This is a genomic window from Blastocatellia bacterium (assembly GCA_016713405.1).
Lineage (GTDB): Bacteria > Acidobacteriota > Blastocatellia > Chloracidobacteriales > JADJPF01 > JADJPF01.
Genome location: JADJPF010000004.1, coordinates 1 through 230,686, shown reverse-complemented (window position 1 = coordinate 230,686; position 230,686 = coordinate 1). Strand labels below are relative to the sequence as shown.

Genomic DNA, 230,686 nt, shown 5'->3' with positions numbered 1-230,686 from the left:
GATCATTAATCCAGGATATAGCACGACCTACAGCCATACCTGTTAGTTCTGCAATACAAGAAGCTACCATTGTTTTTGGAAAAGTAGTTTTACCCATCATTCTTTCTGACATCTTAATAGCGGTATTAAGATCCATTTGTAGAATAATTTTCCCTAGTACATCGCCCCCTAGGTCAACTAAGGTAATTACTTTACCCTGTACTTTAGGAGTATTAGCCAAACTAAGCGGGCCTGTGGCAACATTTGAGTCTAACACTTCGCTAAAAATTTCTTTAGTAATTTGTACAAAAGCTTTAACAAATTCTAATCTCATAAATTTCTAATTTCTAAAAAATTACTTTGTTAAAACATCAACAATGACACGCTTTAGTAATTCTGCTTTTATTGGCTTAACAACAAAATGTTTTGCTCCAGCCATAATAGCTTGTTTGACTTTTTCTTTATAACTTAAAGAACTAACCATAATAATGCAAGCTGTTGGATCTAAATCACAAATTTTCTGAACAGTTTCAACCCCATCAATCCCCAGCATTACAATATCCATCATAACTAGTTTTGGTTTTATTTTCTGATAAATTTCTATTGCTTCAATGCCTCCAGATGCCATTTCAAAAGAAATCTTTTCTTGCCCCAATAGATCTATCATTAATTCCATCAAATGTATACGAGCAAACTCAGAATCATCAACAATTAAACAAGTAAAAGCAGCTATTTGTATTTGCTCAATATTATTTTCTGTCACAGGCGTAAACCCCCACTTTTTCAACTAAATAGTCTGGTATTTTCTCTAGGGATACTACTTCATCAACATATCCCTTAGCCAAAGCTACTTTAGGCATACCAAAAACTACACAACTAGCTTCATCCTGTGCCAAAGTGAGTCCTCCAGCTTGCTTTATTTTACCTAATCCAATAACCCCATCTTCGCCCATGCCAGTCATAATTACCCCAATAGCATTATCACCATATTCTGTAGCGGCTGAGGCAAAAAGCACATCTACCGAAGGACAATGACCAGACACAGGAGGTGCTTCACTAACCACAACAGTAGCGGCTAAGGGACGTTTTTTAACATACATTTGACGACCACCAGGAGCAATTAAAACTCTACTTGCTAAAATTAAATCTCCATCAGCAGCTTCCTTTATTGGAATTGCACTAAGTTTATTTAAGCGTTGTGCTAGTTGTGCTGTAAAGCCTTCTGGCATATGTTGAACTATTAAAACTGCTGCTGCTAAATTTTTTGGTAATTTTGGTAGTAGCCAAGAAAGTGCTTCTGGCCCTCCTGTAGAAATACCAATACAAATTAATTTTGCTGCCTTTTCTTCTGATTTTACTATTTCTGTTAACTTCTTTTCAAATAAGGGTTTTTCTTCTTTGTTTGTCTCTTTATCTATTTGCTTATCACATAGATTAAGAACTTTTCTACTACGATAATTAGCTACAGCCTTTATCTTTGCTACTAGTTCTTGAGCAATAATATTTATCTGATCAGGTACAAGATTTTTAGGCTTTGCAACAAAGTCTACAGCACCTAACTCTAAAGCCCTTAATGTTATTTCTGCACCTGGTGAAACTAAAGAACTAACTATAATTACTGGTAAATGATATCTTGAAACAATATGTTCAAGTGTGGTTAACCCATCCATATTAGGCATTATAATATCTAAAGTAATTACATCTGGTTGATATTGCTCAATCTTTTTTAATGCTAAAATCCCATCCATAGCTGTTGCAACAACTTCAATTTCTGCATCCTGACTTAGCATTGCTGAGATCAGCTTACGCATTAAAGCTGAATCATCTGTTATTAATACTTTAATTTTATCTCTTACTAAAATCATAAAAATTATTTAGTTGCAACACTTAAACTACTTCGTCTAAATATTGCTCCAACATCAAGAATTAGTACAATACGCCCATCCCCTAAAATTGATGCCCCTGTAACTAAATCAGAAGTTATCCATTGTTGATCAACTGCTTTTACAACTATTTCTTTTTCACCTATTACTTTTTCTACTACAACTCCAATTCGCCTTTCTCCTAGTCCAATTACTAGGGTAATGGCATTAGTGGAATCTTGCTTATTACCTAAAAGTATTGCACTTAAATCTATTAATGAATACAGTGTATCTTGTTTACTTAATACTTTATGCTTACCTATTTGTTGAATATCTTCTTTATTTAATCTAATTATTTCTACTATACTATTAAGAGGTAGCGCAAAAACTCTCTCCCCTAAACTAAAGAGCATTGCTTTAATAATAGCTAAGGTTAAAGGTAGTATTAAAGTAAATACTGTTGACTTACCTAAAACACTACTAACTTCAATGCTCCCTTTTAGGTCAGAAACAACCATTTTTACTACATCCATCCCAACACCACGGCCAGACACGTTTGTTATTTGGCTCGCAGTAGATATGCCACTTAAAAACATTAAATCATATGCTTCTTGATCGGATAGTAAATCAATCTCTGCTTTTGTACGTAATTTTTTCTCTACAGCCTTTTCTTTTAATTTTGTTATATCAATACCACGACCATCATCTTGAATCTTTATAACTACTTGATCGCTTTGATGATATGCCTCTAGTATAATTTTTCCTTGAGGGGATTTATTATTTTTGATTCTTTCTTCAATAGGTTCAATCCCATGATCAACCGCGTTACGTACCAAATGCAAAAGAGGTTCATAAATAATATCTACTACACGTTTGTCTAATTCTGTTTCTTCACCAATAATTAATAGTTCTATTTGTTTTCCACCTTCTTTAGCTAAATCCCGAATTACACGAAAAAAGCGATTAAAAGTTTGATCTAAAGAAATCATTCTTACTTCTAAAACAGCCTTTTGCATTTGTCCTAAAAGTCTTCCTAACTGCGCATCTATGTCTACTAGACGATTTATCCTAGGGTTTTTAGAAAACTCAGTTTTTAATTGTTGGCTTATTTGATTTAACATTGACCGATTAATTATTAATTCTCCGACTAAATCCATTAATAAGTTAACTTTATCAACACTAACCCTTAATAACTCAACCGCTAAATTTTCTTTACTTTGTTGGACAATATTTTGTGTTTCTATTGTTTGTTCTTTAGCTAAATTATTTGGTTTTACAATTTTGTTGGATAAATCAATATCTTTTGATAAATCAATATCTATAGATATCTCTTTAGGCTTATCTTGCTCTGTTGACTGATACAATAACTTTGATTCTTGCTCAGAAAAAAGCCCTTCTACATCTGCAACTTTTATTTTTGTAATAGTAACTTCACTAGTTACACCTACTACATTAGCAACTTTTTCTATTCTTGGTAAATCTTCTGCCAAAAGTATTATTATAACTTTATCTAGTTCTTCTACTTGCTCATCTTCAATATCAGGAAAGCTTGCTACTATTTCCCCAACCCTACTTATTTCTCTAAGTAATATTAAAAGTCCTGCCCCATGCATTGAGCAATCTATATCAAATCTTGCTACTAGCTTACATAATTCTACTGGTTCATTTTGTAGTGCTGTTTTAATACGTAGCTTTTGGTACTCATTTAACTTAAGTTCTATATCAATTTGTTTATCTGATAGATTTCTACTTTTTACATGCTTACCAACAAAGCCTTCAATTCGGTCAACTATAGAGTCTATTTCTAAAGGAGCATGTACCCATTGACGTTTACGTTCTAACATATCAGTTAGAGAATCAATTCCAAAAAGTAGCAAATCCAGAATTTCTATAGTTGACTCAACATTTACCCCTCCCCATAAAGCTATTAAGTCTTCTAATTTATGTGCTACTGTGCCAATTTCACCAAATCCAACAGAATTAGCATCTCCTTTTAGTGTATGAAGTGTACGTTGCAATTGACTAAGAGATTCTACGTCATCAAATCTTGTTTCTAGCCTTAACAAAGATTGATTAGCATTGTCCAAAAGCGTTGCTGCTTGATCAAGAAAAAACAACATCAATGTTTCTAATTCTTCTGGACTAAAAAAACCACTATCTTCTTTCATAACTTTTAGTTATTTCTCCCGACGATAAACAATTCCATTATTAACATAAACCATCTTAAAATGATCACTTATACCTTTTAGCGTTTCAGCATGACCAATAAAAATATATCCCCCTAATATTAAACTATTAGCAAAACGTTCTACTAATTGTTTACAACCTTCTTGATCAAAATAAATCATTACATTGCGACAAAAAATAATGTCAAATTCCTGCAATCCACTGTTATGTTTAAGGTTATGGTAATCAAATGTCACCAGCTTTTTAACTCTATCCTTAATCGTATAGCCATCTTTATTTTTTAGTAAAATATCGGTCTAAATAATCTTGTGGAACTGCTTTTATTTGCATTAAGTTATAAAAACCTTCTGAAGCTATTTCTAACATTCTCAAAGAAATATCTGAAGCTAAAATCTTTATATCCCAACGGTCTACAAAAGGAATATTTTCAAGCAAAGTCATAGCAATAGAATAAGGTTCTTGCCCAGAAGAACAGCCCGCGCTCCAAATACGCAATTGTTTATTAACATCAGTTTTTTTCTTTGTTAATAACTCAGGTATTACTACAGAGCTTAAAATGTCAAATTGTGGCTGATTACGAAAAAAACTTGTTTCATTAATTGTTATGCTATCAACTAAAGTAGCTAACTCATCTCTACCAGCAGAATTTACAGTTAAATACTGGTAGTAATCTTTATAGCTACTAATTCCACATTGCTCCATTCTTCTGCGTAAACGATTAGCTAACAAAAAGTTTTTATCCGGTTGAAAATCAATACCGCAAATATCATATATTAATGCGCGAAAGAGTTTAAATTCCTCAGTGGTCATTGATTTACTTTTAGATAGATTTGCTAGTTATTTTTGTTATCTAAATAGCGATGATATGCTATTAACAACAAGTATCGCAAGAACATAATTTTTTGTTATTTTTTTGTTAGGAAAAGATACTCTTTCAAGTAAATATTATTAGTATATAACCTTAGTATCCTAATCTCTTTAAGCTTATCAATATACTAAGGAAAGATAATAAAAAATGATTTAACAAATTGACTTAAAAGTAAACATCAGCCTAACATTTGCTTATATAAATTGAAAAGAAGGTGACATCAAAGAAAAGTAATTTTTAGTAACTTAGTTTTATGCTTTAGTGTTGCTTAATTTTTGTTCTAGCAACATTTTTTCCATCATTAAACCTGATTGGCTAATTAAAATCTCTAGCTCATCTAAACTACCTAATCCACGATCTCCTGGATAATTATCTCCATAAAGTATGACTCTTACTTTGTTTTCTACTACTAGAGGAATACCAAAACCTGTTAAATTAAGGTTTTCTCCTCCTAATTGCTTAAGTATTTCCCGATCATAAGTATTTAAGTCTAAAGCAGCAATTTGAGTTTTACAATTCCTTACCACGCGATTTAATAAAGAAGGTAAACTTAGATCAAAAACAATGCTATTGTCGGCTGAAACGCTATCAATAGAAAGCCCAAATTGACCTAGGCTTTGAGCCTCATCATCTTTTACTAAAAACAAAACTCCTCTACTGCATACTTCACTAGCTAATCTCATCACTAGCAAAGTTACTTCCCCGTGAAAAGATTGTTGCTTTAATTCTTCAAGTAAATATTTTAAGTGTAATATTGCTTTTTCTACTGAATTAATACTATCAGCATCATCCCTAGCGCGGGACGGCTCCATATAATCATCTAGCTCTTTTAATAAATCTTCACTACTAGTTGGACTAGTAATTATTTTTTTAACTTCTATAAAAGTTCCATCTCGTCGTCTTTCATCTAGCAGTCTAGTAGCTTCTTGAACTAGTTCATCTATATTTAAACCTTCTGTATAAACATAATCTTGTGTAATATAAGGAAGTCCGCGACCTATTGGAATAGCATTTAATTTAATTTCAAATGTTCCTCGCTTCCAGGAGAGTAACTCTGCAACAGAATCTTGAATTTGTTGTTTTATAGCTTTTTGCAAATATTCTCGGCTAACTTTACCTTTTTCTACAAGAATTGAGCCTATAAGCCTAGGTTTATCCATAGAGCTTTGAATTTCTAAAGCTTCCTCTAGGTCTTCTTCTGTAATTATTCCATTTTGTACAAATATTTCACCTAATGAATAAAGAATTGCATCTGTACTTGCTTGTACTATTTTTCCACGAATAAAGACTAACATCCCACGTTGACCTTGATCACTCCTAAGAATCACTGTGCAAGTTTTACCACTAATGGACAATATATGTAGTATATCTGTTAAAGGAAAATCGCTTAACTGCCCTGTTAGCTCCATGTGCGCCCCGAAAAGATGTTATTTATTGCTATGTTAGTGAATTAATTTGTTATTAAAAAAATATTAAGATAAACAATAGTAACTATAGCTGAATTTATCAGCAAGATATTTTTATCTATCAAAAATAAGCTCAAAATTTTATTTAAATAAATTTATGCAGTAATTGCTTGTTCTATGACTTATTGTCAATTTAGTATTTTCTTATGCCAAAGAAAAAACAAAATTTTTTATTTAGTCCACAATATACTGATCAAAAAAATGTTACTGAACTAATTTTTAGGTTAAAAAAGCTTTATCCTGAAGCAAAATGCTCGCTCAACTATAACACAAATTTTGAGTTACTAGTTGCCACCATTCTATCAGCGCAATGCACAGATGAAAGAGTTAATAAAGTAACTGCTATGCTTTTTCGTAAGTATCGCACAGTTGCTGATTATGCTAATTCTGAACTTTCAGAACTAGAACAAGATGTTCATTCTACAGGCTTTTACCGTAATAAAGCTAAAAATATTCAAGCTACTGCAATAAGAATTTTAGAACATTATAATGGTCAAGTCCCTGAAATAATGGAAGATCTTTTAACTTTGCCTGGTGTAGCAATTAAAACAGCTAATGTAGTTTTAGGGACAGGTTTTGGAAAAGCAGAAGGAGTTGTTGTTGACACACATGTTAGGCGTATTTCTCAGCGTCTTGGCTTAACCAACAAAGAAGACCCAAGAAAAATTGAATTAGAGCTAAAAAATATTATACCTGCTCAAGATTGGATAGAATTTTCTCATTTACTTATCTATCACGGACGACAAACCTGCAAGGCTATTAATCCTCAATGTCAGGCTTGTGCGTTATCAGACCTTTGCCCTAGCAGCAAATTAATTAGCAAATAAATTTTTATGCGCAAAGAGATACTTTCTTGGGAGCAATTAAGCTTAACTGAACAAGACAAGCTAAAAGCTATTTTAGAGAGTTTTGATAGTAATTTGAGTGCTAGCAAGCTCTTTGAGCAACTTCCACAGGAAACAAAAGATTCAATAATTAATTTATATTACTTAATGACTAGTAATAGAGTAGCTGGTAATCTTTGGCAATATGTTAAGTTGTTAAAATGGGCTGGGCCTAATCAATTAGGTGTTTATGCGGATGAAATAGATAAGTTATACAATCAACTTATTGATTCTAAAAATTTTGTTGGGGATGATTGGTTAACTTGTAAAGTAAAAGGATGCCATTGGAGTCAAAGACAAATATTGGTTAATCAAGAGCTTATTTCAACACATGGACTACAAATTTATCAACCTAAAGATATTAAACAACCTAAGCTTTTAGTAATAGATATTGACACTGTAGTATTTTCTTCCTGGTTAACTTTTCCTAAACATGCTTTAGATATTCTTTTACCTAACAAAGAGTTAAACGACCCTATGAAAGTTCGTCGCTCACTTGTGGAGCGAGGGATCTTTCCCGAAACTATGAGCTTGTGATACTCTGTTAATTTTCCAAAACTATCAAGAAAAACTATCAAGAAAAGGATATTTTCAAGCCAGTATGAGTAAAATGATTTTTGGGCCAACATTTGCCGAAATGCTTGAACCAAGCAAAATCCCTAGTGATATTCGTAGCCAAGCATTAAAAGCTAAATTAACTAATCCTCTTGATCCTATAAATTTATATAATATTACATGGAAAAATGAACAAGGCCGAGTAAACTATATTGTTCTACCTAAAGAACTTACAGGTATTGAAGCTAATATTGTTGTACTCTACGGCAAGCAGTTTCCTACGGGTAGCCACAAGGTTGGCCCGACCTATTCTATTGCAATGGAAAAACAATTAGCAGGTGAAATTGAGCCGGGACGAGATACTTTAGTTTGGCCTTCTACGGGAAATTATGGTATTGGTGGGGCTTGGGTTGGGCCAAGACTTGGTTATGATTCTTTGGTACTTTTACCAGAAATGATGAGTCAGGAACGTTTTGATAAAATTACTAGTTATGGGGCAAAATATATTAAAACTGTTGGTTGTGAAAGTAATGTCAAAGAAATTTATGACAAAACTAAAGAATTAGCCGCAGCAGACCCCAAGAATAAAATACTTAATCAATTTGAAGAATTTGGTAATTATCGTTTTCATTATGAGATTACTGGAAATAGCATAGTTGAAGCAGTAAAAGACTTAGCTGCAAGAGGTTATGGAAATGGACGGGTAGCCGCTTTTGTTTCTGCTATGGGTTCATCTGGAACCATTGCCGCAGGCGACCGCCTTAAACAATGTTTTTCAGAAGCAAAAACCATTGGACTAGAGCCTATTCAATGTCCAACACTTTATAATAATGGCTATGGCGGTCATGATATTCAAGGTATTGGTGATAAACACGTTACCTGGATTCATAATGTCTTAAATATGGATGCTATTATTTGTGTTGATGATGTTGAATGCAAAAAAGGCTTACAACTACTAACTGAAGAAACAGGGCTAGAAGTTTTATCTAACAGCTTTGGTATTGCTCAAGAAGTACTAGAACCTCTATCACAAATCTTTGGTATTTCAGGCATTTGCAATGTACTTGGAGCTATTAAAACTGCTAAATATTTTGAACTGAGCAAACGAGATAATATTGTTACTGTAGCAACAGATTCTATTGATCGTTATCCTTCTGTTTTACAACAATTAACTAATACTTATGGAAAAATGGATGAAACCGAAGCAGCTATTAGAGCAGTTTCTATTTTCCATAATGCAAAGCTAGATTGGATTAAAGAAGGAACCATGGATGTTAAAAAATCTTGGTTTAACCTTAAGTATTATACTTGGGTAGAGCAACAAAATAAAACTGTTGAAGAATTAAATGCACAACGTGATCAAGAATTTTGGCTATCACATCAGGAAAAAATTGCTGATATTGATAAACAAATACTTGCACATAGATAGATTTTACTAAACACTACTATTTAACCGAAATCTTATTTTTATTTGGTAGAAGTTATGAACCGAAAAGTTTTAATTGCTTTAGTTGCTTTTGTAATGGGAGTTGCAGCACTCTTTTATCTATATCCTAGATATTTTGGCGATAAAAAGGTGCGCATATTAGTAACACATTATGATTATCGTCCAGGTTATTTAGAGTTAGCTGGAATTGCAGAAAATATTGGTAAAGAGCCTGTAAAATATAACCCTCAGCTTTATGTAAAAGTATTTGATGAAAAGAAAAATTTAATTACAGAAAGCAAAGTATCACTTATGCCAAAACAAGAGGATAATCCTGATTTAACAGCACAAACCTTTGGAGAGTTTGATTGTTTAATCAAAGTGCCTTCAGGATATGGTTATGTTGATTGGGAACTAAGCCTTGATGGACTACCTTATCAAGTTGAACAAAAAAACAAATCTTTAGCGGAGTAATTAGTGAAAACAAAGCTATTATTGTTAATTCTTTCTTTATGTCTAATCTTTTCTTTTGCTTGTAAACAACAATCAGAAGAAAACGAAGAATCCCCAGAATGGAAAAAAAGTCAAATTAAATTGATTAATGATTTTTTTGCCGAGCAAGTTGCTGGTAAAGAAGCAAGAGAATTATATTGTCCTGGAGATGGTATTTTTAATAATGAAATTTATGGTGTTCAAAGTTGGACAATTACCGATGACAAGGCAACTTCGCAACAAGTAGGTCGTTTTGAAGTAAAAATAAATTGTGATCATGACGGTCAAAAAGTAACAGAAGATTGGACTATCTCCCTTTTCCGTCTTAGTGAAGATAGCTTTGAATACTGTATTTATAAAATTACTCCTACTAATGAAAATACTACTAAATAATAGTTATTTTCATCAGCAAAAATTATTTTTAGGAATAGAGTATGTTAGACAAAGTTAAGTCTCTTGTGATGCTTTCTGCACCACAAAAAATAGATCGCACCCTGCGAACAATGACAGCAAATTGGAGGTTGATGCCAGACTTTTTGGTTATTGGTGGTCAAAAATGTGGAACAACTTCTCTGTATCAATACTTAATCTCACACCCTTTTATAATCAGTGCAATGAAAAAACAAATGCACTTTTTTGATAATCATTTTGAAAAAGGCATCACTTGGTACCAATCACATTTTCCTTCTTATTTATATAAACATTATTTTAAGCAAATACATAAACAAGACTTTATAACAGGTGAAGCAACCCCTTATTATATTTTTCATCCACTAGCAGCAAAGCGTGTTGCTCATTATTTACCTAATGCTAAGTTTGTTTTGCTAATTAGAAATCCTGTTGAACGCTCATATTCTCATTACCATCATGAAAAAAGAAAAGGTACAGAAACTTTATCTTTTGAAGATGCTATTGCTAAAGAAGAAGAACGTTTAGCAGGCGAAAAAGAAAAAATGCTTGCTAATGATAATTACTATAGTTTTAACTATCAACGTTACTCTTATCTTGCTCGTAGCAGATACTATGAACAATTAACAGAATGGTTTAGCTACTTCCCTCAAGAACGCTTTTTTATTGTTAAAAGCGAAGACATGTACAAAGACACTACTGGTATAGTAAAAAACATATTTAATTTTTTACAATTACCGGAATTTCCCGAATTTAAGATAGAAAAAGATCAGTATTATAATGTTGGCAAATACGATAAAATGGATAGTGCTACTAGGGAGAAATTAGTAGAATACTTCAAACCACACAATGAAAACTTATATAAATTATTGAATAGAGATTTTGACTGGCACTAACAACTTAGCTAAGTAAGCAATCCACTAAAAATCATTAAGAGGTTTATATATTGATGAATCAAAAACGAGTGATACTTTCTAATGTCCATATTGTTGAAAAGGTGGATGATGAAGTTGAAATTGAAGTAAGTCTTTCTTATGGAGAATATACACAATCTAACAAACTAGTTTCTTCCAATCAACAACATCACCGCTTACGCTCTGTGGCACATGCTACGGTACAAGCCCTTAATGAATTACTCAGTAAATTAGTGGAAAACAAAAGTATCATATTTGGACTTCTTGATTTTAGAACTGTAGTTTTGTCAAACATTAATCATGCTGTTTTTTTAGTAGTAATAGAAATTACTGAAACTGATGAAAAAAGTTTTGTTTCCGGCTCATCTATAGCTCGTATTGAAGCACTTGATATTGAGGAAGAAGCAAAATTTAATGTTGCTAGAGCTATATTAAATGCTACAAACCGTAAATTAACAAAATATATCTAAAAGTAACTTTACTTATTGTCATTAAAAGTTAAATTTGCTCCAAAAACCAACTTGTCTGCATCAGCACGATAATTAATACTTGTAAGTGTTATTGTTTTTGTTGCTTGTGGTAAGGTTAAATTAGTCCCTATTACCCTAGGAAGTACAATAGGTTTAATTACACTAGCTACATCTACAGCTACATTTTGAGAAGTGTTAATATCTCGTCCTATCATTTGAACAGGAACCTTAATATCTAAATGGACATTAACTTTTTTAGCTACAGGTTTTAACTGAAATTCCGAACCTACTGCCTCAATTGTAAAAGCGACTTGATCCCGAAGACTAACCCCAATCTGCGGGCTAGTTTGGTATTCAATACCAATTTGTTTACCTCGTGCTTGTGCTTGGACTTGCCCGCTAGCATCAACAAATAGCTGGATTTGCCCATTTTTAATGCTTTGCAGTTCTGCATCTTTCAAATCCATTGCCCCATCACCATTTTCAATGTCCAAGTAGTTTTCATACTTGGCAAAACCTAAATCAGACTTAGAGGACATTACCCTACTACGCATTAGTTTAATGATAACATCTCGTGTGCTAGCTTGAGCAAACTCATCAACTAGTAAATCTAAAAAATGCCGTTTAACCATAACAGAAAAGTCTGTTTGGCTAGTTAAATTGCTGCTAAGCTCGTCTATTTGTTTATCTAGTTCTTTTGTGTCTAATAAATTTGTTTGTGTTTGAAAACTTGCAGGTGTTGGTTTAGGTGTTTTATTTTTTCTTTTTCTTTCACCTTGACCTTGAGTTATAGATAGATTTTCTACTTTAGCAAGTAATACTAGTCGTCCATTTAATGGAAGTAGTTCAATAATTTGAAAATGTCCTCTAATTCTTCGGGCTTCTGTGCTTATTTCATAAGCAACAGGTTTAGTCTGGCTATATTTATCCGCTGGGAGACTACGGTCAAAATCAAGCTCTAAGGGTAATGTAACTGGTGGTAAAAGCTTTGCTATCTGCTCTGGTGATGGAGTAGGAGCAGCAGCAGTAGTATTTTCACTTGTTTCAGCAGGTCTAATATCTACAATTTCAAATCTTGCTACTAAAGAGCTAGTTTCCGTTTGTTCTACTAATAATTTAGCTGTAATATTTAATTTAGTAGTTATGCTAATAAATGAATTAGTAGAAGTAAGGTCTGCTTGAAGTTGGGCTAAGGCTAAACCATTAAGAAAAACCATCCTAGGATTTACTAATTTGACATCAAATAAATTCCCTAAATTAAATTTACTTTGGGTTAACTCATTTAACAAATTACTAAATAGTTTTTCATTAAAAATTAAAAATAAGTCTGACTTGTCTTGCTTTTGCAACCTTTCTAGCTTTGATTTTAGCTCTGGTAAAAGGCTAGTTCGTTGCTCTAATACGGTTTCGCTAATTGGAGGAAATTTATTTTCTTCTACTTTTACTTCTTGAGTATTATTTGGGGAAGGATTAGAAGTATTTTCAACTTTTTCTTGTGCTAATAAACTGGAAGAAAAAAAACAAATAAGGAAAAAAACAAAAACCATTCTTATTTTTAATTCTAAGAAACTAAATAATTTGTCTGTCATTACTACCCTACCCTAACAGTGAGTTTTATTCTAGAAAAGCTATCTATTTGATTTATAAGGTTTAATAGTAGCTTACTGAAATTAAAGACTCAAGCCAGCAGAAAGTTCAATTATTGTAGCGGCTAGTAGCGGAATTAATATTTCATGATGACCTGTTAGGCTATATCCACGTCCAACACCAGCAACAGGACGTTTTACAACGTTAGTTAAAGGGCGATAATGTTGGATAAAATCCAAATTAGCAGTAGTAAAATCTTTTAGCGGTAAGCCTAAGTTACGTACTACAGTAACGGCTTTTAAGAATACTTCTGGCATAAGTACGGCTGACCCAAGGTTAAGATAAACCCCTCCATCTGTTAACTCTATAACTTCTGAACAAAATAGCCGGAAGTCATAATGAGTAGCAGCACCTAAACTTGCACCATTAGCCGATTTATGAATATGGACAATATCTGTGCCAATTGCTAAGTGGACAGTAAGAGGAATATTTTGTTGATAAGTAGCAGAAATTAAAGAAAGTTTTGAATTTGGTGCATTTTGAAGTTTTGCTCCTAAAGCTTCCCCAAGACCTATTTGTTTTTGGGTGGCAAACTCTGCTGCTAAGTTAACAAAAGCCCCTGTTTCCTCAGCCATTCCAAAATCACCTTTTCCTAAACTAGAATCAACATCTTCTGAAGTAAAACCTACAGTTGCAATTTCAAAATCATGAATTGCCGCAGATCCATTTATTGCTACTCCTGTAATAAAACCACGCTCAATTAAATCAATTAATATTGGTGCTAGCCCACATTTGATGACATGCCCACCTAAGCCAACTATTACAGCCCGCCCCTTTTGTCGAGCATCAACAATAGCTTGTGCCAAAGCTTTTAATTCTTTAATAGCTAAAATATTAGGTAAACTTGCTAGCCAGTTGCCAAAGCTAGAATTTTCTTTGTAGGGGTGAGCAAAGTCTTTAACAGTCACTTTGCTTGGTCGCTCTGATAATGAGTAACTTTGAGTTTTGGTTAAATCTATAGGGGAAACTTTGTAACGGCTCATTGATTTTATCAGCGGTTTATCAGTGATTTTACTAACTAATTATTTGCAATACCATAAAGCTCTGCTTCCACTAATTCGCAAAGAATATGTCCTATCATTATATGAACTTCTTGAATACGAGGGGTAGATGTACTAGGAACTATTAGCGCGTTATCTACCATTTTTATTAATTTTCCACCGTCTTTTCCAAGTAGTCCAATAGTAGCCATATTTAGCTGTTTTGCTTGTTTAACAGCTTCAATAATATTAGGTGAATTGCCGCTAGTGCTAATAGCAATAGCAATGTCGCCTCGCTTACCTAAAGCTGCAATTTGACGGCTAAAAACATGAATAAAAGAAGAGTCATTACTAATAGAGGTAAGTATTGAGCTATCAGTATTTAGTGCAATAGCAGGAATAGCAGGCCGGTCAGTAACATAGCGGTTAACAAACTCAGCAGCAATATGTTGTGCATCTGAAGCACTCCCACCATTACCAAATAAAAATATCTTCCCGCCTACTTTAAGTGATTCTACTAGCATACGCCCAGCACGGCCAATTTCCGCTGTATAGTCAGCAAAAAACCGACATTTTATATCTAGGCTTTGATGCACTATTTCTGTTATTTTTTCTATCATAAGTTTTACCAGTTAAACGCAAAAGTATAATTTAGTTAGAAGAAAAAAGACAAGCCTGCAAAGCTTTTCTCTTTTACCTAACTATAATAATAATAGTTTCTACTATTATTATTATGCTAAGAATAGCTACTAGTATCCAAGGAAGATAATTATTTTTTGTGTTTTGTACTTGTGTTTTATTTGTATCACTAAGTAAAAGATCTACATTATATCCTTGAACAGATTGGCTATCAGTTAAACTAATTTTTTTTGCTTCTGGAGAAGCACTTCTCTCTTCTACTTGTTCTAATACCTTCTTAAATTCTGTTTCTTTGCTTAAACGTTGTAGTTCAATCAACATATCCTTAGCTGATTGGTAACGATCTATTGGTTCTTTAGCTAAAGCTTTTAAGATAATTTGTTGTAATTGCTCAGATATTTCTTGAGATGGTTCAAATGGTTTTGGATCAGATTTTAGGATTGCATATAAAGTATCAATATGATTTGTATGATGAAAAGGTGCTATGCCTGTTGCCATTTCATAAAACACCGCACCTAAAGAAAATATATCTGTTCTAGCATCTGTGTTAGGCTCACATTGAGCTTGCTCTGGTGACATATACCCAACAGTACCTAATAAAGTACCAGGTTTAGTGCTAGTAGCTGCTTGATTTTGTTTGTCTTTAATTTTAGCTAATCCAAAATCTAATAGCTTAACTAAACCGTCCTTACGAATCATTATATTATCAGGCTTAATATCTCGGTGAATTATATTAGCAGCATGAGCAGATTCAAGAGCTACACACATTTGAATTGCTATATTTAGTAGATTTGAAAATGATGGTTTACCTTTTTTAAGTATTCTCTAAGGGTTTGACCTTCTACATATTCCATTACCATATAGTCTAGCCCTTGATATTGGCCTGCTTCAAATACGGTAAGAATATTAGGATGATTTAGGGCTGAGGCAGCTTTTGCTTCTTGAACAAAACGCCGACGTAGTTCTGTATCTAATGAAGCAGTCTGTTCTGTAAGAAGTTTAATCGCTACAGTACGTCCAAGATTTTTATCCTGGGCGCGGTAAACCTCGCCAGCACTTCCAGTGCCAAGCATTTTTACTAATTCATAATGTCCAATAGAAGTGCCAGCACCAATATTCATCAAACACGAAAAAGTAGTGAGGATTAAAGCTATTAATTAACTAAATTAATAGCTACGTGCTTCTGCCATTAATTCAGCAATTTCTTGAGGAGAAAGTCCACCACTTGGGCTAACTGTGATCTTTTGCTCTCTACCTGTTAAACAATCTCTAGCAGAAACATGTACAATGCCATCAGCATTAATTTCAAAAGAAACCTCTATTTGTGGTATTCCACGCGGAGCAGAAGGAATGCCTACTAAATCAAAGCGCCCTAAAGAACGATTTTCTGATGCTCTTTCATTCTCACCTTGTAAAACATGTATTTCTACTGTTGATTGATTATCTACTAGAGTAGTAAAAATTAAGCTCTTTTTAATAGGTATAGTGGAATTACGGTCAATAAGTTTAGTAAAGCGTCCTCCGTGAGTTTCTACACCTAAAGAAAGAGGAATAACGTCTAATAGAACTAAGTCTTTAACTTCTCCAAGCAGTACACCACCTTGTATTGACGCGCCCATTGCTACAACTTCATCAGGGTTAATTTCGCTAGAAGGACGACGATTAAAGATTTGTTCTACACGTTTTTGAACAATAGGAGAACGAGTTTGTCCACCTACAAGCAAAACTTTATCAATATCACTAGCCTTAAGTCTTGCATCCCAAAGGGCTTTTTGACAAGGATCTACAGTTCTTTCAACTAGATCCATTACTAAAAGTTCAAATTGATCTCTAGTTAAATTTTTTGCTAAATGTTTTGGCCCAGAAGCATCAGCAGAAATAAAAGGTAAATTAATAGGTGTTTCTGAAGTAAAAGAAAGGTCACATTTTGCCCGCTCTGCTGCTTCTTTTAAGCGTTGAAGAGCTAGACGATCTCCGCGAAGGTCAATACCTGTTTCTGACTTAAATTCATCAATTAGCCAATCAATGATACGTTGGTCAAAATCCTCACCACCTAAAAATGAATCCCCACAAGTAGATAAAACTTCAAATACTCCATCATTCATTTCTAAAATGGAAATATCAAAGGTTCCTCCACCTAAATCATAAACAGCAATTTTTTCATTTGAAGCTTTATTTAGCCCATAGGCTAGTGCTGCTGCCGTAGGTTCATTAATAATACGTTGCACATTAAGACCAGCAATTTTACCAGCATCTTTAGTTGCTTGACGCTGAAAATCATCAAAATATGCAGGTACTGTAATAACTGCTTCAGAAACTTCTTCACCCAAAAAATCTTCAGCAGCAGACTTTAGCCTCTGTAAAATAATGGCAGAAACTTCTGGTGGAGAATAATCCCGACCCTGAACACGAACCCGTGCATCACCATTTGGAGCTTCTGTTATTTCATAAGGACAAGAGTCCTTTGCCCTTTGTACTTCTGGGGAGTTATACTTACGCCCAATTAAGCGTTTTACGGCAAAAACTGTATTCTGGGTATTAGTAATGGCTTGGCGTTTAGCAATATGTCCTACTAAACGATCCCCTTTTTCAGTAAACCCAACAATGGATGGTGTTGTACGTCCGCCTTCTTTGTTAGGAATAATTTGGGCTACTCCGCCCTCCATTACTGCTACACAGCAATTAGTTGTGCCAAGATCAATCCCTATTATTCTACCCATTTTAATGTCTTTAATATAAGGAGTTAAGGTTTATAAAAACTTATTAAACTAGCGCGTTACTGAAGTATAAATAATTATGTATCAGTAATAAATCAGTAAGTTAAACTAAAATTAATGCTAGTAAGCTACTAATCTGACAAAAGTTGTGGTAGTTTATCACGCAAAAATTTCATTTGCAATAATCTTGTCCATAAACCTATTATTACTAGTTATTTCTGGTATAGTAGCGATCGAGTTGACTAATTTTCTATTACTAGGAATTTCACCTAAAGAATTCTTATGTGAGTGGTATTTTACTAAATTTAGTAACCCTTTTAAGGAGATAGACTAATGGAATTAGTAGATAAAATTCGTCGCAAAACGGTTGGATTAACAAACCAAGAAATAGCGCAAGAATTTCTACTAATACTTAAATCTCGTTTTGCTCCTCATTATCGCTATACAAAAAGCTTAATAATTAATCAAGAAATTACTGATAAAAAGCTTGAACAATCTTTAAGCTTACTTAATGAAAAAGATTTATTAAAATACTTTCAAAATAGAAAAAATGTAAAAATTTATTCTGGAATTAACAATTTAATAGAAACCTGCCAAATTTTTCAGGATAATTTTCCTGAAACTACACAAAAGCTTATTGATGAAGCAAATTTAATTTGTGAGCATAAATTTAGCTTTTTAGGTAAACAACTAGTTTATAATCAAGAAATAGACTGGCATTATGACCCAACAATAGATTATCGTTGGTCATCTATTCACTACAGTAAAATGCACATTATTGCTAAAAAACCTGGTAGTGATATTAAAATTCCTTGGGAACTAGCCAGACTTCAACATTTTATTACACTTGGACAAGCTTATCATTTTACCCAAGATGAAAAATATGCTTTAGAATTTCGTAATCAGCTTTTTTCTTTTGCCCGCAGTAGCCCAAAAGAAATAGGTATTCATTGGCTTTGTGCTATGGAAGTTGCGTTTAGAGCGATTAGTTTATGTTTATCATTTTATTTCTTTCGTAACTCTAAACACTTTGATTTAGACCTACTTAAGTTACTATTAAAACTTCTGCTTTCACATGCTGAATTTATTAAGTCAAACCTTGAATTTTCCATTCGTATAACTAGTAATCATTATTTATCTGACCTATTAGGGTTATTTTTTATAGGTGTTTTATTTCCAGAATTTAAGAAATCTCACACTTGGACAGATTTTGCATTAAAAGAACTGCTAGTTGAAATGGACAAGCAAGTTTATACAGATGGAGCAAATTGGGAAGCTTCCATTCCCTATCATGCTTTAGTAACAGAAATTTACTTATATGCCTTTTTACTTGCTAAAGAAAATCAAATAAAAATAGAAGATAAATACTGGAATAAATTAGAAAAAATGTTTCTATTTACTCGTGCTTACTTAAAACCTGATGCTACTGCTCCATTAATTGGAGATTGTGATAATGGTCGGGTAATTCTTTGGCAAAAACGTCCAGCAACAGATCAGGCTTATTTATTGGCAATAGCAGCAACTCTTTTTCAAGATGAACGCTTTAAGATACTGTCACAAGCAAGCCAGGAAAGTCTTTGGATTTTTGGTAATTTTGGCTGGGAAACACTTACAAGTTTACCTATTACAGAACCTCCAAGCTCAAGTAATTTTCCTAATACAGGCATTTACTTACTACGAGATAAAGACCTCTATCTTATTGCTGATTGTGGAGATATAGGAATAAAAGGACGAGGTTCACATGCTCATAATGATTTATTAAGTTTTGAGCTTTTTTATAGAGATAGAACATTTTTTATTGATCCTGGAAGTTATGTTTACACATCTGACCCTACAGCAAGAAATATGTTTAGATCAACTAGCTACCATAATACTGTAATGATAGATGAACAGGAAATTAATGAAATTTATCCAGGGCAATTATTTTCTTTAGGCAGTCAAGCAAAACCTAAAGTTAATCAGTGGAAAACTACTGCTGATTTTGATTTTCTAGAAGCTCAACATGATGGGTATTTACGCTTAAGCCAAGGCATTATTCATAAAAGACAATTTCTATTTAACAAAATTACTGCCTGTTGGTTAATAACAGATTTATTTGAAGGTAGCGGAGAGCATTTATTTAATTTTTTCTTTAACTTTGATGAAAATCTACAAGTTGAGCTAATAGACAACACTAGTGTAATTATTACAGATGAAGAAAATAATTTGTCTTTAGCCCTGGTTGCAATAGAAACAAAAGGAATGTCGGCAAAAATAGTGGAAAGATATGTTTCTAAAGGCTATGGAGAAAAGACAAAATCTTGGGCTATAGTGTATAATTTAAGAGCGTCTGCTCCTGAAAAGAGGCGTTTTCTTATAGCTCCTTGTGGGCGTGAAGATTTATCTGGAATTGACATTTTAATTGAGCAAATACCAGATTGGAAAATTTAACTATAAAATTTAATTGGGCAAATAAATTATGTGTGGAATATGTGGGATTTTTAAGTTTGGTTCAGTCCAACCAGAAATAACTGAAAGTCTTTTAGAAGAGATGCGCGACCGTATGGTTCATCGTGGGCCTGACGATGAAGGAGTTTATATTTCATCTGATGGGCGTGTAGGTTTAGCACATCGTCGCCTTTCAATTGTTGATCTTTCTGCCGCAGGTCAACAGCCTATGCCTAATGAAGATAACACTATTTGGATTAGTTTTAATGGTGAAATTTATAACCATCGAAGACTACGTAAAGAATTAGTTGATAAAGGACATATTTATTTTTCTGAAACCGATACAGAAACCTTGGTTCATCTTTATGAGGAACGCGGGCTAGATTTTGTTGATGCCTTAGAAGGAATGTTTGCTATCTCTATTTGGGATAGCAATAAAGAACGTCTGGTTTTAGTTCGTGACCGTTTAGGCGTAAAACCTCTTTATTATATGCAGCTTCCAGGGCAATTACTTTTTGCCTCTGAAATCAAATCTTTACTTGCCCATCCAGCCGTAACTAGAGACATTAACGAAGAAGCCCTTTACCATTATTTGACATTTCTAACCACCCCAGCACCACAAACTTTGTTTAGAGGAATAGAAAAACTACCTCCAGGACATATGCTAGTTTGTGACCGAAATGGAACTATAAAAGTAAGCTCTTATTGGGATGCTATTGTCCCCTCTCCTACAGAAAAATATAGCGAAGAATTTTGTGTTGAAAGAATTCGCTTACTACTTACTCAGGCAGTAGAAAAACGGATGATGAGCGATGTGCCTTTTGGAGTGTTTTTATCTGGTGGAGTTGACTCTAGTGCTAATGTTGCATTAATGGCACGTATGACTGATAAAGTACGGACATTTACTGTAGGATTTAAGGATGCTGATGGATTTAATGAACTAGAATACGCTAGGCAAATTTCTCAAATTTTTGCTACCGACCATCATGAAGTAATGATTGGGCCAGAGGATGTAGTAAATTTCCTACCAGATTTAATTTTCCATCAAGATGAACCTATTGCCGACCCTGTTTGTGTGCCGCTTTATTATGTTTCTAAGCTTGCCCGTGAAAATGACACAATTGTAGTGCAAGTAGGCGAAGGCTCTGATGAAATTTTTAGCGGTTATAGTAGCTATATTGATTACTTAAATATTTATGAGAAAGTCTGGCAAAAATTAGAACGTCTTCCACGTGTTTTGCGTCGTGGAATGGGAATGATGCTTTCTCCTTTTGCTGGAACAATTGCTAATAATTTTCTCCCTCGTGGTCAAAAGCTTTTCCCTGAACTAGTCCGCCGACTTGAAGCAGGAGAAGATTTATTTTGGGGCAGCGTTATTATTCACGATGAAGTAAGCAAAAATAGCCTTCTATCTAAAAATTTCCGTTCTCGTACTCGTGGCTTATCTTCCTACACAATATCTAAAAATTACCTAGACGTTATTTCTAAAGAAAAATCTAGTGCTGACTTTTTAGAAAAAATGACTTATTTAGAACTAAAAATGCGTCTTCCAGAACTGCTTTTAATGCGTGTAGATAAAATTTCTATGGCAACCTCTATTGAAGCTCGTGTACCATTTTTAGATCATAAGTTAGTAGAGTTTGCAATGAATATTCCTAGAGAACTAAAATATAAAAATGGACAAGCTAAATATATCTTAAAGAAGGCTTTAGAAGGTTTAATCCCAGATAACATTATTTACCGTAAAAAACAAGGTTTTGGCCTGCCTATTAAACAATGGTTTATTGACCGAATGTCAAATTTTATAGAAGATTCTCTATTTCGTTCTCCACTACGTAAAAGAGATTTTTTTAATTATGACCATATACAAACAATGTTGGGTGCGCATAGTGCTGGACGTGTAGACTATAGCTTTAATTTATGGTGTTTACTAAATTTAAGTCTTTGGTATGAACATTGGATAGAAGGCCGTTTAGCAGGTTTAGAAGCTAGCACATCACCTATTAAAGCCGAAGGATAATTATAAACTGTTGATTTGCTAACTTATTACTAAATTTCTAGTTTAGTACAGCGTAAACTAAGTAAAGTTATATTTTTGAATCTTAAGCCCCAGCGGGGCGAAATAACTGTAGCCTAGGGTTTCAACCCTAGGAAATAATAGTTAAGTTTCTTTAAGCCCTGTAAGGGCGAAAGAGTCTTTTAATGTTAAGAAACAACTATGTCGCCCCGTTGGGGCTTTAGATTAAAATATCAGAAAATTTAGTTTACGCTGTATTTAGTTACAAATCAAAATTTATTTTTTTAAGTCAAAATGAGTAAAGTACAATCTGCAATTCCTAGTACAGAATCACTTAGTTTTACACCCCAAGCTTTTTGGAAGCTAATTACTAGTGAAACTTCTAAACAAACTAGTCTTCTCTTTATTGCACAATTATTTAGCACTGTGATTAATGCTGCTGCAACAGCCATTATTGCCCGTTCTTTAGATAAAGAAAATTTTGGGTTATTTGTTTTTTGCTGGTTTTCTATTGTTCAATTTTTTAACTATTTTTTGAATTTGGGGTTTTTGCTGCTGGCACACGCCTTTTAGCAATTGAGCGTAAAGCTACAGACATACGTAAGTTAATAGGAGCATTGCTAGTTTTAGCTGCAATAATAGGCACTTCTTTTAGCGTTGTAATTATTTTAATTGGAGAGCTTTTTAACCCAGTTATAGCATTAATAATTAAATATACAAACCTAGATTCTAATTTATTTCTTAATTCACAGATAGAAAGTTACTTACTAGCTATTGCTCCTCTATGTGCTATAGTGCCTATGCAACTATGTATTGAGCAAATTTGTCAAGGCTTAAACCACATTCGATCATTATCTTTATTAAGAATTTTACTTCCAATCACAACCTTAATAAATATAATAATTTTATTTTCTCTTAATCAATTAACAGTCCTAACAGCAATGTTTTCATCACTTATAGCAATTATTATTTCTTGTGGAATAGTAATTTTGTTGTTGAAACCCTCTTTTACAGGAATAAAAGAAAACATTAAACAAATAATTTCAGAAACTAAGCGATTTGGATTTGATATTTATTTTGGTCGTATTACCACAATGCTTTCTACTAAGCTAGATGGAATATTAATTCCATTATTTTTAGGAGCAACTACATTAGGTTTCTATAACTTAGCACAAAAATTTGCTGAACCTCTAACTAATCTTTCTCGCTCAATGGCAATTACTCGTTTTAAGAATTTTGCTAATGAGCCTAGTGTCAAACCTCTTATTATTCAATCTAATTTGTTACTCCTTAGTTTAGGAGCAATTAGCTTAGTTTTAATTGGCCCTTATTTATTAATCCTTATCTACACATCAAAATATGCTTATGCAACTAAACTTTTACCTGCATTTGCTGTAGCAGCATTTTTTGGCGGCTTATTTCAACCTTACAATACTTTTCTTTCCGCCCACAGCCGAGGCAGCGAATTACGCAATATTTCGGTTTTTATTGGTGTGCTTAATGTTATTAGTCTGTTTTTTGTCCTACCCCGTTTTGGAGCAATGGGAGCCGCTTGGATGCTAGCAATAGCTTCAGCTAGCAATTTTACTCTACATTATTATTACTATAAGATTGTTTGTCAGGAAACAAATAAAAAAATTCATATCACAATGATTGACCTGTCTAATGATACAAAAACTGGTATTGAGTGGGTTAAAGGTAAATTTGGAGATGTAGAATTAGATTTAGTTAATAAATCTGAGATTCGTTCTGGCTCTCAATTAGCTAGACTTTGGCAAATGAGAAACACAGCGCGAGATATTTTTATTATTTTCTGTGATCGTTTAGAGTGGCAAACCCGCCGCACTCCTATGCTAATTTTTGGGCTGCTAATTGGTTGTAAAGAATGCTGGTTAGTTGATGCTCATAATCGTTCAGAAACTCATTCTCGTGCAAAAATTATTTTTATTAAAATCCCACATTTATTTATTGAAGCCGTAGGATCTTTTCTAGTAATTGGGCTTTCCTGGTTTTTAACAACATTGCTAGCAATTTTAGTTAAATTAAAGCCAATAAGTTGGACAGCTAAATCAGGACTGCCTAAAATTACTTTTATTCGTACTACCCCAACTAGCGGAGCGCAAACAGGTGGAGCAAATAGCCATATCAATGGTTTTACTAAAGGAATTATTGAAAATGGCGCAAAAATGCAATTTATTTCTAATGATGGTATTTCTGGTATTAATAAAGAAGAAACTCCAATTACAGTAATAGAACCGTCTGCGTTTTTTAATGCTCACCGAATGATTTTTGAGTTATGGAATAACTTAGCTTTTTCTTTTCAAGCACTTAGAAAAATTAAAGCTGATCCTCCAGATTTTATTTACCAACGTTATAGCCGTTTCACTTGGGCAGGTGTTTTTATTTCCTGGCTAACAAAAATTCCCTTACTACTTGAGTTTAACGGTTCAGAAGTTTGGGTAGGTCGTCATTGGGATGATGCAAGTTTGTTATGGCTACTAGAAAAATTTGAAAACCTTAATCTTCAAGCAGCACAACTAATTTTTGTAGTTTCAGAAGTAGAAAAAAATAATTTAATTAAAGCTGGCGTGCCATCACAAAAAGTAGTAGTTAATTTTAATGGTGTTGACCCAGAAATGTTTCGCCCTAACCAAGGAGGCGAACAGGTACGCACCCAACTTGGTATTGCAGATAAAACTGTAGTTGGTTTTGTTGGTACATTTGGCCCTTGGCACGGTGTTTTAGTTTTAGCTGAAGCAATTTCTCGCTTACCTAAAGATTCTAATTGTCATTTTTTATTAATTGGCGAAGGTAGCTTAAAATCTAAGGTTGAAGAAATCTTAAAGAAAAATAATGCTTTAGACCGTGTAACTTTGACTGGTAGGTTAAGTCATCGCCTTGTACCTTCTTATTTAGACGCTTGTGATATTTTAGTTTCTCCTCATGTACCAATGGAAGATGGAAGTGATTTTTTTGGCTCTCCAACAAAACTTTTTGAATATATGGCAATGGCTAAACCTATTGTGGCTAGTCGCTTAGGCCAAATAGCTGATGTTATAGAAGATGGGAAAAACGGCTATTTGATTGAGCCAGGCAATATTGATATGCTAGTTGAAACGCTTGCTAAACTTTCAGCTAAACCTACCGAATGCAAGCGATTAGGTGAACAAGCACGACAAGATGTAATTGCAAACTATACTTGGAAACGTAACGCAGGCCGAGTTTTGGAAGCTTACTCATTACATAAGTAAAATATATGAATGATAAAACCAATATTAAAAAACCTCTTTGGGTTAAATTAGCTGTATCAGGTCTTTCCAGTAGAATTACGGCATGGATATGTTTTTGGCTTTCCATTCTACTAATGGCTAGTGTAGCTATTTACACTATTTGGTTAGGATGGACACAAGGCTCTTTACTAAGCATTTTATTTATAGTAGCTCCCATTTGGTATTATTTAGCAATTAAATGGATGGACAGAAATGATCAATGGAATTAAATACCAAATAAAGATTAGATAAAACCATTTTACTATTAATATTACTTATTGGCATTTATTTTGCGTAAATTTGTGATAAAGCCATTAGCAAATTATTATTTTGCAGGAGGTTATGTCATGAATAAACCAAAAGTAAACTTTATTATTGACTCTGTAGCTTTTTTGCTATTTTTGTTATTAGCAACAACTGGGATAATTATTCGCTATTTACTCCCTCCTGGAAGTGGTCAATTCAAAGGTATTTTAGGCTTTAGCAGGCATCAATGGGGCGATATTCATTTTTGGATTGCAATAGCAATTCTACTAGTAATTAGTACACATTTATTCACCCATTGGGAATGGATTGTATGTTTAATTAAAGGTCGCAAAAAGAAAAATATAAAAAATGCGTGTTGCTATGGCAATAAGTGCTGTAATTTTACTAGTAATTATGATTTCTAGTATTTTACTTAGTCCTGTAGAAAAATTTTAAGTTTTTATAAAAGCTATGGCCGCCCTTAATTCTTTTTTAGAGAATCTTGGACGGCCATAGCCACATCACTTGATCAACAACCTCAAACAAACTATCTAACTTACCGACTACGCAAAATTATTTGAAATCTATCTTTATACTTTAGCTGCTTTGGCTGCTTCACCAATAAGAACTTCTTTTGCTTTTGGCTCTACTTTTTTAACTTCAGGAACTGGCATAATAACTTCTAAGACTCCGTTGTTAAACTTGGCTTCTATTTCTTCAAATTTTACACCTTCAGGAAGTAAAACGCTTCGATAGAATTCACCATAGTTAACTTCTGAACGATAATAGCCTTCTTTTTCCTCCTTATGCTCTTTCTTACGTTCACCACGGATAATTAACTTATTGCCTTCTAGTTCAACTTTTACATCCTCTCTTGTCATCCCTGGTAGTTCAGTACGAATAAAGTATTTTCCTTCTTTGGTAAATACTTCCATTGCAGGCTTCCAATCAACAGTCTTTTCTAAACCAAAGCCTTCAAATGCTTTATCCATTTCTTTAGTAAACTCCTTCATAAGTTCAAAAGGGTTTGTATTAAAGAAATTTCTTGGAGCTAGGAAAAATCCAGGTGTAAAGAACCCTTTTGCAACTTCTTTAGGCTCAATATTTGTGGTTTTTTCCATTTCTTTCGTCATGGTTAACACCCCCTTTCATTCTGAAATGGCACCTTTACTTTGTGCAAACAATGTACCAAGACATAAGAAATAAGGAAGATTTAAGCTAGCTTTTTGAATAATCGATCTGATTTATTATCAAGAAGTTATATCTAATTCATTCCCTTCAGTTTTTCTAGTTGTCTATTTATATTTTGCAGATGGAAATTTTCCCAAAATAAATGTAATATTTCGCAAAAATCTCTTATTTTTACTCATACATATTATTTAATTAAATGAACTTAGCAAAAACTTTTATAGATATATTACAGAAGGAAAAAGATAAAGTTGCTTTTTTAGCCATTTCAGCAAATCAAGAAGTCATTTGGCAAAAAAATAATCAAGAAATTTTATTAGAAGTTTCCTATTGGATAAATGCACTAAACAATTATTCTATTGTTAAAGGTGATATGGTTGCTGTATCTCTAGGAAAATCAAGCAATTTAGTCCCTGTACATATTGCTTTATTAGCTATAGGTGCCATTATCATTCCTCTTAACCCTGCTTTAAGTGCCAGAGAAATAGAACAAATTTTTTTAATAGCTAATATTAAGTTAATTATTAGCAAGTCAGATTTGTTAATGAATTATTCTAACTTAGTTAATTCTACTAGTGCTTCATGGTGGCTTGAAGGTGCTGAAAAAGTCGATTTACCTAATACTTTTAATTTTACAAATTTATTAAAAGATCCTTCTCTAAAACTATTAGAAGAAATAGAAAGTATTAATAAAAATGACTTAGCATTACTGCTTTTTACTAGTGGGACAACTGGTAAACCTAAAGGTGTTGGAATAACACATAGTAGCCTTATAAGTAATTTATCTGCTTTACTTATTGATACTTGGCAATGCACTAGTAAAGATAGACTACTACATGTTTTACCACCTTATCATGTTCATGGCTTAGGTTTAGGAATTTATGGTAGTTTGCTTATAGGAAACACTTGTATTTTTCTAGAAAAATTTGACCCTCTTGTAACTTTAAGAGCAATAAAAGAGCAACAAATTAGCTTTTTTATGGGTGTTCCAACAATGTACCACCGAATGTTACAAACAGAAGGCGAGTTTGACCTTAGCTCAATGCAGCTTTTTACTTCTGGTTCTGCTCCGCTTAATCAAGAAACTTTTTATCACTTTAAGCAAAGGTTTGGGTTTACAATTGTTGAACGCTATGGACTAACAGAAACTCTTTTTAATGCCTCTAATCCTCTAGATAACCCTAAAGCAAACAGTGTTGGACAAGCTATAAAAGGTGTAGAACTAGGTATTTTTGACCCTCAAACATTTGAAAAATTAGTAGTTAATGAAACTGGGGAAATTTGGGTTAAAGGTGAGAATGTTTTCCAAGGCTATTGGCAAGAACCTGAAATTACACAAGATGCTTTTTATCAAGGCTGGTTTCGTACTGGCGATTTAGGAAAATTTGATAAAGATAATTATTTATTTATCTCTGGCAGAATCAAAGAATTAATAATTGTTGGAGGAAACAATGTTATTCCAGGGGAAATAGAAAAAGTTTTGTCTGCAAATCCTGATGTTTTGGAATGTGCTGTAACAGCTATTAATGACAAGGATTTAGGAGAAAAGATAATTGCTTGTATTGTTGCTAAAGAAACTTGCAATTTATTAGAGCTAGAAACTTGCTTACGAAAAACTTGTCAGCAAAATCTAGCTCCCTACAAACACCCTAAAGGATATAAATTTGTTAGCTCTCTTCCCCGTAATTTTATGGGAAAACTAGAACGTAAAAAATTAGTTGATTTGGCTAATAGTTAAACGTAAGCAATAAGGTCTATTTCAATACGAGCATCTCTTGGCAACCTAGCAACAGCTACAGTAGATCTAGCTGGTTGAGGCGATGGAAAATAACGTCCATAAACCTCATTTACTTTAGCAAAATCATCCATATCAGCTAAATAAATTGTTGTTTTTACTACCTTTTCAAAACTGCTACCTGCTGCAAGTAAAACAGCTTGCAGGTTTTCCATTACTCTTTGAGTTTGGTTAGTTATATCACCTTCTACTAATTGCCCTGTAGCAGGATCTAAATGAACTTGTCCAGACAAAAAAACCAAATCGCCCAGTTTTATTGCTTGGGAATATGGGCCTATTGCTTGCGGTGCATTATCCGTTTTAACAGCTTCTTTTTGCATTTATTCCTCTTATATATAGTAAATTTTACCTAATAATGACTTGTACGCTCAACTTCAAGCACTCCATCTACAGATTTAACAGCTTTAATTACTCGCTCTAAATGTTTTACATCATAAACTTCTGTAGTAATATCCATTATTCCATGTCCATCAGCAGAAAGAGCAGCATGAGCATCTCGAATATCAGTTTTAATATTTGAAATAGCTGAAGTTACAGCCGCAAGTAAGCCTTGGCGATTTTCTGTTATCACGGAAATAGTCACTGGATAAGAAGCTTGCTGGTCTTCAGCCAACCAATCAACATCTATTGTACGTTCTTTGTTGACCATTAAATTTTTTGCATTAGGGCAACCTGTAGTATGAACAGCAACCCCTTTGCCACGAGTAATATAACCTATTATTTTTTCTCCTCGTATTGGATTACAGCAACGCGCCCGGTAAAGCATTAAATCATCAATTCCTTGAACTTTAATGCGATCCCCACCAATACGAAAAACTTTCTTTATAACTTGACCAAGCTTGGTTTCTTTAGCTTGATCTAGGCGAGCAAATTCTTCGGCAGGCATTAATTTAGCAATAACACCTCGTGCCGATACTTTACCATATCCAATAGCAGCAATTAAATCTTCTGCCCTTTGTAGTCCATATTCTGGGGCTATACGCTGCATTTCTCCATCATTAAGCAATTTCTTTAAACTTAATTTAAAGCGTTCAGATTCTTTTTCAAATAACTTTTTACCTATTTCTAAAGCTCTTTCACGCTCATTATCAGTAATATATTTTCTAATTTTATTTCGCGCTCGGCCTGTAGTAACAAACTTTAACCAATCCCTAGAAGGATGTGCGTTATTTTGTGTTATGACTTCTACTACATCCCCGTTTCTTAGTTGATAGCGTAGAGATACAATGCGACCATTTACTTTTGCACCTGTGCAGTGATGACCTACATCAGTATGAATTGCATAAGCAAAATCTACAGGTGTTGCCCCTCTAGGTAGTTCAATAACTTTACCTTTTGGAGTAAAAGCATAAACATCTTGAGGATATAAATCTAACTTAAGCCCATCAATAAATTCTCTTGCATCAGGAACTTCTTGTTGCCATTCTACCAGACGTTTTAACCAAACAAAAGTTTCATCATCAGTATGTTTGCCTAATTTTTTTTCTTTGTATTTCCAATGAGCAGCAATACCTTCTTCTGCTACTCTGTGCATTTCTTCTGTACGTATTTGTACTTCAACAGATTGCCCTGACTCTGTTACTATAGAAGTATGTAGGGATTGGTACATATTATCACGTGGAATAGCAATCCAATCCTTAAAACGTCCTGGTATAGGTTTCCATAAATTATGAATTACACCTAATGCCCCATAACAATCCCTAATATTACTAGTAATTAAGCGTATTGCCATTAAATCATAAACTTGGTCAATAGTAATTTTTTGTCGCTTAAGCTTAAGAAATATACTGTATACCCGCTTAACTCTGGACTCGATTCTTACTAATGGGACTCCTGCTTCTATCATTTTTTTGCTAATGATAGTTTTAATTTCTTCAATATTTTTTTCTAATTCTGGTCTTCTACGTTCAACAACTGCTTGTAAATTACTATAATCATTGGGGTATAAGTATCTAAAAGCTAAGTCTTCTAGTTCGCTTCGTATTTTTCCCATACCCAGCCGATGAGCAATAGGAGCATAAATATCTAGGGTTTCTTCCGCTTTACGCCGTCGTTTTTCGGCTGGCAGATATTCAAGTGTACGCATATTATGCAAACGGTCAACTAACTTAACTAGCACAACTCTTATATCATCAATCATAGCTAGTAGCATTTTACGTACAGTTTCAGCTTGGCTTTCTTCTCGGGAAGCGTAACCTATTTGAGAAATTTTAGTTAAACCATCAACTAAGTGAGCAATTTCTTTACCAAAACGCTGCTCAATTTCCTCAAGTGTTGTTGCTGTATCTTCTACAACATCGTGTAAGAGACCTGTAGCAACACAAATTACATCCAAGTGTAATTCCGCTAGTATATTAGCCACTTCTAAAGGATGTGCTAAGTAAGGTTCACCAGATTTACGAACTTGGCCCTTATGAACCATAGCAGAAAAAAGATAAGCGGCACGAAGTAGATGTATATCTTCTGCCTTATAATAGCCTTCTACTTTATTTAATATATCTTCAAATCTAATCATAAAAATTAATTGTTAACTAGTAAACTTTTGTATTGTCAAGAGAACTTTTAGTGCATTAAGTATAATCAAAAAAGTTAAAACAACAAAAAAGAAAGAAGCCACAAAGGGCTTCTTACTTAAGAGAATTAATTTTACTTATATTAACTTGTAGCTTGTGTAGCTTGTTGAGCAGCAGCCTCTCTTTGAATCTTTTGAAATTCTTCTATATCTTTAGCAGCTTTTTCTTCCAATTCTTTTTTCAGTTTTGGATCTTGTTCTATCTTTATTTGTTCACGATAGAGTAATCCACGGTAACTATAACAGTTAGCATACTTTGGATTAACCTTAAGTGAATCTTCCATATAACCTAAGCCTTTAAGAATTAGCTGTTTAACTTGTTCTTCATCTCCTGCTTCCCATTCTGTAGTAGGTTTATATTGTGCTGGCTGAGTACGAGGAATTAAGTATTTTTGTGTGATTTTATAAGAATCTTCCCAATAACCAACAGCTAAAGTATAGTAAGATTGTGCGCGTATTTCATCAGATTGTCCAGGAAGATTAATTCTTTTTAAGACCCAATTACGATTTTCTTCTTTTTGATCTAATCCCTTATAAAGTTCTGCAATAAAAGCGTGTGCTGCATCTATATCTTGTGGCTTAGTACTAGCTTTAATAACTTCTTGATAAGCTTTTACTGCATTTTCACCTAAGGTTTTATTTTCAATAGAATCTCCCCCAGGAGAATATTGGGCGCGAAGTGAAGCAGCATAGTAAAGTCTAGCAATAGGAAGTTCAGAGTTATATTCTATTGCTTCTCCAAAAAGTTTTGCTGCTTCTCCATAATTACCTTTATTATACGCACGTGTTCCTTCATTAAGCCGATCCTTGGCCTTAAGTTTACTACAACCCAAACTACTAGTTAGAGCAACAGCAACTATTAAAACCAACATTAGATGACGCAAAACCATCTTCATCCTGATTAATAGCATTATTTGCTAAAGATCTAGCAAACAAATGCCTCCTCCTTCAATATAGAAATACGAAGACAGACAGTAATGCGGGCCTGACTGTCGGATTTCATATCCATTTACCGCCGCATTGGATTAAGTATTAGAAAAAAAGCTAATTAGATTAAAAAATTAGACCACTAGGGTAGAAAGTTAATCTACCCTTCTAAATTACATTACGATACTGGTTCATCGAGGTAATCTATTTGTAGTCCAATAGGTTCTGCTCCAGCACCTTTTACTATGTCAATAATTTGAACTATATAACCATAGTTAATAGTTTTAGGAGCTTTAATAAAAAGCGTCTTTTTATCTGTAGGACGCTTACTTAATTCATCTGATAATCTAGTTCCTAGTTGTTCTTCATCCATTGCTTGGCTATTAAGTTCAATCTTACGATCTTTACTAATAGTAACTACTAGCAAACTAGGGTCAGGTTGAATATTAGGATCAATTTCTTCTGGTGGTTTTTCTGGTACTTTAGTTTCAAATTTATGTGGTTTTAATGGGGTAATAACCATAAAAATAATTAGAAGTACCAGCAAAACATCAATTAATGGTGTTACATTTATATCAGGTTTTGCATTACCACCACCGCCACCAGCCGACATACTCATAATGTTACTCCTCTTAGTAATGTAGAGATTAGCTTAATTGCTTGCAGCACCTGGAGCTTTTTCTTTCTCTTTATCTGTTACTAAACCAATGCGATCAATTCCAGATTCACGAATAGAAGAAATAGTGTCAACAATTGAACCGTAACTAACTAATGCTCCACCTTTTATATAAACAACACGATCATCTATTTTACGGTTTTCCATCATTGCTTTTATTTTTTCCGTTAATCGTTCTTTAGCAATTAATTCTTTGCCAAGATAAAATTGTCCATCGGCAGGAATAGCAACAACCACTGCTGTTTCTTTATTGATATCAGGGTCTTCTTGGGAGTTTTTGCTTTTGGCATTACTACCGTAACACCGGATTGTAACATTGGTGTTACTACCATAAAGATAATTAACAAGACCAACATAACATCAACCATTGGGGTAACATTTATTTCTGACGTAAAACCGCCACTACCGCCTGCTGACATTCCCATAATTTATCTTGCTCCTCTTCTCTTTAGGAAGTAATCAATTAATTCGCTTGAAGAATTGTCCATTTCTACTTGGAAAGAATCTACTTTACCTTGGAAATAGTTATACATCCATACAGCAGGAATAGCCACAATCAAACCAAATGCTGTTTCAACCAAAGCTTCAGAAATACCACCAGCAACAGCAGAAATACCAGCAGATTCAGCAGCTTTCATTCCAGTAAAAGCATTAATGATACCTACTACAGTACCAAATAAACCTACGAATGGAGCAGTTGAACCAATTGTAGCTAGAGCAGAGAGACCACGTTTAAATTCGGCTGATTTTACAGCAGTTGCACGTTGTAATGCTCGCTTAGAAGCATCAATAATATCACCAGATATTTCATTGCTCATTTGATGAGCTTGGAATTCTTGTAAACCAGCATTAACAACAATAGCTAAGTGGCTTTTACGATGACGGTCAGAAATATTGATAGCTTCTTCAATACGATTGTCTTTTAAGGCTTGTGCTACTCTAGGCGCAAACTCACGAGATTGGTCACGAGCAGCTTTATAGGTAAGAAATCTTTCAATCATTACTGCGATTGAATACATTGACATAAAAGCAAGGATGATAGCAACTGCACGGGCTGTCCAACCCATCTTTTGAATCATGCCCCACATTGTAAAGTCTTCGGTTTGGCCTTCTTGGAAGAAAAAAGCCAATTGGTAACTCATTAAGGTAAGTTTAGTAAAAAGCATCATTTAAGCTATAACCTCCAAAATAATTTTTTAATATTTATGACAATTTGAAACGGAAAGTAAGTACTCCAGAAACTTTTACAGCCGTGTTGTTGAGCAATGTAGGCTTAAATCTCCATCTCTTAGCAGCAGAGAGTGCTGCTTGTTGAAGAAGTGGGTGACCGCTAACAACTCTAGCTGCGGCAACACCTCCGTCTTCACCAATAGTGATTTCTACTACAACATCACCTTCAACGTGAGCCGTTTTAGCTAATGCTGGATAATCTGGAGAAGGTCTATCCAAAGCATTGCCACGAATAACACCTTCACTTCGTCTTACAATAGATGGTGGTGGTGGATCTGCTTTTGGTGGTGGTGGTGGATCAGGTGGCGGTGGTGGTGGTGGCTCTGTAGCAGGGCCTGTGCCGCCAATGACACCGCCAATAACGCCGCCAGCTACGCCGCCAGCTACACCGCCTTCAACGCCACCTTCAACCCCTACATCTAAGCTACCAGTATTGGTTTCTACTTTTGCTAGACTAGTTGGTTTTGGAATTTCTTTTGGTGGTTCTTTTACTGCCATATTAATAGACAGCGTTGGTGTTGTTTTTGGTACCACTTTAGGAGCAGAAGACGCTGGTGGTGGTGGTGGTGGTGGTGGTGGTGGTGGTGGTGCTAACATTGTTAGTAATTGCATTTGCTCATCTAATTTAGCATCATAAAGCAAAATACCACCAACGATAGCTCCAACTAGAGATAGCGTCCAAATAGCAGAAGTAGCAATAAAAAATACTGTTGTTCTATTGTCGCGTTTCCCTTTAGTTGATTCTACTAAGGTTGATTCAAACATAATTGAGCTAAACCTCCCTTCGTTACCGATGGGCCGAAGGTTCTTTGTAGGATTTAAGATAAAGAATTTCGATTTTTTAAGACGTGCCTGAAAGAACTATACTGATAGGAAACACCTTAATATGCCGTAACCAGATTCAATATACCTAATAAGATTAAGTAAGAATTAAACCTATAATTACTTCTGCTAGAAACAGATTTTAGGAATTTACATATTTGGTAATCCATATCACTTGTGTTGAAATTTTTGTAGGCCAGCAACGTCAAAATTCTACTATCCTAATCTAGTACTCGTCAAGAGTTTTTCCTAATTTATTTTTTAAATTTAGCTTGTTGTGCCTTATTTACGACAAAAGAAAAAGCTTGAGAAACAATTTTCTCAAGCTTTTTTCTTTAAGATTTAGGATAATCAACAATTACCTAATTACTATTTTTCTTTTGCTTCTTTTGCAGAAGTTTTTGTTGGTGCTTTAGCAGGATTTTTTTCAAAGTTATTTTTCCACCAAAGCATAATTGGTGTAGCAATAGCGATTGAAGAATAAGTTCCAACAATAATGCCTATAAATAATGTTAAAGAAAACCCTCTTAAAACCGGGCCTCCAAATAACACAAGTGCTGTAACAGAAAAGAAGGTAAGACCTGATGCAATAACAGTTCTTGATAAAGTTTGGTTGATTGCTTCATTGGAAAGCTTGATCTAAGTCTGTACGGCGTTTAACACGTAGCATTTCACGTATTCGGTCAAATATAACAATTGTGTCATTCATTGAATAACCAATTAGGGTAAGTAGTGCAGCAATTACATTTAGACTTATTTCCCATTGAAAAATAGAAAACATTGCTAATGTAATAATTACGTCATGGACAGTAGCAATTACAGCACTAAGTCCATAAATAAATTCAAAACGAAATGCAATAAAAATAAGCATTCCTAGTAAAGAAGCTAAAGTAACATAAATAGCACGGTTACGTAGTTCATTACCTACCTGCGGGCCAACAACAGAAGCATCAATAATGTTAAAGTCAGCAGTATAGAAAATGTCTTTTAAGGCTGCTATTAGCTTAGGATCAAAGTCAGTCGCAGGAATTTCGCTAATATCTCCAATAATTCCGCCCTTATCAGTGCGATATTTACTAACAAATTTAGCAAAGCGATCATATTCTGCTTCTGATCCGGCTTGTCCACCTAAAGGAGCTTTAGAAATTAAGGTGTCTTTAATCGTTTCTGAACCTGTATTATTTATATCTACTTTATTTGTACGGCTTTCTGCTGGAACATCTGTATAATGGTTAGTCAATGCGTTAATTATTGCTCTTTTATCAGCATCAACAGCACCAGCACTTTCATCAGCAACTGCTTGTGGCAGCCGAATTAAGACATCATTTTTGCTTGTTTCACCTATTTGGCTGATTTCTTGAATAATAACTTTTGTAACATCAATTTTCTCATTGGATAGTGCTGTTCTTAGCCTAGTATCATCATGAGGTTTTTCAAACCTAACCGTAACTAAAGTTCCACCAGAAAAATCAACACCATAATTAAAGCCTTTAACTAAAAAGGCAGCAATACCTAGTAAGGAGAGAATAATAGTAATAGTAACAAAGATTTTCTGCTTACCAATAAAATCGTAGTTAGTATTTTTGAAAATTTCTATCATTGCCTGTACCCAATTTTTTATTTTTCAAAGAAAAGTAATTAGACTTTCACTTAGTTTCTAAATCGCAAAGGCTCTAAATACTAATTTTATCTACTTTAGGGCCACCACGAGCCAGCCAATAGGTAAACATAGTCCTAGATACATATACAGAAGTAAATAGATTAGCGGTTAATCCGATAATCAAAGACACCGCAAAACCTCTTATTGGCCCTGTACCAAAGATAAAGAGAAAGAATGCAGAAACAATTGTTGTAACATGAGTATCTATAATAGTAAGAAAAGCTTTATTAAAGCCGCTTTCTACGGCTGATACTACTAATTTACCTGCTCTTAGCTCTTCTCTAATTCGCTCAAATATTAAAACATTAGAATCTACAGCCATACCAATCAATAAAATAATACCTGCTATACCTGGTAAAGTTAAGGTTGCCTTAAACAAAGCTAATCCTGCAATTAAAAAGAGTAAATTTAGTATTAAGGCAATAATGGCGTTTAAGCCTGATAATCTATAGTAAAACAACATAAAAATCATTATTGTTACTAGTCCTACTATAGAAGCTACAACACCTTGTTGAATTGAATCTGCACCTAAGGATGGGCCTACTGTACGTTCTTCTAAGTAAATTATTTCAGCAGGTAAAGCACCCGAACGTAAAATAAGAGCTAAATCTCCACCTGTTTCTTTATTAAAATCTCCTGTAATTTGGCCTCTATCGCTAATTTTATCATTTATTCTAGGAAATGATTTAACCTCGTTATTTAAGACAATTGCCAAGTATTTACCAATATTTGCACCTGTCCATGCTTCAAATTTTTGCGCACCTGTGGGAGTTAAGGTAAAGTGTATTTCATAGTCATTAACTCCATAGCGTGAAGGCACAGCAGAAGCATCTCTTAGGTCAATACCTGTAATTACAGGTGTTTTTTCAACAGCTATAAACCCACCACTTTCTGGATTACCTTCTTGAGCAGCTACGGGTAAAGCATCAATATTTGCTCCACCACCAGCAGCTTGAATAGCTTGTTCTTTTGTTGGTGACACCATTGGATTACCAACAACAGGTGTTAAGGCTAGTTTAGATTCTGCTTTTATTAACTTTTTAACACGTTCTGGATCATCAACCCCAGGAAGTTGTAAAAGTATTTGATAAGCTTTATCAGGCCCGTGTTTTTGAATTGTAGGTTCAGCTACACCAAAAGCATTAACTCGGTTTTCTATAATTTCCATTGCTTGATCAAAAGCTTGTCTACGACGCTCATCAGCAGCAACATCACTAAGCCTATAACTTAATGTAGTTGCATTAGGCTTGCTAAACTCCCAGTCTGGCCCAAGTTCATTTTTTATTTTAGTTTGAGCCTCATCAAATCGGCCAGCATCATTTAACTCTACAGTAATTTGCCCTAGTGCAGGACTAAGAGAACTTTTAACAGGAATATTAGCTTTTTTTAATATTTCCTCTATTTGGCGAGCATTATTATCACCAATCTGTTTAATAACATCATCAGTTTTTACTTGCATCAACAGGTGAGATCCACCTTTTAGGTCTAAACCTAATTTGATGTGTGAAGACATGTTGGCTTTGATTGCTGTCCAAGAGGTAAAATCTTTCAACATTTCTTGTGCAGTACGTTTACGACCTTGCTCATCTGCTGTACGAGGGTAGAAAATCAAAAGTAAACTAGCCAAAGTAGTAATAGCAATAATAAATACTCTAGATCTTAAATTCTTACGCATTTTTATTTCTTTTCACCTTCTTTAACGGTTTTTGTTTCTTGTAAAGAAGCAATTGCATTGCGAGAAATATTAATTTTTACTGCGTCTGCAATACGCAATTGTACTACGGTTGGATCTTTTTCATAAAGTTCAGTAATAGTACCATAAATACCACTATTAGTAATAACTTTATCTCCAGCCTTTAAGTTTTTAAGCATTTCATCTAAAATGCGGCGTTGTTCGCGTTGTGGTTTAGCAATCATGAACTGATAAAGGAGAATAACAATAAATATTGGCATTAGTGTCACGATTATTGAACCTATGCCACCTTGCCCACCTTGAAAGAAAAGTATTACTAAAAATTCCATTTTTTAACTATTGTATGAGGTAAATTTTTTGTTGTTGGTATTTAGCTTAAATTCAAGTATTTCTTAGTTTTCTACACTTAAATTAGCTAGATACTCTTGGCGAAATTCTGTAAAAAAACCAAGACGGATAGCTTGCCTGATTTTTCTCATAGTGTCAAGGTAGAAGTGGATATTGTGCTGAGTGCAGAGAATTGCGGATAAGATCTCTCCTACATGATATAAATGACGTAAGTAAGCTCTACTATAACGCCGACAAGTAGGACAACTACAATTTTCATCTAAAGGACGTGTATCTTGTGCATAACGAGCATTTTTAATATTTATTTTTCCCTTGCTAGTAAATAATTGACCATTACGAGCATTTCTAGTAGGCATTACGCAATCAAACATATCTACTCCACGTGCAACACATTCAATTAAATCTTCAGGTGTTCCAACGCCCATTAAATAACGAGGTTTGTTTTTTGGCATAAGTGGAGCAATATATTCTGTCACTTCATAGGTATAGCCTTTTTCCTCACCTACGGAAAGCCCCCCTATTGCATAACCTGGCAAATTCAACTCTAGGAGTTGCTCTAGGCTTTGTTGCCTAAGAGCTAGATACATTCCACCTTGAATAATCCCAAATAAAGCGGAACCTTCTGCTTGCCCATTATCAGACATGGTTCTTTGGTTAAATTCTGCTAAAGATCTTTTGGCCCAGCGTGTAGTTAAATTTAATGAGTCAGTAACTTGTTTTTCGGTTGCTGGGTATGGAGTACATTCATCAAATGCCATAATGATATCTGAGCCAAGAGCTAGCTGTATTTCCATTGATTTTTCTGGTGTTAGCAGGTGTTTTGAGCCGTCTAGGTGTGACTTAAAAGTTACACCTTCTTCAGTAGTTTTTCTAATTTTTGAAAGGCTAAAAACTTGAAAGCCTCCACTGTCGGTTAATATTGGTCTTTTCCAGCTAATAAATTTATGTAAACCACCTAGATTAGCAATTAGCTGATGTCCAGGTCTTAAGTAAAGATGATAGGTATTACCTAAAATAATTTGAGCCTCTGCTTCTTCAAGCATTTCTTGAGTTAGGGCTTTTACAGAACCTATAGTTCCTACAGGCATAAAAATAGGTGTTTCAATTATTCCATGTGCTGTTTCAAGTTGACCTAAGCGCGCACCATTATTTTCTGCTAACAATTCAAACTTCATGTTCACCTCTAAAGAAAAAATAAAAGCTAGATTTTAGATAGATAAAAATTTTTTGGAAAACCAAACTAGAAGGATTTATTATAACTTAACAACACCTTTTGTTATCTCTCTCAAATAAGCTTAAGAAATACTAAGGATAAATCATGAAAAAATGGATTATTATCATTTTATTAGTAATAGGCAGCTTTGGATTATATAAATATGTGATTGCACCTCATTTGCCTACGGCAGAATGCCCTGCTTGTCAGGGAAGCGGACAAATGATTACTAAAGAACCTGTTCTTAGAGGTGTAAAAATAGCTGCTGGCCCTAGTGCAACAATTGATGAAAGTGGACAAATGCAGATTAATAAACAAGCTGAGACTGATCTAGGTGCGCCACGTGAAAGAAAAGTTCCTTGTAAATGGTGTACTAATGGAACAACTACTCCAGCAAAAGCTGAGGAAATAGAAAAAGCCTTGGAAAAAGAAAAAGATAATAAATAAAACTCCATAAGCATTGCTATTTTAATTTTTTAGTGGATTTTAGTTCTGATCAAAAATGTTAAAATTTTTCCTGCTAAAATTTGCTAGAATTGGGAACCAAATCTCTACTATTGCGATCTTAAGCTCAAACCCATCTAAAAATCCCTTGGAGGCCAAAATGTATTATAAAAAAGCAGCTTTAGTAATTATTTTAGGGGTAGCCGTATTTTATAGCCTAGCATTAACTAAAATATTTTTTTCTCAAAAGTCTACTCCCACACCAATTGTTACTAATAATCCAATACCTATTCCACCACCAATTGTTGAGCCTCCTCCAGTTAATAACAATGCCCCTAGAATTGATGTTGTTTTTACTATTGATAGCACTAGCAGTATGAGCGATGAAATTCAAATTGTTAAAGAAAATATTCGTAATATTATTAATGATATTTCCCAGGGACAACCTGCGCCAGATGTTCGCTATGCAATTGTAACTTATCGTGATCGCTATGATGAATATGTAACCAAACATTGGCCTTTTACCCGTGATGTTCAAGAAATTTCCCATATTCTTTCATCAATTGTTGCTGCTGGAGGTGGTGATAAGCCAGAAAGCGTTAATGAAGCACTAAATGTTACACTTCATAAATTAGATTGGGATCCACAAGCAAGAAGTAAGATAGTTTTCTTAATTGGTGATGCTGGCCCAAATAATTATGCAGATGGCCCTCGTTGGGAAGATGAACTACTTTATGCACAAAGAAATAACATTTCCATTAATACCATTGCTTGCAGTGGTATTTGGCCTGTAGAAGCCCAAGTATTTAATTCACTTGCTTCTAGCAGCAATGGACAATTTGCCAACCTAACCTATAAACAAGAGCTTACTAATTCTGATGGTTCTCGTGCTGTAGTAATTGAAGAAGGTGGACGTACTTATTCTTTATCTGGAGAAGTAGATGATAAAGATTGGATGCGAGGAGCAGATGAACTGCTAGCCCGCAATGAAGCAAAAGAAATTTCTTCCTACCCAGCAACTTATAGCAGTGCAAGTAGTTTAGATGGTGGAATGGTTGCTCCTGTCGCAAAAAGGCTAGATGATGAATTAGCAATGGCTGATAGTGTAGAAAGCAGTGTAGTTGGAGGTGTAGCTAGCACAAAAGGTATTACAGCAGCTAGGCCAGCTAATATTGCCCTACCAGCAGAAGCCCTAAGCGAACCTACTACTATACGCCGAAAAACTGATGAATTAGCAGAAACTAAAGCTAAGGCATATGCAGAAAGAGATTTAGCTAAAGATATGCCTGCTGTATCAAATGTTGCTGCTGCTCCAAGTTATCCAACAAGTGTTAGTTTTGGTAATGCTAATAGAACTAATAACTTAAATGCTGTTTTAGCTGACTCTATTAAACGTGCTGCTCGCCAACAAGGTAGTACTTATGGAACTCTAGTCACCCCATTATTTGACTTTAAGGGCAGTAACTCTGGAGTAACAAAGCCTGCTAAAATATTTATTGATAGTAAATCCCAATTACAAAGCTTGTTAGGCACAAATAGCAGTATTGATATAAACAAAATAGACTTTAATAGCCAAGTTGTTGTTGCTGTATTTCTTGGACAAGTAAACAATAATTCTAGTGTAACTATTAGCAAAATATCTTTTAGTGGAAAAGACTTAATTATTACACTGCTACAACAATCTGGATCTGCAAGTAGTAATACAACAACGCCATTTCATTTAATGGTTATCCCCCGTCAAATTGCAGAAACAAAGCTATCGGCCAAAGATATTTTTGTTAAATTTGAATAAATTTTATAAAGTCTTAAGCATTTTTCTATATAGTGTTATAATGCTTTTGAATTTTCTTATGCGAACTTGACTTAGTAAAACTAAATCAAGTTCGCAGTTGCTTTTAAGTAACAAAAATCCATTCATAAGCTTTTTCTAAATCAGGTCTAGCTTATGTAATGTTAGTAGAAAAACCAAAACTTATGGCTTGACATATTATTTTGGTTAGAGTATACAGATTGTTTTAGTTTTCAATTTTAAATAGACCCACAATTTTACACTATAATTTGTAGTAATATACTCAAAGGAGAAATTTAATGGATCGTAGAGATTTTGCTAAATCTATATTAGGCTTTGCTATTGCCGGAATGATGGCTGGATGTGGTGGCGAACAACCTGCTACTACAGAGTCTCCAAAACCAGCAGAATCCCCAAAACCAGCAGAGTCCCCAAAACCAGTTGAAACTGAAAAACCTGCTGAAACTTCAACAGACAAAGCTGCTGGTCATGAATGCAAAGGCAAGAATGAATGTAAAGGCAAAGGCGGTTGCAAGACTGGTGACGGCGGTTGCAAAGGCAAAAATTCTTGTAAAGGCAAAGGCGGTTGCAAGGTTGAAGCTAGTGCATCTCCAGACAAAGCTGCTGGTCATGAATGCAAAGGCAAGAATGAATGCAAAGGCAAAGGCGGTTGCAAGACTGGTGACGGCGGTTGCAAAGGCAAAAATTCTTGTAAAGGCAAAGGCGGTTGCAAGGTTGAAGCTAGTGCATCCCCAGACAAAGCTGCTGGTCATGAATGCAAAGGCAAGAATGAATGCAAGGGCAAAGGCGGTTGCAAGACTGGTGACGGCGGTTGCAAAGGCAAAAATTCTTGTAAAGGCAAAGGTGGCTGTAAAGTCGCTGCTGCTTCTTCAGACAAAGGTGCTGCACACGAATGCAAAGGCAAAGCTAGCTGCAAAGCTGAAGCTAAAGGCAAAAATAGCTGTGGCGGTGCTGGTGGTTGCGGAGCAAAGAAATAAGCTAAGTAATATTTATAAAATTACTAATTTATGTAGAACACCTAACTTAAAATCTATAAGTTGGGTGTTTTTATTATTTTGTCAAGAAAAAAATTTATGCTTGGCATAAATTTTCATGATAGAATTGGCAGAGCCATTCATAGTGTTGTGTGTTGTCTGCGATCACCCGATAGAGAGAATCGGGTTTGGGTGATCTTTGTTGGGGAAAAACTTGATAAAAATTATAAATAAAATAATAAAAAGTAATAGGAGATTATAACTTATGCCTCTAGATGACTTGGACGATTTTCTAGCCATGGAACTAGGCGCAAAACCTTATAAAACCTCACAACAAGTAAATTCCCTTGAAGCTATGGTTTTAAGTCGTGTACAAAAGGCTTGTCCACCAGAAAATCGCCCTAATCAACAAAAAACTAATGATGAAACTCTTGTAGATACAATACCAACTAACGAACCTCTTTATCAACTTTTAGATTTACTTTGGCCTATTCTTAATACACTAGAATTTCTACTAACTAACCCATCTGAATTAATTGATAAACAGTTATTAGCTGATCAACGAACCCATTTAGCAGAACAACTTTTAGCATTACCAGAAATCCCAAACCTAGATAAACCTGGTGTTTTTGCTGCAATAGCTTCTTGTATGGATGCTGTAAATAGCACAAAAGCAGAAAAACGTTTAATAGCACAAACTAGATTAAAAACTCTTTGCCAAGCATTAGCAAATATTCGTCAAGAAGCCTATCAAGAAAGGCTGCAAGCTATGAGTAGATTTATAGACCCTATGATTTAGCAGTTTAATAGTAAAGCCTAGCCACAAAACAACAATTATGACTAAAAGTCTGCCCTCTTAAATCGATTTTAGTTATATTTTATTTTGCAACTAGGATTACTGACCTTAAAGAAAGACGTAAAACGCTAGTAAATCCTGACAGAATTATTAAATTTATTTATACTATTTTTGCCACCAACAAAATAATCCTAAAAATTTAATTAATTCCATAAGAAGGTACTATGAAAAATTACCGTAGTTTATTAGTAATTTTATTTATTATTTTACTTTTACCGCTTCCTTTAACAGCCAATTTTTCAAATTCTAATACAGAAGAAATTGAGCAAGCATCCATCAAGATTGCAGGTAATATTTTAGTCAAAGGCCAATCAATGAATTACTTGCAAACCTTGACTGACAAATTTGGAGCGCGATTAACAGGAACCTCTGCTTATAAACGCTCTGCTGAATGGGCAGCAGAAGAATTTCGGGCAATGGGTATTAAAAATGTCCGTTTAGAAAAATTTACTATGGGTGGCTGGGAAAGAACTACTTCTTCCCGCGCTCGTATGATTGCCCCCTTAGATCGTCCAATTGTTTTACATTCTTTAGGCTGGACACCTTCCACACCAGCAGGAGGGGTTAAAGGTGAAGTAGTATTGCTTAAAGATCTTGACCCAGAAAAAATCAAAGCAAATACTAACTTAAAAGGGAAAATTCTTTTATTTGACCCAGCTAGTGTTTTTGCAGAAGGCCGATTAAATGCAATTTTGCGCTTTCCAGATGCTTATAACGCCTTTAAAGAAGTAGGTGCATTGGCTGTTTTAGTACCTGATCAATATGACAATAATATTGTTAAGGCCCGTAAAGCTTCTAATGGAACATCAATTACACCAATTCCTGCTGCTGCACTTGGTGCAGAGGATAATCAATTGATTCGTCGTTTGCTAGAAAAAGGTTCTGTTAAAGTAGAATTTGAGTATCAAAACCACACTCCGGGCGAAATTCAGGTTGATAATGTAATAGCAGAAATTGTTGGACGAGAAAAGCCAGATGAATGGGTTTTAATTGGAGCGCATTTAGATTCTTGGGATTTTGCAACAGGTGCGCAGGATAATGGAAGCGGCTGTGCTACTGTACTAGAAACTGCTAGAGCAATTATGTCTCTAGGCCAAGCCCCTCGTCGCTCAATTCGCTTTGCTCTATGGGGTGGAGAAGAGCAAGGTTTATTAGGTTCAAAAGCCTATATTGAAGCTCATAAATCAGAGATGGCTAAATGTCTTGCAGTGCTTAATACTGATAATGGCGCAGGCCATCCTAGAGGTTGGAAGGTTCAAGGCCGCAATGATGTTTATGAAGCAATGAAACCTATTAGCAAACTTCTTACTAGCTTAAATGGTGATACCTTATCACCTGAAGTAAGTTTTAATACTGATCATGGCTATTTTATTTTAGAAGGTGTTCCTACGCTAGATTTATTAGTAGATATGACACATTATGATGATATTCATCATAAGTTTAGCGATACCATAGACAAGGTTAATCCACATAATTTAGCAGCAGCAAGCGCGATTGTAGCAATTACAGGCTATCATATTGCAGAACAACCTAACCAACTTGCTCCACGCCTAGAACACAATGCAATAGAAGAAATCTTGAAAAAAGCAAATATCCTAGATTTTCTTAAAAAATCTGGCGACTGGAAATAATAATTTTTACTTGAGTGTATCTTTAAGTTTTTCAATAAGATACACTCCTTAAAATTTATCTTTTCTAGTAAAAAAACTGATATTAACTAGCAACAATCTGCAATGTTTTTGCAGATTGTTGCTGCTATTTTCCATCTACTCCTAAAAATTAGATTTTAGGAGTAAAATATGTCTTTATTAAAAGCTCTTTTTACTATTATATTTTTATTATTTACAACCTCTATAACTTACTCTCAAACTATAAATGCTTTCCAATCAATAAATAATCTTATCTCTAATGAAGGCCATTTTTTAGAAGTGGCTAAACTAGATATCTGTGCTAATGGTAAATTTGCTGTATCTTGCTCAGAACCTGATGAGCTAACAACAAATCCAACTATTAAGCTTTGGGATTTAGCTACCGCTAGATTACTACGCAATCTACCAGGGGTTGATTATGCTCTTTCACCTGACAAAAACACACTTTATCTTAATCAAATAGCAAAAAATCAAGACCTTAACCAAACTGACAAAACTATAATTACTTTAGATTTAATTTCTCTAAGTGAAGTAAAAACGACAAACTATAAATATAGAATTAACCAAATTAGTAGCAATGCCAACCTTGCTTTAAGTTATGACACAAATATTAGTGCTTTTATTTTTGAGCTTAAAAGCGGTAAAAAATTAGCTCAATTACCAGGAAACTTACTCTTTTTATCAGATGATTTTTCCATTGCACTACTAGAAATAAACCAAGAAACCAAACTCTATGATGTTATTAAAAATCAATATCTAACAACTCTGCCTAGTGCAAACACTTGCCTAGCATTATGCCCAAATGGAAAATATGTATTGCTAAATAATAATAACCAAATATCTTTACTTAATCTAAGCACAAGGCAATCTATTCCCTTAGATATAACAAATAGCGATGTTTGGAAAGTTTCTTTTAGTAAGAACTCAAAACAAATAGGTGTTTTATCTTATAATTTTGACTTAAGAGTTTATAATTTATTTGGTCAAAAAGTAAGTTATATTGCTCAATTAAACAAACCTAATATAAGCATTAATGATGCTGAGGTTTCGCTAGATTTAGATAATTTACAATTTGCAATTTGTGAAACAGAAAATTTTTATTATTGTAATTTTAACAAAAATTATTATATCTCTAGCTCCTTAGCACAAAGCTATTTACCAGCTTATTCTCGTACAAATCCACAAGGTAATTTACTTATATGTGAAGAATTTTATGACGAAGAAACTCGAAAATTAATAGCTTGGGATCTAAAAATGGGTAAACCCCTTTATTCATCAGTCCTTGAAGAACATCAAGGAAATATTAGCCTAGCAAACCTTATTTTATCGGACTCATTTATTGCATTACCAACCACAAGAGGGTTTAATATTTATAATTTGAAAGAAGATAAATTAATACTTCAAGTTACAGGAAAATCAATTAGTTTTACAAAAAATTCTTCTAACCTTTTAGTGCTAGAGCAAGGTCATTTGGTGCTTTATAGCTTGACGACTTCTAAGCCAACTAGCTTTTTTCAACATAGCCAACTTATTCATAGTGCTACAGTTAATACAAAATTTGTAGTTGGTTTAGACGTGCAAGGAAGCATAATTGTTTGGGATATAGAAACTGCTAAACAAGTTTTTAAGGTTGATAGCTTAAGTAACTCTATAAAAACATTTATCTTAAGTGATAGTGAGAAAATTTTAATTACAGTTCATCAAACAGAAATTAAAATTTGGTCAATAGAAGAAAATCGACTTAACAAAAGCATTCCAAACAATAGCAAAAAGCTAGCAGCTTTTTTATCAGCAAATGATAAAACATTGCTATTAATTGATAAAACTTCTGGTAAAGCAGAAGTTTGGGATGTTGAACAAGGGTTGCAAGTTTCGAGTTTAGGTAAAGTAGTAGATACTAATCAATTAGATATTCATATTTCCCCTAATGGTGATTTAGCAGTTATAAACGGAGTTCTTTGGGACTTAAAGACTATAAATACCTTAAGTAATATATCTTCAGGTTATACTACTCTTTTAGCAACAAATAAAGTTATTTTAGCTAGTAATAATGGTTATGAAATATGGAATATCAAGCAAAATTCCTTACTAGCTACTATTCGTAACTATGAATCAAATTGGTTAGTTTATAGTCCTGAAGGATTTTTTGATGGTTCAAAAGAATCAATAAAACTACTTTCATGGAAACTTGCTAAATGGCCGTATTTACAGGTATTTGACAAGCATTTAGAAGAACAGTTTTACACACCAAATCTTTTAAGTAAAATAGTTAGATAGTTAAAAGTAATCAAAAATAACATTAGAATAATTAAAGAATAAACCTGAGGTGAAAGCGTCTATTGCACAGAAAATGTGCAAAAATGCTATTAAACATACATGTAATTACTTGACTATTGCTTAAATAATGGATAGTCTATCTAAGTCTATAAATAAGATTCCTAATAATTTGATCCCGTTGGAACATTGTAAATGGCTAAAGATGAATCACTTCAGGCGATTTCTTCTGTTGAACTCATAGCTCTTTGCACAAGCAATAATTCAGATGCTTGGGACGAATTTATAAAGCGGTTTCACCGCTATATTAGCGTTTGTGTCTTTCGTGAAAGTCGCAATTATAAACTAGACCCTTCAGAACTTACACAAGAGGTTTTTCTTAAGCTTCTTGCCAATGATTGCAAAATCCTAAAAGATTTTCATGGTGAAACAGAAAATTCTGTATTTGCTTATCTAGCTACAATTGTCTATAGCACAGTAAAAGACCAAATTCGTAGAGAAATAGCACAAAAACGTTCTGCTATTGTATTATCATTAGACAAACCCATAGATTTTCAACAAGGAATTTCCTTAAAAGATATTTTGCCTGCCGGAACAGAAACATCGCCAGATCTAATGTTTCAAGAAAGAATTATCCCTAAAAAATTAAAAGAGTTATTAAAATCTGCACTCTCTGGTGCTAATGCAACACGAGACACAATTATTTTTCACTTACATATCATTAATGGTTTATCACCGCGTGAAATTGGAGAAATGCCAAATGTAGCTCTAAACACCAATAATGTCCAAACAATCATTACTCGTACTAAAGAGCGACTAAAAGAAGTTTTAGGAAAAAAAGGAGCCGTAGAATTGTAAAGTTTTTGTACGTATTCAAAAGGTTTTTACGTCTTATTTATTATCCCTCTATAAATCGTATAGATTAGACAATTGAAAACTTATGAAAACAAAATCTTGTGAAACTGAAGTTGATGTTTTTAGTTATTTTACTATCGCAAGAAAATTATTAGAGCTAAAGATTATGGAAAATAATGTCTGTTCATATGAAGCAAAAACCTTAAAATATTTCACTAGCCAACTAAGTAATGGTGAGCTAGCAGAAATTGAGGCTCATATAGCTGAATGTGATGAATGCTGCAATACTTTAGCCGCTTTATCTCAAATGACTAACAAAGAGGAGTCCATTGTTGAAGAATCTTTTCTCTATAACAATTTAGCTGCTGAAGAAAAGAAAATCCGTGAATTAGTAAAAATTACTTTAGCAAATAGTGGTGATACAGAAGATATTAAAGAACCTAATAACCCAACTAATATAGTTTCTCTTGCAGATCAGCAAAAATCATTAAATGAAAAATCTATCTCTAAGCCTTTTAAGTGGAAAATTAGCCAGTTAGCCATTGCAGCATCCTTAGCAATATTTCTACTTGTAGGTGCATTTGCAGTATTAAATTCACAAAATAATAGTTCTACTAATGAAACAATTGCTAAAAGTATTTTAGTGATAAAAGAAATAAATCAAATGGGTCGTCCAAATGATTTAAGAATATCAGAGTTTGACTATGCACCTTCGCTTGAATCACGTGGCTCAACTGAAGAACAAAAAAGCAAATTAGCAACAACTATAGAAAACTTAACTGCCGAAGTTGAAAAAAACCCAACTACAACTAACAGACAAATCCTTGCCCAAGCATTAATACTCTCAGATGATCATCAAAAAGCTATTGAACAACTTTCCCAAGCCTTAACTACTAAACCTGGAGATATAGCTATTTTAAATGATCTAGCTCTAGCCCAAGCAGCAACAAAAAACTATCAACAAGCATTAGTCTATATTAATGAAGCATTAGCAGCTAATCCAAATTATTTATCAGCAATTTTTAATAGAGCTTTAATTTATCAAGAACTTAAACAATATAATAATGCTCGTTCTGATTGGGAAAACTACCTGAAACTAGATGCTAATTCTTCTTGGGCAATAGAAGCTAAAAAATACTTACAGCAAATTCCATAACCATAATAGATTCATCAGTTTATATTTTAATCTTATCCAAAATGGACTAATTTTTGTTTAATGCCTTTTTTAATTATTTTGTTTTTTCAACTGCTTTACTAATCATTGCTATCAAGTCTTTACTAGTAACAGGTTTAGCTAAAATTAGGTCTACACCACTTTCTTTAGCTAGTTTTAGGTCTGTTTGGTTGGCCCAGCCTGTAAGCAGAATTATAGGCACTTTCTCATTTATAGCTTTAATTCGCGCAATTACTTCCCAACCAGCTAGTCCCGGCATACCTAGATCAGTTAGGACTAAATCAAATTTTTCTTTATGAAATTTTTCTATGCCTTCCTCACCAGAACTTGCATCAACTACATGATGCCCTTCATCTTCTAAGATTTCGTGTATTGCCCCGCGCACAAAATCTTCATCATCAATAATTAAGATGTTTATTGGTTCTTGTTTTGACTTTACTGCTATTGGTTCTATTGGAAGTTGAGGTAAAGATACTGGTAATTTAATAGTAAAAGTTGTGCCTAGGTTTTCTTGGCTATCTACTAAAATTTCTCCTCCATGCCGGTTAATGATACCATAGCAAACAGAAAGTCCAAGTCCACTGCTAGAGACTCCTTTGGTAGTAAAGAAAGGGTCAAAGATTCGTTGGCGTATTTCTTCAGACATTCCTATCCCAGTATCAGTCATTGAAATATATAAGTGTTCTTTGTTAATCCAAGTTCGACAAGTAATAGTACCATCTTTAGTTGTAGCATCTACAGCATTAAAAATAACATTTGCTAGGGCTTCTCGTAACTCAGCAATATTTCCTTGAATTTCTGGTATGGTTGAATACTCCGTTTTTATACGGATAGAAATGCCCCTAGATTGTGCAGAATCTTTCCAGCGATGACGGGTTAGAAGCAAAACTTGGTCTATTAACTTATTTAGGTTAACAGTCTCTAACCTAATATCTTTACGGGTTTTAGTAAATTCTTGTAGAAGTCTAACGGTTTCTGCACCATCACGAGCAGCTTTTTCAATTACTTTTAGTCGGCGTGTTAGAGTTTCATCTCTAGTGTCCCTAAGAGATAGTTCGGTATAGCCTAAAATTGCTGCTAATAAATTATTAAAATCGTGTGCAATTCCTCCTACCATTCCACCTAAAGCCCTTAATTTTTCTACTTGTATTAATTGCTGTTCACTTTCCTTACGTACAGTAATATCTCGGACAATACACTGGCAAAGTACTTCTGTCCCTGTATTTATAATTGTGTTAGCTGACTCTATAGGTAGGATTAGGCCATCTTTACGACGCATTTTCACTTCTTCTACAAAATTGCCTATACGAAACATAGCTTCAAAAGTTTTTTCTGATTCAACAAATTCTGAGGCTGCCCACAAATCGCTAAAACGCATACCAAGTAGTTCTGTTTTACTATAACCCAGCATTTGAGAGGCTCTTTCATTAGCTTCTACACATTGACCAGAAACATCAAATAACAAAATAGCATCAGAAGCATTTTCTACTAAAGTTCTATATTTTTGTTCAGATACTTTTACTTGATTATAAAGTGTACTTATGCGTAGACCTGCGCGAATACGTGAAAGTAACTCTTTGCTATTAATAGGTTTAGCAATATAGTCATCGGCTCCAATGTCTAGCCCAGTGATTCTATCATCTATAGAATCTCTTGCTGTAAGGATAATGAAATAAATGTGGTTTAATTTTGGAGTAGATTTAACTTGTTGGCATAGTTCATAACCGTTTAGCCCTGGCATCATTAAGTCAGACACAATCAAATCTGGTTGAAAAGTACTAATAACTTCCCATCCCTTTAGTCCATCTTCTGCCGCAACTACATCACATTCAAGTGATTGCAGTCTTCTTAATAACACAGTACGAAACTGAGCATCATCTTCAACCAACACTACTTTTGGACGCTTAGACATAGTTATTTATAAATTTTTGGCAAGCAAAACCCTCAATTGGATGTAAGTGGTTGCCACGTTTTTTAAGAATAAAGATAAGAAGAAAGTTTTTCTTAGAAGTTAGACATTTTAATCAAGAATAATGTATTTGCCAAAAGAGTTTACCTTTAGATAATTTTCTTTGCAATAAAATTTTATTTTTCTAACAATTATGTGTTATAGAAGGAATTTCTGTAAAATCTTTCTGTTTTCTAAAGGAAAAATTCGATAGAATAGTTTCTGGAGTTGCTCCTAGTTAATTATGTCGTCACAACCAATAAAATCTTTTATTACAATTCATAATATTGATCAAATCACCCGTCTTGATTCAGCTACTAATGAACAAGTGGTGAACTCTTATCAATGTACAGAACTTGTTGCAGGAATAATTGATGCGTTAATTGATGAGGCCCGCAATGGCCTTGTTGGTTTTGTTGTTGGTGAACGTGGTGTAGGAAAAAGCCACCTTTTAGCATTTTTACGAGCTATTCTTGCTCAACCAGAGCTAATTCAAAAAATCCAACATCCCTTTGCCCGTAAACGCTTAGAGCAAACTGTTGACTCTCGCTCACGCTCTCAAACTATGGTGACAATAAATTGCGATAGTGAACAAACTGATATAACACTACTTACTACACGTGGAGATGCTCAAATAGAAGCTGCTTGTTCTACAGGAAAAAATGTTTTTGTCTTTATAGATGGTATTTCTCTACTTTTGCGACGTTCTAAACGAGATGAATGTTTACAATGGCTAGTTAGTCTAGTAAATAACGCTAATTCAAAACGCTATCAACTTTTTATTGCTTTAGATCAAGATTTAACAGAACTACTTTCCAAAACCTTCTCTAATGTTGGAGCAATGATAGCTATAGAAACCTTGCCTGTTAGTAATTTAGCTGTAGTATTAGATGAATTTATATGTCCTAAAAAAAATGATCAGCGTAAAGCTTTAGATAATCTTTATAATGAGTTACGCCAAAAAGTACCTTCTTTTCAATGGAGCCAACAAGAATTTTTACAAAGTTTTCCTCTACATCCACAAGTCTTAAAAATTACTCCTGCACTACGTACTTATGCCCGCACATTTTCTTTATTTAGCTTTTTCTATAATGTTACACCTAGAACAATTATGCGCCGTGGATTTAACTTAATTAGTTTAGTAGAGGTATTTGAAACTTTTGAATATGATTTAAGGCGCAATGGTACGTTGACTTATCTATTTAACACCTATGATTATTTGCTAGATAATTTTGTTAAGGCACTTCCTTCAACTCAGCAATTTCAAGGTAAGTTTTTACTAAGAGCAATTACATTACTTTCTTTAACAGAAAAACCATTTACTGCTTTACAACTTGCTGATAGCGTGATGGTTTTTGATGATAGTCCTGCGGTACTCTTTTGCCAATCTATGAAAACAATTATGGATTTTATTGTGACTGCTGCTGGGGAAAAAATGATTGTTATAACTGAAGGTGTGGAAAAATTTTTCCAACTTCGTCTAGCAGAAGTCAGTAAGGTAGACCCTATAGAAGAAGCACTTACACAAATAGAGGATGATGATAGTAGATTAGTAGAGATTTTAATAGATAGTGGTAAGCAAGTTTTTAAGGATTGGCCGTTGATTTTTGATAAAGATAATTTCCAACGCCGCTCAGAGCTAGAATTAACTTGGCGTGGAACAAATCGACGTGGAATACTTAAATTAGGAGGTTCATCAGAATTAGCTAGTCAAGCTAGTAAGCAAAAAAATTTTGAGTGGCAACTAATTTTAATTCCATTGTCTTCTCTCAACCAACAACGCTCAGAATTATCTCAAAATCAAATAATCCGCTATTGGTATCCTGATGAGTTACATACAGAAGAATCCCATTTACTAAAACGTTTATTAATAATTCGTCAACAAGGACAAACTTTTCTTAACCCAGAAGAATTAAAGGCTGAAGATACTTATTTAACTACACAGGTAGCAAAAATTTTCTCTCGTTGCTATTTAGAAACTACCTTTTTAGGTATTGCACAAAAAGACACTGCACAACTTTTTTCTAGTCAGGAAAAACGCTTACCCTACTTACTAGGTGCAATGCTTGATTCTGTTTGGAAAGGAAAATTCTCTCGACATCCAGTTTTTAGCGAGTTATTAACAGAAAGAACCATTAAAGTCATGGCTAGAGGTTTTTTCTTCCCATCTGAATGGTCAAGACCAGAACTAAAAAAATACTTAGGTCTTTTTGCTTTACCACTTCATATTGTAAGTTTAGTAGGAGAAAACTTTGAATATGCTCTGCGTTCAGATATACCAATAGATGCACCTCTAGGTAAACTACTAGATATATTAGATAGAGCTTATAATAACACCATCAGTAAGACAGATCTAGAACGTCTATTTTATAATGAACCTTTTGGCTTACAACAATCTACTCTACTACTATTAATATTAGGATCCGCAGCAGCAGGACACATTATTTTAACAGATGATTCTGGTGAAGTAATTCTTACTAATGCTGGTATTCGTAGCGGTTATGACATAGCAAATTACACTAAAATTTGTCTTCCTACAGTTCTTCAACCTAAAGAAATTAAAGAATCTAAAGAGATTAAAGAAGAGGTAGTAGCCGCATCACTACCATTAAAAGTAGAATCTAGTCTTAGTAACTATCCTGTAATACCTCCAATAAAAACAGAGAGCTTAAAAACTGAATCTGCTAGTTCTTTAGAAAAGCCCTTTCCATCCGTGACCGGGCCGTTAACTAATACAGGTATCTCTAAAGAAAAACCTAGTTCTTCAGAAGAAGATGAACTTCTTGAGTTTTATCAATCTGGCTTTTTCCCAAGGCCAAATATACCTAATGAACCAGTAATTAAAGCCTCAACCACAGCAGAATTACCAAATATTACTAGAATTAGAAAAAATACTATTACAAATATGCCAGCTATTTCAGAGGAAATAGTAAATGCAGAGCCAAAAGCTTCTCCAGAAGAAGATGAACTTCTTGAGTTTTATCAGTCTGGAATGTTTCCTAGACCAAACTTAAGTTCTACAGAAACAACCGAAAAGTCTGTGGAAAAAGCTCCTATTAAGTTAACAAGTGGATTCTTAAAACCTTTAGCTTTAGCAACTACTTCAACAGACATTTCAGCTTACCCTGCAATAAAAGCTGAAGTTGAGCCGTCTAACATACCAACAATAAATATATCGCCTATAGAACCTATTGAAGACTCATTATTATCAAAATTATCAAAAAACACAGAGCCAAAAGAAGAGTTAAAAGAAGCTATTTCTATAACAGAAGATGGCAAATTTGACTTAAATTTAGAATTGCCTCCACCACCAGCTAAAGCGGTAATAGATTTAGAAAGTGCTTTAGCAAGTTTTGAAGCAGATCGGGATCGTTTGGCTAATGCCCCAACTCTATCAGAACTCCCTATAATATCAGATATTCCCGAAGAAGATTCCATTGCAAATAAACCCTTCTCAAATGGCTTAGGTGATTATGATGATGATTGGGCAGAATCACTACAATCATTAGAGTCATTAGAGTCATTAAAAGAAACTCAAAAAGTCCCTATAGTTAAAATTACTAGAGAAGATCAATTATTTGAACCTATTTCTCCATCTCATCCAACAGTTAAATTACCTACTGTGCCTTTTTCAGAAGATCCAGAAAATGCACCTAAACTTTCAGAAGAACAATTAAAACAATTTCTTTCCCAAACAGAACTAAATAAAATAACTCAAAAATTACCAAGTGTTCCATCATCCCTTCAAGAAGTAACTCCAGCAAATTCTCTTAATGCTCAAACCGTAGCAATAGATCCTATAAATGAGGCTAATGAGGCCAATAATGAAACTAATAATGATGTTGAGAGTGTTAAAACAGGAAATACTCCTAGGTTAGATGAAGTAGATGATATTTACCTTGATCCATTTACTGGAGTATTTGAGACTGTAACATTTCCTGATGAAGATGAAGAGGAAAAACAATTATATGCTTCTATAGCTAATAAATTTGCAACTCAAGGATCAATACCTAGTACTAGCAACAATGCTGACATAAAACCTTTAGAAACTAATGTTTCCGATCAAGAGGCTAAAGCCGTTATACAGCCAGCAAATGATTTATATATCCAAAATAATTTAGAAGAAAGCCAGCAAATAGAAAATACCCAAACAGCAACAGAAAATCCTAGTCTGTTAATTGATAATACTGTTGCTATGCAAAAAAGCGAGTCTAATAATTTAGCAATAGAAGATTCAACACAAGATTCAACACAAGATTCAAATGTGGAAGCACAACCAATTGTTAATAATTTAATTGATGTAAGCTTAAATTTAGATGAACTTAATAATTTAATGATTGCTGAACAAAATTTAGATTTGCAACAAACCATTTCACAACCTGTTAGTGATTTTGCTAGTACAAATATTTCTTTAGATTCTTCTTTAGATTCTTCTTTAAATTCTTCTTTAGCGAATATAGAAAATATTTCTTCTACTTCTGATATAACAGCAAATTATGAAGCTAGTCCAACAGAAACAAATTTAGATTATGGGAGTTTTGCTAGTAGTCCTACAAATGAAAATATTTTCTCCCAAAATAGTCAGGTTAAAAATTCTGCTTTAGAACCTTTAACAAATAACATAAATAACCCCATTACACTAAATCCAATTCTTTCAGTACCAGAAAAAACTTTAGGTGATTTACTTCTAGGTAATAACAATGATTTTGATCTCCCTAAAGTGGTCTCTCCTCCTGATGAACCATCACCTATTGAATATGTCCCAGATGAATTTGTTTTTGGAGAACGAAATTTTAATGTCTCTAATAATCCTAATCCTAAAGAAATAAAAACTTTACCTAGTACAACTTTAGCTCAAGAGTCCTTGCCAAATGAAATATTGCTTAGAGAAAGTAACTCTAATCATTTTGCAATTACTAATAATGCTTCACAAAGTAATATCTTTCCTGGCGATGAGATCGCTAATGAATATGGGTTTGATACAATAATGGATGATGGAGAGGCTGAGAATTTAAATATGCCTAATGAAGAATACGCTATTGAACAAAGATTTGCACCTCCACCTTCACCACCACCAGCAATTACAGGACAAAAGACGTTTTCTTCAAACCTAGAAGCATTTGTAGAAGAAAGCTTACAACCTCAAGCATCTACTAGTCCTATGGTTGCACAGTTATCACAAAATAAACTAGTATTATCTCGTAAACTAAATAATGAAGTTGTTGCTCATAAAGAACTAGTTATTTTATATGAAAAATTTATGGAGCTTTGCAACAGTTATAAAGCTCCTCAGAACATACCTACAGAACAGCAATTTAAGCTTATAGCCTTAAATTCAGTAAAAATGCTGAAAGCTGAATCGTTTTCTAGTGATATATCCTGTTGTTTAGAAATAGTTGAAGGGGAAGTACATGTTTATTGTCAAACTAACCGAACTAGTTTGTTTCAAAAACGTACCCCTCGCCAAAGATTATTTTAAGTTTTGGTTTAATTAATATTAAAAAATAGATAAAATGTATTTATTAGGAAATAAAATCTTTAAAATATTGCTACCACTTTGGTTATTAGCTATTGGTATTGGTATGTATTTTGTACTAGACCATGCAAATAAAGCAGCTTTAGTTACACACCCTCCTGTAACTTGGCCCGGTGATAACAATGTTTTACTTTCTAAAGATAAATATACTTTAATTTTATTTAGTCATCCAAAATGCCCTTGTACACGTGCCACACTAGAAGAGTTAGCTAGGTTAATGACTCAATGTCAAAGTCGCTTAAAAGCTTATGCGTTGTTTTCCAAACCTAAAAATAGCTCCCTTGATTGGGAACAAACCGATATTTGGGAAACAGCTAAATTAATTCCTGATCTTGAAGTTAAAATTGACCTTGAAGGTCAAACAGCAGAAAAATTTAATGCCAGTACTTCCGGCCAAGTAGTTGTGTATGATCCTCAAGGTAAGTTACTATTTAGCGGCGGTATTACAAGCGCACGAGGTCATGCTGGAGATAATATTGGTCGTAGTAGCATTGTTGCTTTAGTAAATACTGGAGTATTACCTCAAATAATTACCCCAGTATTTGGTTGTACTTTATGTTTACCTAATTCTGGAAAAAATAATCCCGAAAAATAGAGACTAAATTTTAAGGTGTTACCTATGTCTACTTTAACTAATTCTAGCAATTTTCAACTAGATGCTAGTTCGTCTCTAGATATAGAAATACAAAATAAAATTAATACCAGAACAACAGAACTTTTTGACCAACAACAACAACAAATCTTCCAACGTACTGATCGGTTGTTTTCTAAATTATTAATACTTCAATGGGTAGCTGGTATTATTACTGCTATTTTTATTTCTCCTACAGCATGGACTGGAATTTACCCTGAACTACATATTCATGTTTTGGCAGCGGTTTTTTTAGGCGGAATCATAATTAGCCTTCCTATTTATCTTGTTGCTAGCCAACCTGGTCAACCGGCTACACGTCATTCTATTGCAATAGCTCAAATGCTTTCATCTGCTTTACTTATACATCTTTCTGGTGGTCGCATTGAAACCCACTTTCATATATTTGGTTCACTTGCCTTCTTAGCCTTTTATGGTGATTGGCGTGTTTTGATAACTGCAACCGTAGTAGTAGGGCTAGATCATTTTATTCGAGGTGTTTACTGGCCCCAATCTGTTTTTGGAGTAATAACGGCAGGTCAATTACGTTGGTTAGAACACGCGGCTTGGGTAATTTTTGAAGACTGCTTTTTAGTATTTGCCTGTCTACGTAGCGTTAGTGATTTAGAAGGAATGGCCCATAAAAATGCACAGCTTGAAGCCATTAATGCAAACATTGAAAGAAAAGTGTTGGAAAGAACGGCCCAATTAGATAAAAAGACTGAAGAGCTAGCAAAAAATAACTTGGAACTTGATAAGAAAAACTCTGAACTTGATAAAAATAACTTAGAGCTTGATAAGAAAAACTTTGAACTAGCAGACTTTATAGAACAACTTAAACAATCTAAAGAAGAAATTGAAAAAGCTCATAAAGATTTACTTAAAACTAATCAAGAACTTGTTGAATCTAATCGACGGGCTGACCGAATATTTTCTGCTTTGGCAGAAGCCTTACCTGGCACTGTGCTAGATGAAAAATATCGACTAGATAGCAAAATTGGTAGTGGTGGTTTTGGTGCTGTTTATCGTGCTACTCATCTTGCCTTAGGTCGTCCCATTGCAGTAAAAGTATTTCGCCCAACAGAAGATAATGCTAGTGCTGAAAATTTAGAAAGATTTTTGTTAGAAGGCGTGTCTACTTGTAGAGTAACTCATCCTAATGCTGTTTCTGTATTAGATTCAGGTATTTCTTCTGAAGGTATTGCTTATCTTGTAATGGAACTTTTAGAGGGTTGGTCACTTAATAGCGAAATTAAGGACAAAGGAAAATTATCCATTAATCGTTGCTTAGATATTATTATTCCTGTTTGTGATGTATTAGAAGAAGCTCATAGAAATGGTATTATCCATCGTGATATCAAGCCAGATAATATTTTTCTACACCAAACTAAAGAAGGTGAAATAGTCAAAGTAGTGGATTTTGGTATTGCTAAACTTGTTGATAAAGATGAAAAAACACCTAGTAATCTTACTGGCACAGGAAATCTAGTTGGTACACCTACTTATATGTCACCAGAAAGACTTTCTAATAAACTTTATGATGGTCGTTCTGATGTCTATAGCTTAGGTATATTATTTTATCAACTGCTAGCTGGCTGTGTTCCTTTTGAAGAAGAATATAGTGGTATAGTTGGACTTGTATTAATGCACTTAAAACAAGAACCTCCTTCTTTAAGAGATTTTGACCCAGATATTCCTCAAGAATTAGAAGAAATAGTAATGAAGACTTTAATAAAAGATCCTGAAGGTCGCCTTAGTGCAGCAAAACTTGGTCAAGCTTTAAGAGATTTTGCCCGTAGTAATTCTTATACTTTATCTAACAATATAATTAGTTTAGAAAGAGGCCACTCATCAGTTAATACTGGTTCTTCAAAGCTACCAACAGTAGAATTTTCTCCTAAAACAACAAAAGAAGATAAAATTTCTGATGTGGTAGTTAGCTAATAAATTAGGTATCTCTTAAAGAATAGGCAGCTAGCTTAAGCTAGTTGCCTAAATTCATTTTTAAGGTCTGCAAACATTTTCTCTTTTTCTTCCCTATCTAGCAAACTAGCTTGAAGAGCATTTATTGTTAAGTTTTCTAACTCTGTTTGGCTAAGATGAAAATTGTTGGCTACCTGCCAAAACTCATTTGTTAAAGTGGTGTTAAACATTGGTGGATCGTCTGAGTTAATAGTTATATAGAGTCCAGCATCTAGTAGTTTTGGTAAAGGATGCTGATTAATACTACCTGCAACTTTTAAGCAAACATTACTAGTCGGACATACTTCTAGCGGAATTTGATGCTCTTTAAGATAAGCTACAAGTTCTTTATCTTCTAAACAACGTACTCCATGCCCAATTCTTTTAGCCTGTAAACTTTTTAATGCACCCCAAATGCTAGCCGGGCCTGCCGTTTCACCTGCATGAGGAATGCTAGCTATCCCTGCTTCTAAGACTTTTTCAAAAGCTGCTTGATGTAGTTCTGGGGGATGGCCTGCTTCCGGGCCTCCTAACCCTAGTGCTACAACTCCTTTATCTTTAGCACCTATTACCCAATCTGCAATTAATAATCCTTCTTCAGGGCTAATATTTCGAGCAATATCAATAATTAACCCCATTTTTACACCATATTCTTTGCTAGCCCAAACACGCGCACGATTTATAGCGGCTAATTGATCCTCAAAAGCAATCTGTCTAAATTTATAGTGTGTATAAGCTGTATAAGTAACTTCACTATAACGGATATTTTGCTCAGCTTGCCCAACTAAAAATTCTTTTGTAATTAGTTCAATATCTTCTGCCCTGCGAAGACAAGAGGATATTTTTAAGTATACTTCCACAAAATGTGGAAAATCCTTAAATTTATACCATTCCCGCAGCCCCGCTTCATCATTAGCGGGTAAGTCAATATTATGTTTTTGAGCAAGTTTTAATAAAGTAGCAGGTTGTATTGCCCCTTCTAAATGAACATGTAGTTCTACTTTAGGCATTAAAGTAATAAATTGTTTTAAGTCCATATATTTTTAATTTTTTACTACTCGCTTTTTACTGTGCTTCTTTCTTTTACTTCTTCAGATGTTAATCCATAAATTGGAGGTGTAATAATATCTAGCATTCCTAAATATAAATAAATTTGTCCTCTATGATGGATTTCATGCTCAACCATTGCCCGTAGCCATTTCCATAAAGTTATTGGAATCCCAGCCGGAGTTAAACATTTTTTTTCTAAATCTTCTGAACTTAATTTGCTAAAAATATCCATTGATTCAGAATGTAGGCGGTTAAAAAACTCCATAACCTCTTCATAGCTTTCAGCAAGTTCTTTTCCATGCCCAGGATAACTACTAGGCTTAAATTGTGCATTTTCAGCATACATAAAGCGTTCTATTGTTGCTAAATGCCTAATAATATCAGCAAAAGTAAATTTTCCTTCTTTGTATGTCCAATTAATTTTATCTCTAGGAATTACTTTTATTACTTTTATTGTACGTCCCCTAACTTTTTCAAAATATTCCAAGAATATATTTATATCCTTTATTTCCATATACTTAACAATCCTATATATTTAATTAGTTAGTCTAATTAAGCCCTTGCGAATAGCATATTGCACAAGTCCTGTTACTTCTTTAACTTGGAGTTTACGCATTAGGTTAGTGCGGTGGGTTTCTATTGTCTTAAGACTTAAGTTTAATTTATTGGCAATTTCTTTGTTAGACTTACCTTCAGCAATAAGTTGTAAGATTTCTCGTTCCCGACTTGTTAAACTATCTTTAGTATCCTCACTATCAACTTTACGGACAAAACCCTCTATTAATTGAGTAGCAGCATCTAGGCTTAAAAAGCATTTTCCAGCCTTAGCAGCCTGGACTGCTCGAATTAGGTCATCTTTAGCACTATTTTTCATTAAATAGCCACAAGCACCCAAACGCAGAGATTGAACAATATAAGGCAGGTCTGAATACATTGAGCAAGCAAGCACTTTTATATTGGGGCAAACATCAAAAATTTGGCGCAAAGTATCAATTCCATTAAGTTCAGGCATAGCAATATCAATAATTGCTATATCTGGATAAAGATCTCGTGCCAAACGAATGGCCTCACGTCCATCATCGGCTTCTGCTACTACTTCAATATCTGGTTGGGCTTCTAGTAATGCTCTAATACCACTACGTACTAAAGCATGATCATCTGCTAATAGGATTCTTAACTTTCTCATAGCTACTAGTTTTCCTTCTTGGCAAAGTAACTTGCACCCAAAAACCTTTGTTTGGCCTGGATTCTAAAGAAATTTCTGCCCCTACAATTCTAGCCCGTTCTGACATACCAAGTAAGCCAAAACTATTTTTTCTTTCTGTATCTAAAATACACCCCTTACCATCATCTATTATCGTTAAAACTACCTGTGAATGTTGCTCAGTTAAATCAATAGAAATATTTTTTGCTCCAGAATGTTTAGCAGCATTATTTAAGGCTTCTTGCACAATACGGTAAAAGGCTGTTTCTACTTCTTTGCTTAATGGCCTGGTCAGTTTATCTAGTGATAGATCTACTTTGATTTGAGTACGTTTAGCATAAGCATCCGCATAAGCTTCCAACGCGGCTGAAAGACCAAAATCATCTAAAACTGAAGGCCGCAAATCCCTAGCAACTCTCTGCACATCTTTAGCCGTAGTTTCTACATAAGAACATAAATCTTCAAGCAATTTATTAGTTTTGTTTGACCCAGCATCAGGAAGTGAAGCTACTGCTAGTTCTAGCCCTAATCTAATAGACGTTAAAGCTTGTCCTAATTCGTCATGAAGTTCCCGGGCTAGGCGAATACGTTCTTCTTCCTGTGCTTTAAGCACATAAGCTGCTAGGGCCTGGAGTTGTAGATTAGATTTTTCTAACTCTAATTCTGCTAATTTAGCAACAGCACGTGCAGCTTGTTCACGCATCAATTTTTCTTCTATCTTGCGCTTTTCTGTAATATCTCGAAAAACCAGCACTACCCCTATTACTTTATTTTCTGCATCAAAAATTGGGACTGCACTATTAGAAACTATTTTTTCTTGACCATCTTTAGTAATTAAAACACTAGCTGTTATATGTTCAGTTCTTTTGCCTGTTTCCAAAATTTTTGTTATAACATTACGGCGGATTTTTCTAGTTGTCTCGCTTAGTAGTCTTACGACTTTATTTAATGGCCTATTGATTACTTCCTCTTGAGTAACACCAATTATTTGTTCAGCCGCTGGATTAATTAAAATTATTTTTCCTTCCTTATCAACTGTTATAAAACCATCTCCAATAGATGCTAATGTAACTGCTAATAGCTCTTTTTCTGCTGAAATTGCATCTTCTGTTCGTTTACGCTCAGTAATATCCCTAGAAATTCCAATTACTCCAATAACATTTCCTTGGCTATCCAAATAAGGAGTTTTTGTTGATAAATAAGTTCGTGTAACTCCTGCTGCTGTACCTACATCTTCATATGTATGTATTTGATTTAATTTAATTACTTCTTGATCTCCTCTCATAATTTCACCCGCAGTATCAGCAGAAAACAATTCTGTGTCATCTTTACCTATTACTTCAGCAACTGTTTTACCTAAAAACTTTGCTCCAGAACTATTAATTAATAAATATTTCCCTAGTCGATCTTTAATAAAAATTGCATCCGTCGCACTTTCAATAATTGTTCGTAGTGTTGCTTCACTGTTTTTTAATGCTAGTTCTGCTCCCTTACGTTCAGAAATATCTTGTCCTATACCTATAGTTTTTCCATTAGAAAGACGTTTTAATAGCCAAGATGAATCTAAAAATTGACCATTTGGCAATGTAACTTTTAATTCTTGCCAACCTGATGGAGCTAATAGCATTGGACGATAAAATTTTTTTCTGGACTCTTCATTAGGTAACATTGTAGAAATAAAGGTTTTAGTACCTTCTTTTTTTAGTCTTTCTAGCGTCCATCCAAAAGTTTTTTCCCATTCTCGGTTAACCAATAAAATTTCGCCTTCCTCATCATAATAACCAATCATCAAAGGAATGTTTTCTAATATCATTTGCAGCATTTCTCTTTCTTCTGCTGCTTCTTTAAGCTCTGATAATTGCTTTTTTAACTGTAAATTAGCATGGGAAAGTTCTGTTGTTCGTTCAATAACTCGTTTTTCTAAATCTTGGTAAGCCTTTTGTAAAACTTCTTCTGTTGCTCTTCGCTCTGTTATATCGTTATGAACAACAATTATCTGTAAAACTATTCCTGTTGTATCTTTAACAGGAAAAACTTGTCCTTCTACCCAACGAGGACGACCCTTATAAATTTCTGGTGTTTTGGCAGGATCATAAAATATTGGTGGAAGTGTAACAGACTCACCTGCAAAAGCTCTGTCAAAATAAGACATTGCTCCAATATCTTTAACTTGTTCATCACGAAAAATATTGTAACCTATTATTTGATCTTTACTTACACCCCAAAGTTTTTCTGAAGCTTCATTCATTGTTACAAAATCCCCATTATTATCATAGATTTGTATACTAAATGGAGATTGTTCAAAAATTGTCTGGAATCGGTTTCTACGTAGATATCCGGGGGGTTCTTTAAGAAATTTTTCCGCTTGGAAATTCTTTACTATAGCCAATTCTTTGCGTAACTCGGTAAGTTCAGCAATTAATTCTGCTTTCGTTTTACTAGAAGTTTTTTTGTCCACAATAAATTTAATTAATTTAAGTTAATTTTGTTTAGCAGAAATTCCTAGAGTTTTCATCAAGCGATAAAGATGACTGCGATCTATTCCTATAGCTTCCGCAGTACGACTAATATTACCCTGAAATTCCATCAATTTACGAGTAATAAATTCCCGTTCATAAGCTTCGCTAGCTTCTCTATAACTATTAAAATTATAGTTAATCATCGCCATTTCCATTTTACGCAAGCCTAAATCATCAGCTTCAATTTTTGTTTTCTGCTGCATTATTATTATTCTTTCAATTAATGCACTTAACTCCCGTACATTGCCAGGCCAGTTGTAATTTTGCATTAAATCTATTGCTTCATCAGTAAATTTTTTAGGTCGTAAATTGTTTTTACGACTATGCAACTGATTAAAATGCTCAACCAAAAGTGGTATATCTTCTAAATGTTGTCTTAATGCAGGAAGTTGAAAAGGTACAACATTTAGCCGATAAAAAAGGTCTGCTCGAAAACTACCTTTTTCCATCTCTTCATCTAGTCGTTTATTAGTAGCAGCAATAATCCTAACATCAACATTTATTGGATTTGAGCTACCAACAGGTTCAAAACTCTGTTCTTCTAACACCCGCAAAACTTTTGCTTGCATCTTTAAGCTCATATCTCCAACTTCATCTAAAAACAGAGTGCTGTTATTAGCACTTTCAAATTTACCTCGCTTATTTTGGTAGGCACTAGTAAATGCTCCCTTTATATGACCAAACAACTCTGATTCAATTAATTCTTCTGGCACTGCTGCACAATTCATTGCTATAAAATCATTTTTTGTACGCAAGGATTGTTCATGTAAAGCTTTTGCTACCAATTCTTTACCTGTTCCAGATTCACCATAAATTAATACCCGTCCATTAGTTGGAGCCGCCATAGCAATTTGTTGGCGTAATGCTCGCATTGGCGCACTTTCTCCAATAATTTTACACTCATTTATTAATATATTATTTACTTGTTTCTCTAACTCTATTTGTTGGCGTGCTAAAGCGTTACGGACAGTTTTTACAGTCTTTTCTAGCTGTAAAGGTTTTTCAATAAAATCAAAAGCCCCTAATTTTGTAGTCTTAACTGCTGTTTCAATTGTTCCATGACCAGAAATCATTAGTACTACAATTTCTGGATGCTCTGCTTTGATTTGTTGTAATGTTTCTATGCCATCAATTCCAGGCAACCAAATATCTAATAAAATACAACTAAAAGTCTCTTTGCCTAACAATCTTAAACAATCTTCGCCATTAGAAACAGTTTCAACCTCAAAACCTTCATCCTCTAAAACACCTTTTAAGGCCCGTTGTATTCCTAATTCATCATCAACAACTAATATTTTTGACATTATTTTGCTATCTATTTTCTTAAACTAATTTTACAACCTTTACAAATATCTTTTATTGATTCTATTAATTCTTTATCTGACTTAACTGTAACTAAACTATGTGGTTTAATTCGTGCAATAATATGTCCTGGTAGTTCTACTTCAAAAATAATCTCACAATCCCCCCTATTACTATCTAAAAGTTCATAAAGTTTTTCAACCGTTGTCACAGTAATCACATTAGCATTTACTCTTAAAACAATTTGTCGCGCACTACGTTCACTAATTCCTTCTAAAACCTGCACATCTTTAGTATCAATCGTCATAATACCTTCAGCATCAATGCTTAATATACCGCTAATAATTACAGTTTCCTGCTCTTTTAATTTCCCATTTACTTTATTGTAAGTTTCCGGCCAAATTGTTAATTTAATCGTTCCAAATTGATCTTCTAATTGACAAAGAGCAAAATTATCTCCTTTTTTAGTTTGTCTAACTGTAATAGAAGTAATAATTCCTGCTATTTTAATTGTGCTACTTGTTGGCAAAGTTTTGATTTGTTCCAGGTTGGAAATTGAAAATTCCTTTAATAGCTCGCTATGTTGCTCTAAAGGATGGCCTGTAATATAAAAACCTAAAGTTTCTTTCTCTAGCGATAACATTTTACTTAATGACCAAGCTTCAACATTAGGTAAAGTAGGCTCAACAACTTCTGTTGTTTGTTCTTCAAATATACCAAAAAGCGATTCCTGGCCGCTATTTTTATCACGTTGTAACCTCATACCGCTTTCAGTTGCTGAATCAATAGCAGCAAAATTTCTAGCTCTCCATTCTTCGACACTACCAAATTTCTTTATGCTATCAAATGCCCCTGATTTAATTAAACTTTCAAAAACCCTTTTATTTAAGGCTTTTGACTCTACACGCTCAGCAAAATCATAAAGCGATTTGAAATTACCGCCTTTTTCCCTAGCAGCAATAATTTCTCCTACCGTTGCCTGACCAATACCTTTTATTGCTGCTAACCCAAAACGAATAGAATCACCTTGAGGAGTAAATTTATCTAAGCTTATATTAATATCTGGCGGCAGGATTTTTATATCCATCTGCTTTGCTTTATCAATATAGCGAGCTACCTTATCTAAATCATTGATTTCATTAGATAATGTGGCTGCCCAAAAGTGCGATGGATAATGTGCTTTTAGATACGCAGTATGATACGCTAGCAATCCATATGCAACGGAATGACTGCGGTTGAATGCGTAATCTGCGAAGCCTTCTAAGCTATTCCATAGTTTTTCCAATTTATTTTTATCATGTCCCCACTCTATAGCTTGTGCAAAAAACTTATCTCTATGTGCGTCTAGTTCTTCACGTTTCTTTTTACCCATTGCGCGGCGTACAAGGTCGGCTTCGCCTAAACTATAACCTGCAAGCACTTGGAAAATAGCCATAATTTGCTCTTGATAAACCGGCACACCATAAGTATTTCCCATTACTTCTTTTAATGTATTAATTTCAAAACGAACTTGCTTACGTCCATGACGGCGTTCTATATAATCATCCACCATTCCACTATCAATTGGGCCAGGCCGATAAAGCGCGTTTAAGGCGGCTAAATCTTCTAGTCCGTCTGGTTTCATACGTCGGCACAAGTCTTTCATTCCTTCAGACTCAAATTGAAAGATTGCATCCGTTGCACCATCAGCAAAAAGCTTTAAGGCTTTTTCATCATCTAGCGGAATTAAATTTAAATCTACCCTTTGCTTAAATTCTCTTTCTATAGAACTTAAACAATCTTCAATAACTGTTAAAGTAGTTAGCCCAAGGAAATCCATCTTAAGCATACCTGTTTTTTCCAGGTCATTCATTTCAAATTGTGTAGCAATTTCTTCCTTGGGTGAACGATAAACAGGAACTAACTCATAGATTGGCTTTGGAGAAATTACAACTCCTGCTGCATGAAGTGAAGCATGTCGGGCGCAACCTTCAACCCGTCTAGCCAGATCAATTAGCTTGGCAATTTTTTCATCTGTTTCAACAGTCTTTTTTAAGTCTGGAACTTGTTTAATTGCATCATCAATAGAAACATTTCGTCCGCGAACCGGAGGAGGTATCATTTTGGCAATTTTTTCTACTTCGGCATAAGGCATTTCTAGCACTCGCCCAATATCTTTAATTGCTGCTTTAGATGCCATTGTTCCAAAAGTAATAATTTGGGACACATTTTGCTGACCATAAAAATCACTAACATATTTAATTACTGCTGCACGTCCTCTAACACAAAAGTCAATGTCAATATCAGGCATAGAAACCCGATCAGGATTAAGAAATCGCTCAAACATTAGCGCATATTCCATTGGGTCAACATCTGTAATAAATAGGCTGTAAGCAACCAGACTACCAGCAGCAGAACCACGTCCAGGGCCTACTGGAATACCCTGCTGTTTAGCAAACTTAATAAAATCCCAAACAATAAGAAAATAGCCGGGAAAACCCATTTTCTTAATAGTCTCTATCTCTAAATTAAGCCTTTCTTCATAGCGTTCTAGGCTATGTTTTAGCTTACCTTGAGAAGAAAGTTTTTTAAGTAACTTTAAGCGTTCTGTAAAACCTTCTTTAACAATTTTTTCAAAATAAGTGTCTATTGTATAGCCCTCTGGTACAGGGTAAATAGGTAGGTAATTTTGTCCTTTTGGTAGTTCTAAATTACATTTATCAGACACTTCCATAGTCCTTAACAAAGCGTCTGGGAGTTCTTTACCAAAAACGCCCCACATTTCTTCTGCGCTTCGCACATAATGAAATGGGCTATAGCGCATACGTTTTTCTTCTCTAACAAAGCGTCCTGTTTGCAAACAAATTAGCGCGTCGTGTGCTTCGTGGTCATCAGCAGTTAAAAAATGGCAATCATTTGTTACAACTAAGGGAATTTCAACTTTTTTAGATAGTTCTACTAGTGGCCCATTGATTTGATGTTGTTTATCTATTCCTTGGTCTTGAATCTCAAGATAGTAATTTCCTTTTCCCATAATATCTTGAAACTCAAGTGAAGCTTTGGCAGCCTCATCAAATTTTCCTACTAAAAGTAAGGCTTGAGGAACACCACTTAAACAAGCAGATAAGGCAATTAACCCTTCGCTATGAGTTGCTAGCAACTCTCGGTCAATACGCGGTTTATAGTAATAACCCTCTGTATAAGCTAGCGATGATAGTTTTACTAGATTTTGATAACCAACCAAATTTTTTGCTAACAAAATTAAGTGATTAATCCCTTTTTCCCCATCATGCCCCATACCAGGTGCATCAGCAGATGTTTTCTGATGACGTGAACCCCGCGCAATATAAGCTTCCATTCCAATAATAGGCTTAATATTGCTAGATTTCATAGTGTTATAAAAAGAAACGGACTATAGTCTGTATGTAAATGCAGGTGACAATACTCGGGTTTTGTTTCGGACATAATCAAGCCTTATTATTTTTAATAATTCTTGGCACTCACATGCCAGGTTTTTGAAGTTTCCTTCCTGGGGTGTAAACCCCAAGAAGGAATAATTTTTATAGTTCTGGTAAGGTATATTTTCTACCAGCATTTACCTTCTTTAAATGATCCATCAAAGGCTCAAAATAACGTGCCATAGCTTTAGCACTTAGATCTTCACCTGTTTTTTCTTTTAATACTTCTCGCCAATCTTTAGAACTACCTGGACTCATAATAGATCTTAGAAAATTACCTACTTTGACACTACCATAGTAATTTGTTGCATGTGGGTCTTGTTTTAATATCTTAGTAGCAATATGGTCATGTAGTTGGAAAAGTATTACATAAGAAAGCGCGTAATCATAATATTGAGCAGCATCATCATTGATATGTGTTTTGGTGCAAGCATCACAAAATTCTTCGCCTCGTTGAACTGGCGGCACAATGCCTTGGTATTTTTTAGCTATTTCCCACCAACGGCGGTTATATTCACTCTTAGGTAAGTTTTTTCCATAAAGTTCATACTCAAAATGTGTCATTGTACCAGTTGAAAAAGGAATAAAGACAACATAATTTAATGCTTCGGCTAGTAGAGCTTGTATTTCATCTACTTTAGCATCTTTACTTACTAAACCACGTCCAACTAAAAAAGGTTTTTGTAGTGAAGCAAGCCCCATTAAACTTCCCATAGCTTCATGATATGCACGGTTTGCTCCATTACGTAAAAGTAAAGGAGTGTTTGGGTTTGAATAAGAAATATAATAGTAAATATGCCCTAGTTCGTGGTGTGAAGTTTCATACCATTCTGGATTAGGCTCAACACTCATTAAAGATCGAACATCCCTTTTATTATCCATATGCCAGGCACTAGCATGGGTATTCTTTTTATAGGTTGCATCTGTTGGTAGTGGATAAAGTGATGATTTTGTCCAGAAAGTTTTTGGTAGTGCAGGCCAGCCTAGACTTATATAAAACTGTTCGCCTTGTTTAACAATCCATTCTGGAGATTTATCTTTTAATGCTCCACGAATGTCTAAACCTTCAACTTGAATCATTGAACTCCAATCTTGTCCCCAACGATTAGGAAGCCAATCTGCTGGAAGTTCATCTGGTACTGGAGCATTATATTTTTTTGCAAATTCATAACGCGCATAAGTGTGAAGTTCACGATAAAGTGGACGAAGTTCTTGATTAATCTCATCTACTAGCTTGATCATTTCTTCAGAAGTCATACCATATTCAGAAACTTGATATTCAAAATATGACTTAAACCCTAAAGGCTTGACGGTTGCATTACGTAATTTTTGAAGGTTTTCTAAACCATTTTTTAATTCCTTCCCTACTTCTTTAGAAGAAACCCAAGCCTTACGTCTTTCCTCTAGGTTATTAGAAGTGCGTAAAGCTTCATCTATTTGATTAGGAGTAGCTGATTTACCATCAATCTTAAAATCAAAACCATAGAGTTTTTCTGTTTGTGCAGTATTTGCAGCAATTAGCTCTTTTACAACATCTTTAGCAAGTTCTGGAGTTTCTGCACCAAGGTAAACAATTCTTTCTAGTTGTTTAACTTGTAGAGGAGATAATTTATCTTTTGACTCAAGAAACTTTTGTGCTTTTTCAATATTTTCTTTTTTTCCAGTAAAAGCTGTTAACTTTTCCGCAGCAGCAATAGTAGCTTTTGCATTAGTATCATCACCAGCAACAATACGTGTATTAGATTCCCACTCTGCTAAACTGCTTGCTGTGCGTAGGTCGTTCCATTCTTTAGTGTATTGATCAATAAATTTTTGTGCTTCACCTCTAACAATAAGCCCTTTTGCACTAGTGCTATTGCTAGTATTTACCGCAATTAGCGATAACAACATAAGACATAAAATAACTACACGGATTAAAACTTTCATTACTTTTCCTCTTTTTCGGTTCAAATTTCTTAGATAGATGCAAGAGACGAGGAAAAATTTTCCTCGTCTTAAATCTTACGACTAAAGCTTAATTAAGTGTGAGACTAAACGGAGTGGAACGCACCCCATTAACGATAACAACTAAAAGATTTGTTCCTCGTTTAAGAAATAACTTCTTTTTGTTGCCCATTAAAACTACTTGTGATTCGGCTAATGATAATATTTGGCTATTTTCAATAACTTGACTGTTTATTTCAACTTGTAGTGTAGAAGCAAAATTTTGCCCAACAATAGTTAATCTTTTTGTATTAAATGAAACACCATTTATTGTAGGTGGTATAACTTGATCAACTTTGTTAACAGTTATTGTAATTTGTCGCTCTATTTTTAATGGAGGGTTGCCATTGTCACGAATTTCTAAAACAAGCTTATAAGTTAAGCTACTAGAACCACCTGTGCCAGCCCCAGGAGCAAGAAAAAGTGTCCCTTGTCCATTGCCATCATCCATTAACTTTGCAAAACCTGGTGCATCACCTAAAACTAAACTTACTCTACCATCTCCAAGCGGATCTCTTGTTGTATCAGGATCACTAGCTCGAATATTTATTGTAGAAGTTTCACCTTCATTAAGAGTTATACTAGATAAAGATGAAAGTAGCGACGGCACACGATTATTAATAACTGTTATATTAAAACAACTTGTAGTTTGGTTATTTTGAGAATCCTTAACAATAACACAAGCTGAAAACTCTCCATTATCATTTGTAGTTGGAGTTAGCAAAATACTTTGCTGTCCACAAATAACAAAACTAGGATTATTAGCGTCACAAGTAATTGTTACCGCATCAGCTTCAGGGTCAGTAATTTGCAAATCAATTGTTCTTTGTTCACCACCTCTAATCATTTGATTTGCAATTGCTTCAACCTTTGGAGGTTGGTTTGGTTGAACTTGACCTGCACTAACTACATAAGCATCACTAACAGATGTGACCCCAAAACCTTGAATAGGTGAGCCAGAAGGAATAAAAATTTTATTGTCAATTACTGCTGCTCCAATCCCATGACGTGGATTTGGCATTGGGACTTCGCTGCGCCAAGTATCTGTAACAGGATCATATGATTCATTTTCTGCAAACGTCCCTAAAGCACTTCTTGGATTACCTTCACCCCCAAAAATATAAAGGCGATTATTAAAAACTGCTCCAGCAATACCGCTTCTACCTGTAGGCATTGGGCTACGAGAACGCCAACTATCTGTTAGCGGATCATATTCTTCTAAAGTATCTAAGGTAAAATTACCTGGCCGCCGTCCACCAGCAACATAAAGTTTTCCATTTATTACACCTGCTGCAATATGCTCACGTGGTGTTGGCATTGGGCTAAGTGTTCTCCAAGTATTAGTCTTAGGGTCATAAACATTTAGTTCACCCGTTGCACCTGTTGCTTCTCCACCTACAGCATAAATTTTATCCTCTATTACACCTATGGCTAATGCTCCTCGTCTATTGGGAAGGCTAGCAATTCTTGTCCAACGATTAGTATTAGGATCATAACTAAAAGCTGACGCTACAGGATTAAACCCTAATGTATTATATCCGGCAATTACATAAAGTCGTCCACCTAAAGAAATGGCTGTAGTGTGATGAAGTGGTTCAGGAAGTGGAGCAACAAAAGACCATCTATCAGTTTGAGGATCATAAACTTCTACAGTTGGTGAAACATCTAGCCTAGAATTATTGCTAAAGCCGCCTATTCACTATATTTTTCCATTTAATTCCGCTACACCAACCTCTTGTCTTGCCTCTCCTACGGCTCGTAATCTTACCCATTCTCCTAGTTGAGTTTGGGCAAAAACTACTTGGTTAAATAACATAAATAAACAACATAATATTAAATACTTAATTATATTCATAATTAACCTTATAAACGCTTAAGTGTTTTCAATTAAAGAAATTAGTTGGTCATAAGTTCTAATCACTGAACGGGCAAATAATTCTACTCCAGGTTGAGTTATCATCATTAGGGCATTATTTAGCGCGTAAGCGTAAAATTCTTGTTCATCATGATTAACTATTATTGGGCAAAGACCTGCTTTTTGAGCATAGAAACTAGCCATTAACCTTGCAATTATGCTATTGCCTTGCTCAAATGGTTGTAAGTCTATTATTCGTAGATGTACTAGCCATGCTTGTTCTAGTGGATGAAGTTCTCTAAATGAATCTGTGCTAAACCAGTCTAAGGCATTATCTATTAGCAGTGATACTGCAATAGCATCACAAGGGTCATGTCCTGGAGCAATTATTTTAGCTGCTGTTTGGCGATAAAATCCAGCGCGTGAGTCTATTTCAAACATACTTAAAGCATGTATTTGGCAAACTAATTCACTAGTAAGATTTATTTTAGTTTTATCTAAAGAACTATCCAATAAGCTATTAATACAATTAATTGCATTAACAAGATTTTGTATTTTTGCTGATAGTAGTTCTGGAGTAGGTTGATTAATTAAATCTTCAACTTCTTGAAAAGAAACCTCTAAACCCTCTAATTGTAAATTTTGGGTTATCTGGTTAACAAACAAATATGTTTGTATTTTTTGTTGATTTTTTAAGGGTTGTAACTTAGCTAAAACTTCTTGTTTTTCAGCTACAGTTTTAACCCAATTGGACGAAGGACGATAAGAATCTTGATAAATAGGTAAAGCTGGCATGAAGCATTACTTTCTAACGGCTTAATTTAAATAATTTAAAGCATGTTAGAGAGTTTTGCCAGCTAGCGTCAAGTTTAGCTAATAGAAAACATTTTTGAATACAAACAAATTGCCTGCATTCTATCATTCAATAACTGTTGTTTCTAAAGAAACACTTGTTAAGTAGTCTGTATCCTGGTAAAAATCTATTGTTATTGTTACTTGTCCAGTTTGTACAGCTTTAAGTAAAAATGGTTTAGCTGCTCCGCTACGGTTAACCCCAACATTAAAGCGAGCAAAAATATCTGGTTCAACTTCAAAACCAGGTGCAGCAATATAAATTTCCATAGTTAAATTAGTAGCAGAGTTTAAGTCAGCAAAACTTAAGGGAATTTCACCTTCATAAGGATGAGGCTTTTCTGTTTTACGACCTGTAGCATCTACTTTAGGTAATAGTCCTATTTTTAGTACTGTGCTTTGACCTAATTTCACCTGTGGAAGAATTTCTATATTACTAAAATATGGCAAAACATAACGACCATTAGCATCTCTTTCGACTTCATTACTAGAACCTACTAGAGGTTGAGACTCAGAAACTACTTGCTGTGCTGCTACTGGTTTTTCTACTTCTGTTGCCACAGAAGAAGCGGGTTTAGCGGCTGAAGCACCTGTACGTACTTTAGGTTGAAAGTTGCCTGGTGGTGGCGGCGGTGGTGGCGGTGACATAACATTTGCCCCTACAAAAGAGGCTCTTACTGCACTAGGTAAAGTGTCTTTTTTTATATTGGGATTATTAGGAGTAGGTAGTTGTTTATCGCTTGTCGAAATTGTAGCTCCTAAAGAAACACCTTGACCAATTGGAACTGGTACAGGTATTTGTCCAGGAACTGCACCAATAAATAATCTAACAAAAGTTTCACCTAAACAAAGCTCATCATTGTTTTTTAATAAATAAGGTTTCTTTGGTTGTAATCTTTCTCCACGATTTATATAAGTTCCATTAACGCTATTTAGATCTTCAAGAGAAATTTTATCTCCAGAACGATGAATGATTGCATGACGACGCGAGATTTTACCATCTTTATCAAATGGTGAAAGGTCAATATCTGGATAAATACCTCGGTTATTGTCTAAACGACCAACCAAGCTAGTTTCTTTACCTAATACAAAAGAAAATCTTTGACCGTCTTGACCAACATAAACTAGTGTTACAGGTGCAATAACAACAGCATCTGCTTTTTGAGGTGCACCGCAAGTTTGACAAAAAGCACTACCTACGCCTACTTTATTGCCACACTGACCACAAAAATTGCCTGGGGCTTCTGCTTCTTTTGGAGTTGAAGCAGGAACACTAACGGATTTTGCTCCTGATGTTAATTGATAAAGATGCTGTTGCAAAATATCCCGCATTTCTGCGGCAGAAGCAAAACGATTAGTAGGTTTATGATCTACAGACTTAATTAAAATTTTGTCCATTCCCTCAGAAAGTTTTGGATTAATTTGAGAAGGCTTAGGATTACGATTAAAATCAAACATTAAAAGAGGGTTATCTTGTGGGTCACGTCCTGTTAAAAGATGAAACATTGTTGCACCCAAAGAATATATATCTGATCGAGGTTCAACTTTACCAGCAAAAAGTTCTGGAGGGGCATAACCCATTGTTCCAATTGCAGTCACCCTTTGAGCAGGAGCAACAGAACGAGCAATACCAAAATCTACTAAAACTATTTTATCTCTCTCATCCAACATTATGTTAGCTGGCTTCATATCTCGATAAATAATTTGCGGTTTTTGGTTATGCAAATAACTTAGCACATCAGCTATTTGAATTGCCCATTCAGTAACAATCTTTTCATCAATTGTTCCACCAGAAGCTTTTAATCTTTGTGATAGATCGCCTCCACCAATATATTTCATTACAAGGTAGTAACAACCTTCAGAAACAAAATAATCATAAATTGTAGGAATAGCAGGATGGTCTAAGGCTGATAAAAGTTGTGATTCACGCTCAAAATCTTCAATAGCTTTTCTACGCTGATTCTCTTCCGTATGAACGCCCATCATTTCTTTTACAGCCCGCGATGAGTCTGCTAGTCGCTTGTCACGAGCTAAATAAACACTTCCCATGCCCCCGCCACCAATTCGTTTAACGATTAGGTAACGATCTATCAATAATGACCCTGGATCAAGTTGCAACAATTTTTCCATATGCGCCTTTGATTAATGATGAATTTTATCGCGCTTAATTTTGCTCAAGACTATTAAAATAATGCTTTTGCCAGCAAAAGTCAAAGTAATACTTTACCTTTTTAGGCATTAGTAAAGTAACTATATTTTATGTTTTATTATAAGCTTTTACCAAAATTTTAGTAGCTTGCGTATTTTGCTAATTTTAGCTTGAAACTTGTTTAGGGGCTATATAGTCTGGCTAATAGGATAAAAACTATTTTGAACTTCTGTCAACTTACAAAGACAGATGTTAAGTTAACAAGTTATTTAACATTAAACCCCAAACTTGTTTCGGCTCAAGCTGGCTATGAATACGAGGGGAATGTCCTGTAGTAGATGTCCCTGTCCAGCCTACTTCTAGCTTATTTAATTCAACAATCAAAGCTAAAATGTCAAAGCGAACAAACTCTGATTGTTTAGCAATATCATATTTATATCCATCATTTAACTTACGATAAACAATAGCAATACGGTAAGATTTTTTATAAAGAAGATCAAAAATAAAGCTAGAACTTTCTACCATAATCATTGTCTTATATTCATCAATAATTTGAAAAGTTCTAGGATTTTCTTTTTCTAGAATTAATTCATAGGTACCATTACAGTAATCTGCTACCTGTTGGGCAGTAGCTTTTAGTAATTCTGCTATCTCATTTGCTGTTAATGAATAAAGTTTTCCTTCATTACGAAGCTTCCAAATTGGCCCCATTAAAGCACGAACCTGATTAGAAACGCTCTCTGGCACAGGGTAAGCCGGGCCAAAAGTGTCCAACCGATCTACAACATCTAACAACATTGTAAATTTAGGATTTTTTACTAGCGTTGGATCAAGAAATACTGCACAAGCAAAAACATTACAAGCATGTTCAATATGTGAAGTAACAAATTGACTTGGTACTTGCAAACCTAGTATTATTGCTTCAGCTAATTGCTTAGCAGCAGAACGAAAAGCATATTTAGAAAATTCGGCTAAACGATCAAAACAAAGATTTTCTGGGTCAAGTCGTCCCATTTCAATATTTATTGCATTTTGTAAAATTTGTCCTGTTGGAAGAATATAAATTTCTTTCATGCCTAATTATTAACGTACTTTTTTAGTCTTCTTCTTAATAAAATCATATAATACATACTGTCCTAGATTTACTACGCTAGTGAAATATGCTTTACCATGAGCAATTTCTGTTACTTTTTTAACAAAATCGACTAAATAATAATCATCAGTTAACATAAAAGTATTAATTAAAATACCTGATTTACGACAATTAGCTACTTCTTTTAAGGTTTCCTGAATAATAAGAGGATCAAGTCCCATAGGATTTTTATAAAGATACCGTCCGCTAGCAGTTGGCTCAGCATAATGAAAAGCATGATTTTTCTTGCCCTTAAGCCCACCATCAACAAACATTGCTGAAGGTTTGCCATCGGTAATCATAATAATTTGCTTCATTTCCTTTTGTTGGGCTGAAAGTATTCGTCTTGCTAGTCTTAAGCCTTCTAAAGTGTTGGTATGATAGGGGCCAACTTGTACTTGAGCTAGTTTAGCAAATGGAATTTCTTCTGCGCCATCATGAAATAAAACTACGCGAATACTATCACCAGGGTATTGAGTACGAATCAAATGCGCTAAGGCTAGAGCCACTTTTTTAGCAGGGCTAAAACGATCTTCTCCATACAAAATCATTGAATGGCTACAATCTAGCATTAAAACCGTAGCACAAGAGCTATGATATTCTGACTGATGCACCATTAAATCACGATATTCTAAATTTATTGGTGTTCCTAAACCTTCACGTTTAAGAGCAGAAAGAAGTGTAGCATTAACATCTAAATTTATTGTATCGCCAAATTCATAAGGTTTAGAAACTTCATTTGCTTCAATGCTAGTAGCAAGATGATTAGTGTCGTGACGGCCAATGCTGCTACGTCCAAAGCTGCCAAGCAAATCCCGTAAAGCTTTAAATCCTAGAAAATCCAAGCCTTTATCAGTTAGTTGAAATTTAACACCTTTGGCCCATTCTGGATCTAGCCGACCTTCTTTAGCAAGTTGCTGGCGTAGAGCTTGAACGGCTTCTTCATTTTCTAAGTTTATATAGCCTTCCTTAAGTAATTTCTCAATTAGTCGGTCTAAAAGTTCAGCTAAAACTTCTTCACGAATATTTCCATCCTCATCTTGAAGTTGCTCCATTTCCAAATCAGAAAGCACACCTTGAAGCAGGGCTTGGCGAATAGCTTCGGCTAAATCTGCTAGGCTTTGATTTTGCTGTTTTGGCGTTGAACGACGGCGAGAATAGCCTTGGAAACCACTTTGAAGAAAAAATTCTGTTAGCTTATTTAGCAATTCATCTAAACTTAGTTCTGACCAGTCTAAACCATCCCATTTGGCATATTTGGTAAATTTCATAAACTTTCCCTAACACCATTAATTACTTTGATTTGCAATTAATTCTTTTGCAGCATTAATAGCTTCTGCCAAATTGGTAACTTTTCCATCAAGTTGTAGTTCATAAACAGCACGTGTAATTTGTCCAATTTGACGACCCGGACGTAAGCCTAAGTCTAGTAAATGACGGCCTAAAAGCAAAGCTTGAGGTGCTTCTTTTTCTACACCAAGTTCCAACACACGAGCGCGAAACCATTCTTGAGCATCTGCATTAGGCTCAGGAGCATCCGCAGCATGACGACCAAGCGAGTCTGCTTTTGCTACACGATAAAGCAGTTCCATCTCACATTTTTGTGCTAAACGTCGGAATGCTCCATCTGTAACAGTTTCTTTTTGTTTGTAAAATTGTCCTGGTTTTAGGTGATTTGCTACTAGTCCTATTACTTGCTCACGTACATTATAACCATCAAATGTATGAATATTTAGCCGGTCTAAAAATTGTTCAGTTGGTTTAACTCCTGCTTCCTCGTGTGCTAGTGAGCGAATCCGTCCATTTATTACTTCTGTTGTAGAAGGTTTACCTACATCATGACATAGCACTGCTAACATTATAGTTATTTGTTGTGCTTTAGGTAAATCACTAATTAATTGTGCTGCCTCGTCTAAGGCTTGAAGCGTATGAACCCAAACATCTCCTTCAGGATGCCATTGTTTTTCTTGTGGACAATCAACTAAGGCTTTTAATTCTGGAAAAAGTTGGTCAATTACACCCATTTCTAAAGCTACTTGCCAGCCAATAGACGGACGTTTAGCAAGTAGCAAAAGTTTTTCTATTTCTCCCCAAATCCTTTCACAAGGTAAATCTAAAAGATCTATTGTCCGGCAAAGTGCTTTTGTATCTTCAGAAATCCTAAATTCAAAACGAGCAGCAAACTGCATTACTCTTAGCACTCTTAAAGAGTCTTCAATAAAAGTAGTTGGATCAACTACTCTTAAAAGATGCTGTTTTAGATCTTCTATACCATTATAAGGGTCTATTATTTGGCCTGTTGTTGGCTGGCAAAGTATTGCATTTATTGTAAGATCCCGCCTTTTTGCAGCTTCTTCAATTGTCATGTCGGGATCGCCTACAACTAAAAAGCCGCGATGCCCGCGTCCGGTTTTAGATTCTCGACGAGGCAGACTAACATCTAGCTCTATTCGATTTTCAGCGTGTCCAAAAGCTAATTTATAAACTGTAAAAGCTTCCCCAACGGCACCAACTCGGCCAAATTTAGCTAATACAGCGCGTAATTTCTCTGCATCAATTTGATAGGCTTCTATATCAAAATCTCTAGCAGGTGGTAAGTCTTTGCTACCAATTAAACCTAGTTTTACCATTGCTAGATCCCGGACAAGACCACCAACTAAAAATGCGCGGCCACCTTCTTTTTCAATAGCCGCGCATATTTTTTGGATTAATCCCATTGCTTTTTTACCAGCAAGGTCTAACTCTAATTTCATCTTAAAACCTTAGTAAAATTTACTTATTTTTTAAAGCCTCTTACATGTTGGACTAAAGCACGCATTTCTTCTTCTTTTAATATGCCTGTCCATTTAGGCATTTTACCATCACCATTAGCAATAGTTTCATATAATTCTTGGTCTGATTCGTCAGCTTGCCATTTAGCATCTGTAAAATCTGGCATATCTGGAGAAATTGCTTTTAACCCTTTCCCTTCTGCACCATGACAGAGTTGGCAATTTTTAGTATAAATTTGCGCGATAGCTTCTTTAGAAACATCTACTGTAGCAGCAGGTGTTGCTGCTGGACTTGCTGCCGGAGCAGGGCTTGCTGCTGGGCTTGAAGCTGGACTAGTAGTATTAGTTGGGGTAGTAGTATTAGTATTTCCACCACCACCACAAGCCCAAGTTAGAGATAGAATCACCATAGCTAATGTTAAGACAATTGTTTTTTTATGTTTTTGCATTTTTCCTCCTCTAAGCAGTTAAGCTTTTATATATCAATGATTAGCATTAATTAAAAAGTTACTAAACCAATTCTTTTACATAAATCTTGAGCCAAGTTATCTATTTGAACTCGCTCTTGTTGCATTGTGTCTCGATCTCGCACTGTAACAGTAAAATCTTCTAGGGATTGAAAATCTACTGTAATGCAAAACGGAGTGCCTATTTCATCTTGTCGTCTGTAAAGTTTACCTATTCCAGCACTATCATCATAAACTACTCTAAGAAAAGGCTGTAAGTTATGGCGAATCTTTTTAGCCATTTCTACAATACGAGGTTCATTTTTCTTTAAAGGAAATACAGCAACTTTAATTGGTGCAAGGTGTGGATGGAGTTTCAAGACTACACGAGTGTATTCATCACACAATTTAGCAGCTATTGGACGCATTTTCTTAAGTAAATCTAACTTATCGCCTCCTGGCATATTGCAAACATCTTCAAATGCTAGCAGGGTTTTTGGAAGTCCCATTAAAGCGTTATTTAAGCTTTCGCTAATAGCTTTAAGCTGTTCTAAACTAGGTGTATTTTCTGTTTTAACTTCGCCTTTTGCTTTTTGTTTTTCTGCTTCAGCAATTTTCTTATCTAAATTTTTTAAGACTGCTGCGGCAGAATCCCGAAGTTGTGTTAATTCTGCTTCTTTTGGCTCGCTAACTAACTCCTCATTATAAGCTTCACATAAAAAAGCTAGAGTCGCTCGATCAGCACCTGCTGAAGGCTCAATTACATAAGGAATATAGCGCGTACCTTTTTTTCCTGTTTCAGGATCTGCATATTGTTCATCAAAATAATCTAACTTTTGGATGCTATCAGTATTTTTTACTAATTTAAGACGCTCAATATCTGATTCTGGCACATCTTTACTATGAGCAGATAAATCATAGTCTTGGCGATTGGCTACGCCTTCTAACTCACTCCAGCCAAGCGAACCGGGGAAAAGATATTCTATATCTGTAGTAGCTTTAGCATAATGGGCTAGCTCTTCTTTACCTTGAGCGCGTTTTTGTAGTCGGCTAGCATCAAGCCCTAAGCTTACATACCAATTAAAACGTTGCTCTACCCATTCAGCATGTAAAGCTTCGTCATCTTTTTCACCAGGTTGTAAATACTTTGGCGGTTTACAGTAATACTCTATTTCCATTTGTTCAAATTCACGAGTGCGAAAAGTAAAATTACCAGGTGTGATTTCATTACGGAAAGATTTTCCTATTTGAGCAACACCAAAAGGTAATTTTCTACGCATCGTTTGTTGAACATTCATAAAGTTAACAAAAATGCCTTGTGCGGTTTCTGGTCTAAGGTAAGCTAGCCCTGATTCATCTTGGACAGGCCCAACATAGGTTTGAAACATTAGATTAAAGCTTCGAGGGTCGGTTAATTCCCCAGCACATTCTGGGCAATTTTTACCTTTGACGTGATCAGAGCGAAAACGTTTTTTGCATTCTTTACAATCAACTAGCGGATCAGAAAATGTTGCTTCATGTCCTGAATATCGCCAAACTAAGCGATTCATTAAGATAGCAGCGTCTAAGCCTTCCATATCATCGCGTTCATAAACAACACTTCGCCACCAGGCACGCTTAACATTATTTTTTAGCTCTACGCCAAGTGGCCCGTAATCCCAAGTAGATCCAATGCCTCCATAAACTTCACTACTTTGAAAGATAAAGCCTCGCCTTTTAGATAACGAGACAATTTTTTCCATATCTGGAGCAGCCATTTAAGTTTTTCCTTTAAGTTATCGAGAGTAAGTTAGAAATGTCTGAAGCAAGGCATTATAATATAGTTTATGATTTGTGCGATACTACTTGCAGCAGGCTTATCTAGTCGGATGGGTAGACTTAAACAACTTTTACCCTTTCGCCATAAAACCTTTATTGACAATGCTATAGAAAATCTTTTAGCTTCTAATGTTGATCAAATAATCTTAGTCCTAGGGCATTCTGCTAAAGAAATAACCTTGCACTTAAGACAACAGCCTTACATAAATCATAGTAAGCTTAAAGTAGTTCTGAATGAAAATTATTTACTTGGAATGACAAGTTCAATAAAAACAGGATTAAGTGCTTCTGCTAGCGAAGTTAAAGCTTATTTAATCGCTCTAGTAGATCAGCCACATATTCCAGTAGAAGTAATTAATTTTCTAATAGAAAGTTACAAGCAAAATAATTTCTTAATAGTTAAGCCTACTTATCAAGAAAAATCTGGTCATCCAATTATTATTGATACAAGCCTTCGGGAACAGATTCTTGAACTATCTGACGAAGTAGGGCTAAATCAAATAACTAGAGCTTATAGCAAGGAAACTTTGTTGATAGAAGTAGAAAGCAAAGAAATTTTAGAAGATTTTGACACATGGGAAGAATACTTAAATTACCAAAAAGGAGTTAGTAACTAGTCCAATGCCATATTATGAGCGCAATGATAACCAAATAGTTACTAAAGTTATTGAAGCTTTAGATAAAATAACAATAGACGAGTTAAAAAAACTAGTTTTATTACTACCCACATCAGAAAAAGCTACACGCAAACTAGACCTTATGTCTATCATTATTAAATATCTTGAAGGAGATAATCTTAAAAATCTATGGTCAAAGCTAGATAAATTACAACAAGCGGCGGTTTCAGAGATAGTTCATTCTTCAACAAATTATTATGAGTCTGCCCGGTTTGTTGCCAAATATGGAGAACATCCTAATTGGGGAGAAAAAAGTTCTTGGGGTACTTATGCTAAACCTTCTTTGCTCCACTTATTTTTTTATAACAAGCTTATGCCTTTAGACTTAAAGGAACGTCTTAAAACATTTGTTCCAAAACCAACTAGAACTATTCTTAAAGTTGTAGATGAACTTCCAGAGCATTTTAAGCTATATTGGCAAGATTTTGACTATAAAACTAAGAGCTATAAAAAAGGTTTTGAAGAAATTCCTATTATTATCTGTGAAATGGAACGTGCTGCACAAGCAGATGTTCAAGCAGTGCTTCGACTAATTGATGTAGGGCAAATAACGGTTAGTGATAAAACTTTACTTCCACCTTCATCAATTATGAAGCTTATTGAGTCAGTGCTAGAAGGCGGTGATTATTATAATCAACCAGGATCACCCCATCAAAAAGACCTTCAGGATGAATTAGATGATGTAGTAGGATATATTAAGGCTTTTGCTTGGCCTATGCTTATACAGGCTACTAATTTAGTAGAGTTAACCGGCAAGCGTCTTTCTCTTACAAAAGCTGGTAAAAAAGCTTTATCTCTTCCACCTGCTGAAGTTATCAAAGATATTTGGAAACGCTGGACAAAAACTAAAAGCTTTGATGAATTTAGGCGCATTGATGCTATTAAAGGGCAAACAGGTAAAGCTAAACGTCACTTTACAGCATTGGAAGGCCGTAGAAGTGTTATTGGAAAAGCCCTAATGGATTGTGAGATTGGAAAATGGGTATCAGTAAATGATTTTTCCCAGCATATGCTAGCAGCAGGCTATGATTTTCAAGTAGTACGGGAGGCTTACGAATTATATATTACTGATCATGGTTATGGGAATCTCGGTTATCAAGGCTCTGATAGCTGGAATATTTTACAAGGGCGTTATCTGCTTTGTTTGCTATTTGAATATATGGCAACTCTTGGATTAATTGATGTGGCTTATGTTCATCCTTCGGGGGTGGCAAGGGACTACTCAAATATGTGGGGAACAGATGATTTATCTTACCTTAGCCGTTATGATGGCTTGCTGTATTTTCGTCTAAATTCTTTAGGAGCATATTGTTTAGGAATGCTAGATAAATATACTCCTACTCCAATGGAAATTAAACCAACATTAAGAGTGCTTCCTAATAGGGAAATTGCTGTAATTGGGACAAAACTTTCTCCAAGTAACCAGATTTTATTAGATCTTTATACTCAAAAAGTCTCTGATTCTGTATGGAAATTAGACCAAGCAAAAATAATGTCATCGCTAGAAATTGGGCGTAAAATCTCAGATTTAGAAGAGTTTTTAGAAGCTGCTAGTGGTCATAAAATACCTGAAACTGTCAAACATTTTATTAATGATTTAGCTGAACGAGCTAATTGCTTAAAAAATCGTGGACAAGCTCAACTTATTGAATGTGTTGATGTTGCACTAGCAACTTTAATTGCAAATGATTCAAGAACTAAAAAGTTTTGTCTACTTGCTGGAGAACGTCATATAGTAGTTTATAGTGAGTTTGAATCCCAATTTCGCAAAGCCTTGCGTCAAATAGGCTACGTTATACCAACTAGTAATTAAATAATTAGGAACCTCTAAATAAGGAGGACAAAATTTTTGTCTTACGTGCCTGAAAATGCTTTGATAGTTCAAAGCGACCTTTCCATATTGCTAGAAGTCTATTCACCTAAAGCAGATAACGCTCGTGAAGCTATTGCACCATTTGCCGAGTTGATTAAAAGTCCTGAACATATTCACACTTACCGTGTTACACCTTTAAGTATTTGGAATGCCCGCGCAGCAGGGCTTCCTATTGATAATATAGTAGAAGCACTACATACCCATTCCAAGTTTCCTGTTCCTGAATCTGTAATACAAGAAATTAGGGAACTTGGAAAACGTTATGGCCTTACAATACTTAAGCGAGGTGCTAATGAAAATCTTGTCCTAGAAATCCTGGATAACCCTTTAACAGAGCTTTTAAGCAGGGATGAAAAAATAGCTCCTTTTTTAGGTAAAAAATTATCAGAAACATCATTTCAAGTTGATACAGCATTTAGAGGTGTACTTAAACAAGCTTTGCTTGGTGCTGGCTATCCGGCAGAAGACATAGCTGGCTATACTACTGGCGAAAGTATGTCCATTAAGTTACGTCAGTTAACAAACTCAGGCGTAGAATTTATTATTCGTGATTATCAAAAAGAGGCAGCCAAAGCTTTTTACCAAGCAGGAAGTGTCAAAGGAGGTAGTGGGGTAATAGTTTTGCCCTGTGGAGCAGGTAAAACTATTGTTGGAATGATTGCTATGACTGCTGTTCAAGAAAGCACTCTAGTATTAACAACTAGTCAAACATCTATTCATCAATGGAAAAGAGAACTTCTTGATAAAACAGATATTTCTGCTGATATGATTGCTGAATATAGCGGGGAAAGCAAAAAAACAGGGCCAATAACTTTAGCAACCTATCAGATTTTAACTTATAGGCCAAGCCGCAATGATGATTTTCCTCATTTTTCTTTATTTCAAAATCGTTCTTGGGGATTAATTATTTATGACGAGGTACATTTGTTGCCTGCACCCGTCTTTCGTATTACAGCAGAGTTACAAGCACGTAGAAGACTTGGACTTACAGCAACATTAATTAGAGAAGATGGAAAAGAAGGGGACGTTTTTGCTTTAATTGGCCCTAAACGCTATGATGTGCCTTGGCGAGAGCTAGAAGAATCAGGATTTATAGCTACAGCTAGTTGCTCAGAAATCCGAATCTCCCAAGATAAACAACAACAAATGGATTATGCTTTAGCTCCACGTCGTCAACAATTCCGAATTGCAGCAGAAAACCCTCGCAAAATGCAGATAGTAAAAGATTTAATTTCTTCTGAAACAAAACAACAAAATACTAAAATTTTGATAATAGGAGAGTTTATTTCCCAACTTGAAGCCTTAGCAAAAGAAACACAACTCCCACTAGTAACTGGAAAAACACCTCAATCTGAGCGTGAAGATCTTTATCAAGCCTTTCGTAGAGGAGAATTAAAAGGGATTATTCTGTCTCGTGTAGGTAATTTTGCTTTAGATCTACCTGATGCAGACGTTTTAATACAAATATCTGGAAAGTATGGTTCCCGCCAAGAAGAGGCCCAAAGACTAGGAAGAATACTAAGACCAAAAGCAGATGGACGACATGCTAGATTCTATACCCTTGTTTCTCTGCGAACTTGTGAAGAGGATTTTGCACGTCACCGACAACTTTTTTTAACTGAACAAGGGTATAGCTACCAAATTAAGATTGTTGAATAGTTCTTTTATATCACTTAAAACTTAAAACTATGGTTTAAGTCTGTAAAGCATTCTAGGAAATGGAATTGTTTCTCTTACGTGTTCAATTCCGCAAATCCAAGTAACACAACGCTCTATTCCCATACCAAAACCTGAATGTGGGACACTTCCATATTTACGAAGGTCTAAATACCAGTCAAAGGCGGACTCTGGCAATTCGTGTTCTGCAATACGCTGACGTAATTTTTCCAGTGAAGTCATACGTTGGCCGCCGCCAATAATTTCTCCATAACCTTCAGGTGCAAGTATATCAACACTTAATGACAAGTCTTCTCTATCAGCATCTGGCTCCATATAAAAAGCTTTTACTTTTGCAGGATAGCGATGCACCATAAGAGGTTTATCATATTTTTCTGATAAAAATGTTTCGTCTGGTGCGCCAAGGTCGCCACCATATTCAAAAGCTAAACCACCTTCTTTTAACATTTTAGCTGCATCGTCATATTGAAGACGTGGAAAAGGAGGTGCTATAGATTCAAGTTTTGAAATATCTCTTTCTAAAATCTTTAATTCTTCGCGTCGTTTATCTAAAACTCGGCTAACAATAGAAGTTAGAAAATCTTCGGCTAGGCTCATTACATCGTCTAAAGTTGCATAAGCTATTTCTGGTTCGACCATCCAAAACTCTGTTAAGTGACGACGTGTTTTAGACTTTTCTGCCCGAAAAGTAGGCCCAAAACAATAAACCTTGCCAAATGCCATTGCCGTAGCTTCATTATAAAGTTGGCCTGATTGGGTAAGATAAGCCTTTTCATCATCAAAATAATTACATTCAAATAAAGTAGTTGTACCTTCGCAAGCGGCTGGTGTAAAAATTGGAGTGTCACACAGGGTAAAATCTCGATCATCAAAAAAGTCACGTACTGCACGAATTATTTCAGCCCGTACTTTTAAGATAGCGTGTTGGCGGCGCGAACGAAGCCATAAATGGCGATGATCCATTAAAAACTCTATTCCATGTTCTTTAGGAGTAATTGGATATTCTCCAGCTATTTGAACAACTTGGACATCGTTAACATCTAACTCATAGCCACCCGGAGCGCGTTCATCGGCTCGAGGTTGGCCTTTAACAATTATGGCTGATTCTTGGGTTAGCTCTTTGCAAGCTTGCCAAACTTCTTCAGAAACATTTTTCTTAAAAACTACACCTTGAATAAGTCCCGAACCATCACGAATTTGTGGAAACATTAGTTTACCACTTGACCTAATATTATATAGCCAGCCTTTAATTGTAATTTCTTGTCCAACATATTTAGCTACATCAGAAATATAAACTTGATCTTTCACGGATTTTACCTCAATCAATATTTATTAGTTTGTTTAATATTTTGTTAATACTTCACATAAATTTGCAAAACGTCCAAGCCTATTAGCCGCAGTTATAACAGTATCAATTGCCTTTGGAATATAAGGTTGATAGACCATATTTTTTACTACTGCTGTTTGATAGGCATAAGTTCCTATAGCTTTAACAATTCTTTGCACTGTCATTAGTTCAAATTCTAATTTAATTTCTTCTGCCCATTGCTTGCTAGTACCTGAAGATAGCTTTTTATCAATAAAAAATTGGTAGAGTTCTTGGATTAACTCTTCGTTTAGCTCTACGTAAGGATCACGTAGTAATGAAGCTAGGTCATAGGTAGCCGGGCCCATTCTTGCATCTTGATGATCAATAATATATTGGCGACCTTGATAAAACATTAAATTCCTAGAATGAAAATCCCTATGACAAAGTACCCTTGGACGCTCAGCTAGTTCTTTAGCAATTTCACTTAATTCTAGTTTTAATAAATTTTCCTTTTCAGCAGAAAGTTCTATGTGTAAATAACTATGAAAATAGTGTTTATAGAAAAAGTCTAGCTCCCAAGCTAGTTTAGCTTCATCAAAAGCTAGTTGTGAGGAAATAGAATTTTCTTTTATCGCAAGTTCAGTAGCACTTTGGATAGCTAATATTAGTTCAATGGCTTCTTGATAGGCTGCCTTTTGCTCTGTTGGGCTAGCATTTGTCAGCCAATCTTGTAGGCGTAAGTCTCCAAGATCTTCTAAAAGCATCAAACCATATTTAGCAGAAACAGAAATTATTTTTGGTACAGGTAATTTAGCAGTAAAAAAAATCTTTGTTACATCACAAAATGGGTGAGTTAAAGCGTTAAAACTCTCTGGATAAAGTGCTACAATAAAGCTTGTGTCATTACAAAAAATACGGAAATATTGCCGAGTTGAAGCATCTCCAGCTAGTTTTATAATTTTATCAATAACAGGATTTTTTTCTTCAAATTCAAAATAATTTTTTAATCTATCCGTGGTGTTAAGTGCAAAAACTTCTGTTTTTAAGCTACCAATTCGATCATTAGGCATTCTTTCTATCCTACTTTTGTACTTGGACAAACAGCAGGCTAATAATATCAGATCAAATTTATCTTATAAACCTATAAGCCCAGCGGCTTAAAGTATGATAATAACAATGTTTTTTGTTCTTTATTATTCTTTATCCTTAGCACAGCGAAAACCTAAAGAACCATCTGAGCGAGAAGGGTCAATCCAATTACGAGCAAATGTTGTAGCTACTGCTTTTCCTTCTTTGTATGCACCTCCGCGAATTACTCTATAGCTTTGAGCATCATCAACCTTAAAAGAAGAATTTGGATAAGGTTGTGGAACAGAGTCTGTCCATTCCCAAACATTGCCAGCCATATCATATAGCCCAAATGGGTTAACACCTTTCATAAAAGCACCTGCGGGTTTTGGCCCATCTTGTGTAGCTTCTTTAGTATTAGCTTTTGTCACATCCCAATCATTTCCCCAAGGATAGATAGTATGGTCTTTACCTCCAGCCGCAACTTCCCATTCAATTTCTGTAGGGAGGCGTTTTCCTGCCCATTTTGCATAAGCTTTTGCATCTTCTAAAGTAACATCTGTAATAGGCTCTTGTCCATTACCTAAGTAATTACCATTGTTCCATGTAGCAGGGGCTTTATATTTCGCCTCTTTAACAAATTTTGCATATTCTTCTTTTGTTACTTCTCGGTTATCTATTAAAAATGCTTTTACTTCTACTTTATGTTCTGGTCTTTCTTTGTCTGTTCCTTGACCACTTCCAATTGCATACTCTCCAGCCGGGATTTCTACCATTTTTGCTTCTACAATAGGATATTTTGGCAAATCTGGGATAACAGGTGTTGGGCTAGCTGTTTTTCCACCTTTGGGGCTAGGGCTAGCTGAAGGGCTAGGGCTAGGTGTGGCGTTGGCTGTTTGAGGTGGTGGTGAGCCACTAAAAACAAAAAAGTATAAAACTACAACTATTACTAATGCTCCTCCGCCGGCAGCTAATTTAGTTTGATTATTAAGCGGGATATCTTTACCAAAAATTTTGATTGTACCTTCAGCCGCAGGTGCCACTTCTTTATCTGCTTTACCTTTTTTCCCTTTTTTGCCAAATATATCGTCTAAACTGGTGTTATCAGGCGCGTTATCAGGCTTTCTAGCTGGTGGCGGTGGAATAATTACTGGTCTTGATGCTGGTGTAATACTAGGAGCAGGAGGTTTAATTTCTGTAGCTGCTTCAAAAGAAGGCCTACTATGTTTATAAGTTTCTGTAGGGTTATTAGATTCTGTAGTAGGTGCAGGGTTATTAGCTGCGGCATCAAAATCAAAGGAAAAAGGAGATTTTGCTGGGGCCTCATTATTTTGTGAATATTGAGAAAACTCATTTGGATCAAAAGGTGGGGCATTTTGTCCACCTGGTGCAGGTGGTGGGGCTTGAAAAACCATCACTTGAGCATTATCAAACATATCCCGACTAAGCATAATTTGGTTATAAGTTTGACAATTAGGACAAGTAAAACGGTGGTTATATTCAACAAAAGCAGGCCCTATAGACATTTTAATTAAATCTCTTACTTCTTGCGCACAACTACAACATAAACAAACAAGCGACCAACTTTCATCAGAAATTTTAATTAATGGTGAAGACATACGCTTGAGCCACACTCCTATGAAAATTTATTTTTATAGAAAAATATAATTTATCAGCAAGAGAGCCTCACTTTTAAGGCTCTCTCTTAAACTAGATTAAATATTAGTTACGTTTAGGGCTAAAAATACTAAACATTACCATACCTTCCATCTTAGGACGTACTTCAATAATTCCATATTGACTAAGGTCTATTTCTAAACGCTCTAATAATTGTTGACCCAACTCTCGGTGAGTAATTTCACGACCACGAAAGCGCACACTAGCTTTCACTTTATCACCATCTTGAAGCATTCTAACTGCGTTATTTTTCTTAAATTCATAGTCGTGATCATCGGTAGCAGGACGAAACTTTATTTCTTTAACTGTAACTGTAGTTTGTTTTTGCTTGGCAGCATGAGCTTTTTTCTTCTGCTCATATTGCCATTTACCATAGTTGATTATACGACATACAGGCGGTTGAGCTTGAGGAGCAACTTCAACTAGATCCAAGCCTTTTTCTTTTGCAATATCTAAGGCTTGTTGCGGAGACATAATACCTAATTGCGCTCCATCATCGTCAATTACCCGAACTTCACGAACGCGAATATGTTGATTAATACGTACCAGTGGGGTTTTTTCCTGTGTACGAATAGGACGTTTTTGAAAATTATTAGTGCTAATTGTTCACCTCCATAGTTTGTTATTGATTTAAGTCTTACCAAATTTCAATTTTGAAATTGGCTTACCAAAATAGTTAATAAAATTTGGGATTTTTGATATCAAATAGGCATGAAAACCAATATTCAGCGTAATAATAGCAAATTATTGTTATTAGCACAATCGCCTAGTTTAAGATTGTCTTTAAGATGATAAAAATTTAAGCTTACAAATGCTTATTTAACTATATTCGCTTAGTATTATTTATGTATTATCCATTTATTTATTCATAAAACGATGTAAAAACTGATCTACGAGGCCAGGAAACAAAGCATTTACTGCCAGAAGTAGTTTTGCAGATTTTAACATAACTATTTCAGCTTTTGGATTATCCATTAGCGACAAAATTGCTTCTGCTACCTGTTCGGCTGTTTGTACTGGCCCAGTTAAAGTAGCCTTTTTACCTGTTTGAGATTCTGCTAAATCAAAAAATTCTGTTGTAGTAACAACAGGACAAACTATAGAAACTTTTATTGGACTAGCAAGTAGCTCTAATCTTAAAGCTTCAGCATAGCCCTGCATAGCATACTTACTAGTGTTATAAGCTCCTCCAGAAGTACGAAAAACCCTTTTAGCAGCAACAGAAGAAACCATTATTATTAACCCTGACAGTTGTTTTTGCATAATTGGCAGCACAGCTTGAGTAGCATAAAAGGTGCCAAAAAAATTAGTTGCCATGATTTTTTCCATATCTTCGCTAGAAGTTTGACTGAGTGGGAGAAAATGCCCATAACCAGCATTATTTACTAGGACATCAATTTTATTATGTAATTTAATAATATGTTCCACTAAGCTTTTAACATTAGATTCATTAGCAATATCAGCAACAAAATAGTCTGCTTGTCCGCCTTTAGCACGAATTTCTTCACAAGCTTTTATCAAATTATCTTCTCGTCTGGCTGTTAACATAACTTTAGCACCGGCACTTGCAAAAACTCTAGCTGTGGCTAGTCCAATCCCACTAGATGCCCCTGTAATTAAAACTACTTTATTTGCTGCTTTTGTCACAAACTGCCCCTTAATTTTTATTTTGTAAAAGATAAAGATATAGATTTTTACTTATTAGGGCAAATATTAAAGGGCAGGTACTAAACCTGCCCTTATACTTAAACTAAGAAAAACCTAGGAATATTACTAGTTAGAATCTTCTATGATGTTGATGGGATCTGTAACCATCTCTATACCCATCCATAAAGCCTTCTCTATAGGGTCGGCTGCCTTCTCTAAAACGCCTTGAATCACCTGGGTCAAAACGTCTACGTTCACGAGCATCTTCTCTACCCTTTTCAAAACCATCTCGTTGACCTCTTCCATATTCTCTTCTAGCATAATCACGATCGTGATGTTCATAACGAGGTCTATCATCTCTATCTCTATCTCTATCTCTTTGAGCTTGGATATTTGGAACAAAAGCTATTAGGGTAGTAAGAATAAGCACAAAACTAATAAGAATTCCTACAATTTTACTTCTTAATAATTGCCATTTTCCAAAATTTAGATTCCTCATAATAGCCTCCTTTCTAAAAGGTAAATTACGACTATTAGGAATTAGAGAAAATCCAACAAATTTTACACTTCCTTTCTTCATTTAAATTATACTATGTTTAGATATTTTAAGCTAATGTTTTTGCCATTTATCTAGAAAATTTTACAAAAATATAGAAACTGAACCTACTTTTCAAAATAGCTTTATTCCTAGGTTAAAAGCTTATTTTTATAGTATTTTCTTTTGATATTCTTATATAAGTTACTAAATTTTATCTATTTATTTTTACTTATTTTTATTATATGTATTTTGTATTATATAAGTTACTAAATTGTAATTTATTATTTTGATATTTGTTTTAATTTTTGTTGGCATTATTACTTATTTTATTTAGTTTATTTATTATACAACTAGTTCCCAAAATTACTTTTTTGTTGTTAAAAGGTAAGCTAAGATTTATAAGGTCTAAATATTTGATTCTTTATAATTTTCATATGCTTAAAAGCTTTATTACAGAAGAAACAATTAATTTGCTAAGAGCATTATTAGCAGCTAGTACCGCTTGGATTGCTTATAATGCTATTGCAAGTCAATTAAGTAATTCTATAACTATAATCTAGTAATTTGGTAAACTTGGTAAAAAGTCTGTTTCTGTAAGTATATCTAAAAGCGAACACTTATAAGACGGTAGTGGAATATGTCCAACGTTTTCTAGTATTTTTACTCTAGCATTCGGCATTTGACTAGCCATAAATTCTGCTTCTAATACAGAGTTTTGAAGTCGATCTTTTCGTCCAGCTAAAAATAATGTATGACTATTAATTTTACCTAAGCTATTACGAATATCATATTCAGCAATTAAATCCATACGTCTTACTATTGGCAGTTTTGGAAGTTTGGTTGTTAGGGATATAAATTTTTCTTTGTCAGGTGGGGCTAAATCTTCTCCTAAAAGCCCTAAATTAACAGCAGCAGCGCGGCCTAGATGGAGAAATTCATAAGGGGTAAATTCCAGTAAAATACGACCTGTAAAAAATAGTGAACGATTACGAAAATAAGGAAAAGAATTAATAATAAGTAATTTCTCTAGTAAATTTGGATGAGCCAAGGCAAATTGTAAACAAAGTGTTCCGCCAAAGGATTCTCCACATAAAATAGCTGGATTTTTCCCTAGGGTATTAATTAACTTTGCTAAATCATCTATTAAATCTTGGTAAGTAAAATTGCTAGAAGTGCGTAAAGAACAACTAACAACTGTAAACGTTTTAGAAAGCTCTGCTTCTTGACGATAAAAAAGTTCTCCTGTTCCATCTAGTCCAGGAATAAAAATAAACAGTGGCCCGCTACCAGAAATTTTATATTTCATAATCTTAACCCTTTTAGGCAGAAGCAATTAGATTTTCAATTAATTTTTGCACATCTTCATCAGTAAATACTTTATTATCAGTCTCATAAACCCATCTAACAGTATCTTTTATTTTTAATTTTTCTTCTACAGCCGCAGCACTAAGCACTAAAAAAAGCCTTGCCACAAGTTCAGGGTGTTTACGCTCGCTTTTTTTCTCCTGCCAAATTTGCGCACCTGCTATAGCTCCAGAATCACGAAAAATTGGTAAATAGTCACCATTAACTAACTCATAAGTAGCAACATCGACCCTTAAACTAGGTTGACCATCCCGGTTATATTCAATTTCTAGTCTAGTTCCATAAGCTTCACGAACTTGAAAACGAAAAGTTTGTTCAGGGCTAACAGCATAACTAAGCACATCTGATGAAGAGCGACGGCGGAAAAATCCTAGCAATCCGCCTCCCTTACCTTCAGCCTTTTCTATTTGCTTACAAACTGCATCTACTTTATTTATAAATAGCTTAAATAAAATATCTGCTGCTTGTTGACGAGCATCTTCAGCCGCTTTAACAATTTGACTTGCTCGCTCAACAGAAACTTCTTTTGACTGATTCTTACGAATTTTATTTGCTATTTCTTTTGCCCAATCATCTGACATAACTATTTTATTCCTCAATCTTTACAAAATCTTAATAATACTCTGACATTAAGAAAAATCTAGGATAGAAATACTATAATAACAAGAAAAAACCTGTTAAAATGCCTTTCCTAACAAGTTAATACAGGATCAATTAATGAGTAGTAATCAAAACTCAACCTTAGATCAACAATATAAAACTTTAGTTCTGCGTTTTAAGCAACTACATAATGGTCAAGATATTCTATCAAAACTTGGTCATATAGTAACTGTTGGAACAAACACTATAGAAACTAAGATTTTTGGTGTATTAAAAACCTTAAAACCTTTAATTAATAGCGGTGATCCACTTACTGTAAACGCTAAATTAACCGCTGTTGAAGGTTATTTACAAGAATATGACCAATGGTTGCAACAAGCTAACGTTACTTTAACCCCTTATGGGCTACGCCAATATATTAGACAAAACTTACTAGCACATGAAGATTTAATGTCACTAGCTCGCTTTTTAATTACTCGTCGCCCTGATTCAATAGACGACCGAGGAAAGTTAGAATTAACCCTAGCAGAGCTATGCAGAAACCTAGAGGATGAAGAGCAAGTCAAAGTTTTAGTAGATTTATTCCCTGATTTTTATCAACTAACCTATGCAGCAACAGAAGCGATTCAACAACTAGAAGCTTTAATTATAGAAATTAACTCCTTAAAAACCTTTCCTCAATTAATTATGGGAGAATACTTAGTCAGAGTAAGAAGAATAAAAAATCATTTTAGTAGTATTGATTGGAATCCACAGCTACTTTTAGTTATCAATGACCTTAATCAAACATTAGATAGTAGTTTTTCTAAATTATTTAAGGCAGAAAGAAAATATATTGTGGATACATCAAACTATTTAATTAGTGTTGGGATTACTTCTATAGGAAAACTAGGAGAAAACGGAGTATTAAACGTTGAAGCGGCTCAACGAATGGCAGAAAAAGCAGAGGATTTGCTTAATGAAAATTACCAAACTAACTTTCAACGATTACAACAATTAGCCCAAGTAGGTCAATGGTTACGTCATGCAATGGAAGTAGTAGAAAGTCGTGCAGCAACTAGCCAAGTTCAAAGCTCTGAGCCAGAAAAGCCAAAACCCACACCTAGACCAGTTGCCGAACGAGATTCTAAATTAACCCCTATTTCTACAGTTCTTGACTATGCAAATGTTAGCGCGATGGAAAATCAGCTAACTGCACGAATAGAAGACCTTGCACAGATTTTGTCTCAACGTTCTCGCCGTTCATCTGCTGAAGTAGTACAACTTAGCCGAACTACATTGCTATTAAGTAGTTGGGAAGTTATTGCAATAATTTCCTTAGGTAATTTAGTAGCCGTTGAGCATAAACAGCAATATGAGTTAGTGCGTCGTGCCATTGCTTTGCTAACAGAATTAAAAGAAAGTGCAGTAATTTTTGTAGAAGGAATGTCGCAGAAAAAAACAAAACATCAATATAGCGTCCCTGCAACAGTTTATTTTTTAGAACAAGCCCAACGTTGCCAAGGTGAACTAGAAACCGCCAGTCAAATGGCTAGAAAAAAACATGATACGGACACAGCACTTAATTTATTAGTAACTCGTACTAAACTTCAAGAAGTTTGTCAAACAATGGTAGAACAGCTTAGGAACTTTGGCTTAGATGTCCAGTAAATTTTTATATTAAATTAACTATTATTTCCTCTAATAATTGCTCATCTCTAGGCAACACACTACGTAAATCTAACAGCAATTTATCTTCTTCAATTCTAGCAATTACTGGTGTTTTAGCAGTTCGCAATTTACTAGCTAACTCTAAACTTGATAATTTTGTGTCTTTAATAGCTATAAGTGTAGTAGGTAGTAGCACTTCTGGAGCAGACCCAGCACCCATTAATGAGCCACCTGGTTGCAAACTAAAATTTAGTGTTGTTGTAGCGGGAAGTTTTCTTTTTACTCGTCGCAAAAAGTTTTTAGAACGAGTCATTATTTCTTTATCAGTAGCCTTAAGTGCTTGTAGAAGTGGTATTTTGTCCCACGCTATGCCAAATTGATAAAGCCTTAAAGTAGCAGCTAATGCCCCATAACAAAGCTTATCGACTCGTAAAGCTCTAAGTAATGGGTTTCGGCGAATACGTGAAATATAGGCTTTTTTACCAGCAATAATTCCTGCTTGCGGCCCACCTAACATTTTATCGCCGCTAAAAGTTATTACATGCACGCCTGCTGTGATAGATGCTTGGGCAGTCGGCTCATCTTTAACACCATAAGGGGTTAAATCCACTAGGCAACCACTTCCAAGATCTTCAATTAAAACTAAGTTATGTTTTTCTGATAGCTTAACTAATTCTGATAGACTAGGTTTTTCTGTAAAACCGCTAATACGATAATTACTAGGATGTACCCTTAAAATAACCTTAGTATTTTCATTAATTGCAGCCTCATAATCTGACAATCGAGTCCGGTTTGTTGTCCCAACTTCGCGCAGTACTGCGCCACTTTTTTTCATTACATCAGGAATACGAAAAGCTCCGCCTATTTCTATTAGCTCTCCACGAGAAATAATTGCTTCCCCACCGCTTGCAAGCTCATCTAAAACTAGCATTACTGCCGCAGCATTATTATTAACTACAACTGCGGATTCACAACCAAGTAGAGTTTTTAATAACTCTTCACAATGTTGATCTCGATGTCCACGTTTTCCAGTCACCAAGTCATACTCTAAATTACAATAACTGTTAGCAATTTTGTTTATTTCCTCTAACGCTTCGTTTGCTAAAGGAGAACGACCTAAATTTGTATGTAGTAAAGTACCTGTAGCATTAATTACGGACTCTAAGCTGTTATTAGTTAAACTCTGCCAATAAACTGGCAACTCACTTTCTATAATTTCTATTAAGTTACTATCTTGAGGTAATTGATTATCTAGGATTTCCTTTCTTAAATCTGTAAGTAAGATTCTTAGAGTATCCCGCACAAAATCCCGGCTACTTATAGCGATTAACTTCTGTGACGTAGGTAAATCTAAGAGGTAGTCAATAGATTTGATCTCTCGTAGCAGCAAATTGCTCATTTAGATATTTCCTCTAGCTTAGTAGCACGGCGATCTATTAAATAAGCACTTTTTTCATGCTTTTTAACATATTTTTTAACTTCTGCTGCAACCTGTGAAATTTGTCCAGGGTGAGAAAATCGACTGTCCTCGTGAATTACTACAGCTAAACCAATGGAAAGTATTGGAGCAAGTATTTGATTTCCTTGGCGGTCAGTTGCCTCTATACCTCCACGAGCCAAATCTTTAGCATCATAAAAATCTTTAATTTCATGGTCAAAGCGTTCAATAGAAAGTTGACAAATTGCTTCACATCTTTCTTGAGAGGTGACAATAATAAAATCATCACCTCCAATATGGCCTACAAAGTCTGTGTCAGGATTGCCTTTTTCTTGTACAGCATTAGTTAAAACACTGGCAGTATAATTTAGGATCTCATCCCCAGCAGCAAAACCATAGCGGTCATTGTAAGCCTTAAAATTATTTAGATCTGCATAAATAACTGCAAATGAAACACCTGCTTTTAAGTTAGTGGTTAAGATTTGTTGAATTTGACGATTTCCAGGCAGACCTGTCAATGGGCTAGCTTGTAAGTCTCTCCATTGTCGTCTTAAATGACTATCTATTCTAGCTTTTAGCTCTGAAAAGTTAACTGGTTTGGTCAAATAGTCATCTGCTCCCATTTTTAAACCAGTAACTACATCATCTTCTTTATCTCTTGCCGTAAGCATTACAATAATTGAATGACAGCTATGAGGATTACGTCTTAGCCTTAAGCAAGTTTCTAGCCCATCCATACCGGGCATCATAATATCTAATAAAACTAGTCGAACATCACCTTGAGCAGCAATTGTTAAAGCTTGTTCTCCCGATGCAGCTTCTACAATATTATAGTGTTTACTTAATGCAGTTACTAACATTTTACGTACTGCATCATTATCATCAACAATTAAGATTTTGTCTGCCAATTTTTTATAACCTCAAATCTGCCCATTTAGAATCTACTAATTTTTTAATTTCTTCGCTCATTTCTAGTTGCTCGGGCCAGTCTCTGGTAAAACCTTCTGCTGCCCATTTACGAGTAGCATCAATTCCCATTTTTGAACCATAAGCAGGCAATCGAGAAGCATGGTCAAGTACATCTATTGGGCCCATAGTAAATTGTATATCTCGTTCAGGATCAATATTATTAAGTACATACCAAAGTACATAACTAGGATCACGTACTGGAACACCCTCATCAACTACAATAATGCACTTAGTAAACATTGCTTGGCCTAGTCCCCAAACAGCACTCATTATCTTACGAGCATGTCCTGGGTAAGCTTTGCGAATAGAAACAATCATTAAATTATGAAATACCCCTTCAAAAGGCATGTGCATATCTACAACTTCAGGAAATTGGCGTTGGAAAAGGGGCAAAAAGATATGTTCAATTGCTTCCCCAAGATAGCAATCTTCCATTGGTGGACGACCAACAATTATAGTTGAATAAATGGGGTCTTTACGTCTAGTTATTGCTGTCACATGAAAAGCTGGATAAAGTTCTTTTGGGGTATAAAAGCCGGTGTGGTCGCCAAAAGGCCCTTCTATTCTCATATCATTTGGGTCAACATAGCCTTCTAGCACAATTTCGGCTGATGCTGGTACTTCTAAATCATTAGTTTCACATTTAACCATCTCTACAGCACTTGAACGCAAAAACCCAGCAAACAACATTTCATCTAAATCATCAGGTAAAGGCAAGGTAGCAGCAAAAGTTGTAATAGGCTCACTTCCAATTGCTACTGCAACTGGCATTGGTTGGCTGCTTCGTTTGCTATGCTCACGAAAATGGCTAGCACCATGTTTATGTAATTGCCAGTGCATAGCCGTAGTCCGTTCATCTAAAACCTGCATCCGATACATTCCACAATTACGTTTCCCTGTCAGCGGATTACGTGAAAATACCATTGGTAAAGTAATAAATCGGCCTCCATCGCTCGGCCAGCATTGCAGGACAGGTAAATCATATAAAGAAAAGTTATCTTTTTGTATTACTTCTTTACAAGGGCCAGAACGTACTATTTTTGGAAAAAATCGCCCTAATTCGGCTAATTTAGGTAGCATTTTTATTTTTTCAATAAACCCTTGTGGCGACTTAAAATCTAGTAATTCAGTAACTCGATCAGCTATTTCTTTATAACCACTAACTTCTAAAGCTATTTCCATTCGTCGGCGACTGCCAAAAGCATTAATTAGCACTGGCATTTGATGACCTTTTACCTTTTCAAATAAAAGTGCTGGGCCACCTTTTTTACAAACTCTGTCGGTTATTTCAGAAATTTCTAGTAGTGGTGAAACTTCTAAAGAAATTCGTTTTAGTTCACCTGCTTTTTCTAACGCTTTAATAAAATCTCTTATATCATCGTAAGCCATAATATTCCCCCGATGGCTAGCATAACATAGAGAATAGAAGCCAGAAAAGTTGATGAGAGAAATTTAAGGAAAAGAAGAAAATCCTAAGTAATTTCTTTATTAGTAAATAGTTATAGTTAATTGTGTATTTCTTAATAGTTTCTATTGGCTTATTATTAAAGACAACTTAAGTTTTATCCATTACATCCATAGGCTCAACTAAATTAGAATAAAAATAAATTAAAATAATAGGGATAATTGGCTTATGAAAACTAAAAAAACTTTCTTTCTAACAATCGCTTTAATTTTATCAATAACATTACTAGGGTTTTCTCAAAACCCTCCCGTCTTACCAAATGATCAAGATGAAAACACTCCATTAGTCAAAATTACCACCGATTTAGTACAAATGGATGTAGTAGTTACAGATAAAAAAGGCAATCAAATCACAGACTTAAAAGCAGAAGATTTTGAAATATCAGAAGACGGTATAGCACAAAAAATTACTAATTTTTCCTATGTATCAATAAAAGACAAACCTACGGTTAAAAACACTAATCCACAAGTAGCACTGCCTAAAAATCTTAGGGTTCCTCTTTCGCAACTTTCCTTTAACCAAGCACGACGAACCATTGCCATTGTAATAGATGACTTGGGGCTTTCTTTTGAAAATACTACTTATGTGCGATCTATATTAAAAGATTTTGTTAACAAAGAAATGCAGGAAGGTGATTTAATTGCAATTATTTATACTGGTGGCGGCAATGGTATCTTACAACAATTTACCTACGATAAAACCCAGTTATTAGCATCAATAGATCAGCTAAAATTTAACTTATATGGGCGTGCAGGAACCAGTAACTTTGATCCTGTTACACAAAAAGACCCTGCTGGCCCTGCTGGACTTATTGGCAATGGGACTGGGCGCGGCAATAATAGTGTCAGAACTCCTAGTATTAACTTAGCACAAGGTCAAGCAGGCAATCCATTTGCAGATATAGAAAATGCCCGAAACCAATCTATAACCGTTGGTTCACTTGGCACACTTAGGTTAGTAGTACAAAACTTAAAGTCATTGCCTGGTCGTAAATCTATCTTACTTTTATCAGACGGTTTCCCAGTATTTAATGATTTAAGTAGCAATCCAGATAGTGTTAATAATACATTGGTTCAAAAAGCTTTAGGTGAATTAATTGATCAAGCAAACCGAGCAGCATTATCAATTTATACAATTAGCACACGTGGCCCACGACTTTTTGGATTAAATGCAGCAGATAATCTTGGCACTTCTAACCCTTTTGAAAACAGCAATTCACAGTTACAAAGTAATATTACTAATTCATCAGAAGAGCGCAGAGGCATTTCTCTTAGAAGTGAAGATGGATTAAGAATCTTAGCTGATGCTACAGGTGGAGACTTTTCTGTTGATATTAACCTAAATATTAAGCGTGCATTAGAAGATCAAAATGGTTATTACCTAATAGGGTATTCTCCAGAAAAATCCAGTAATACGCCTAATGAATTAAGAAAATTAAAAATTAAACTAAAAGATAAAAAATTTACTGTTCGCACTCGTAAAGCTTTTTATTCTGCGCCTGTAGAATCTGTTTTTACTCCATCACGTAGCGATCAGTTACTAGAAGCTATTTTTTCTCCATTTGGTCTAGCAGATATTGACTTAAAACTTATATCACTTTATAGCCAAGATAAAAATGGGCAATTTTTCCGTGCTGTATTACATATTGATACTAAAGCACTTAACTTTGTAAAAGAAGAAGACTTTAATAAAGCCACTTTTGATATTTTGGCTATAACTTATGGTGAGGATGGTCAAATAGTTGACAAAGTAAATCGTACACATAACATTAAAGCTCGTGGTGAAACTTATGAACAAATGCTAAATAAAGGATTTGTTTATCTTTTAGATGTGCCTACAAAAAGGCTGGAGCCTACCAACTACGTGTTGCAATTCGTGACGTTAATTCTAAAAAACTTGGTTCTATTAGCCAATATGTAGAAGTGCCTAACATCAGCATAGGTCAATTAGTCACCTCAGGAATAATTCTTAGTAGTGAAAAAAGCTCTATTCCAGATAAAAATAAAGTGGCAGAAATAAATGAGAGCAAAGAATCAGATGATAATCATAATTCATTGCTAACATCTGTAATTAGAGAATTTAAAGCTGGAGATATATTAAAATTTGCCTACCAAGCTTATAATGTTAGAAGTGTTGGCAATCCAAAACCAACATTAAAATATCAAGCTAATTTATTTTTAGATGACAAGAAAATTTTTACAGGTAAAGAAATTATAGTTGATCTAACAGAAGGTGTTGATACAGTGCCAATTAACGGAGCATTTCAACTAGGTAAACAATTAGTTGCAGGTAATTATGTTTTGCAGATAATTACTAGTGAAAATCTAGGCAATGGTAGAGGTAGCACATCAGAACAACTTATTGATTTTAAGGTAAAAACAGAAAAATAATTTATGGTTTCAGCACAATTTTTTCATGAACAGCTTTATCGCAGTCAAACAACAATAGAAAAATTCCAGCAATTTCCAATTACAATTTGTGGTGCTGGAGCCTTAGGAGCCAACCTTTGCGAAACTCTTGCAAGGGTTGGTTTTACTCAATTAAAAGTTATTGACCGTGATAGGGTTGAGGAACGAAATCTTTCTACCCAACCCTTTTATCGCTCAGATATTGGCACGCAGAAGGCTAAAACTTTAGCAAATAATCTTTATCGGGCCTTATTGGTTAAAGTAGAAGGCCGAGCAGAGGAGCTAACTACCAATAATTGCACTAAATTACTAAATGGTAGCAGGCTAGTAATTGATGTTTTTGATAATAGCCCATCGCGTCAAGTGGTAAAAGATTTCTGCGAGCAAGCTAAAATTAACTGTTTGCACGTTGGTTTAGCTGGCGATTATGCAGAAGTTATTTGGAATGAAGTTTATAAAGTCCCATCCCCAAACCAGGATGATATTTGTGATTACCCATTAGCAAGAAATTTAGTAATGCTTGCTGTGGCACTAGCAAGTGAAACAATAATTTCTTTTGTTGATAAAGGCGATAAAAATAACTTTACAATTACTCTAGGTGATTTTGCTATTAAACCCTATTTATTTACAGCAAATAATACGTAGAGTTGAAACCCTACGCTACATATCTATCGCCCCACTTGGGCTTAAGATTAAAGAATATAAGATTACTTAGTTTACAGAGTAATAATTACAGCATAACATAAAAAATATAGCATTTTGATCTTAAGCTAAGATCTATCATAAAAATGCTGCATATGATACATGACGGCTCTTAGTGCATCTACGCTACTACGTAATTCAGTAAAAAATACTTTGTCTAAAGGAGCATTTTTTCCTAAGTCATCTACCACAATTTGAAGCAACATAACCATTTCTTTAGCTAAATTTGCCATTTCTTGATTAAGTAAAGTCATAGCATCTTCTGTAAAAGCTAAAAGCTCATCATAACGTAAGTCAGGCAACTCATCTAATATAGCAGGAGGTTCGGCTAATTCACTTATAGCAGCAGGGCTTATGGATTCATCTTCTACGGCAATATCACTTAATGTTTTCTCTGATGATAAATCTTCAAAAGCTAATTTTAATTTGTCTTCAAAATCTGGTATTTCTTCTTTTTTAATATTTGGGTCTACTAATCCAACATTTGATTGATTATCAGCAACTACATTATTTGTAATTTCTACTATTAGACCTTGTTCTAGATCTGAGGTTTTGACAGTTTTTATTCCTGCCAAACTAGTAAGGTTAATATTGCTTCTTAAGTGTCCTGTTATATTTCTTGCAGGTTCTCCAGCCAGTAAAATTGCTGCCTCTAATTCATGTTCACTTGCATTTTGAAAAACATTTAGGAATTCATCTTCTGTTATAGCTCTAACGGCTAGTTCTAGTTCTCTAGCAAAAGCCAGCATAGATTCTGGGCGTTCACTAGGTTTTTTTGCTAATGCCCGACGTACTACAGCATCAATTAATGGATGAATATCTGGCCGGATTTCATACATTGGAGGTGGGTTTTCTTTAACTTTTTGATAAACAATTGCAGAATAATTTTTAGCATTAAAAGGAACTTTCCCTGTAAGCATTTCATAAAGCACTACACCTAAAGCATAAATATCAGTTCGTGAATCTACTTCTTTATCTTGGCATTGTTCAGGCGACATATAATGTGGAGTGCCAAGCACATAACCATGTCTAGTTAGTCGTCCAGAAAAATCATTTAATGGTTGTTCTGCACCTAATTTAGCAATACCAAAATCTAAAACCTTAACAACTTCTTGTCCTTGGTCTTGATGAAGAAAAATATTATCTGGTTTTAAGTCCCGATGAACAATACCTCTTTTATGTGCTATTGCTACAGCAGCACAAATCTGCTGGATAATTTCATTAGCTTCATTTAAGGAGAATTGATGGTTTTGCAAAATACGATCTCTTAAAGAAATACCAGAAAGAAACTCTGTAACAACATACACTGTACCATCAGAGCATATAGAGAAATCTAAAATTGCAATAGCATTAGGATGACGAATGTGCATTGCTGCAAAGGCTTCCCGTCGAAACCGTTCTACAGCAGTTTTATCTGTTGTTAAATGCGGGTGCATTACCTTTAAGGCAACTAACAAGTCTAATTGAATATGTCTAGCTCGATATACAGAGGCTGTCCCACCTTTAGCTATTTTGATTTCAATCAAGTATTTATTATCAATAACTTCGCCAATTAATGGATCTTCTTTAACTATTCCTTCAACATTAGTTAAACGCTCTCCATCCGATGGACAGAAAACTATTCCTGGTTCAAATTTTTGTTGGCATTTAGGACATTTTTTCATAAAAGTTTTTGTTATTAATACAACAATGAACTTGTAGAGTAAATAACCAAAGTTAATTTCTTGGCAAAACCAAAAATACATTCTTAAAAACTAAAGATTAAAAACCAAAAATTTTCCTTAGTTAAAAATATGTTTTATAGCAGTTTAAAGACGGTTTTAATCTTAGAAAATACTACAAATTTTATTAAATAAATAGCTCATTTTTTCAATAAATTATTGTTTGTGCTCTTGCTTTGTATTAAGCTAGCAATCTTGTGTATATTTGTTAATTTAGTCAAGAAATTATCACAATTAATTATTGAAGGTTCAGAATGTCAGCATCAGAAGATTTTGTTGAAGTAAATGTCCAACCTGTAGGACAAGATAACGCTTTTGGAATTGAACTACGTGTTCAAGACTCTAGCTTAAATGACAAACCATTCCTAATTACATTAGGTTTCCAAATGGAAGATGGTCAAATACCTGGGCTAAATAATGACGCTACTAATCAACCTGAAGAAGTTATTGAATTAGCAAAAGAATTATTACTTTGTGGCTCAGATGAATTGCCTCCATTAAGCAGTATTCCCTTTGAGGAATGCCCTAGTAATCAAAAGGGTTATTATTATGATCTGGATACAGAAATGGAATTTGAAAGCGAAAAAGGCACAGAAGTCAAAAGACAACAGTGGCAAGTAAGCATCTTCCAATCTCCTACAGAAAAGGCAGTTGATCCAACTCAGCTTTTTAGAATGATTCAAGAATTTTTTGGTAGCCATTTATAAAAATGCTGGCTAACTCTAGCAACCAAGAACAACTTAAGCTATTTGCCTTAGAAGCCCTTAAAGCCGAACCTGAGTTAGATCTGGGCCGTGCTGCACTTCTTATGGCAAAATGTCAATATCCTAAACTAGATATAGAAGTTTATATTGCACAATTTGATGAAATTGCTGAAATTATCTCTAGTCGTCTTTCCACTTCTTCTAGAAATCCTCTTTTAATCATTAAAAATATTAATGATTATTTTTTTCAAGAACTTGCTTTTCAAGGAAATAAAGAAAATTATTATGACCCTAGAAATAGCTTCTTAAATGAAGTTTTAGTACGCCGCTTAGGTATTCCTATTAGTCTTTCTGTAATTTATATGGAAGTAGCAAAGCGTCTAGGCTTAACAATCGATGGAGTAGGTTTGCCAGGGCATTTTTTGGTAAAATGTAAAATCGAGGATCAAGAAATTATCCTAGATCCTTTTCATCAAGGTAAAGAGTTAAGTCAATCTGATTGCCAAACATTGCTTACAACTATTTACGGGTCTGGAATAGAGCTAAAGCCTAGCTTTTTTCGTGCTGTAAGCAAAAAAGAAATCCTTATTCGTATGCTTAACAACCTAAAAAATATTTATATCTCTGGCAATGACCCAGCCCGTGCCTTAATTACACTAGAAACCCTTTTAATACTTACCCCTCAAGCCTTAAATGAAATTAAAGAGCGGGGATTTGTAAATTATCGCTTAAGAAAATTTTCGCAAGCAATTAAAGACATAGAATTTTATTTAAGTCATAGTCCAAAAACTGTAGAAACTGACAATATCCGCAAACTCTTAAACCAAATAAAATTAGAGTTTGCATCCTTAAATTAATAAAACAATGAGTACTGTCCGTAAATTAAAAGAAAGCGGCTTGATTAGTCCACCTAGTTTTGTACCTCATAATATTCATTATGAAACCATTATGGGATCTGTTGCTTATGGAGTATCTTCTGATACTTCAGATATGGACGTTTATGGGTTTTGTGTCCCGCCTAAAGATATGATTTTCCCTCACTTAGCAGGGGAAATTCTTGGTTTTGGACAACAAATTAATAGATTTGAACAATACCAACAGCATCATATCTTAGATAAAAGTGCTTTAGCTGGTGCTGGCCGCACTTATGACATTACTATTTACTCAATTGTAAAATACTTTCAATTATGTATGGAAAATAATCCTAATATGATTGACTCGCTATTTACACCTGCTAATTGTGTACTACATATTACTAAGCTAGGAAATATGGTAAGAGAAAACCGAAAGATCTTCTTACATAAAGGTGCTTGGCATAAGTTTAAGGGTTATGCTTACTCTCAACTACATAAGATGACAACTAAAGATCCTATAGGTCAGCGTAAAAAAATCATTGAAAGCTATGGCTATGATGTTAAATTTGCTTATCATGTCGTTAGATTACTTAATGAAGTAGAACAGATCTTAATTGAAGGTGACATTGACCTACAACGCAACCGAGAACAACTAAAATCAATTCGGCGTGGTGAATGGAAGGAATCCGACATTAGAGACTATTTTGCTAGTAAAGAAAAAGACTTAGAAAAACTTTATTTAGAAAGCTCCCTTCCATATTCTCCTGACGAAGCAAAAATTAAAAAACTTCTGCTAGAATGTTTAGAAGAACATTATGGCAATTTATCAGACGCAATCATTACTCCTGATAAAGCAACAATAGCATTACAAGAAATCCAAAACATCTTGGATAAAGTAAAAGATTTGTTGTAAAAATAAGACATTAACCTTAGAGCGGAGAAAATTTTATGGGAATGATTGTTTGGTTAGTAGGTTTTGCCATAATTTCAATAGTTTTTTGGCTATTAGTTTACGATTACCGACAAAAAAAAGCCCGTTCAGAGAAAGAATATAGTAAAGATTTAGAAATTCAAGGTATTAGACCTAGGGTTTTTAGGCGTAGAAGAAGACTTAGGAAAAAATAATTATGGATAATATAATTTCTTGGATTATAGCTTTTGTTTTAATTTTTACTGCTTTTTGGACAATAGGTTATGAATACCAAAAAAAGCAAAATCGCACATCTGAAGAATACCAAAAAGATATTGAAAAACAAGGAATTACAGGCAATAAACTACTACAAGTCGGACTTTTAGAACTAGAAAAATTTCTTAAGCCAAATCTTTCTTCTTCTGTAGATTATTTACAAGACGAAAAACAAGGACAAACTAAAACTAAAAAACAAGGTGATGATAAAGATCAAACTACACCAGATTTAAGTTAAAAATCTAGTGATTGCTAAATGTCTTATTTTCATATCTGTTTTATTATGAATAATTAAATCTGCTAAGGCTTTACCAATACCAATAGCAAACTTAAATCCATGCCCGCTAAAACCTGCTGCTATAGCAATATTTGGGTAATTCGGCATTAAATCAACAATAAAGTCATGGTCTGGTGTTGTGGTGTAAAGACAAGTAGTTGCACCAAAAGATTCGCCAGCTAAATCAGGAATATATTTTTTTAAGTACTCTCTTAAATTGTTAATTATTTCTTGATTTGGCTTTTGTTGATATTCATCTACATTTAAGTAAATACCACTATGATGAAACCCAACTTTTATAGCTATTTCATCAAAAGAAGGTATTCCATAGACAATATCTTTTTGGTAATTTATCCAAACAGGCGATTTATCACTAGTAAATAAATTTTTATTTCTTAACGGTCGAAAATAAACTGTTTGTTCTTGAGAAACTTGTAAAGGTAAATTTAATTCAAAATATCTAAGTAATTTATTAGTCCATGCTCCACTTGTAATTATTAGCTTATCAGCAATATATTGATTTTTACTAGTAATTATTTTGACGCTATCTAAGCTTGGGATAATTTCTTGCACTATCTCATTATCTACAATAGTTGCACTAGATTTTATAGCACATTGCACCATTGATTTTATAGCTTTAGTTGGATTAATTACTCCTGTATCTGGTGAATATACAGCTTTTACAGACTCACTAAAAGAAAATTGAGGATAACGCTTTGTTAATTGATTATGGTTTAATTCTTCATAGTTACGGCCTAAGGCTTGCAAAGCATTTTTTACAGCCAAGACATTGTGATGGTCTTCATTGTCTTCAGCAAAATCAATACCCCCAAGAGTAACTAAAAGTTTTTCCTTAGCATCTTTTTCTAGTTTTAACCACATGTCTTTACATTGAAAAGCCAGTTCTGCATAAGCTAGGTTTGTATAAGCAAAACGAAAAATTCGTGACTCCCCATGTGTACTTGCTTTGCTATGAGCAATCTCAAACTGTTCAAGTAAAAGGACTTTCTTACCCATTTGGGCTAGAGTGTAAAAAGCAGCACTACCCATAGCACCAGCACCTAAAATAATAACATCAAATTTCAACATAAAACCTTATCTCCATTAAATTTCTAACAAGTAAGCTTATCAATAAATTAACAATAGTTTTTCTATTTCTTAAGCTAAAACAAAATAGTTTTTTCTGCTAGTTGGACAACCTTGTTTTTTGCTTTTTCTACTAAAGACAAACAGCAAACGAGCGTTATCAGACTAGTCAATGAGCTAGACAGTAAGAGTAAAGCTATGTTATTCTTGCCCAAGTATCTACATCAAGATGAGCCTGGGCGTAAATTATAAAAGATTTTCAAGCTTTCTATTTTAATCCCTTTTTTAAGTGCCGCCGGGAAAGCACTTCTACAAAATTGTAGGCCAACCCTACAAAAAATTATCAGCGCTCGTGCTATGGAGGAAAACACATTCTATGAAATTAAATCGAACCAAAATAATTAAAGGAGCATTGACATTAAGCTTTGCTTTTTTGTCACTCCTAATTTTCGCTTATCCTAAATTAAGTGCTGCTATTCTGGACGAATTTAAAGAATATCCAACAGGTGATAAAGCTAAAATGATTCTGGATGATCCAGAGAAAAAGCGTTCTTCGGCTGCTGGAGACAAAGGCATTACTTATTTTAACCATGAACACCACGCTTTCCCAAAACGCCATCCACAATATAAAGATTCTTGTATTGTGTGCCATCATACCAACAGCAAAAACCTCACCAAAGCAATGGAAGAAGGTGTACGTAGATGTGATGATTGCCATAAGACAGATGATTCAACTTGTGAATTTGAAGGCACAAATGATGAAAGAAAATTTAAAGGCTTAAACGCATTAAATGCTAAGGATGCCTATCATGGTACAGATAGAGACGATCCTAACTTTAAGTTAGCTGGTTGTATCAATTGCCACAAGGAAAGAGATATTTTCCCAGTTGGTTGTAATGAATGTCATAGTAGCGACAAACCTGAGCATTATGATGAGTAATTTTAATTTCTTCTGTTGATGTTCAACCCGGCCAACGAGCCGGGTTTTGTTTTTTAAGGTTATAAGTATGATACGTCAAATAATTGCATTAATTGTTGGCACTGTTTCAGGCTATTTATTAGGTTATATTTTTGGGCTTAGTAAATATCCTTTTATTTCTGTTCTAGAAAGCGAAGCTTGGTTAAGTAAAATTCTGCTTATTTCTTTACTTGCCTTTTTAGTTGGTGCTATTACTTCTTTAACATCCTGGAAACATACCCCAGGACTACCCGGCATGGCGTTTTCCCTAACATTAACTAGTCTTGGTGTATCAGCTATTTTTAGCTCAACAAAACCTTTACCAAAATCAACATTAGAAGAAGCTTGGGTGACAACGGCAATAGAATCAATGCTGATCCTGCTAGCAACTTTGTTTACTTATTCAGCAGCATGGTTGGCTGACACTCAAGTAGTTTTTCGTAAGCTAGCTATTAAGCCCGCACCAAAACAAGTTAACTCTAAACTACTTTTAACTCAACTACTTCCCTGTATAGCATTAACTATTTTGCTAGCTGCGTTGTTAAGAGCATTTTTTGCAGTTTCAATGGCTTGGAGTGGAAAAATAACTCTCTTTTGTTTTTTAGCAAGCGGTTTTCTAGCCTCTTATTTGCTTAAGTCTAAAAGCACTCTTTGGTATAGCGGTGCAGCCCCCTTTTATTTAGCCAGTTCAGCTATAGTAGTGCTATCATTTCCTGAACTAGTAAATAATTTTGCTCTATTAGCCCTACCAGCTAAATCATGGAATTATTCATTGATTATCTGTGGTTTAGGTTCAACAGGTGCAATTTTAGGTCACTGGTTAAGAACAGCCATAAAGCCAAATTAAAAATAAGTTAAATCTTATGAAAACTCCAATAATAATTTTTGATTTAATGGATACAATTGTAGTTGACCCTTTTTATACTTTATTTCCTAAGTATTTTAATATGCCATTAAAAGAACTTTATAAAATTAAAAATCCTAATATTTGGCCGTTATTTGAAATAGGAAAAGTTACTGAAGAAGAATATTTTCAACAATTCTTTTTGCCAAATTCAGGTCATCAACTAGAAGATGGAGAAACCCTAAAAGAAGCTGTTTTTGCTGCTTATAGCTATATTGATGAAATGGAACAACTTTTAGCAGAATTAAAAGACTTGAATTTTAAGCTTTGGATACATTCAAATTATTCATTTTGGTTTGAAGAAGTGCGTAAGCGTTTAAGCTTAGACCGATTTTTCCAAGGCTACTCGGTTTCCTATAAAACTGCTTTACGTAAACCTGACCCTACGGCTTATCAAGTAACTCTTTCAATGATTGGGCTTGAAGCCAAAAATTGCATTTTTATTGATGATCGAGCAGAAAATATTAGAGCAGCCAAAGCTGTTGGACTAAATGCTATTCAGTTTATAAATGCTAAAGAATTAAAGATAGAACTAAAACAATATATAAAGTAATTAATATAAATGATAAAATACTTTAATCTTAAGCTCTGAAAGGGCAATTAAATATTTGATAAGAAAGAACTTATTTATAGCTTGATAGACATAGGGTAGTCATAATAACTACCCTATAAAAAAATTTATTAAACTCCCCTAATACCCTTAAGCAGTTGTACAATCTTTCCTTCATTTCTCTTATAAAGTTGTGAAGCAACAAATCCAAACCCAAGTAGGATTTTTCCTTTTTTATTAACAAAAGCGTAACAAAGCCCTGAAACTTTTACGCCTTTAATTTTACCTTCAACATCACAAGCAAGAACTTTCAACCCATTCAAGGTATTTTCTGAGACTTCCCCTGATTGGTAATCGTCCATAATTCCTTGTAATTCACGTTCTATGTTTTCTGCTAAGTCTTCTACGTTAGTGCTATCAGTAGTAATAAAGTAGAAATGTACTTCTTCACTTGGATCAGATATTTCTAAAGATCCTTCTTCACCTTTACTAACATTCCAACCATCTGGAACTGAAATCTTAAAACCTGCTGGATGGGTGAAATCTTCTGCTAGGGCTGTATGGAAACATAACATAAATACTAACAAGCTTGTGATTATATATTTGGTAATTTTCATAATATTTCCTTTGGGGTTTAGTGTTGAAATCTAAAGGCTTAGACATAATTGTCTAATTTGTTGTGGCAGATTATAACAATACTATTATTTGTTTGTATATTACTATTTATTGTCTATGCCAAAATAAATTTTCTCTTATATAATTACTTGTATTTACTTCAGTAAAAGTATTGCCATTCCAACTACGAACCATAATAGTAACTGTGTCAGGATTAACACTAATTACATTATAAGTATTAGCCTCTCCTCGATAGCGCGTAGAAATAGCCGTGCCTGCTTGAGCAACAATAATTGATTTGTTAACCGAATGGTGAGCGCGTGCATCATCATTATAACCAATATGAAGATGTCCAGCTAAAATCAAATCTACGCCAGCAGACTCCAGGGTTTTTAATGTTTCTGGTGCGCGTCGAATAATTGGTTGAAGTTTTTTTCCTGGTGCAGGAATAAATTGATGGTGGGTGACTATCATCTTAAAAATTGTAGGTGAAAATTCTTGTAATTTTTTAGACAACTCTAAAATTTGCTTACTTGAAATTGCTCCATTTTTCCAATTTAATGAACGTGTTGAATTAACTCCTAACACAGCAATTTCATCATCTAAATAAGTAGGTGCTAAATCACTGGTAATATACTGGCAGTAACGTTCTAGTGGTTTAGTCACTCTATGTATTAGGTTATAAAGTGGTATATCGTGATTACCTGGTACAACTAAGTAATTTACTGGCAAGCGTTCAAGAAATTCTCGTGCAGCAATAAATTCTTTTATCTTTGCACGTTGTGTTAAATCTCCACTAACAACAACTAGATTTGGTGAAAAAGTAGTAAGGTCATTTAACAAAGCTTCTGCAACTTTTTTGTCTTCCCGTCCAAAATGTAAATCAGAAATATGAGCAATTACTTTCATAGCTTATTTCCTAGATTATTTGGCTTAGGAACAATCACTTTTAAGGCTTTATGAAGAACAGTGTAATGTAGTGGTGGATAAAGGCGTTGGACTTCCCCATCTAAAGCGACTCTTAAGCGTCTTTTTTTTGTTTCAATCCAAATTTCTTTTGCTCTCTCAATACGAAAATCTTTCGTTTGGTTTAATCGTCCAAGTAGTGCAAATAAAGACAATCTAACTAAACCAAAACGACCTCCACGATTAGCCATATATAAACAAATCTCGCCTTTGTCTAAGCCATCCCTAGTTCCAAGATTCAACAAATTCATTTTATACATATTGTTACCAACAAATACAAAGGGGGAATCTGATTTAATTATTCTCTCATCTACTTCTAATGAAACTTGGAGCAATGGAACACGAAAAAAAGTTGAAAATACTGCCAAAACCATTGCTGACCATTTACCTAAACCTAATTTTTGACGTTGGCTATCTCGTTTTTGTACTAACTGAGGATACAGTCCTATAGAAGAATTATTAATAAAAGTTACATTATTAACTTGTCCAATATCACAAGCAAAAATATAATTTTCGCTAATTACTTTAATTGCTGATGTTAGATCTTGAGGGATTTTTAAGTCTTTAGAAAAATGATTAAGTGTTCCTAGTGGTAGTATTCCTAGTGGAATGTTTTTATCTATAAGTGTAGAAGCAACCGTGCTAATTGTTCCATCCCCGCCACCCGCTACAATTACATCTGTTTTGGTTTCTGCTGCTTTTAGAGCGGTAGAAAGTATTTTTTTTCCTTTTACTAAATGGATTTCTGCTTCAATGTTGGCAGTCTTAAATAAATCTGTTAAATAGTTGGTTTGATTGTCATCAGGTAACTTGGCAAATGACCCTCCACCTTTATTAATAATAACTACTGCTTTCATAGGATCGGTCATTTTTCTCCAAGTTGTTTATCGTTTAACTAACCCTATCTAACTTAAGTTTGATGTTAGCAACTTCGATTTCTAAGATTTCTATGAGTTACAAAAAATAACATGGTTTTTATCACCATACATAATCTTTTGCATATTGCCGCACAGACTTATCAGCAAGAATATGAAAAGTCCGAATTTTTTGTAACATTACAGGAGATAACTGTTTTAGAGAAAGATAAATTATTCGTTTTCCATAACGACCTGCTAGAACTTGAAAAAATGGTCTTGGTGGTTTTGGGGCTGCATAAATAACAAATTTTTCTAAGCTATAATCTAGTGCCGCTAAAAGTAACTTTTCTGCATAATTAGCAGCAATCCTATAAGCAGGGTCAGAAAAAACATCATAAAGTCTACCAGGCGGCATGCTCATCATAAACCCACCATAAACAGCTTTACGAATACCCTTTGCAACTTGCCTTTCATCAGGGTTAGTTGCATAAAAAGCCATGTCGGACTCTTGATCATGTTCGCCTAACCAAGTCATTGTATAAGGATATTGCGCCCCATCTTCATCAAAAATTACTACTACTGAATCAACCGAGCCTTTTACCAGCCCTGATTCTTGAACATAAATTTTTCCTGTGTGCCAGTTACGGATAGTCTCCCTAATATCCACCCCATCTAACAAAGAAGACTCAAAAGGACGTATCCTTTTTCGTTCTTCACTAAGAATATTTTTTCCTTTGTTTCTTAAGTAATTTCCATAGCCTTCTAACACAATATCTTCTGGAGGATATGAGCAAATACTATGAGGATCAAAACGTAGGTCTTTATCTAAATCAGCGCGTTTTTGCTTATCCTTACGGTTTAGAAATCTTGGTAAAGAAGAACGTGGTTTAAGCGGTGCGTGGGGATTCATTCTAACTTTATTAATTAGTGGAAAGATATCTTCTGCTCTTAGCTCAATGATGTCTAATTCGCTATGTCCCTCTTGGCAAGGGTAATTTGTGCCAAGTTCCCACATCCTATAGCAAAAATGTGAGTTAATCGAACCCCGACCAGCAATTAATAGCTCATAAAAGTCTGGCAACAAAGAGTTTTTAACATGTGCATATTTAGGAGCAAAGGAAATTAGCAAAAACATTTGTTGTGGATTAAGTCGCTCATTGATTTCTTGTTCATAATAAGAGCGACACCACATTAAATAGCGCACTAAAATTTCATTGCGATCCCGACTAGATACGATGTTTGCAACGTCCAAGTGTGCGCGTTGAGCAATTTCAGGCAATTTTTCTGTTGCCTTACCTGAAACTACCTTAAATCCTTGTTTTATGCTGGTAAGATTACTAGTATTGCTTACTAGCTCCTCAAAAGTATCTTGGGCCTTTGATGTGGTTTTAATCGTCGGCTCTTCAAGATACGACTTAAGGCTATTAATAACGTTTGATAAAGAGCTAGAAGGCTTTTCATCAGCGGGTTTGGCTGTGTTGATAAAATTGCGCTGGAGTTCATAAACAGCCGTTAAAAAAGGAAATTGTCCCATTATTTCACCTAGTGAAAGCGGGCTAAGATGATAAAGTTTTGCTTTAGGACGAATTTCTTGCGGGTTTAATGGAGTAGAATTTAGCTTTTCCTTAAGTCCAGCTAAATGCCGTAGTCCGCAAAGTACCAAAATAGGATGATTGCTATTAAGTTTACCTGTCCAAGCTAGCTTATGCTCCAACTCTCTTAAGTGGAATACCATAGCTTCTTCTCGTTTATCATCTTCTGGCAAATGCTCAACTGGCTTTGACAAAAGCATTTCACAGTATTTTTTATGTCCCAAATAATTTAGCGCGTAAGTGTCTGGCATTGGGTCATAAACCTGTGGGTAATCCAGCATTGCTAAATCAATACAGCGCATTTCTATATGTTTTTCACGCGCACAACGTCCAACTTCAACAAAAGGATCGATTGGCTCAACACGAATAAAGTTTTTATTATCATTACCATAGAGCAAGACAGATACACGAGGCAGCCGATCAATAGCTTGAAAAATCAAATTCTGTAAAACAAAAGGATATTCTAGCGCGACTCCTACGGGCGAGAGCCTTTCAAATGCAGCACGAGCAGCCAAAGTAAACTCATAGGAGTGATGCACAACAGGCAATAAAACAAATTGACCACATTTTTCTAAGTATAATTCTTGGTTTTGCATCTATTTAACAACTTTTATTCTGCGTAACGTAAAGCACTTTCACCTAAAACACTTATCATTGCTTCCTGCATTAGATGGCGATAATCCGTTGGCCCATAACTTAAACGTTTAGCAACATAACGAGCCATATTTATCCCATCTCGCACCGTGTAAGGTTCGTCTGCCATATGACAACGGGCTAGAAAATTGGCTACATAGCTTAAAATTTTCTCATCCACAAAAGGAAGATTTTCTCTTAAAATAGCTAATTCTTCCTCTCGATCTGGGAAATCAAGATAAATTTGTGGTTGAAGACGTGAGTGAATATATTCTGGTATTTCAAAAGTGCTTGCATCATCATTCATTGTTGCAACAATGCGGAAATCTGGATGAGCTTTTACTTTTAGACCTGAAACAATAGATTCTACATAACGGCGAGTATCTAGAAGCGGTGCAAGAGAGGCCCAGGATTTTTCTGACATTCTGTTGCCTTCATCTAAAATAGCAATTCCACCTGTAATCATTGCTGTAACAATTGAGCTAGCAACATATTGAATTTTGCTATTTTCTGCAACTACTGGGGTAATCAACAAATCTTCTGGTCGTGTGTCCATAGTTGCTTGAAAAATATAAACGTCCTGTTCAAGCATTTTAGCCGCAGCATAGGCCAAAGTCGTCTTTCCAACGCCAGGTTTACCAATAAGTCTTGGCGAAAGCGGAACATCTCGTTCATCAATAAGCTTCCAACAAGCATGAAGTTGTAAAATCAATTCTTGTTGCCCAATCCATCTTAAAGGTAACTCATCTGGGTGGGCTAAATGGATTGAAACACCATCTATTTGGACGGTACGACGATGTTTAGCAGGCTTGTCCAAATTATCTTTCATAGTTATTTTTGTCTCCCTGTTGAAGTCTCAAAACAATAATATTTGTAAACTGCTAAAGTCGTCAATTAAAAGGGGGTCTAAATTCTAAAATCACAAATAATAGGCGCGTGATCAGAAATTTGCTCACCATTTGTTAATAAATTTGGGATTGTTGTAGGATTGATGCTAGTTACTTGTTTGCTAGTTATTTCATTTGTTTTTAAGGCTTTTATACCACGAGCAAAAATGTAATCTAATCGAAATTCTAAACGGTTTTTATAAGGAGCTAAACGTCTGTCTATTCGTCTTTGTAAAAACTTTGGCATTTCTTTAGCTTCATCTACTCCAGTAATTGAAGTTGCACAAGTTACTAAATCATCATTATAAGACTCATACTCAAATTCATGTTTTTTAGCATAATCAAAAAGTAGCTCATATTTTTTTCTGGATGCCTTAGCTCATAGGCTAGTTTTTCTGGATTGTTAAAAGCCAGACGTAAAAAGCCTAAAAATGAATAATAAAAATTACCCCTCTTAAAAGTACCTACATTTAAGTCACCCGCAATAATTGTAGGTTTAGGAGGGAGTTTTTCCAAAGCTTGTAAAATGCTTTGAAATTGTTTTGCACGACATTTTGGAGTATTACGGACTTCTAAATGAGTGTTGACTAAGTAAATTATTTGTTTATTTACTTCTATTTCAACAATTAGCGCGACTCTTTCACCAAAACGTTTTTCACTAAATTGATAAGTATCAAAACAACTAGGTAGTCTTACAGAATGAATAGCTAAAATAGGATAGCGCGAAAGCACAGCATTTCCATGCAAAGCTTCTTTATTTTCGCCTGCTAAAGTTAATTCCTCGCCTATGCCTTTAGTTAATTCTAGGTATTCTGGAATATAAACCGCGTGCATTCCTAAGCGTTGCCCTAGCTCAAAAGCAATGTTGTGGTTTTGTGTCCGGTTCATGCCTAAATCAACTTCATTAAGTGAAATAACGTCAGCAAATTGTAAGATCGGATCAGTATTAAAAAGCTTAATTATTGCTTCTAAATGTTTTCCTCGCTCAATATTCCAATGAACTAGTCGTAAAAAATCTTTTAAGCGTGGTTTAGTGCTTGTACAAGGTTGCTCCCAGATATGATTAAGAATTTTATCTAATATATTGCTATTTTGTTGATAAAACGAGGATTGATAAAGCTCTGATTTGGTATTAAATAAGCGTAAGTTATTTAGCAAATCTTGGTAATTATCAGGAATTATATTTTTAGAAATAGTTTCTTGTTCGTGAAAAGTGGTGGTCATTTACTATTTTGCTAAATCCTTAGCTAAACTTAAAAATTAAAGTTTATTATTTTCCCTTCTTACTAAGTTCTTTATCCATTTCCAAATTGATTTCATTATCAGATTCAATATCAATATTAGTTATTTTATTTAGTTCTTCTTTCATAGCAGTAAAAGCAGGGCTAGTGTAGCTAGAGTTTTTTGGAGGAAGTTTAATAAAACCTGCTTCCCAATCTAGGGCAAAAGAGCGATAAGAAGTTAAAGGATGTGTCCCTAGAACAAAGTTTTTTAGTTTTTCCACTGTAGTAGCAAATTTACTTTTCTCATAAGCAACAAGTAATTTGTCTATAGCTTCTTCTACTTCTTCCTTACTATTTACCTTACGCACTTTTGCCAGCCAAAAAAGTTGTCTAGTCATAGTTCTTTGAACATGTGCATAAGTATCATGTGCAATTTCATGAGCTAGAACTCCGGCTAGTTCGTCTTCTGTTTCAACTATTTGCAGCAACCCTTGGGAAATAATAATTGTTCCACCACCAATAGAAGTAGCATTAGGGGCTTCTGATTTAGTGATAATAAACTTTAGATTTTTATTTGGGACAATTGAATAAGAACCTACAAAAGTACCTAATTGATTAACATAATTTTGAATTAGAGGATTTTTAAGCTTAAAGTTTTCCTCTATTTGCATATTTTCAATGATTTCTGCAAGCCATTGACCTGCTTCGCCTTTGAAAATATTAATTCCCTCCCAGGGTATTGGCCCAAAAGGGCCTTTATTTTTTGCTCTTGGTTCTGGTGGTTGCCAAGATATTTTGGTAATGGAACTAGCTTTTTCCGCTTCGCTAATTTCATTAGCTGGAGTTTCTAAAGCAATCTTAAATTCCTGTTTTATTTGAGGAATTGCATTTGTTTCATTTGTGGGTTCTTGCTCTTTGCTACTTTCCAGTTTTTGTTCTTGAGTAGGTTTTGGTTGTTGAATAGGTTCTTGAGAAAGAGCTAAACTATTGAATAGAAATATAATTAGAAAAACATAAGTCAACTTAGTATATTTCATAAAACCCCTAAAATTTTCTGAAAATTTCTATCGTTTTTCGGCTTGAAACTCAGCTTTAGTAAAAATTTGTCCTATTCTATATTTTTGCCAATTATTAGTTTCTGTAGTAGGAATTGTTTTATCAACAACTTCTATAATAGCTGAACTAATCCAAATTTTCCCCATTCCATCTAGGAAAATACCATAAGAAATTGTTTGGCTATCTTCCCCTACATCTAAAACAATTTCTTGTTTTGTCCATTCCGCTGTACCTGTTGTAAGAAGGTTCTCCATAAGAGTATCCTTAGGTTTATCCTTAAGGCAAGAAGTTAAAGGTTTACCAGCTTTATCATCAATTCGCATCCACATTGCTCCCCAAACAGCAACATTTTCTGTTCTTACATAAGAGCTTAAGCGAATCCGTTTATTATGGTAAGGTTTTGCATCTATAGTTGCTGATAAAACTCCCAAACCACTGGAGATATCTTTTTTATTTTCAAGGGAAAAACTAGGTCTTTTTTTGTAAAGTATCTTTTTATCATAGTTATAAATATAAGGAGGGTTACTTTTAGCAAGAGCATATTCATTACTATCATAAGCTTTTTTGTAACGAAGGATTATGTCCTGTTTTTCTTTTACTTTTAATTGAATGCGTCTTTGACCACCTGTTTCAAGAGGATTTGAAGGATAATAACCAACTGTATAAACATGGCGAAGTTCAGCAGCTATTTTTTGTAGTGATGGGCTTAAATCAGCTATTTTGGTAGTGTCATAGCGAAAACCTGCGGTGGCTTCCACTAATTCATTTATAAAATCCAGTTTCTGACTTTCAGGATTACCAGAAGGATAGCGCACAACATAAACTAAAGCTCCAGATTCAACCATTTCTTTTATAGCTTTTTCAGCAGAAAAACGACTTCTGTTATCAAAACCATCTGTAAGTAAAATAACAGCTTTTCTTCCTGTAATTTTTTTTAGTACATCATGGGCAGCAGTATAAACAGCATCATAAAGAGCAGTTTCACTTAAGCCTTCTAAACGACTTAGCTTAATAGATAAGTCATTTTTATTTCTAGTAAATCCATCTGTAAGTGGGAAAATATAACTTGAAAAGCCTATTGCAGCTACTTCATCTTCATCTCTTAAATTATCAACAAATTCTAGGGCGGCACTTTTAATTTTACCTATACTGTTAACTACACTATAACTTGTATCTATTAATAACATCACACGAAAAGGGGCTGCCTCAACAGAAAAAAATTCTATTTTTTGTTCAACCCCATCCTCATAAATTGAAAAATCTTCAACCTCTAACCCTGTGATATATCTTCCAACAGGATCACTAACTATTACAGGAACAGTAACTAATTGAGCATCAATTTTAATGCTTTCTTCTTCAAAAGTTTCAACTGTTTCTGTTTTTTGTGGATTTTGTGCTAAAGATTGGGTAAGTAGAGCAAAAAAACAAATTATTACTAATAATATTTTATAGCACATAATTTTATTCCCTCATTTTAACCAAATACTACTACTTGTATTTTCTTAACCAATTTATTTTAATTATTCTTTCTAGCTATGTTTAACTATTCAGTTGATCCGCTAAGTATCTCTATATCATCAAGATACCAACCATCAGCAACAGTTCCAACATCAGTTACAAGACGAAAACGAACAGCTAATTTTTGACCATCAAATTGACTTAAATCAATTGTGGTTTTTTGAAAATCAAGTTGTTCACCTGTAAAAGCAGCAACAGTTTGCCAAGGCTGTTTTCCTGGCTTTACTTCTACAAAGCCAAAGTCAAAACCTCGTTCCATTTGGTAGCGTTGCCAAAAAACTAGCCTTGCCCCTAAAAGACCTATTAGGTTAACTTTTTTAACTTTAAGAATTGAATTAGCTCGGTCTTTGTAATTTCCCTTTGGGCTATCTGTCCAAGAACGCATTGGACTATGGGAAAAGGTAGTTGTTAATTTCCATTTATCATCAGGAACAAAATTGCTAGTTCCGTTTTCTAATGAGTCTGAAAGCAAAGTTTTTAGCTTAACTGTTTTAGTTATAGCAATAGCTTGTGTAGATTGACCTTGTTGGTTGCTTGCGTCTTGATAAATCACTTGTATTGTATCACCTACGCTTGATTGTAAAATGCCATCATTAGCAATATTACTGGCAGCAAAAGAGACTTTAATTGAGCCTAAAAATTGGCCTGCAATAGAGTCATCTTTTGTTAAAGTAATTTGTTCTTGATCGCCAGTTTTTTGACTATTGATCACTACATTAACTTGGTTTTGTTCTATTAAGTCGCGGTCTCCAAGGCGAATTTGTATTTCTTCATTATCAAGGTAAGTTGGGCGATCTAAGCTAATTACTCCTGTTTTTTCACAATAAGGAGGGATATCAAAAGATTGTTTTACTTGGCTAGTTCCACCTAATGAACTTGAACTAAAGCCAATTCCACGAGCAGCAAAACCTTGCCAAATTAAGCATTGATTAGCACCATCATTATTTATCTGATCAGCCAATAAAATAGCATCTCGTCCATCAATCATTGATGGGTTTATAGGCGTTAGTTTTAGCGCGTCTGTGACTAATTGCTCTATCATATTCTTACCTACTTCAAACCCATAAGTATCAATAAAGTTCGCTCTAACTTCCCAAAGAGCTTGGCACCAAACTTCACCTACGCTATGAACGGCTGTTACATTAGTATTAAATTGGCTTTGTGTAGGGTCAATATCAGCATAAGTAATAGGATTAATATTTTTATCTGTGCTATAAGGTAAGCGGCGAATTCCTTGAGTAAATTTCTGTACTACATAACTAGCAAAAGGATAGCTAGCCCTAGGATTATCTATAGGTTTACTTAAAATTGACATTGCATACCAATCTGACCAACCTTCTCCCATTCCTGCCCCTTGTGTACCAAATAAAGAAACAACATTTTGAGGCCCACCAACTAAACGAGTAGTTAAACCATGTACATATTCATGGATAATTACTTCAGCATCATAAGCAGCATCAAGCTTTGGTGTAGTAGTTTTCCATAAAAAAATCTGCATCCGCCCTGAAAAACCATCTTCAGATGTTCCAAAAGTAGCATTATTAAAACCACTTCCATCTTGAGCCTCAGCAATTATCCGATCGCCTCCCATACCTCCACGACCAAAATTATCTAGCTGAAAATTTCCTGAAGCTTCATCAAACCCTAATTTATAAAGATAGTCATGAGTAAAGTTAACCCAATAAAATAAATTAGTTACAGAGGCAGAAGAAAATAGTTCTGGTTCTTGACCTACAGTATTTAACATTAAAGGAAAATCAAATATTAAGTTTTCTGCTCTAGGTCGAAAACCATTTCCGCTATCAGTCCCTTGTGGATCGGTTTGAGCATCAACATTATTTCCACGAGTAGTAAAACTACCATCAAGCCAGCCCATTGGTGAGGCTACCTTATCGCCATTAGTTGTAATAAGTTGACGATCAACAAAAGATGGATTGGTGGACACAAAAGGTAAGTTAGGCTGAGGTGTATTGCTGGTAAATACTCTATAACTTGGCACCTGCTCATCAAGATTCCAAGTTAAATTAGCTCTAAGTAAAACTGCTGCTTTACGAGCATCAACTAAAATTAAATAGCTATTTCCTGTTTCTCTATCAGTTAGACGAACTTGCCAGGCTGGTCGTAATTCTTGGTCATATTTGCTTTTTTGTTTTGTTATTGCCATAGGAAATAACACTAGTTCAGGTTCTGAATTGTCACCAAACATTAAACTAATATTTGTTCCTATGCTTTCAGCGGCAAAGTTTATAGCTTCTTGAGCAGAGATCTTTAAGCTCAAGTTAGTTTGCTTATCAATATTTGGGACAAGTTCACTATTAAGCCAAACAATTTGTTTATTTTTATTTAGTACTGTTTGTAGATATGCACCAAAAATTGGTAGATCTTGATAATATTGCTGAAAGACAAAATTAGAAGTGTTGTTATGTTTGGTTTGATAGCTATTTAGTGGTTTTAACTCATTTTGGTCTAATTTATCTAAAGTTAGCTGATAAAGATCTTGATTTTCCCTTAAAAATTTATTGATGATCTTTTCTGCTTTGTCTTGACTAGGAAAAGTTAAGGCTTGGGAATAGCTAAATAAAGTCTTGGGGGTTTGCTTAAACTTGGGCCAATTTAGCTGTAAATTTGCATACTTTCTCTTAAGTGCTGCTACTTTCTTTAGCCGTTGGTCAGAAAGCTGATTAAATTCACTTTCAAAAACTCCTTTTGATAAATAAGTATTTTCTCTAATGTCAAAATTAGGAATTATTTGAGAAGTTTTTAAGTTTGGTAACTCATTGATTTGATTAATCTTAGCTTGTAAAGAATTATTTGGAAGTAGTAAAGGTAAGACAATCATTAATAAAAATAGCAATAGCATTAATTGGCGTTTGTGCATAAAGACTAACAAACCTCCTAGATTTTCGCCAGATTTAGTTATTCTAACTGAAGCAGCCAACTTGGGCAAAAATTATAAGTTGTTTTTGGGGTGACAAAAGATGGCTCTATGAGTTGTTTAATTGATTATGTTTTTAATAGCTAAGGATAACTATCTATAAACCCTATGGATTAGTTGTTAATCAGGAATAACTGTAGTAAACTAGCAAAACGTTTAAGAAAAAAATTTCGGAGGTATGTGTGAATCCGGATCTAGAAAGGCTAATTGCGTTACAGAATCTTGATTCCAAAATCAATCAATCCAAAACCAAACTTACTGTAATTCCCGCCGAACGTAAGCAAATAGAAACAAGATTTGATGAATTTTCTGCTACTTATAATAAAGCTCGTACTAGCTTAGAACAAGCTCAAGCTCAACATCGACAACTCAGCCGCGAATTAGAAGAAGTACAAGCTCACCATGAAAAGTATAAGAAAGATCTAATGAAAGTACGTAATGACAAAGAGTATACTGTTTGTCTAAGAGAAATTGATAGTACTAAAAAGGCTGCTTCCCTATTAGAAACTCAAATATTGCAATTGATGGAAGAAATAGAAAAACTAGATAAAGAAGTAGCTCAGTATAGTCCAGAAGTAGAAAATCGGCGGCGTATTGCAGATAAAGAACTAGCTGAATGTGATGAGGAAATGGGAATCTTACAAAAAGAAATTGACGAACATATTGCTGAACGTCAAAAAATACTAGTAAGTGTTCCTAGACCCCTATTAAGTCGTTATGAACGCATAATGCAACGTAGCGGCTCAGGACTAGCAGAGGCAAAAGCTAATACTTGCACTGCTTGTCGGATGAAAATTCGTCCACAAATAATGTCAGACATTCGTCTAGGTGAAGCAATTATTGAGTGTGAAAGTTGTAGCAGAATACTCTACTACATAGCACCTACGGAATCTAGTGCTGCATCTGCTGAATAGTTATTAATATTACTCCATAAATCACCTAGTTATAGGTGATTTATGGAAAATAATTTTTTAATAACCCTTTTATTACTAGTAAGTATGCCTAATCGATAATCTTATTAGTACTCTTTTTTGTGAAATAATTTCTTTTTACCTTCCCCTAAATTTTTCTATCTCTACTTAAAAACTTAACCTCTGGCATATTAATTGCAGTTACTTAAAATAATTGGCTAGGAAAAGTGTTTTTTCCCTAACATATTATTAAAGGAAAGAGGGAAATAAAGTCATGAAAACCCCAACTAGCAGAAAAAAGTTAATTATCCTTGTGTTTCTATTAATTATTTCTACTGTAATTGCCACTTATTTTTGGGATGAAAAATCTTCAGCAGATGAATTTATTACTGCAACTGTTGTAGAAGGTGATATTAGCAACAATGTAATGGCAACAGGTGTTATACAGGCTATTACTACTGTACAAGTTGGTAGTCAACAATCAGGGACAATTTCTTGGTTAGGTGCTGATTTTAATTCTCAAGTAAAAAAAGGACAAATCATTGCGCGTCTTGACCCTTCAACCCTACAAGCTCAATTAGATAATGTTTTAGCATCACTACAAAATGCTATTACTGCTGAAGAAATGGCACGTAAAGCTTACAATCAAGAGCTAGCAGCTATTGAAAGTTCAAAAGCAAACTTATCTATGTTGGCTATTCAAAGTAAAGACTCTAATAGATTAGCTACACGTAATAAAGAACTCGCTAATGTAATTTCTGCTCGTGAGCTTGAATTATCTATAGCTAATGCACAAATGGCAGATGCTCGTTATCAGCAAGCTTTAGCACAAGTTAAACAAGCTGAAGCATCTGCTAGTTCAGCAAAAGTAAAAATTGATCAAACAATTGCTCAAGTAAACCAAATTAAAGCTAATCTTCAACAAGCTAAAATAAACCTAGAACGAACAATTATTAATTCTCCAATTGATGGTATAGTAATATCTCGTAATGTTGATGTAGGGCAAACCGTAGCAGCTAGTCTACAAGCTCCAACTCTATTTACCATAGCTAATGACCTTTCTAAGATGCAAGTTCTTGTTAACATAGATGAAGCCGATGTTGGCAGTATTAAAGAAGGCCAAATAGTTAATTTTACTGTAGATGCCTTTCCTAAAGATATTTTTCGGGGAGCTATTTTACAAGTTCGTTTTAACCCTATAACCACGCAAAATGTCGTTATTTATAATGCTGTAGTTAACTTTGATAACCCTCAAGGAAAACTTCGTCCCGGAATGACAGCTAATGTAACTATACCTATTGAACACCGAGAAAACGTATTGCTTATACCAAATGCAGCACTGCGCTTTAAGCCTTCATCTGAAGAGTTAGAAAAACTTAGCGAAACTAGCAAAACCGTCCAAGATAAACCTAATCAATCTACTAGGAGACAAAATAGAGATAAAACAGATGCTAGAACATCGCCTAATGATAGTGATTTAGCAGAAATCCATAAGGTCACTATTTGGACACTTAATAGTGAAAACAAATATGAATCCCGCAGACTTAAGATAGGTATTACAGATGGAAAAGTAACAGAAGTAATAAGTGGAAATATAAAAAAAGGTGACAAAATTGTTGTTAGCAAAGTTGGTACTAATAAATCAACACAAACTCAATCTTCATCACCTTTTGATAACAGACCTAGAATGTCAACAGGCCGTAGAGGAGTTTAAGTTATGTCACTTATTTATTTAGAAAATATCAAAAAAATCTATCGTACTGGTGATATTGAACTTATAGCTCTTAAGGGAATTTCTTTAAACATTGAACAAGGTGAATTTGTTGCTATTATGGGTGCTTCTGGGTCAGGTAAATCAACGGCTATGAATATTTTAGGATGTCTTGATCCTGCTACAGAAGGAACTTATCTTTTAGATGGGCAAAATGTTTCAAATTTAAGTAAAAATCAACTCGCAGACATCCGTAATCGTAAAATAGGCTTTGTTTTCCAAGGTTTTAATTTACTATCCCGCACTAGTGCTTTAGAGAATGTAGAACTACCAATGCTTTATTTAGGAGTTAAACAATCAGAAAGGCTAAAACGCGCTCAAAAAGCATTATCAATGGTTGGTCTAGCTGGTAAAGAGCAAAATCATCCTAATCAACTTTCTGGAGGACAACAACAACGTGTCGCTATTGCTCGTTCACTAGTTAATGACCCTGCTTTAATTCTTGCTGATGAGCCTACAGGCAATTTAGATAGTAAAACTTCTGTAGAAATTATGGAAATCTTTCAATTCCTTAATAAAACAAAAGGAATTACCATTATTTTGGTGACACATGAAGAAGATATAGCTAATTTTGCTAAAAGAATAATAGTTTTTAAGGATGGTCGGATTAAGGAAGATAGACTAGTTGCTCAACCTCTTGATGCACACCTAGTGCATATGCAACAAGAATCTATAGCACATCAGGAGGAATTTTTATGAATTTCTTTATGACTCTAAAAATTGCTATAAGAGCATTGCTACGTAATAAAATGAGAACAGCCTTGACTATGCTAGGTATTATTATTGGCATTGGCTCTGTTATTGGTATGGTATCGCTTGGTCAAGGGGCGCAAGCTTCGGCACAAGCACAAATAAATAGCATGGGAGCAAATTTACTTTATATAACTCCTGGTACTATTACTTCTTCAGGAACAAGAATTGGTTCTGGTTCTGCCTCAACATTAAATGCTGAGGATGTGGAAGCAATAAAACTTGAGCTTGCTAGCATAAAAGCTGCAAGTCCCGGTGTACGTGCTAATGCTTCAGTTGTGTTTGGAAATCAAAACTGGACTACAAGTGTCCAAGGAGTCAATGAAGAGTTTCCTCAAATTCGTATTTGGAATGTAAGTAGCGGAGAATTTTTCACTCAAGCTGATGTTCGCAGTGCATCAAGAGTTTGTGTCCTTGGTCAAAGCGTAGTCAACAATCTATTTACTGGTATTGATCCAATAGGCCAAACTATTAGATTACGTAACCTAGCTTTTAGAGTTGTTGGAGTGATGGCAGTTAAGGGTCAAAGCTCTTTTGGCCCGGATCAAGATGATGTGATATTTATTCCTTACACAGCAGCACAGAAAAAACTTCTTTCCATTAGTCATATACATTTTGCTATGGTTTCTGCAATTTCTGAGCAAACAACTTACACTGCACAAAATGAAATTACTGCTTTGCTAAGAGAACGCCATAAACTTACTGCTAGCGAAGCTGACGATTTTACTGTACGTAATATGACAGATGTTTCTGAGGCAGCAGATGAATCTAACCGAATACTTACTATTTTATTAGGTAGTATCGCGTCTGTTTCCTTACTTGTTGGTGGAATTGGAATTATGAATATAATGCTTGTTTCTATAACAGAGCGAACCCGCGAAATAGGCATAAGAATGGCAATAGGAGCGCGTAGTAACCAAATAAGGCTTCAATTTCTTATCGAAGCAATTGTACTTAGTAGTATTGGAGGGTTAATTGGGATAGCTTTTGGGATTGGCATTGCTTATGCAATCTCAGCCGGATTTGGCTGGCCTACATTAATTTCTAAAACAGCAATTATAGTTTCTGTTATTTTTTCTATTGCTGTTGGGGTATTTTTTGGATTCTATCCAGCACATAAAGCCGCTTCTCTTGAGCCAATAGAAGCATTACGTTATGAGTAATATTAGTTAATTTTTCTCTGGTAATTGTTTAATTAGTTCTGGAAATTCTTCCTCACACCAAAGAGCGTGATGACCTACAGCATATTCTACCGGTACAGTACCATCAATAATTGCACGAAAAGAAGGCCGTGTATCAGGATGTAGAAGTGCTAAATAAGCATGAGCCATAAAACCACAAATACCAATAACAGCTTGTATATCATGGGCAATTATTAAATAAGGAAAAGCTTTTTCTGGTAAATGTCGGCGCATCATTAATAACCCACCCGTCACCATAAACCCAGCAGAATTAAATGTCACCATTAGAAAGTTTAATTTCTGACCTGCATTAAATTTTCCTTGTGCTGGCATTTTTACTTGAAAACCTAACATATACAAAGGCGCACGTTTTAGAAATTCCATGTCTTCTTTGGAAAAGCGAACTATCTCCCGCCAAGTTTGTTTCCAACCTTTCCAATCCTTAAACCAAACAAAAAACGGTGCTGCAAACATTAAAGCTGCTCCAACACGGTGAATTTGTCTGGAACGTGTACCACCACTAAGCTTTTTTAACCCTTTGTAAAATAATACTAGTCCTGTTCCAGCAGCTAGCAAAAACCCTATAGCATTAATAGCATGAGAAAGTCTTTCATGAGGTTTAATTCTTTCTACACGATTTTGATCTACTTTAGCTAAACTAGTGCTATTACTCATGACTGTTTTTTCCTTTTTTAGCATTTAGCATACTATTGACAAAACTAAACCCTAGCATTAAGGCTGTACCAGCAATTGCTAGCATTCCTAGTGGTTGAACTACTTTTTTCCAAGTGTTTAGATATTCTGGGACTTTTGGATCCGTAGGCAAATCAAAATCTTTTGGGTTACTTGGCAATACAGTTAAAACATTTAGTCCGTCTAGCTCTTTTTCACCATAAAGATAAGCTTCACTGTAACCACGAGTTTTAAGGTCTTTAATTCGGCTTTGTCCAAGTTTGAGCATATCCTCACGTCGGCCAAATTCTAAAGCATTTGGTGGACAAGATTGCACACAAGCAGGTTGTTTATTGTGCTGAATACGGTCTGAACACAAGCGACATTTACTTACTTTACCAAAACCAAAAACTGCTCCAGCATCCAATTTAGGCACATCAAAAGGACAAGCATCTACACAATAACCACAGCTTGGACAAGTCTTAACATCAAGTCGGACATATGCTAGTAGGTCATTTCTAGTTAGTGCATCAACTGGGCAAGCTTTAACACAAGCAGCATCCCGACAGTGCATACAACCATGTTTACGAAACATCCAACGTGGTAATTCTGCTTCAGATTTAATGCTATCTTGCTCAAAAAACTTTGTTACTTGCCAAACGCTATAATTTATTGCTTCGTCTTCATCTATTTTAGTTTGCAGATCAACAGCTATTAAATTACCTGGTTCTGGGCCCAGTAAAGCTTCGTACTGTTCAATAATTTTATCTGTCTCTTCGTCATGAATATCTATAGTAGAATCATTTAATGTATTTGATGGTTTCTCATGATGTAGCTCATAAAATTTAACAACATTCCAAGTGCGATAAGTTAAGTCAGTATGGCTTTGATAGCCAAATGGATGCTCACTTAGATCATCTACTCCAGTTTCATTCCATTCCTTACAAGCTACTTCACAAGCACGACAACCAACACATTTTGAGACATCAATTAATTTTGCATATTCCATAGTAACCAAAGTATAAAAGACATTTTTGCTAACAGCTAGGAAAGAAATCTTACCCTGATTAGATTCTAGTTACTATTATTTCTTGACTAATGTTAGAATCCTTTACAAACAAATCTTCTACTAAAATATCTTGTACCAACAAGTTAACTACTTTTTACCGTTAGGGGAAAAACTATGGTTGATTTTTCCAATAAATACTTAACCACAATTGAAGACTTTTTAACAGAATCCATAAAACACAGTTCTGTGATCTCTTTTGATGACTTGGATGTAAAAGAAATAGTCTTCCAAATTAGTGAAGAAGTTCGTCTTAAGCAATTTCGTTGGGCTGACAATACGGTTTGTGTGCCTAATGTTGTTAGAATCCTCTTACTAGAAAGCAAGGCTGACAAAGTAGAAGAACTAGAAATGCTTTTTAATGCCCCTGCTTTTACTAAAACACTTACAGATTATCTACAAAGCAATAATTTTCATTTAATTCTACCTATTCGTACCGAAGTAGAACTTGTTAGCAAAGGTAGTAGCCGCTTAATGTATAGTGCTGGTCGTTGTTTGTTAACGCTGGATTGGCCCTTGCCAGAAGAAGCAGAAAATGTTGATGTTGTAATTGATGATGTTAAAAAGAAAGTTCTACAAGTTCAGGAACGTAAACCCCAAATATCATTAATTGGCCGTTTAACAGCACTTAATGCTGATGTTTATCAAAATAATTATTTTATCACTAAAGAAATTACCTATATTGGCCGCCTTCGCATAGTTCGAGATAGTGAAACAGGAAAATTCCTGCGTCGTAATGACTTTGTTTTCGCTCAATTAGAAGATCCTGAAGCAACAGGAAATAGCGTTTCCCGCCAACATGCAAAAATAGAATTTTGTGATAATGCCTTTGTTTTGATTGATCAAGGTGGGGCTAACCCAACTATTATAGAAAGAAAAATACTAGGCGCACCTAATGTAATAACAGTTACTGGCACCAAAGGAATTAATTTAGCTGATGGTGATACAATTATTTTAGGATCTGCAAAAGTTAGATTTAATTTTGTAGAAAGTATTGATAAAAATACATTTGTTTTACAACAAAACCAAGACTTGCTAGCCAAAAAGCTAGAACGTGGCTTGCCAAAACAAACATTTAAGATTTCAGCACTTTATTTACCAGAAGAGATCAAACAGTTAAATGAAGAGTAGCCCCCATAAACTTAAACCTAATAACTATTATTAGTAGGTTTTTATAGTTTTATAATTAGTAAAATAAATATTTTCGCCAACTTTCGTCTGTACGCCCTATATAACGCATAATTTGACGACTTACACTAAGGCTAAAGGGTTGAGGACGTTTTAAGAGTCGCATTCCTGCTTCTTCTGGTGTATGGCTACCTTTACGATTATTGCAACGACGACAGCATGCAACTAAATTATCCCAGCTAGAATCCCCTCCTCGTGCCTTTGGTATCACATGATCTAAGGTTAACTCTTGCGGTGGATAGCTTACATTACAATACTGACACACATTATGATCTCTTAAAAGAATATTTTTACGAGATAAACTTTTAGTTTCAAAAGGAATATGAATATATTCAATTAATCGAATCACAGAAGGAACAGGAAACCGTTGACTACTAGAATGAAAAAACTTTGGGCTATATTCTTCTGCCCTAGCTACTCCTTTTAGTACCAACACTATAGCACGTCTTACATTACAAACATTAATTGGTTCAAATGAAGCATTTAGAACTAGTACTCTAATATTCGCCATAAGCTACTATTTAATTATCCGGTAGCATAATAACCACTATTAGACAATAAGAAAGCTATTTTTCTACCGGTGCGAGAAATTGCTTTTGTCAAATGGTAAAGGTAAAAGCTCTTTTACCCGTTTTAAGACCGTCCCACCCTGTAGATTAATTATTTCTACTTCAATATCTCCACAAAATTCCCACAATAGCTGTCTGCAAGCTCCACAAGGCAAGGAAAGTTTACTAGCCTCTGTTACAATGGTAATTTTGCTAAACTCGCGTTTGCCTTCAGAAAGTGCCTTAAAAAGAGCAACTCTTTCAGCACAAACGGTTAAGCCAAATGTTGCGTTTTCGATATTACAACCAGTAAATACGCTGCCATCTGTAGTTAGTAGTGCTGCACCCACTTGGAAGTTAGAAAAAGGAGCAATTGCAAAATTGCGTGCTTCACCTGCTATTTTCGCTAAATCTATTAATAGTGCTTTTTCCATCACAATAAAATTTATCTTTCTTGGTTGTGTTTTTGCCAGTAAAATTATTGTAACTTACTCGTAGAAAAGAGCCAAACACTACTTTCTACTTATAGCAAACATTCTACCTATAATTAAATTTAGCTATGTGCTAATAATTCAGTATCTTAAACAATAGTAACTTATCTGTTATTTTTATGACACTCGTTGCATAACTACAATATATTCCTTAGTCATTGTGCTATCAGAAACTCCTGTTTCATTGGTAGGACTATTTTTTGAAGGCATACGTTTATTAGGAATAGTACGAATAAATGTATTAATATAAGAAAATCCCCAGTTTTCAAAAAAATCCTTTATAGCAATATCTGTAGGCAAAACAACACCCTTTACTTTTCTATTTCCAACAACATAGCAAGCGTAGCCTTTGGGTTTTATTATTGTTGCAATGTTAGATATGGAAGCTTGCAAGTCTAAGTAAAATGCTAAAACCTCTAAAGCCCGTTTGCTATCTTTTTTGCTGATTTGTTCAATAGCAAAATTTAATGCCTCACTAGTCAACTTAGAAAAATTTTTACTACTAAATCCCCCCATTAGCTTCTTATCTACTTTTTCAGGATCCTCTAAACCTAGCCAAGCAGCCGAAAGCCGCGAATATTGCCCATAAGCTACTGTAGTGTGAGAATCTCCATAAGGCGGCGAAGTAATAACTATATCTACCTCATTTGGACTAATATAATCTTTAGGAATATTTCCAACTGTATTAAAACTATAAATTGATGCTGTTGGACGATTTTCTAGTTTATAAATAATTTCTAGGTATTTTTCTAGCCCTGATCTATTACGCTTAAGCTTTTGCATCATAATTACAAAGACTTGCGGGTCAAACTTATCTAGTTTTTCTTTGCTGTAACGATAAAGCTTAAATTCTTCATTTCTAGTGTTAGAGCTTTCTCTAACTGTTTCACTAAATGCAACTTGGAAAAATAGTTGAACATATTCATCTTCAATACAATCAATAAATTCTCTTAAAAAGAAAAGTTTTTCTATAACACTTTCCTTAAACCAAAAATCTAAACGACTTATTCCATCAATAACTAATTGTGTGGCTATTGATTTATCTTTATAACTAGCAACCTGTTTACTAAGTTTTGCAATTTCCCTATCAATTAACTCTAAATCTGGCAAAGAAACTTTTGCTTTAGCAATAAGTCTAGCTAGTGGGTTAAGATCTGTCCCTACAACATTTATCCCTCTAAGCGTTCCTTCTACAAGAGAAGTTCCTGTTCCTGAATATGGGTCAAAAAGTAGCTTTGCGTCTTGTCCAAATAAATCAAGTATTTTTGCTGCTATTTGAGGAATCATCCTAGCAGGATAATCATGATAACAATGCGTAAGCTCACGAGTTAAGGCATTCTTAAAAGTCCACTCGTCTATGATTTTGTTATCCTCAATCTCTACAGAAACTAGCTGTTTAACTTCCAACATTTTATAAACCTTCTAAATAATATAAGTAAATATACACAAAAAATTAGTTTTATAGTAAAAATTATTATTAGATAAACAAGAATAAATCATGTTTTGGAAAAATAGTTAAAAAATTTGGCAAAAATAAGCGAAAAAGTTACAAAAAATCCATCTATGCTAAAAAATAAAAGCAAGGTGTGAAAAATGAAATATGACACAGTATTAAAAGAGTTATTTCAAGCAACATCAAGTAGATTAGTACAATTATTAGTAGGAGAAAATTTACAAGTAGTGGAACAATTAAACATAGAGTTTGCAGAAGTAGCAACACGTAAAAAATATTTAATGAGATTAAGTAATGGAAGAATTTATCATTTGGAACTTCAAAGTATAGATGATGAAGAAATGGTCTTAAGAATGCTAGAGTATTACTGGCTAATCTTTAAGCAATATGGACAAATCCCTTTGCAACAAGTTATCTATGTTGGAAATAAAGTATTTAATGGTACTACCAGTATTTCTCATCCTAATTTACAATTTAGTTATCAGCTTATTGATATTCGTTCTTTTCCTGCTGATTTTTTACTAGCCAGTGATTCTTTGGCTGATAATCTACTTGCTATTCTTTGTTATTCAAATAACACTCGTTCTACTATTGTTCAAGTTCTTGAAAAAATCTCTCTTCTTCCTCGTCATGATAGAGAAGATGCTTTAACTAAACTTTTTATTTTGGCTGGTCTTAGAAACTTTGAAACCCTTATTTTACAGGAGCTTAACTCTATGTCTACTTCTTTTGATATCCGTGATAATTCTTTTCTTTCTGGTATTTTTGAGCAAGGCCATCAAGAAGGCATCAATACTGGCCTTCAACAAGGAGAAGCAACAATTTTACAAAAATTGCTAGAACGCAAATTTGGAACACTTCCGCAATCAGTTGTTGATAAGATCAAGTCGGCTGATGCTTCGACTTTAGAAACTTGGGCTATTAATATTTTTGATATTAATTCTCTAGATGAGTTTTTAGCTTTGTAAATGTAATCCTACTTTTACATCAGAAATTTTGAAAAGCAAAAATTATTGCTAAATTGGCCTAGTACATTTTTTTCCGAATTGGCTGTTGTTAAAAAATTTATGGTCTTTTAATGTCTACAAAATAAAGATAAATAGCAAAACTATACTAGCAAAATTAATAGACCAACTAATTTGGCTAATTTTAATAATTTATTCTTAAAATTATTAAATGGATGGTAGCAAGTTTTTGCTAATTAAGAAAATTAATTGCTTGGAGAGTTTACATGGAAAGTTTATTAAAGTTAAAAGTCGGGCTAGCTGAAATGCTTAAGGGTGGCGTGATAATGGATGTTACCAACGCTGAACAAGCTAAAATTGCTGAAGAAGCAGGTGCAGCAGCAGTAATGGCACTTGAGCGCGTGCCGGCTGATATTCGTAAAGAAGGCGGTGTAGCGCGTATGGCTTCACCTAAAAAGATCCGCGAAATTATGGAAGTGGTCTCTATACCAGTAATGGCTAAAGCCCGAATAGGTCATTTTGTTGAAGCCCAAATGTTAGAAGAAATGGGTGTAGATTTTATTGATGAAAGCGAAGTTTTAACACCAGCCGACGAAGAACATCATATTTATAAACATAACTTTAAGGTGCCTTTTGTTTGTGGTTGTCGCAATTTAGGCGAAGCTCTAAGACGTATTGCAGAGGGTGCAGCAATGATTCGTACCAAGGGCGAAGCTGGAACAGGAAATATTGTTGAAGCTGTTAGACACCTAAGAACTATACGTAAAGAAATGCGAATGCTTACTTTACTATCACAAGATGAATTAATGGCTGAAAGTAAGCGTCTTCAAGCACCTTTTGAATTAGTATTAATGGTTGCTCGTGATGGACGATTGCCAGTGCCAAACTTTGCAGCAGGTGGTGTAGCAACTCCAGCCGATGCAGCACTTTGTATGCAGCTAGGTGCAGAATCTGTTTTTGTTGGTTCAGGAATTTTCAAATCCTCCGACCCAGCCGCCCGCGCTCGCGCTATTGTAAAGGCTGTTACACACTACCAAGATCCCAAAGTTTTACTAGAAGTTAGTATGGATTTAGACGAGCCAATGAAAGGCATTGAAACCGATAAATTACCAGAAAGCGAATTACTCCAAACACGTGGCTGGTAAGCTGAAAAATTTGAATTAACTAAGAATTTGAATGAGGAAATATGCAAATAGGGGTGTTAGCTCTCCAAGGAGCTTATGCTAAACATTTAGCAATGCTTAAACAACTTGGTGTAAATGCTTGTGAAGTACGAACAGCAAAAGACTTAAATCATTTAGATGGTTTAATTATTCCAGGTGGCGAAAGTTCTACAATGCTACGTTTAATGCAGGATGAACAGCTATTTGAACCATTAAAAGAGTTTGTAAAAAAACACCCCACATTTGGCACTTGTGCAGGAGCAATTTTACTAGCTTGCAAAGTTCAAAACCCTAGCCAAGCCTCTCTTGGAGCAATGAATATAGAAGTAACAAGAAATTTTTATGGCCGACAAACTGATAGTTTTATAGAATCTGTTTCTATCCCCTCTTTAGGCGGAGAAGTCTTAGATTTAGTTTTTATTCGCGCTCCAAGCATCACTAAAACAAGCGACAAAGTAGAAATTCTAGCCAAATGTCAAGACCATCCTGTTTTAGTTAAACATGGTAATTGTCTTGCTGCTACCTTTCATCCAGAATTAACTAAAGATACAAGAATACATAAATTATTTTTAGATATGGTAAAGTCAGCTTGTTAAAGCGAAAACAAAGCTTTTAATATTGTTCCTTCTACAAAATCTTATTTAGGGGAGAAAATCCATGAGCCAAGCAGCAGAGGAAATCCGAGCTTTTTTAAGAAGTAGAAAACATATGCCTATGCCACCAACACTTCAAGAAGCCCGTATGGGTTATGAAGAAATGGCAAAAATGTTTCCGCTTGTTCCTAATACAACTACAGAAAAAGTAGTGGTTAATGGAATAAATGCAGAGTGGATTTCTACACCAAATACAGACAAAAATTATGTAATGCTTTACTTACATGGTGGTGGATATGTCCTTGGTTCTCCTAATACACACCGCGCCCTAGTTTCAAGATTAGCAGACGCAACTAAATCTTTAGTATTACTTATAGATTATCGTCTCGCGCCTGAGCATCCCTTTCCAGCAGCAGTAGAAGACGCTGTTTCAGCTTATCGTTGGTTACTAAATAATGGTTTTTCTAATGAAAATATTTTTATTTGTGGAGATTCGGCTGGAGGAGGTTTAACTTTAGCAACTGCTATTTCCTTGCGTGATGCTAACGAAAACCTACCTAAACGATTAGCTTTAATTTCTCCATGGACAGATCTTGCCGCAACTGGCAATTCTTTAAACTCTTTAGCAGAAATTGACCCCTGGTTAACCTCCCCTGAACTAACAGAACTAGCTAAACTTTATTTAGCTACTACTGATAGCAAACACCCTTTAGCCTCACCTTTATTTGCTGATTTAACTGGCTTACCAGAAATGTTAATACAAGTTGGTGCTGCTGAAATTTTGCTTGATGACTCAACACGTTTAGCTAAAAAGGCTGAAGAAATGGGAGTAAGTGCAACATTAGAAGTTTGGCAAGAAATGTGGCATGTTTGGCATGCTTTTGCAGATAAACTTAGTGAAGGTCAAGAAGCAATCAATAAAATAGGTTTCTTTTTACATAGTTAATCAATTAAATCTACTATAGCAATAACTCTAGACACAAAAATTAATTATTTATTATATTATTTTGCTAATTTCCTTATATAGAGGGTTTTACAAATGTCTCCTTTTATTATTCAATTACTTATTTAGGTAAAACTTAAGATATAATCCTTGCCAGTCAAACAAAATAATATTAACCTTCAGGATCACATTAAGAAGTTATTAAAAAACTATTAAGATAGTAAGCATTTTTTATATACATTACTCAATTTCAAAGGTTTTGCTATGGTATTTTGGGTTTGTTTTTAGAATGCTTGTCTATTTTAGTAATACTGTTCAATCTCTTAATAAAATAATAAAGTAAGAGGAGGCTTTTTGGTAATGACCAACAAACGTCGTTGGGTTTCAACCATATTTGCATCAGCATTAATTGCTTCAATGCTTTGGTTGTCTCCAGAAAATTCTTTGATGAAGGCCGATAGTAGCCCTAAAAATTTAAGTATTTTAGCGGCAAAACGGCAAATTAAACCCCCGTAATTTAGTAAGTTATAATCGTATTCGTGTTAATTCTGAAGCTGATAGAGAAGCTGCAAGAAATCTAGGCGAAATTATAGAAGATTATGGTTCATTTATAGTAGTAGCTATTAAATCAGAAAACTTAAATTCACTACGACAAGGGCCTATGTCTAATTTAGATGTAGCTCCAATGGAAACTAATATTAGCCTACGTGGGTTTAACTTTGATCCACTAACTGAAGACCCAGCAAGCGAATTTGCTACAAGTAATGGTTATTTGGAAAGAAGATCTTCTGAGCCAGATTATCATATTGTTCAGTTTGTTGGCCCAGTTAAAGATAAATGGTTAAAAGACATTGCTGAAATGGGTGGTGAAGTTGTTCAATATATCCCTAATCAAGCATTTTTTGTTTATGCTGATGCTAAAGCAATGGAAAAAATTGCTAATCATCCTAAAGTAAGATGGACTGGTGAGTTCCAACCTGTTTACAAAGTTCACCCTGATATGCTTTCTGCTTTTGATGGTAGACCTGCTAAAGATAAAAACTCCATTTATGCTCTCAACAATAGTTCAGGAGTTTTTGATATTGCTATTTTTAGCCGTGCAAGAATAGATAGCATTAGTGCTGAACTTCAAGGTCAAGGTGCAATTGTTCGTAACACACTAATATTACCTAATAACTATTTTAATGTAATTCGTGCTGAACTTTCTCAAGATTTAGTCAGCCGAATTGCAAGATTAAAAGATGTTATTGCTATAGATCCTTATGTTATCCCAACAAAAGAGGATGAAAAAGCTTCCCAAATTATTGCTGGTAATTTCACTGGCCCAACTACTGTAAATGCTCCAGGCTATAATCCACAATCACAATTTGGTGTTAATGGTAGCAATGTTACTGTAGCAGTAGTTGATGATGGTGTTGGAATACCTGGTAATGGTGGTTTTTATATTTCTTCTACCAATGCTGTCAATGCTCCTTTACGTGGTGCGGCGGCTGGTGCAGATGGTCACGGACATTTACAAGCAACTATTATTGCTGGCTCAACTCCTTTTGCTCCTGATGCTAATGATGCGGCTGGCTATAATATGGGTTTAGGCGTTGCTCCATCATCACATATTGTTAATGTTCCTTTCCTGCGTAGCGGTTATGGTGGTGATAATCCAGATGTATTTAATGATATTGTCACTACAGCTGGCCCAAATGCTATTGTAGCTTCTGTTAGTAATCATAGCTATGGCTCTGGTACAAACGGAAATGCTTATGATTCATTAGCTGCTCAACATGATGGTTTTGCTCGTGATTCTTCTTCAGCTTCCTCTATTGATCCACTAACAATAGTTTTCTCTGCTGGTAATCAAGGTACAGGAGGCTTAACCCGTCCAAAAGTTGCTAAAAATGTAATTTCTGTTGCCGCGTCTGAAAATGTTCGTCCTGGTTTTCCTTCCGCTGGTGGTTCAACAGGTGCAGCAGATAATTTAGAACAATTAGTTGATTTCTCTAGTCGTGGCCCTGCTGCTGACGGTCGGGTCAAACCAGACATAGCAGCACCTGGTGATGCTATCACAGGTGGTCAATCTGGCCCAGATACCTTATTTGGTAACATTGGTACAAACCACCGTATTAGTAGCGGTACATCGCATGCTGCTCCATTAGTAGCTGGTGCTGCTGCACTGTTTACTCAATTTTGGAAAGGTAGCACTCAAGGTGCAGGTCAAAATCCTAGTCCAGCTTTAGTAAAAGCTGCTTTAATTAATGGTACTGTTGATATGACTGGGACAGGAGCAACTGCTGCTAGACCAAATGGTAGTGAAGGTTGGGGACGTATTACAATGAAAAATGTCCTCAATACTGGTATTGCAACCAAATATGTCAATCAAACAGTTCCACTAACTACAACAGGCCAATCTATTACTTTCCCCGGCTCAATTTCTAGTTCAGCAAATCCTATCAATGTAACTCTAGTTTGGACTGATCCTCCTGGAGTTAGCGATCCATCGTTGGTTAACAACTTAGATCTAGAAGTTACTGCTGGTGGTGTCACCTATAAAGGTAATGTCTTTTCTGGTGGTTCTTCCACAACTGGCGGTGTAGCAGATAACCGCAATAACGTAGAAAACGTCTTTTTACCTGCTGGAATCTCTGGCCCTATTTCTATTAGAGTAGTTGCTACAGGTCTTAATGGTGATGGCATTTTAGGTGATGCAGACACTACTGACCAACACTTTGCTTTGGTAGCAACAAATTTTGTTGATGCTAATGCTGCAATCATTACTGCTGCTGGTGCAACAATTACAGCAGAAAGCTGCACACCTGGTAATGGCGTAGTAGATCCAGGTGAGACTATAACAGCTAATTTTAGCTTGCAAAATGTTGGTAACTTAAACACTACTAACTTAGTTGCAACACTACAAGCTACTGGTGGTGTAACTGCTCCAAGTGCTGCACAAACTTATGGAGCTTTAACAGCAGGTGGTTCAGCAGTTTCTCGCTCATTTAGTTTTACTGCAATGGGTAATTGTGGTGACATAATTACTGCTACTTTCAGCTTACAAGATGGTGCAACTAACCTAGGAACAGTAACATTTAGCTTCCAAACAGGTATGGTTGCTACTGCACTAAGCCAAAACTTTGATGGTGTTACCGCTCCAGCTTTACCATCAGGATTTACAAATACAGTTATTACAGGTAGTACACCTGGCTGGACAACTTCAACAGCTACACCTGTAAATAGCTCTCCAAATAAAGCTTTTGCACCTAATTTAACTACTGTTACATCTGCAACATTAACATTACCATCAGTTATGATCACCTCTTCTAATGCACAACTTAGCTTTAGAAATTTCTATAATCTTGAAAACAACTTTGATGGTGGTGTACTAGAAATTAGTCTTAATGGTGGTGCTTTCCAAGACATTATTGCCGCTGGTGGTTCATTTGCTTCTGCTGGCTACAATGGAACACTCAACAACACCAGCCAAAACCCAATTAGAGGCCGTATGGCTTGGACTGGAAATGCTGGCTCATTCCTATTAACTACTGTCAATCTACCTGCTAGCGCAGTTGGTCAAATGGTGACATTACGATTCTTGGTAGCTTCAGATGAAAGCGTTGCTGCTGTAGGTTGGAATATTGACGATATTACTTTACTTAATGGGTTTATGTGTTGTGGTGGTGGTGGCCCTGTTTGTACATTTACTATCAGCCCAACAAGTCAATCATTCACATCTGCTGGTGGAACAGGAAATATTACAGTAACAGCATCTGACCCATCCTGTACTAGAACTGCTACTAGTAATGATGCCTTTATTACTGTTACTTCTGGTGCTAGTGGTACTGGCAGCGGTACAGTTAGTTACACTGTTGCAACTAATAGTTCTACTTCACCAAGAACTGGCACTATTACTGTTGCTGGTCAAACCTTTACTGTTAATCAAGCTGGTGCAGCGGCTCCTAATTGTACATTTACAATAAATCCAACAAATGCTTCATTTACTTCAACAGGTGGAACAGGAAATATTACAGTAACAGCATCTGACCCATCTTGTGCTAGAACTGCTACTAGTAATGATGCCTTTATTACTGTTACTTCTGGTGCTAGCGGTACTGGCAGCGGTACAGTTAGTTACACTGTTGCAACCAACAGTTCTACTTCATCCAGAACTGGCACTATTACTGTTGCTGGTCAAACCTTTACTGTTAATCAAGCTGGTGCGCCTGGTTGTAGCTTTACCTTAAATCCAACAAGTGCTTCTTTTGCAACAAGGGGCGGTTCTGGAAGTATAACAGTAACAGCATCTAGTTCAACTTGTGCTAGAACTGCTACTAGCAATGCTGCATTTATTACAATCACTTCTGGTGCTAGTGGTACTGGCAATGGTATTGTAGCTTACAGAGTTGCTGTTAATAATGGTGCAGCAAGAACAGGAACAATTACTGTTGGAGACCAAACCTTTACGGTTAACCAAGCTGGTACTGGTGGTGGCGGTGGTGCTTGTACATTCACCATCAACCCAACTAACGCATCTTTCACCTCTACAGGTGGAACAGGAAATATTACAGTAACAGCATCTAGTTCAACTTGTGCTAGAACTGCTACTAGCAATGCTGCATTTATTACAATCACTTCTGGTGCTAGTGGTACTGGCAGCGGTACAGTTAGTTACACTGTTGCAACCAACAGTTCTACTTCATCCAGAACTGGAACCATTACTGTTGCTGGTCAAACCTTTACTGTCACCCAAGCTGGCACTGGTGGCGGTGGTGGCTGCACATTCACATTAAATCCAACAAGTGCTTCTTTTGCCTTTAGAGGTGGTTCTGGAAGCATAACAGTAACAGCATCTAGTTCATCTTGTGCTAGAACTGCTACTAGCAATGCTGCATTTATTACAATCACTTCTGGTGCTAGTGGTACTGGTAATGGTATTGTAACTTACACAGTTTCTGCTAACCTTGGTTCTCAAAGAACAGGAACAATTACTGTTGGAGGCCAAACCTTTACGGTTACACAAGATGGTAGATAGCTATCCACAAAATAATCCATAAAAAGAAGCTAGCGTCTGCTAGCTTCTTTTTTTATAGAATATAGTGTTTTAATATTCCAATTTAATGCCAAATTGAATTTGCCTAGGAGAAAATCCATCTCTTGGTATTTCTCTTGGTAATAAAAACCGTCCTCCTTTTTGTTGAGGTAGATTAAAACTACCATTCTCATCTGGTCGAAAAAATCCGCTAGTAGAAGCAGGGCCAAAGACATTAAATTTATTGACAACATTAAAAGACTCAACAAAAGCAAGAAGTTGTATTTTATCCTTTAACTTTATTTTTTTCATTAATCGCAAATCTAATCCAATAAAAGATGGTTGTATTCCAGCATTTCGAGCAATTCCAGCAGGTCTATCTGTAGGGTTTATAATATCCCCATTCATATTTAAGTCTTCCCCAACTAAAAGGTTATATGGCCGTCCAGAATTAGCAGTAAAAATAGTAGAAAATTGATAATCACGTAAAAAGAAATTTTTCAGATTAGGTAATTGATAAACTGATGAAATAACGACTCTATGTCTTTGATCCTGGGCAGAAAAACTTTTTTCTAGTCTTGGATTTAATGGATCAGCGGCTTGTTGTTCAGAAAAAGGTTCTATGCTGTTTGTATTATCCAGAGCTTTAGAGAAAGTATAACTAGCCAAAATACCAAATACTCCCTTAAAACGTCGTTCAAATAAACTAGTAAAAGCATGGTAGTAACTATTATAGCTAGAACTAAACTCAATCATCATTCCTTTATCTGGAAAAACACGACCATTAATCATACTTCCTAGCGGATCACCTGCAATAGGTCTTATAACAGGGTTTATATTACGTAGGCCAAATAATTTGGCACCTCTTACAAAAACATATGCCAAAGAAATACTAGTAAATTTATCTAAGCTATAATCTAATGCCAAAGTTGCTTGTTGTGAATAACTATTCTTAAAATTATTATCAAATTGGAAATTTGCTCCTAATTGAGGGGTAAATCTAACATTTGCAGGTGGTTGGCTAGAAAGAGGAAACCGCCCATTAGGAAAGCTACTTGGAATAGCAGTAAAAGGAAAAGCTAGGACTAGAGCTTTAGAGTTATTACTTAAATTCACGTCATAGCCAGGTGAAACTAAAGTAACACCAAAGAAAAATCCATATGCAGCACGTAGTTTTAGATTTTGTAAAACTTTGGGTTGATAAGAAAAAGCTATCCGTGGACTAAAATTTCCATTGTTTTTTGGAATAACACCTATACGATTTAAGTCATAGCGTAAGCCTAGTTTAATCAACAAATTAGGACGAGCTTTAAGATCATTTTGCAGAAAAAGAGAAAAAAGTTTTCCTGTTGTATCAGTTCTTGGATCATTAAAATTTTGCACATAAAAAAATGGGAGTGGAGTATCAGCAAGCTTTAAACCTCTAGGAAAATCTGGAAAAACTGTAGGTAGTATTGCAGAAAAAAAATCTAAGGCTGCACGTTGCCGATTTGTGCGAAGACTTGGATCAAAGGCTTGGAGTGCGCTTAAGGTAGGTAGGTTTGGAATACTACTTAAGGCAGAAAGATCCAAAGGAGTATATCTAATAAAACCACTATTAAAAAAAGGAACTTCTACTGATTTAGGTGGGACACGAAAATATTGAAAATCTACGCCTAGTTTAATTTGATTTCTACCACGAGATAAAGTTAGTTTATCAACTACTTGATAAACTTGTTCTTTTAAAACTTGAGGGAGTCTAAAAAAGGTTCCTGCACGTCCAAGAGTGCCATTTTCAACAACTATTGTGTCAGGCAAACTATCTTGAGCAGGGACTTTTTGATCACGATTACTAAATAAAAATCTAGTTTCATGTACAAAATTATTTTCGCTACTAAAATAAGTGTTATTAAAAGCTATTACACTATCGTTTAACCTTCTTGCTCCTCCTACGTTTTCAAATTCAACTCCACCAAAGGTTTCTGCCTTACCTTGATAAACTCCACCAAAGTTATAACGTATCCAAGTATTATTACTTGGAGAGGTTTGCCAATCTAGCCGACCTAATAAAGAAATAGTAGTATCTGGAATAGATAAAAGTCCTGTACGTACTGAGAAATTACGACGGCGAAAAGCTTCTACTACATTTTCTTTTACATCTACGGGTATAAAGCTTTTTGACAAAAATCTTTCAAAAGAGAGAAAGAAAAAAGCTTTATCTTTTTTTATTGGCCCACTAAAAAAGCTTCCAAATTGAATTTGGGATGAAACTGGGCTAAAACGTGAAAAGCCTGCTTTAGCGGCTACCTTTTCATTACGGCTAATAAAAAATAAGTTTGAGTGAAATTGATTGTTTCCGCCCCTTGTAACAATATTAACAATACCGCCTAAAGCGCGGCCAAATTCAGCAGAATAACTATCGGAAACTACTTGAAATTCTTCTACAGCCTCCTGACTAAACGTTGCTCTAACTGCTCCTAAATAACGGTCATTATTATCTAGTCCGTCAACAGTAACATTATTAAAGCGTCCCGATTGTCCATTGGCAGAAAAGCCTGAACTAACGGTTGTAGAGCGAGCCAATTCAAAATCGCTAGTTAGACGAGGAATAGTTAAAGCAAAATCTAAAAAATTACGTCTGTTAATTGGTAAATTTTCTATTCTTTGTTGGTCAATTGTCGTGCTATTTTCTGTCTGGTTTATATTATTGTCTGTAACTACTTCTATTACTTCACTTGAGCCTGCAACAGAAAGAATAAATTCCAGTAAAAATGTGCGTCCAATATTTATAACTAATTTCTCTGTTTGAGAATTAAAATTACTTGCCGAAGCAGTAAGCTCATAAATTCCTGGGGGAAGTTTTAAGAAACGAAATCCTGCCTTTTCATCAACTTCAATACTACGTATTTGGTTAGTCTCTATTTGTCTTGCGCTAACTCTAGCACCAACTAACAAATTAGATTGCTGATCTTTAACTACTCCTATAATTTCTCCACTTATTGAATCAACTTGTGCTAAACATAAATTAGTATTTATTAAAAAAAGTGCTATTAAAAAAAAAACTATATTTAGGGTTTTTAACATATTAAATTTTATAAATTTTAATCTAATTAATCTAATCAATTTGTTAGATGGTCGTGTTCCAAAAGAGTTGGAAGAGCAAAAAATCAAAAAGAAAATTCAAGACGATTTCTAACCTTGATTGTAAAATCTTTAGTAATAGACTCGCCTAGATTCCCGCTAACATCTTTAGCAACAATACGTATTCGGCCAGTAGTTGTAGCAATTGATGGAACTGTCCAAAGAAATTCCCTAACTTGAGTTAATCCTGTAGCAATAGGGACAGAAAAAGTTTTTCCTCCATCAGTGGAAAGCTGTATATCTTGTATTTCTATTGCCGTATTATCTTGAGCCGTCCAAGTAATTTTTATTTGCTGACCTGGGTTAAAAACTTCACCCCCCTTTGGAGATATAGCTGTGACTTGAGGAGATCGGCTATCTAGCCCAACTCCAATTAATTCAACAGATAGAGCAACAGAAAAATCATTATCTACATTAATTACAGCTAAACTTCCCTGCAAGCTTAAATTATTTGGTGCAAAAATGATTGGGATTTCTACAGTTGAATTAGCTCTTAGTGTCATAGGCAGGTTAACTTGTCCTAAGCGAAAACCATTATTAGTAAAAGAAATCTGTCTAACTGTTCGTGTTGTGTTGCTGGAATTAACTAAAGTAAAGCTTTTTGCTAAAGATTGACCTGTTGCAACATTACCAAAGTTAATGCTAGTTTGCCCTACTCCAACTTTATTAGTAATCATTATTGGTGTAGTTGTGCGAGTCTGACTAGTGCTAGAGAAAATAGAAATCGCCGAAGCAACTGCACCATTAGGAATAGTTACTTTTAGTTGTGTTGGCGAGAGTTCTTCAAACCTTGCGCTAAGTTGACCTACTTTTACTTCTACTATATTTGTAAGATTTTCACCTTGAACAATTACAGATTCGTTGATATCGGCTATTTTAGGGCTAAAATCTATTATTTTAACTGTCGGCAAATCATTTGAAGTTAAATTAGTAAAAAATATTTCGCTATTTCCAATGGAATCATCAGACCAAGCAATCAACATATCGCCTTGAGGGTTGATTGCTAAAGCAGGTTTTTGTGAAATTCCAAGATTTTGTGAAATTCTGTTTGGCCCAGAAAAGTTTCTTTCCCCTGGAACTAGCCGACTAATAAAAATATCAAAATTTTGTCTTTGAGTGTCTTGCCAAAGCACATTAAGCACACCATCCACACCATAAGCGGCTGTAAGTGCTGTAGAGTCACCACTTGCCCTAGATAATGTTTCTGAGCAAAAGAAAAAGCTTGCTCCATTGTCAAAAGACTGGGTAAAGTAAATTTCCTTACCAAAATCTGCTTGTTGGGTGTTAAAACCTGCAAAAAGCAAAACTATTTGACCTGAGCCATTAGCTAATAAGATTGGTGTATCAGCTAAAGTAAAATCTCTAGGAATTAAATTTATTGGCTCAGTAAAATCTAATTGTTTATTAATTGCTCGTTGATAAAAAAGCCCTGCAACAAAGTTTGGCGTTTGAAAACGCTGTCTAACAAATTCTAAAGCAACATAGGCGATGTGAATAACTCCTGTATTATCTATAGTTAACACAGGTTGATAAGTTACTATTTTGCTAGTTGAGGTAATTATTTTTGGTAAAGAAAAGCTCTCGCCACCGTCTTTAGATTGAGCTAGCAGCAACGCTGATTGCCCATCTGTTAAAACGGCTGACCAAGCTAAGTTAATTGTTCCATCTGCTTCAATAGCAAAAACAGGGTTGCTTGAGCTAGGAATGTTTGATGTAACAACTCGTTTTGGTAAAAAGTTTTTCCCGTCATCACTGCTTCGGGTATAAACCAAAAAACTAGTTGTCTCGCTAGGTTCTTCCCAAATTATATGAATTTGCCCTGCTTTATCAGTCGCAATTATTGGTTTTATTGCTGGATTAAAATTTTTAGAAACATTTATTGGTTGTGAGAACTCTTGTCCATCCAATGAGTTAGCATAAAAAATTGTAGCAACTCCATCTGTGTCATCTTGCCAAACCGCATGAAAGCGACCTGTTTCGTCAGCAATTATTTTTGGACTGGTGCTTTCACCTGATGAGTTACTTAAATTTGCTACTTGTTTGGCTTCTGGGTTATTACTTAATACATTTAGACGAAGAATAGTAGAGCGACTACGATCTTTTGCTGAACCAATAATATTAATAATGTAATTGCCTGCGCGGGTTTGTGGTGGGACTGATACGGTTAAGTTAAAGCTATTTCCAGCAAAAATTTCTGTGCTAGAAAATTCAAAGCTAGCATTAGGTAGATTTGAGCTAGCACTAAGCTGTATTGAATCACTAAAAGAAGGAGCGCGGACGCTTTCACATAAAAATGTAATGTTTTCTCCGGGCCTGGCAGTAGCAAAAATAGTTCGTCCAGAAAGATTAAAATCACCTTTTGGGTCAACTGTCATATCAGCAGTGTCAAGTTTAGCAAAGAAAATATCTGGGTCTGTGCCGCTACGATCATCAGCCCAATGAAAATTGATTGTCTCGCCTTCGGTTGAGATTTGGTTATACTCGCCATGATAGCCAAAAACTATTGCTGTTGGAGTAGGAACTAGAGGCCAATTGCTATCAGTTATTCGCTTATTGGCTTGAAATGTCTGGCCGCCATCAACCGACAAACTAGCATAAACATCTATTAGAGAGTTATTTACAGGGTTATTTCTTCGATCATACCAACTTAGCGCAAGTTTCCCGCTAGAAGTAACAGCCAAAGCTGGCATCCATTGATCTGTAACTGTTTGATCATCATTTACTTTAACTCTTTGTGACCAATTTTGCCCACCATCAGTAGAGCGAACTAGGAAAACATCTGATTTATCAGGTGAATTAAAAAAGGGACGAGCATTAAAAGTAAGATATATAAATCCTCTTGTTGGGGTATTAGTGTTGTCTACAGCCAAACTAGCATAAAGATTAGTGCTAAAGCTGCCATTTAATAATTTAGGTGTGCGTAAATTGCCTATAGTAGCAACAATAGTTGGAGTAGAAAAACTAGTTCCTTTATTAGTAGATTTAGCTAAAAAAATTGTTCCTGTTTGGTTATCTGTCCAGGAAAGATAAATTTCTCCATTTGGCCTAAAGCCAGACGTGAGCCATCTACATTAAAGCCCTTGCTAGTAGGAGTAATTTCTATTGGGGTTGTAAAGCGTTCCCCACCATTAATTGAGCGAGCAAACATAATGGATGAGCGTTTTTCTGTGTCATCAAAGCGTGTCCAACTTACATAAACTGTAGGTGTAGAGGTGCTGCTATCAACAGCAATCCAAGGACGGTCAGGAATAAAGCGGGATCTAGCTTCATTTCCAAGCACATCTGCGGCATCTAGCCAGCTTGCTCCTCCATCTTGAGAGCGAGAAACGGCAATTGTAGGTAAAGTAATCCTATTTGCAGCAACCGTTACAACATAAAATTGACCTTTTAGGTCAACTGCAATAGCACTATTGCCTAAATTAACACCTCCAAGGACACTTGCAACACTGGTTTCTTGCCAATTTTTCCCACCATCAAAGCTATAACTAACATTTGTATTAGAAAAACCTGTGCGGTTATAAACTACAACAATATTATTTCCAAAAGCCGCGCTAGCTGTTTGGCTTTGTACCCTTAAATCATCCTCTTGGCTAGGGTCATTGATCATTATATTGGCTAAATTGCCAGTCAAAGTTTGATTAGCTAGCTTTGGAATTTCTTCTTGATGAACTGTCGATAAAGTATTTTTTGGCTTATTTGCTTGCTGTAAGTAGGTTTGCAAAGGTGCCGACAACTTTTCTAATGTTTCTAAGTCCCAAGATTTTTTATTTTTTGCTGATACAAAGCTGTTTTCTATAAGAAAAAAAGCTAGATAAACTAGAAAAATACTTAATCCAAGTTTTAAGATTTTTGTTTTCATTTTTGAGACTCCAATCAATGCCAAGAAAATGTAGCACGAAGCCTAAGCGTTGTGTAATTATTATAGTTCTTATCAAAACAAGCAAACAGCACAAGTTTTTACAATTTATGGATGTAGAAAAAATATGATAAATTGCCCAATAAAACAAAAGAGCAACTTAAAAGTAAGCTTGTAGCGACTAAGTAAAAGCAAAAAGCTTTTTAATCTTAAAGCCCTGTAAGGGCGAAATAATTGTAGCGTAGGGTTTCAACCCTACGTATGATTAAATTATTAGCTTATTTCCAAAAAATATAAATCTTATAAACAAAACAAGGAGTTTAATTTATGCCACTTTATGATTATATTTGCCAAAAATGCCAAAATAAATTTGAAGCTTTAGTACGTAAGCCAGAAGACAAGGTAGAATGTCCACAATGCAAAAGCGAAGAAACTGAGCGTCAAATTGCTAAACCTTCTATCAGTATGGGTAATCCTTACTTAGATCACATTAATAAAATATAATTAATTTAAGGTAAAACAATGGAACATAAATATGCTGAAGTAAATGGGGTAAAACTCCATTATGTTTGCAGTGGTAGCGGTAAATTGATGTTATTTTTGCATGGTTTTCCAGAATTTTGGTATGAATGGAAAAACCAGTTAGCCGAATTTGGGCAAGATTACTTTGCTGTTGCACCTGATATGCGAGGCTATAACCTTTCTGATAAGCCAGAGTCGCTTGCAGACTATCAAGTTGATGTTTTAGTTGATGATGTAAAAGCATTGGCGGATCATCTAGGTTACAGTAAATTTACTTTAATTGCTCATGATTGGGGTGGTGCTATTGCTTGGGTGTTTGCTCTTAAGTACCCTAATTATTTAGATAAATTAGTTATTATCAATGCTCCGCATCCAATAGTATTTCAAAGAGAGTTAATAGAAAATCCGGCTCAACAAGAAGCTAGTCAATATATGTTGGTATTTCGTTCTGAAGCAGCAGAAAGCATATTGTCTAGTGAAAATTACGCTCCACTAGTACAAAATACTCTATCCGAAGGCTTAGAAAAAGGCTTTTTTTACTGAAGAGGATAAACAAGCTTATTTGACGGCTTGGTCACAGCCTGGAGCTTTAACAGGTGGCCTAAACTACTATCGTGCAGCGGAAGTTGGCCCGCCAAGCAGTGAAAACGACAAAAGCCGTTTAACAGCCTTTTCATCAAACTTTCCTGATCCTATTATTCAAGTTCCAACTTTGGTAATTTGGGGAGAAAAAGACCCTTATTTGCTACTAGGCAATTTAGAAGGCTTAAGTGATTATGTCCCAAATTTAACCATCAAGCGTATTGAGGACGGTTCACATTGGGTATTACACGAGCAACCCAAATTGGTAAATCAGTATATTCGTGAGTTTATCTAAAATTTAGAGGAATTTAGAGGAATTTTTATGACAAATTTTAATGGTAAAGTGGCAGTTGTTACTGGAGCATCTCGCGGAATTGGTCGCGCAATTGTTCAAGAACTAGCTAAACAAGGTTGCCAAATAGCTTTTAATTACAACAAATCGGCTGAAGCGGCTGAAGAATTAAAAAAAGAATGTGAAGCAAGCGATCGTCAAGTGCTGGCTTATCAATTAGATGTAGCAAATTTTGCTGCTGTTCAAGAAATGGTCAAAGATGTAAAATCCAAATTAGGTCGGATAGATTTTCTTATTAATAATGCTGGTATTACTAACGATAAATTATTAATGAGAATGAAAGAAGAAGATTGGGACAGTGTAATTGATACCAATCTTAAAAGTGCGTTTAATTTTTGTCAAAGTGTTGCTCCAATTATGCTTAAGCAAAGATATGGCCGGATATTAAATATTAGTTCAATAAGCGGAGTAGTTGGAATGGCTGGGCAAGCTAACTATTCAGCTTCTAAAGCTGGGCTAATTGGTCTATCTAAATCACTTGCTAAAGAATTAGGTAGCCGTAATATCACAGTTAATGTTTTAGCTCCAGGTATTATTGAAACTGATATGACAACTGTTCTTTCAGAAGATTACCGTAAAAAGCTGCTAGAGCAAATTCCTCTACAAAGATTTGGGCAAGTTGCAGAACTAGCCCGCGTTGCAGCATTTTACTTTCAGATGATGCTCAATATATTACTGGTCAAGTAATACAAATAGATGGTGGTTTAGCAATGTAGCTAACACAATACCACCTATGATTTATAACTCGTGTAAAAATAAGGAAATATTAAGATGTCTAATCAAGTTATTAAAGCCTCTCCATCAGTAAAAACGGCTATTTTTTCTTGGTTAACTAAAATGTTATTTCAATGGGTGGTATTGTGCATACCAATGCTGGTTATTTTTCATTACATTTGCCCAGAAATAGTTGGACTATTGGCACTAAAGTTATTGCTAAACTCTACTTTAGTGGCATTTGCTGTTACAGGACTGATGATGTTTGGGCGAATAACTTTAAACAATGAAGGTTTAAGTTATGAAAATAAGCTACTTTTGCAAAAAGCTTTTATTCCTTGGAAAGAAATGATTTTTGGCAAACCTTTTCCTATCACACTAGAAAAACATTATGCTATTAGCAGACGAGGAGGAGGAGCAACTATCAAAATTTGGCCTAGCTTAAATAATTATTCTGCTATAAAAAAATGTTTTGAAGATCACCAAATTTTTCTAGAAACAGGTCAAATAGCTACACCTAAAAACCAATTCCGCCCATTAGATGAAGTAATTAGTGAAGCCTTAAAATAATATGTGGTATATCGCCATTGGAATTTTTGTTTTTCACTCAATATTAGCAATTGTTGACGAGGTTTATTACCACTACAAACGTGGTTTAGGGCTTTGGGAAAGAATTGGACACCCTGCCGACACAGCAACAGTTTTATTTTGCTACAGCGTAGTTTGGTTTCTTACTCCAACAACTAGAAATATCATTATTTATATTTTGCTAGCTGCTTTTTCTTGTCTCTTTGTTACAAAAGACGAGTTTGTTCATTCTAAATTGTGTGTTCAGGGTGAAATGTGGTTACACGCACTACTTTTTTTGCTACATCCAATTTTATTTATTATTGTAGGATTTTTTTGGCTAGCTAGTAGCAATTTAGGTAATCCCTTTTGGCAAAGCCTACAAGACGACTCTTTAGCAATATTTCATATGTTTTTTCTAGGTCAATCTATCTTAACTTTACTAATGATGTTTTACCAAATTAGCTATTGGAATCTATGGAAAAATCCAAAATCTATCCAGTAAATAAAGTAAATAATGAGCTTTATCATGAGTTAGGCGAGCGATGGTATAAGGCTCAAGATGACCCAGTAGCATTACTAAGAGCAGAAAGACGTTTACTTGTTCCTTGGGTAGAAAAAATAATAGCTGAACGTAAAAATAACCCTAAAATTTTAGATGTAGCTTGTGGAGCAGGACTTTTTAGCAACCCTTTAAGCAATTCAGGTTATCAAGTAACGGCTTTTGACATTTCTGTAGAAAGCTTAAAAATTGCAAAGCTTTATGATAAAAGTAAAAGGGTAAATTACTTAATTGCAGATGCTTATCAATTCCCTTTTCCCGATGCTAGTTTTGATGTTGTTTGTGTAATGGATTTTTTAGAGCATGTTGATAAGCCTGCTAGAGTTATTTCAGAAGTTGCGCGAGTTTTGCGGCCTAAAGGATTATTTTTCTTTAGCACTTTTAATCAAAATTGGTTAGCCTGGCTAATTATTATTAAAGGTGTAGAATGGTTTGTTAAAAATACTCCTGCAAATTTGCATGTTTTAGATTTATTTATTAAGCCTTCAGAACTAGAAAAAATTTTTACTACCAATAACTTAAGTGTTGAAAAGTTTTTTGGTATCCGACCATGTTTTTTTACCAAATCATTTCTAAAAATGCTTTTTACTGGCAAAGTTACAGACGATTTTGCTTTTACTTTTGCTAAATCGCTGATGCTTGGTTATGGTGGTTTGGTAATAAAAAATAATCCTTAATCTGTAGAATTATTTTCTATCTATCTCTTACCGTTAAATCTTCTTTATAGAGTTGTTTATAGGCCCAGTAATTATTCATTACTTTATAAACATAATCTTTTGACTCATGGTAAGCAATTTCAATAACAAACTGGTCTACATCACTGCTTTGTGAGCGAGCAATCCAACGTCTTACAGATGCTTCTCCTCCATTATAACTAGCTGCAACTGCATAAGGATTATCCTTAAATTCATCAAATAAAATACCTAAATAACAGCCTCCAAATTTTACTGCAACTGGAGGTAAATAAAGGTCATTTTGGTTAAAGTCTGGGTGTTTTAATTCTTTGCTAATTCGTTCAGCAGTTGAAGCGATAAATTGAAACATCCCTCGGGCCGCTGCTGGACTTTTAGCATCGATGTCAAAACGGCTTTCTTGACGAGCAATACCTAACATAAATCTAGCATCAACGTTTTCTGCTTGCCCAACTTTCACCATTTCATCACGGTATGGTGCAGGATAAATTAGCTCTGCAATATTTCTATCTAAAAGCTCTAGACGAAAATCTTTTGGTAGAACACTGGCAAAAGTGCTTTCTCCATAACGTATAGCGGGATTAGCATGACTTCCTCGGTTTAAGTAAACTGCTAAAGAGTAGCTAGAAGAACCTTTAGTTGTAGTTTTTACAACAGGTTTTGCGGTGGTTTTAGATCGTCGTCTTTGTGTAGAAATGTTAACAAATTGTGTTGTTGGCTCGGTTTCATTCATTTCTAAAGCATTAAGATCAATAGATTCAATATCTAGTGAATTACCAGCTAAATTTAAACCACCACTAGCACTTAATTCTAATGCTCCTTCATCATAAAGCCCTAAAAAAATTAATTCATCTGCTAAAACTCGATGTGAAGCAGTTGTTTGCAGACGATTAGTTAAAAAGCTACGTCCAGCAGGCGATAAACCATTGCTAAGAAACCGCTCATAGCCAGGTAAGTTTTGATAGCATTCTCGTAGCATTCCTAGTAATTCTTGACTTGCCCGGCTATCACTTAAGCGTAGAGCTTGATTAATTGCGTCTTTTGCCGATGAATAGTTGCGATTAGCTAGTTGTTGTTTAGCATTTGCTAAACAAGCCACATATTTTTCATTAATAATTGTTTTACTTTTGCCGTCCCGTTTAAGCGTTTCTAAACGTAGAGTTGCACGATTGCTATAATAGCTATTTAAGTCTGCGGGAAAAGCTAAATAACTTTCTACAGCATCATTTATTCTACCTAACTTTTCCAAACAATAAGCTTGTAAGAATTTAACTTCTGAATAATTAGTAGAACCAGGAGCTTTACGGGAAAGATTATATGTAAGTAAATCACTAAGAACACTTAAGGCTTGCGAGTAGTCATTTTTGGTAAGATAAATTTTAGCTTGATTAAATAAGGCTGTAACACCTGTTACATCAGAGCTAAAACGTTTTTGAGTACGTCGGCACCAGTCTAAAGCATCTTCATATTTAGCAGCAGAGCGGTAAGAATCAATAATATTTAAGTGCGCTCCATCTATAGAACTACTACTGGGATATTCATTAATTAATTTTTGGTAACGTGCAACGGCTTCGGCGTAGCGTCCCATATTTTGATAAGCATGCCCGCCTTGATAAAGTGCTAGTTCAGCTTGTTTTGTAGCAGGAAACTCTGAATAAGCTTGGTCATACCATTTTAAGGCATTAACATAGTCATAATCTATATAGTAGCTACGACCAATAGAAAAAATAGCTTCTGCTAAGGAAGTGCTAGCAGGAAAGCGTTTTAGGAGTTCTTGATAGGCAACTCTAGTGCTTTGGCTATCTCGGTTAAAAAGGCAAACTCGTCCACGTGTTAAGAGTTCTGTTTCTGTAGCTTGGCGGTTTTCTTGTTTGTCTAGCTCATCTAATTTTTGTGCTGCTAGAAGGGCTTGATCATCTTTAGAACCATTTAATAATTGCTCAAAGATAGTTCTTGCTGCTTGGTTTTGTCCTTGCTGCATTTGAATTAATGCAACTTGTCCAAGTGCTTCACGTCCCTTTGTAGTGCTGCGGTTTGCTTGACTACGAAAATATTGCAAAGCATTGGGTAAATCTTTTTTTAGCAAATTTATTTCAGCTATTCTTCTAGTAGCTTTGGAATTTAACAAACTATTTGGATATTGATTAACTAGTTTTTTTAATTGTTCTCGCTCTAAATTTAAGTCTTTTTGCTCACGAGCAATCAAAGCTAAATGCCAATAGGCATACTCACTTAACAGGCTATTTTGTGTAATAACAGCATTAAAACTTTTAGTAGCTGCTGTAAAATCTGAGCGTTTTTCTTGTAATCTACCTAATAGATAATCGTAATTATTAATCTTAAAAAGTTCGCTATCTTTGCTACGAATTGTTTGGAGTTCTTTTTCTACCATCAAATAATCTCTTTGAGAAAGATTTGATAAAATAGTTTGGTGACGAGGTTGTAAGAGTTCAAAATTATCTGCGGTAATTGGTTTAGTCATTAGAAATGACAAGCAGACTACTAAAAAAACTTTAGCTATACGCATAACTTTACCTATAAATCAAAAATTTAATAAAAATATTTTTTGAGGCTATTTTTTAGATGCCTATTTCAAAAGCATTTGATGTCAGTTGATTTTTATATTTTATCTAAAACACGCCGAAGTTCTGAAGTCAAATCTTCTATTTGATACGGTTTTTGGACAAATCCCATAACAGATTTTTCCCAGACTAATTCCATTTCTTCTGGTGGACAATAGCCAGAAGCAAAAACAACTCTTGCTTTAGGATTAATTTCTAAAGCCTTTTGATAGACTTCTCGACCTCCCATTTTAGGCATTACCATATCTAATAAAAGTAATGATATTTCTTTATATTTACTTTGGTAAATATCTAAAGCTTCTGGCCCATCGGCAGCCATTAATATTTTATATCCATAAGACTCAAGTAAATCCTTAGCTAAATGACGTAAGGTTTCTTCATCATCTACAACTAAAATTGTCTCTGTACCTGATAAGATGCTTGTTTGATTGTTAGTTGAATGAGTAATATTTTTATTAACTGCTGGTAAAGAAATCTGGAAAGTAGTTCCTTGCCCAAGTTTTGTCATTACCTCAACATGTCCTTTAGCCTCTCTTACAATGGTTGAAACCATTGCTAGGCCAAGACCTGTACCTTTACCAATTTCTTTAGTAGTAAAAAATGGTTCAAAAATCCGTGTTAATGTCTGAGCATCCATTCCAGTACCATTATCTTGAACACTCAAGCTAACATAACTACCACTTTTTAAGACGCTATTAAATGGTTGTTCTTCAATTTCAACATTCCTAGTTATTACGGTTAACATGCCGCCATTAGGCATAGCGTCTCGTGCATTAATACATAAATTCATTAAAATTTGTTGGATTTGTGTTGGATTTGCTTCTATTAGATCAAGTTTTGACTCAAGTTCAGATCTGATTTCTATAGTTTTCCCTAAAGCACGTTTTAATAATTTTAACGTGTCTTCTACTATAGTATTTAAGTCTATTAACTGGGCTTTAGGACTACCACCACGAGCAAAAGCGACTAGACGTTGTGCAAGTTCTGCACCATGTGTAGCAGATTGCTCAATAATACCTGCATAGTTATAAAGTTTTGTATTTGAAGGATCTAATTTTTTCTTAAATAATTCTGCGTAACCTAAAATTCCAGCAAGTAAGTTATTAAAGTCATGTGCAATACCTCCGGTTAAAGTGCCAATAGATTCAAGTCGTTGAGAATGAAATAGCTGCTGTTCTAGTTTACGTTGTTCTGTCATATCCCGAAGAATTGCTTGAATTAGAGAATCTTTCCCTATCACAATAATGCTAGCACGTAGTTCTACAGGTAAAGTTGTACCGTCTTTTTGCTCTACAGAAGCATCGCGCAAGTATAAATAACCTGTTTTTTGTAAAGAGTCATAAGCTAATAAATATTTATTTTGTTCTGTTTGAGGGTGTAAAGAAACAAGAGAAGAGTTTAAGAGTTCGCCGCGTTTTTGTCCAATTAGGCCTTCTGCTCTAGCATTAGCATCAATAATTTTCCCTGAAGTTATATCAGCAATAATAATTGCATCATTAGCATTATCAAATAAACTGCGATAGCGTTCTTCTGCTTTTCGACTCTCTCCATAGAGTTGGGCATTAGTTATTGCAATGATACATTGGCGGGCAATAGATTCAACTAGACGAACTTCATCATCTGTCCATACACGAGTACAAGCACATTGATGTAGTGCAATTGCACCGATTAATTTATTTTCTCTATTAATTACTGGAACTAACAAAATAGACTTAATTTTAGCTGCTTCAATAAAAGCAATTAATTTTTCTGGCAAGTTAGCCATTATTTTTTGCAAGCTACTTATACGCCAAGGTTTGCCATTCCATAAAAACTTAAATTCTGAAGAATAATCATTATAAAAGTATGTGTTATTTAAGAGTTTAGGCCAATTTTCATCACATTTTTCATGAGTAACAGTAGCTTGTGTATTGACTGATTCGACCACATCCAAAAAAAGACACCTATCAACTTGCAAGTGATTTTTTAGCTTAGTACAAACCGTTTCTAGGATCTCATCAATATTTAAGGATTGAGAAATAGCTAAACTAACAGAATTTATTATTTGTTCATAAGTTGCAGCCGTGTGAGTACGCTGGTAGAGCAATGTTTTTTCTAGTGCTAAGGCAATAATTCTAGTAAGTTCTGCTAGCAAATTTTTTTCATAACTAGACCATTGTTTTATTTTTGAAAAACTTAAGCCAATCAGCCACAAAGAAGATGAATGAGGTTGTAAAATCACAAAAGCTTGAGATTTTATTTGGTATTTTGCTAAAAATTCTTTCCAACTATCATCAGAGAAACTAGTTTCATCCAAAATTATAGGTATTTTTTCTGTTTGTAATAATAAGTATTCTTGGAAATTATCATAAAACTCGGCTGATAGTTCTGCTGATAATGCTAAAGAGTTAGTAGAAACCAATTTTTGTTGATTTTGCAAAAAATATAAATTCTTTCCAGGGTCAAACCATACTTGATCAGAGTTAAAAGCTTCTTTAACTAGTTCAATAATGCTTGGAAGCAGTTGTTCAACCTCTACAGAAGCATTGATTGCTGTTAGAACTCGATTTACTATTTCGGTATGTTTAAGTTGTTGATAGGTTTGTTCTTGTAATTTTTTTTGTTCAGTAATATCTTGTGCAACATTAAGTAACCCCATATTAGTACCTTTAGTATCAGAAATTAACCGGGTACTAACACTTAGCCAAATTTCTGTTTTATCAGCTTTAATTCCTGGCCATTCACCATTAACTTCAGTAGCTAAACGTAATTTATCAAACTGAGGTTGTGCCTGATTTTGGTTAGCCGCAGGAATAATTTTGGCAATGTTATGTCCTAGGATTTCACTTGCTGTCCAACCAAAGACTCTCTCTGCTCCACGATTCCAATAAACAATATCACTGTCCATATCTGTACCAATAATTGCATCATGAACATTATCTAAAAGTAGTGCTTGGAAATGTAAATGTGCTTCTGCTTCATCAAAACGTCGTCTTAATTGATAGCTACGAATAGCCCGATGAGCTATAGATGGAAGCATTTGTGGAAATGTTGGGGATTTAACTAGGTAATCTGTTGCTCCAAGTTTTACAGCCTTTACTGCAATATTTTCATCACCATAGCCGGTTACTATAACTATTGGTCGTTCTATTTTTCTCATTTGCAGTTCTGCCAAAAGCCCTAGTCCATTGGTATCAGGTAAAGAGTAATCTAAGATAAACAAGTCCCATTTTGTATGTTGTCTTAAAGAATCCCACATTTGTTGAGCAGAGCTAACATGCGTAATTATGTCATTTGGAGACTCTTTTTGAAAAACATGCTTTATTAATTCAGCGTGTTCTTCTTCCTCTTCTACTAATAGAATTCTATACCCAGTCTCACTCATTTTATTTTATATTACTCCTGAAAAGAATTTCTAATGGGCAAAGAAAAATAAAAACAACTTCCAAGATTTGGTGTAGACTCAACCCATATTTTTCCATCATGAACCGTTATTATTCTATCAACTAAAGACAACCCTGAGCCTATTCCATCAACTTTTGGCAGTGTTTTAGAACGATAAAATAGTTCAAATACTCTTTTTTGCAGTTTTTCTTCAATACCTACTGCATTATCTTTAATCCAAAATAAATACTTAGTAGAATCTTTCTTACACCCAATTTCAATTACAGGAGAGCGGTCTAAAGGTGTAAAAATAACTGCATTTAGAATTAAGTTTGAAATAGCTTTCTTAATTAAACTGCGATTGCAAATTATTGTAGGTAAATCAGTAATAGTAATAATTTGAGGATTACGCTTTTCAATTACTGACTTTAACATGAAACAGGTTTCCTGTAAAAGTTCTTTAAAATCTACCAAATCTTGCTTCTTAATTTTACTTGTTATTTTTGTTAGTTCCATTAATGCCATTAACTTATTATCTAAACGCCTTGTCCCTCTAAGTATGGACTCTAGGTAATTTAGCCCTTGTTCATCAAATACTTCTTTATAGTCCTCTTGTAAAACATTAGCAAAACCAGCAATTGTGACTAAAGGAGATTTTAGTTCATGGACTAATTCTTGAATAAATTTATCTAAGTTCTCTAACTCTTGATTTAAGCTATTTATAGATTTTGAGCTTAATTCAAATATTATTAAAACTAATTTTTCATTATTAAAATCTATTAAATTAATTTTTAATTGATAAGATAAGTTAAAAATTTCCTTTGTACCAATTAAATTACTTTCTCTTAAAAGCTGGTCTTTAACTTCTAATAAATAATTTTTAATTATTAAAGAAAAGTTATTTTCTAAATTTAAGTTAACAAAAAGTTTTTCTGTTACTGGATTAATAGCCAGGATTTCTCCTGATAAGTTAGCTAACAGGGTTGGATTAGAAGAATGTTGAAAAAATAGTAAGAACTGTTCTTTCATTAATTTATTAAGCTTAATTTATTGAGGTTAACAAAAAGTTAAGTTTTAAGATTCTGTTTAAGAATATAACAAAAATAGTAAAAGTTTCATCACAAAAATAAGCTATTAAGTCTAATAAATTTCAAAATATAGTGACAAAAAAATAACCCGGCATTCTAACCGGGTTATTTTTAATATTAACCTATAGTCCTCTAAGGGCTAATAAGAATAAACAAATACTTCTAATTAGTTTATTTACCTAATAAGTACTCTTAGTTAATTACTAATGTTAGTTCAGCTTGACGTACTCTACCAGCACCATCTTGACCAACAAAGACTAGTTTTTGAGTTCCTACAGGTGATTTTTTCTTAAGCTTAACATCAAACATAACTGTACCAGTGCTTGTACTTTGTGATGCTGGACTCTTTAGTTTGATCTTTAAGGCTGCTAAAGTTGCTGCATCAGGAGTAACTGTTACTGCCCCTGTAAAGCCATTAATACGATCTACTTTAACAACAAATTGTCCTGTTTTTCCACGAGTTAAAGTTACTTGTGGACTTGGGAAAGATAAAGCAAAGTCCATAGCAATTATTTCTAGTCTTACTGAAGTAGAACGTACTAATGAGCCAGCAGTACCAGTAATTGTAATATTTGCTGTTACAGCAGGACTATTTTCTGGAGTAGGAATCATTAAAGTAACAGTTTGTCCGGCTGTTATAGTATTTTGCGAGAAAGTAAATGTGCTTAAGACATTTTGATCTGAAGAAGCTGTTAATGTTACAGGTTGGTTAAATCCTGCAAGTGCTTGAAGGTTGACAGCAAAAAGACCTGAAGAACCAGCAGAAATTGATTGTGTAGCTGGGTTAGCAGTTAACATAAAGTTTGGCATTGCAACAACGTTAACTGTAGCAGTAGTACTTCGGACAATTGATCCAGCAGTTCCAGTAATATTTAAGGTGACTGTTCCTGTTTGGGCTGTTGGAGCAGTATTAATTGTCAAAGTAGTATTACCACCAGCAGCAACTATATTGCTAGCAAAACTAGCTGTTACTCCACTAGTTTGAGGTGAAACAGAAACACTTAAGCCTACTTGTTGAGTAAAACCATTTAAGGCATTAGCGTTAACAGTAAAGCTAGTAGCTGAGCCAGCACTAACAGTTTGTGTAGCAGGAGCAATACTTAAATTAAAGTCCCCTTGAGGTACAGCAATAGCAAAGTCAGCATCAGAAGCATCTGATCCCATAAGACCTGTAGAATCAGTAGATGTTACCCTAACACGAGCAGTATTAGTAAGAATTGTAGAAGGTAGTCTGAAGGTAAAGTTACGAACATTTCCAGCTAAACCAGTAGCAACTGGTATTGGGAAAGATTGTCCACCATCAGTAGATAACTCTATACGTTGTACAGAAAGTGATTGTGTAGAGTTAACTGTCCAACGAATTGGTAAATCTCCTCCAGCAGCAATAGTTTCTCTTCCATTAGGAGCATCTACTTTAACATTTACCATTGGTTGAACTGCACCAACAATATAACCAAAGATATTTATTGCAGCCATATCAGCAGCAGTAATATCATCTTTTTCACCAGGTCTTGAGAAAGGATCCATTACACCAATTTTTACATTGCCATTATTTTCTTTTGATTTCCAATGGCTAGCCTGCGCTCTATCACCACCAGAGCCATCTGGACGACCTGTAGAAACTCGTATTTTATCTGTTCCAGTAAAAAATATTTGTTCGCCACCAGAAGAAAGTACTCTTTGTGAAGTACCAAAATTTTGGCTAGTTACTTCTGGACGAAAACGGAAAAGATCCCATACATTAGGAGTAGGTGGAATACTAGGGATTAGTTCTCTTAATCCAACATTAGAAACAAAACCTAATAAATGGCCTATTTCATGTACTGCAACACCTTCAAAATCAGTACTATTACGAGTTATGCCATCAGATGGATCAAAATCATAATTAAAAGCAGAATTAAATCCTATTGAAGGTGGAGGGCCAAAATTTGCCATTTCTGCTGTAGGATTGGCAACAGGGTCAATTAACTGCAAAGCTCTTAATTGTGCTGAGGTACCTTCGCCAGCTCGAGCATCACCCAAATCAGTTGGTAAAGCATTATTTGGTAATGAGTTATAAAAAGCTCTTTCTTGATCAGTTGATGCAGTATCAACTAATCCTTCCTTTAAAGCTACATAAAAGCTATTTGAGCCTAGTTCTTGGCTACGAGTTGAGCCAATAACACCTGATGGGTAAGGTGTACCAAAACGGGTAGTTCCAAAATCCACATCCACTATAATTGTAATAGGTGATTTAATGATTGCTTCCCATCTAGCAGCAGCTTTCATAAAAGAGGCTTTAGCTTCAGGAAACCGATCTAATTGAGAAGTACCACGTAAAATTATGGTTAAACCATCGTCTGCATTAGGTTGGATCTTAGCATCTTGTAATTCTAAGTGATTAATTTGACGTAAGTCATCAGCTTTAAATGCTTGATTTTCAAAAGAAAAAATACCTCTTTCCGTCTCATTAGCATCACGACAACCTAATAAACCATTTTCAGCCTGGTAGCGAACCCACATTTCAGAGTGTTCTGAGGCTTTTAAGTTTTTTATTTTAGAAACCTTAGGTTTTTGTCCTAGATTATTGGCTGAAGATACTAAACTTTGATAACTAACAACACTAATGATAGTTATCACCATTGCAAAAATAGATAAAAGATGACGCTGATAAGGCTTATAATTCATCTTCCTCCTCCTAATAGTAAATATTATTGTTAAAATTGTTAAATAAGTGAGTTAATAATTAAGATGGTTAAATAGTTTAATAGGTCTGCTTTAATTTTTCCAGTCTTAGCAAAAACAAATACCAAATTCCAGCAAATGCGCTATTATAAAACCACTCATTTTATTTAGAAGCTTAAATCAAAGTCTGATTTAAGTAAAATTAATTTATCTAATATTAGGTTATTTTCTTTGGAGGTAAGCTAAATAAATGTTTAAAGCCTTCCTATCTTTACTAGTCTTATTGCTACTAAGCATTCAAATACAAGCACAAACTAAAAAATCTGCTGAACTTTTAACTTATGATTTAACAAAAGGGGTAGTTGATAAAGATAAAATTAACCCTCTACAAGATGAAGGCCCTGTTTTTATTTCTCCACAAAATTCTATTATTAAGCTTCAGCGTCAAGTAGAACTAAGGTTGCTTCCCCAAGGCTTTGTTCCAGCTTTAGAAACAGAATTAGATTCTTCTCGTCGTCAACTTCTTCGATATGGATTTGCTTATTATCGTGATAATGAAATTCCTGGATTTGGTGATTTTAGAGATATTATTGTTCCAATACGCTTAGATTCTACTAATGGCTTTTTAGATATTAAATTTTACCGACGTATTTTAATTGTGCCTCCAGCTTTTGATTTTCCAGAAGATCGTACATCTTTAGCCGTTTTACCTCAAGATGAAGGTAGTGCATTATTACTGTTTCTAGAAGGAACAACACGTAAATTTCTACTTAGCTTAAACCGCTTATTTGATGATCCACAAATGATTAATTTTTTAGCTTTTGACGAGGTTCAATCAATACAATCAGATCAAGAATTTAAGAAATTTATTATTTTTACTCGTGGAAGTTCTGACCGTAGTAGTTTATTTGTTTCCGTCACTGACCCAACATTAACCCCAATTTCACAAGGTGTTGAACTAGCTAAAGACTTACCAATAGATAACCAAGTTTATATATTTAAGATTTTTCCAGGTACTGAACCTCAATTTCGTGGTGCTGCTGTACCACCTAAAAACCCAATACCAACCAAAACTAAAGAAGACTAGCCCTGAAGCTAGTCTTCTTATCAGTCAAAATTTAATCAAAAATATTCTACTGCCCCGTGTTATTTGTAATGCTTGATAATCCTGGGGTTTTTAGCACATAAATCCCACCTGAAAAAGAACCAACATAAACTCGATCAGCATCAAAGTTGTCAAAACTAATTGCACCTATTCGATTAGAAGTTATTTGTCTATCTATTTGATAGAAATTTTCTCCTGCATCAGTCGAAAGATAAACACCACCATTTCGATAATCTCCTACAATAATTACATTAGGATTTTTACTACTAAAGCGCACTGCAATTGGTTCTCCATAAGGGATACCTTTCCCACGACGTTGCCAAGTCTTAGCCCCATCATTAGAGAAAAAACAAGTAGTGTCAGTTGTCACCATTATCACATTACCATTATGTGGACTAACATTGATAGCTTGTACTACAGGATTAGTATCATTAATTGGTATAATCTGCCAGGTTTTTCCATTATCAGACGAGCGATAAAGCCCTTGTTGAGTTCCTGCATATAAAACTTTTTCTTTAGAATCAAAGGCAACAGAAAGGATTTTTCCATTGTAATTAGCAACATTAAGTTTTTCTATTCGTCCGTCTTCGTTAACTTGATAAAGACCTGACCAGGCAGCTACTAAAAGGCTTTTATTTGCGTCGTTAGCAATAAGTTCTACAACTCTTTGAGTAATGTTAGCACTAGGTAGAGGTTTTTTAGATTTAGAAGCAACATTTTTTGTTTTATAAGTTTTTGTAGTTTTGTTTGGGGTAGTTTTGTTTGGGGTAGTTTTGCTTGGGGTGCTTTGGATTGGTACAGATTTTCCAGTTATTCTTACCCAAGATTCCCCACGATCCTTGGAAAAGTAGAGTCCTAAATTAGTACCAGCATAAAGCAATTTTTCATCCCAAGGAGATTGATAAATTGAATAAATATCTTCATTAGCTAAACCCTTAGAAGATAATTTCCAACTACTTCCTCCATCAGTACTTAAGTATAAACCTCCGTCAAAACCATTAAAAAGAGCGGCTGCATAAATTCGCCCTGAAACTGAACGATCAGAGAGCAGTGCAGAGATTTGACGATTAACAAAACCATTATTGCTAGCTTGGAAACTTTCTCCTGCATTATCACTAACCCAAACTCCTCCAGATTTCACACCTAAGTAAATACGATTAGGATTACTTGGATGAATAGTAATAGAGTTAACAATTGTGCGGATTGAACTCATCAATCTCCAGGTTTGTCCAGCATCAGTAGTTTTCCAAAGTCCTTCTGTTGTTCCAGAGTAGATAATTTGGTTATTGGTTGGGTCAGGATAAATAATATGTGTACGTCGGCTAGTAAATGGAATACCTTGGTATTTTGTCCAGGTAGTAGCCCCATCTTTACTATTGTAAATACCACTACAAGCACTTGCATAAATATTATTATTATCCGTAGGGTCAATAGTAATGGTAAAAATATCTGAATCATCAATAAATTGCTGTTTTTTCTCTGTAGGGTGGCCTTTAACACAAACCCAATCTTTACCACCATTATCAGTACGCCAAGGTAAATGTTCTGTGCCTAGGTAAACAATATTAGGATTTTTTGGATCAATAGCAATAGAATGTAAGCGTTTTATATCTGGGTGATTTTCTGGTGAAAACCTACTCCAGCTAGTTCCAGCATCATGGCTAATGTAAGCCCCATCTATAGCAGCAGCAATTAATAAATTAGCATCTGTTGGAGCAATAGCCAAAGCACGAACAGAATGTTTATTCATTGCTGTTAATTCCTGCCAAGTGTCTCCGCCATCGGTGCTTTTATAAATTGTTCCATCAACATCATTTGCTAAAGACCAAAGAGGAACATAAATAATTTTGGGACTTTTGTTATCAATTATAATTTTATCTACCACATAACCTGGATGATGAAAAGACAGTAGTCTAGTCCAGCTTTTAGCTGCATTGGTTGAACGATAGATTTGGCCGTCATTTGTGCCTATAAATAATCTATTAGCATCAGCAGGATCTATAGCTAACGCCCTTACATCTCCCCCATCTGGCCCTACTTCTGACCAAGTAAAATTAGCTGTTACTTCTGGATCTATATAAGCAAAAGCTAAACTATTAAAAGTCACCAAAAATAAAAATACTAGAAAAAATCTCCAAACCTTTACCATTCTTTAACTCCTGAAAAGTTTTGTATTAATTATATTTATTTACGTATGATTAAAAGACAAAAGCGTCTGAACGTAGCCCATCAGTTGTAATTAAAACCAGCCTATTTGTGTTAGCAGCCTTATTTAAGTTTAATTTCTTTTTGTTTCCTTTAAGAGATAATTCGCTATCACTAATAAGTTTAATTGGTTGAGTGATAAGTTTAGCGTTTATTTCAACCTGAATACTAAATTTTACACCTAATGCTTTTATAGTTAGTGATTTAGCTTTCTTATCATAATTAGCACTGTTAATTGTAGGTGCTGTTAAAGCATTTTCACTCCAAGCAATTAAGGCTTTAGGGCTTGAGCCACCTGTAATTGTAGTTTCAAATACTACTTGATCTTTTTCTGTAAGGATTGCCCCTAGCATAGCACAATTAAAAGTTGCATTATCGGCAAATACTCCACCTAAAGGGGTTGGTTCTCTATGACCAACAATTTTAATAATTTTGCCATCCTTAAAGTAAAACAAACCATAAATAGTTTTTGTAGTCCCGCCACGAAAAACAAACCGGTTATTATTGATTAAAGCCCCATGAGCAGGAGTTAATGAAATTGATAAACCTCGGAAAGTTCCTCCATCTGGAGCAGAATCACCATTAGCAACAAGTTTTGTAATTTTGTTAGTTTCTGCTGAATATAAATAAATGCCGTCGCTACTACCAATTTTACCGCTAAAAAGTATCTCTCTTTTATCATTTAAGTAGCGACCCGAAGACAAAACCATGTCTAGTTTTTCTCCATCAACAGTTGTGTCACCTGAACCAACAACTTTCTTTACCTGTCCTTGTGAAAACAAATAAATAGCTGGTTTGTTAGGTTCTAGCTCTGTTGCAGCAGAAAATAGCACATCACCTTGGTCATTAATTGCTGGAACCGTTTGAAGACTTATCTTTAATTTAGTTCCATCAGCTAAGATATCTCCATTAGCAACCACTTTATTGATTTGATCATTTTTTATAGTAAAAATGCCTACATCACTACTACCATCAGCAACAGAGGAAACTAGCGTTACTTCGCCATTGTTATTAAAGGTAAATAAGCTAGAAAGGGCTAAGTCTACAAAAACACCTCCTATAGGCGTTTTTGTTCCATCAACTATAACTTTGTTTATTTGACCATCAGAAGCTATAAATAATCCGCCAAATAGGTTTTGTGATAAAGTCCCGCTAAATAAAACATCTCCACGATCATTAATTTTAGGAAATGTTATCTTTAGTAAATCTAGCCCGCTTAAGCCTGGGATAGGCGTACCCCGTTTAGCTAATATTTCAGTAGTTGGATTACTAAAAACATTCCTAGTGATAAATAGCCTAATCTCTTTACCATCTGTGCCTAAATAAGCTACTTCTCCTCTGCTATTAATACTAGGTTGATTTAGAGCAGCAATTAAGCTGCTATCAGGTGCTTGATCACCTAATTTATTAACTACTTTCATATTAGTAACTTGTGAAAAGCCTACTATACTAGTAAGACATATTAAGATAATAGATAGTAAAAAAGATTTCATAAAACCACCTTAAACTTAAGACTAGAGATAGACTTCTATCATTAAGCACTTAAAAGCTAAATAGATCAAGTAGGATTTAGGGCGTTTTGGTTAATATTTTGTTAGAAGCTAATTATTGGTTTTTTACTGCCAAGCTGTTAAATTGATCTAGCAAAATCAAGCGTGTTTTTCAGCAACTAGTAAAGTAGCTTTAATAGAAATATCAAAATCATATCCATTGCGCTCTGTGTCAATAATTGATGTTAAAGCTTCATTAACAGCTTTTACAGAGTTTTTTGGCACAATACTAAACCATTTTTCTAGCATAAAGTGTTCTATTAGCGGAGATTGAAAAAATGCTTCAGCAGTTTCAAAAAGAAATTCTGTTTTTTCTATATAACTAGTTATAGATTTTAGTCCAGATTCTTTTAGTAATTGTTCTAGCTCTAAAATTGTAGCACGCTCATTAATTAAAGCTTCTAAATTAGAAAATAGTTTCTCTGACAATTGGCAGTTATAAAGTGCTTCCCAAAAAACTGAAAAAAATTCATCAAAACTACCTCTAGTTATGTCATAAACAACTATTTTAGCTCCAGGTTTTGCTACTCTTATTAATTCTGGTAGTTGTTTTGCTAGTTTATCTGCTGCGGCCAAAGAAACATCGGTAATTACCATATCAAAACTATTATCAGCAAAAGCCAAAAACAAAGTATTGGCAGCCCAAAAATTTAAGTTATCTAATTTTGCTATTGTGGCTTTAGCTTGGGCAAGTTTAATTATTTCCAAGCTATCATCAATTGCTGTTACATTACCTTTTCCAGTCAAATGTTTTGCCAGTTCAATAGCATGACCACCTGTACCACAGTTTATATCTAATACATGTCCGGTTTGAGGTATACCACATTTTTCATCAAACAATGTATCAAAGTGATTTCGCCAAGTTGGTACAAGGTAAAGGTCATATAAATAAGCTATTTCTTTAGTATCTTTAATCATTTACAATTCCTTTTTTGTTTCTATAATCTTTCTACAAAGTAAATTTGAATTTATTTCTACTTTTATTTTAATATTTAGCTAACTCTTTTCTTATAAATATTTTGCGCAATTGTTTAGCAATGTTTATTTTTGGGGAGATTATCAGAAACAAAACTTAACTTAAAATAGTTTTTACCAGAAAAAACCAAAATGTCAGACCCTATTATTTATTTATCACAAGATTATTTTCTCTCACCAATGCAATTAACTGATAAAGCAGCACATGTTGAATGGCTAAATGAAGCCGAGTTTCATCAAAATATGGATAATATTACTAGTCCTTTTACAGAAAATGATGCTGAGGAGTGGCTAAAAGGCTTAGAATCAAAATTTCTTGAACAAAAACCTATGATTTTGGCAATTCGTCGCTCAAGCGATAACAAATTAATAGGTAGCATAGGGATTTATCACTCTGAACCAAGTAGCACGCAAGTTGCAGAAATTGGTTATTGGCTAGCAAAACCCTATTGGGGACAAGGTATTATCTCACAAGCTATTCAAGCATTTATTAAATATAGTTTTGAAGAACTAAATGTATTACGTATTTTTGCAAAAGTATTTAATAAAAATATTAGTTCGTGGCGCGTTTTAGAAAAAGCTGGTTTTAAGTTAGAAGGTATTCAACGCCAACATGTTTATAGAGAAGGCGTATTTTTAGACGACCGACTTTATGGACTACTAAAATCTGATTGGTTAGCTAAATAAGTTTATCTACCTTAGCCTATAAGATAACTAGCAAGATAAAAAGATAAAAATTTTTGTTAGTGATTTATTTCTTGCTCTATTAACTGTTTAATTATCAATAGTATAAATTTATATATTACAAAAAACTATTCCTGGCATTGTGGTTGCTAAAAGGGGGTTTGGATAGAGAATATCCAAACCGATTGCTGGCAGGGTTAGGAGCAATCAACCATATTGGTTACTATCACCCATTGCGGTAGTGACTCAGACATGCCAAATCTGGAAAATGCTTGTCCTCCAAATAAACCCTGCTACGGCTAAATCTTAAAAATTAATAAAAATAAGCTAGTAATATAACTAACTGTAGGTGTTATTATGGTAAAAAAAGAAATCATTATAAAAGACACTCATAGAGGGCTTTACTATCAAGATGGTGTACTAACTAAAGTGTTACCAGCGGGTCGCTATGAAATACTAGAGCAGCATAAATCTAAGATACTCAACTACTTATTTCCACGCCCTAAAGTAGAAGTAATTTTAGTAAGCGTTCAAGAAAGGGATTTAACCATTAAAGGTCAAGAAATTTTGACATCCGACAAGGTAGCTATAAGAGTTAGCATTATTGTCCAATTTAGAGTTACCAACCCCCAAGCTGCTATCCATATGGTGACTAATTATGAAGAACGTATTTATAGCGATGTCCAACTAGCAGCACGTCGCTCATTAGCTTCTATGACGCTAGAGGAAATTCTAACTAATCGTAATCATCTTAGCGAAGAAATTCTACATGAAGTAAAAGAGTCTGCTAGCGGTTATGGTGTAGCAATTTTACGGGCAGATGTTAAGGATTTAATTTTCCCCGGTAATTTGCAAGAGATTATGAATAAGGTGTTAGCGGCTGAGCGTATGAGCCAAGCCCAAATGGTAGAAGCACGAACAAAGGCAGAAGTACAAAAAATTGATGCTCAAACCAGAGCAACTAATCAACAATTAGAAGCAGAAACCGCAGCTAATGCTAAACTTTTAGTAGCCCAAGCTGAAGCTGAAGCACTAAAAATAAAAACTGAGGCTGATGTTAAAGCTCTACAAGACCGTGAACAAGCAGCACAAGCTTATAGCACTTACCCAGCACTTCTAAGACTACGCGAGCTAGAAACACTTTCAGACCTTTCTAAAACAGCTAATGCTCGTATTTACATAGGATTTGATAAACATTTAGCCAAAAACGATGAATTAGAAAAGTAACCTTAAAACTATAACTTATTAATTCCATTAATATTACCAGTGTATACCTAGGCAATATTAATGGAATTTTTAGTTTTTCCTCTATCAACCGAATAATAACTAAGCAACTTTAATATTATGTTATACAAAATTCTACCGATAAAATCGTTTTATTAGCTTGAAAAATTTTTCAGAGTAGGAAAAAATGGGCTAAATTCCAATCCTAACAAAAAAGGAATAAATATGGCTAAAAATAAGTTTCTGAGTGAAGACATGTTTGAAGCAATGGGTGATTACCCGCTAGAATACCGCATTTGCCATTTACTTTTATGGTTTTGTGCTGTTGATGGTGAGCTTTCAGAAGAAGAGATAACAGGCGTTGCAGCCTATGTGCAAGGTGTTATAGATGCCTTAGGTGTAGATTCTGACGTAGAAGAAGTGTTAACAGGATGTTTACAAGACATTAGTGATGATCCTAACACGGAATTACTAGAAGAAACTATTGAAATCTTTGCTGATTATTTTCCAGACGAAAAGCTAGCAGAGCTAGTTAATGGAATTGAAGATGTTGTTAGCTTAGATGAGCTTTCTGACGATGAAGCAGAATTTCTTACACATATAAGAGATTCTTGGGGTGTAGAGGAAAAACCTAGGCAAAAATCTAGTGAGAAAAAGTCTGTTGTTAAGAAAAAGAAAAAAGCTAAATAATTCAGTTTATTTAGCTTAGTTAATAGAAAAGAAAAAGCTTATAGAGATTAAATAATTTCTATAAGCTTTTTCTTTGCAGCTAAAACACCTTAATTAAGAGTGTTTTAGCTGCAAAATTGCGTCTTTCAAAATTCTATTATGGTCAAAAGCCAGCTTAGTAGGAAAAGGGTTAATTTTTATCCAACGAGCATCACAAGCATCATCATTACCTGCAATAGGTGTTTTAGCTAGCTTATCAGGCAAAAGTAGTGCAAAAACAGTTGAACGACTCCAAGCCTGCGGGCTATCACGTGGATCACGTCCTTCACCTTCATAACTACCAACATAAATCAATTCTGACTCTAAATGCTTGATATCTAAACTAGTTTCCTCCAGTAGTTCTCTTACACAAGCTTCACGAGCAGTTTCTTTTCCTGCCTTCCAATATGTTCCACGTGGAGCATCCGTTAGCTGAAAACCTCCAGGTAATGCCCATTTCCCAGGCTCTGCCATAGCATCATCATCACGACGAATTAGCAAAACTTCCTTTTCTTTTGTTTCAGGATTATTACGAATTAAAACAATGTCTACCGTAAGATTTGCTCCTAAATGCCAATAAGGTTCATTGGTTGAATGCCAAGGTTTGTTATATTCTAAAGCTAACAACACCTCTTTAGCACTAGTAAATGCACGTTCTGGGCGTTGTTCAGCATGCAAAGAACTTGCCCCTTCTGGGCCTTTCATAAGTAAGTAATTTAATCTAAGATTATTAGCGGCTTGTATTTCATCACTAACAATATTGCCTCCACCAATAAATAGACATATAGCATGGTGCTCTTTCATAAGCTGATAAAGTCCTGCTGCTTTATCATAAAGGTCTTCAGCCACAATACAGGCGTGTGTAGCACTATTTTTTTCTAGCCACAATGGAGGGGTTTCTTTTACCAAAGTAGCTAGCACAGTAAAACCTAAAGGCATTGCTCGTTGCTCTACAACATTAGCAATTCCTCGCTTAGTTCCACCAATAACAATTACTACCATTTTAGGATCAAGCTGTGCAAATAGCTCGTCTAAAAGCTGATAGATTTTTTCTTGTTGCTCTAGGGAAATTTTCTCCCAGCTTTTATACCATGCCCCAGCAATTGAAATAACTTGCTTTCCTTTTAATAAGTTATTAACCTCTTTATCATTTAATAAAGTGATTCCTATTTCTTCTAAACGATTTAATAAAGCTTGATCTCTGGCAACTTTAGCGGATTGTTTAAGTGCTAAAACTTCTGGTGTGTAATATTTTTTAGGTAAATCTCTTGGCACAGAAAAATTTACTTGTTTATCTTTATCCCAAACCTTTCTTTTAAGTAAATATGCTTTTTCAGTTTCTTGAATTTTGGCTAAATCTTCTTTAGTAACACCTGCAAGTAAAGCTGCTTGAACTTCACTATTTGCTGCTGTTTGGTAGATTCCATAACCATCAGTTCCTAGTACAACAGCTATTTCTTGGTCTAAATATTTTTTTATAGGTACTTCGCGGGTTGTTTGAATATTATTTAGTGCTAGATTGGAATTAAGATTAAACTCTACTATTGCTTGTATGTTTTTTAACTCTCTTAAAGTCTGCTCATCAACGCCAAAAAGCCCATGTCCAATTCTTAATTGCACTTTATAATTTTTAGTTAACTCCATAGCAGCACGAATATTTTCAGGGTGTGCTGGATTTTCTCCAGCATGCACTCGGATAACAAAACCTGGATAATTTTGGTCAGCCCATTTTGCAATTTCTGTAATTTGTTGTGCAAAAGCATAAGTTGAATTAGTTTCATGCCCTAGAAAATCTACCCCCACTATATAAGGACTAGCTGACATTTGCTTAAGCTGTTCTATATAATCTAAATCCCATTCTAAATCATCACTACGACCAATAGCAGCCAAAAACCTAATTGTTAAACCTGTTTCCTTCTCTATTTTAGGAAGTTCTTTATGTAGTAATTCTAAATAACTAGAGTAAATAACATTAGCAAAAGAAAGCTCAATATATTTAACAGCCATTCTTTGATAATCTTTAGCAATTTGCCAACAAAGAGCAATAAAGGTTTTTATATTTTTTGTAATAGGAGAGCGTAACTTATAAATTTTCTCCATTCCAACAAAAGGAACCCGACGATCTAAAGGAATAGACAAACGTTGGACTAAAATATTTTGTAATTCTGTTGATAAATTAGCTAAAGGTAGAGGTTCTTTTTCTATAGTATGAATGCCTGCAAGTTCAAGTATTTCAATAGGATAACTAAGATTATATTCTCTCCCAATCCTAATTAAATCTTTTGCAGAAACACAACCTGCAAAATGTGTGTGTAAGTCTGTAGTAATTACATTAGATAAATTTGCTGCTATTTCTTTGACTGGATGAGGAAAACCATTTTGAGCTAAAAAGCGGGTTTCAAAAGGTGAAAGTGTGTAATAAGTGTCTATAATTAGTGATAAATCTATAATCTTAATAGTAGCTAATTTTATCTGCTCAAATTTACCTAAATAAACAATGATAATTTCATTTGTTAAAGGAAAAGCTGTTTGGTCTAATTCGCTCATAAAACAGAGCTTTTGTTCTTTTAGCTGAAAAAACAAATTTTGCTTAAAATTATTATGTAAAGTAGAACGACGATCTAAACCATTATGAGCTAATTTAATTAGCAATTTATCCTGCGCTAAAAAAAAATTTCTAAGTAATGTTCAGAGTATTTATCTAAGGATAATTTTTTAACTTCCATTTTATTTGCTTAAACTCTAGCAATATTTCGCAAGAATTTGTTTTTTACACACTTATTAAACCAAAGCTAATTATTAAACTATTGAAAATGCAATGTGTTAGCAAATTAGCTCTATTGGCATAGTTTTTGTTTATTAACAAAAATTAGAAATTTTGAATAAGGAGATAATTACCATGTTTAGTTATAAATTAATCAACTATATCCTAGCAATATTTCTAATACTATGTTCTTTTACTGCTAACAATTTGACATATGCTCAAACATCAGCAGAAACCATCAAGACAATTACCGTAACAGTAAAAGAAAAGAAAAATCGTTTTGTTCCTGAGTTACAAGCAAGTGATTTTCAAGTTTACCAAGATGGGGTCTTATCACCAATAGTTTTTGTTCAACCTAGCAATCAAGCACCTCTAAATCTAGCAGTAGTGATGCAAGAGGGTTTAGAGCAATTTAATTTAGAGATTAATAGCATTAAACAATTTATTACCAATTTGCCTACAGGTTCAAAAATAATGGTAGTTTATGCTAAAGATAATTTTGTTACTGTTGCCCAAGAATTTACCACTGATTTAACGCAAGCAGCCAGCAAAATCCGTGTAACAGATTCTTTTAGTAGTTTTGCTGTTAATCCTTATTGGGACTTAAAAGGAGTCTTGCCTTATTTTAACGGCCTTGAACAAGAACGTAATGAAATATTATTTATTTCTGATGGTTTTGACCCTTCTAATGGCAAATTTTCTACAGCAACTTCTAATCTTTATTTAGACCAAGTAATGAGAGAAGCACAAAAAAACAATGTAGTAATTTTCTCGATTTTTGCACCTTCCGCTAGAGTAAAAAATTTCTTTGCTCAAAATACCGGAATTAATTCTCTTATTTACTTAAGTGAACAAACAGGAGGACAAGCTTTTTATACTAATTCTGGTTATGTAACTTTTGATGTCCCATTACAAAAATTTGCACAACTGCTTAAACAACAATATGTTATTTCTTATATAAGTAGTGGGATTGGTAAAAAATACTATCAAGTCAAAGTTACTACAGATTTTTCTAACTTAACAGTTTTAGCTACAAAGGAGTTTCATTTTTAACTTCTAAGTTAGCAATTTATATGGCTAAGTGTAGTTGTGAGTTGACTTAAGAGACTCATATAATGGGAGTATGAAAAAATCATTACTAGGTATATTTAGCGCGATAGTTACACCGTTTGATAAAGACGGACAATTGGATATTACTGCATTAAAAACTAATTTCTCTCGCTGGCAAACAACTCCGCTAGCAGGTTATTTGGTTTTAGGTTCAACTGGTGAAGTTGTTCATTTAGATGAAACAGAAAAAATTGAAGTTTTAACAGCGGCCCGCGCGTCAATTTCCAATGATAAAACAATGATTGTTGGTACTGGACTTCATTCTACTGCTGCAACAATAGCTTTTACTAAGCTAGCGGCTGAATGTGGGGCAGATTACGCGCTAGTTGTTAGTCCACATTATTTTAAAAGCTCAATGACAGCTTTGGCCTTAAGTGCTTATTATCAAGCGGTTGCAGACACTAGCCCTATTCCGGTATTGCTTTACAGTGTCCCTCAATTTACTGGCATAAGTCTAGCTCCAGATTTAATTGGAAAATTATCTGAACATCCAAATATTGTAGGAATTAAAGATAGTTCTGGAGATATGAAAGCTTTAACGCAAACCATTAGTTTAGTTAAAGATAGCTTTATGGTTTTAACTGGTAGTGCGCCAATTCTCTACCCTGCTTTAAGTATTGGCGCACAGGGTGCAATTTTAGCTGTTGCAAATTTTGTCCCTGAGCTTTGCAGCCAAATTTTTCAAGCTGTAATAGATAAAAACAATGCTAAAGCGCGGGAACTTCAATTAAAACTTTTAGTTCTATCAGAACAAATTGCTAGCCGCTATGGTGTTGGTGGTATTAAATATGTAATGGATTTACTAGGTTATAAAGGTGGAACTGTACGTAGCCCACTTCTAATGCCAGATAACAATGCTCAAACAGCAATCAAATCTTTGCTACAAAATACAAATATTTAACTGCATTAATACGTCAGGTAAAATAATGTTATCAACCTTAACAAAATGCCCTAAAAATGTAATTTTGCCAGTATACCTTAAAATTCTTATTTGTATCGTTTTGTTAATTTCTTTTTCAACACCCGTTTTAGCCCAGCAAGAAACGGATGAAAACCCTTTTGCCAACTTTGAAACCATCATTCTACCTAATGGCTTAAAAATCTGGTACAAATATCTGCCAAATGATACTAACGTATCTATTAGCGTCAATATTCCTTACGGCTCAGATCAAGATCCTATTGGTAAAGAAGAACTAGCACATTTTACTGAACATATGCTTTTTAGTGACCATCTTGGTCGAACAGAAGAGCAAATAAAAAAAGAAATAGAAGATTTAGGTGGTATTCGTAATGCAATAACTTTTTTTGACCACACTTTTTATTTTGTGCGAATTAATAAAAAACACGCACCATTTGCACTAGATTGGCTCTATAAAGTTATTTCACCCCATGAAATGAATGAACAAGTTGTAGAACGTCAGCGCGAACCAATAGCACTTGAAGTTGGTGCGCGACCAAGAGAGCTTTTTGACTGGATCAAGGTTTATTACTTAAGTTCCCCTTGGCTAAAACAACCAGACTTTTGGGGTCGGGAATTTGGCGAACAAGCTTTTCCTACACGGGATGATTACCCTTATCAAAGCCTAAATCAAATTACTGCTAAAGACTTAAAAGAGTTTTATGATACTTATTACACTCCAACAGCTATGACTTTAACAATAATTGGCGATATTGACCGTAGTAAAATGCTAGAACAGGTCAATGCTACATTTGCTAATTTAGCTTCTCGAACAGCCCCACAACTATTAACTAAAACAACTGATCCAGGACGTTTTTGGCAACAATATAAATGGGATATTCGTCCTAGTGTTTCTTACTATAATGCTTTTAAGATCTATAATCTAAGCCAAAAAGAACTATTAGGTTTAATGTTTATTAGCCAATTTTTACAAAACCGCTTAAATGATCGTTTGCGCTTTGGTGATAGAAAAGCTACTTATGGTTTTGGGGTTTCAGTAGCACAACGTAGCCCAATAGCATTACTTCAAATTTATGGAAACCTTAAAGAAAGTGAATATAATTTTGCTCGTGAGCTTATAGATAAAGAAATTGAAGCCTTGCGTAAAGCCACTCTTACAGATCAAGAATTTGAAACAGAAAAAGCAATAATAATACGTAAACTAAAAGTAACTAATAGTAAAGCTCAAGATTTAGAAAACTGGGCCAATTACCGTTTCTATAACACACAACATCATAAAGACTTCCCAGATGTAGTTAAGGTGTTTGAAGCAATTACTAAAACAGATATAGAAACACTTGCAAATCAATATTTAGTTAATAACCGTCAGATGCTAGAAGTTAGCTCTATTTCCCCATTAAGCCAAGGTCAAATTTTTATAATTGTTGCACTTTTATTAATTCTTTCTACGGCTGCTACAAAACAATATTTGTTAAAACCATTAAACATGAGTAATTTACGTTATGTAGCTCGATTTCAAATGTCCTTAGCAGTCCGTCTACTGATGTTACTAGGATTTCTTGGGCTAATAATTATCTTAGGTCAAATATTTTTACTTCTTTATCATTTTGTTGCTTATAAATTTACTCTTCAAATTGAAAATTTTTGGTTGCAATGGCTAATTTATTCTTTGATAGGAATGATAGGGGTGTTTTTATTTATAACTTTACTTGCATATTGGCCTAGTAAATTACTTTTATTTAAGAACGCTATAGCAATAAAATATCTTTCCTACCGTGCAGTAATCATTCCTATAGACACTATTAAAGATGTGTCACTACAGAAATTTCCTAGTGTTTGGCTTTCTCGTAGGTTATGGAAATGCCTACCTTTAACACTTGGATTATTTACACCAGGAATTTACTTAAATCTTAATAATGGCTGGTCATATTTTTTCCAAATACGTGATAAAGAAGAATTTCTAAACTTATTAACTGAACTTCAGCAAAAAGAGTCCAAACAATAAGCTTTAAGCTTTATCCTAAGCTATAAACTATTTTAGTAAAATTTTCGTAAGCCAGCACAAGTTTTAGTATTTAACTTAACGACAACAAAGGATTTAATGTGAATCAATCCCAAACATCTTTGTCAACTTTAACTAAAATACCTTTTAACCAAATACCTCATACTTCTAAACTTTTATTAGATTACTGTTCAGAAAAAGTAAATAATTTCTACCCATCACTAGAAAACAACACAGAAGAACCTATTTTTTCTACTAATTTACTAAATTCCCTGCTTAAAACCTCCTCTAAGCTTATCAGACGTTCTTATCAACGTGAGCAAGTTGCAAATGCTTTATTAGAACAAAACCTGCGTTTTGGATCAGGAGAAAAGACGCTAAAAAACATTGAGTTACTACGCGAGTCCGAGACTGTAGCAGTAATAACAGGTCAACAAGCAGGATTATTTAGTGGGCCACTTTTTACCATTTATAAAGCCTTAACAGCTATTAAATTAGCAACAGAGCTTTCTAAAGAAGGACAAAAAGCTATTCCTATTTTTTGGATTGCCAGCGAAGATCATGACTATAAGGAAGTTTCCCACTTTAAAGTTATTAATCGAGATGGGCAACTTACAACAATTTCTCATCAAGCCCAGGGTGAATTAGACTTAACACCTGTTGGAAATCTTCGTATTTCAGAAGAAGTTATAGAAAATATTAATTCCCTACTTTCTAGTCTTCCACAATCAGAGTTTATTGATGAGCTAATAAAAGATTTAAAAGATTCTTACTCTGCCAACTTAGGTTTTGCTGAAGGTTTTGCACGACTGCTAGCCAAAATTTTTGCTAATTATGGTGTAGTATTGCTAGATGCACAAGATAAAAACTTAAAACCCATTGCAAGTCCTATTTTTGAAACAGTTTTGCACAAATCAAAAGAAATTGCTCAAAGCTTAGTTAATCGTAGCCAAATACTAGAAAAATCTGGCTATCACGCCCAAGTGCATACTAGCTTGGATATGGTGCCGCTTTTTCTACTAGAAAATAATCATCGTCTAGCTCTACGTCAACAAGATGAACAATTTAGCTTAAAACACAGTAGTCAAACTTATACTAGCAATCAATTACTAGATAAATTACATAATGATCCTACTTTATTTAGCCCTAGTGTACTATTGCGGCCAATTGTACAAGATTATTTACTTCCTACGGTTGCTTATATAGGTGGGCCAGCAGAAGTAGCTTATTTTGCTCAAATTAGCGCAATTTACCCACTATTTCCTGTTGAGTTTCCTGTAATTATTCCACGTGCAGGGTTTACAATTATTCCTAATCGAGAAAATAATTTATTAAAGAAATGGGAGTTAAACTTTACAGACCTTTTTGCAGGTTTGGAACACACTAAACATCAAGTAATTGAACATCTTTTAGACAAAAATACTATTTCTACTTTTGATGAAACTGAGTTATTGATTAACCAACAACTAGATAAATTAAGCGATAATTTATTGAAGGTTGACCCAACTTTAGCAGAAGCATTAAAAGGAGGAAGAGAAAAAATCTTTTATCAATTACATCATCTAAAAACTCGCTTTATTAATACCAATGCCAAACGAGAAGAAACGCTTGTACGCCAAATTGAAAAGCTCTTTACTCTACTTTATCCAAATAAAAATCTTCAAGAACGAGAGTTAAATATTTATTATTTTTTGGCTAGATATGGCTATGATTTTACAAATACAATTTATAAAAACTTAGACCTAGATTTTACTGCTCACAAAATTTTATATATTTAAAAAACAACGGGGTTAGTTGATAGACTAACCCCGTTGTTTTCACAATAAATACTTGTTTTAGCCAACATTTTCACATAAAAACCATAACAAATTCATGTTCTTCTGTGACATAAAGTTCATGACAAATAATGTTTTTATGTTGCGCAGCAACTTCCCCCATTTTATTTTCTAGTGCAGCAATATCAGTAGCAATATCAGCTTTACCTAAACTAACAGAAGTTATATTAACTGGAATCGAGGGCTGATTCTCTGCATAACCAAGTGTCATAATTATTTGTTTTGTTGCTTCTAAATATTCAATACCAATACTTTTAGCTGCTACTTTAGAATTAATAACAAATTCTTCCATCTGTTTAGCTAGCTCATTAGTAGCAGAATGATTGCCAACAAAAAGCTTAAATTTACTATGTACTTGTTCTTGACTCATTAAAATATTCTCCTAAAAATTTATTGATTCATTGAAGATAAAAACTCAGCATTAGACTTAGACTTAGAGAGTCGTTCAAGAATTAATTCCATAGATTCTACAGGAGATAAAGGATTTAATACTCGTCTTAAAATAAAGATTCGGTTTAAGTCCTCTTTAGGTATTAATAACTCTTCTTTACGTGTTCCAGACTTATTAATATCAATAGCTGGGAAGATACGTTTTTCTACTAGTTTACGCTCTAAGTGAATTTCCATATTACCAGTACCTTTGAATTCTTCAAAAATTACATCATCCATACGAGAGCCTGTATCAATCAAGGCTGTAGCAATAATGGTAAGCGAGCCACCTTCCTCAAGATTTCTAGCAGCACCAAAGAAACGTTTAGGTCTTTGTAGAGCATTAGCATCAACACCGCCTGAAAGAATTTTTCCTGAAGGTGGAACTGTAGCGTTATGAGCGCGTGCTAGTCGGGTAATGGAATCTAGCAAAATAACAACATCTCTTCCATGTTCAACTAGTCTTTTTGCTTTTTCAATTACCATATCAGCAACTTGAACGTGACGTGTAGCAGGTTCATCAAAGGTAGAGCTAATTACTTCCCCTTGAACCGAGCGTTGCATATCGGTAACTTCCTCTGGACGCTCATCTATTAGTAAAACAATTAATGTTACTTCAGGATGATTTCTAGTAATAGAGTTAGCAATTGTTTGTAACAACATGGTTTTACCTGTACGTGGAGGAGAAACAATTAAACCCCGCTGACCTTTACCTATAGGAGTAATCAGGTCTATCACACGAGCAGATAAATTATCTGGTGCTAATTCCATTTTTAAGCGTTCAGAAGGATAAAGAGGTGTTAAGTTATCAAAAAATACCTTATCACGTCTTGATTCTGGAGGCTCAAAATTAATTGCTTCAACTTTGATTAAAGCAAAATATCGCTCACCTTCTTTTGGCGGACGAATTTGACCAGAAATGGTATCTCCGGTTCGCAAATCAAATTTACGAATTTGAGAAGGTGAAACATAAATATCATCGGGGCCTGGCAAATAGTTATAGTCTGGAGCGCGAAGAAATCCAAATCCATCTGGAAGACATTCCAAAACACCTTCAGAAAAGATTAAACCTGATTTTTCTGTCTGCGCTTGCAAGATCTTAAATATAAGTTCTTGCTTACGCATTCCTGTTGCTCCAGGTACATCTAGTTCTTTAGCTATATGGGTTAGTTTGGAAATATTCATTTCCTTTAATGTTGATATATCCAGCAACCCACTATGAGCTTGACTATCTATTTGTTCCTCTACAGATGCGTTAATATTTTTGCGATTACCTCTATTTGACATTTTTGATGAAGTATTTGTATTCACAGTTGTTACACTTTTACTGTGTTAACCAAATCTACTGTTAGTATAAATTATTGACTAACAATAAATTAGAACACTTAATTATTTGGGATTGTTTTATGATTTTAGAGCAGATTAACAAAACAACCTCTACTGCCCCAGATAAGCTAAGAAGAAAAACTTGTATAAATTAATTTAATTCATATACTAAAGCTTTTCATCTGAGAGCCGAGCTAAAATTGCTTTCCAAAGAGAGTCTTTGCCAAAATTCGTTAATGTTGAGTAAGCAATTACTTCTTCTGTAGCTAAAGCAAGCTTAATTTTACTAATTTGGTTACGTAACTGATTATTTGATAATTTATCTGATTTGGTTAAAACTGTTAGGTATGGCCTACCAAGATGCTCAAGCCATGTTTTTACCTGTAAATCTAATTCTGTTGGTAAATGTCTAGAGTCAATTAGCAATATAGTTAACACAAGCTCTTTTCTTTGTGCAAGATATTTTTCTATTAACTCTGCTAATTCTGCTCGCTGCTTCTTTGAAAGACTAGCATAACCATAACCAGGCAAATCTACAAAGTAAAATTTTTGATCAACTAAAAAAAAATTTATTTGTTGTGTTCGCCCTGGTGTATTACTAGTTCGAGCTAGCTTTTTTTTGCCTAGTAAAGAATTAAGTAAGCTAGATTTGCCAACATTAGAACGCCCAATAAAAGCTACTTCTAACCGACCATCTTGCGGATAACCTTCTTTATCTACTGCTCCACGAACAAATGTTGCTTCAGAAACTTTCATTAATCTAATCTAAACTAGTATTTGAACCTGTAGTACTACTAACATCTTGCTGTTCCCAAATAGGAGGCATTGTTGATGCTTTAGCCTCAGATTCATCTATAGCAATTTCCAAGACTTCATCTAAATTATCAACTAAATTAACATCAAAAGAGCTTAATACATCTTTTGGCACTTCAACCAAATCCTTTTCATTATCCTTAGGTATAATAATAGTCTTAATACCAGCACGATGGGCGGCCAGTAATTTTTCTTTCACACCACCTATAGCTAACACTTTTCCTCTAAGGGTAATTTCTCCTGTCATTGCAACATCTTTTCTTACAGGACTATTACTAAGAATTGAAACTATAGCTGTGGCAATTGTAATACCTGCTGAAGGCCCATCTTTGGGTATCGCGCCTTCTGGTACATGGATATGAAGATCATATTTTTTATAAAATGTTGGCGAAATGCCTAATTTAGTAGCTCTAGCACGTACACAGCTTATAGCTGTACGCATAGATTCTTGCATAACTTCACCTAGTTTACCGGTAAGAGTTAATTGTCCTCGCCCAGGCATTAAACTAGTTTCTATTTGCAGTACATCTCCACCTACTTCTGTCCAAGCTAGCCCTGTTGCAACACCAATTTCATTATGTTCATTTGCCATTTGTGGACGGAATTTTATTGGGCCCAAATAATTGCGGACAGATTCTCCTGTAAGAGTTTCTGAGAATACTTCTTTTTCTTTATCACTTAAAATCACATACTTACGGGCAACTTTACGACAAAGGGAAGAAATTTCTCTTTCTAAACTTCTTACACCTGCTTCACGAGTATAATTTTGAATTAAAGCTGAAATAGCCTCATCACCAAATACTATTTTTTCTTTATCTAAACCATTTGCTTCTAGTTGTTTAGGTACAAGATAACGCTTAGCAATTTCTGTTTTTTCTTGTTCTGTATAACCAGAAAGACGAATTATTTCTAAACGATCTTGCAAAGCAGCAGGAATTGTATGCAGTACATTAGCCGTAGCAATAAACATTACTTTTGAAAGATCATACTCTACATCTAAGTAATGATCTTGAAAAGTATTATTTTGCTCAGGATCCAAGACTTCAAGTAGTGCTGAAGATGGGTCGCCTCGAAAATCCATGCCTAATTTATCAATTTCATCTAGTAGCATTAAGGGGTTAACAGTACCAGCTTTTTTCATCATTTGAATAATTTGACCTGGTAAAGCACCTATATAAGTACGTCGATGACCTCGAATTTCTGCTTCATCTCGTACACCACCTAAAGAAAGGCGAACAAATTTGCGGCCTGTAGCACGAGCAATTGAACGTCCAAGGGAAGTTTTTCCAACTCCCGGAGGCCCAACAAAACAAAGTATTGATCCCTTTGGATTTTGTACTAATTGGCGGATTGCTAAAAATTCTAAAATGCGTTCTTTAATCTTTTCTAGTCCATAATGATCAGCTTCTAAAACATCCTCAGCATGTTTTACATCTCTAACTTCAGCAGAAGTTTCTTTCCAAGGTACAGCCAAAAGCCAATCTAAATAATTACGTGAAACAGCAGATTCAGCCGACATAGGCGGCATTTGCTCTAGCCGCTTTAGTTCTGTCATAGCCTTGTTATAAGCATCTGTAGACATGCCAGACGCCTCAATCTTTTTCTTTAGCTCTTCTAGTTCTGCTTTTTCATCTCTACGACCTAATTCTTTATTTATAGCCTTAATTTTTTCATTTAGATAATACTCTTTTTGGGCTTTTTCCATTTGCTTTTTAACTCGCCCTTGAATGGAACGGTCTAATTGCAATTTATCTAACTCTATTTCTACAATTTCAATTAGCCGAATTAATCTTTCATGTAATGGAAAAATTTCTAGCACACCTTGTTTATCTTCAACATTAATTTTTAGGTGGCTAGCTACTGTATCAGCTAAACGGGAAGGATCGTCTATTTGTAAATCACTATGCAAATTATCAACATTTTCTGGGTTTTGTCTTACAAATTGATCAATTAAAGAAGTTAATCTGCCTACCAAAGCATTTATTCTTGGGCTACGCTCTGTTGGTTGGTTAGTTCGACGTATAACAGCTTGCCAGTAATCATCATCCTCATCTATTCTAATTGCTTTAGCACGTTCTAGCCCTTCTACTTGGACTTTGATATTTCCATCAGCTAGTTGTAGGTGTTGAGCAATACGCGCGAGTGTACCAACTCGGTAAACATCGCCTGGATTAGGCTCTTCTAAAGTAGCGTCATGTTGTGTTGCTAAAAAGATTATTCTATCTGTTGCTAAAGCTTTTTGTAGTGCAACGACTGAAGGATGGCGACCAATCTTAAAACGTACTACTGTATAAGGAAAGACAACAACGTCACGGATAGGAACCATAGGATAGCGAACAACGTCGTCTGGCATACCGTCATGAAATTCTTGCATAGCTTTATTACCTTTATATCAAAAGCAAAAAATTTTTGCTAACTGTTAAATTTTACTAACTAACCTGCTTTTTCTAGTACAGGGAAATTAGCTCTATGGTTTTCCACCATTTCACGAGTTACCACAAATTCTTTTACTTTCTTTTGTGATGGAAGAGAATACATTGCTTCTAACATTAGCTCTTCCAAAATCATTCGCAAACCTCGTGCGCCTACTTTACGCTCGCAGGCTTGTCTAGCTACTGTTTGCAAAGCATCATCTGTAAATCTTAATTTAACATTATCCCATTCAAATTGCTTTTGATATTGTTTTACCAAAGCATTTTTTGGCTTGGTAAGAATTTCTATCATTGCAGCTTCGTCTAACTCATGCAAAGTACCTATAACTGGCAAGCGTCCAACAAATTCTGGAATTAACCCATATTTTATTAAATCTTCTGGTTGTGATTGTTCTAAAATATTGGTTGAACGAGAAAATCTATTTTCCACCTTAGCGTGAAAACCTAAAGCTTTCTTACCTATACGACGTTCGATAACTTTATCAAGGCCAACAAAAGCCCCACCACATATAAATAAAATATTAGTAGTATCTACAGGGAAAAACTCTTGATGTGGATGTTTACGACCACCTTGAGGAGGAACATTAGCTACAGTGCCTTCTAAGATTTTTAGTAATGCTTGTTGTACACCTTCACCAGAAACATCTCGAGTAATAGAAGGATTTTCATCTTTGCGGCAAATTTTATCTACTTCATCAATATAGATAATACCTTGTTGTGCGCGTTCAATGTCCCCATTAGCACTCTGTAAGAGCTTAAGAATGATGTTTTCTACATCTTCACCAACATAACCAGCTTCGGTTAATGTGGTAGCATCAACAATACAAAATGGAACATTAAGCATTCTTGCCAGAGTTTGAGCAAGTAAGGTTTTACCTGTACCTGTTGGGCCAACTAGAAGAACATTGCTTTTTTGGATTTCTACATCTACTTGAGTGCGTCGTCGAACCATTTCTATACGTTTATAGTGTTGATAAACAGATACAGCAAGTTTTTTCTTTGTTTCATCTTGACCTATAACATAATCATCCAAGAATTCTTTGATTTCTGTTGGTTTAGGCAAGGCTGGACGGTGGGCTTGAGCATCTTGATTTGCATCATCTGTAATGATTTCATTACAGATATCTATACATTCATTGCAAATGTATACTGTTGGCCCGGCAATGAGTTTTTTAACCTCATTTTGAGTCTTCCCACAAAAAGAACAACGTAATGTTTCATCTCGTCTCAAAATCTTAACTCCGCCATATCTTAACTTAAAATATCTTAAAACCTAAGCTAGAAAGTTTAATATGTTTTAGTTATTCACGCTCTGTAATAACCTGGTCTATTAAACCATATTCTTTTGCTTGATAAGCACCCATAATTCTATCACGCTCAACATCAGTTTCTATTATTTCAAATGGTTGTCCTGTATGTTTAGCTAGGATTTCACTTGTTAGCTTTCTCATTCTCATTAGCTCTTCTGCATGAATACGTACATCAGTTGCTTGACCAGAAATTCCACCTACAGAAGGTTGATGTATTAAAATTCGTGAATTAGGCAATGCAAATCTTTTGCCCTTTGTCCCTGCTGTTAGAAGTAATGCTCCCATAGAAGCACATTGTCCAACACAAATAGTTGTTACATCAGGGCGGATAAATTGCATTGTGTCATAAATTGCCATTCCTGCTGTTATAGAACCACCAGGACTATTTATATATAAGGAAATATCTTTATCTGGATCTTCTGCTTCTAGGAAAAGTAGTTGTGCTACTACTAAATTAGCAATAGTGTCATCAATTGGTGTACCAATAAAAATAATGTTGTCTTTTAGTAGGCGAGAATAGATGTCATAAGCTCGCTCTCCCCGACTAGTTTGTTCAACGACCATTGGTACTAAGGCTGCATAGGGATGGCTCATAATTTTTCTTACTCTTTAGGTTGGTGTTAAATGTATTGAGTTAAATTTTTGGTTTTACCTATATCACTAAGATAGCTTTAACTATCTTAGTGATATCACAATATGCGCTAGTTAATTATACTAAACTAACTTTTACTTTCTTCGGCAGATGTCTCTTTAGAACTTTCTGCTTCGCTATGATCATGTTCATGCTCGTGGTCATGGTTATGACCATGTTCATGCTCGTGGTCATGATTATGACCATGTTCATGGTGGTGATGATGATCATGCTTATCTAGTTCTTCACTAGATACTTGCTCTTCAACAATTTCTGCACTTTTGATAATTAAATCTAAGACTTTATTATTGCGCAACTTACTTTTGATACTATCGATTGCTCCATCCTTTGTCAAGACGCTCTTGGTAGCTTCCAAAGTCATTTTAACTGACTCAGCAATTGGTCTAAGTTCTTGATCTAATTCATCTTCTAGGACTTCAATATTTTCTTTTTGTGCAATTTTTTCTAAAACTAAAGCCCAACGTACATCTCTTGTTGCTACACCGCGTTGAGCATCCATCATGCCTGCCCAATCTATGTTAGTTGTACGAGGATCTAAGCCTTGGCGGGCTAGAGTATGAATAAAGTTTTGAAGGCGTTCTTTAGTTTGGCCTTCTACTAAAAACGTTGGAACTTCAAAGTCATAATCTGAAAGTAGTTTTTCTAGTAAAGCATCTTTTAATCTATCTTCTGCTTCTGCTTTAGCTGCTGTTTCAAAGCTTTCACGAGTTTTTTGTTTTAAGTCAGCTAAATTTTCATAGTCCCCTAAACCTTGAGCAAAATCATCATCAAGTGCAGGTAATTCTTTTACTTTTATAGAGTTTAATTTAACTTTGTACTCTACTTCATGGCCTGCTAGGTTAACATCTCCTGCATCTTCTGCATATTTTACAGTAAAGCTTTTTTCTTCCCCTATTTTCACACCACGAAGATTTTCTGTAAATTCGGCTTGTGTATGGGGAGAATTAACTTCTAGTTGTTGACCTTCGGTGACAATATCTTCAGACTCTTGATCCAAGTATTTTCCATGTACATCTACACTAACAAAATCTCCGTCTTGTGCTGCTCTATCTTCTACAGGATTTAAGGCAGCTTGTTGTTGACGAAGTGTTTCAAGCTGACGGTCTATCATCTCATCTGTAACTATTCTGATTTTTTTTGTTATAGGTACATTACGATATTCTTTTAACTCAAATTCTGGCAATACTTCTACCTTAGCCTTAAATACTAAAGCTTTTCCATCATCAAGGGTAAGCTCATCAATATCTGGCTCTCCAACAACTGCTAGCTTGTTATCAACAATGGCAGATTCTAAGAGATTTGGGAGCATATCACGCATTACTTGATCACGAATTTCTTTACGAAACCGTGTTTTTACAACTGAAAGAGGGACACGTCCACGACGAAAGCCTGCAATATTAGCATTTTGAGCAACCATTTTAGAAACACGTAAAAAATTCTCAGAAACTTTTTCTGCTGCTACTTCTACTAGAATTTGTTTCTTACAAGATGATAAATCGACTATTTCAACTTTTTGCACTTTATCAAAACCTCATTTCATCAAAAAAATCTATGCTTAACTCTACAATTTAGATATGTATCAGGAAAAAGAAAATCTTATATTGATTTTAGTCAACTTAGGTAAGTTTTCTGCAATAGCATCTGTTGACTGTTTTGGATTAGTTCCTGAGATGTGAGTAAAATAGGTAGATAACAAGCTTTACCCGCTAATATAATGAATTTACCTAAGCTTAATCAGCTATTTAATGAATTTATATGATGCGAAAGGGGGGACTTGAACCCCCATAGGTCGCCCTACTAGATCCTAAGTCTAGCGCGTCTGCCAATTCCGCCACTTTCGCAAAACTTAGCTTAAAGGTTATTAGTTTGATTATTTTTTCAAAACAGCTAAAAAGCTTTAATAATTGTTAGCCAGTAGTATAGAGAGATAGGTATTTTTGGTCAATTCTGCTTGCCGTAGCTACTTGCTACAGCAAGGCTAAAAATTAACTCCTAATTTAACTAATCCGCTTTCTTACGCATAAAGGTAGGAATATCTAAATCATCTCGCCTAATATCTTCTCTATTATTTCTATTATCCAAAGGTTTAGTTGAAACTGGCTGATTAATAGCTGTAGTTGAAGGTATTGAATAGCTTCTAGTTGGTACAGGTTGAGTGCCAGCCATTCTATCAAAACCTGTTGCAATAACAGTTATCTTCATATTATCAGCCATTCTTTCATCAATTACCGCACCAAAAATAATATTAGCCTCATCATCAGCAGCTTCTCGAATTATGGTTGAAGCCTCGTTAACTTCATGTAATGTTAAATCTGGCCCACCTGTAATGTTAACCAAAATTCCTTTTGCTCCTTCAATAGAAGCTTCCTCAAGCAGTGGGCTAGCAATAGCTCTTTGTGTAGCTTCAACTGCTCGATTCTCTCCATGAGATGAGCCTGTTCCCATTAACGCAATACCCATACCTTGCATAATAGTTTTTACATCAGCAAAGTCTAAATTTATCAGCCCAGGAACAGTAATTAAATCTGAAATACCTTGCACAGCTTGACGCAGCACATCATCCGCAACTCTAAAAGCATCTTGTAAGGAAGTGTTTCTTTCTACTGTATGAAGTAATCTTTCATTAGGGATAGTAATAACAGTATCTACACATTCGCGTAGTTCGGCCAAGCCTCTTTCAGCTTGTAACATACGACGGCGACCTTCAAAAGCAAATGGCTTAGTAACTACTGCTACAGTTAAAGCCCCTAGTTCTGTTGCAAGACTAGCAACTATTGGAGCGGCCCCTGTACCAGTTCCACCGCCTAGACCAGCGGTAATAAAAACCATATCTGCGCCTTCTAAAACTTCAATAATTTTTTCTGTATCATCAATTGCTGCTTGACGGCCAATGTCTGGATTTGCGCCTGCACCAAGACCTTTGGTTAGTTTTGCACCTATTTGTAGCTTTATAGGTGATTGAGAGCGTCCTAACACTTGTAAATCCGTGTTAGCTACTAAAAATTCTATACCTTCAACCCTAGCTTCTATCATTCTGTTAACGGCGTTACCACCACCACCGCCAACACCTATTACTTTAATGCATGCTCCGCTTACTGGGGGATCATCAGCAAATTTTAAGTTCAATGTGTCACCTTTATCCGTTGCCATACGGAGACTCCATTCTGTGTTTTTCTATTATTTTAATAGCTTGTTAATACTTAGGGAAAACCTTATATGTGGTGTGTTTTGTTAGTGCATACTACAACAGATTTTTGCTTGTCACCACAGTATTTTCCGAAAAAGATAAAAACTTTCTACTTAGGAAAATAAAGACATATATAACTACCAAAAGCCATCCTAGAGATCAAAATATATTGGCGATCCACTCCCTGATCTTAGATGCCTTACGTTTTAAGCTGCTAGTATTTTTTAGATAGTTACGCATATTACCATATTTACTTTTATAACCACTTAGAACTAGACCTAGAGCGGTGGCATACTCTGGACTAGCAATTTCTTCTGAGAGACCGCCAACACCTTGTGGAAGACCACGGCGAGCAGGTAAATCTAAAATTTGTTCAGCAATTTCTGGGATTCCAGGAAGTAGACTTCCACCTCCTGTTAAAACAATGCCGCTAGAAATTTGGCGTTCATAACCAACACGTTGAATTTCATCTTGGATTTGACAGAAAATTTCTTCGGCTCTAGGCTGTAAAATCTCACATAAAGTATATCGGGAAAGAGGGCGAGCAGGTTGTCCCCCAACGCTAGGAATTTCTAGCATTGATTGACGTTCGTTTTCATCTAACAAATGACTTAAAGCACAACCTGATTGACGCTTAATTCTTTCTGCTTCAGGTACAGGTGTACGTAGTCCAACGGCAATATCATTAGTAAAATGATTGCCTCCAACAGGAAAAACGGCTGTATGACGAATAGCACCACGTTGAAAGATTGCCAATTTTGTTGTTTCCCCACCAATATCTATTAAAGCTGTGCCATATTCACGTTCATCTTCTGTTAGAACCGCATTGGCAGCAGCTAGAGGCTCTAGCATAGTGTCCAGAACTATCATACCTGATCGATTAACACTTGTCACAATGTTTTGTCTAGCTGTTATTGGTGAAGTGACAATATGAACAGCAACTTCTAATCTCATGCCTAACATACCCAAGGGGTCGCCGATTCCATCTTGTTCATCAACTGTAAATTCTTGTGGTACAACATCAACAATTTCTCTATCTGAAGGCACAGACACAGCACTAGCCTGATCAATAACTCGTTTTATATCATCGGCTCCTATTTCTCTATTACGTCTTGATACTGCAACAACTCCCTTACTGTTATAGCCTTTAATATGTGCGCCAGCTAGTCCAACATAAACTTGTTCTACAGTAAAACCTGCCATTTGTTCCGCAATTTCTACAGCACGTTTAATTGAATCAACCGCTAGGTCAAGATTTACCACTACGCCCTTACGTAATCCTTTGGACTCAGTGCTACCAACACCAACAATTTCTAAGCGGTCTTGTTCATTTATTTCTGCTAAGACTACACGCACACGACTTGAGCCAACATCAAGACCAACTATTTGAGGATTTTGTTTTGGCATAAAATTACCTCTCTTTTTGAGCTACTGGATTTTTCTGTGTAGCTTCTTTATTTTGTGACGATTTTGCGGATCTAATCGCAATTTGTGTAGGGTGAACAACACTAATAAATCGTATTTGTTCGGCTTGTTGTAAAATTTGAGGATCTAAAAGTTTGTAGTCTCTTAACTTTGTTAAATCTCGGTTGCGTAGTGCTGAAAGTATATCTAAAGCCCTTGTTAAACGTGCGCGAAAATCTCTATCACCTAAATCAACCTCTACAGAACCTTCTGAAAGTTGAACTCTTATGTCTTTTAAGTTAGATAAATCTATTTCCTCAATAAGCGGAGAAAATTTCTTTGGCCCACCATCAAAAGCTGTCATCAACTGTTTATACATAGACACTTTATCTAAATTCTCTGCCTGTGTGCTTGCAACTGTTTCACGTACAAAACCTGTAGCAAGTGGCGGTAATTCTTTATCTAAAGCATTATCATATTCACCTAAAATAACAGCTTCCTCATCCATCCAAACAGGAATTTGTTCCTCCTCAAAGCGAACAAGAATTAAAGGTTTTCTTTCTTCAACACGAATACGTAAAGTATCAGGTAAAATACGAATTACTTGAGCTTTTCTAATCCAAACAAAGGATTGAAGTTGTGTTTGAATCTTTTTTAAGTTTGTAGCAAAAAGCGCACTAGATAAATTATTTTTTATTGCTTTTTCAATTTCCGCTGAACTAATACGAGAGTTACCGCTTACTTCAACATTACGCAAGTTAAATGCTGGCAAGGAAACTACGCTATTATAAAGAAAAACAATTACTACTAAACATCCAATAGCAGCACCAATTTTTAAGGCTATTCGGCTATAGCCATGTACTTTTTCCCAATCTATAGGTGCAATTTTAATGCTTTTAGTAGAACGTGCGTTGCGCTTTCTTGGTGTAACTACTTGTTTAATTTTCTCACTTGCCATATAAAAAAACTCCTACCGCCAAACTTCCAAGGCCAAGCTTAACTCTACACCTGAATGTTGTTTAACTTTGTCTTTGACCTGCTCAATTAAATCTAACACTTCTGTTGCTTTAGCATTACCATTATTAATAATAAAATTAGTATCATGTAGAGAAATCATCGTTTGACCACAAGAAAAACCTTTTAAGCCAGCATTTTCTATTAGTTTTGCGCTTGAAAATCTACCTACTTTTTCTGTAAAAATTGGCCCAGTGCCTATTAAATGATCTCGTCTTTTTTTCAATTGACGATTAACTTTTTCAAGTAACTTTTTTTTATAACCTTCAGAGTTATTACCAAAAACTTTTAGCTCTGCTCCTAACACTAGGCGTAAGTATTTTTCCTTTTCTATATCAGTAAAATGATAGAGTTCATAGCCAGGCATTTTTACTATCTTACCTTCACTAATACAAGTAAAACTTTCAATAGAAGAAAGAAACAAGTCTTTATTATCTCTATGGTGAATTACCGCGCCTAAAGTCCCTAGATAAGGAACAAATTTTTCCAAGCGACAAAATCCACGCTCAACAATTGCAACAGCTAATTTTGACATTCTATAGCCGCAATGAACTTGTACAATATTATTCTTAAAGAGCAAAACTTCTTCTAAAAGTTTTAAGCTAATTGCAACTCGGCTAATAGGTGCATCTTGGGCAATTATTCGGCTACCCATCCCCAAAGCAGACCAATTAATTCTAGCTTTATCAAGTTCTGCTATTAATTGGGCTGCGGCTTCTGGTGTTTCTGGATAAGCAATTGCGTCAATTTCTCCACCTACACCTAGAGCCGTATGGTTGCGCATTTTCTGACCACAACGTAGCGTTACTTCTAGTTGCTGACAAATTTCTGTAATTTGCTCTCTTATCTCCATTTGCGCTTATTGAACCTACAAAACCTTTAATAATTCTTCTCCAGCTTGCCAAACATTGCCAGCACCCAGAGTTAAAACTAGATCTCCGGCCCGAACAATTTCTTTTAGGCTAGAGGCACCGTTGCTAACCGGGCCTATATAAGCAACATCTCTATGACCAAACTGCTCAATACTGCTAGCCAGATTTTGAGAATTAATTCCCTCAATTGGATCTTCGCTAGCTGCATAAATATCAGCGAGTCTAAGCACATCTGCCTCGTAAAAAGCACGGGCAAATTCATCATAAAGATGCTTTGTCCTGCTATAGCGGTGAGGTTGAAAGAAGACAACTAAACGTCTTCCGCTACTTTTTGCTGCTGCTAAAGTAGCTTTGATTTCTGCTGGATGATGTCCATAGTCATCCACCACCAAAATATCATTTTTCTCGCCCTTAATTTGAAAACGACGGTCAACACCGTGATATTGAGCAAGTGAAGCAGAGATTTTTTCAAAATCAATGTTTAGGTCTAGCCCAACAGCAATTGCAGCTAAAGCATTATAAATATTATGCTGGCCTGGAACCTGTAATTTAACTCGTCCTAAGTCGCGGCCTCGGTCACGAACACTAAATTCTGAGCCAAATTTATCTGTTAGCTTAATATTTACAGCAGAAATATATGCTTGAGCAGAAAAGCCATAAGTAATTAATTGACGCTTAACTTGTGGGATGATTGACTGAACATTAGCGTCATCTAAACATAAGATAATACTTCCGTAAAACGGGACTTTATTAACAAAATCAATAAAATGCTGACAAATTTCGCTTAAATCCTTGTAATAGTCTAGGTGTTCGCGGTCAATATTAGTAACAATTGCAATGGTTGGAGAGATTTTTAAGAAAGATCCATCGCTTTCATCAGCTTCTACAACCATAAATTCACCGCGTCCAAGCTTTGCATTACTTCCAAAAGCATTTACTCGTCCACCAACAACAATTGTTGGGTCAAGTCCTGCTAGATTTAACACTAGCCCAATCATTGATGTAGTCGAGGTTTTACCGTGCGCACCTGCAACAGCAATTCCATATTTAAGGCGCATCAGTTCAGCCAGCATTTCAGCACGTGGAATAACAGGAATTTGACGACTTTTTGCTATAACTACTTCGGGATTATCCATGCGAACGGCTGAAGAAATGACGACAACATCAGCACCCTTAACATTATCAGCCGAATGGCCTTCGTAAATAGTGCCTCCCAATGCTGACAGACGTTCAGTTACAGGAGAAAGCTTTACATCTGAGCCACTAACCCCATAGCCTTGATTAAGTAAAACTTCTGCAATACCACTCATTCCAATTCCGCCAATACCTACAAAATGGATATGTCTATAGCGTTTAAACATTTATCTTAGGGCCTACCTCATCTTTTATTCTTTTGATTCATTAAAGCTAAAGCTAAATCTACGGTTTTTGCTGCTGCGTCTGTGTGTGCTAGTTTTCGGCTAGCTATTTCCATTACGTCTATCTTTTCTTGATTATCAATCAAGTCAACTAGTTCTTTTGCCAAGCGTTCTATGGTCAAATCTTTTTGGACAATCATTTTTGCCGCGCCAGCTTGCTCCAAAGCTTCAGCGTTTTTTCGCTGATGATCATCGGCTGCTAGCGGAAAAGGCACAAGTATTGCGGCTTTTCCTGCTGCGGTCAATTCAGCCACAGTTGTAGCACCAGAACGGCATAAAATTAAATCGGCTCGGGCAAACTCATCAACAATTTTGTCTATAAAAGGACGTACATCGGCTGACCACCCATGTTGTTGATAAGCTGCCCGAACTTGCTCTAAATCTTTTTCTCCTGTTTGATGAGTAATAGAAAGTTTAGCTTTCTTTGCCTCGAGTTTTGGCAGAGCTTCAATCATTGCCATATTGATTGCATACGCACCTTGAGAACCGCCAAATATTAGCAAATGATTTTGGCTAGCACGTGTTTTTTTAGCAATATTTTGAAATTCTCCTCTAACAGGATTTCCAGTCACAACTGCTTTTCCTTTGAAATAAGGTTTAGAAACCTCAAAAGTTACTGCTGCTTTATCAATAAAATTTGCTAATACTCGGTTAGTAAAACCTGGCAAAGCATTTGGCTCTATTACCATTGTTGGCAAACCTTGAAGGGCTGCTAACAAAAGTACAGGCCCAGAAGAATAACCACCAACACCAATTACAACATCAGGACGAAAACTTTTTAGTAGCTTGCGAACTTCTAAAAAACTTCCTGGTAGCATTAAAAGTGATTTTATACGTTTTGCTATTGAAACACTTTTAAGTGCTGCTACATGAATCATTTCCAGCTTAAACCCTTCTCGTGGAATGATTTTTTTTTCTAACCCTTGTTCAGTACCAACAAATAAAATTTCATTAGACGAGTCTCGGCTTTGAAACTCCCGTGCAATTGCTACACCAGGAAAAATATGTCCTCCAGTACCACCACCAGCAATAATTACTTTAAGTGCCACTACTCAGGCTCCGCTTTAAGATAATTAGAAACATTTAATATTACTCCAACTGCAAACAAGCTAAACATTAGCGATGTACCACCATAGCTAATAAATGGGAGTGGAATACCTTTTGCTGGAACTAGGCTTAAAACTACGCTCATATTAAAAAATGCTTGAGCAACTAACATTACAGTAAAACCAATAGCTAAAAAACATCCAAACATATCTGGTGCATTGTTAGCAATTTTTACTCCACGCCAAAGAAATAACAGAAATAGCAAAACTACTGATATTGCACCAATTAGCCCTAGTTCTTCACCAATTACAGCATAGATAAAATCTGTATGCGCTTCTGGAAGATAAAAAAGTTTTTGTTTGCCTTGAGAAAGTCCTAAACCCTCTACCCCTCCACTACCAACGGCAATTAAAGATTGGACAACTTGGAAACCCTCATCACGTGCATATTGCCAAGGGTCAAGAAAAGCTTTTAGCCGTTCAAAGCGATAAGCGACATGAAAAAGCTGCCAATAAAGCAAAGGTAACACCGGCAAAGCACAAGCACCTAGATATTTTAGCGGTATCCCAGCAACTACCATCATTACACAAGTTACTAGTCCCATTACAAAGGTAGTCCCTAAATCTTTGCCCAGCAACACCATACCCATTAATAAACCGCTAATTATGACCCCAGGAATAAAAGTAAGCTTAAAATTACGTATTTCTGCTGCACGTTTTTCTAAAAAATAAGCTAAGAAAACTACCACAGTTAATTTAGCTAATTCTGATGGTTGAAAAGAAAATCCTGCTAAACGGATAAAACGATGTGTACCTTTGGTAGCTGGCAGAAGCAGCACAGCCACAAGAAAAAAGATGCTAATTGCAATTAATCCATAGACAACTAAAGGATGTTTTAAGATGCGATAGTCAAATCTCATTAAAAGAATCATCCCACCAACGCCAATTACAGCAGAAAGAGCTTGTTTAGTAAAAAAATAAAATTGGTTGCCATAAAGCTGTTGTGCCATTACAGCCGAAGAACTATAGACCATTAAAATGCCAAAAAGCATTAATCCTACTGTAGTAGCTAGCAGTAAGCGATCACCATAGCTTTGTTCTGTTAATTGTAGTCTTAGCATATTTGTTTATTTTGTAAATTTATAACTTCTGACTTAAAAACTTGTCCGCGTTGCTCAAAATTATCAAACATGTCATAGCTAGAACAGGCTGGAGCAAGTAAAACCGTGTCACCTGATTTAGCTAGGGTAAAACCTTTTTCTACAGCATCGCTCATTGTGCTAGCACGTTCAACAGGGCAAATTCCGCTTAAGGCCGCAGCAATTTTTTCTGTTGCTGCACCAATTAAAATTAGATGTTTTACTCTTTCAGCAATTAGCGGACGAAAAGGACTATAATCACTACCTTTATCTTTTCCACCTAGAATTAAGATTAAATTGCTAGGGAAAGCCTCTACAGCTTTTATAGCTGCATCAACACTAGTTGCTTTTGAGTCATTAACAAAATTTACGCCATTGATTTCTGCCACAGGTTCTAAGCGATGCTCAATTCCCTGAAAAGTTGAAATACTATTTTTCATTGAGGCAATAGGGGCATTAAGCGCAATTCCTACAGCTAAGGCAACCATCACATTTTCTAAATTATGTGTGCCACGCAAACGAACATCTTCACTAACTTTAAGAAGTAAGGTTTCTTGGCCTTGAGAATCACGATAGATAATCTGATCTGAGCGCAAAAAGATTCCTTTTTCAAGCTCTTTTTTGCAGCTAAAGAAAATTTTTCGCGCTTTGGTTATATCTGCCATTGCGCTAACTATTTTGTCATCAGCATTTAACACTGCAAAATCATCTTTTTGTTGATTTAAAAAAATTCTCTTTTTAGCTGTTACATAATCATCAAAACTAGCATATCTATCTAAATGATTAGGTGTGATGTTTAAGAGTGATGTAACTTTTAAGCGAAGACTTTCAGTAGACTCTAATTGAAAACTACTTAATTCTACTACTGTAATGCTATCATCATTAGAATTATCAACCAGGCTAATTAAAGGTGTACCAATATTTCCGCCTACTAGAGTATTAAAGTTTGCTTCTGACAAAACTTTACCTACTAGAGTTGTAGTAGTTGTTTTTCCATTTGATCCTGTAATGCCTATAACATTTCCTTTAAGGAAATTTGCGGCTAGCTCAATTTCTCCAATTATTTTTTTTCCTGCTTTGCGGGCTTGTTCTAAGGGAGCAATTTCTAGCGGGACACCTGGGCTAACTACAATTAAATCAGCCATTAACAAAGCTTCTTGGCTATGACTACCTGTTTCATAAGCAATGTTATGAGAAATTAAAAACTCTATTTCTGCGGCTAATTTTTCTTTAGATTTAGCATCGCTAACCAAAACTTTTGCACCGCGCGAGGCTAAAAACTTAGCTGCAGCTAGTCCGCTTTTTGCCATTCCAATGACGGTAACTTGTTTTTCTTTTAAGTCCATAAAGTATTTATCTATCGTAATTTAAGAGTTGCTAAACTAAGCAAAGCAAAAAATATTGCTACAATTAAAAACCGAAAAACTATTTTTGTTTCTTTCCAACCAATTAGCTCAAAATGATGATGAATAGGCGACATCTTAAAAATTCGCTTTCCCGTGGTTTTATAAGAAGCAACCTGCATCATTACAGAAAGCATTTCCATAATAAAAACGCCTCCCATAAGTCCAAGCAGTAGCTCTTGTTTAATAATTACTGCTACAGTACCAATACAGCCGCCTATACCTAAACTGCCAACATCGCCCATAAAAACTTCTGCTGGTGGAGAGTTAAACCATAAAAAGCCAAGGCTTGCACCAGCTAAAGCAGAGCAAAAGACTGTAACTTCTTCCACAGAAGGATTATGAATCAGTCCTAAATATTGAGCGTGTTCTATTCGGCCTGTTAAGTAAGTAAAAACTGTTAAAGTGGCTACAGTAACAAAAGTAATGCTAATTGCTAGACCATCAAGACCATCTGTTAAATTTACTGCATTAGAAAAGCCTGTGATAATAAACCAAATAAAAACACCATAAATCGGCCACCACAAGGTAGGAGTAAAATCTTTAATAAATGGCAAGCTAAGTTTAGCTGGATAACCACTTAGAAATAAAACTATGATGATTACTAGACAAGTAACTAATTGAAAAAGGAGCTTATAGCGGCCTTCTAAGCCTAAGTTGTTCTTTTTTGCTACTTTTAGATAGTCGTCTGCAAAACCAATAGCACCAAAAGCTAAAATAGAAAAAACCGCTAGCCAAACATTTATGCTGCTTAAATCCATCCAACAAACAGTTGAAATAACAACAGAGGATAAAATTAAAATCCCTCCCATTGTTGGAGTCCCCTGCTTTTTCTGGTGGGATTTTGGGCCTTCTTCGCGGATATATTGACCTATTTGTAACTCACGTAATTTTCTAATCAAATAGGGGCCAAAGACTAAGCTAATAAGCATTGCTGTCAAAGTGGCTACAGCAGCACGAAAGATTACATATTCAAACACCCGCAGCCAAGACATAGAGGGATGAACATGCCTTAGAATTTCATAAAATAGGTAATACAGCACTATGTTTTCTCCCAGCTAAATTTTTCTTTTAGTAGGTCAATAATTAGCTCAGTTTTTACGCCCCTTGAACCTTTAATTAAAACTAAATCTCCAGCTTTAATATTTTCTGCTAAAAATTGACCTGCTATCTCAACTGTAGATGCAAAATAAGCATTTTCTTTTGCCATGCCTGCCGACACTGCACCATTAACAATTTCTTGAGCTAAAGCACGAACTCCAACCAAGAAGTCTATTTTGCTTTCTGCTATAAATTTTCCACAGGACTGGTGCATTTCTACAGCAGTCTTACCTAGCTCTAGCATTTCTCCTGCTACAACAATTTTTCTAGAAAAGCCTGTTGTTTGTGCTAGCATTTTTACCATTTCATTTAAGGCGTGTGGGTTGGAATTATAAGAATCATCAACAATTAAAAAACTTTCTTGGAATTTAAGCAATTCGCCTCGATGATAAGCAGGACGCGCTAGTTGCAACTGTTCGGCAATTGTCTCAGCAGATAACTCAAAATAGTCCCCAATTGCAGCAGCAATTAGCGCGTTATAAAGCAGATGTTTCCCAGCCAAAGGAAAACTAACTTCTGCCTGTCCCTTAGTTGTAATAAGACGGAATTTACTGCCTAAAACACCCAAACTTTGAACATTAATTGCGCGGATTTCTGCCGGATTTTCTAAAGCAAATGTGACATGTTTACCTGGATGGCGTGTTTGCATCGGCAAAACTAAAGGATCATCAGCGTTAAGCACAGCTAAACCATTTGGTTTTAACCCTTCAATTAGTTCTGCTTTTGCATTAGCAATGCCTTGGATATTTTCAAAGTTTTCTAAATGGACAGCCTTTACATTTAGCACTGCTCCAACATTTGGCGGAGCAATTTGACAAAGGCGGCGAATTTCGCCCGCTGTACTCATTCCCATTTCTAAAACAGCAAAGTCAAAATCTGACGCTTTTGCGCCATCGCTTACCATTTCTAAAATAGAAAGCGGCAGACCATAAGCATTATTTAGATTGCCTATGGATTTATGCACCCGTCCTTTAGCTGATAAAACTAAAGCGGTTAGTTCTTTTGTAGTCGTTTTGCCTGCGCTGCCAGTAATACCAATAACCGGACGATTCCAACGCCGCAAGACCTCTGAAGCTAATTGTTGTAAGGCTAGTAAAGTGTTTGGAACTTTTATTAGACGGCTATCAGAAAGTTTTTCAAAATCTTCTTTAACAACGGCTGCTAAAGCACCTGAGGCTAAAGCTGATTCAACAAAATCATGTCCGTCAAACTTTTCCCCTTTGATGGCAAAGAAAAGTTGACTTGGACGTATATTTCGAGAATCAATGCTATAACCTGTAACTTCTTGCTCTGCAAGAGTTTCTGCAATTTGATTATTAGTTATGATTTCTACAATTTCTCTTAATTTCAAAATTTTCCCCTCACAAAAAACATCTATTATTATTTTTAATTTATTGATTTTTAAGAGCTTGTAAGGCTTTCTGAGTCTCTTCTTTATCGTCAAAATGAATAGTTTTATCTTTTAGAATTTGGTAATTCTCATGCCCCTTGCCAGCTAAAATAACAATATCTCCAGGGTTAGCTTGTTTGATAGCAAAGTTTATTGCTTCACGTCTATCAATAATTTTTACATAAGGAGTATTAGTAGTTTTTACCCCAACTTCAGCATCCAAAATTATTTGTTCTGGATCTTCACTTCTTGGGTTATCAGACGTAATTATCACAAAATCACTTCCTTGAGCCGCAGCTTTTCCCATAAGAGGGCGTTTTGTGCGATCTTTATCACCACCACAGCCAAATAAGCAAATCACTCGTCCGGTAGTGACTTGGCGAGCCGTTTCTAACACTTTGATTAGAGCATCATCTGTGTGGGCATAATCAACCACTACAGCAAAATCTATATCGCATTTAACACGGTCAAAGCGACCTGCAACACTAGGTAGATTTTCTATTGCTTGTTTAATTATTGCTAAGTCAATATTAAGGGAAATAGCTGTAGCAACTGCGGCCATAATATTGTAAATATGAGGTTTACCGACTAGGTGAGAGTTTAACTGTAGCGTTGCGTTAGGGGTTTGTAGATTTAAGCTAATTCCTTGTAAAGATAGTTTGTAGTCTAGAGGTTTTACTTGCGAGACTTCAGAAAATCCATAGGTAATTTTTTGGCCTTCAAAAATATTAATCAATCTTTGGCCGTATTCATCATCTAGGTTAATAATTGCTGTAGCGTTTTTAGTTCCAAGACTGCCATCAAAAAGCCTACATTTAGCAGCAAAATAATTTTCCATAGTCTTATGATAATCCAAGTGATCTTGAGTTAGATTAGTAAAGACTACTGCGGCAAAATCTAGGTTATTAGCACGTTTTAAGTCAATAGCTTGGGAGGAAACTTCCATTACAGCCGCGCGACAGCCTATGTTTACAGCTTGACGAAGCATTTTTTGTGTATCACAAGCTTCTGGAGTGGTTCTTTGGGCAGGGATTTCTTCTTGGCCTATACGATTGCAAATAGTAGTAATCATAGCTGAGCGACCATAGGCTAGATTAAATATTGCATCTATTATAGTTGTTGTTGTAGTTTTTCCATTTGTGCCAGTAATTCCAACTAATTTTAGTTCTTTGGTTGGGTACTGATAAACTACAGCAGCAGCAGCGGCTAGAGCTTCTCTAGCATTTTTAACTTGGAGCCAAGGTAGAGGGAAATTTTCTGGCTTTGGTTTTTCAGAAATAATTGCTACCGCGCCTTTTTCAACAGCCTGATTAACAAAACTGTTTCCATCTATTTGAAAGCCCTGTATAGCAACAAAAATGTCTCCTTGCCCACAATTTTTTGTGCTATGAGTTATTCCTAGCACTTCTATATTTTGTGTTTGGCTTATTCCTAACTTTGTTGCTATATCTATTAAATTAACCATATTTATTTTTCGCTAATGGGTCTTTTGTAAAACCACATGACATTGTGTTGATGGTGAAACGGCTGTACCTGGTGCTGGGTATTGTTCAACAACTTCACCTGTACCTTCAAAAGTAATTTTCAGTCCTAATTCTTTACAACGTTGTAGGACACTTCGCATTCCTTGACGGCGTAAGTCTGGCATAGGCAAACTTCCCTCACCTTCAGAGACTTCAACTATTGCAGGTTTTTTCATACTGACAGCAACGCTATTTAATGGGCTGTTAGTTTTATTAGATATTTCGTCATCAATTGCCTGATGGAAAGTTGCTATAGATTCGCTATTTTCGCTATTAGAAACTACCTCATCACTATCAAAAGCTTCTAAATCTATATCTTCTTCTAAAGGCATAGAATCATCTATAACACTAGGTTTATCAGATTCAGGTAATTCATAATTAATTTCATCTGGAGGGACATTTAAGTAGCGTAGAGCCATTTCAGCAATTGTCTTAAAAGCAGGAGCCGCGGCTTGACCTCCGTGATGAAGACCTAGCCGAGGCTCATCAATTACCACAATGACAGCAATTTCTGGATTGCTGACGGGAGCAAAACCACAAAACGAAGCATAGTAACGAGTTGGAGCATAGCGACGTGTTGCAGGGTCATATTTATGGGCAGTTCCGGTTTTGCCTGCCGCGCTATAACCATCTAAGCGAGCTTTTTTAGCAGTTCCTCTTACTACAACACCTTCTAAGATTTTTTTCATTGTATCAGCAGTAGAAGTGCTAATAACTTTACGTCTAGTTACATCTGGCTCAAAAACAACATCTCCAGTAGTTGAAACAATTTGTTTTAACACATGCGGTTGTACCCATTCACCATCATTAGCTACAACTGAAACGGCGGCTAACATTTGCAGTGGGGTGACACCAACTTGATAGCCAATTGGTAAAGCTCCAAAAGAAGCTTCACTCCAGTTTTTTGTACCACCAACAAAACCAGGTGATTCTCCAGGAAGCCCAGCATTTATTGGCTTCCCAAAGCCAAAGTCAGTAATACTTTTAAGTAGTAAATCTTTTCCTAGCATTCGACCTGTTTTAATAGCCGCAACATTACTAGAAACTTCTACGGCTTCACCTACTGTAAGCAGTCCATAACGTCCACCATCCTTTATTGTATGGCCTGCAATAGTGATTGCTCCGCCCTGGCAGTCAATTTTATCATCTGGTCTTAATTTTTTTGCTTCTAATGCACTAGAGTAAGTTACTACCTTAAAAACTGATCCAGGCTCATAAGCATCTTCTACAGCACGATTACGACGATCTTTTAACTGTTTTCCATCTATGATAGGTGTATTAGGATTAAAACCAGGCAAATTAGCCATTGCTAGAACTTCGCCTGTCCTTGGTTTCATAACAATTGCAATGCCACCCTTAGCACCAACGTTTTCTACAGCTTCGCGCAAGGCTTTTTCTGTGCGAAATTGTAGTTGTTCATCAATTGTTAGAACTAAACTTTGTCCAACTTCAGGTTGTTTTTCATAGCGTCCAAAGGGTTTACCGTGTGCATCGGTTTCTACAGAAACAAAGCCTGAACGCCCTTGTATATGGCGATCATATTGGCGTTCTATCCCAGCGGCCCCATCTTCTTCCATTCCAACAAAGCCTAAAATATAAGCTCCTACCTCATCTTTAGGGTAAAACCGCTTAGTTTCTGTAACAAAATGAACTCCTGTAAATTTTTCTTTTTCTATCTCTTCTCTTAAGGCTTTTGCTTCATCATCAGTAATTTTACGTTTTAAGCTAACCAAAACTTTTTTAGCTGTTAATCGAGATAAAACTAAATCTTCTTCCATACCAAGAATTGAAACTAGTGATTTAGCTAATCTATATGGGTCTTTTATTTCATTAGGAGCAACATAAATTGACTCAATTTCAATACTGCGGGCAAGCTCTCGCCCTTTACGATCAAAAATAGAGCCACGCTTTGGAGTAGTTTTTATTGTGCGTTGTTGTTGTCGTTCAGCTAGTTTTGTCATTTGTTCATGCTTAAAAACTTGGTATTGAACTAAACGCGCCTGCACGCCTATTGCCCAAGCTATAAGAAGCAAACAAAAAATTACAACCCGTTTTTTGATAATCGGCATTGTGTTAGCAGTCTTTTGTATTTTGCCATTTATAGGTTGTTTAGATAGCAAAACTACTACTCCTTAAAACTAAAAATTTTATTTTTAATCTGATACTTTTTCTGATTCCTGTTTCTTATCAACTTTTGCTACAGGCAAAGCCAAACCTTGTTGTTGAGCTTTAGAATCAAGTTTTTGCGGTGCTAGCTTTTTTTCCATCTCCAAAGTAAGTTTACGTTGCTGAAGCTCAAGTTTATCGCGCTCTCGTTTTAGCTCTTCGCTTTTATAGCCTATTTCAAGTGCAGAAAAGTGTTTTTGTGCCGCCAAAATAAAACCATAGGTAATAACACAGCCTAGAGCAAGAGCTAAAATTACTAGTACTGTTTGATTTTTACCATCACGGCGTATTACTTGAGTATTTTTTACTTGTTTATCAAAATACTGTGACATAACTTATTTACCCAAAAGACATTAAACTTTATCTGGATCTATTCCCAGTAGCCGAAGTTGTTCTGCTAATTTTTCAGCACGCGCTTTCTCACTTTCAGCACGCGCTTTTTCATTTTCGGCACGCACTCTTTCACTTTCAGCACGCACTTTTTCATTTTCGGCACGCATTCTTTCACTTTCGGCACGCATTCTTTCACTTTCGGCACGTATTCTTTCACTTTCAGCACGCGCTTTTTCATTTTCGGCACGCGCTTTTTCATTTTCGGTAAGGACTTTTTCAGCATCAAGAGCTAAACTTTTTTCTTGAAAACGTTGAGTTAGTTCTAAATATTTAATGAATGGATTTCCATCAGGTTGGTAAAGCAAGATTTCTTTATTTTTAATTTCAAACTTTATTTTTAATTTAGGACTAATCCAACCATTCATTTGGACAATTGGGGACAATTGATGGCCTGCTCTAATATAACCCTTAAGTGTTTTTCTATCGGGATCAATAATGTAGTATTCTTGTACTCCATATTTTTCATAAAATTCAAGTTTCTTTTTCATTTCCTTAGCACGGTTGCCAGGCGATAGAACTTCAAAAACAACTTGAGGAGCAATTCCTGCTTCTTTCCATTGCATATAAGAGCCTCGGCGACCTTTTGGACGACCAAACGCTAACATTGTGTCTGGAGCAAGTCTAATTTTGTTATCGCCCTCCACTGGATACCAGAGTAAATCACCTGCTACAAATACATTTGGCTCTTCAGCAAAAATCCATTCCATGTTTAATTTTAGTTCTACAATAAAATCAAACTGTTCAGTATTATCAGCCATACGTTTGCCATCACTATCTGGATAAATTATCTCTTTTGCCTTTTTTTGTTGGACTATTTGATCAGCTTTTAATACTTTTGACATAACAAATACCTCAAAATTTGTTTACCCAAATCTATTATAACTTTTCACAAACCCTTAGTTTTGCGCTTCTTGACCTTGGATTAGTAGATTTTTCATGCTCAGTAGAAACTAAAGGTTTTTTAGTAATTAAAGTTACTTTTTCTTTTCTACCACAAATACATTGTGGTAGCCTTGGAGGACATTGGCAAACACCTGTTGCAGCACGATAAGTATTTTTAATTATTCTATCTTCTAGAGAATGAAAAGAAATTATGGCTAAACGTCCATTTGGAGAAAGTAGATCTATGGCTTCCATTACAAACTTATCTAAATTAGTTAGTTCTTGGTTGACAGCTATACGTAAGGCTTGAAAAGTACGAGTTGCCGGATGTATTTGGTTATAATCTATTTTGTGTCCAAGCTTTCTTTCCCGCCAGGCTACAGCTTTTGCAACAATTAGGGCTAGCTCACGAGTTGTTTTAATAGCTTTAAGCTCTCTATTATTAACAATATGGCGAGCAATAACACGGGCAGCAGGTTCTTCTCCATATTCATAAATTAAATCAGCTAGTTCTTCTTCTAATAAAGAATTAACAAGGTCAGCGGCTGTTTCGCCTTGAGAAAAATCCATTCTCATATCTAGCGGGCCTTCGTGTTGAAAGCTAAAACCTCGACTAGGAGTATCTAGCTGCATTGAAGATACTCCTAGATCTACTAAGATGCCTTGTATAGGTAAATGGCTGAAATTGCTTGTAGTAACTGCTCTTTTTATATCTCTAAAATCAGCATGGGAGCTTTCAAAGCGTTTGCCAAAGTTAGCAAGGCGTTCTTCGGCACATTTTATAGCAATTAAATCTCGATCAATCCCTAACAAATAGATATCTTTTTTTGTTGAAAGTAAAGTCTCGCTATGGCCTCCCAAGCCAAGAGTACAGTCAATAATTAACCCGCTTGAAACTGTTTCAAAGCTTGTTAATATTTCTGTAAGTAAAACTGAACGATGAAAAAAGCTTGTTGCTGACACAGCCAAACTCCTTAAAAATTTTAATTTTGTTTTAGCTTACTCTAAGCCGTGCCTAATTAGTTTAGATAAACATTTTGTGTGAGGGTTAATATTATAATTAATCTCTTTAAGCAGAACTTTAACTGAAAAAGGCCAACACACTAAAAAAAAGCTACTTTTGCTTTTTTACAACCAAAATACTACGCCACTATTAGAAAGTCTGTCAAGCAAAAACTCCAACTACTAATATTATTTATATACTGTAATTTAGCTAACTAAAGCTTGAGTTTTTCCTGAACTTTAAATTGTTTCTTTATTCAAATTTATAACCTTATTTATTAGTAAGGTTATTTCTATACGCATATTACTGTATAATTAGATTAATTAGTTAATTTATTCTATTTACAGACAAGAGAAGTTAAAACATCTTCCCTGACAACAAGACAGTTTTTAGCAAGTGTGTTATGATGGCCGTTTATCAAAAAAGAGCCATATAAAAATACCCGTTTAGGTGAAAGAGTATCTATTCATGCAGTGGTCAGGAGCAATACTTTATGCTTTAGTTGCAGCAGTAGCAAACATCATAGGTGGGTTGTTTATTTCTTCAAGACCAGCAGTAGATCCTAAAATACTTAAGTATTTAATAGCTAGTGGTGCTGGGTTTATGTTAGCAGCAACTTTTTTAAGAATAATCCCTGCTAGTTTAGAAATAAATTCTGGTAATAATACTCAAACACTAATGATAGTACTAGCAGGATATTTGCTAATACAATTTTTTGAGCATACTTTAGCATCACATTTTCATTTTGGGGAAGAAACCCATGCACATCTTTTATCAGTAGCATCGGCTTATACAGCGGTAGGTGGTTTGGCGATGCACACATTTTTTGATGGTATTTCAATAGGTGCAGGTTTTGCTGTAGATGTTAAATTAGGAATACTTATTTTTATTGCTATAATAATGCACAAATTACCCGAAGGTTTTACAGTTGCATCCATAATGATTGCTGCTGGTCAAAGCCGCTCTACGGCATTTTTCGCAAGTGTTTTTATTGGTGTAGTAACATTGATTGGAACATTAGCAATAGTTATTTTTAAGCAAGCATCTCATTATGCTTTGCCTTTGTCGGCTGGTGTTACGCTTTATGTTGCTGCTTCAGATTTGATTCCAGAAGTAAATAGCGGTTCAGAACGTACCACCATTCCATTGGCAGTATTTGGTGGAGTAGTGCTTTACTATGTTACAGAAAAGTTATTAGATTTTTTAATCATTTCTTAACCAAAGCCCTTCAACTACCTATGTAGTTGCTCTGCGAGGTGAATAATGGCGTTTCAAGTAATATTTGAAGGATTAAAAGAAGACAGCCCAGAAAAAAGAGAGTTTGTTAAAAGCAAGCTAATAGAAAAGTTTAAAGTACCTAATGATAAAGCAGAGCGTATGATTGCTTCTGCGCCTATTGTAGTAAAAAAAGGGCTAACACAAGATCAAGCCAACAAATATAAATCCGCCTTAGAATCTATTGGTGCAATAGCAACAATAAATCTTATTGCCGATGAAACTGACCATATAAAAGAGTCTGCTCCTATTCCAGTTGAGCAAGCACCTATTGCAGCTAAAAGTGTTTCTAACGTTTCTAACGAAGCACCTCAGCCAAGCCCTAAAGTAGAAGAAGTTAGTCCAGAAATAGTAAAAATTAGTGAAAGTAAGCCTCTACCACCTCTTTTTGGAGAGGTTGAAAATTCTGCTCCAAAACAAAATGCTTTAGATTCAGATTACCCTGTTTTTTATGAAGCTAAAGAAGCCAAAGACGAAAGCTTAAATAAGAAACCCCTAGGCAAAGCTACTGCCAGACAAACTGACGCAAGCATAGACCCTTATAAAACTACACCTGGTTTACCAGAAATGACCTCAGACCTTAAAGGTGATGCTGCAACTATTCAGCAACCTATTGCTGATAAACCAAATCAAGTTAAGGGTGAATGGTGGCAAAGTGTTAAAGTGCTAAACCCACTATATGATGAAGCAGCTAAATCTGTTACTCCAATATCTAGTGGTCGTGTTTCAGCTAATGACTATGGTTTTAGTATTGCACATCCAACAATTGAGCGAATCCCTTATGATGACGTGCAGCTAATTTCAACTTTTCAAATGGGTTTTGGTGCAAGTCCTCGTCTATTTATAGATATTTTTATTAGTTCATCCCCTAGACCTATTAGGTTAGACGTTGATTTAATCAATTTCCCTTCTTTTGGTCTAACTCGTCCAGATGATTTAGCTGATCGTATTAGCGCGGCAGTAACAGCATTAATTGAACGTAACTATTCTGTTGTTATAGATTTAGCAACTTATAAATTGCTTAAAGATAAAACAAAAATAAAAATAGTAGCATCTGACCGAGAAATAGAAAAATATTGTGGTAAGTTACAATTAGAAGTAGAAAAAGGACTTTCCTCAGAGGCAAATCCAAATATTATTACTTGTCAACAAGCCAATGAGTTGTTAAATTCGCAAGATCCTTGGGTAAATGCGCCGCCCCAGGCTTTTCCTTATGCAAACCAAGTACCTCCAACAATGATGACTCCTGCACCAGGAATGCCTCCAAATCAAGCTGGATTTAACCCTAATTACCCACCTGCAATGTCTCCTGAAGCATATAACACACAACCTATTAGACCAGCTAACACGGCTCCAGGAATTAACCAAAATCCAACTCAAATGGCACCTCCTGTGCGTCAAAGCTACCCGCTTCAACAGCCTTATCCACCGGCCCAAGCGCAACCCTACCCACACAACCAAGCACAACCTTATTCCCCTAACCAAGCGCAACCCTACCCCCCTAATCAGGGTCAATATCCTCCTCCAAGTCCTGGATATAGCCCTAATCCAATGCCCTACCAACAACCAAATCAGCCACAATATCAACCCTATGCACAACCTCCACAAATGGCACCTGGGCCAAGACCACCTTTTGCACCGCCTATGCCTAATCAGCCAAATGCAATGTATCAACCTCCTCCATTTGCTCCACCTGTACCCGGTCAACTACCAGTTGCTTCACCTATAGGACAAACTTATTCTGACGCAACTAGAAATTCTGAAGTAGTAAAAGCCTTTGAAGACGCTCAATCAGCATTGATTTTTTCTATTGTTGGTTTAATTTGCACTTGTCTGTTTCCACTATCTGTAGTGGGTTTAATTAAATCTCAAAATGCACTTAAAATCCTAGATAAATATGGAATTACAGAAAATCGTAGTAAAGCTACTGTAGCTAAAGTTATTTCTATAATATCTTTAGTCTTTAGCGCGATAATGCTACTAAGATTTTTTATGAATTAACAATTTTAATGTTATGCAGCGAAAATAAAAACCTTAAATTATTTTATTTTTTACTATCTTGCTCTATCTCTGAAATAATATATTTATCTTTATATTTTATTAATAACCAACAGTCATTTTATATTATATATATTGTAAGTATAACTATTTGTTTTACTTTATATTTTATTAATATAAAGATTTTATCCAAAATAAATGATTCATATAATACTATATTAATACTTATTTTTATATTTGGGACATTATATAGATTAACATTAATCTCTTTACCTCCATTTCTATCTAATGACATTTATCGCTATATTTGGGATGGTTATATACAAACTCAAGGCATTAACCCTTATTTATATTCTCCAAATGCTTTAGAATTAATGAATTATAGACATTTGTCTATTTATAATTCTATCAACCATCCCCACTTACCAACAATTTACCCACCTTTAGCACAAATGTTATTTTTTGTGGCCTTTTTATTTAGCAAAAATAATATTATTAGTATTAAAATATTGTTACTAATTTTTGAAATTTTCACTAATTTAATACTGCTTAAAATACTTGATTTATTAAAAATTAATCCAACAAATGTAGCAATTTATTGTCTTTGTCCATTGCCAATAGTTGAATTTTTTATTAGTGGACATATTGACGCAGTAGGAGTATTTTTTTTAGTTCTTTTTATTTATACAGTTTTATCAAAAAGAGTTGCCATATCTGCAATAGCTCTCTCTAGTGCTATTTTAATAAAAATAATGCCTATTATTTTTTTACCAATCAGTTTTTATTATATCAAAAGAAAATACTTACCGCTTTTTTATAGTATATTTTTAGTAACAATATTTTTATGTTATTTGCCTTACTTAAGTATAGGATATAAAGTTTTAGGCTCTTTTAATACTTTTATTAAAGACTTTTATTTTAATAGTTCTATATTTTCTTTACTACATTTTTTTACTAATCAAAGTAAAATATCTAGCTTTATCTGTTATATATTTCTAGCTATTTATATAATAATTATCTTGCTTAAAAAACAAGATTTTATATTTACTATTTTTTTATTTTTAATGGGAATTTATATTTTTTCTCCAATAGTTCATCCCTGGTATTTAACTTGGATTATCCCTCTTTTAATATTTATTCCAAGCAAAGCTTTTTTTTGGTTAATAATGTCTTGTCAATTTTCCTACTATATTTTAATTAAATACACACAAGAAAATATTTGGCAAGAATCTACAATTATCAAATTAATTGAATATCTACCATTTTTTGCTTTACTAATATGGGATCTGCTAAGATTTCGAGCTATAAGAAAAAACCATTTTCAGGAACAACTAACATATGTCAACAAAACAAGTTAAAGAGCGCAAAGAAAATTTTGAGACTTCTTCTGGTATAGAAATTAAAAGAACATTTTTAGCCGAAGATGCTATTGATAAAGAAGGGTTTTTAGACCTTTCTGAGCCTGGACAATATCCTTTTACTCGTGGTATTCACGCCAATATGTATCGAAGCCGCTTTTGGACAATGCGCCAATATGCTGGTTTTGGAACAGCACGCGAGTCTAATCAACGCTATAAATATTTGCTAGAAAATGGTACTACAGGGCTTTCTGTTGCTTTTGATCTACCAACACAAATTGGGCTAGATTCTGATAGTCCGCTTTCACTTGGAGAAGTTGGAAAAGTTGGTGTAGCAATAGATTCTCTACAAGATATGGAAATACTCTTTGATGGTATACCGCTTGATAAAGTCTCAACTTCAATGACCATCAATTCTACAGCATCAATTTTGCTTGCTCTTTATATTGCTGTTGCTAAAAAACAAGGCATATCGCTTGATAAAATTAATGGGACAATACAAAACGACATCTTAAAAGAATATATTGCACGTGGAACTTATATTTATCCGCCAAAAGCATCTTTACGAATAATTACAGATATTTTTGCTTTTTGTGCTAAAGAAGTTCCTAATTGGAACACTATTTCTATTTCTGGTTATCATATTCGTGAAGCAGGTTCAACAGCAGCCCAGGAAATAGCTTTTACACTTGCCAACGCGATTTGTTATGTCCAAGCGGCAATTGATGTAGGTTTAGAGGTTGATAAATTTGCCCCAAGATTAAGCTTTTTCTTTAATGCACATAATAATTTGCTAGAAGAAATAGCAAAGTTTCGTGCTGCTCGTCGTCTTTGGGCCAGCATTATGCGAGAACGTTTTGGAGCAAAAGACGAAAAGTCTATGATGCTACGTTTTCATACTCAAACCGCTGGTAGCACACTTACAGCCCAACAACCTGATGTCAATGTTGTACGTGTCACCATTCAGGCTTTAGCGGCTGTTTTAGGTGGAACACAATCACTACATACAAACTCACGGGACGAGGCTTTAAGTTTACCTACAGAAGAAGCGGCCCGTGTCGCGCTTCGTACCCAACAAGTTATTGCACATGAATCTGGCGTAGCAGATTCAGCCGACCCGCTAGCAGGTTCTTATCTTATAGAATATTTAACAAATGAACTTGAACTAAAAGCTAGAGAATATATAAACAAAATTGATGATATGGGAGGCGTTTTAACTGCAATTGAAAAAGGTTGGATACAACGAGAAATTCAAGACGCTGCTTACAAGTATCAAAAACAAGTAGAACGAGGCGAAGAAATCGTTGTTGGTGTAAATAAATTTGCTATCAAAGAAGAACATTCTATTCCTAGATTAAGAATTGATCCAGAAATTGAACGCTTGCAAGTAGAGTTTTTACAAAAACTTCGTGCAGAAAGAAATAACTCACTTGTACAAGAAGCTTTATCAGAAATTGAACGTATAGCGCAAACTAATGAAAATCTAATGCCTTATATTATTAATGCAGTAGAGTGTTATGCAACTGTAGGAGAAATTTCTAATGTTTTAAGAAAAGTTTTTGGAGAATATCAAGAAGTTTTAGGACTCTAATAACATGTTGAAATGCTATGGAGAAAATTGTCCTATTAAAGAGGACTGCTATCACTTTACACAACCTTATGTAAAGCGAAATGCTTTTGCCCAAAGTCCTTATAACCATACAACACAAAGTTGTGAGCATTTTTATTCTAATATTCCAAAAGAAGAATTTATAAGAGAGTCTGCTTACCATATTTGGCTAAGAGAAGGAAAACCAGAAAATAAAGCCTTAGATCATTGGAATAAAGCTTATATAAGTGCCTGTATAAGTACAGGAAGAATAAAACCTGAGTAAGGAAAAACTAATAGCTATAAATCTTGAATTTTTTCCTCGTTATAGCTGCGTCAAAAGCTGCGTCAAAAATTAATTGCCAAAATACATTTTCCTTGACAGTAAAATAAAAGGTATAATTTTCTCTACTGTAATAATTCAAATAAAAAGAGGCTAAATTTTATGCAATGTTCTGAATTAGCTAAAAGTCTATATTTATCAAAAAAATCTAATTCTGCTAGCAGCATTTTACAAAGCCTTAATGAACATAAATTAATTAACTGCTCTGCGGAAGTTTTACAAGCAACAACAGGTTTTGAAAGAGGTTTGGGAATTGAAGAAACTTGTTCTTGTCTAGTAGCAGCAGCAATGGCAGCAAGCTTAGCTAAAGCTAAGACTGATGGCAAGGAAGCAGTTCAAAAAATTTCATCCCAAATTGCAGAAGATTTTCGCCAAGAATATCAAACTACTAAATGTAGCGAACTAACTGCACAATTTCCTGATTTTTCCTCTGAAGAACGAAAAAATAATTGTTCAAAAATAGTAGAATTTGTGACTAGAAAAACCGTTGATTTGCTAACCAAACAAGAAATTGAAAGCGGCGATTTTAGCTTAACAAGATTTATAGAATACCTTTCAAAACTCCCTCAAACAGAATTTACAGCAGAAAATATTTTTCAATTAATGCAAAAAGTTACTATTGATGAAAAAGAAATTACTAAATGTCTTAACTTTTCTTCAGAAAGCTATGCTCGTAATTTATTTTATAAAGATAGCCGCTTTGAAGTTTTAATAATGTGTTGGGGAAAAGATCAAAAAAGCCCTATCCATGATCACTTTGAATCTTTTAGCGTAGAAAAAATCTTTTCTGGCAAAATCATTAACACAAATTACCAACTCTTAGACCCGCAAACAGACGAAATCAAAGAAACAGATTCACAAACTTTAGATATTGGAGAAGTAATTTTTAGCAATCCTGGTGCTATTCATAAAATTGAGCCAGCCAATGATTTACCTGCCGTTTCCATCCATCTTTATTCACCTCCCTTAAAACAAATGAAGTTTTTTAACTTGGAAGAAAAAACATCTTACTGGGCTAAGTTGCGCTATCTTTATATATACCAACCTGAAGCATGGCATTCTTTATCATCTTGTAGCTTGTAAATTACTCTTCTTAAGATAAAAACTTAGCTGTTAGTGCTAAATAGATCTTAAAAGTTAAAAACCTATGTCTTTTTTTGTTTTTATCTAAAACCCATTTAAAAAAATCAACCACTTACAAACTATCCTTTATTCCAACTTTACACCCCAAAATAAACTTGTTATATATATTTTCAAGTCTTAAAAATATATATAAATACTAGTAATTATACATATGGAACACTTCAACTATTATAACTATCACACAGAAGTAGAAGAATTTTTTGTTAGCAAACGTGGTGCGCCAATGCTGCTTTCACCATTAGATTGGTCACTAGTTGAAAGCTGGCGGACAATGGGAATACCTCTACATGTCGTTTTACGCAGTATTAATAAATGCTTTGAGGGCTATAATATTGATTCCAACCGAGGAAAACGAGTAAATACAATTTCTTACTGTCACCAAGAAGTATTAGCTAGTTTTAAGGATTATGTAGAGTCTCAAGTTGGAGGATCTGCTAGTAATGATACTCCTGCAAATAATAACAAAAAAGAAGTAAATAGTAATTTCTCCAAACAACAAATAATAGGCTACATTACAGAATGCTGCGAAGAATTAGAACAGGCCCGACTATCTGCAACTCAGCAAGGCTATGAAACACTTGGAGAAACTCTTAACCGAGCTATTGACCGATTAATTGAACTAACACAAAGATTAGAAAATACTAGCTTTATTGACACAGAAAAATTAGAAATGGATTTAACTGTTTTAGAAGAAATAATTTACCAAAACTTACGGCAAAATATTCCTATTCAAGAACTAAAAGAAATAGAAAAAGAGGCTGTTAATCAGTTGCGTTTACATAAAAAAAATATGGAAGAAAAAGTTTATAAACAAACTCTAGAAAGCTTTATTGCAAAACGTCTAAGAGAAAAATTTTTTATTCCCCGGCTAAGCCTCTTTTATATGATTTGTTAATTTTCTTTAATTATCTTTTCATTGACGGAGGAAAGATAATTAGTGCTTCTCCATTAAGCAAACCTGTAGCTAAATCCCCTACTGAACGTACTTCAAAAAGATCTGAACTACGATATTCTACTTGCGTTTCATCATTTTGTAGTGATGCGTAAGCCTGTCTTCCAGCCTCTTTATCTAATTGTTCAATTAATATTGCCGCATAAATTTTTCCTGCACCGCTACCATTTTCAAGTAACCAATCTAAATGTGGACGTGCAAATTCAGCATCAGAAAAAGCTTGTTCAAAAGCCTTAAAAGTGTCTGTTCTTTTATTAGCAAAGCCTACAGCAGAATCATCTAAATGTGCAGCATTACTTAAAACTTGAATATAGTCTGGACGATCACTCATAAATAATTATCCTTAGATTAAAATATGTAGATTTAGTTTTGTAGCCTTAGAAAGGCTTATTATAAGCAGATTATTTTAGCTCTTTCTAGGAAGCTTTCCCGCTTTTTTATAAACTTCGATTAGCTATTGCTTTTCTATTAAGCTTTTGGTTAGCTTTAGGAAAATTTTTCAATATCTACTAATTAGCTTAGGAGTAACTTATGTCTGAGCAAAATATATCCCCAATGGAGTCACAAGTAAAAGAGCTTTGTCAAAAACGCCAATACGCCCAAGCATTAGCTCTAACTAATGAATGGTACATTTCTGCTGTCAAAGAATTTGGGGAAGAACATTTAGAAGTTGCAACTGCATTAAATTATATTGCTGTGCTTCATCAAACATTAGGTAAACATTTAGAAGCTGAACCTTTTTTTAAAAAATACCTAGACCTTAGAATCAAACTTCTTGGAGAAAAAGACCCTGGTGTCATTGTAGGTTTAGATAACTTTGCTCTCTACTATCAAACTATTGGTAAATTTAAAGAAGCAGAAGCCCTACGTAAAAAAGCTATATCACTTCATAAATCTGATGGTGAGGAAACTCTAGAACTATCCAAACACTTAAATAATCTAGCTTCTCTTTATAATCAATTAGGAAAGCATAAAGATGCCATAAAATTAATGAAACAAGCCTTAGCTATTGATACAAAAATACTAGGCGATAAACATGCAAATATTGCTATTGGACTTAATAATATAGCTTCTCTTTATATATCAATAAAAGATTATAAAACAGCAGAAGAATATTGCAAAAAAGCTCTTGATAAAGCTCTTGATGTTTTTGGGGATGAGCATCCCAATCTAGCAATTTCTCTTAATACTTTAGGGATTCTTTATCGTAACATTGGACGGTTTCAAGATGCCGAGCCTCTTTATAAAAGAGCCTTAGAAATTAACACCAAGCTTTTAGGCTCAGAACACCCTAACGTCGTTACCACATTAAATAATTTGGCTACTCTTTATGGAAATATGAAAAAATATGACCAAGCAATAACAATAATGAAAAAAGTGTTAGAACTTGACCTTAAACAATATGGTAAAAAACACCCAAATACAAAACTTAGTGTAACTGGTATGATAGAGCTTTATAACGCAATGGGAAAACCAGATGAAGCTCAAAAAGTTTTACAGCAATTTAAACAATTATAAGTTTTCTATAAATAACAAAAAATGTAGTCAATTATTATCAAATAACTGGCTACATTTTTTGCTTAAAACCGTTTAATTAAATTTTATTTAAGTTACGTTATACTTAAATTACTTTGAATCCTCTTTGCGAGCGCAGTCTCGGTCATTAATGGCCGAGAGGTTCACTAAAACAGATCTAGTAACTCAATTGGGTGTAAGACAAGCGTTTGCTCGCCAGCTAGTTGAAGCCCTGCGCCAATGTGCATTGCACAGCCAGGATTACCTGTAACTAAAAAATCTGCTTGGGTTTGTAGGATATTTTCTATTTTTTCTTTTAGCAAAGCTTGGGCCATCGTCGGATGTGTAAGGTTGTAAATTCCACCGCTACCACAACAAGTTTCTGCTCCAACTAACGGCACAAATTCAGCACCAGGAATTTTACGAAGTAAATCTATAGGCTGTTGTCGGACAGCTTGCCCGTGATGAAGATGACAAGGTGCATCATAAGTAACTTTTGCTTTAATTGGCTGGCCTGTATGTAAATCAATGGTAGATAAAAACTCACTGACATCTTTAACCCTTTGGCTAAAGGCTTGGGCGCGTTCAGCATATTCTGGATCATTTGCAAGTAGCCGCCCATAATCTTTCATCATTGCCCCACAACCAGCAGCATTAACAATAATTGGAAAACTATTTTGACTCCCAACAGGCATAAAACTATCAATATTAGCTTTTGCTAGCATTATTGCAGTTTTATGAAAGCCTGAATGAGCATGTAAAGCACCACAACAAACTTGTTGCTTCGGTATTTCTACAAAACAGCTATTTCTAGTTAAAACTCTGGTAGTTGCTCGGTTAGTTTCAGTAAACAGCCCTTCCATTATGCAGCCTGTAAATTGTGCTACTTGGTAGCTAGCAACAAATTCGCTATCACTAATTTCATTAATTTGTGAAGGTGGAAGATTTAATAATTTTCTAGCAGCAGGTAACTGACTTTCTGCTTTGTTAAGAAGTGCTAGAGCAAACTCTATTGCTGGCAAATACTTAAATAATCCTGATTTTAGCAGCAGTGTAGTTAGTCCGCTTTGTTGGAGCAGCTTTAATGTTTTCCAGACTAGTTCTAACAACCATTTGCGGGTAAAAACTTGTTTTAAGACTAGACCAAGAAAGAAATTTTTTATTCTTGTCCAAAGAGTTAGTTTTTCTGGTTTTGTTTCCACCATTTCAGCACGTGCAGTTTCTAGCAAATGACCAAAATTAACGCCCGATGGACAAACCGTTTCACAAGCACGACAGCCTACACATTGGTCTAAATGTTTATGATAAGTAGGGGAAATGTCTATTTTTTCTTCAGCTACGGCTCGCATTAAATAAAGCCTGCCTCGTGGCGAGTCGTTTTCATTACCTAAAACTCGATACGTAGGGCAAGTAGGCAAACATAACCCACAATGAACACAGGCAAGTAATTTATCAGCTTCTTGGTCTAAGGCTGTTTTTAACATGTCTCTAAATATAGCCAAAAATTAGTTAAACCTAAAGTTATAAAGCCATAATTCTAGCTTTGCTTGAAGTTTATGCTTAACAAACATTATCCTAAAAATTCTAAAAATAAAATTTTCTTAGGCAAAAAAACATGTCTGTTTTAGATCGCTACTCACGTCAAACACTTTTTGAAGGTATTAAAAAAGCTGGACAAGAAAAATTACTTAATAGTCATGCTGTAATTATTGGTTGTGGTGCATTAGGAACAATGCAGCTAGAAATGCTTGCTCGTGCTGGGGTAAAGCGACTTCGCGCAATTGACCGGGATTTTGTAGAGTTTTCTAACCTTCATAGACAAATAATGTTTGATGAAATCGCAGCTAAAACCCACTTGCCAAAAGCTATTGCGGCTTGTGAGAGAATCGCACAAATTAACTCAGATATAGAAGCAGAAAGCATTGTAGCCGATGTTAATCACACCAATATTGAAAAATTTATTGCTGATGCTGATATTGTTTTAGATGGAACAGATAATTTTGAGACAAGATTTTTAATTAATGATGCCTGTATAAAGCATAATAAACCTTGGATTTATGGCGCGGCAGTTAGCTCTTATGGGCTAACAATGGCTGTTTTGCCGGGTCAAACACCTTGCCTACGTTGTGTTTTTGAAAACGCCCCGCCTCCGGGCAGTTCCCCAACTTGTGACACAGCAGGCGTAATTTTACCAATTATTGCCGTAATTGCTGCTTATCAGACTACAGAAGCATTAAAAATTCTAACTGGCAATTTAGAAAATTTACATAAAGGATTGATTCAAATAGACCTTTGGCAAAATACTTATAGCAAAATAAACGTTCAAAGCCTGCTAGAGCGTGCCGATTGTCGAGCGTGTCAACATAAACAATTTGATTTTTTAGTGGCTGAAAATCGCCAGTTGATGACCACACTTTGCGGGCGTAATGCTGTCCAAATTGTTCCATCACAAATAACTAAGTTAGATTTGATTTCAATAGCTGAAAAGTTAAAAAGTTGCGGTGAGGTAAATGTAAATAAGTTCTTATTGCGTGTTAAGCTAGAAAACTATGAAATGACCGTGTTTTCTGATGCTCGTAGCATTATTCATGGCACAAAAGACGAATCCATTGCACGCGGTCTTTATGCTAAATATATTGGTGTGTAATAGCCTAGGATTCATATAAGGAGAAATAAAAATGGAAATAGGAAAAGAGCGTTCTGATCTAGGTTCTTATCTGTCTATGGGAGCCGAAATTATAGAAAATGAATGGCATAAGGGCGAAATTTTTGTTAAACGACGTGGCATGCTACATCCTAAGTATTCTTTTTTACATAATGATAAAGAATTTGCCACATTGCATTGGCATCGCTCCCGTATAGGCACTTATATTGCTACTGGAATGATAGATTTTCAGTTAGACTTAGAAGTAACTTCAATGGGTAGAATAATTACAGCCAAAGACAAAATGAGCAATCTTTCTCGTTTGACTAATAAATCTCTTAATCAAGCTAAACCTAGACTCTCAATTGAACTGTCCAATGGAGATAACTTTTTTCTTAACCAAATATCCAAAAAAACTGGAAAATACCAACATACTTTAACCGTAATAAAAGCTCATTATATTCATTCCTTAGCTGAGTTTAAGTTTAACCAACAAACAGGACGCTCCCACACAATTACAGCAATCAATGTTGAACCAATTATGCGTTGGGAAGCCGAGCATTTTCATCATTTAATGGCCTTGATAATGTCAAGAATCGCCTTTATTCAAGAGCATGGAAAAACTTATTAGCAATGACTATTTATTTAGATAACGCTGCAACAAGCTACCCTAAACCGCCATTGGTTTATCAACGAATGATAGAAAGCCTTCAGCTTTCAGGAGCAAATCCGGGCCGCTCCGCCCATCGTATGGCTAGAGCCGCCCAACAAATTATTGAAGATACTCGTCTAAAATTAGCTAAATTGATTAAAGCTCAAAGTTTAGAACAAATTATCTTTACTTTTAATGCTACTGACGCGCTAAACATTGCAATCAAAGGTGTTTTATCAACAGGGGATCACGCGATTTCTACCACTTTAGAACATAATTCCGTTCTAAGACCACTACAAAATTTAGCCCAAAAAGACATCTTGCTTTCCCTAGTCGGTTTTGACTCGCAAGGTTTTGTTAGCCCACAAGAAATTGAAAAACAAATCCGGCCAGAAACCAAGCTAATAGCTGTTACAGCCGCCTCTAATGTTTTAGGAACACTTCAACCTATTGCTGAAATTGGAGATATAGCTAAACGCCATAATTTACTTTTTCTAGTAGACGCAGCCCAAGCCCTAGGAGTTATTGCAATAGATGTTCAGCAAATGCAGATAGATTTACTTGCTGCTAGTGGTCATAAAAGCCTGCTTGGGCCTCCCGGCACAGGATTATTTTACTTAAGCAATCGCGCCAAGGTAAAAAGCTGGCGGGAAGGTGGAACGGGTGGAGACTCGCTTTCACCCTTGCAACCTGTAGAACTTCCCTTTCAACTTGAAGCAGGAACACATAATTTAGCTGGAATTGCTGGTTTAGGTGCAGCCCTAGACTTTTTAGCCCAAGAAAGTATTGAAAAAATTAGGTGTCATGAGCTTTCTTTGCTTGAGTATTTGTTAAATTCTATTCAAGAAATTGATGAAGTAAAAATTTATGGGTCAAATGATTTAACTCGCCGTGTTGGAGTTCTGTCTTTTGCTGTTGCTAGCTATCGTTCAGACGAGGTAGCCGCAATTTTAGACCAACATTTTGATATTGCTGTACGTGGAGGCTTACATTGCGCTCCATTAGTACATAAAACTTTAGGAACTAGTCCTGATGGTTTAGTACGTGTCAGCATCGGAGCATTTAACACTTTAGAAGAAATAAAGTTATTTATTACAGCAATTAAAGAAATTGTTGTAGGTTAGTTTATAGATTTTTTGATTTATTTTTTTTCAAATAATTATTAATGGTTCGACTGTTTTTAGAGGTAAAAATAGTTTTAATGGATTATCATCAAAAGCTGTAAAACCATATTTTAGATAAAAATTTTTTGCTTGTTCATCTATTGCATCAACTATAATTATTCTTATACCAAAATCATAACTTGCACTTAAAACACGACTAAAGGCATTAAAAAGAAGGTATTCTCCTAATTTTTTCCTTGAGCAGTTTTATCTATAGCTAATCTAGCTAACAAAATTGCGGGTATAGGATAATTAGGCAACCCTCTAGTTTGCTTTTTGGGTAGTTTCTCTTTTACTATCTCGGTTGCTGTTAAAGTGTAATAGCCTTTTATCTCTTTATTATTTTCTTCTACTGCTACAAAAGTTCTTCCAAGACCTCTATTAGCATTAATTTCCGCATAAGATTTTATATATTTATCCAAACTTTCATAGCCACAAGAAAAGTTTTCTACCTTATGATTTTCACTTGAAAACAACTCTATTTTTATTTTGAGTAGATTTTCCATAGTTTAGTTTTATTTAACTATAGCCTTATAACGTTTTGCAGCTTGCTTTAATGCTTCATTTGCTTCAGGAGGATTTTCTAATTGAGCCATCAGTTTGTCCCAATCTCTATTTGAAACTTTTATGGTTATGTGTTCTTCTATTACTTTTTCAGCCACTGGGACTACGTTTTCTAAAACAAAATCGCTAATTGTTTTGTTAGAGTAGCTAGCAGCTTGTTCTATTTTTTCTTTTGTTAATTTGTCTACACGTATTTGTAATTTATTATTTCTTTGTTTAGAAGGGTTTAGCATACTATTTGACCTTTATATTTGTCATTAAATGTAATCCAAATAGGATTACAAATTTGCATTATTTTAATCAAATCATCCTTAAAATACAAACTAATATTTTTATTGTTGCCAAATATAGGAAAAATTCTGAACCTTTGAAAATCTAGTCACGTTAGGCGGCTTTGGCTTCTCAAGCCAACATTCAAATCAACAAAATTTTAATTTCAATAAACTTTTAGGAGTAAAAACCATGAAATCTACCCTACCAAATATCACTCTAGTATCCGCTGTAGACAAATTAACCAAAATGCGCTCTATGCGGGGTCTAGGTCTTCAGACATTGCTTAAATAGCAGTAAAAGTTCCCAAAAGAACAGCTTTTTATTTAATCTTTTGAGATCCTCTACTGCACCAACAATTTAATCATTGTCCGACACCTACCATTAGGAATTAATCACAACGTCCAACCTGGACATTTATCAAGGCTCATCTAGCCTTAACTTAATGGTGCAGTTTATGAAAAATAATTTAGATAACTTAAATAATATTAATAATCTTGAAGTATCTTTACCAAACGAGCCTCAAACTAGTTTGTTTAGACGATTTAAGCAAACCTTAAAAGAAGCAATCTCAGGCTCAGAACAAGATTTCACCGAAGGTAGCATCAACCGAGCAATTATCTTGCTATCTGTTCCAATGGTGCTAGAAATGTCAATGGAATCCCTTTTTGGAATTGTTGACGTTTTCTTTGTAGCACGGCTTGGTGCAGATGCTATTGCTACGGTAGGTCTTACAGAATCAATACTTACACTTATTTTTGCTATTGCTATGGGCTTAAGTATGGCAACTACAGCACTTGTTGCCCGACGAATTGGAGAAAAATCACCTGAAGCCGCTTCTATAGTAGCAGTTCAAGCAATTATTATTGGAATTATTGTTTCCTTAATAATTGGAATTTCTTCAATTCTACTAACACCAAAAATATTTCAATTAATGGGAGCATCTGCGGGTGTTACTGCTACAGGCACAAATTATGCAAAAGTAATGCTTGGCGGCAACATAACAATAATGCTTTTGTTTCTCATTAATGCAATTTTTCGTGGTGCTGGCGATGCTGCAATAGCGATGCGGGCATTGGTGCTTGCTAATTTATGTAACATAGTGCTTGACCCTTGTTTAATCTTTGGACTTGGGCCATTTCCAGAACTTGGTGTCACAGGTGCAGCCATAGCAACTACTATAGGTCGTGCAATAGGTGTTGGCTATCAACTTCTAGCTTTGTTTAGCAAAGGGCGTATACAAATAAGGTTTGAACATTTACGGATTGATTTTTCCATTATGCGTCAACTTTTAAGTATCTCTCTTGGTGGTATGTTCCAATATCTAGTTGCAACAGCTAGTTGGCTAGGTCTAGTTAGGATGGTTGCAATTTTTGGCGATGCTGCACTAGCTGGTTATACTGTAGCAATTCGTATAATTATTTTTGCTATTCTACCTTCTTGGGGAATGAGCAATGCAGCAGCAACATTAGTAGGCCAAAACCTAGGTGCTAACCGCCCTGAAAGAGCAGAAAAGTCTGTTTGGCGTACAGCCGTGATTAATATGCTTTTTCTAGGTCTTGTCACAGTGCTATTTATTTTATTTGCTGAACCTCTAGTACGTCTTTTTACTAGTGATGCTAAAGTAGTTCTTTATGGTGTAGATTGCCTTCTTTACATAAGCTATGGTTATGTATTTTATGCCTATGGAATGGTAATGGTACAAGCCTTTAATGGTGCAGGAGATACACTTACACCGACAATTATAAATTTATGTTGTTACTGGCTTTTACAAATTCCTTTAGCATATTTCCTAGCAACCAGAACTAGCATGGGCGCACAAGGTGTTTTTATTGCGATAACAATTGCTGAATCTCTAATTGCTGTAGTTGGAATTTATGTATTTCGTTTAGGTCGCTGGAAAACGCGTAAAATCTAATAGCCTGAAAATAATTAAGTTACTAAAGTGAAATAATTTTGCTTTAGTAACTTAATATTCTATTTATCTTGTAGTTAAACTTATTTAGTTAACAAAAATTACAATTGGAAATAACAAAAAAGTTAAGGTAAAATTGGGCTTAAGTTTCCAGTAAAAAGACAAAATTTATGACAGAACAAAACAACCAACAATTCCCCAATGAAAATGACACAGCAACCTTAAACAAAATGGCTGCTGATATTCACACCTTACAATCCGATATGAATTTTGTAAAAGCTGAACTGGCTAAACGTACTAATCCTGAATTTTTATCAGCTTTTAGTCAAATTGTTAAAGATGTTGTCACTGATCTTAAAGCTGAAATCAAAGCTGACCTTGAGCTTGCTCTTGCTCAACAAAAGGCTGAGTTAAAAGCTGAAATCAAAGCTGACCTTGAGCTTGCTCTTGCTCAACAAAAGGCTGAGTTTGAGATCTTGCTCTTTGCTCAACAAAAAGCTGATCTTAAAGCTGAAATCAAAGCTGACCTTGAGCAAGCTTTAGCCAATCAAGACGCTAAATTTGAGCTAGCACTAAGTAATCTTAAGCAAGAAATGCTACAAGAGTTCAAACTTGTTAAGCATGAAATTAAAAGTCTAGGTCGTAGTCTGCACCCACTAATGAAAGAACTTGGCGACCAAGCAATAAGATTAGATATGCTCGAAGACAAAACAGAAAAACTAGAAGCTAAATTAGCTAGCTAATCTAGCTTCTAGTTAAAACACGCTTTTTATAATTTTGGACAAGCAAACCTTACCCAACATGAACATAAGGACGGCGTTTTGGGTTAGGTTCAGCTAGTCTTAAAACTTCACGAGTAACAGGAGCAGTATCACCTTCACCAAAAGCTAAATATTTCAATACATAAGTAATAGGATTACCTTCTGTCCATCCAAAATAAACATGCGGTTGCTGGCGAGTATTATCACGAATATGTAAAAGTAACGCAGCAATAGCATTAGGTATAGCAGGACTTTCACATCTTAAAATCCGATGTTTTCCTTCTGCAACTCCATTAATTTCTAGAACTTCATCTGTAAATTCTGAAGCATCCCCTGGTGTTATCTCTAAAAATATTAATTGATCGTCAAATAGATTATGTATTTCTCTAGCTTCTTTTTCTTTAAAATTATATGTGTGACCGCCTGGTCTATGGGCAATAATTCGTATTTCACCAATTTTGCTAGCTTCTTTTATAAACTGTTGAGCCGTTTTGTCTAAAAATACTTTTTTAGTTCTTAACTCTGTAGAACGTAGAGCGCGAGATGTTAAAGAAGTAACCAAAGTAACGATGATAAAAAATGAAGCTATTTTTATTCCTTCTGGCCTTTCAAAAACATTAAGTATAGTTGTATAACCAAATACTAAAGTAATAAGTAAAAACTTAATTCGGCTTGCCCACCCATTTTTCCAAACAATTAAAGTAACCGCTAAAGCAGCAGAAAACATTAGCACTAGCACACCAGTAGCATAAGCACCGCCTTGAGCATCTACATCAGCTTCAAATAAAATTGTGATTATAAATCCTACTGCGGTAAAAAATAATACTAGTGGTCGAGAAGCCCTAGCCCAATCAGGAGCCATTCCATATTTAGGTAAATATCTTGGCACTAAATTAAGTAGTCCTGCCATTGCTGAAGCACCTGCAAACCACAAAATAGAAATAGTGCTTAAGTCATAAACTGTTCCAAAAGCTTTTCCTAGATAAAGATAAGCTAAATAAGCCAATGCACGGCCATTAGCTTGTCCACCGGGTTGAAATTCTTTTTCAGGAATTAAAAATGTAGTAACTAAACTGCTGCTAATTAGAAACACGCTCATAATTATTGCTGCTGCAAATAACAAGTTTTTTGTGTTTCTAATTCGTCCTTCAGGTTTTTCTGCTTTGTCGGTCAAATCACCTTTTACTAAAGGCATTACAGCCACACCTGTTTCAAAACCTGATAAACCTAATGCTAATTTAGGAAAAAGCAGCAAAGACACTCCCAATATATTCCAAGATGTCCCATGTGTAGTAAACATAGCCGTTTTCCAACTAGCAATAACACTAAGATCTTTTATAATGTGATAAAAGCCTACTGAAATTACAACAAAGTTAAGTATTAGATAAGCAAATACTAAAAAGACGGCTAAATTAATAGCTTCCTTAAATCCTTTTAAGAAAACAGCACCTAATAATGTTACTAGTAAAAGTGTAACTAAAACCTTATGGTCTAACCAATGAGGGACAAAAGGATTTTCTATAATATGAGCCGTAGCATCAGCAGCAGACAAAGTAATTGTTATCATAAAATCTGTTGCTGCAAAGCCAAGTAGAATTAAAACTAAAACCTTACCTTTCCAACGTGGCAACATTGCTTCTAATATTGAGATACTGCCTTGACCGTGAGGGCTTTCTGCTGCTACACGTCTATAAATAGGCAATGCTCCAAACAAAGTTACTAACACCACAATAAAAGTTGCCATAGGTGATAGTAGTCCTGCGGCTAAAAAAGCAATACTAGGTTGATAGCCTAGCGTAGAAAAGTAATCTACCCCAGTTAAGCACATTACTTTCCACCAGCTAGCTTGTTCATGAGCTTTAGCTTTTTCTTTATCTGGTTTTTTGGTGGTATCTTTTATGCCTTCTAATAGCCAAAAATTGAAGCGTTTTTTTAATGATGTGATTGACATTTTTTATCTCACCTGATTTAGAAAGGAAGATTTGTATTTATGAAAGGGGGTGTTGAAGAAATAATTTGTTAGGTGAAAAAATTTTAGAGTTAAAAAGTAAGCCTACAATTTTACTAGCACTTGTAAACATCAATTATTCCTTCCAATCACGCCTACGAAGTTAGCTGACGGGCTTGGGTGTGGAAGTACCCTATTAAGTTAAACTTAAATTCGCCCCATTATTAAAAGATTACAAAAGCAATCTTTTTGGTTCCTCCGCTCTATTTTATAAATAGATTAGGCTAATAAATAATCATTTAATACTTAAAATAAAACTACTAAACCTTTGCATTTATTTGAGTTAGACAACAATTTTCTTTTAAGTAGATCAAGTTTATCTAAATTGGATAAGGAAGTAATAAGAAATTCATAAAGAATATATAAAGATTTGAAGCTCACTTTGTAATCACACTCTTAGCCCCAACTAGCCTAACATATACGGCATAATCACTTTGTAATCACACTCTTAGCTCCGAAGGAGCATAATAATCGTAGCCTAGGTCTTACGACCCATAAGCGCGAACTTAAGCAATAAGTTATCCACAATGAATAAGTTACTAAACTCTTAGCTCGGAAGGAGCGTAAGATATGTAGCCTAGGGCGTAAGCCCTAGGAAAAAGTAATTAAGTCTCTTTAAGCCCTGTAAGGGCGTAAGAGCCTTTTCTTGTTAAACTCTTACGCCCCGTTGGGGCTTTATACGACATATTACCTAAACCCAGAGCTTACGCTCTGGGCTACATATCTTTCGCCCCGTTGGGGCTTAAGACGCTACATCGCTTGGTTTACGCCATATTTAATCAATCTTCCCCTATAAACGGCAACGTCATTTGTTCGCCAAGTTTTTCTATATCCGCCACCATTTTATTAAAATTACTGCTCTTGTTTTCTTTAACAATTTCAACAAATTTATCATTTATATGCGCTTTATTTTCTACAATTATTTCTTTTGATTCTTTTTTATTTTCTACTTTTCTCTTTACGCTAACCTTACGTGATTTTTCTGTTGTAGCCGCTTCTTTTTCCTGTTTGATTCTCTCTAGCAACACGCTTGCAGGTTCATCATTTGGGTCTTGGGCTACAAGTTCACCGCGAAAAGCTTTAGCTAGTATTGATTGAGTCAACTTATCAACATACGATTTAGCCTTTTGGTAGCGGCCTTCTAGCTGATCAGCAAGCTTAAAGAGCGACTCAACCCGCCGAACAATTTCTTGTTGTTCTGCTAGAGGGGGAAGAGGAAATAATATTGATTTTAAGATAGTTTGGTTAAGATTTGTCCTCCTGTGTGGCTTGACCATTACTCAACTTTTGGTTAAAACAAAGGAGAACCATTAAACAAATAAAAAAACAAAGGCAACATTATTTTGTCTGAAACAAACCACACAATTAGATTTGTTGATATTCTAGCTTCCCCCCTTGAGGAACAACACAAACTTCTCCAACTGTACCAGAACGCGATATTAAAATATCTCCTGGTAACGCTTCATACTCTGATAATTCTTTAGCTTTTTGTGAAGTAATATGTATTTTACTTCCATTTATAAATTGCATAAATCCAATATTTTCAATTCCTAAAACAGGAATTCCTTCTGGTTGATGATCACTTTTGTGCAATATGCTTCCAAATCAGGCCCATTTTTAACCCTTTCCTATCATTTGAAAGAAAAGTGTCAATAGATGTGTAATCCCATCCTTCTACGAGTTCTGGCAATGAACCAACATCAATATTTGGATTAAAAGTTTTTAAGTCCACATTTGATAAAAAAGATTGTTTTGTTGTTAGGTTGTTGAGTAAATCCTTATTCCCCTCCCGCCAATCTGCCGTCAATCGCCCATCACAAGCCGCAGCCAAAACCGATTGACGAAATCGCTTGAGAATACGTGGGATTTTCTCTAGCCGTTTTTGGCACCCATCAACCTTGCCTAACAGCACTTCTAGCTTGGCAACTATGCGGCGTTGCTCGTTTAGGGGGGGGGAAAATATAAGGTTTAAAATCTTCTTTGTTAAATTATTAATATGCCTTCGTGTCAGAAGATGAATTATTTCGATATTCTGCTTTTAAATTTTCCAGAAATAAGAAACAGCGTCTTAAACCCAAAAATCTTTTAGATAACAGCATTATCTGTAATTTGTGCCTTTTTTCCTGCTAATCACTTTGCCCAGCCAGACAATGCAAGAACTGAAACCAAAGCACTTCTTAACTTTTTTTTGGGAACAATAACAGCTTTGTTGGAACATTAACAATTCTTGAGTTGAGAATACTTTTTTAGCATTTAAATCAAGGTTGTTAGCTTTGATTAAAGGATATAGCCTTCTTTATTTGCTTTTATTACAATCCATCTTTATGGTGAATTGCACTTCGACCGATCAAATCTTTTCGCAAATGAACACTACTTGCCATCTTACAGGTTTTTGCCAAAATTATTCATTATTTATTTCATCCTTCCTTTAATAAAATAATTATTTCCTTTAAATCATCCACAACCGCTTCTAACTCTGTGATTGCTTCTGTAGCTAGGTCTTGGGGTTCGGGTAACTCGTCAGCATCCTCTAAGGACTCATCCTTAAGCCAAGTGATGTCTAGCTTATAATCTCGCTCTTTTACTTCATCAATGCTAAAACAACGGAAACGCCCCTCTAAACCTGTGTCCGTGCGCTTGCTGTTGCCGTTTGGGTCTGCACCATAGCATTGCTCAAATTCTGCAAAATGCTCTGGTGATAATGGTCGGTCTTTTTTAGTAATTCCTGCAACATTGGAACGCCCATCAAAAATCCAGACTTTTTCTGTAGCTAATCCTTTTTGCAAAAATATCACATTAGCTTTAACACCTTGGCTATAAGGCGTAAATGTCCCACGTGGCAAGCGCAAAACCGTATGGACATTGCAATCCTGCATTAAAATCTCAAAAACTTCACCTGCCTTGCCTTCAAATAAACAATTGTCCGGCAACACCACCGCAGCACGTCCACCTGGTTTTAATACTGTCAAAATATGTTGTAGAAAATTAAGCTGTTTGTTTGATGTGCTGATTGTAAAATCTTCACGCTTTGGGGCCTGATTTGCTCCCTTTGTACCAAATGGCGGATTAGTCAAAATTATGTCAAAGCGTTTACTAGACGCAGGTTGTTCTATTGTGTCGCCAAACTCAATTTTAGACTCAATTCCGTGTAAATAAAGATTCATCAAAGCTAGCCGACGTGGACGGGCTACTAATTCTTGTCCAAAATAAGTGTTATTTTTAATTCGTCGCGCTGTTTCACGCTCTAACGCGCCGCCTTTGGTTAGTTCAATCAACCATTCATAGGCTGCAACTAGAAAACCACCTGTCCCACAAGCAGGATCGCAAATGCTAAAATCCTTATGAACACGTGGATCAGGCTTGACACACCTAACAATTGATTGA

General features: G+C 34.9%; 189 protein-coding genes, 1 tRNA gene and 4 pseudogenes (1 of these 194 cut by a window edge). 79 read left to right on the top strand and 115 right to left on the bottom strand.

Annotated features, from left to right (window positions below; all coding sequences use genetic code 11):
• From IPK14_07280 to IPK14_07250, 7 genes are all read right to left on the bottom strand, one after another.
• Nucleotides 1–313, bottom strand: the 5' portion of a protein-coding gene (locus tag IPK14_07280; protein ID MBK7993224.1) for a chemotaxis protein CheX. It extends 149 nt beyond the left edge of the window; the window shows 313 of its 462 coding nt (coding positions 1–313); the start codon lies at nt 311–313; its stop codon lies off the left edge, out of view.
• A 21-nt stretch (nt 314–334) separates the two neighbouring features.
• A complete protein-coding gene (locus IPK14_07275) occupies nt 335–742 on the bottom strand; it encodes a response regulator (protein MBK7993223.1) in 408 nt (135 codons plus the stop codon).
• Nucleotides 729–1,844, bottom strand: a complete 1,116-nt coding sequence (locus IPK14_07270; protein ID MBK7993222.1) for a chemotaxis response regulator protein-glutamate methylesterase — start codon at nt 1,842–1,844, stop codon at nt 729–731. Before IPK14_07270 ends, IPK14_07275 begins: the two co-directional genes overlap by 14 nt.
• 5 nt (nt 1,845–1,849) lie before the next feature.
• Nucleotides 1,850–4,009: a chemotaxis protein CheA gene (locus IPK14_07265; GenBank protein ID MBK7993221.1), complete on the bottom strand. Its 2,160-nt coding sequence runs from the start codon at nt 4,007–4,009 to the stop codon at nt 1,850–1,852.
• Nucleotides 4,010–4,018: 9 nt separating this feature from the next.
• Nucleotides 4,019–4,318 (bottom strand): hypothetical protein, encoded by a 300-nt coding sequence (locus tag IPK14_07260; GenBank protein ID MBK7993220.1) that lies wholly within the window; start codon nt 4,316–4,318, stop codon nt 4,019–4,021.
• Nucleotides 4,302–4,838: a hypothetical protein gene (locus tag IPK14_07255; GenBank protein MBK7993219.1), complete on the bottom strand. Its 537-nt coding sequence runs from the start codon at nt 4,836–4,838 to the stop codon at nt 4,302–4,304. The genes IPK14_07260 and IPK14_07255 overlap by 17 nt, the downstream gene beginning before the upstream one ends.
• Nucleotides 4,839–5,147: 309 nt before the next feature.
• Nucleotides 5,148–6,305: a DUF4388 domain-containing protein gene (locus IPK14_07250; GenBank protein ID MBK7993218.1), complete on the bottom strand. Its 1,158-nt coding sequence runs from the start codon at nt 6,303–6,305 to the stop codon at nt 5,148–5,150.
• A 203-nt stretch (nt 6,306–6,508) separates the two neighbouring features.
• Here IPK14_07250 and nth point away from each other — a divergent pair, with 203 nt between their 5' ends.
• From nth to IPK14_07215, 7 genes are all read left to right on the top strand, one after another.
• Nucleotides 6,509–7,189: an endonuclease III gene (gene nth, locus IPK14_07245; protein MBK7993217.1), complete on the top strand. Its 681-nt coding sequence runs from the start codon at nt 6,509–6,511 to the stop codon at nt 7,187–7,189.
• A gap of 6 nt (nt 7,190–7,195) precedes the next feature.
• The gene (locus IPK14_07240; GenBank protein MBK7993216.1) at nt 7,196–7,783 is read left to right on the top strand and encodes a hypothetical protein; all 588 of its coding nucleotides are present in this window, start codon (nt 7,196–7,198) and stop codon (nt 7,781–7,783) included.
• Between the two features lie 64 nt (nt 7,784–7,847).
• A complete protein-coding gene (locus tag IPK14_07235; protein MBK7993215.1) occupies nt 7,848–9,230 on the top strand; it encodes a pyridoxal-phosphate dependent enzyme in 1,383 nt (460 codons plus the stop codon).
• Nucleotides 9,231–9,284: 54 nt separating this feature from the next.
• On the top strand, nt 9,285–9,701 hold the full coding sequence (locus IPK14_07230) for a hypothetical protein (GenBank protein MBK7993214.1): 417 nt from the start codon (nt 9,285–9,287) through the stop codon (nt 9,699–9,701).
• A gap of 3 nt (nt 9,702–9,704) precedes the next feature.
• Nucleotides 9,705–10,112, top strand: a complete 408-nt coding sequence (locus tag IPK14_07225) for a hypothetical protein (protein MBK7993213.1) — start codon at nt 9,705–9,707, stop codon at nt 10,110–10,112.
• A 131-nt stretch (nt 10,113–10,243) separates the two neighbouring features.
• Nucleotides 10,244–11,023 carry a sulfotransferase domain-containing protein gene (locus IPK14_07220; protein MBK7993212.1) on the top strand — a complete coding sequence of 260 codons (780 nt, stop codon included), beginning with the start codon at nt 10,244–10,246 and terminating at the stop codon, nt 11,021–11,023.
• A gap of 53 nt (nt 11,024–11,076) precedes the next feature.
• Entirely contained in the window at nt 11,077–11,511 is a 435-nt protein-coding gene (locus IPK14_07215; GenBank protein ID MBK7993211.1) for a hypothetical protein, read from the top strand.
• Between the two features lie 8 nt (nt 11,512–11,519).
• Here IPK14_07215 and IPK14_07210 read toward each other — a convergent pair whose 3' ends face one another.
• The 6 genes from IPK14_07210 to dnaK all read right to left on the bottom strand — a co-directional run bounded on the left by IPK14_07210 (nt 11,520) and on the right by dnaK (nt 17,497).
• Nucleotides 11,520–13,100, bottom strand: coding sequence for a hypothetical protein (locus IPK14_07210; protein ID MBK7993210.1), 1,581 nt, complete (start codon nt 13,098–13,100; stop codon nt 11,520–11,522).
• A gap of 81 nt (nt 13,101–13,181) precedes the next feature.
• Nucleotides 13,182–14,141 carry a hypothetical protein gene (locus IPK14_07205; protein MBK7993209.1) on the bottom strand — a complete coding sequence of 320 codons (960 nt, stop codon included), beginning with the start codon at nt 14,139–14,141 and terminating at the stop codon, nt 13,182–13,184.
• A gap of 35 nt (nt 14,142–14,176) precedes the next feature.
• A complete protein-coding gene (locus IPK14_07200; protein ID MBK7993208.1) occupies nt 14,177–14,758 on the bottom strand; it encodes a D-sedoheptulose 7-phosphate isomerase in 582 nt (193 codons plus the stop codon).
• Nucleotides 14,759–14,831: 73 nt separating this feature from the next.
• Nucleotides 14,832–15,545 (bottom strand): serine/threonine protein kinase, encoded by a 714-nt coding sequence (locus tag IPK14_07195; protein ID MBK7993207.1) that lies wholly within the window; start codon nt 15,543–15,545, stop codon nt 14,832–14,834.
• 14 nt (nt 15,546–15,559) lie between these two features.
• Nucleotides 15,560–15,898 (bottom strand): protein kinase, encoded by a 339-nt coding sequence (locus IPK14_07190; protein MBK7993206.1) that lies wholly within the window; start codon nt 15,896–15,898, stop codon nt 15,560–15,562.
• 45 nt (nt 15,899–15,943) lie between these two features.
• Nucleotides 15,944–17,497, bottom strand: coding sequence for a molecular chaperone DnaK (gene dnaK / locus IPK14_07185; protein MBK7993205.1), 1,554 nt, complete (start codon nt 17,495–17,497; stop codon nt 15,944–15,946).
• 330 nt (nt 17,498–17,827) lie between these two features.
• On the opposite strand from dnaK, the gene IPK14_07180 reads away from it, so the two are divergent.
• The 6 genes from IPK14_07180 to IPK14_07155 all read left to right on the top strand — a co-directional run bounded on the left by IPK14_07180 (nt 17,828) and on the right by IPK14_07155 (nt 25,878).
• Entirely contained in the window at nt 17,828–19,924 is a 2,097-nt protein-coding gene (locus tag IPK14_07180; protein ID MBK7993204.1) for an alginate lyase family protein, read from the top strand.
• Nucleotides 19,925–19,952: 28 nt separating this feature from the next.
• Entirely contained in the window at nt 19,953–21,941 is a 1,989-nt protein-coding gene (gene asnB / locus IPK14_07175) for an asparagine synthase (glutamine-hydrolyzing) (protein ID MBK7993203.1), read from the top strand.
• A gap of 291 nt (nt 21,942–22,232) precedes the next feature.
• Nucleotides 22,233–22,511, top strand: a complete 279-nt coding sequence (locus IPK14_07170; GenBank protein ID MBK7993202.1) for a hypothetical protein — start codon at nt 22,233–22,235, stop codon at nt 22,509–22,511.
• Nucleotides 22,512–22,555: 44 nt separating this feature from the next.
• Nucleotides 22,556–25,189 (top strand): glycosyltransferase, encoded by a 2,634-nt coding sequence (locus tag IPK14_07165; protein ID MBK7993201.1) that lies wholly within the window; start codon nt 22,556–22,558, stop codon nt 25,187–25,189.
• Nucleotides 25,190–25,194: 5 nt separating this feature from the next.
• Nucleotides 25,195–25,437, top strand: a complete 243-nt coding sequence (locus tag IPK14_07160) for a hypothetical protein (protein ID MBK7993200.1) — start codon at nt 25,195–25,197, stop codon at nt 25,435–25,437.
• 117 nt (nt 25,438–25,554) lie between these two features.
• Nucleotides 25,555–25,878 carry a DUF4405 domain-containing protein gene (locus IPK14_07155; GenBank protein MBK7993199.1) on the top strand — a complete coding sequence of 108 codons (324 nt, stop codon included), beginning with the start codon at nt 25,555–25,557 and terminating at the stop codon, nt 25,876–25,878.
• Nucleotides 25,879–26,043: 165 nt separating this feature from the next.
• Here IPK14_07155 and IPK14_07150 read toward each other — a convergent pair whose 3' ends face one another.
• The gene (locus IPK14_07150; protein MBK7993198.1) at nt 26,044–26,586 is read right to left on the bottom strand and encodes an Hsp20/alpha crystallin family protein; all 543 of its coding nucleotides are present in this window, start codon (nt 26,584–26,586) and stop codon (nt 26,044–26,046) included.
• Nucleotides 26,587–26,840: 254 nt separating this feature from the next.
• Here IPK14_07150 and IPK14_07145 point away from each other — a divergent pair, with 254 nt between their 5' ends.
• On the top strand, nt 26,841–28,379 hold the full coding sequence (locus IPK14_07145; protein MBK7993197.1) for an AMP-binding protein: 1,539 nt from the start codon (nt 26,841–26,843) through the stop codon (nt 28,377–28,379).
• Here IPK14_07145 and IPK14_07140 read toward each other — a convergent pair.
• The 13 genes from IPK14_07140 to tgt all read right to left on the bottom strand — a co-directional run bounded on the left by IPK14_07140 (nt 28,376) and on the right by tgt (nt 39,539).
• Nucleotides 28,376–28,756, bottom strand: coding sequence for a RidA family protein (locus IPK14_07140; GenBank protein MBK7993196.1), 381 nt, complete (start codon nt 28,754–28,756; stop codon nt 28,376–28,378). The two genes, IPK14_07145 and IPK14_07140, sit on opposite strands and share 4 nt — an antisense overlap.
• A 29-nt stretch (nt 28,757–28,785) precedes the next feature.
• Entirely contained in the window at nt 28,786–30,951 is a 2,166-nt protein-coding gene (locus tag IPK14_07135) for a bifunctional (p)ppGpp synthetase/guanosine-3',5'-bis(diphosphate) 3'-pyrophosphohydrolase (GenBank protein MBK7993195.1), read from the bottom strand.
• A gap of 140 nt (nt 30,952–31,091) precedes the next feature.
• On the bottom strand, nt 31,092–31,898 hold the full coding sequence (locus IPK14_07130) for a hypothetical protein (GenBank protein MBK7993194.1): 807 nt from the start codon (nt 31,896–31,898) through the stop codon (nt 31,092–31,094).
• Between the two features lie 215 nt (nt 31,899–32,113).
• Nucleotides 32,114–32,554, bottom strand: coding sequence for a biopolymer transporter ExbD (locus tag IPK14_07125; protein MBK7993193.1), 441 nt, complete (start codon nt 32,552–32,554; stop codon nt 32,114–32,116).
• A gap of 33 nt (nt 32,555–32,587) precedes the next feature.
• Complete coding sequence (locus tag IPK14_07120) at nt 32,588–32,848, bottom strand: biopolymer transporter ExbD (GenBank protein MBK7993192.1); 261 nt, start codon at nt 32,846–32,848, stop codon at nt 32,588–32,590.
• Complete coding sequence (locus IPK14_07115) at nt 32,797–33,036, bottom strand: biopolymer transporter ExbD (GenBank protein ID MBK7993191.1); 240 nt, start codon at nt 33,034–33,036, stop codon at nt 32,797–32,799. Before IPK14_07115 ends, IPK14_07120 begins: the two co-directional genes overlap by 52 nt.
• A gap of 3 nt (nt 33,037–33,039) precedes the next feature.
• Nucleotides 33,040–33,777, bottom strand: a complete 738-nt coding sequence (locus tag IPK14_07110; protein MBK7993190.1) for a MotA/TolQ/ExbB proton channel family protein — start codon at nt 33,775–33,777, stop codon at nt 33,040–33,042.
• A 37-nt stretch (nt 33,778–33,814) separates the two neighbouring features.
• On the bottom strand, nt 33,815–34,606 hold the full coding sequence (locus IPK14_07105) for an energy transducer TonB (protein ID MBK7993189.1): 792 nt from the start codon (nt 34,604–34,606) through the stop codon (nt 33,815–33,817).
• Nucleotides 34,607–35,032: 426 nt separating this feature from the next.
• Entirely contained in the window at nt 35,033–35,302 is a 270-nt protein-coding gene (locus IPK14_07100; GenBank protein ID MBK7993188.1) for a hypothetical protein, read from the bottom strand.
• Nucleotides 35,286–36,263 (bottom strand): protein translocase subunit SecF, encoded by a 978-nt coding sequence (locus IPK14_07095; GenBank protein ID MBK7993187.1) that lies wholly within the window; start codon nt 36,261–36,263, stop codon nt 35,286–35,288. The genes IPK14_07100 and IPK14_07095 overlap by 17 nt, the downstream gene beginning before the upstream one ends.
• A 73-nt stretch (nt 36,264–36,336) precedes the next feature.
• Entirely contained in the window at nt 36,337–37,998 is a 1,662-nt protein-coding gene (gene secD, locus IPK14_07090; protein ID MBK7993186.1) for a protein translocase subunit SecD, read from the bottom strand.
• Between the two features lie 2 nt (nt 37,999–38,000).
• Complete coding sequence (gene yajC / locus IPK14_07085) at nt 38,001–38,276, bottom strand: preprotein translocase subunit YajC (protein MBK7993185.1); 276 nt, start codon at nt 38,274–38,276, stop codon at nt 38,001–38,003.
• 132 nt (nt 38,277–38,408) lie between these two features.
• Nucleotides 38,409–39,539: a tRNA guanosine(34) transglycosylase Tgt gene (gene tgt, locus IPK14_07080; GenBank protein MBK7993184.1), complete on the bottom strand. Its 1,131-nt coding sequence runs from the start codon at nt 39,537–39,539 to the stop codon at nt 38,409–38,411.
• A gap of 143 nt (nt 39,540–39,682) precedes the next feature.
• On the opposite strand from tgt, the gene IPK14_07075 reads away from it, so the two are divergent.
• The 8 genes and pseudogenes from IPK14_07075 (at nt 39,683) to IPK14_07040 (ending at nt 49,595) form a co-directional block, all read left to right on the top strand.
• A complete protein-coding gene (locus tag IPK14_07075) occupies nt 39,683–40,024 on the top strand; it encodes a hypothetical protein (GenBank protein MBK7993183.1) in 342 nt (113 codons plus the stop codon).
• A gap of 157 nt (nt 40,025–40,181) precedes the next feature.
• Entirely contained in the window at nt 40,182–41,813 is a 1,632-nt protein-coding gene (locus tag IPK14_07070) for a VWA domain-containing protein (protein MBK7993182.1), read from the top strand.
• A 296-nt stretch (nt 41,814–42,109) separates the two neighbouring features.
• Nucleotides 42,110–42,400, top strand: a pseudogene (locus tag IPK14_07065) (hypothetical protein).
• A 670-nt stretch (nt 42,401–43,070) separates the two neighbouring features.
• Nucleotides 43,071–43,604 (top strand): hypothetical protein, encoded by a 534-nt coding sequence (locus IPK14_07060; GenBank protein ID MBK7993181.1) that lies wholly within the window; start codon nt 43,071–43,073, stop codon nt 43,602–43,604.
• 221 nt (nt 43,605–43,825) lie between these two features.
• The gene (locus tag IPK14_07055) at nt 43,826–45,292 is read left to right on the top strand and encodes a M20/M25/M40 family metallo-hydrolase (protein MBK7993180.1); all 1,467 of its coding nucleotides are present in this window, start codon (nt 43,826–43,828) and stop codon (nt 45,290–45,292) included.
• Nucleotides 45,293–45,460: 168 nt separating this feature from the next.
• Nucleotides 45,461–47,587 carry a WD40 repeat domain-containing protein gene (locus IPK14_07050; GenBank protein MBK7993179.1) on the top strand — a complete coding sequence of 709 codons (2,127 nt, stop codon included), beginning with the start codon at nt 45,461–45,463 and terminating at the stop codon, nt 47,585–47,587.
• Nucleotides 47,588–47,779: 192 nt separating this feature from the next.
• The gene (locus IPK14_07045; protein ID MBK7993178.1) at nt 47,780–48,442 is read left to right on the top strand and encodes an RNA polymerase sigma factor; all 663 of its coding nucleotides are present in this window, start codon (nt 47,780–47,782) and stop codon (nt 48,440–48,442) included.
• A gap of 82 nt (nt 48,443–48,524) precedes the next feature.
• Complete coding sequence (locus tag IPK14_07040; GenBank protein ID MBK7993177.1) at nt 48,525–49,595, top strand: tetratricopeptide repeat protein; 1,071 nt, start codon at nt 48,525–48,527, stop codon at nt 49,593–49,595.
• Between the two features lie 73 nt (nt 49,596–49,668).
• Here the strand turns inward: IPK14_07040 and IPK14_07035 are convergent, their stop codons facing one another.
• Entirely contained in the window at nt 49,669–51,525 is a 1,857-nt protein-coding gene (locus IPK14_07035; GenBank protein ID MBK7993176.1) for a response regulator, read from the bottom strand.
• A gap of 280 nt (nt 51,526–51,805) precedes the next feature.
• Here IPK14_07035 and IPK14_07030 point away from each other — a divergent pair, with 280 nt between their 5' ends.
• The 3 genes from IPK14_07030 to IPK14_07020 all read left to right on the top strand — a co-directional run bounded on the left by IPK14_07030 (nt 51,806) and on the right by IPK14_07020 (nt 59,672).
• Nucleotides 51,806–57,040, top strand: a complete 5,235-nt coding sequence (locus IPK14_07030) for a hypothetical protein (protein MBK7993175.1) — start codon at nt 51,806–51,808, stop codon at nt 57,038–57,040.
• Between the two features lie 103 nt (nt 57,041–57,143).
• On the top strand, nt 57,144–57,692 hold the full coding sequence (locus tag IPK14_07025; protein MBK7993174.1) for a hypothetical protein: 549 nt from the start codon (nt 57,144–57,146) through the stop codon (nt 57,690–57,692).
• A gap of 24 nt (nt 57,693–57,716) precedes the next feature.
• Nucleotides 57,717–59,672 carry a protein kinase gene (locus IPK14_07020; GenBank protein MBK7993173.1) on the top strand — a complete coding sequence of 652 codons (1,956 nt, stop codon included), beginning with the start codon at nt 57,717–57,719 and terminating at the stop codon, nt 59,670–59,672.
• Between the two features lie 35 nt (nt 59,673–59,707).
• On the opposite strand, the gene add is transcribed toward IPK14_07020, so the two are convergent.
• From add to glyS, 16 genes and pseudogenes are all read right to left on the bottom strand, one after another.
• On the bottom strand, nt 59,708–60,727 hold the full coding sequence (gene add / locus IPK14_07015) for an adenosine deaminase (GenBank protein MBK7993172.1): 1,020 nt from the start codon (nt 60,725–60,727) through the stop codon (nt 59,708–59,710).
• 17 nt (nt 60,728–60,744) lie between these two features.
• The gene (locus IPK14_07010; protein MBK7993171.1) at nt 60,745–61,254 is read right to left on the bottom strand and encodes a DinB family protein; all 510 of its coding nucleotides are present in this window, start codon (nt 61,252–61,254) and stop codon (nt 60,745–60,747) included.
• A 21-nt stretch (nt 61,255–61,275) separates the two neighbouring features.
• Nucleotides 61,276–61,926, bottom strand: a complete 651-nt coding sequence (locus IPK14_07005; protein ID MBK7993170.1) for a response regulator transcription factor — start codon at nt 61,924–61,926, stop codon at nt 61,276–61,278.
• Nucleotides 61,895–64,402 (bottom strand): PAS domain S-box protein, encoded by a 2,508-nt coding sequence (locus tag IPK14_07000; protein MBK7993169.1) that lies wholly within the window; start codon nt 64,400–64,402, stop codon nt 61,895–61,897. The genes IPK14_07005 and IPK14_07000 overlap by 32 nt, the downstream gene beginning before the upstream one ends.
• Nucleotides 64,403–64,423: 21 nt before the next feature.
• Nucleotides 64,424–65,767, bottom strand: a complete 1,344-nt coding sequence (locus tag IPK14_06995; protein MBK7993168.1) for a sigma-54-dependent Fis family transcriptional regulator — start codon at nt 65,765–65,767, stop codon at nt 64,424–64,426.
• A gap of 11 nt (nt 65,768–65,778) precedes the next feature.
• Nucleotides 65,779–69,135 (bottom strand): DNA polymerase III subunit alpha, encoded by a 3,357-nt coding sequence (gene dnaE, locus IPK14_06990; protein ID MBK7993167.1) that lies wholly within the window; start codon nt 69,133–69,135, stop codon nt 65,779–65,781.
• A gap of 169 nt (nt 69,136–69,304) precedes the next feature.
• Nucleotides 69,305–71,128 carry a M2 family metallopeptidase gene (locus IPK14_06985; GenBank protein MBK7993166.1) on the bottom strand — a complete coding sequence of 608 codons (1,824 nt, stop codon included), beginning with the start codon at nt 71,126–71,128 and terminating at the stop codon, nt 69,305–69,307.
• An 88-nt stretch (nt 71,129–71,216) separates the two neighbouring features.
• Nucleotides 71,217–72,503 (bottom strand): hypothetical protein, encoded by a 1,287-nt coding sequence (locus IPK14_06980; protein ID MBK7993165.1) that lies wholly within the window; start codon nt 72,501–72,503, stop codon nt 71,217–71,219.
• 279 nt (nt 72,504–72,782) lie between these two features.
• A pseudogene (locus IPK14_06975) lies at nt 72,783–72,881 on the bottom strand (hypothetical protein).
• A gap of 177 nt (nt 72,882–73,058) precedes the next feature.
• A complete protein-coding gene (locus tag IPK14_06970) occupies nt 73,059–73,835 on the bottom strand; it encodes a Fic family protein (GenBank protein MBK7993164.1) in 777 nt (258 codons plus the stop codon).
• Between the two features lie 123 nt (nt 73,836–73,958).
• Nucleotides 73,959–76,022 carry a protein kinase gene (locus tag IPK14_06965; GenBank protein MBK7993163.1) on the bottom strand — a complete coding sequence of 688 codons (2,064 nt, stop codon included), beginning with the start codon at nt 76,020–76,022 and terminating at the stop codon, nt 73,959–73,961.
• Between the two features lie 271 nt (nt 76,023–76,293).
• Entirely contained in the window at nt 76,294–77,115 is an 822-nt protein-coding gene (locus IPK14_06960) for a hypothetical protein (protein MBK7993162.1), read from the bottom strand.
• Nucleotides 77,116–77,124: 9 nt separating this feature from the next.
• Nucleotides 77,125–78,444, bottom strand: coding sequence for a VWA domain-containing protein (locus IPK14_06955; GenBank protein MBK7993161.1), 1,320 nt, complete (start codon nt 78,442–78,444; stop codon nt 77,125–77,127).
• Nucleotides 78,445–78,462: 18 nt separating this feature from the next.
• Nucleotides 78,463–79,926 carry an HD domain-containing protein gene (locus tag IPK14_06950; GenBank protein MBK7993160.1) on the bottom strand — a complete coding sequence of 488 codons (1,464 nt, stop codon included), beginning with the start codon at nt 79,924–79,926 and terminating at the stop codon, nt 78,463–78,465.
• Nucleotides 79,927–79,949: 23 nt separating this feature from the next.
• Nucleotides 79,950–80,393 carry a cytochrome c gene (locus IPK14_06945; protein MBK7993159.1) on the bottom strand — a complete coding sequence of 148 codons (444 nt, stop codon included), beginning with the start codon at nt 80,391–80,393 and terminating at the stop codon, nt 79,950–79,952.
• A 50-nt stretch (nt 80,394–80,443) separates the two neighbouring features.
• Nucleotides 80,444–82,147 (bottom strand): glycine--tRNA ligase, encoded by a 1,704-nt coding sequence (gene glyS / locus IPK14_06940; protein MBK7993158.1) that lies wholly within the window; start codon nt 82,145–82,147, stop codon nt 80,444–80,446.
• 69 nt (nt 82,148–82,216) lie between these two features.
• Between glyS and IPK14_06935 the strand changes: the two genes are divergently transcribed.
• From IPK14_06935 to IPK14_06925, 3 genes are read left to right on the top strand one after another with little or no spacing between them, the layout of a single operon-like run.
• Nucleotides 82,217–82,825: a nucleotidyltransferase family protein gene (locus IPK14_06935; protein MBK7993157.1), complete on the top strand. Its 609-nt coding sequence runs from the start codon at nt 82,217–82,219 to the stop codon at nt 82,823–82,825.
• Between the two features lie 4 nt (nt 82,826–82,829).
• The gene (locus tag IPK14_06930; protein MBK7993156.1) at nt 82,830–84,698 is read left to right on the top strand and encodes a hypothetical protein; all 1,869 of its coding nucleotides are present in this window, start codon (nt 82,830–82,832) and stop codon (nt 84,696–84,698) included.
• Nucleotides 84,699–84,734: 36 nt separating this feature from the next.
• Nucleotides 84,735–86,417, top strand: coding sequence for a DEAD/DEAH box helicase (locus IPK14_06925; GenBank protein ID MBK7993155.1), 1,683 nt, complete (start codon nt 84,735–84,737; stop codon nt 86,415–86,417).
• A gap of 27 nt (nt 86,418–86,444) precedes the next feature.
• On the opposite strand, the gene asnS is transcribed toward IPK14_06925, so the two are convergent.
• From asnS to IPK14_06885, 8 genes are all read right to left on the bottom strand, one after another.
• Nucleotides 86,445–87,743 (bottom strand): asparagine--tRNA ligase, encoded by a 1,299-nt coding sequence (gene asnS, locus IPK14_06920; protein MBK7993154.1) that lies wholly within the window; start codon nt 87,741–87,743, stop codon nt 86,445–86,447.
• Between the two features lie 33 nt (nt 87,744–87,776).
• Nucleotides 87,777–88,814, bottom strand: a complete 1,038-nt coding sequence (locus IPK14_06915) for a phosphotransferase (protein MBK7993153.1) — start codon at nt 88,812–88,814, stop codon at nt 87,777–87,779.
• Nucleotides 88,815–88,937: 123 nt separating this feature from the next.
• Nucleotides 88,938–90,431 (bottom strand): SUMF1/EgtB/PvdO family nonheme iron enzyme, encoded by a 1,494-nt coding sequence (locus IPK14_06910; protein ID MBK7993152.1) that lies wholly within the window; start codon nt 90,429–90,431, stop codon nt 88,938–88,940.
• A 103-nt stretch (nt 90,432–90,534) separates the two neighbouring features.
• Entirely contained in the window at nt 90,535–91,038 is a 504-nt protein-coding gene (locus tag IPK14_06905; GenBank protein MBK7993151.1) for a translation initiation factor IF-3, read from the bottom strand.
• Between the two features lie 309 nt (nt 91,039–91,347).
• Nucleotides 91,348–92,136, bottom strand: a complete 789-nt coding sequence (locus IPK14_06900; protein ID MBK7993150.1) for an SDR family NAD(P)-dependent oxidoreductase — start codon at nt 92,134–92,136, stop codon at nt 91,348–91,350.
• Nucleotides 92,137–92,266: 130 nt separating this feature from the next.
• A complete protein-coding gene (locus IPK14_06895; GenBank protein MBK7993149.1) occupies nt 92,267–92,635 on the bottom strand; it encodes a hypothetical protein in 369 nt (122 codons plus the stop codon).
• A gap of 595 nt (nt 92,636–93,230) precedes the next feature.
• On the bottom strand, nt 93,231–93,980 hold the full coding sequence (locus tag IPK14_06890; protein ID MBK7993148.1) for an alpha/beta hydrolase: 750 nt from the start codon (nt 93,978–93,980) through the stop codon (nt 93,231–93,233).
• A gap of 13 nt (nt 93,981–93,993) precedes the next feature.
• Complete coding sequence (locus tag IPK14_06885) at nt 93,994–94,620, bottom strand: hypothetical protein (GenBank protein MBK7993147.1); 627 nt, start codon at nt 94,618–94,620, stop codon at nt 93,994–93,996.
• 136 nt (nt 94,621–94,756) lie between these two features.
• Here IPK14_06885 and IPK14_06880 point away from each other — a divergent pair, with 136 nt between their 5' ends.
• Nucleotides 94,757–96,289 carry a hypothetical protein gene (locus IPK14_06880; GenBank protein ID MBK7993146.1) on the top strand — a complete coding sequence of 511 codons (1,533 nt, stop codon included), beginning with the start codon at nt 94,757–94,759 and terminating at the stop codon, nt 96,287–96,289.
• A gap of 4 nt (nt 96,290–96,293) precedes the next feature.
• On the opposite strand, the gene IPK14_06875 is transcribed toward IPK14_06880, so the two are convergent.
• From IPK14_06875 to IPK14_06865, 3 genes are read right to left on the bottom strand one after another with little or no spacing between them, the layout of a single operon-like run.
• Complete coding sequence (locus IPK14_06875) at nt 96,294–97,688, bottom strand: L-seryl-tRNA(Sec) selenium transferase (protein ID MBK7993145.1); 1,395 nt, start codon at nt 97,686–97,688, stop codon at nt 96,294–96,296.
• The gene (locus IPK14_06870) at nt 97,685–98,635 is read right to left on the bottom strand and encodes a response regulator (GenBank protein MBK7993144.1); all 951 of its coding nucleotides are present in this window, start codon (nt 98,633–98,635) and stop codon (nt 97,685–97,687) included. Before IPK14_06870 ends, IPK14_06875 begins: the two co-directional genes overlap by 4 nt.
• 4 nt (nt 98,636–98,639) lie before the next feature.
• On the bottom strand, nt 98,640–100,085 hold the full coding sequence (locus IPK14_06865; GenBank protein ID MBK7993143.1) for a menaquinone biosynthesis decarboxylase: 1,446 nt from the start codon (nt 100,083–100,085) through the stop codon (nt 98,640–98,642).
• Between the two features lie 244 nt (nt 100,086–100,329).
• Between IPK14_06865 and IPK14_06860 the strand changes: the two genes are divergently transcribed.
• The 3 genes from IPK14_06860 to IPK14_06850 are packed head-to-tail and all read left to right on the top strand — an operon-like array spanning nt 100,330 to nt 103,214.
• Entirely contained in the window at nt 100,330–102,081 is a 1,752-nt protein-coding gene (locus IPK14_06860; GenBank protein MBK7993142.1) for a VWA domain-containing protein, read from the top strand.
• 2 nt (nt 102,082–102,083) lie between these two features.
• The gene (locus IPK14_06855) at nt 102,084–102,551 is read left to right on the top strand and encodes a hypothetical protein (GenBank protein MBK7993141.1); all 468 of its coding nucleotides are present in this window, start codon (nt 102,084–102,086) and stop codon (nt 102,549–102,551) included.
• Nucleotides 102,552–102,554: 3 nt separating this feature from the next.
• Complete coding sequence (locus tag IPK14_06850) at nt 102,555–103,214, top strand: ThiF family adenylyltransferase (protein ID MBK7993140.1); 660 nt, start codon at nt 102,555–102,557, stop codon at nt 103,212–103,214.
• Nucleotides 103,215–103,339: 125 nt separating this feature from the next.
• Here IPK14_06850 and IPK14_06845 read toward each other — a convergent pair whose 3' ends face one another.
• A complete protein-coding gene (locus IPK14_06845) occupies nt 103,340–104,935 on the bottom strand; it encodes a serine/threonine protein kinase (protein ID MBK7993139.1) in 1,596 nt (531 codons plus the stop codon).
• Nucleotides 104,936–105,246: 311 nt separating this feature from the next.
• Here IPK14_06845 and IPK14_06840 point away from each other — a divergent pair, with 311 nt between their 5' ends.
• The 5 genes from IPK14_06840 to IPK14_06820 are packed head-to-tail and all read left to right on the top strand — an operon-like array spanning nt 105,247 to nt 107,974.
• A complete protein-coding gene (locus IPK14_06840; protein ID MBK7993138.1) occupies nt 105,247–105,699 on the top strand; it encodes a hypothetical protein in 453 nt (150 codons plus the stop codon).
• Between the two features lie 2 nt (nt 105,700–105,701).
• Nucleotides 105,702–106,553, top strand: coding sequence for a transglutaminase family protein (locus IPK14_06835; GenBank protein MBK7993137.1), 852 nt, complete (start codon nt 105,702–105,704; stop codon nt 106,551–106,553).
• Between the two features lie 7 nt (nt 106,554–106,560).
• Nucleotides 106,561–107,463 (top strand): nucleotidyltransferase domain-containing protein, encoded by a 903-nt coding sequence (locus IPK14_06830; protein ID MBK7993136.1) that lies wholly within the window; start codon nt 106,561–106,563, stop codon nt 107,461–107,463.
• 35 nt (nt 107,464–107,498) lie between these two features.
• Nucleotides 107,499–107,675, top strand: coding sequence for a hypothetical protein (locus IPK14_06825; protein MBK7993135.1), 177 nt, complete (start codon nt 107,499–107,501; stop codon nt 107,673–107,675).
• Between the two features lie 2 nt (nt 107,676–107,677).
• Nucleotides 107,678–107,974 (top strand): hypothetical protein, encoded by a 297-nt coding sequence (locus tag IPK14_06820; GenBank protein ID MBK7993134.1) that lies wholly within the window; start codon nt 107,678–107,680, stop codon nt 107,972–107,974.
• On the opposite strand, the gene solA is transcribed toward IPK14_06820, so the two are convergent.
• Entirely contained in the window at nt 107,966–109,102 is a 1,137-nt protein-coding gene (gene solA / locus IPK14_06815) for an N-methyl-L-tryptophan oxidase (GenBank protein ID MBK7993133.1), read from the bottom strand. The two genes, IPK14_06820 and solA, sit on opposite strands and share 9 nt — an antisense overlap.
• A 373-nt stretch (nt 109,103–109,475) precedes the next feature.
• Here solA and IPK14_06810 point away from each other — a divergent pair, with 373 nt between their 5' ends.
• The 3 genes from IPK14_06810 to IPK14_06800 all read left to right on the top strand — a co-directional run bounded on the left by IPK14_06810 (nt 109,476) and on the right by IPK14_06800 (nt 111,514).
• Nucleotides 109,476–110,039: a cytochrome c3 family protein gene (locus IPK14_06810; protein ID MBK7993132.1), complete on the top strand. Its 564-nt coding sequence runs from the start codon at nt 109,476–109,478 to the stop codon at nt 110,037–110,039.
• Nucleotides 110,040–110,106: 67 nt separating this feature from the next.
• Entirely contained in the window at nt 110,107–110,904 is a 798-nt protein-coding gene (locus IPK14_06805; protein MBK7993131.1) for a hypothetical protein, read from the top strand.
• A gap of 16 nt (nt 110,905–110,920) precedes the next feature.
• On the top strand, nt 110,921–111,514 hold the full coding sequence (locus IPK14_06800) for an HAD family phosphatase (protein MBK7993130.1): 594 nt from the start codon (nt 110,921–110,923) through the stop codon (nt 111,512–111,514).
• A 128-nt stretch (nt 111,515–111,642) separates the two neighbouring features.
• Here the strand turns inward: IPK14_06800 and IPK14_06795 are convergent, their stop codons facing one another.
• The 10 genes from IPK14_06795 to IPK14_06750 all read right to left on the bottom strand — a co-directional run bounded on the left by IPK14_06795 (nt 111,643) and on the right by IPK14_06750 (nt 123,736).
• Nucleotides 111,643–112,128 (bottom strand): hypothetical protein, encoded by a 486-nt coding sequence (locus IPK14_06795; GenBank protein MBK7993129.1) that lies wholly within the window; start codon nt 112,126–112,128, stop codon nt 111,643–111,645.
• Between the two features lie 106 nt (nt 112,129–112,234).
• Nucleotides 112,235–113,035, bottom strand: a complete 801-nt coding sequence (locus IPK14_06790) for a metallophosphoesterase (protein MBK7993128.1) — start codon at nt 113,033–113,035, stop codon at nt 112,235–112,237.
• The gene (locus IPK14_06785; protein MBK7993127.1) at nt 113,032–113,961 is read right to left on the bottom strand and encodes an NAD(+)/NADH kinase; all 930 of its coding nucleotides are present in this window, start codon (nt 113,959–113,961) and stop codon (nt 113,032–113,034) included. Before IPK14_06785 ends, IPK14_06790 begins: the two co-directional genes overlap by 4 nt.
• A 109-nt stretch (nt 113,962–114,070) precedes the next feature.
• A complete protein-coding gene (locus tag IPK14_06780) occupies nt 114,071–116,137 on the bottom strand; it encodes a hypothetical protein (GenBank protein ID MBK7993126.1) in 2,067 nt (688 codons plus the stop codon).
• A 14-nt stretch (nt 116,138–116,151) separates the two neighbouring features.
• Nucleotides 116,152–117,003, bottom strand: a complete 852-nt coding sequence (locus IPK14_06775) for an AAA family ATPase (GenBank protein MBK7993125.1) — start codon at nt 117,001–117,003, stop codon at nt 116,152–116,154.
• Nucleotides 117,004–117,080: 77 nt separating this feature from the next.
• Nucleotides 117,081–117,308, bottom strand: a complete 228-nt coding sequence (locus IPK14_06770; protein ID MBK7993124.1) for a hypothetical protein — start codon at nt 117,306–117,308, stop codon at nt 117,081–117,083.
• Nucleotides 117,309–117,352: 44 nt separating this feature from the next.
• Complete coding sequence (locus IPK14_06765; protein MBK7993123.1) at nt 117,353–118,285, bottom strand: endonuclease/exonuclease/phosphatase family protein; 933 nt, start codon at nt 118,283–118,285, stop codon at nt 117,353–117,355.
• Between the two features lie 46 nt (nt 118,286–118,331).
• Nucleotides 118,332–118,955, bottom strand: coding sequence for a M48 family metallopeptidase (locus IPK14_06760; GenBank protein ID MBK7993122.1), 624 nt, complete (start codon nt 118,953–118,955; stop codon nt 118,332–118,334).
• 393 nt (nt 118,956–119,348) lie between these two features.
• A complete protein-coding gene (locus IPK14_06755) occupies nt 119,349–120,797 on the bottom strand; it encodes a VWA domain-containing protein (GenBank protein ID MBK7993121.1) in 1,449 nt (482 codons plus the stop codon).
• An 86-nt stretch (nt 120,798–120,883) separates the two neighbouring features.
• The gene (locus IPK14_06750; protein ID MBK7993120.1) at nt 120,884–123,736 is read right to left on the bottom strand and encodes a M36 family metallopeptidase; all 2,853 of its coding nucleotides are present in this window, start codon (nt 123,734–123,736) and stop codon (nt 120,884–120,886) included.
• 239 nt (nt 123,737–123,975) lie between these two features.
• Between IPK14_06750 and IPK14_06745 the strand changes: the two genes are divergently transcribed.
• The 4 genes from IPK14_06745 to IPK14_06730 all read left to right on the top strand — a co-directional run bounded on the left by IPK14_06745 (nt 123,976) and on the right by IPK14_06730 (nt 128,388).
• Entirely contained in the window at nt 123,976–124,707 is a 732-nt protein-coding gene (locus IPK14_06745; protein MBK7993119.1) for a hypothetical protein, read from the top strand.
• Between the two features lie 271 nt (nt 124,708–124,978).
• Nucleotides 124,979–126,418 carry an efflux RND transporter periplasmic adaptor subunit gene (locus tag IPK14_06740; GenBank protein MBK7993118.1) on the top strand — a complete coding sequence of 480 codons (1,440 nt, stop codon included), beginning with the start codon at nt 124,979–124,981 and terminating at the stop codon, nt 126,416–126,418.
• Nucleotides 126,419–126,421: 3 nt separating this feature from the next.
• Nucleotides 126,422–127,174: an ABC transporter ATP-binding protein gene (locus tag IPK14_06735; GenBank protein MBK7993117.1), complete on the top strand. Its 753-nt coding sequence runs from the start codon at nt 126,422–126,424 to the stop codon at nt 127,172–127,174.
• On the top strand, nt 127,171–128,388 hold the full coding sequence (locus IPK14_06730) for an ABC transporter permease (protein ID MBK7993116.1): 1,218 nt from the start codon (nt 127,171–127,173) through the stop codon (nt 128,386–128,388). The genes IPK14_06735 and IPK14_06730 overlap by 4 nt, the downstream gene beginning before the upstream one ends.
• 6 nt (nt 128,389–128,394) lie before the next feature.
• Here IPK14_06730 and IPK14_06725 read toward each other — a convergent pair whose 3' ends face one another.
• Both IPK14_06725 and IPK14_06720 read right to left on the bottom strand, forming a co-directional pair.
• Complete coding sequence (locus tag IPK14_06725; protein MBK7993115.1) at nt 128,395–129,081, bottom strand: cytochrome b/b6 domain-containing protein; 687 nt, start codon at nt 129,079–129,081, stop codon at nt 128,395–128,397.
• The gene (locus IPK14_06720; GenBank protein MBK7993114.1) at nt 129,074–130,087 is read right to left on the bottom strand and encodes a 4Fe-4S dicluster domain-containing protein; all 1,014 of its coding nucleotides are present in this window, start codon (nt 130,085–130,087) and stop codon (nt 129,074–129,076) included. The genes IPK14_06725 and IPK14_06720 overlap by 8 nt, the downstream gene beginning before the upstream one ends.
• Before the next feature lie 174 nt (nt 130,088–130,261).
• On the opposite strand from IPK14_06720, the gene IPK14_06715 reads away from it, so the two are divergent.
• Nucleotides 130,262–131,275: an FHA domain-containing protein gene (locus IPK14_06715; GenBank protein MBK7993113.1), complete on the top strand. Its 1,014-nt coding sequence runs from the start codon at nt 130,262–130,264 to the stop codon at nt 131,273–131,275.
• Between the two features lie 55 nt (nt 131,276–131,330).
• On the opposite strand, the gene IPK14_06710 is transcribed toward IPK14_06715, so the two are convergent.
• The 3 genes from IPK14_06710 to IPK14_06700 all read right to left on the bottom strand — a co-directional run bounded on the left by IPK14_06710 (nt 131,331) and on the right by IPK14_06700 (nt 133,781).
• Nucleotides 131,331–131,843: an HNH endonuclease gene (locus tag IPK14_06710; GenBank protein MBK7993112.1), complete on the bottom strand. Its 513-nt coding sequence runs from the start codon at nt 131,841–131,843 to the stop codon at nt 131,331–131,333.
• Between the two features lie 63 nt (nt 131,844–131,906).
• Nucleotides 131,907–132,314, bottom strand: coding sequence for a cytidine deaminase (gene cdd / locus IPK14_06705; GenBank protein MBK7993111.1), 408 nt, complete (start codon nt 132,312–132,314; stop codon nt 131,907–131,909).
• Nucleotides 132,315–132,488: 174 nt separating this feature from the next.
• Nucleotides 132,489–133,781: a DNA methyltransferase gene (locus tag IPK14_06700; GenBank protein ID MBK7993110.1), complete on the bottom strand. Its 1,293-nt coding sequence runs from the start codon at nt 133,779–133,781 to the stop codon at nt 132,489–132,491.
• A gap of 183 nt (nt 133,782–133,964) precedes the next feature.
• Here IPK14_06700 and IPK14_06695 point away from each other — a divergent pair, with 183 nt between their 5' ends.
• From IPK14_06695 to IPK14_06670, 6 genes are all read left to right on the top strand, one after another.
• The gene (locus IPK14_06695; GenBank protein MBK7993109.1) at nt 133,965–134,792 is read left to right on the top strand and encodes a DUF4351 domain-containing protein; all 828 of its coding nucleotides are present in this window, start codon (nt 133,965–133,967) and stop codon (nt 134,790–134,792) included.
• Between the two features lie 263 nt (nt 134,793–135,055).
• Nucleotides 135,056–135,934: a pyridoxal 5'-phosphate synthase lyase subunit PdxS gene (pdxS, locus tag IPK14_06690; GenBank protein MBK7993108.1), complete on the top strand. Its 879-nt coding sequence runs from the start codon at nt 135,056–135,058 to the stop codon at nt 135,932–135,934.
• 41 nt (nt 135,935–135,975) lie between these two features.
• On the top strand, nt 135,976–136,548 hold the full coding sequence (gene pdxT, locus IPK14_06685) for a pyridoxal 5'-phosphate synthase glutaminase subunit PdxT (GenBank protein ID MBK7993107.1): 573 nt from the start codon (nt 135,976–135,978) through the stop codon (nt 136,546–136,548).
• A 61-nt stretch (nt 136,549–136,609) separates the two neighbouring features.
• Nucleotides 136,610–137,491, top strand: a complete 882-nt coding sequence (locus IPK14_06680) for an alpha/beta hydrolase (GenBank protein ID MBK7993106.1) — start codon at nt 136,610–136,612, stop codon at nt 137,489–137,491.
• Nucleotides 137,492–137,848: 357 nt separating this feature from the next.
• Nucleotides 137,849–138,004 (top strand): hypothetical protein, encoded by a 156-nt coding sequence (locus IPK14_06675; GenBank protein ID MBK7993105.1) that lies wholly within the window; start codon nt 137,849–137,851, stop codon nt 138,002–138,004.
• Between the two features lie 145 nt (nt 138,005–138,149).
• A complete protein-coding gene (locus IPK14_06670) occupies nt 138,150–142,508 on the top strand; it encodes a S8 family serine peptidase (GenBank protein ID MBK7993104.1) in 4,359 nt (1,452 codons plus the stop codon).
• A 69-nt stretch (nt 142,509–142,577) separates the two neighbouring features.
• Here the strand turns inward: IPK14_06670 and IPK14_06665 are convergent, their stop codons facing one another.
• Nucleotides 142,578–145,568: a TonB-dependent receptor gene (locus IPK14_06665; GenBank protein ID MBK7993103.1), complete on the bottom strand. Its 2,991-nt coding sequence runs from the start codon at nt 145,566–145,568 to the stop codon at nt 142,578–142,580.
• An 83-nt stretch (nt 145,569–145,651) separates the two neighbouring features.
• On the bottom strand, nt 145,652–148,495 hold the full coding sequence (locus IPK14_06660) for an exo-alpha-sialidase (GenBank protein ID MBK7993102.1): 2,844 nt from the start codon (nt 148,493–148,495) through the stop codon (nt 145,652–145,654).
• Nucleotides 148,496–148,511: 16 nt separating this feature from the next.
• Between IPK14_06660 and IPK14_06655 the strand changes: the two genes are divergently transcribed.
• Complete coding sequence (locus IPK14_06655; protein MBK7993101.1) at nt 148,512–148,655, top strand: hypothetical protein; 144 nt, start codon at nt 148,512–148,514, stop codon at nt 148,653–148,655.
• Here the strand turns inward: IPK14_06655 and IPK14_06650 are convergent.
• Complete coding sequence (locus IPK14_06650; GenBank protein ID MBK7993100.1) at nt 148,612–149,484, bottom strand: exo-alpha-sialidase; 873 nt, start codon at nt 149,482–149,484, stop codon at nt 148,612–148,614. The genes IPK14_06655 and IPK14_06650 overlap by 44 nt on opposite strands.
• Before the next feature lie 324 nt (nt 149,485–149,808).
• Between IPK14_06650 and IPK14_06645 the strand changes: the two genes are divergently transcribed.
• The 6 genes and pseudogenes from IPK14_06645 (at nt 149,809) to ubiG (ending at nt 153,457) form a co-directional block, all read left to right on the top strand.
• Nucleotides 149,809–149,985 (top strand): zinc ribbon domain-containing protein, encoded by a 177-nt coding sequence (locus IPK14_06645; protein ID MBK7993099.1) that lies wholly within the window; start codon nt 149,809–149,811, stop codon nt 149,983–149,985.
• A gap of 18 nt (nt 149,986–150,003) precedes the next feature.
• Nucleotides 150,004–150,880 (top strand): annotated as a pseudogene (locus tag IPK14_06640) (alpha/beta hydrolase).
• Between the two features lie 27 nt (nt 150,881–150,907).
• Nucleotides 150,908–151,653: pseudogene (fabG, locus tag IPK14_06635) on the top strand (3-oxoacyl-[acyl-carrier-protein] reductase).
• Between the two features lie 55 nt (nt 151,654–151,708).
• Nucleotides 151,709–152,221, top strand: coding sequence for a hypothetical protein (locus IPK14_06630; protein MBK7993098.1), 513 nt, complete (start codon nt 151,709–151,711; stop codon nt 152,219–152,221).
• Between the two features lies 1 nt (nt 152,222).
• Complete coding sequence (locus tag IPK14_06625) at nt 152,223–152,723, top strand: hypothetical protein (GenBank protein ID MBK7993097.1); 501 nt, start codon at nt 152,223–152,225, stop codon at nt 152,721–152,723.
• Nucleotides 152,696–153,457, top strand: coding sequence for a 3-demethylubiquinone-9 3-O-methyltransferase (gene ubiG / locus IPK14_06620; GenBank protein ID MBK7993096.1), 762 nt, complete (start codon nt 152,696–152,698; stop codon nt 153,455–153,457). The genes IPK14_06625 and ubiG overlap by 28 nt, the downstream gene beginning before the upstream one ends.
• A gap of 16 nt (nt 153,458–153,473) precedes the next feature.
• Here ubiG and IPK14_06615 read toward each other — a convergent pair whose 3' ends face one another.
• The 4 genes from IPK14_06615 to IPK14_06600 all read right to left on the bottom strand — a co-directional run bounded on the left by IPK14_06615 (nt 153,474) and on the right by IPK14_06600 (nt 163,172).
• Nucleotides 153,474–155,999 carry a transglycosylase SLT domain-containing protein gene (locus IPK14_06615; GenBank protein MBK7993095.1) on the bottom strand — a complete coding sequence of 842 codons (2,526 nt, stop codon included), beginning with the start codon at nt 155,997–155,999 and terminating at the stop codon, nt 153,474–153,476.
• A gap of 92 nt (nt 156,000–156,091) precedes the next feature.
• Nucleotides 156,092–159,418 (bottom strand): PAS domain S-box protein, encoded by a 3,327-nt coding sequence (locus tag IPK14_06610; protein ID MBK7993094.1) that lies wholly within the window; start codon nt 159,416–159,418, stop codon nt 156,092–156,094.
• 11 nt (nt 159,419–159,429) lie between these two features.
• Complete coding sequence (locus IPK14_06605) at nt 159,430–160,446, bottom strand: hypothetical protein (protein MBK7993093.1); 1,017 nt, start codon at nt 160,444–160,446, stop codon at nt 159,430–159,432.
• 251 nt (nt 160,447–160,697) lie between these two features.
• Complete coding sequence (locus IPK14_06600) at nt 160,698–163,172, bottom strand: NF038122 family metalloprotease (protein ID MBK7993092.1); 2,475 nt, start codon at nt 163,170–163,172, stop codon at nt 160,698–160,700.
• Nucleotides 163,173–163,419: 247 nt separating this feature from the next.
• Here IPK14_06600 and IPK14_06595 point away from each other — a divergent pair, with 247 nt between their 5' ends.
• Nucleotides 163,420–164,256, top strand: coding sequence for a hypothetical protein (locus IPK14_06595; protein MBK7993091.1), 837 nt, complete (start codon nt 163,420–163,422; stop codon nt 164,254–164,256).
• 46 nt (nt 164,257–164,302) lie between these two features.
• On the opposite strand, the gene IPK14_06590 is transcribed toward IPK14_06595, so the two are convergent.
• From IPK14_06590 to IPK14_06580, 3 genes are all read right to left on the bottom strand, one after another.
• Nucleotides 164,303–166,423, bottom strand: a complete 2,121-nt coding sequence (locus tag IPK14_06590; protein MBK7993090.1) for a hypothetical protein — start codon at nt 166,421–166,423, stop codon at nt 164,303–164,305.
• 49 nt (nt 166,424–166,472) lie between these two features.
• On the bottom strand, nt 166,473–167,972 hold the full coding sequence (locus IPK14_06585) for a hypothetical protein (GenBank protein MBK7993089.1): 1,500 nt from the start codon (nt 167,970–167,972) through the stop codon (nt 166,473–166,475).
• Nucleotides 167,973–168,128: 156 nt separating this feature from the next.
• Nucleotides 168,129–168,947 (bottom strand): class I SAM-dependent methyltransferase, encoded by an 819-nt coding sequence (locus IPK14_06580; GenBank protein MBK7993088.1) that lies wholly within the window; start codon nt 168,945–168,947, stop codon nt 168,129–168,131.
• Nucleotides 168,948–169,136: 189 nt separating this feature from the next.
• On the opposite strand from IPK14_06580, the gene IPK14_06575 reads away from it, so the two are divergent.
• The 3 genes from IPK14_06575 to IPK14_06565 all read left to right on the top strand — a co-directional run bounded on the left by IPK14_06575 (nt 169,137) and on the right by IPK14_06565 (nt 171,602).
• Complete coding sequence (locus IPK14_06575; GenBank protein ID MBK7993087.1) at nt 169,137–169,691, top strand: GNAT family N-acetyltransferase; 555 nt, start codon at nt 169,137–169,139, stop codon at nt 169,689–169,691.
• Nucleotides 169,692–170,045: 354 nt separating this feature from the next.
• Nucleotides 170,046–170,915 (top strand): slipin family protein, encoded by an 870-nt coding sequence (locus tag IPK14_06570; protein ID MBK7993086.1) that lies wholly within the window; start codon nt 170,046–170,048, stop codon nt 170,913–170,915.
• 222 nt (nt 170,916–171,137) lie between these two features.
• Complete coding sequence (locus IPK14_06565) at nt 171,138–171,602, top strand: hypothetical protein (protein ID MBK7993085.1); 465 nt, start codon at nt 171,138–171,140, stop codon at nt 171,600–171,602.
• Between the two features lie 93 nt (nt 171,603–171,695).
• Here IPK14_06565 and IPK14_06560 read toward each other — a convergent pair whose 3' ends face one another.
• A complete protein-coding gene (locus IPK14_06560) occupies nt 171,696–174,272 on the bottom strand; it encodes an NUDIX domain-containing protein (GenBank protein ID MBK7993084.1) in 2,577 nt (858 codons plus the stop codon).
• 247 nt (nt 174,273–174,519) lie between these two features.
• Here IPK14_06560 and IPK14_06555 point away from each other — a divergent pair, with 247 nt between their 5' ends.
• The 4 genes from IPK14_06555 (at nt 174,520) to bshC (ending at nt 180,193) form a co-directional block, all read left to right on the top strand.
• Nucleotides 174,520–175,437, top strand: a complete 918-nt coding sequence (locus IPK14_06555; protein ID MBK7993083.1) for a hypothetical protein — start codon at nt 174,520–174,522, stop codon at nt 175,435–175,437.
• Nucleotides 175,438–175,507: 70 nt separating this feature from the next.
• Nucleotides 175,508–176,395 (top strand): dihydrodipicolinate synthase family protein, encoded by an 888-nt coding sequence (locus tag IPK14_06550; protein ID MBK7993082.1) that lies wholly within the window; start codon nt 175,508–175,510, stop codon nt 176,393–176,395.
• Between the two features lie 25 nt (nt 176,396–176,420).
• Complete coding sequence (locus IPK14_06545) at nt 176,421–178,418, top strand: insulinase family protein (GenBank protein MBK7993081.1); 1,998 nt, start codon at nt 176,421–176,423, stop codon at nt 178,416–178,418.
• Nucleotides 178,419–178,516: 98 nt separating this feature from the next.
• Nucleotides 178,517–180,193, top strand: coding sequence for a bacillithiol biosynthesis cysteine-adding enzyme BshC (bshC, locus tag IPK14_06540; protein ID MBK7993080.1), 1,677 nt, complete (start codon nt 178,517–178,519; stop codon nt 180,191–180,193).
• Nucleotides 180,194–180,263: 70 nt separating this feature from the next.
• Here the strand turns inward: bshC and IPK14_06535 are convergent, their stop codons facing one another.
• The 23 genes from IPK14_06535 to rsmH all read right to left on the bottom strand — a co-directional run bounded on the left by IPK14_06535 (nt 180,264) and on the right by rsmH (nt 207,113).
• The gene (locus IPK14_06535; GenBank protein ID MBK7993079.1) at nt 180,264–180,620 is read right to left on the bottom strand and encodes a hypothetical protein; all 357 of its coding nucleotides are present in this window, start codon (nt 180,618–180,620) and stop codon (nt 180,264–180,266) included.
• 20 nt (nt 180,621–180,640) lie between these two features.
• Nucleotides 180,641–181,888 carry a transcription termination factor Rho gene (gene rho, locus IPK14_06530; GenBank protein ID MBK7993078.1) on the bottom strand — a complete coding sequence of 416 codons (1,248 nt, stop codon included), beginning with the start codon at nt 181,886–181,888 and terminating at the stop codon, nt 180,641–180,643.
• 285 nt (nt 181,889–182,173) lie between these two features.
• Nucleotides 182,174–182,761, bottom strand: a complete 588-nt coding sequence (locus tag IPK14_06525; protein ID MBK7993077.1) for a YihA family ribosome biogenesis GTP-binding protein — start codon at nt 182,759–182,761, stop codon at nt 182,174–182,176.
• Nucleotides 182,762–182,765: 4 nt separating this feature from the next.
• Complete coding sequence (lon, locus tag IPK14_06520) at nt 182,766–185,192, bottom strand: endopeptidase La (GenBank protein MBK7993076.1); 2,427 nt, start codon at nt 185,190–185,192, stop codon at nt 182,766–182,768.
• A 59-nt stretch (nt 185,193–185,251) separates the two neighbouring features.
• Nucleotides 185,252–186,481 (bottom strand): ATP-dependent Clp protease ATP-binding subunit ClpX, encoded by a 1,230-nt coding sequence (gene clpX / locus IPK14_06515; GenBank protein MBK7993075.1) that lies wholly within the window; start codon nt 186,479–186,481, stop codon nt 185,252–185,254.
• Nucleotides 186,482–186,551: 70 nt separating this feature from the next.
• Entirely contained in the window at nt 186,552–187,154 is a 603-nt protein-coding gene (gene clpP, locus IPK14_06510) for an ATP-dependent Clp endopeptidase proteolytic subunit ClpP (GenBank protein ID MBK7993074.1), read from the bottom strand.
• A 125-nt stretch (nt 187,155–187,279) separates the two neighbouring features.
• Complete coding sequence (gene tig / locus IPK14_06505) at nt 187,280–188,731, bottom strand: trigger factor (protein MBK7993073.1); 1,452 nt, start codon at nt 188,729–188,731, stop codon at nt 187,280–187,282.
• A 240-nt stretch (nt 188,732–188,971) separates the two neighbouring features.
• Nucleotides 188,972–189,053 (bottom strand) — tRNA-Leu (locus IPK14_06500).
• A gap of 160 nt (nt 189,054–189,213) precedes the next feature.
• Nucleotides 189,214–190,362: a cell division protein FtsZ gene (gene ftsZ, locus IPK14_06495; protein ID MBK7993072.1), complete on the bottom strand. Its 1,149-nt coding sequence runs from the start codon at nt 190,360–190,362 to the stop codon at nt 189,214–189,216.
• 196 nt (nt 190,363–190,558) lie between these two features.
• Nucleotides 190,559–191,806 carry a cell division protein FtsA gene (gene ftsA / locus IPK14_06490; GenBank protein MBK7993071.1) on the bottom strand — a complete coding sequence of 416 codons (1,248 nt, stop codon included), beginning with the start codon at nt 191,804–191,806 and terminating at the stop codon, nt 190,559–190,561.
• A gap of 4 nt (nt 191,807–191,810) precedes the next feature.
• Entirely contained in the window at nt 191,811–192,761 is a 951-nt protein-coding gene (locus tag IPK14_06485) for an FtsQ-type POTRA domain-containing protein (GenBank protein MBK7993070.1), read from the bottom strand.
• A 12-nt stretch (nt 192,762–192,773) separates the two neighbouring features.
• Nucleotides 192,774–193,670: an FAD-binding protein gene (locus tag IPK14_06480; protein ID MBK7993069.1), complete on the bottom strand. Its 897-nt coding sequence runs from the start codon at nt 193,668–193,670 to the stop codon at nt 192,774–192,776.
• A gap of 15 nt (nt 193,671–193,685) precedes the next feature.
• A complete protein-coding gene (locus IPK14_06475; GenBank protein ID MBK7993068.1) occupies nt 193,686–195,050 on the bottom strand; it encodes a UDP-N-acetylmuramate--L-alanine ligase in 1,365 nt (454 codons plus the stop codon).
• 17 nt (nt 195,051–195,067) lie between these two features.
• Complete coding sequence (murG, locus tag IPK14_06470; GenBank protein ID MBK7993067.1) at nt 195,068–196,156, bottom strand: undecaprenyldiphospho-muramoylpentapeptide beta-N-acetylglucosaminyltransferase; 1,089 nt, start codon at nt 196,154–196,156, stop codon at nt 195,068–195,070.
• Nucleotides 196,156–197,274, bottom strand: coding sequence for a putative lipid II flippase FtsW (ftsW, locus tag IPK14_06465; GenBank protein ID MBK7993066.1), 1,119 nt, complete (start codon nt 197,272–197,274; stop codon nt 196,156–196,158). Before ftsW ends, murG begins: the two co-directional genes overlap by 1 nt.
• Nucleotides 197,268–198,638: a UDP-N-acetylmuramoyl-L-alanine--D-glutamate ligase gene (murD, locus tag IPK14_06460; protein MBK7993065.1), complete on the bottom strand. Its 1,371-nt coding sequence runs from the start codon at nt 198,636–198,638 to the stop codon at nt 197,268–197,270. The genes ftsW and murD overlap by 7 nt, the downstream gene beginning before the upstream one ends.
• An 11-nt stretch (nt 198,639–198,649) precedes the next feature.
• The gene (locus IPK14_06455) at nt 198,650–199,738 is read right to left on the bottom strand and encodes a phospho-N-acetylmuramoyl-pentapeptide-transferase (protein ID MBK7993064.1); all 1,089 of its coding nucleotides are present in this window, start codon (nt 199,736–199,738) and stop codon (nt 198,650–198,652) included.
• The gene (locus IPK14_06450; protein ID MBK7993063.1) at nt 199,738–201,147 is read right to left on the bottom strand and encodes a UDP-N-acetylmuramoyl-tripeptide--D-alanyl-D-alanine ligase; all 1,410 of its coding nucleotides are present in this window, start codon (nt 201,145–201,147) and stop codon (nt 199,738–199,740) included. Before IPK14_06450 ends, IPK14_06455 begins: the two co-directional genes overlap by 1 nt.
• Before the next feature lie 40 nt (nt 201,148–201,187).
• Complete coding sequence (locus tag IPK14_06445) at nt 201,188–202,651, bottom strand: UDP-N-acetylmuramoyl-L-alanyl-D-glutamate--2,6-diaminopimelate ligase (GenBank protein ID MBK7993062.1); 1,464 nt, start codon at nt 202,649–202,651, stop codon at nt 201,188–201,190.
• Between the two features lie 12 nt (nt 202,652–202,663).
• Complete coding sequence (locus tag IPK14_06440) at nt 202,664–204,829, bottom strand: transpeptidase family protein (GenBank protein ID MBK7993061.1); 2,166 nt, start codon at nt 204,827–204,829, stop codon at nt 202,664–202,666.
• Between the two features lie 33 nt (nt 204,830–204,862).
• Nucleotides 204,863–205,207 carry a hypothetical protein gene (locus tag IPK14_06435; protein ID MBK7993060.1) on the bottom strand — a complete coding sequence of 115 codons (345 nt, stop codon included), beginning with the start codon at nt 205,205–205,207 and terminating at the stop codon, nt 204,863–204,865.
• Nucleotides 205,208–205,228: 21 nt separating this feature from the next.
• The gene (locus tag IPK14_06430; protein ID MBK7993059.1) at nt 205,229–206,026 is read right to left on the bottom strand and encodes a Uma2 family endonuclease; all 798 of its coding nucleotides are present in this window, start codon (nt 206,024–206,026) and stop codon (nt 205,229–205,231) included.
• A 118-nt stretch (nt 206,027–206,144) separates the two neighbouring features.
• The gene (gene rsmH / locus IPK14_06425) at nt 206,145–207,113 is read right to left on the bottom strand and encodes a 16S rRNA (cytosine(1402)-N(4))-methyltransferase RsmH (GenBank protein ID MBK7993058.1); all 969 of its coding nucleotides are present in this window, start codon (nt 207,111–207,113) and stop codon (nt 206,145–206,147) included.
• A 508-nt stretch (nt 207,114–207,621) separates the two neighbouring features.
• Between rsmH and IPK14_06420 the strand changes: the two genes are divergently transcribed.
• The 7 genes from IPK14_06420 (at nt 207,622) to IPK14_06390 (ending at nt 215,753) form a co-directional block, all read left to right on the top strand.
• The gene (locus tag IPK14_06420) at nt 207,622–208,371 is read left to right on the top strand and encodes a ZIP family metal transporter (protein MBK7993057.1); all 750 of its coding nucleotides are present in this window, start codon (nt 207,622–207,624) and stop codon (nt 208,369–208,371) included.
• A 45-nt stretch (nt 208,372–208,416) separates the two neighbouring features.
• On the top strand, nt 208,417–210,429 hold the full coding sequence (locus IPK14_06415; protein MBK7993056.1) for a hypothetical protein: 2,013 nt from the start codon (nt 208,417–208,419) through the stop codon (nt 210,427–210,429).
• A 371-nt stretch (nt 210,430–210,800) separates the two neighbouring features.
• Entirely contained in the window at nt 210,801–211,784 is a 984-nt protein-coding gene (locus tag IPK14_06410; protein ID MBK7993055.1) for a DUF2029 domain-containing protein, read from the top strand.
• The gene (locus IPK14_06405; GenBank protein MBK7993054.1) at nt 211,765–213,375 is read left to right on the top strand and encodes a methylmalonyl-CoA mutase family protein; all 1,611 of its coding nucleotides are present in this window, start codon (nt 211,765–211,767) and stop codon (nt 213,373–213,375) included. Before IPK14_06410 ends, IPK14_06405 begins: the two co-directional genes overlap by 20 nt.
• Nucleotides 213,376–213,379: 4 nt before the next feature.
• The gene (locus tag IPK14_06400) at nt 213,380–213,658 is read left to right on the top strand and encodes a DUF2934 domain-containing protein (protein ID MBK7993053.1); all 279 of its coding nucleotides are present in this window, start codon (nt 213,380–213,382) and stop codon (nt 213,656–213,658) included.
• A gap of 159 nt (nt 213,659–213,817) precedes the next feature.
• Nucleotides 213,818–214,798, top strand: a complete 981-nt coding sequence (locus IPK14_06395) for a C-GCAxxG-C-C family protein (protein ID MBK7993052.1) — start codon at nt 213,818–213,820, stop codon at nt 214,796–214,798.
• A 211-nt stretch (nt 214,799–215,009) separates the two neighbouring features.
• The gene (locus tag IPK14_06390; GenBank protein MBK7993051.1) at nt 215,010–215,753 is read left to right on the top strand and encodes a hypothetical protein; all 744 of its coding nucleotides are present in this window, start codon (nt 215,010–215,012) and stop codon (nt 215,751–215,753) included.
• A 10-nt stretch (nt 215,754–215,763) separates the two neighbouring features.
• Here the strand turns inward: IPK14_06390 and IPK14_06385 are convergent, their stop codons facing one another.
• Nucleotides 215,764–216,141, bottom strand: a complete 378-nt coding sequence (locus tag IPK14_06385; protein ID MBK7993050.1) for a hypothetical protein — start codon at nt 216,139–216,141, stop codon at nt 215,764–215,766.
• Nucleotides 216,142–216,341: 200 nt separating this feature from the next.
• On the opposite strand from IPK14_06385, the gene IPK14_06380 reads away from it, so the two are divergent.
• Nucleotides 216,342–217,328: a tetratricopeptide repeat protein gene (locus IPK14_06380; GenBank protein MBK7993049.1), complete on the top strand. Its 987-nt coding sequence runs from the start codon at nt 216,342–216,344 to the stop codon at nt 217,326–217,328.
• A 164-nt stretch (nt 217,329–217,492) separates the two neighbouring features.
• Here the strand turns inward: IPK14_06380 and IPK14_06375 are convergent, their stop codons facing one another.
• Nucleotides 217,493–218,809 carry a 4Fe-4S dicluster domain-containing protein gene (locus IPK14_06375; protein MBK7993048.1) on the bottom strand — a complete coding sequence of 439 codons (1,317 nt, stop codon included), beginning with the start codon at nt 218,807–218,809 and terminating at the stop codon, nt 217,493–217,495.
• A 131-nt stretch (nt 218,810–218,940) separates the two neighbouring features.
• Here IPK14_06375 and IPK14_06370 point away from each other — a divergent pair, with 131 nt between their 5' ends.
• From IPK14_06370 to IPK14_06360, 3 genes are read left to right on the top strand one after another with little or no spacing between them, the layout of a single operon-like run.
• Complete coding sequence (locus tag IPK14_06370) at nt 218,941–219,972, top strand: ThiF family adenylyltransferase (GenBank protein MBK7993047.1); 1,032 nt, start codon at nt 218,941–218,943, stop codon at nt 219,970–219,972.
• Between the two features lie 31 nt (nt 219,973–220,003).
• A complete protein-coding gene (locus IPK14_06365; protein MBK7993046.1) occupies nt 220,004–220,600 on the top strand; it encodes a hypothetical protein in 597 nt (198 codons plus the stop codon).
• A gap of 2 nt (nt 220,601–220,602) precedes the next feature.
• Nucleotides 220,603–221,745, top strand: coding sequence for an aminotransferase class V-fold PLP-dependent enzyme (locus tag IPK14_06360; GenBank protein MBK7993045.1), 1,143 nt, complete (start codon nt 220,603–220,605; stop codon nt 221,743–221,745).
• 224 nt (nt 221,746–221,969) lie between these two features.
• On the opposite strand, the gene IPK14_06355 is transcribed toward IPK14_06360, so the two are convergent.
• Complete coding sequence (locus IPK14_06355) at nt 221,970–222,290, bottom strand: hypothetical protein (GenBank protein ID MBK7993044.1); 321 nt, start codon at nt 222,288–222,290, stop codon at nt 221,970–221,972.
• A 9-nt stretch (nt 222,291–222,299) separates the two neighbouring features.
• Nucleotides 222,300–222,581 carry a DUF1778 domain-containing protein gene (locus IPK14_06350; protein ID MBK7993043.1) on the bottom strand — a complete coding sequence of 94 codons (282 nt, stop codon included), beginning with the start codon at nt 222,579–222,581 and terminating at the stop codon, nt 222,300–222,302.
• Nucleotides 222,582–223,075: 494 nt separating this feature from the next.
• Between IPK14_06350 and IPK14_06345 the strand changes: the two genes are divergently transcribed.
• Nucleotides 223,076–224,536 (top strand): MATE family efflux transporter, encoded by a 1,461-nt coding sequence (locus IPK14_06345; GenBank protein MBK7993042.1) that lies wholly within the window; start codon nt 223,076–223,078, stop codon nt 224,534–224,536.
• 167 nt (nt 224,537–224,703) lie between these two features.
• On the top strand, nt 224,704–225,276 hold the full coding sequence (locus IPK14_06340; protein ID MBK7993041.1) for a hypothetical protein: 573 nt from the start codon (nt 224,704–224,706) through the stop codon (nt 225,274–225,276).
• A 49-nt stretch (nt 225,277–225,325) separates the two neighbouring features.
• Here the strand turns inward: IPK14_06340 and IPK14_06335 are convergent, their stop codons facing one another.
• From IPK14_06335 to IPK14_06315, 5 genes are all read right to left on the bottom strand, one after another.
• Nucleotides 225,326–227,245 (bottom strand): amino acid transporter, encoded by a 1,920-nt coding sequence (locus IPK14_06335; GenBank protein ID MBK7993040.1) that lies wholly within the window; start codon nt 227,243–227,245, stop codon nt 225,326–225,328.
• A gap of 836 nt (nt 227,246–228,081) precedes the next feature.
• Nucleotides 228,082–228,579, bottom strand: a complete 498-nt coding sequence (locus IPK14_06330) for a restriction endonuclease subunit S (GenBank protein MBK7993039.1) — start codon at nt 228,577–228,579, stop codon at nt 228,082–228,084.
• An 88-nt stretch (nt 228,580–228,667) separates the two neighbouring features.
• On the bottom strand, nt 228,668–228,895 hold the full coding sequence (locus tag IPK14_06325; GenBank protein MBK7993038.1) for a hypothetical protein: 228 nt from the start codon (nt 228,893–228,895) through the stop codon (nt 228,668–228,670).
• On the bottom strand, nt 228,882–229,214 hold the full coding sequence (locus IPK14_06320) for a hypothetical protein (protein ID MBK7993037.1): 333 nt from the start codon (nt 229,212–229,214) through the stop codon (nt 228,882–228,884). The genes IPK14_06325 and IPK14_06320 overlap by 14 nt, the downstream gene beginning before the upstream one ends.
• A 505-nt stretch (nt 229,215–229,719) precedes the next feature.
• On the bottom strand, nt 229,720–230,686 hold a 967-nt coding region (locus tag IPK14_06315; protein MBK7993036.1), incomplete at its 5' end, for an N-6 DNA methylase.

What these genes read in the sequence shown, in the direction of transcription:
- IPK14_07270 (MBK7993222.1), bottom strand. Translation starts at nt 1,844, where the DNA reads ATGATTTTAGTAAGAGATAAAATTAAAGTATTAATAACAGATGATTCA.
- IPK14_07265 (MBK7993221.1), bottom strand. Translation starts at nt 4,009, where the DNA reads ATGAAAGAAGATAGTGGTTTTTTTAGTCCAGAAGAATTAGAAACATTG.
- IPK14_07255 (MBK7993219.1), bottom strand. Translation starts at nt 4,838, where the DNA reads ATGACCACTGAGGAATTTAAACTCTTTCGCGCATTAATATATGATATT.
- IPK14_07250 (MBK7993218.1), bottom strand. Translation starts at nt 6,305, where the DNA reads ATGGAGCTAACAGGGCAGTTAAGCGATTTTCCTTTAACAGATATACTA.
- nth (MBK7993217.1), top strand. Translation starts at nt 6,509, where the DNA reads ATGCCAAAGAAAAAACAAAATTTTTTATTTAGTCCACAATATACTGAT.
- IPK14_07240 (MBK7993216.1), top strand. Translation starts at nt 7,196, where the DNA reads ATGCGCAAAGAGATACTTTCTTGGGAGCAATTAAGCTTAACTGAACAA.
- IPK14_07235 (MBK7993215.1), top strand. Translation starts at nt 7,848, where the DNA reads ATGAGTAAAATGATTTTTGGGCCAACATTTGCCGAAATGCTTGAACCA.
- IPK14_07230 (MBK7993214.1), top strand. Translation starts at nt 9,285, where the DNA reads ATGAACCGAAAAGTTTTAATTGCTTTAGTTGCTTTTGTAATGGGAGTT.
- IPK14_07220 (MBK7993212.1), top strand. Translation starts at nt 10,244, where the DNA reads ATGCCAGACTTTTTGGTTATTGGTGGTCAAAAATGTGGAACAACTTCT.
- IPK14_07215 (MBK7993211.1), top strand. Translation starts at nt 11,077, where the DNA reads ATGAATCAAAAACGAGTGATACTTTCTAATGTCCATATTGTTGAAAAG.
- IPK14_07210 (MBK7993210.1), bottom strand. Translation starts at nt 13,100, where the DNA reads ATGACAGACAAATTATTTAGTTTCTTAGAATTAAAAATAAGAATGGTT.
- IPK14_07205 (MBK7993209.1), bottom strand. Translation starts at nt 14,141, where the DNA reads ATGAGCCGTTACAAAGTTTCCCCTATAGATTTAACCAAAACTCAAAGT.
- IPK14_07200 (MBK7993208.1), bottom strand. Translation starts at nt 14,758, where the DNA reads ATGATAGAAAAAATAACAGAAATAGTGCATCAAAGCCTAGATATAAAA.
- IPK14_07195 (MBK7993207.1), bottom strand. Translation starts at nt 15,545, where the DNA reads ATGTGTGTAGCTCTTGAATCTGCTCATGCTGCTAATATAATTCACCGA.
- IPK14_07190 (MBK7993206.1), bottom strand. Translation starts at nt 15,898, where the DNA reads ATGAATATTGGTGCTGGCACTTCTATTGGACATTATGAATTAGTAAAA.
- dnaK (MBK7993205.1), bottom strand. Translation starts at nt 17,497, where the DNA reads ATGGGTAGAATAATAGGGATTGATCTTGGCACAACTAATTGCTGTGTA.
- IPK14_07180 (MBK7993204.1), top strand. Translation starts at nt 17,828, where the DNA reads ATGGAATTAGTAGATAAAATTCGTCGCAAAACGGTTGGATTAACAAAC.
- asnB (MBK7993203.1), top strand. Translation starts at nt 19,953, where the DNA reads ATGTGTGGAATATGTGGGATTTTTAAGTTTGGTTCAGTCCAACCAGAA.
- IPK14_07170 (MBK7993202.1), top strand. Translation starts at nt 22,233, where the DNA reads ATGAGTAAAGTACAATCTGCAATTCCTAGTACAGAATCACTTAGTTTT.
- IPK14_07160 (MBK7993200.1), top strand. Translation starts at nt 25,195, where the DNA reads ATGAATGATAAAACCAATATTAAAAAACCTCTTTGGGTTAAATTAGCT.
- IPK14_07155 (MBK7993199.1), top strand. Translation starts at nt 25,555, where the DNA reads ATGAATAAACCAAAAGTAAACTTTATTATTGACTCTGTAGCTTTTTTG.
- IPK14_07150 (MBK7993198.1), bottom strand. Translation starts at nt 26,586, where the DNA reads ATGACGAAAGAAATGGAAAAAACCACAAATATTGAGCCTAAAGAAGTT.
- IPK14_07145 (MBK7993197.1), top strand. Translation starts at nt 26,841, where the DNA reads ATGAACTTAGCAAAAACTTTTATAGATATATTACAGAAGGAAAAAGAT.
- IPK14_07140 (MBK7993196.1), bottom strand. Translation starts at nt 28,756, where the DNA reads ATGCAAAAAGAAGCTGTTAAAACGGATAATGCACCGCAAGCAATAGGC.
- IPK14_07135 (MBK7993195.1), bottom strand. Translation starts at nt 30,951, where the DNA reads ATGATTAGATTTGAAGATATATTAAATAAAGTAGAAGGCTATTATAAG.
- IPK14_07130 (MBK7993194.1), bottom strand. Translation starts at nt 31,898, where the DNA reads ATGGTTTTGCGTCATCTAATGTTGGTTTTAATAGTTGCTGTTGCTCTA.
- IPK14_07125 (MBK7993193.1), bottom strand. Translation starts at nt 32,554, where the DNA reads ATGAGTATGTCGGCTGGTGGCGGTGGTGGTAATGCAAAACCTGATATA.
- IPK14_07115 (MBK7993191.1), bottom strand. Translation starts at nt 33,036, where the DNA reads ATGGGAATGTCAGCAGGCGGTAGTGGCGGTTTTACGTCAGAAATAAAT.
- IPK14_07110 (MBK7993190.1), bottom strand. Translation starts at nt 33,777, where the DNA reads ATGCTTTTTACTAAACTTACCTTAATGAGTTACCAATTGGCTTTTTTC.
- IPK14_07105 (MBK7993189.1), bottom strand. Translation starts at nt 34,606, where the DNA reads ATGTTTGAATCAACCTTAGTAGAATCAACTAAAGGGAAACGCGACAAT.
- IPK14_07095 (MBK7993187.1), bottom strand. Translation starts at nt 36,263, where the DNA reads ATGATAGAAATTTTCAAAAATACTAACTACGATTTTATTGGTAAGCAG.
- secD (MBK7993186.1), bottom strand. Translation starts at nt 37,998, where the DNA reads ATGCGTAAGAATTTAAGATCTAGAGTATTTATTATTGCTATTACTACT.
- yajC (MBK7993185.1), bottom strand. Translation starts at nt 38,276, where the DNA reads ATGCCAATATTTATTGTTATTCTCCTTTATCAGTTCATGATTGCTAAA.
- tgt (MBK7993184.1), bottom strand. Translation starts at nt 39,539, where the DNA reads ATGAAGTTTGAATTGTTAGCAGAAAATAATGGTGCGCGCTTAGGTCAA.
- IPK14_07075 (MBK7993183.1), top strand. Translation starts at nt 39,683, where the DNA reads ATGAAAAAATGGATTATTATCATTTTATTAGTAATAGGCAGCTTTGGA.
- IPK14_07070 (MBK7993182.1), top strand. Translation starts at nt 40,182, where the DNA reads ATGTATTATAAAAAAGCAGCTTTAGTAATTATTTTAGGGGTAGCCGTA.
- IPK14_07060 (MBK7993181.1), top strand. Translation starts at nt 43,071, where the DNA reads ATGCCTCTAGATGACTTGGACGATTTTCTAGCCATGGAACTAGGCGCA.
- IPK14_07055 (MBK7993180.1), top strand. Translation starts at nt 43,826, where the DNA reads ATGAAAAATTACCGTAGTTTATTAGTAATTTTATTTATTATTTTACTT.
- IPK14_07050 (MBK7993179.1), top strand. Translation starts at nt 45,461, where the DNA reads ATGTCTTTATTAAAAGCTCTTTTTACTATTATATTTTTATTATTTACA.
- IPK14_07045 (MBK7993178.1), top strand. Translation starts at nt 47,780, where the DNA reads ATGGCTAAAGATGAATCACTTCAGGCGATTTCTTCTGTTGAACTCATA.
- IPK14_07040 (MBK7993177.1), top strand. Translation starts at nt 48,525, where the DNA reads ATGAAAACAAAATCTTGTGAAACTGAAGTTGATGTTTTTAGTTATTTT.
- IPK14_07035 (MBK7993176.1), bottom strand. Translation starts at nt 51,525, where the DNA reads ATGTCTAAGCGTCCAAAAGTAGTGTTGGTTGAAGATGATGCTCAGTTT.
- IPK14_07030 (MBK7993175.1), top strand. Translation starts at nt 51,806, where the DNA reads ATGTCGTCACAACCAATAAAATCTTTTATTACAATTCATAATATTGAT.
- IPK14_07025 (MBK7993174.1), top strand. Translation starts at nt 57,144, where the DNA reads ATGTATTTTGTACTAGACCATGCAAATAAAGCAGCTTTAGTTACACAC.
- IPK14_07020 (MBK7993173.1), top strand. Translation starts at nt 57,717, where the DNA reads ATGTCTACTTTAACTAATTCTAGCAATTTTCAACTAGATGCTAGTTCG.
- add (MBK7993172.1), bottom strand. Translation starts at nt 60,727, where the DNA reads ATGGACTTAAAACAATTTATTACTTTAATGCCTAAAGTAGAACTACAT.
- IPK14_07010 (MBK7993171.1), bottom strand. Translation starts at nt 61,254, where the DNA reads ATGGAAATAAAGGATATAAATATATTCTTGGAATATTTTGAAAAAGTT.
- IPK14_07005 (MBK7993170.1), bottom strand. Translation starts at nt 61,926, where the DNA reads ATGAGAAAGTTAAGAATCCTATTAGCAGATGATCATGCTTTAGTACGT.
- IPK14_06995 (MBK7993168.1), bottom strand. Translation starts at nt 65,767, where the DNA reads ATGTCAAAAATATTAGTTGTTGATGATGAATTAGGAATACAACGGGCC.
- dnaE (MBK7993167.1), bottom strand. Translation starts at nt 69,135, where the DNA reads ATGAAATCTAGCAATATTAAGCCTATTATTGGAATGGAAGCTTATATT.
- IPK14_06985 (MBK7993166.1), bottom strand. Translation starts at nt 71,128, where the DNA reads ATGAAAGTTTTAATCCGTGTAGTTATTTTATGTCTTATGTTGTTATCG.
- IPK14_06980 (MBK7993165.1), bottom strand. Translation starts at nt 72,503, where the DNA reads ATGCCAACACCACGTGAGCATATTGCAGCAGGTGTAATAAATGGAAAA.
- IPK14_06970 (MBK7993164.1), bottom strand. Translation starts at nt 73,835, where the DNA reads ATGCCAGCTTTACCTATTTATCAAGATTCTTATCGTCCTTCGTCCAAT.
- IPK14_06965 (MBK7993163.1), bottom strand. Translation starts at nt 76,022, where the DNA reads ATGGAAAAATTGTTGCAACTTGATCCAGGGTCATTATTGATAGATCGT.
- IPK14_06960 (MBK7993162.1), bottom strand. Translation starts at nt 77,115, where the DNA reads ATGAAAGAAATTTATATTCTTCCAACAGGACAAATTTTACAAAATGCA.
- IPK14_06955 (MBK7993161.1), bottom strand. Translation starts at nt 78,444, where the DNA reads ATGAAATTTACCAAATATGCCAAATGGGATGGTTTAGACTGGTCAGAA.
- IPK14_06950 (MBK7993160.1), bottom strand. Translation starts at nt 79,926, where the DNA reads ATGAAATTAGAGTTAGACCTTGCTGGTAAAAAAGCAATGGGATTAATC.
- IPK14_06945 (MBK7993159.1), bottom strand. Translation starts at nt 80,393, where the DNA reads ATGCAAAAACATAAAAAAACAATTGTCTTAACATTAGCTATGGTGATT.
- glyS (MBK7993158.1), bottom strand. Translation starts at nt 82,147, where the DNA reads ATGGCTGCTCCAGATATGGAAAAAATTGTCTCGTTATCTAAAAGGCGA.
- IPK14_06935 (MBK7993157.1), top strand. Translation starts at nt 82,217, where the DNA reads ATGATTTGTGCGATACTACTTGCAGCAGGCTTATCTAGTCGGATGGGT.
- IPK14_06930 (MBK7993156.1), top strand. Translation starts at nt 82,830, where the DNA reads ATGCCATATTATGAGCGCAATGATAACCAAATAGTTACTAAAGTTATT.
- IPK14_06915 (MBK7993153.1), bottom strand. Translation starts at nt 88,814, where the DNA reads ATGCCTAATGATCGAATTGGTAGCTTAAAAACAGAAGTTTTTGCACTT.
- IPK14_06910 (MBK7993152.1), bottom strand. Translation starts at nt 90,431, where the DNA reads ATGTCTTCACCATTAATTAAAATTTCTGATGAAAGTTGGTCGCTTGTT.
- IPK14_06895 (MBK7993149.1), bottom strand. Translation starts at nt 92,635, where the DNA reads ATGAGGAATCTAAATTTTGGAAAATGGCAATTATTAAGAAGTAAAATT.
- IPK14_06890 (MBK7993148.1), bottom strand. Translation starts at nt 93,980, where the DNA reads ATGAAATATAAAATTTCTGGTAGCGGGCCACTGTTTATTTTTATTCCT.
- IPK14_06885 (MBK7993147.1), bottom strand. Translation starts at nt 94,620, where the DNA reads ATGTCAGATGATTGGGCAAAAGAAATAGCAAATAAAATTCGTAAGAAT.
- IPK14_06880 (MBK7993146.1), top strand. Translation starts at nt 94,757, where the DNA reads ATGAGTAGTAATCAAAACTCAACCTTAGATCAACAATATAAAACTTTA.
- IPK14_06875 (MBK7993145.1), bottom strand. Translation starts at nt 97,688, where the DNA reads ATGAGCAATTTGCTGCTACGAGAGATCAAATCTATTGACTACCTCTTA.
- IPK14_06865 (MBK7993143.1), bottom strand. Translation starts at nt 100,085, where the DNA reads ATGGCTTACGATGATATAAGAGATTTTATTAAAGCGTTAGAAAAAGCA.
- IPK14_06860 (MBK7993142.1), top strand. Translation starts at nt 100,330, where the DNA reads ATGAAAACTAAAAAAACTTTCTTTCTAACAATCGCTTTAATTTTATCA.
- IPK14_06850 (MBK7993140.1), top strand. Translation starts at nt 102,555, where the DNA reads ATGGTTTCAGCACAATTTTTTCATGAACAGCTTTATCGCAGTCAAACA.
- IPK14_06845 (MBK7993139.1), bottom strand. Translation starts at nt 104,935, where the DNA reads ATGAAAAAATGTCCTAAATGCCAACAAAAATTTGAACCAGGAATAGTT.
- IPK14_06840 (MBK7993138.1), top strand. Translation starts at nt 105,247, where the DNA reads ATGTCAGCATCAGAAGATTTTGTTGAAGTAAATGTCCAACCTGTAGGA.
- IPK14_06835 (MBK7993137.1), top strand. Translation starts at nt 105,702, where the DNA reads ATGCTGGCTAACTCTAGCAACCAAGAACAACTTAAGCTATTTGCCTTA.
- IPK14_06830 (MBK7993136.1), top strand. Translation starts at nt 106,561, where the DNA reads ATGAGTACTGTCCGTAAATTAAAAGAAAGCGGCTTGATTAGTCCACCT.
- IPK14_06825 (MBK7993135.1), top strand. Translation starts at nt 107,499, where the DNA reads ATGGGAATGATTGTTTGGTTAGTAGGTTTTGCCATAATTTCAATAGTT.
- IPK14_06820 (MBK7993134.1), top strand. Translation starts at nt 107,678, where the DNA reads ATGGATAATATAATTTCTTGGATTATAGCTTTTGTTTTAATTTTTACT.
- solA (MBK7993133.1), bottom strand. Translation starts at nt 109,102, where the DNA reads ATGTTGAAATTTGATGTTATTATTTTAGGTGCTGGTGCTATGGGTAGT.
- IPK14_06810 (MBK7993132.1), top strand. Translation starts at nt 109,476, where the DNA reads ATGAAATTAAATCGAACCAAAATAATTAAAGGAGCATTGACATTAAGC.
- IPK14_06805 (MBK7993131.1), top strand. Translation starts at nt 110,107, where the DNA reads ATGATACGTCAAATAATTGCATTAATTGTTGGCACTGTTTCAGGCTAT.
- IPK14_06800 (MBK7993130.1), top strand. Translation starts at nt 110,921, where the DNA reads ATGAAAACTCCAATAATAATTTTTGATTTAATGGATACAATTGTAGTT.
- IPK14_06795 (MBK7993129.1), bottom strand. Translation starts at nt 112,128, where the DNA reads ATGAAAATTACCAAATATATAATCACAAGCTTGTTAGTATTTATGTTA.
- IPK14_06790 (MBK7993128.1), bottom strand. Translation starts at nt 113,035, where the DNA reads ATGAAAGTAATTGCTCATATTTCTGATTTACATTTTGGACGGGAAGAC.
- IPK14_06785 (MBK7993127.1), bottom strand. Translation starts at nt 113,961, where the DNA reads ATGACCGATCCTATGAAAGCAGTAGTTATTATTAATAAAGGTGGAGGG.
- IPK14_06780 (MBK7993126.1), bottom strand. Translation starts at nt 116,137, where the DNA reads ATGCAAAACCAAGAATTATACTTAGAAAAATGTGGTCAATTTGTTTTA.
- IPK14_06775 (MBK7993125.1), bottom strand. Translation starts at nt 117,003, where the DNA reads ATGAAAGATAATTTGGACAAGCCTGCTAAACATCGTCGTACCGTCCAA.
- IPK14_06770 (MBK7993124.1), bottom strand. Translation starts at nt 117,308, where the DNA reads ATGCCAAAGTTTTTACAAAGACGAATAGACAGACGTTTAGCTCCTTAT.
- IPK14_06765 (MBK7993123.1), bottom strand. Translation starts at nt 118,285, where the DNA reads ATGACCACCACTTTTCACGAACAAGAAACTATTTCTAAAAATATAATT.
- IPK14_06760 (MBK7993122.1), bottom strand. Translation starts at nt 118,955, where the DNA reads ATGCAAATAGAGGAAAACTTTAAGCTTAAAAATCCTCTAATTCAAAAT.
- IPK14_06755 (MBK7993121.1), bottom strand. Translation starts at nt 120,797, where the DNA reads ATGTGCTATAAAATATTATTAGTAATAATTTGTTTTTTTGCTCTACTT.
- IPK14_06750 (MBK7993120.1), bottom strand. Translation starts at nt 123,736, where the DNA reads ATGCACAAACGCCAATTAATGCTATTGCTATTTTTATTAATGATTGTC.
- IPK14_06740 (MBK7993118.1), top strand. Translation starts at nt 124,979, where the DNA reads ATGAAAACCCCAACTAGCAGAAAAAAGTTAATTATCCTTGTGTTTCTA.
- IPK14_06735 (MBK7993117.1), top strand. Translation starts at nt 126,422, where the DNA reads ATGTCACTTATTTATTTAGAAAATATCAAAAAAATCTATCGTACTGGT.
- IPK14_06730 (MBK7993116.1), top strand. Translation starts at nt 127,171, where the DNA reads ATGAATTTCTTTATGACTCTAAAAATTGCTATAAGAGCATTGCTACGT.
- IPK14_06725 (MBK7993115.1), bottom strand. Translation starts at nt 129,081, where the DNA reads ATGAGTAATAGCACTAGTTTAGCTAAAGTAGATCAAAATCGTGTAGAA.
- IPK14_06720 (MBK7993114.1), bottom strand. Translation starts at nt 130,087, where the DNA reads ATGGAATATGCAAAATTAATTGATGTCTCAAAATGTGTTGGTTGTCGT.
- IPK14_06715 (MBK7993113.1), top strand. Translation starts at nt 130,262, where the DNA reads ATGGTTGATTTTTCCAATAAATACTTAACCACAATTGAAGACTTTTTA.
- IPK14_06710 (MBK7993112.1), bottom strand. Translation starts at nt 131,843, where the DNA reads ATGGCGAATATTAGAGTACTAGTTCTAAATGCTTCATTTGAACCAATT.
- cdd (MBK7993111.1), bottom strand. Translation starts at nt 132,314, where the DNA reads ATGGAAAAAGCACTATTAATAGATTTAGCGAAAATAGCAGGTGAAGCA.
- IPK14_06700 (MBK7993110.1), bottom strand. Translation starts at nt 133,781, where the DNA reads ATGTTGGAAGTTAAACAGCTAGTTTCTGTAGAGATTGAGGATAACAAA.
- IPK14_06695 (MBK7993109.1), top strand. Translation starts at nt 133,965, where the DNA reads ATGAAATATGACACAGTATTAAAAGAGTTATTTCAAGCAACATCAAGT.
- pdxS (MBK7993108.1), top strand. Translation starts at nt 135,056, where the DNA reads ATGGAAAGTTTATTAAAGTTAAAAGTCGGGCTAGCTGAAATGCTTAAG.
- pdxT (MBK7993107.1), top strand. Translation starts at nt 135,976, where the DNA reads ATGCAAATAGGGGTGTTAGCTCTCCAAGGAGCTTATGCTAAACATTTA.
- IPK14_06680 (MBK7993106.1), top strand. Translation starts at nt 136,610, where the DNA reads ATGAGCCAAGCAGCAGAGGAAATCCGAGCTTTTTTAAGAAGTAGAAAA.
- IPK14_06675 (MBK7993105.1), top strand. Translation starts at nt 137,849, where the DNA reads ATGACCAACAAACGTCGTTGGGTTTCAACCATATTTGCATCAGCATTA.
- IPK14_06670 (MBK7993104.1), top strand. Translation starts at nt 138,150, where the DNA reads ATGTCTAATTTAGATGTAGCTCCAATGGAAACTAATATTAGCCTACGT.
- IPK14_06665 (MBK7993103.1), bottom strand. Translation starts at nt 145,568, where the DNA reads ATGTTAAAAACCCTAAATATAGTTTTTTTTTTAATAGCACTTTTTTTA.
- IPK14_06650 (MBK7993100.1), bottom strand. Translation starts at nt 149,484, where the DNA reads ATGAAAACAAAAATCTTAAAACTTGGATTAAGTATTTTTCTAGTTTAT.
- IPK14_06645 (MBK7993099.1), top strand. Translation starts at nt 149,809, where the DNA reads ATGCCACTTTATGATTATATTTGCCAAAAATGCCAAAATAAATTTGAA.
- IPK14_06630 (MBK7993098.1), top strand. Translation starts at nt 151,709, where the DNA reads ATGTCTAATCAAGTTATTAAAGCCTCTCCATCAGTAAAAACGGCTATT.
- IPK14_06625 (MBK7993097.1), top strand. Translation starts at nt 152,223, where the DNA reads ATGTGGTATATCGCCATTGGAATTTTTGTTTTTCACTCAATATTAGCA.
- ubiG (MBK7993096.1), top strand. Translation starts at nt 152,696, where the DNA reads ATGGAAAAATCCAAAATCTATCCAGTAAATAAAGTAAATAATGAGCTT.
- IPK14_06615 (MBK7993095.1), bottom strand. Translation starts at nt 155,999, where the DNA reads ATGCGTATAGCTAAAGTTTTTTTAGTAGTCTGCTTGTCATTTCTAATG.
- IPK14_06610 (MBK7993094.1), bottom strand. Translation starts at nt 159,418, where the DNA reads ATGAGTGAGACTGGGTATAGAATTCTATTAGTAGAAGAGGAAGAAGAA.
- IPK14_06605 (MBK7993093.1), bottom strand. Translation starts at nt 160,446, where the DNA reads ATGAAAGAACAGTTCTTACTATTTTTTCAACATTCTTCTAATCCAACC.
- IPK14_06600 (MBK7993092.1), bottom strand. Translation starts at nt 163,172, where the DNA reads ATGAATTATAAGCCTTATCAGCGTCATCTTTTATCTATTTTTGCAATG.
- IPK14_06595 (MBK7993091.1), top strand. Translation starts at nt 163,420, where the DNA reads ATGTTTAAAGCCTTCCTATCTTTACTAGTCTTATTGCTACTAAGCATT.
- IPK14_06590 (MBK7993090.1), bottom strand. Translation starts at nt 166,423, where the DNA reads ATGGTAAAGGTTTGGAGATTTTTTCTAGTATTTTTATTTTTGGTGACT.
- IPK14_06585 (MBK7993089.1), bottom strand. Translation starts at nt 167,972, where the DNA reads ATGAAATCTTTTTTACTATCTATTATCTTAATATGTCTTACTAGTATA.
- IPK14_06580 (MBK7993088.1), bottom strand. Translation starts at nt 168,947, where the DNA reads ATGATTAAAGATACTAAAGAAATAGCTTATTTATATGACCTTTACCTT.
- IPK14_06575 (MBK7993087.1), top strand. Translation starts at nt 169,137, where the DNA reads ATGTCAGACCCTATTATTTATTTATCACAAGATTATTTTCTCTCACCA.
- IPK14_06570 (MBK7993086.1), top strand. Translation starts at nt 170,046, where the DNA reads ATGGTAAAAAAAGAAATCATTATAAAAGACACTCATAGAGGGCTTTAC.
- IPK14_06565 (MBK7993085.1), top strand. Translation starts at nt 171,138, where the DNA reads ATGGCTAAAAATAAGTTTCTGAGTGAAGACATGTTTGAAGCAATGGGT.
- IPK14_06555 (MBK7993083.1), top strand. Translation starts at nt 174,520, where the DNA reads ATGTTTAGTTATAAATTAATCAACTATATCCTAGCAATATTTCTAATA.
- IPK14_06550 (MBK7993082.1), top strand. Translation starts at nt 175,508, where the DNA reads ATGAAAAAATCATTACTAGGTATATTTAGCGCGATAGTTACACCGTTT.
- IPK14_06545 (MBK7993081.1), top strand. Translation starts at nt 176,421, where the DNA reads ATGTTATCAACCTTAACAAAATGCCCTAAAAATGTAATTTTGCCAGTA.
- IPK14_06535 (MBK7993079.1), bottom strand. Translation starts at nt 180,620, where the DNA reads ATGAGTCAAGAACAAGTACATAGTAAATTTAAGCTTTTTGTTGGCAAT.
- IPK14_06525 (MBK7993077.1), bottom strand. Translation starts at nt 182,761, where the DNA reads ATGAAAGTTTCTGAAGCAACATTTGTTCGTGGAGCAGTAGATAAAGAA.
- lon (MBK7993076.1), bottom strand. Translation starts at nt 185,192, where the DNA reads ATGCAAGAATTTCATGACGGTATGCCAGACGACGTTGTTCGCTATCCT.
- clpP (MBK7993074.1), bottom strand. Translation starts at nt 187,154, where the DNA reads ATGAGCCATCCCTATGCAGCCTTAGTACCAATGGTCGTTGAACAAACT.
- ftsZ (MBK7993072.1), bottom strand. Translation starts at nt 190,362, where the DNA reads ATGGCAACGGATAAAGGTGACACATTGAACTTAAAATTTGCTGATGAT.
- ftsA (MBK7993071.1), bottom strand. Translation starts at nt 191,806, where the DNA reads ATGCCAAAACAAAATCCTCAAATAGTTGGTCTTGATGTTGGCTCAAGT.
- IPK14_06485 (MBK7993070.1), bottom strand. Translation starts at nt 192,761, where the DNA reads ATGGCAAGTGAGAAAATTAAACAAGTAGTTACACCAAGAAAGCGCAAC.
- IPK14_06480 (MBK7993069.1), bottom strand. Translation starts at nt 193,670, where the DNA reads ATGGAGATAAGAGAGCAAATTACAGAAATTTGTCAGCAACTAGAAGTA.
- IPK14_06475 (MBK7993068.1), bottom strand. Translation starts at nt 195,050, where the DNA reads ATGTTTAAACGCTATAGACATATCCATTTTGTAGGTATTGGCGGAATT.
- ftsW (MBK7993066.1), bottom strand. Translation starts at nt 197,274, where the DNA reads ATGCTAAGACTACAATTAACAGAACAAAGCTATGGTGATCGCTTACTG.
- murD (MBK7993065.1), bottom strand. Translation starts at nt 198,638, where the DNA reads ATGGACTTAAAAGAAAAACAAGTTACCGTCATTGGAATGGCAAAAAGC.
- IPK14_06445 (MBK7993062.1), bottom strand. Translation starts at nt 202,651, where the DNA reads ATGGTTAATTTAATAGATATAGCAACAAAGTTAGGAATAAGCCAAACA.
- IPK14_06435 (MBK7993060.1), bottom strand. Translation starts at nt 205,207, where the DNA reads ATGTCACAGTATTTTGATAAACAAGTAAAAAATACTCAAGTAATACGC.
- IPK14_06430 (MBK7993059.1), bottom strand. Translation starts at nt 206,026, where the DNA reads ATGGCTGATAATACTGAACAGTTTGATTTTATTGTAGAACTAAAATTA.
- IPK14_06420 (MBK7993057.1), top strand. Translation starts at nt 207,622, where the DNA reads ATGCAGTGGTCAGGAGCAATACTTTATGCTTTAGTTGCAGCAGTAGCA.
- IPK14_06415 (MBK7993056.1), top strand. Translation starts at nt 208,417, where the DNA reads ATGGCGTTTCAAGTAATATTTGAAGGATTAAAAGAAGACAGCCCAGAA.
- IPK14_06410 (MBK7993055.1), top strand. Translation starts at nt 210,801, where the DNA reads ATGAATTATAGACATTTGTCTATTTATAATTCTATCAACCATCCCCAC.
- IPK14_06405 (MBK7993054.1), top strand. Translation starts at nt 211,765, where the DNA reads ATGTCAACAAAACAAGTTAAAGAGCGCAAAGAAAATTTTGAGACTTCT.
- IPK14_06400 (MBK7993053.1), top strand. Translation starts at nt 213,380, where the DNA reads ATGTTGAAATGCTATGGAGAAAATTGTCCTATTAAAGAGGACTGCTAT.
- IPK14_06395 (MBK7993052.1), top strand. Translation starts at nt 213,818, where the DNA reads ATGCAATGTTCTGAATTAGCTAAAAGTCTATATTTATCAAAAAAATCT.
- IPK14_06390 (MBK7993051.1), top strand. Translation starts at nt 215,010, where the DNA reads ATGGAACACTTCAACTATTATAACTATCACACAGAAGTAGAAGAATTT.
- IPK14_06385 (MBK7993050.1), bottom strand. Translation starts at nt 216,141, where the DNA reads ATGAGTGATCGTCCAGACTATATTCAAGTTTTAAGTAATGCTGCACAT.
- IPK14_06380 (MBK7993049.1), top strand. Translation starts at nt 216,342, where the DNA reads ATGTCTGAGCAAAATATATCCCCAATGGAGTCACAAGTAAAAGAGCTT.
- IPK14_06375 (MBK7993048.1), bottom strand. Translation starts at nt 218,809, where the DNA reads ATGTTAAAAACAGCCTTAGACCAAGAAGCTGATAAATTACTTGCCTGT.
- IPK14_06370 (MBK7993047.1), top strand. Translation starts at nt 218,941, where the DNA reads ATGTCTGTTTTAGATCGCTACTCACGTCAAACACTTTTTGAAGGTATT.
- IPK14_06365 (MBK7993046.1), top strand. Translation starts at nt 220,004, where the DNA reads ATGGAAATAGGAAAAGAGCGTTCTGATCTAGGTTCTTATCTGTCTATG.
- IPK14_06360 (MBK7993045.1), top strand. Translation starts at nt 220,603, where the DNA reads ATGACTATTTATTTAGATAACGCTGCAACAAGCTACCCTAAACCGCCA.
- IPK14_06355 (MBK7993044.1), bottom strand. Translation starts at nt 222,290, where the DNA reads ATGGAAAATCTACTCAAAATAAAAATAGAGTTGTTTTCAAGTGAAAAT.
- IPK14_06350 (MBK7993043.1), bottom strand. Translation starts at nt 222,581, where the DNA reads ATGCTAAACCCTTCTAAACAAAGAAATAATAAATTACAAATACGTGTA.
- IPK14_06345 (MBK7993042.1), top strand. Translation starts at nt 223,076, where the DNA reads ATGAAAAATAATTTAGATAACTTAAATAATATTAATAATCTTGAAGTA.
- IPK14_06340 (MBK7993041.1), top strand. Translation starts at nt 224,704, where the DNA reads ATGACAGAACAAAACAACCAACAATTCCCCAATGAAAATGACACAGCA.
- IPK14_06335 (MBK7993040.1), bottom strand. Translation starts at nt 227,245, where the DNA reads ATGTCAATCACATCATTAAAAAAACGCTTCAATTTTTGGCTATTAGAA.
- IPK14_06330 (MBK7993039.1), bottom strand. Translation starts at nt 228,579, where the DNA reads ATGGTCAAGCCACACAGGAGGACAAATCTTAACCAAACTATCTTAAAA.